Annotated in this window: 191 protein-coding genes, 1 tRNA gene and 23 pseudogenes (1 of these 215 running past the window's edge); 106 read left to right on the top strand and 109 right to left on the bottom strand. The window is 56.2% G+C overall.

Annotated elements, in window-relative coordinates; genetic code table 11:
* Positions 1-346 carry the 3' portion of a histone-like nucleoid-structuring protein, MvaT/MvaU family gene (locus tag AC1RPZ_RS02145; protein WP_493134300.1) on the top strand. The gene continues 20 nt to the left of window position 1, outside the view, so only the last 346 of its 366 coding nucleotides appear in the window; the start codon falls outside the window, past its left edge; it ends in the stop codon at positions 344-346.
* A gap of 147 nt (positions 347-493) precedes the next feature.
* Here AC1RPZ_RS02145 and AC1RPZ_RS02140 read toward each other — a convergent pair.
* From AC1RPZ_RS02140 to merR, 11 genes and pseudogenes are all read right to left on the bottom strand, one after another.
* Positions 494-670: pseudogene (locus AC1RPZ_RS02140) on the bottom strand (bacteriocin immunity protein); the annotation flags it as partial.
* A gap of 114 nt (positions 671-784) precedes the next feature.
* Positions 785-1,321 carry a cytochrome b gene (locus AC1RPZ_RS02135; protein ID WP_493134298.1) on the bottom strand — a complete coding sequence of 179 codons (537 nt, stop codon included), beginning with the start codon at positions 1,319-1,321 and terminating at the stop codon, positions 785-787.
* On the bottom strand, positions 1,318-1,881 hold the full coding sequence (locus AC1RPZ_RS02130) for a hypothetical protein (protein WP_493134296.1): 564 nt from the start codon (positions 1,879-1,881) through the stop codon (positions 1,318-1,320). Before AC1RPZ_RS02130 ends, AC1RPZ_RS02135 begins: the two co-directional genes overlap by 4 nt.
* A 596-nt stretch (positions 1,882-2,477) precedes the next feature.
* A complete protein-coding gene (locus tag AC1RPZ_RS02125) occupies positions 2,478-2,939 on the bottom strand; it encodes a DoxX family protein (protein ID WP_493134294.1) in 462 nt (153 codons plus the stop codon).
* Positions 2,936-3,739, bottom strand: coding sequence for an HvfC/BufC family peptide modification chaperone (locus AC1RPZ_RS02120; RefSeq protein WP_493134292.1), 804 nt, complete (start codon positions 3,737-3,739; stop codon positions 2,936-2,938). The genes AC1RPZ_RS02125 and AC1RPZ_RS02120 overlap by 4 nt, the downstream gene beginning before the upstream one ends.
* Complete coding sequence (gene bufB / locus AC1RPZ_RS02115) at positions 3,723-4,613, bottom strand: MNIO family bufferin maturase (RefSeq protein ID WP_493134289.1); 891 nt, start codon at positions 4,611-4,613, stop codon at positions 3,723-3,725. Before bufB ends, AC1RPZ_RS02120 begins: the two co-directional genes overlap by 17 nt.
* 18 nt (positions 4,614-4,631) lie before the next feature.
* Complete coding sequence (gene bufA1 / locus AC1RPZ_RS02110; RefSeq protein WP_493134287.1) at positions 4,632-4,952, bottom strand: BufA1 family periplasmic bufferin-type metallophore; 321 nt, start codon at positions 4,950-4,952, stop codon at positions 4,632-4,634.
* A 120-nt stretch (positions 4,953-5,072) separates the two neighbouring features.
* On the bottom strand, positions 5,073-5,732 hold the full coding sequence (locus AC1RPZ_RS02105) for an NrsF family protein (protein ID WP_493134285.1): 660 nt from the start codon (positions 5,730-5,732) through the stop codon (positions 5,073-5,075).
* Position 5,733: 1 nt separating this feature from the next.
* Positions 5,734-6,291 (bottom strand): sigma-70 family RNA polymerase sigma factor, encoded by a 558-nt coding sequence (locus tag AC1RPZ_RS02100; RefSeq protein ID WP_493134283.1) that lies wholly within the window; start codon positions 6,289-6,291, stop codon positions 5,734-5,736.
* Positions 6,292-6,569: 278 nt separating this feature from the next.
* Positions 6,570-6,893 carry an IS66-like element accessory protein TnpA gene (tnpA, locus tag AC1RPZ_RS02095; protein ID WP_493134282.1) on the bottom strand — a complete coding sequence of 108 codons (324 nt, stop codon included), beginning with the start codon at positions 6,891-6,893 and terminating at the stop codon, positions 6,570-6,572.
* A gap of 132 nt (positions 6,894-7,025) precedes the next feature.
* Complete coding sequence (merR, locus tag AC1RPZ_RS02090; RefSeq protein WP_493134280.1) at positions 7,026-7,424, bottom strand: mercury resistance transcriptional regulator MerR; 399 nt, start codon at positions 7,422-7,424, stop codon at positions 7,026-7,028.
* 77 nt (positions 7,425-7,501) lie between these two features.
* Between merR and AC1RPZ_RS02085 the strand changes: the two genes are divergently transcribed.
* The 4 genes and pseudogenes from AC1RPZ_RS02085 to AC1RPZ_RS02070 form a co-directional block, all read left to right on the top strand.
* Positions 7,502-7,846: a mercuric transporter MerT family protein gene (locus AC1RPZ_RS02085; protein ID WP_493134278.1), complete on the top strand. Its 345-nt coding sequence runs from the start codon at positions 7,502-7,504 to the stop codon at positions 7,844-7,846.
* A 15-nt stretch (positions 7,847-7,861) separates the two neighbouring features.
* A complete protein-coding gene (merP, locus tag AC1RPZ_RS02080; RefSeq protein ID WP_493134276.1) occupies positions 7,862-8,137 on the top strand; it encodes a mercury resistance system periplasmic binding protein MerP in 276 nt (91 codons plus the stop codon).
* Between the two features lie 7 nt (positions 8,138-8,144).
* Positions 8,145-8,357, top strand: a complete 213-nt coding sequence (locus AC1RPZ_RS02075) for a GDCCVxC domain-containing (seleno)protein (RefSeq protein ID WP_493134274.1) — start codon at positions 8,145-8,147, stop codon at positions 8,355-8,357.
* Between the two features lie 12 nt (positions 8,358-8,369).
* Positions 8,370-8,531: pseudogene (locus AC1RPZ_RS02070) on the top strand (methyl-accepting chemotaxis protein); the annotation flags it as partial.
* 3 nt (positions 8,532-8,534) lie between these two features.
* Here AC1RPZ_RS02070 and AC1RPZ_RS02065 read toward each other — a convergent pair.
* Positions 8,535-9,152 (bottom strand): class I SAM-dependent methyltransferase, encoded by a 618-nt coding sequence (locus tag AC1RPZ_RS02065; protein WP_493134272.1) that lies wholly within the window; start codon positions 9,150-9,152, stop codon positions 8,535-8,537.
* A 182-nt stretch (positions 9,153-9,334) separates the two neighbouring features.
* On the opposite strand from AC1RPZ_RS02065, the gene AC1RPZ_RS02060 reads away from it, so the two are divergent.
* The 9 genes and pseudogenes from AC1RPZ_RS02060 to AC1RPZ_RS02020 all read left to right on the top strand — a co-directional run.
* Entirely contained in the window at positions 9,335-9,676 is a 342-nt protein-coding gene (locus tag AC1RPZ_RS02060) for a hypothetical protein (RefSeq protein WP_493134270.1), read from the top strand.
* Positions 9,677-9,775: 99 nt separating this feature from the next.
* Complete coding sequence (locus tag AC1RPZ_RS02055; RefSeq protein ID WP_493134268.1) at positions 9,776-11,032, top strand: TolC family protein; 1,257 nt, start codon at positions 9,776-9,778, stop codon at positions 11,030-11,032.
* Positions 11,029-12,513, top strand: a complete 1,485-nt coding sequence (locus AC1RPZ_RS02050) for an efflux RND transporter periplasmic adaptor subunit (protein WP_493134266.1) — start codon at positions 11,029-11,031, stop codon at positions 12,511-12,513. Before AC1RPZ_RS02055 ends, AC1RPZ_RS02050 begins: the two co-directional genes overlap by 4 nt.
* A complete protein-coding gene (locus AC1RPZ_RS02045; protein ID WP_493134264.1) occupies positions 12,510-15,668 on the top strand; it encodes an efflux RND transporter permease subunit in 3,159 nt (1,052 codons plus the stop codon). The genes AC1RPZ_RS02050 and AC1RPZ_RS02045 overlap by 4 nt, the downstream gene beginning before the upstream one ends.
* Positions 15,665-16,027, top strand: a complete 363-nt coding sequence (locus tag AC1RPZ_RS02040; RefSeq protein WP_493134262.1) for a copper-binding protein — start codon at positions 15,665-15,667, stop codon at positions 16,025-16,027. The genes AC1RPZ_RS02045 and AC1RPZ_RS02040 overlap by 4 nt, the downstream gene beginning before the upstream one ends.
* Before the next feature lie 449 nt (positions 16,028-16,476).
* A complete protein-coding gene (locus tag AC1RPZ_RS02035; RefSeq protein WP_493134260.1) occupies positions 16,477-17,115 on the top strand; it encodes a cytochrome b/b6 domain-containing protein in 639 nt (212 codons plus the stop codon).
* Positions 17,112-17,903 carry a molybdopterin-dependent oxidoreductase gene (locus tag AC1RPZ_RS02030; protein WP_493134258.1) on the top strand — a complete coding sequence of 264 codons (792 nt, stop codon included), beginning with the start codon at positions 17,112-17,114 and terminating at the stop codon, positions 17,901-17,903. The genes AC1RPZ_RS02035 and AC1RPZ_RS02030 overlap by 4 nt, the downstream gene beginning before the upstream one ends.
* A gap of 72 nt (positions 17,904-17,975) precedes the next feature.
* On the top strand, positions 17,976-18,302 hold the full coding sequence (locus AC1RPZ_RS02025) for a pentapeptide MXKDX repeat protein (RefSeq protein ID WP_493134256.1): 327 nt from the start codon (positions 17,976-17,978) through the stop codon (positions 18,300-18,302).
* Between the two features lie 131 nt (positions 18,303-18,433).
* Positions 18,434-18,757, top strand: a pseudogene (locus tag AC1RPZ_RS02020) (GGDEF domain-containing protein); the annotation flags it as partial.
* A 546-nt stretch (positions 18,758-19,303) separates the two neighbouring features.
* On the opposite strand, the gene AC1RPZ_RS02015 reads toward AC1RPZ_RS02020, so the two are convergent.
* Complete coding sequence (locus AC1RPZ_RS02015) at positions 19,304-20,611, bottom strand: OprD family porin (RefSeq protein ID WP_493134254.1); 1,308 nt, start codon at positions 20,609-20,611, stop codon at positions 19,304-19,306.
* Between the two features lie 299 nt (positions 20,612-20,910).
* Between AC1RPZ_RS02015 and AC1RPZ_RS02010 the strand changes: the two are divergent.
* Positions 20,911-21,381: pseudogene (locus AC1RPZ_RS02010) on the top strand (FAD-binding oxidoreductase); the annotation flags it as partial.
* Between the two features lie 115 nt (positions 21,382-21,496).
* Here the strand turns inward: AC1RPZ_RS02010 and AC1RPZ_RS02005 are convergent.
* The 4 genes from AC1RPZ_RS02005 to AC1RPZ_RS01990 all read right to left on the bottom strand — a co-directional run bounded on the left by AC1RPZ_RS02005 (position 21,497) and on the right by AC1RPZ_RS01990 (position 25,529).
* Complete coding sequence (locus tag AC1RPZ_RS02005; protein WP_493134253.1) at positions 21,497-22,519, bottom strand: transketolase family protein; 1,023 nt, start codon at positions 22,517-22,519, stop codon at positions 21,497-21,499.
* The gene (locus tag AC1RPZ_RS02000) at positions 22,516-23,364 is read right to left on the bottom strand and encodes a transketolase (RefSeq protein ID WP_493134251.1); all 849 of its coding nucleotides are present in this window, start codon (positions 23,362-23,364) and stop codon (positions 22,516-22,518) included. Before AC1RPZ_RS02000 ends, AC1RPZ_RS02005 begins: the two co-directional genes overlap by 4 nt.
* 18 nt (positions 23,365-23,382) lie before the next feature.
* Positions 23,383-24,681: an MFS transporter gene (locus AC1RPZ_RS01995; RefSeq protein WP_493134803.1), complete on the bottom strand. Its 1,299-nt coding sequence runs from the start codon at positions 24,679-24,681 to the stop codon at positions 23,383-23,385.
* 98 nt (positions 24,682-24,779) lie between these two features.
* Entirely contained in the window at positions 24,780-25,529 is a 750-nt protein-coding gene (locus AC1RPZ_RS01990) for an SDR family NAD(P)-dependent oxidoreductase (protein WP_493134249.1), read from the bottom strand.
* Positions 25,530-25,726: 197 nt separating this feature from the next.
* Between AC1RPZ_RS01990 and AC1RPZ_RS01985 the strand changes: the two genes are divergently transcribed.
* A complete protein-coding gene (locus tag AC1RPZ_RS01985; RefSeq protein WP_493134801.1) occupies positions 25,727-26,644 on the top strand; it encodes a LysR substrate-binding domain-containing protein in 918 nt (305 codons plus the stop codon).
* Between the two features lie 36 nt (positions 26,645-26,680).
* Here AC1RPZ_RS01985 and AC1RPZ_RS01980 read toward each other — a convergent pair whose 3' ends face one another.
* Complete coding sequence (locus AC1RPZ_RS01980; protein ID WP_493134247.1) at positions 26,681-26,890, bottom strand: hypothetical protein; 210 nt, start codon at positions 26,888-26,890, stop codon at positions 26,681-26,683.
* A gap of 933 nt (positions 26,891-27,823) precedes the next feature.
* Here AC1RPZ_RS01980 and AC1RPZ_RS01975 point away from each other — a divergent pair.
* The 6 genes from AC1RPZ_RS01975 (at position 27,824) to AC1RPZ_RS01950 (ending at position 35,761) form a co-directional block, all read left to right on the top strand.
* Positions 27,824-28,273 (top strand): Xre family toxin-antitoxin system antitoxin, encoded by a 450-nt coding sequence (locus tag AC1RPZ_RS01975; RefSeq protein WP_493134245.1) that lies wholly within the window; start codon positions 27,824-27,826, stop codon positions 28,271-28,273.
* 606 nt (positions 28,274-28,879) lie between these two features.
* Positions 28,880-30,091, top strand: a complete 1,212-nt coding sequence (locus tag AC1RPZ_RS01970; RefSeq protein ID WP_493134799.1) for an ABC-three component system protein — start codon at positions 28,880-28,882, stop codon at positions 30,089-30,091.
* Positions 30,092-30,094: 3 nt separating this feature from the next.
* Complete coding sequence (locus tag AC1RPZ_RS01965; RefSeq protein WP_493134240.1) at positions 30,095-30,580, top strand: three component ABC system middle component; 486 nt, start codon at positions 30,095-30,097, stop codon at positions 30,578-30,580.
* Positions 30,577-32,517 carry a DUF3732 domain-containing protein gene (locus AC1RPZ_RS01960; RefSeq protein ID WP_493134238.1) on the top strand — a complete coding sequence of 647 codons (1,941 nt, stop codon included), beginning with the start codon at positions 30,577-30,579 and terminating at the stop codon, positions 32,515-32,517. Before AC1RPZ_RS01965 ends, AC1RPZ_RS01960 begins: the two co-directional genes overlap by 4 nt.
* Positions 32,518-32,667: 150 nt before the next feature.
* Positions 32,668-34,386 carry an ATP-dependent nuclease gene (locus AC1RPZ_RS01955; RefSeq protein WP_493134236.1) on the top strand — a complete coding sequence of 573 codons (1,719 nt, stop codon included), beginning with the start codon at positions 32,668-32,670 and terminating at the stop codon, positions 34,384-34,386.
* A 154-nt stretch (positions 34,387-34,540) separates the two neighbouring features.
* Complete coding sequence (locus tag AC1RPZ_RS01950; RefSeq protein WP_493134234.1) at positions 34,541-35,761, top strand: UvrD-helicase domain-containing protein; 1,221 nt, start codon at positions 34,541-34,543, stop codon at positions 35,759-35,761.
* Positions 35,762-36,036: 275 nt separating this feature from the next.
* On the opposite strand, the gene AC1RPZ_RS01945 is transcribed toward AC1RPZ_RS01950, so the two are convergent.
* From AC1RPZ_RS01945 to AC1RPZ_RS01935, 3 genes and pseudogenes are all read right to left on the bottom strand, one after another.
* Positions 36,037-36,264, bottom strand: coding sequence for an AbrB/MazE/SpoVT family DNA-binding domain-containing protein (locus AC1RPZ_RS01945; RefSeq protein WP_493134232.1), 228 nt, complete (start codon positions 36,262-36,264; stop codon positions 36,037-36,039).
* Positions 36,265-36,341: 77 nt separating this feature from the next.
* A complete protein-coding gene (locus AC1RPZ_RS01940) occupies positions 36,342-36,623 on the bottom strand; it encodes a hypothetical protein (protein ID WP_493134230.1) in 282 nt (93 codons plus the stop codon).
* Positions 36,624-36,906: 283 nt separating this feature from the next.
* A pseudogene (locus AC1RPZ_RS01935) lies at positions 36,907-37,431 on the bottom strand (S-type pyocin domain-containing protein); the annotation flags it as partial.
* 1,228 nt (positions 37,432-38,659) lie between these two features.
* On the opposite strand from AC1RPZ_RS01935, the gene AC1RPZ_RS01930 reads away from it, so the two are divergent.
* Positions 38,660-39,328 (top strand): ATPase, encoded by a 669-nt coding sequence (locus tag AC1RPZ_RS01930; protein WP_493134228.1) that lies wholly within the window; start codon positions 38,660-38,662, stop codon positions 39,326-39,328.
* 140 nt (positions 39,329-39,468) lie between these two features.
* Here AC1RPZ_RS01930 and AC1RPZ_RS01925 read toward each other — a convergent pair.
* Positions 39,469-39,756, bottom strand: a pseudogene (locus tag AC1RPZ_RS01925) (aldehyde dehydrogenase family protein); the annotation flags it as partial.
* A 123-nt stretch (positions 39,757-39,879) separates the two neighbouring features.
* Here AC1RPZ_RS01925 and AC1RPZ_RS01920 point away from each other — a divergent pair.
* From AC1RPZ_RS01920 to AC1RPZ_RS01895, 6 genes are all read left to right on the top strand, one after another.
* Positions 39,880-40,179: an ArsR/SmtB family transcription factor gene (locus AC1RPZ_RS01920; RefSeq protein WP_493134226.1), complete on the top strand. Its 300-nt coding sequence runs from the start codon at positions 39,880-39,882 to the stop codon at positions 40,177-40,179.
* A 9-nt stretch (positions 40,180-40,188) separates the two neighbouring features.
* On the top strand, positions 40,189-41,052 hold the full coding sequence (locus AC1RPZ_RS01915; RefSeq protein WP_493134224.1) for a PhzF family phenazine biosynthesis protein: 864 nt from the start codon (positions 40,189-40,191) through the stop codon (positions 41,050-41,052).
* Positions 41,049-42,008: an ornithine cyclodeaminase family protein gene (locus tag AC1RPZ_RS01910; RefSeq protein WP_493134222.1), complete on the top strand. Its 960-nt coding sequence runs from the start codon at positions 41,049-41,051 to the stop codon at positions 42,006-42,008. The genes AC1RPZ_RS01915 and AC1RPZ_RS01910 overlap by 4 nt, the downstream gene beginning before the upstream one ends.
* Before the next feature lie 171 nt (positions 42,009-42,179).
* On the top strand, positions 42,180-42,524 hold the full coding sequence (locus AC1RPZ_RS01905) for a mercuric transporter MerT family protein (RefSeq protein WP_493134797.1): 345 nt from the start codon (positions 42,180-42,182) through the stop codon (positions 42,522-42,524).
* Positions 42,525-42,539: 15 nt separating this feature from the next.
* Positions 42,540-42,815, top strand: a complete 276-nt coding sequence (gene merP / locus AC1RPZ_RS01900) for a mercury resistance system periplasmic binding protein MerP (protein WP_493134220.1) — start codon at positions 42,540-42,542, stop codon at positions 42,813-42,815.
* Between the two features lie 7 nt (positions 42,816-42,822).
* Positions 42,823-43,044 carry a GDCCVxC domain-containing (seleno)protein gene (locus AC1RPZ_RS01895; RefSeq protein ID WP_493134218.1) on the top strand — a complete coding sequence of 74 codons (222 nt, stop codon included), beginning with the start codon at positions 42,823-42,825 and terminating at the stop codon, positions 43,042-43,044.
* A 104-nt stretch (positions 43,045-43,148) separates the two neighbouring features.
* Here AC1RPZ_RS01895 and AC1RPZ_RS01890 read toward each other — a convergent pair whose 3' ends face one another.
* From AC1RPZ_RS01890 to AC1RPZ_RS01870, 5 genes are all read right to left on the bottom strand, one after another.
* Entirely contained in the window at positions 43,149-45,200 is a 2,052-nt protein-coding gene (locus AC1RPZ_RS01890; RefSeq protein ID WP_493134216.1) for a bifunctional DedA family/phosphatase PAP2 family protein, read from the bottom strand.
* A 72-nt stretch (positions 45,201-45,272) separates the two neighbouring features.
* Positions 45,273-48,392 (bottom strand): efflux RND transporter permease subunit, encoded by a 3,120-nt coding sequence (locus tag AC1RPZ_RS01885; RefSeq protein WP_493134214.1) that lies wholly within the window; start codon positions 48,390-48,392, stop codon positions 45,273-45,275.
* 21 nt (positions 48,393-48,413) lie between these two features.
* Positions 48,414-49,322, bottom strand: coding sequence for an efflux RND transporter periplasmic adaptor subunit (locus AC1RPZ_RS01880; RefSeq protein ID WP_493134212.1), 909 nt, complete (start codon positions 49,320-49,322; stop codon positions 48,414-48,416).
* Between the two features lie 155 nt (positions 49,323-49,477).
* Entirely contained in the window at positions 49,478-50,905 is a 1,428-nt protein-coding gene (locus AC1RPZ_RS01875; RefSeq protein ID WP_493134210.1) for a TolC family protein, read from the bottom strand.
* Positions 50,906-50,917: 12 nt separating this feature from the next.
* On the bottom strand, positions 50,918-51,514 hold the full coding sequence (locus tag AC1RPZ_RS01870; RefSeq protein ID WP_493134208.1) for an undecaprenyl-diphosphatase: 597 nt from the start codon (positions 51,512-51,514) through the stop codon (positions 50,918-50,920).
* 316 nt (positions 51,515-51,830) lie between these two features.
* Between AC1RPZ_RS01870 and AC1RPZ_RS01865 the strand changes: the two genes are divergently transcribed.
* Positions 51,831-52,493, top strand: a complete 663-nt coding sequence (locus AC1RPZ_RS01865; protein WP_493134206.1) for a response regulator — start codon at positions 51,831-51,833, stop codon at positions 52,491-52,493.
* A complete protein-coding gene (locus AC1RPZ_RS01860; RefSeq protein ID WP_493134204.1) occupies positions 52,490-53,830 on the top strand; it encodes an ATP-binding protein in 1,341 nt (446 codons plus the stop codon). The genes AC1RPZ_RS01865 and AC1RPZ_RS01860 overlap by 4 nt, the downstream gene beginning before the upstream one ends.
* A gap of 140 nt (positions 53,831-53,970) precedes the next feature.
* Here the strand turns inward: AC1RPZ_RS01860 and AC1RPZ_RS01855 are convergent.
* A pseudogene (locus AC1RPZ_RS01855) lies at positions 53,971-54,126 on the bottom strand (metal-sensing transcriptional repressor); the annotation flags it as partial.
* A gap of 42 nt (positions 54,127-54,168) precedes the next feature.
* Between AC1RPZ_RS01855 and AC1RPZ_RS01850 the strand changes: the two are divergent.
* On the top strand, positions 54,169-54,627 hold the full coding sequence (locus tag AC1RPZ_RS01850; protein ID WP_493134202.1) for a metallophosphoesterase family protein: 459 nt from the start codon (positions 54,169-54,171) through the stop codon (positions 54,625-54,627).
* Between the two features lie 33 nt (positions 54,628-54,660).
* On the opposite strand, the pseudogene AC1RPZ_RS01845 reads toward AC1RPZ_RS01850, so the two are convergent.
* A pseudogene (locus tag AC1RPZ_RS01845) lies at positions 54,661-54,869 on the bottom strand (hypothetical protein).
* Between the two features lie 284 nt (positions 54,870-55,153).
* Between AC1RPZ_RS01845 and AC1RPZ_RS01840 the strand changes: the two are divergent.
* From AC1RPZ_RS01840 to AC1RPZ_RS01830, 3 genes are all read left to right on the top strand, one after another.
* Positions 55,154-56,884, top strand: a complete 1,731-nt coding sequence (locus AC1RPZ_RS01840) for an ATP-dependent nuclease (protein WP_493134200.1) — start codon at positions 55,154-55,156, stop codon at positions 56,882-56,884.
* A complete protein-coding gene (locus tag AC1RPZ_RS01835) occupies positions 56,871-58,292 on the top strand; it encodes a UvrD-helicase domain-containing protein (protein WP_493134198.1) in 1,422 nt (473 codons plus the stop codon). The genes AC1RPZ_RS01840 and AC1RPZ_RS01835 overlap by 14 nt, the downstream gene beginning before the upstream one ends.
* A gap of 174 nt (positions 58,293-58,466) precedes the next feature.
* Positions 58,467-58,895 (top strand): hypothetical protein, encoded by a 429-nt coding sequence (locus AC1RPZ_RS01830; protein ID WP_493134196.1) that lies wholly within the window; start codon positions 58,467-58,469, stop codon positions 58,893-58,895.
* 57 nt (positions 58,896-58,952) lie between these two features.
* On the opposite strand, the pseudogene AC1RPZ_RS01825 reads toward AC1RPZ_RS01830, so the two are convergent.
* The 4 genes and pseudogenes from AC1RPZ_RS01825 to AC1RPZ_RS01810 all read right to left on the bottom strand — a co-directional run.
* Positions 58,953-59,297, bottom strand: a pseudogene (locus AC1RPZ_RS01825) (transposase domain-containing protein); the annotation flags it as partial.
* A 35-nt stretch (positions 59,298-59,332) separates the two neighbouring features.
* On the bottom strand, positions 59,333-59,644 hold the full coding sequence (tnpB, locus tag AC1RPZ_RS01820; RefSeq protein ID WP_493134795.1) for an IS66 family insertion sequence element accessory protein TnpB: 312 nt from the start codon (positions 59,642-59,644) through the stop codon (positions 59,333-59,335).
* Positions 59,645-59,675: 31 nt separating this feature from the next.
* Positions 59,676-60,050: an IS66-like element accessory protein TnpA gene (gene tnpA, locus AC1RPZ_RS01815; RefSeq protein WP_493134195.1), complete on the bottom strand. Its 375-nt coding sequence runs from the start codon at positions 60,048-60,050 to the stop codon at positions 59,676-59,678.
* Between the two features lie 247 nt (positions 60,051-60,297).
* The gene (locus AC1RPZ_RS01810; protein WP_493134193.1) at positions 60,298-61,584 is read right to left on the bottom strand and encodes an alpha/beta hydrolase; all 1,287 of its coding nucleotides are present in this window, start codon (positions 61,582-61,584) and stop codon (positions 60,298-60,300) included.
* Positions 61,585-62,183: 599 nt separating this feature from the next.
* Between AC1RPZ_RS01810 and AC1RPZ_RS01805 the strand changes: the two genes are divergently transcribed.
* Complete coding sequence (locus AC1RPZ_RS01805) at positions 62,184-62,639, top strand: Xre family toxin-antitoxin system antitoxin (protein WP_493134191.1); 456 nt, start codon at positions 62,184-62,186, stop codon at positions 62,637-62,639.
* A 62-nt stretch (positions 62,640-62,701) separates the two neighbouring features.
* Here the strand turns inward: AC1RPZ_RS01805 and AC1RPZ_RS01800 are convergent, their stop codons facing one another.
* The 3 genes from AC1RPZ_RS01800 to AC1RPZ_RS01790 form a co-directional block, all read right to left on the bottom strand.
* The gene (locus AC1RPZ_RS01800; protein ID WP_493134189.1) at positions 62,702-63,061 is read right to left on the bottom strand and encodes a hypothetical protein; all 360 of its coding nucleotides are present in this window, start codon (positions 63,059-63,061) and stop codon (positions 62,702-62,704) included.
* 354 nt (positions 63,062-63,415) lie between these two features.
* On the bottom strand, positions 63,416-63,607 hold the full coding sequence (locus AC1RPZ_RS01795; protein ID WP_493134188.1) for an antitoxin Xre/MbcA/ParS toxin-binding domain-containing protein: 192 nt from the start codon (positions 63,605-63,607) through the stop codon (positions 63,416-63,418).
* Positions 63,608-63,644: 37 nt separating this feature from the next.
* Entirely contained in the window at positions 63,645-64,163 is a 519-nt protein-coding gene (locus AC1RPZ_RS01790; RefSeq protein WP_493134186.1) for a hypothetical protein, read from the bottom strand.
* Between the two features lie 121 nt (positions 64,164-64,284).
* On the opposite strand from AC1RPZ_RS01790, the gene AC1RPZ_RS01785 reads away from it, so the two are divergent.
* Positions 64,285-64,593 (top strand): helix-turn-helix domain-containing protein, encoded by a 309-nt coding sequence (locus AC1RPZ_RS01785; protein ID WP_493134184.1) that lies wholly within the window; start codon positions 64,285-64,287, stop codon positions 64,591-64,593.
* Positions 64,594-65,409: 816 nt separating this feature from the next.
* Positions 65,410-67,875 (top strand): UvrD-helicase domain-containing protein, encoded by a 2,466-nt coding sequence (locus AC1RPZ_RS01780; protein ID WP_493134182.1) that lies wholly within the window; start codon positions 65,410-65,412, stop codon positions 67,873-67,875.
* An 88-nt stretch (positions 67,876-67,963) separates the two neighbouring features.
* Here AC1RPZ_RS01780 and AC1RPZ_RS01775 read toward each other — a convergent pair whose 3' ends face one another.
* Positions 67,964-68,263 carry a hypothetical protein gene (locus AC1RPZ_RS01775; RefSeq protein WP_493134180.1) on the bottom strand — a complete coding sequence of 100 codons (300 nt, stop codon included), beginning with the start codon at positions 68,261-68,263 and terminating at the stop codon, positions 67,964-67,966.
* A 219-nt stretch (positions 68,264-68,482) separates the two neighbouring features.
* Positions 68,483-68,767, bottom strand: coding sequence for a hypothetical protein (locus AC1RPZ_RS01770; protein ID WP_493134178.1), 285 nt, complete (start codon positions 68,765-68,767; stop codon positions 68,483-68,485).
* 305 nt (positions 68,768-69,072) lie between these two features.
* Here AC1RPZ_RS01770 and AC1RPZ_RS01765 point away from each other — a divergent pair, with 305 nt between their 5' ends.
* Positions 69,073-69,612: a hypothetical protein gene (locus tag AC1RPZ_RS01765; protein ID WP_493134176.1), complete on the top strand. Its 540-nt coding sequence runs from the start codon at positions 69,073-69,075 to the stop codon at positions 69,610-69,612.
* A gap of 194 nt (positions 69,613-69,806) precedes the next feature.
* On the opposite strand, the gene AC1RPZ_RS01760 is transcribed toward AC1RPZ_RS01765, so the two are convergent.
* The 4 genes from AC1RPZ_RS01760 to AC1RPZ_RS01745 all read right to left on the bottom strand — a co-directional run bounded on the left by AC1RPZ_RS01760 (position 69,807) and on the right by AC1RPZ_RS01745 (position 75,423).
* Positions 69,807-70,919 (bottom strand): DUF3800 domain-containing protein, encoded by a 1,113-nt coding sequence (locus AC1RPZ_RS01760; protein WP_493134174.1) that lies wholly within the window; start codon positions 70,917-70,919, stop codon positions 69,807-69,809.
* Positions 70,920-71,119: 200 nt separating this feature from the next.
* Positions 71,120-71,929, bottom strand: a complete 810-nt coding sequence (locus AC1RPZ_RS01755; protein WP_493134172.1) for a hypothetical protein — start codon at positions 71,927-71,929, stop codon at positions 71,120-71,122.
* Positions 71,920-73,914 (bottom strand): patatin-like phospholipase family protein, encoded by a 1,995-nt coding sequence (locus AC1RPZ_RS01750; protein WP_493134170.1) that lies wholly within the window; start codon positions 73,912-73,914, stop codon positions 71,920-71,922. The genes AC1RPZ_RS01755 and AC1RPZ_RS01750 overlap by 10 nt, the downstream gene beginning before the upstream one ends.
* Before the next feature lie 570 nt (positions 73,915-74,484).
* The gene (locus AC1RPZ_RS01745; protein ID WP_493134168.1) at positions 74,485-75,423 is read right to left on the bottom strand and encodes a hypothetical protein; all 939 of its coding nucleotides are present in this window, start codon (positions 75,421-75,423) and stop codon (positions 74,485-74,487) included.
* Positions 75,424-75,651: 228 nt separating this feature from the next.
* Between AC1RPZ_RS01745 and AC1RPZ_RS01740 the strand changes: the two genes are divergently transcribed.
* Positions 75,652-78,042: a hypothetical protein gene (locus AC1RPZ_RS01740; RefSeq protein WP_493134166.1), complete on the top strand. Its 2,391-nt coding sequence runs from the start codon at positions 75,652-75,654 to the stop codon at positions 78,040-78,042.
* A gap of 71 nt (positions 78,043-78,113) precedes the next feature.
* Here AC1RPZ_RS01740 and AC1RPZ_RS01735 read toward each other — a convergent pair whose 3' ends face one another.
* Positions 78,114-78,548 (bottom strand): hypothetical protein, encoded by a 435-nt coding sequence (locus tag AC1RPZ_RS01735; RefSeq protein WP_493134164.1) that lies wholly within the window; start codon positions 78,546-78,548, stop codon positions 78,114-78,116.
* 720 nt (positions 78,549-79,268) lie between these two features.
* On the opposite strand from AC1RPZ_RS01735, the gene gapS6a reads away from it, so the two are divergent.
* Positions 79,269-79,610 carry a GapS6a family protein gene (gene gapS6a / locus AC1RPZ_RS01730; protein WP_493134162.1) on the top strand — a complete coding sequence of 114 codons (342 nt, stop codon included), beginning with the start codon at positions 79,269-79,271 and terminating at the stop codon, positions 79,608-79,610.
* Positions 79,611-79,630: 20 nt separating this feature from the next.
* Positions 79,631-82,975: a GapS6b family protein gene (gapS6b, locus tag AC1RPZ_RS01725; protein WP_493134160.1), complete on the top strand. Its 3,345-nt coding sequence runs from the start codon at positions 79,631-79,633 to the stop codon at positions 82,973-82,975.
* Positions 82,976-83,158: 183 nt separating this feature from the next.
* Here gapS6b and AC1RPZ_RS01720 read toward each other — a convergent pair whose 3' ends face one another.
* The 5 genes from AC1RPZ_RS01720 to AC1RPZ_RS01700 all read right to left on the bottom strand — a co-directional run bounded on the left by AC1RPZ_RS01720 (position 83,159) and on the right by AC1RPZ_RS01700 (position 89,911).
* Entirely contained in the window at positions 83,159-84,136 is a 978-nt protein-coding gene (locus AC1RPZ_RS01720; RefSeq protein WP_493134158.1) for a DUF6216 family protein, read from the bottom strand.
* A 179-nt stretch (positions 84,137-84,315) separates the two neighbouring features.
* Positions 84,316-84,729: a hypothetical protein gene (locus tag AC1RPZ_RS01715; RefSeq protein ID WP_493134156.1), complete on the bottom strand. Its 414-nt coding sequence runs from the start codon at positions 84,727-84,729 to the stop codon at positions 84,316-84,318.
* Position 84,730: 1 nt separating this feature from the next.
* Entirely contained in the window at positions 84,731-86,776 is a 2,046-nt protein-coding gene (locus AC1RPZ_RS01710; RefSeq protein ID WP_493134154.1) for a hypothetical protein, read from the bottom strand.
* Positions 86,777-86,783: 7 nt separating this feature from the next.
* Positions 86,784-88,523, bottom strand: coding sequence for a hypothetical protein (locus AC1RPZ_RS01705; protein ID WP_493134152.1), 1,740 nt, complete (start codon positions 88,521-88,523; stop codon positions 86,784-86,786).
* A 137-nt stretch (positions 88,524-88,660) separates the two neighbouring features.
* On the bottom strand, positions 88,661-89,911 hold the full coding sequence (locus AC1RPZ_RS01700) for a tyrosine-type recombinase/integrase (protein WP_493134150.1): 1,251 nt from the start codon (positions 89,909-89,911) through the stop codon (positions 88,661-88,663).
* Positions 89,912-90,060: 149 nt separating this feature from the next.
* Here AC1RPZ_RS01700 and AC1RPZ_RS01695 point away from each other — a divergent pair.
* Positions 90,061-91,302 (top strand): annotated as a pseudogene (locus AC1RPZ_RS01695) (aminotransferase class I/II-fold pyridoxal phosphate-dependent enzyme); the annotation flags it as partial.
* Positions 91,303-91,429: 127 nt separating this feature from the next.
* A complete protein-coding gene (gene pgm / locus AC1RPZ_RS01690; RefSeq protein WP_493134148.1) occupies positions 91,430-93,076 on the top strand; it encodes a phosphoglucomutase (alpha-D-glucose-1,6-bisphosphate-dependent) in 1,647 nt (548 codons plus the stop codon).
* A gap of 75 nt (positions 93,077-93,151) precedes the next feature.
* Here pgm and AC1RPZ_RS01685 read toward each other — a convergent pair whose 3' ends face one another.
* Complete coding sequence (locus AC1RPZ_RS01685) at positions 93,152-93,847, bottom strand: pirin family protein (protein ID WP_493134146.1); 696 nt, start codon at positions 93,845-93,847, stop codon at positions 93,152-93,154.
* 276 nt (positions 93,848-94,123) lie between these two features.
* On the opposite strand from AC1RPZ_RS01685, the gene AC1RPZ_RS01680 reads away from it, so the two are divergent.
* Positions 94,124-96,598 (top strand): UvrD-helicase domain-containing protein, encoded by a 2,475-nt coding sequence (locus AC1RPZ_RS01680; RefSeq protein WP_493134144.1) that lies wholly within the window; start codon positions 94,124-94,126, stop codon positions 96,596-96,598.
* A gap of 82 nt (positions 96,599-96,680) precedes the next feature.
* On the opposite strand, the gene AC1RPZ_RS01675 is transcribed toward AC1RPZ_RS01680, so the two are convergent.
* The 3 genes from AC1RPZ_RS01675 to AC1RPZ_RS01665 all read right to left on the bottom strand — a co-directional run bounded on the left by AC1RPZ_RS01675 (position 96,681) and on the right by AC1RPZ_RS01665 (position 98,120).
* Entirely contained in the window at positions 96,681-96,956 is a 276-nt protein-coding gene (locus AC1RPZ_RS01675) for a DUF1652 domain-containing protein (protein WP_493134142.1), read from the bottom strand.
* A gap of 178 nt (positions 96,957-97,134) precedes the next feature.
* A complete protein-coding gene (locus AC1RPZ_RS01670; protein ID WP_493134140.1) occupies positions 97,135-97,446 on the bottom strand; it encodes a hypothetical protein in 312 nt (103 codons plus the stop codon).
* A 32-nt stretch (positions 97,447-97,478) separates the two neighbouring features.
* The gene (locus AC1RPZ_RS01665; RefSeq protein ID WP_493134138.1) at positions 97,479-98,120 is read right to left on the bottom strand and encodes a hypothetical protein; all 642 of its coding nucleotides are present in this window, start codon (positions 98,118-98,120) and stop codon (positions 97,479-97,481) included.
* Positions 98,121-98,501: 381 nt separating this feature from the next.
* On the opposite strand from AC1RPZ_RS01665, the gene katG reads away from it, so the two are divergent.
* The 10 genes from katG (at position 98,502) to AC1RPZ_RS01615 (ending at position 115,690) form a co-directional block, all read left to right on the top strand.
* Entirely contained in the window at positions 98,502-100,736 is a 2,235-nt protein-coding gene (gene katG, locus AC1RPZ_RS01660; RefSeq protein WP_493134136.1) for a catalase/peroxidase HPI, read from the top strand.
* Positions 100,737-101,230: 494 nt separating this feature from the next.
* Positions 101,231-102,658, top strand: a complete 1,428-nt coding sequence (locus AC1RPZ_RS01655; RefSeq protein WP_493134134.1) for a serralysin family metalloprotease — start codon at positions 101,231-101,233, stop codon at positions 102,656-102,658.
* Between the two features lie 102 nt (positions 102,659-102,760).
* Complete coding sequence (locus AC1RPZ_RS01650; RefSeq protein ID WP_493134132.1) at positions 102,761-103,147, top strand: AprI/Inh family metalloprotease inhibitor; 387 nt, start codon at positions 102,761-102,763, stop codon at positions 103,145-103,147.
* Between the two features lie 217 nt (positions 103,148-103,364).
* Positions 103,365-105,143, top strand: coding sequence for a type I secretion system permease/ATPase (locus tag AC1RPZ_RS01645; protein ID WP_493134130.1), 1,779 nt, complete (start codon positions 103,365-103,367; stop codon positions 105,141-105,143).
* Positions 105,144-105,157: 14 nt separating this feature from the next.
* Positions 105,158-106,474, top strand: coding sequence for an HlyD family type I secretion periplasmic adaptor subunit (locus AC1RPZ_RS01640; RefSeq protein WP_493134128.1), 1,317 nt, complete (start codon positions 105,158-105,160; stop codon positions 106,472-106,474).
* 2 nt (positions 106,475-106,476) lie between these two features.
* Complete coding sequence (locus AC1RPZ_RS01635; protein WP_493134126.1) at positions 106,477-107,871, top strand: TolC family outer membrane protein; 1,395 nt, start codon at positions 106,477-106,479, stop codon at positions 107,869-107,871.
* 15 nt (positions 107,872-107,886) lie between these two features.
* Positions 107,887-109,581, top strand: a complete 1,695-nt coding sequence (locus AC1RPZ_RS01630; RefSeq protein WP_493134124.1) for a polyurethane esterase — start codon at positions 107,887-107,889, stop codon at positions 109,579-109,581.
* 92 nt (positions 109,582-109,673) lie between these two features.
* A complete protein-coding gene (locus tag AC1RPZ_RS01625; protein ID WP_493134122.1) occupies positions 109,674-111,527 on the top strand; it encodes a polyurethane esterase in 1,854 nt (617 codons plus the stop codon).
* A gap of 225 nt (positions 111,528-111,752) precedes the next feature.
* Complete coding sequence (locus AC1RPZ_RS01620) at positions 111,753-113,429, top strand: VRR-NUC domain-containing protein (protein WP_493134120.1); 1,677 nt, start codon at positions 111,753-111,755, stop codon at positions 113,427-113,429.
* Positions 113,426-115,690: an ATP-dependent DNA helicase gene (locus tag AC1RPZ_RS01615; protein ID WP_493134118.1), complete on the top strand. Its 2,265-nt coding sequence runs from the start codon at positions 113,426-113,428 to the stop codon at positions 115,688-115,690. Before AC1RPZ_RS01620 ends, AC1RPZ_RS01615 begins: the two co-directional genes overlap by 4 nt.
* A 15-nt stretch (positions 115,691-115,705) precedes the next feature.
* On the opposite strand, the gene AC1RPZ_RS01610 is transcribed toward AC1RPZ_RS01615, so the two are convergent.
* Positions 115,706-116,503, bottom strand: coding sequence for a DJ-1/PfpI family protein (locus AC1RPZ_RS01610; RefSeq protein ID WP_493134116.1), 798 nt, complete (start codon positions 116,501-116,503; stop codon positions 115,706-115,708).
* Between the two features lie 108 nt (positions 116,504-116,611).
* Positions 116,612-117,109 (bottom strand): GNAT family N-acetyltransferase, encoded by a 498-nt coding sequence (locus AC1RPZ_RS01605; protein ID WP_493134114.1) that lies wholly within the window; start codon positions 117,107-117,109, stop codon positions 116,612-116,614.
* 403 nt (positions 117,110-117,512) lie between these two features.
* On the opposite strand from AC1RPZ_RS01605, the gene AC1RPZ_RS01600 reads away from it, so the two are divergent.
* The 5 genes from AC1RPZ_RS01600 (at position 117,513) to AC1RPZ_RS01580 (ending at position 120,571) form a co-directional block, all read left to right on the top strand.
* Positions 117,513-118,073, top strand: a complete 561-nt coding sequence (locus AC1RPZ_RS01600; protein ID WP_493134793.1) for a lipid-binding SYLF domain-containing protein — start codon at positions 117,513-117,515, stop codon at positions 118,071-118,073.
* Positions 118,074-118,625: 552 nt separating this feature from the next.
* Positions 118,626-118,784, top strand: coding sequence for a DUF3309 family protein (locus AC1RPZ_RS01595; protein WP_493134112.1), 159 nt, complete (start codon positions 118,626-118,628; stop codon positions 118,782-118,784).
* 217 nt (positions 118,785-119,001) lie between these two features.
* Complete coding sequence (locus tag AC1RPZ_RS01590; protein WP_493134110.1) at positions 119,002-119,217, top strand: YMGG-like glycine zipper-containing protein; 216 nt, start codon at positions 119,002-119,004, stop codon at positions 119,215-119,217.
* A 51-nt stretch (positions 119,218-119,268) separates the two neighbouring features.
* A complete protein-coding gene (locus AC1RPZ_RS01585; RefSeq protein WP_493134108.1) occupies positions 119,269-119,718 on the top strand; it encodes a carboxypeptidase regulatory-like domain-containing protein in 450 nt (149 codons plus the stop codon).
* A gap of 82 nt (positions 119,719-119,800) precedes the next feature.
* Positions 119,801-120,571, top strand: coding sequence for a sensor histidine kinase (locus AC1RPZ_RS01580; protein ID WP_493134106.1), 771 nt, complete (start codon positions 119,801-119,803; stop codon positions 120,569-120,571).
* Between the two features lie 5 nt (positions 120,572-120,576).
* Here AC1RPZ_RS01580 and AC1RPZ_RS01575 read toward each other — a convergent pair whose 3' ends face one another.
* Together AC1RPZ_RS01575 and AC1RPZ_RS01570 are read right to left on the bottom strand one after the other, a co-directional pair.
* Positions 120,577-121,272: a Crp/Fnr family transcriptional regulator gene (locus tag AC1RPZ_RS01575; RefSeq protein ID WP_493134104.1), complete on the bottom strand. Its 696-nt coding sequence runs from the start codon at positions 121,270-121,272 to the stop codon at positions 120,577-120,579.
* Between the two features lie 129 nt (positions 121,273-121,401).
* Positions 121,402-122,130, bottom strand: a complete 729-nt coding sequence (locus AC1RPZ_RS01570) for a Crp/Fnr family transcriptional regulator (protein ID WP_493134102.1) — start codon at positions 122,128-122,130, stop codon at positions 121,402-121,404.
* 373 nt (positions 122,131-122,503) lie between these two features.
* Here AC1RPZ_RS01570 and AC1RPZ_RS01565 point away from each other — a divergent pair, with 373 nt between their 5' ends.
* The 6 genes and pseudogenes from AC1RPZ_RS01565 to AC1RPZ_RS01540 form a co-directional block, all read left to right on the top strand.
* Positions 122,504-122,767: a DUF2933 domain-containing protein gene (locus tag AC1RPZ_RS01565; protein WP_493134100.1), complete on the top strand. Its 264-nt coding sequence runs from the start codon at positions 122,504-122,506 to the stop codon at positions 122,765-122,767.
* 2 nt (positions 122,768-122,769) lie between these two features.
* Complete coding sequence (locus tag AC1RPZ_RS01560; protein ID WP_493134098.1) at positions 122,770-125,130, top strand: heavy metal translocating P-type ATPase; 2,361 nt, start codon at positions 122,770-122,772, stop codon at positions 125,128-125,130.
* Positions 125,131-125,180: 50 nt separating this feature from the next.
* Positions 125,181-125,813 carry a LemA family protein gene (locus tag AC1RPZ_RS01555; protein WP_493134096.1) on the top strand — a complete coding sequence of 211 codons (633 nt, stop codon included), beginning with the start codon at positions 125,181-125,183 and terminating at the stop codon, positions 125,811-125,813.
* Positions 125,813-126,655, top strand: coding sequence for a TPM domain-containing protein (locus tag AC1RPZ_RS01550; RefSeq protein ID WP_493134791.1), 843 nt, complete (start codon positions 125,813-125,815; stop codon positions 126,653-126,655). The genes AC1RPZ_RS01555 and AC1RPZ_RS01550 overlap by 1 nt, the downstream gene beginning before the upstream one ends.
* A gap of 2 nt (positions 126,656-126,657) precedes the next feature.
* On the top strand, positions 126,658-127,155 hold the full coding sequence (locus AC1RPZ_RS01545; protein WP_493134094.1) for a TPM domain-containing protein: 498 nt from the start codon (positions 126,658-126,660) through the stop codon (positions 127,153-127,155).
* 5 nt (positions 127,156-127,160) lie between these two features.
* Positions 127,161-127,313, top strand: a pseudogene (locus AC1RPZ_RS01540) (NAD(P)-dependent alcohol dehydrogenase); the annotation flags it as partial.
* 16 nt (positions 127,314-127,329) lie between these two features.
* Here AC1RPZ_RS01540 and fnr read toward each other — a convergent pair.
* The 5 genes and pseudogenes from fnr to AC1RPZ_RS01515 form a co-directional block, all read right to left on the bottom strand.
* Positions 127,330-128,082: a fumarate/nitrate reduction transcriptional regulator Fnr gene (fnr, locus tag AC1RPZ_RS01535; protein ID WP_493134092.1), complete on the bottom strand. Its 753-nt coding sequence runs from the start codon at positions 128,080-128,082 to the stop codon at positions 127,330-127,332.
* Between the two features lie 127 nt (positions 128,083-128,209).
* Positions 128,210-128,296 (bottom strand): annotated as a pseudogene (locus tag AC1RPZ_RS01530) (two pore domain potassium channel family protein); the annotation flags it as partial.
* Between the two features lie 48 nt (positions 128,297-128,344).
* Entirely contained in the window at positions 128,345-129,505 is a 1,161-nt protein-coding gene (locus AC1RPZ_RS01525; RefSeq protein WP_493134090.1) for an iron-containing alcohol dehydrogenase, read from the bottom strand.
* Positions 129,506-129,508: 3 nt separating this feature from the next.
* On the bottom strand, positions 129,509-130,900 hold the full coding sequence (locus AC1RPZ_RS01520; RefSeq protein ID WP_493134088.1) for an aldehyde dehydrogenase family protein: 1,392 nt from the start codon (positions 130,898-130,900) through the stop codon (positions 129,509-129,511).
* Positions 130,901-130,907: 7 nt separating this feature from the next.
* Positions 130,908-132,281, bottom strand: coding sequence for a glutamine synthetase family protein (locus AC1RPZ_RS01515; RefSeq protein WP_493134086.1), 1,374 nt, complete (start codon positions 132,279-132,281; stop codon positions 130,908-130,910).
* Positions 132,282-132,528: 247 nt separating this feature from the next.
* Here AC1RPZ_RS01515 and AC1RPZ_RS01510 point away from each other — a divergent pair, with 247 nt between their 5' ends.
* The 16 genes from AC1RPZ_RS01510 to AC1RPZ_RS01435 all read left to right on the top strand — a co-directional run bounded on the left by AC1RPZ_RS01510 (position 132,529) and on the right by AC1RPZ_RS01435 (position 150,878).
* Positions 132,529-132,846 (top strand): Rieske (2Fe-2S) protein, encoded by a 318-nt coding sequence (locus AC1RPZ_RS01510; protein ID WP_493134084.1) that lies wholly within the window; start codon positions 132,529-132,531, stop codon positions 132,844-132,846.
* Positions 132,847-133,078: 232 nt separating this feature from the next.
* Complete coding sequence (sufB, locus tag AC1RPZ_RS01505) at positions 133,079-134,527, top strand: Fe-S cluster assembly protein SufB (protein WP_493134082.1); 1,449 nt, start codon at positions 133,079-133,081, stop codon at positions 134,525-134,527.
* 16 nt (positions 134,528-134,543) lie between these two features.
* On the top strand, positions 134,544-135,308 hold the full coding sequence (gene sufC, locus AC1RPZ_RS01500; RefSeq protein WP_493134080.1) for a Fe-S cluster assembly ATPase SufC: 765 nt from the start codon (positions 134,544-134,546) through the stop codon (positions 135,306-135,308).
* Positions 135,305-136,615, top strand: a complete 1,311-nt coding sequence (gene sufD / locus AC1RPZ_RS01495) for a Fe-S cluster assembly protein SufD (RefSeq protein WP_493134078.1) — start codon at positions 135,305-135,307, stop codon at positions 136,613-136,615. Before sufC ends, sufD begins: the two co-directional genes overlap by 4 nt.
* Positions 136,612-137,889 carry a SufS family cysteine desulfurase gene (locus AC1RPZ_RS01490; RefSeq protein ID WP_493134076.1) on the top strand — a complete coding sequence of 426 codons (1,278 nt, stop codon included), beginning with the start codon at positions 136,612-136,614 and terminating at the stop codon, positions 137,887-137,889. Before sufD ends, AC1RPZ_RS01490 begins: the two co-directional genes overlap by 4 nt.
* A complete protein-coding gene (gene sufU, locus AC1RPZ_RS01485; protein WP_493134074.1) occupies positions 137,886-138,344 on the top strand; it encodes a Fe-S cluster assembly sulfur transfer protein SufU in 459 nt (152 codons plus the stop codon). The genes AC1RPZ_RS01490 and sufU overlap by 4 nt, the downstream gene beginning before the upstream one ends.
* Before the next feature lie 6 nt (positions 138,345-138,350).
* Entirely contained in the window at positions 138,351-139,199 is an 849-nt protein-coding gene (gene sufT / locus AC1RPZ_RS01480; RefSeq protein WP_493134072.1) for a putative Fe-S cluster assembly protein SufT, read from the top strand.
* A gap of 24 nt (positions 139,200-139,223) precedes the next feature.
* A complete protein-coding gene (locus AC1RPZ_RS01475; protein WP_493134070.1) occupies positions 139,224-141,212 on the top strand; it encodes a thioredoxin domain-containing protein in 1,989 nt (662 codons plus the stop codon).
* A gap of 42 nt (positions 141,213-141,254) precedes the next feature.
* Positions 141,255-141,602 (top strand): carboxymuconolactone decarboxylase family protein, encoded by a 348-nt coding sequence (locus AC1RPZ_RS01470; protein WP_493134068.1) that lies wholly within the window; start codon positions 141,255-141,257, stop codon positions 141,600-141,602.
* Positions 141,603-141,746: 144 nt separating this feature from the next.
* Positions 141,747-144,812 (top strand): formate dehydrogenase-N subunit alpha, encoded by a 3,066-nt coding sequence (gene fdnG, locus AC1RPZ_RS01465; protein WP_493134066.1) that lies wholly within the window; start codon positions 141,747-141,749, stop codon positions 144,810-144,812.
* On the top strand, positions 144,812-145,762 hold the full coding sequence (gene fdxH, locus AC1RPZ_RS01460) for a formate dehydrogenase subunit beta (RefSeq protein ID WP_493134064.1): 951 nt from the start codon (positions 144,812-144,814) through the stop codon (positions 145,760-145,762). Before fdnG ends, fdxH begins: the two co-directional genes overlap by 1 nt.
* Entirely contained in the window at positions 145,759-146,412 is a 654-nt protein-coding gene (locus tag AC1RPZ_RS01455; protein ID WP_493134062.1) for a formate dehydrogenase subunit gamma, read from the top strand. The genes fdxH and AC1RPZ_RS01455 overlap by 4 nt, the downstream gene beginning before the upstream one ends.
* Positions 146,413-146,416: 4 nt before the next feature.
* Positions 146,417-147,343 (top strand): formate dehydrogenase accessory protein FdhE, encoded by a 927-nt coding sequence (gene fdhE / locus AC1RPZ_RS01450; protein ID WP_493134060.1) that lies wholly within the window; start codon positions 146,417-146,419, stop codon positions 147,341-147,343.
* 86 nt (positions 147,344-147,429) lie between these two features.
* Positions 147,430-148,860: an L-seryl-tRNA(Sec) selenium transferase gene (gene selA, locus AC1RPZ_RS01445; RefSeq protein ID WP_493134058.1), complete on the top strand. Its 1,431-nt coding sequence runs from the start codon at positions 147,430-147,432 to the stop codon at positions 148,858-148,860.
* Positions 148,857-150,776, top strand: a complete 1,920-nt coding sequence (gene selB / locus AC1RPZ_RS01440; protein WP_493134056.1) for a selenocysteine-specific translation elongation factor — start codon at positions 148,857-148,859, stop codon at positions 150,774-150,776. Before selA ends, selB begins: the two co-directional genes overlap by 4 nt.
* Positions 150,777-150,782: 6 nt before the next feature.
* Positions 150,783-150,878, top strand: a tRNA-Sec gene (locus tag AC1RPZ_RS01435).
* A gap of 18 nt (positions 150,879-150,896) precedes the next feature.
* Here the strand turns inward: AC1RPZ_RS01435 and AC1RPZ_RS01430 are convergent.
* Complete coding sequence (locus tag AC1RPZ_RS01430) at positions 150,897-151,556, bottom strand: MliC family protein (RefSeq protein WP_493134054.1); 660 nt, start codon at positions 151,554-151,556, stop codon at positions 150,897-150,899.
* 259 nt (positions 151,557-151,815) lie between these two features.
* Complete coding sequence (locus tag AC1RPZ_RS01425; RefSeq protein ID WP_493134052.1) at positions 151,816-153,357, bottom strand: HAL/PAL/TAL family ammonia-lyase; 1,542 nt, start codon at positions 153,355-153,357, stop codon at positions 151,816-151,818.
* Between the two features lie 94 nt (positions 153,358-153,451).
* Between AC1RPZ_RS01425 and AC1RPZ_RS01420 the strand changes: the two genes are divergently transcribed.
* Positions 153,452-154,492: a LysR substrate-binding domain-containing protein gene (locus AC1RPZ_RS01420; RefSeq protein WP_493134050.1), complete on the top strand. Its 1,041-nt coding sequence runs from the start codon at positions 153,452-153,454 to the stop codon at positions 154,490-154,492.
* A gap of 40 nt (positions 154,493-154,532) precedes the next feature.
* Here the strand turns inward: AC1RPZ_RS01420 and AC1RPZ_RS01415 are convergent, their stop codons facing one another.
* From AC1RPZ_RS01415 to AC1RPZ_RS01380, 8 genes are all read right to left on the bottom strand, one after another.
* Positions 154,533-155,150: an RraA family protein gene (locus AC1RPZ_RS01415; protein ID WP_493134048.1), complete on the bottom strand. Its 618-nt coding sequence runs from the start codon at positions 155,148-155,150 to the stop codon at positions 154,533-154,535.
* On the bottom strand, positions 155,147-155,542 hold the full coding sequence (locus AC1RPZ_RS01410; protein WP_493134046.1) for a RidA family protein: 396 nt from the start codon (positions 155,540-155,542) through the stop codon (positions 155,147-155,149). Before AC1RPZ_RS01410 ends, AC1RPZ_RS01415 begins: the two co-directional genes overlap by 4 nt.
* Before the next feature lie 59 nt (positions 155,543-155,601).
* Positions 155,602-156,927 (bottom strand): OprD family porin, encoded by a 1,326-nt coding sequence (locus tag AC1RPZ_RS01405; RefSeq protein ID WP_493134044.1) that lies wholly within the window; start codon positions 156,925-156,927, stop codon positions 155,602-155,604.
* An 80-nt stretch (positions 156,928-157,007) separates the two neighbouring features.
* Positions 157,008-158,336, bottom strand: coding sequence for an MFS transporter (locus tag AC1RPZ_RS01400; RefSeq protein ID WP_493134042.1), 1,329 nt, complete (start codon positions 158,334-158,336; stop codon positions 157,008-157,010).
* A gap of 177 nt (positions 158,337-158,513) precedes the next feature.
* Entirely contained in the window at positions 158,514-159,752 is a 1,239-nt protein-coding gene (locus tag AC1RPZ_RS01395) for a Zn-dependent hydrolase (protein WP_493134789.1), read from the bottom strand.
* Positions 159,753-159,775: 23 nt separating this feature from the next.
* Positions 159,776-160,705, bottom strand: coding sequence for a 2-hydroxyacid dehydrogenase (locus tag AC1RPZ_RS01390; RefSeq protein ID WP_493134040.1), 930 nt, complete (start codon positions 160,703-160,705; stop codon positions 159,776-159,778).
* Entirely contained in the window at positions 160,702-161,457 is a 756-nt protein-coding gene (locus AC1RPZ_RS01385; RefSeq protein WP_493134037.1) for a class II aldolase/adducin family protein, read from the bottom strand. The genes AC1RPZ_RS01390 and AC1RPZ_RS01385 overlap by 4 nt, the downstream gene beginning before the upstream one ends.
* Positions 161,458-161,469: 12 nt before the next feature.
* Positions 161,470-162,768: an MFS transporter gene (locus tag AC1RPZ_RS01380; RefSeq protein WP_493134035.1), complete on the bottom strand. Its 1,299-nt coding sequence runs from the start codon at positions 162,766-162,768 to the stop codon at positions 161,470-161,472.
* Between the two features lie 159 nt (positions 162,769-162,927).
* Between AC1RPZ_RS01380 and AC1RPZ_RS01375 the strand changes: the two genes are divergently transcribed.
* Complete coding sequence (locus tag AC1RPZ_RS01375; RefSeq protein WP_493134032.1) at positions 162,928-163,932, top strand: LysR family transcriptional regulator; 1,005 nt, start codon at positions 162,928-162,930, stop codon at positions 163,930-163,932.
* Positions 163,933-164,163: 231 nt separating this feature from the next.
* Here the strand turns inward: AC1RPZ_RS01375 and alr are convergent, their stop codons facing one another.
* Positions 164,164-165,402, bottom strand: coding sequence for an alanine racemase (gene alr, locus AC1RPZ_RS01370; RefSeq protein ID WP_493134030.1), 1,239 nt, complete (start codon positions 165,400-165,402; stop codon positions 164,164-164,166).
* Between the two features lie 87 nt (positions 165,403-165,489).
* Between alr and AC1RPZ_RS01365 the strand changes: the two genes are divergently transcribed.
* The 4 genes and pseudogenes from AC1RPZ_RS01365 (at position 165,490) to AC1RPZ_RS01350 (ending at position 169,769) form a co-directional block, all read left to right on the top strand.
* Positions 165,490-165,657 carry a hypothetical protein gene (locus AC1RPZ_RS01365; RefSeq protein WP_493134028.1) on the top strand — a complete coding sequence of 56 codons (168 nt, stop codon included), beginning with the start codon at positions 165,490-165,492 and terminating at the stop codon, positions 165,655-165,657.
* Between the two features lie 87 nt (positions 165,658-165,744).
* A pseudogene (gene ctlX / locus AC1RPZ_RS01360) lies at positions 165,745-166,656 on the top strand (citrulline utilization hydrolase CtlX); the annotation flags it as partial.
* Entirely contained in the window at positions 166,639-167,877 is a 1,239-nt protein-coding gene (locus tag AC1RPZ_RS01355; protein WP_493134787.1) for an aspartate aminotransferase family protein, read from the top strand. The pseudogene ctlX and the gene AC1RPZ_RS01355, both read left to right, overlap by 18 nt.
* A 2-nt stretch (positions 167,878-167,879) precedes the next feature.
* Positions 167,880-169,769, top strand: a complete 1,890-nt coding sequence (locus AC1RPZ_RS01350) for a methyl-accepting chemotaxis protein (RefSeq protein ID WP_493134026.1) — start codon at positions 167,880-167,882, stop codon at positions 169,767-169,769.
* A 185-nt stretch (positions 169,770-169,954) separates the two neighbouring features.
* On the opposite strand, the pseudogene AC1RPZ_RS01345 reads toward AC1RPZ_RS01350, so the two are convergent.
* Positions 169,955-170,056 (bottom strand): annotated as a pseudogene (locus AC1RPZ_RS01345) (LysR family transcriptional regulator); the annotation flags it as partial.
* A gap of 207 nt (positions 170,057-170,263) precedes the next feature.
* On the opposite strand from AC1RPZ_RS01345, the gene AC1RPZ_RS01340 reads away from it, so the two are divergent.
* On the top strand, positions 170,264-171,139 hold the full coding sequence (locus AC1RPZ_RS01340) for a LysR family transcriptional regulator (protein WP_493134023.1): 876 nt from the start codon (positions 170,264-170,266) through the stop codon (positions 171,137-171,139).
* A 174-nt stretch (positions 171,140-171,313) separates the two neighbouring features.
* Here AC1RPZ_RS01340 and AC1RPZ_RS01335 read toward each other — a convergent pair whose 3' ends face one another.
* The 7 genes and pseudogenes from AC1RPZ_RS01335 to AC1RPZ_RS01305 form a co-directional block, all read right to left on the bottom strand.
* Positions 171,314-171,898, bottom strand: a complete 585-nt coding sequence (locus tag AC1RPZ_RS01335; RefSeq protein ID WP_493134020.1) for an isochorismatase family protein — start codon at positions 171,896-171,898, stop codon at positions 171,314-171,316.
* Between the two features lie 72 nt (positions 171,899-171,970).
* Positions 171,971-172,798: a pirin family protein gene (locus tag AC1RPZ_RS01330; protein ID WP_493134018.1), complete on the bottom strand. Its 828-nt coding sequence runs from the start codon at positions 172,796-172,798 to the stop codon at positions 171,971-171,973.
* Between the two features lie 11 nt (positions 172,799-172,809).
* Positions 172,810-173,880, bottom strand: coding sequence for an alkene reductase (locus AC1RPZ_RS01325; protein ID WP_493134014.1), 1,071 nt, complete (start codon positions 173,878-173,880; stop codon positions 172,810-172,812).
* 320 nt (positions 173,881-174,200) lie between these two features.
* A pseudogene (locus AC1RPZ_RS01320) lies at positions 174,201-174,413 on the bottom strand (NAD(P)H:quinone oxidoreductase); the annotation flags it as partial.
* 247 nt (positions 174,414-174,660) lie between these two features.
* Positions 174,661-175,581, bottom strand: a complete 921-nt coding sequence (locus tag AC1RPZ_RS01315) for a LysR family transcriptional regulator (protein WP_493134012.1) — start codon at positions 175,579-175,581, stop codon at positions 174,661-174,663.
* A 21-nt stretch (positions 175,582-175,602) separates the two neighbouring features.
* Positions 175,603-176,355 carry a maleate cis-trans isomerase family protein gene (locus AC1RPZ_RS01310; RefSeq protein ID WP_493134010.1) on the bottom strand — a complete coding sequence of 251 codons (753 nt, stop codon included), beginning with the start codon at positions 176,353-176,355 and terminating at the stop codon, positions 175,603-175,605.
* 24 nt (positions 176,356-176,379) lie between these two features.
* Entirely contained in the window at positions 176,380-177,699 is a 1,320-nt protein-coding gene (locus AC1RPZ_RS01305; RefSeq protein WP_493134007.1) for an MFS transporter, read from the bottom strand.
* A 338-nt stretch (positions 177,700-178,037) separates the two neighbouring features.
* Between AC1RPZ_RS01305 and AC1RPZ_RS01300 the strand changes: the two genes are divergently transcribed.
* Positions 178,038-178,424 (top strand): LysR substrate-binding domain-containing protein, encoded by a 387-nt coding sequence (locus AC1RPZ_RS01300; RefSeq protein WP_493134005.1) that lies wholly within the window; start codon positions 178,038-178,040, stop codon positions 178,422-178,424.
* 71 nt (positions 178,425-178,495) lie between these two features.
* Positions 178,496-178,822: pseudogene (locus AC1RPZ_RS01295) on the top strand (LysR family transcriptional regulator); the annotation flags it as partial.
* 210 nt (positions 178,823-179,032) lie between these two features.
* On the opposite strand, the gene AC1RPZ_RS01290 reads toward AC1RPZ_RS01295, so the two are convergent.
* From AC1RPZ_RS01290 to AC1RPZ_RS01265, 6 genes are all read right to left on the bottom strand, one after another.
* Positions 179,033-180,025, bottom strand: a complete 993-nt coding sequence (locus AC1RPZ_RS01290; RefSeq protein ID WP_493134003.1) for a LacI family DNA-binding transcriptional regulator — start codon at positions 180,023-180,025, stop codon at positions 179,033-179,035.
* Between the two features lie 75 nt (positions 180,026-180,100).
* Entirely contained in the window at positions 180,101-181,603 is a 1,503-nt protein-coding gene (locus tag AC1RPZ_RS01285) for a glycoside hydrolase family 32 protein (RefSeq protein WP_493134001.1), read from the bottom strand.
* Positions 181,600-182,745 carry an ABC transporter ATP-binding protein gene (locus AC1RPZ_RS01280; RefSeq protein WP_493133999.1) on the bottom strand — a complete coding sequence of 382 codons (1,146 nt, stop codon included), beginning with the start codon at positions 182,743-182,745 and terminating at the stop codon, positions 181,600-181,602. The genes AC1RPZ_RS01285 and AC1RPZ_RS01280 overlap by 4 nt, the downstream gene beginning before the upstream one ends.
* A 27-nt stretch (positions 182,746-182,772) precedes the next feature.
* Positions 182,773-183,615 carry a carbohydrate ABC transporter permease gene (locus AC1RPZ_RS01275; protein ID WP_493133997.1) on the bottom strand — a complete coding sequence of 281 codons (843 nt, stop codon included), beginning with the start codon at positions 183,613-183,615 and terminating at the stop codon, positions 182,773-182,775.
* On the bottom strand, positions 183,612-184,574 hold the full coding sequence (locus tag AC1RPZ_RS01270; protein WP_493133995.1) for a carbohydrate ABC transporter permease: 963 nt from the start codon (positions 184,572-184,574) through the stop codon (positions 183,612-183,614). Before AC1RPZ_RS01270 ends, AC1RPZ_RS01275 begins: the two co-directional genes overlap by 4 nt.
* A 21-nt stretch (positions 184,575-184,595) precedes the next feature.
* A complete protein-coding gene (locus AC1RPZ_RS01265; protein ID WP_493133993.1) occupies positions 184,596-185,870 on the bottom strand; it encodes an ABC transporter substrate-binding protein in 1,275 nt (424 codons plus the stop codon).
* 168 nt (positions 185,871-186,038) lie between these two features.
* Here AC1RPZ_RS01265 and AC1RPZ_RS01260 point away from each other — a divergent pair, with 168 nt between their 5' ends.
* From AC1RPZ_RS01260 to AC1RPZ_RS01250, 3 genes and pseudogenes are all read left to right on the top strand, one after another.
* Positions 186,039-187,604: a carbohydrate porin gene (locus AC1RPZ_RS01260; RefSeq protein ID WP_493133991.1), complete on the top strand. Its 1,566-nt coding sequence runs from the start codon at positions 186,039-186,041 to the stop codon at positions 187,602-187,604.
* 11 nt (positions 187,605-187,615) lie between these two features.
* A pseudogene (locus tag AC1RPZ_RS01255) lies at positions 187,616-187,837 on the top strand (helix-turn-helix domain-containing protein); the annotation flags it as partial.
* A gap of 68 nt (positions 187,838-187,905) precedes the next feature.
* Positions 187,906-188,814: a carbohydrate kinase family protein gene (locus AC1RPZ_RS01250; protein ID WP_493134785.1), complete on the top strand. Its 909-nt coding sequence runs from the start codon at positions 187,906-187,908 to the stop codon at positions 188,812-188,814.
* Between the two features lie 108 nt (positions 188,815-188,922).
* Here the strand turns inward: AC1RPZ_RS01250 and AC1RPZ_RS01245 are convergent, their stop codons facing one another.
* Positions 188,923-189,159 carry a hypothetical protein gene (locus AC1RPZ_RS01245; RefSeq protein WP_493134781.1) on the bottom strand — a complete coding sequence of 79 codons (237 nt, stop codon included), beginning with the start codon at positions 189,157-189,159 and terminating at the stop codon, positions 188,923-188,925.
* Between the two features lie 255 nt (positions 189,160-189,414).
* On the opposite strand from AC1RPZ_RS01245, the pseudogene AC1RPZ_RS01240 reads away from it, so the two are divergent.
* Positions 189,415-189,822: pseudogene (locus tag AC1RPZ_RS01240) on the top strand (histone-like nucleoid-structuring protein, MvaT/MvaU family).
* On the opposite strand, the pseudogene AC1RPZ_RS01235 reads toward AC1RPZ_RS01240, so the two are convergent.
* From AC1RPZ_RS01235 to AC1RPZ_RS01215, 5 genes and pseudogenes are all read right to left on the bottom strand, one after another.
* Positions 189,810-190,224, bottom strand: a pseudogene (locus AC1RPZ_RS01235) (amino acid transporter); the annotation flags it as partial. The pseudogenes AC1RPZ_RS01240 and AC1RPZ_RS01235 sit on opposite strands and share 13 nt — an antisense overlap.
* Positions 190,225-190,230: 6 nt before the next feature.
* Positions 190,231-190,629: a DoxX family protein gene (locus AC1RPZ_RS01230; protein ID WP_493133989.1), complete on the bottom strand. Its 399-nt coding sequence runs from the start codon at positions 190,627-190,629 to the stop codon at positions 190,231-190,233.
* Positions 190,622-191,320 (bottom strand): alpha/beta hydrolase, encoded by a 699-nt coding sequence (locus tag AC1RPZ_RS01225; RefSeq protein WP_493133987.1) that lies wholly within the window; start codon positions 191,318-191,320, stop codon positions 190,622-190,624. Before AC1RPZ_RS01225 ends, AC1RPZ_RS01230 begins: the two co-directional genes overlap by 8 nt.
* Positions 191,321-191,356: 36 nt before the next feature.
* Entirely contained in the window at positions 191,357-192,154 is a 798-nt protein-coding gene (locus AC1RPZ_RS01220; protein ID WP_493133985.1) for a DODA-type extradiol aromatic ring-opening family dioxygenase, read from the bottom strand.
* Between the two features lie 20 nt (positions 192,155-192,174).
* Positions 192,175-192,804, bottom strand: coding sequence for an NADPH-dependent F420 reductase (locus tag AC1RPZ_RS01215; RefSeq protein ID WP_493133983.1), 630 nt, complete (start codon positions 192,802-192,804; stop codon positions 192,175-192,177).
* 113 nt (positions 192,805-192,917) lie between these two features.
* Between AC1RPZ_RS01215 and AC1RPZ_RS01210 the strand changes: the two genes are divergently transcribed.
* Complete coding sequence (locus AC1RPZ_RS01210; protein WP_493133981.1) at positions 192,918-193,817, top strand: LysR family transcriptional regulator; 900 nt, start codon at positions 192,918-192,920, stop codon at positions 193,815-193,817.
* A gap of 298 nt (positions 193,818-194,115) precedes the next feature.
* On the opposite strand, the pseudogene AC1RPZ_RS01205 reads toward AC1RPZ_RS01210, so the two are convergent.
* A pseudogene (locus tag AC1RPZ_RS01205) lies at positions 194,116-194,160 on the bottom strand (hypothetical protein); the annotation flags it as partial.
* A gap of 142 nt (positions 194,161-194,302) precedes the next feature.
* Positions 194,303-195,202 (bottom strand): LysR family transcriptional regulator, encoded by a 900-nt coding sequence (locus AC1RPZ_RS01200; RefSeq protein WP_493134779.1) that lies wholly within the window; start codon positions 195,200-195,202, stop codon positions 194,303-194,305.
* Between the two features lie 136 nt (positions 195,203-195,338).
* On the opposite strand from AC1RPZ_RS01200, the gene salA reads away from it, so the two are divergent.
* Positions 195,339-196,622 carry a salicylate 1-monooxygenase gene (gene salA, locus AC1RPZ_RS01195; RefSeq protein ID WP_493133979.1) on the top strand — a complete coding sequence of 428 codons (1,284 nt, stop codon included), beginning with the start codon at positions 195,339-195,341 and terminating at the stop codon, positions 196,620-196,622.
* A 70-nt stretch (positions 196,623-196,692) separates the two neighbouring features.
* Positions 196,693-196,839: pseudogene (locus tag AC1RPZ_RS01190) on the top strand (catechol 1,2-dioxygenase); the annotation flags it as partial.
* A gap of 145 nt (positions 196,840-196,984) precedes the next feature.
* Here AC1RPZ_RS01190 and AC1RPZ_RS01185 read toward each other — a convergent pair.
* The gene (locus AC1RPZ_RS01185; protein WP_493133977.1) at positions 196,985-198,361 is read right to left on the bottom strand and encodes an IS30 family transposase; all 1,377 of its coding nucleotides are present in this window, start codon (positions 198,359-198,361) and stop codon (positions 196,985-196,987) included.
* A gap of 148 nt (positions 198,362-198,509) precedes the next feature.
* On the opposite strand from AC1RPZ_RS01185, the gene AC1RPZ_RS01180 reads away from it, so the two are divergent.
* Positions 198,510-199,268 (top strand): FUSC family protein, encoded by a 759-nt coding sequence (locus tag AC1RPZ_RS01180; RefSeq protein ID WP_493133975.1) that lies wholly within the window; start codon positions 198,510-198,512, stop codon positions 199,266-199,268.
* 226 nt (positions 199,269-199,494) lie between these two features.
* Here the strand turns inward: AC1RPZ_RS01180 and AC1RPZ_RS01175 are convergent.
* A pseudogene (locus AC1RPZ_RS01175) lies at positions 199,495-200,160 on the bottom strand (site-specific integrase); the annotation flags it as partial.
* A 1,913-nt stretch (positions 200,161-202,073) separates the two neighbouring features.
* Here AC1RPZ_RS01175 and AC1RPZ_RS01170 point away from each other — a divergent pair.
* Together AC1RPZ_RS01170 and AC1RPZ_RS01165 are read left to right on the top strand one after the other, a co-directional pair.
* Positions 202,074-203,387 carry a tyrosine-type recombinase/integrase gene (locus AC1RPZ_RS01170; RefSeq protein WP_493133973.1) on the top strand — a complete coding sequence of 438 codons (1,314 nt, stop codon included), beginning with the start codon at positions 202,074-202,076 and terminating at the stop codon, positions 203,385-203,387.
* Positions 203,388-203,414: 27 nt separating this feature from the next.
* Entirely contained in the window at positions 203,415-204,617 is a 1,203-nt protein-coding gene (locus AC1RPZ_RS01165) for a hypothetical protein (protein WP_493133971.1), read from the top strand.
* Positions 204,618-205,280: 663 nt separating this feature from the next.
* Here AC1RPZ_RS01165 and AC1RPZ_RS01160 read toward each other — a convergent pair.
* The gene (locus AC1RPZ_RS01160; protein ID WP_493133969.1) at positions 205,281-206,348 is read right to left on the bottom strand and encodes a UvrD-helicase domain-containing protein; all 1,068 of its coding nucleotides are present in this window, start codon (positions 206,346-206,348) and stop codon (positions 205,281-205,283) included.
* The gene (locus tag AC1RPZ_RS01155; protein WP_493133967.1) at positions 206,341-207,954 is read right to left on the bottom strand and encodes an ATP-dependent nuclease; all 1,614 of its coding nucleotides are present in this window, start codon (positions 207,952-207,954) and stop codon (positions 206,341-206,343) included. Before AC1RPZ_RS01155 ends, AC1RPZ_RS01160 begins: the two co-directional genes overlap by 8 nt.
* A 181-nt stretch (positions 207,955-208,135) precedes the next feature.
* On the opposite strand from AC1RPZ_RS01155, the gene AC1RPZ_RS01150 reads away from it, so the two are divergent.
* Positions 208,136-208,867 carry a hypothetical protein gene (locus tag AC1RPZ_RS01150; protein ID WP_493133963.1) on the top strand — a complete coding sequence of 244 codons (732 nt, stop codon included), beginning with the start codon at positions 208,136-208,138 and terminating at the stop codon, positions 208,865-208,867.
* Between the two features lie 115 nt (positions 208,868-208,982).
* Positions 208,983-210,569 (top strand): hypothetical protein, encoded by a 1,587-nt coding sequence (locus AC1RPZ_RS01145; protein WP_493133960.1) that lies wholly within the window; start codon positions 208,983-208,985, stop codon positions 210,567-210,569.
* 161 nt (positions 210,570-210,730) lie between these two features.
* On the opposite strand, the gene AC1RPZ_RS01140 is transcribed toward AC1RPZ_RS01145, so the two are convergent.
* Both AC1RPZ_RS01140 and AC1RPZ_RS01135 read right to left on the bottom strand, forming a co-directional pair.
* On the bottom strand, positions 210,731-213,529 hold the full coding sequence (locus AC1RPZ_RS01140; protein ID WP_493133955.1) for an SEC-C metal-binding domain-containing protein: 2,799 nt from the start codon (positions 213,527-213,529) through the stop codon (positions 210,731-210,733).
* A 346-nt stretch (positions 213,530-213,875) separates the two neighbouring features.
* The gene (locus AC1RPZ_RS01135) at positions 213,876-214,946 is read right to left on the bottom strand and encodes a DNA-binding protein (protein ID WP_493133953.1); all 1,071 of its coding nucleotides are present in this window, start codon (positions 214,944-214,946) and stop codon (positions 213,876-213,878) included.
* A gap of 195 nt (positions 214,947-215,141) precedes the next feature.
* Here AC1RPZ_RS01135 and AC1RPZ_RS01130 point away from each other — a divergent pair, with 195 nt between their 5' ends.
* The gene (locus AC1RPZ_RS01130) at positions 215,142-216,125 is read left to right on the top strand and encodes a tyrosine-type recombinase/integrase (RefSeq protein ID WP_493133951.1); all 984 of its coding nucleotides are present in this window, start codon (positions 215,142-215,144) and stop codon (positions 216,123-216,125) included.
* Between the two features lie 259 nt (positions 216,126-216,384).
* Positions 216,385-216,696, top strand: a complete 312-nt coding sequence (locus AC1RPZ_RS01125) for a DUF7693 family protein (protein ID WP_493133949.1) — start codon at positions 216,385-216,387, stop codon at positions 216,694-216,696.
* A 108-nt stretch (positions 216,697-216,804) separates the two neighbouring features.
* Here AC1RPZ_RS01125 and AC1RPZ_RS01120 read toward each other — a convergent pair whose 3' ends face one another.
* The 8 genes from AC1RPZ_RS01120 to AC1RPZ_RS01085 all read right to left on the bottom strand — a co-directional run bounded on the left by AC1RPZ_RS01120 (position 216,805) and on the right by AC1RPZ_RS01085 (position 228,002).
* Complete coding sequence (locus AC1RPZ_RS01120) at positions 216,805-217,362, bottom strand: hypothetical protein (RefSeq protein WP_493133946.1); 558 nt, start codon at positions 217,360-217,362, stop codon at positions 216,805-216,807.
* Between the two features lie 801 nt (positions 217,363-218,163).
* Positions 218,164-218,613: an Xre family toxin-antitoxin system antitoxin gene (locus tag AC1RPZ_RS01115; RefSeq protein WP_493134777.1), complete on the bottom strand. Its 450-nt coding sequence runs from the start codon at positions 218,611-218,613 to the stop codon at positions 218,164-218,166.
* 904 nt (positions 218,614-219,517) lie between these two features.
* Positions 219,518-219,799 (bottom strand): hypothetical protein, encoded by a 282-nt coding sequence (locus AC1RPZ_RS01110; RefSeq protein ID WP_493133944.1) that lies wholly within the window; start codon positions 219,797-219,799, stop codon positions 219,518-219,520.
* 794 nt (positions 219,800-220,593) lie between these two features.
* Positions 220,594-221,814 (bottom strand): Wadjet anti-phage system protein JetD domain-containing protein, encoded by a 1,221-nt coding sequence (locus tag AC1RPZ_RS01105; protein WP_493133942.1) that lies wholly within the window; start codon positions 221,812-221,814, stop codon positions 220,594-220,596.
* A complete protein-coding gene (locus AC1RPZ_RS01100; RefSeq protein ID WP_493133940.1) occupies positions 221,780-225,103 on the bottom strand; it encodes an ATP-binding protein in 3,324 nt (1,107 codons plus the stop codon). The genes AC1RPZ_RS01105 and AC1RPZ_RS01100 overlap by 35 nt, the downstream gene beginning before the upstream one ends.
* Positions 225,096-225,845, bottom strand: a complete 750-nt coding sequence (locus AC1RPZ_RS01095) for a DUF4194 domain-containing protein (protein WP_493133938.1) — start codon at positions 225,843-225,845, stop codon at positions 225,096-225,098. The genes AC1RPZ_RS01100 and AC1RPZ_RS01095 overlap by 8 nt, the downstream gene beginning before the upstream one ends.
* A gap of 1 nt (position 225,846) precedes the next feature.
* Entirely contained in the window at positions 225,847-227,346 is a 1,500-nt protein-coding gene (locus AC1RPZ_RS01090) for a DUF3375 domain-containing protein (protein ID WP_493133935.1), read from the bottom strand.
* Positions 227,347-227,648: 302 nt separating this feature from the next.
* Positions 227,649-228,002 (bottom strand): hypothetical protein, encoded by a 354-nt coding sequence (locus AC1RPZ_RS01085; protein ID WP_493133933.1) that lies wholly within the window; start codon positions 228,000-228,002, stop codon positions 227,649-227,651.
* A gap of 672 nt (positions 228,003-228,674) precedes the next feature.
* On the opposite strand from AC1RPZ_RS01085, the gene AC1RPZ_RS01080 reads away from it, so the two are divergent.
* Positions 228,675-229,169 (top strand): histidine phosphatase family protein, encoded by a 495-nt coding sequence (locus tag AC1RPZ_RS01080; RefSeq protein ID WP_493133931.1) that lies wholly within the window; start codon positions 228,675-228,677, stop codon positions 229,167-229,169.
* 1,167 nt (positions 229,170-230,336) lie between these two features.
* Here AC1RPZ_RS01080 and AC1RPZ_RS01075 read toward each other — a convergent pair.
* Positions 230,337-230,456 (bottom strand): annotated as a pseudogene (locus tag AC1RPZ_RS01075) (GGDEF domain-containing protein); the annotation flags it as partial.
* Between the last annotated feature and the right edge of the window lie 230 nt (positions 230,457-230,686).

The following is a 230,686-nucleotide window of genomic DNA, read 5'->3' as shown; positions in this document are numbered from 1 at the left end:
TCGTCAGCTGGAAAAACACCTCGCCGAGCAACTTCAGGCTCTTGAAACCTTGAAGGGCGATGCTGGCCTGAAGAAAGAAATTGAATTTGAAACAAAGCTGCGCGCTTTGCTCGCCGAGTACGGCTATAGCCTGCTGAATGTGATCAACTTGATTGACCCTAAGGCCGGTCGTCGCACACCAGTGGCCTCGTCTGCTGTTGTCACTCGCAAGCCTCGCCAAGTGAAGATCTACAAAAATCCCAACACAGGCGAAGTCGTCGAAACCAAGGGCGGCAACCACAAAACATTGAAGGAATGGAAAGCTCAGTACGGCTCCGACATCGTCGAGTCCTGGCTGACTAAGTGATTTGTTTTGAGTACAAATAAAGGGCCCTTTGAGGGCCCTCTTTGTTGATGCGTATGGCAAGCCTGCCCTCGTGGCAGATGATGCTCTGGAGCAAGTCTACGAATTCGCTTTCGCAGTACTCTTCAGTACTGTTTTGCTCATTCATTCCTAGACCTTGAACCCCGGCAAGCCATTCTTAGCGCGCCACTCTTTCACAGCTCGAGTAACGCCCTCAGCGGAATTGTCCGCACCGTCTTCAGGGTAGAACATGAGATCGGTACCATCCGGGTGACCGGTAAGCTTCCTGAATTTCTCCAGCGGCTCGCCAAGCTTTTCATCTGAGCCATCCGAGGTGCTTCGCCGTCATTGAGGTGTGGATTGGCGTTCGCCTGGAACGCGGCTGGGCCGTAACTGGGGAGTTTGAATCGCCCCGAATTTCTTAAACAGCAGACAAATAGCTCATTTCATTCTTTGCAGCACCGGATTGCCACATAGCTGATGGTGCATAACCGCCAGCATATGCAGAACCACTAACCCTGCCAACGCCACGCAGAAGATGTGGTGCAGGCTGTGTAGCACGGTGAGTGCAGTGGTAGAGTGAATCAACTGCGGTAGTGTCAGCGCGTTCATCATTAGTACCGGATGGGTCATCATCATCACACCGGTAATCAGCACTCCGCCAACCGATACGTAGATCGTGGCGTGTGTGAGCTGGGCGATTCTGGCTTGTAGGCCCTGATTCGACGTCCGTCTTTTATGGGCTTTGATAAACAGCCAGGCCCGCCACACAAAGAAGGGAATGAAGAGGCTGCTGAGTTGTGGATTGAAGCTGTCGACCCACTGACGTAGTGGGTGGCCACTTGGCATAAGCGTCACGCCAAAACCGCTGAGGCTCGTCCATATAATGACCAGTGCCGAAAGCCAATGCAGCAAGACTCGGGTTTTGGGATAGGGCTTGGATTCGTCAACTGATTGATCAGCGCTTGGGCTTTTCACGAGCCACTCTCATTGCCCATAGCGCTCACCGTGCTAGCGACTGTAAGTGCCATGGCACAACCCAGCATCGAGAGCGCCGCAAAAGCACCCATCATATGTAGATAAGGCAACACATGGTTCCACGCTCGAGCAACGCCCAAAAATGCAGCAAATAGCCAGCCGCTCATGGAGAGCGCCCCCAGGAGAGCAAGACGAGTGCGCGCGGAGCGGTGCAACAAAACGAAGGGGACTTTTTTCAGCATAGGGAAACCGACTCGATGCAACAGCGCCCCGTTCAGACTCAGCAGCGCGACAACGGTCACTTTGGCCCAGAGTTTTTGATTGAGCAAATACGCGCCCCCCTCATCGAGGTAACCCTGAAGCACCAACAGCAGGCCAGTTCCCCAGAGGGCCAGCAGCGCAAGGGTGGCAATCTTCTGAGTCTCGTCGAGATACTCGCGCTGCACATGATCCAGCACTTTTTTGCGCCAACCCCAGAGTTTGTGATCGGCCTGCAATACTCGGCCTAGGGCAATGCAAGTGGCGAGCAGATGACCGTATACGAGTAGCATTTTAAGCATTGCCTGACCTTATATTTATTTGGGCAATACACTCCCTGCGGCCCTTTATTAGAAGCCAAATGATACACATTATTATTCGTATCGAAAAATTTCCAACCTCACTACACATCCGAGATGACCCGTTCGGGCTCGCTATAAATTCCCGCTCATGCTCGATGCGCGAGCAGTTCCACTTCTACACCGCCACACAGATGAATGCGGCGTCTATGCTGCCCAGAAGCGCGCTCCCGTTGGATAGCATGGATCTTCAGGCGCCCGACGCCTTGGCTTCGATCTCACGAAGAAAGGAACGGGTGCTGGGATAAAGGTAGAATTTTTCGACTTTGGCATCGGGTCGCATCATGGCGTGCTGGCTCAGAGGGAAATCGGGAGCGCAGCATCGGGGGATCAACGGCTGGCGGTGAGTGTGGGGTTGGAGCGCTTACGCTTGAAGGGCACACCTCTCGACGTATGAGCCTAGAGATTCTTCGCTTCGGACTCGCAAAGCGAATGAGCGTTTTGACCTGAACATATGGCTCAGAACGGGTGTTTAGCGGTAAGCGTCCGGCAAAGGCATCTGGGTACGCGCAGTTCTCCACCTGGTTACAATGCGGCAATCAGGCGTCGCCTAGCAGGTGCTTGCGAATTAACCCGTCCAGCGAGAGTCGGCCGGGGCCGCGCGCCAGCAGTACCAGCAGCATGGCGGCCCACTGGATGTGGGTTGGCCACGCCAGTGGATAGACGAATACCTCGATGACCGTCGTCATGCCCAGCAGAACGGCGGCCGTGGGCCGGGTGAGCAGACCGAGGATCAACAGCACCGGTGACGTGAGTTCGATCGATACCGTGATGTACGCCGCCACTTCCGGCGGTAGAAGCGGCAACTGGTACTCGTCGGTGAACAACGCAACGGCCGTGTCCCAGCTGGCGAGCTTGGTCATGCCCGAGTTCCAGAACACCGTAGCCACTGCTAGTCGCAACGGAATGGCAAGAAACCAGTAGGGAATGCGCTCGAACCAGTGCAAGGCACGCACGTAAAGCGTGAGGGCTAGCCCGCGCGGCGCAGCCGGGTAGTTCATGGCAACTCCGTTAGCGATTGAATTGGCCCAGACTGCGAAGCCAGGCTGAACCCGGCAAAGCACCCTTGTGCCAGGAGACCGGCCAGTGCCGCAGTGGCATCGATGCCGGGATGATCGTCGAGGGCAAGGCCCAGCATGCATCCTGAACACAGCGCATGGCTAAAGCGCCAGACCGTCCCATCGACTCGGTCAACCTGAACGCCAGAGTCCCCCCTCTGAACCATTAGGTAGGTCGGACAGCCCGACAAGTCGATCGCCGTCAACGCCGCGTCATCATCCATGAGCACCGCATGCCAGATCGTGTCAGCAGGGTAGTCAGTTCGAATCATGCTGACGGATGGGTGAGGCACAAAGCTGAGCCAAGCGTATTCCGTAGCCTCGACTGCACGCAGCGACGCAATCGTTAGCGCCGGTGCATCGGCTGCGTGAAGGGCGCAGCTGACGGCCCATTCGAGTTGTGCCACATCGGGCAGGTAAGGTACCGACGCGCACGGTGCAAACCGTCCGAGAAAGGCTGCAAAATCGCCACCGAACTCATCGAGGTAGCTGCTGCGGGGTGGCTGCTGCGAGATGTACTCGCGTGCCGCCGCGTCGAAAAATTCGGTGCCCACCAGCCGGTCGACAGCCGGGTAAGACAGGCGAAGCGCGCGTATTAGGGTTTGCGCGAAGGTGTTCCGGTAGACCGACAGACGCTCCTGCGGAGCGATCCCGTCGGCAACAACGTGCGCCATGGCATCGACGTTGTCACAGTCGACGATGCTGCGTCGCACCGCATCCTGCAACTCACGTAAGGACGGCATGATCGTTCCTTGGCGCTGAATGCGCGAGGCAGCATTCTGCGTGCGTAGCCTCTTCGATCAACACGTCCAGCGAAGGGATATGAGTGTCCCACTCGATTAAAGTCGGAACCGGGCCGAAGCGGGTTAGCGCTTCTTCATAGAGCGCCCAGACGGCAGGTGCGACACGCGAGCCATGGTCGTCGATGCGCAGTATGGCGCCGGAATCGAGCGCTACAACTGAGTGTCCCGCCAGATGAATCTCGCTGATCGCGGCCGGCGGTAGTGTCCGCAGGTAGGCCGACGCATCCCAGCCGTGGTTCTGCGCGCTCACATAGACGTTGTTGACGTCGCACAGAATCCCGCAGCCCGTACGTGCGGCGACGGTCGACAGAAACTCCCATTCTGGAATCGTCGAATGACTGAACTGCAGGTAGGTCGAAGGGTTCTCGACCAGAATGCGCCGACCCAGCCGCGTCTGCGCTTGCTCGACGTGCTGACAGACGACGTCGAGCGCCTCTTCCGTCATCGGTAGTGGCAGGAGATCGGCAAGATACGTCTGTCCGACTATGCTCCACGACAGGTGTTCCGAGATCAGGCCCGGTTCGATGCGCTCGCTTGCACGACAGAGGCGCTCGAGATGGATGGGGTCGAGCCCGTCCGCGCTGCCCAATGACAGGCCGATTCCGTGAAACGAGATCGGATAGTCGCGCCGCAGCGTTTCCAGATAGCGTAGCGGCGTGCCGCCCCCCATGTAGTTTTCAGCGTGCACTTCCAGCCATCCGACCGGTGGATGCGTATCGACGAAGACCTGATGATGCGGGAAGCGCAGCCCGACCCCCGCCGAAGGCGGGATCGGGCTGGACGTCGCGCACAGGCCGGATTGAGACAGAATCATGGCCGCGCTCTCCGTCGATCAGGCGGGTTTCATTGCCCCGCCCGCGATCTTGCCGCATACCCCGGCGGGCAACAGCACGAACGATTTCGTGTCGCGCGCCTGGGGGGCCTGACCGGCGCAGGAGTGGGTGCCTTCGGCACAGTCATTTTTCGCGACAGCATTGATCCCGTAGCATTTTTCCAGGTGATTTTTCTGCATTTTCATCATGTTTTCTTTGACGATCGGTGGCGCATTCGACATGTCTTTCATCTCTTGCGCGCCGGCTGGTACACCCTGCATGGCGAGCGCCAGCCCCATCGCGGCAGACAACGTGGTGGCGGCGTAAAGTCGATGGTTCATAGCTCAGGATCCTGACGTGAGCGGCCTCGATGCGAGACCGGTATCCAATACTTCGTCAGCGGCGGCAAAAGGTTACAGGTCGATCACGGACGACGCATCGCCTGCCGCGAGACAGCCCGATCAGCGAAGGGAGCACACCGTCCGTTCCGGCACCAGATAGCGCCGGCACAGCGAAAGCATGGTCATGAACAGCAGTACGCTGCCAAATTGCCAGACAATCACCATCAACGCGGCGTCTTCCGGATGGAAAAGCCGCAATGCCACGTTGGCGAGTGCCGCAGCCGCCAGGCTGCCCCACCACACCGCAGAGGGGGCGGGCAGACGTGCACCACGCCGGATCGCAAGCACGATCGCCAGTGCCGGGACAGCGCCGGTCATCGCGATGCCCGGCAGGCACATGAGGTCGGAATGAAACGCCATCCCGCTCACCCCCAGGCGCATCCACTCGTCCCAGCACTGATGGCCCAGGGTCGCTATCCAGAGGGTCAGCGGAGCCACGGGTGTCCACAGCTTCCAGCCCGGCTCACCCGGCACACAGGTGACGAGCGCGGCCCAGCCGCCGATTAACGCCGTGGCGAGCGACGCCAGTTCCTGCGTCAGGAAAACCGGCTCGGCGAGCTTCACCCCGATATCCGGACGCATCCCCATTGTGGCAACCATAAGCGCCATGACTGGCACCGACACGGCAAGCCACCCGATCAAACGCCAGACGGGGGGCAGCAGGTGTCGAACCGGTTTCAGATCCGCCGCGAGCACATCAATAAGTTCATCGGTTTTCATGTCACTTCATCAGCAGCAGGTCGTGAAGTTTTTTCAACGCCCGATGAGTGGCCACCTTGAGCGCTGCAATGCTCATCCCGGTCGCCGCCGCCGCCTCCTTGAGCGACATTTCCCGCTGCTTGAGCAGTTCGATCGCCTGCCGCTGGCCTTGAGGAAGCGAGGCGATGGCCTTTCCCAGCGTTTCCCCGTCCACCGGGGTTTCATAATTATCATTCGTCGGCTCGACCGCAAAGGTTACGTCGAGCGCGTCAACCACGAGTTCTTTGCGGTCTGTCCGCGAGCGACGCCTCACACCGTCCACGAGGCGCCGCCGCAGGATCGCCATCAGCCACGGCATGAAAGGGCGAGTCGGATCATAAGTATGGCGGATCACGTGAAGCGTCAGCAGCGTGTCCTGGACTACGTCCTCAATATCGGCGGGGCTACCCATCGGCCATCCCTGGCGGGCCAGCCGACGCAGGATCGGGGTAACCTCGCGCAGTAGTCGCGTGTAGTTTGCCTGATCGCCAAGCTGGGCCGCAGCCATCAACGACGCCAGATGTGAATCGTCTTGATGCATCGCACGGGTTGTCCTCAAGGATGTCTCAAGAGTCAGTCGTGCTCGACTATCGGAGTGAGCAGCCATGGCCTCGACAAGGCCTAATCCAAAGCCGTTGGCGAAAGCGAACGACTTGAAAACCCTGGAGAGGAGACAGTACAACTGTAGCTCACAGCCCTTGGACAGTTACTCGAAAGTCGGTACGCAACTAATAAAGTGAGATACCCGCGCCAGCGCGGTGTCGGTTCCGGAACGCATGTCCATAGGTTCGGTGGCGAGCCAGATGGAATCGATGTGAATCATCGTGTGAGTCCGCGAGTGAATCGGGCACATCGCTCAGGATCGGCGGCGGGCCATTTCACGGTTAGCGTTCCTTGCCCGCACAGCACTTCGATGCTGACGGAGGTCTCAGGGCTGGCCTGAGTTTTCGGCTCCAGCTTCAAGGGAATGAAAGCTGGCAAATTTGTCGGCTCTTGGTCGCGGTAAAGCGGCAACCATTTGCGCACGACATTGGCGTTAATGCCGTGGCTCATCGCAACGCTGTCCACGGATGCGCCTGGTTGCAGGCATTCCTGGACGACCTGAGCTTTAAAGGGCTTGGGGTAAGAGGTGTTTTGGCGCATGGAGATCCGCCTGCTGAGGCTAAAATTGGTGTCCACTTAAAAATGATCTGCACCATCGCCCCAAGCGTTGGAATCAGGAAGGTGTGTTGGCCGGATACCGCTGTGCCCAATTGCTGCGGTTTGTTGACCTGCTTACTCCCGTTCCAACATGTCGATGATCGGGCAGGCCGCCCCGTCGTTGCCAACATCACACTGCTGAACCAGTCCACCCAGCGCCTCCCGCATGGTGGCCAGGTCGGACATCTTCTGATTGATCAGGGTCAGCTTACGGACAGCTAAGGCACGTGTCTCAGCACATGCATGCACAGTATCGAGTCGAAGCAACCCGCTGACTTCTGCCAGCGTGAAGCCGAGTGCTTGCGCCCGCTTGATGAAGCGCACGCGCTGTATCGTGTCGGGTGGGTAGCGCCGATGACCGCGAAGCGGCTTTGGGGGTTCTTCCAGCAGACCGCGCCGCTGGTAATACCGGATCGTCTCGATGTTCACGTCGGCAGCCTCCGCCAGCTTGCCGATGGTCAGTTCTGTCACCATTACATACTCCTTGTCTCCGTACCTAAGTACGGGATCTAGAATGATATATGGGCTATCAAATTTAAGGCGTGAACAGGATGCAACTCACCGGGAAAGGCTCGTTGATCGCCGGCGTACTAGCCGCTATCGGCGCGTCGGTGTGCTGTGTTGGCCCCCTCATATTGCTAGCACTCGGCATCGGCGGAGCATGGGTAGGAAACTTGACAGCCATGGAGCCATACCGGCCCCTGTTTATCGGGCTGACGGTGCTGTTCCTTGGCCTGGCCTTGCGCAAGTTGTATGTGGCGCCACAAGTCTGCGTACCGGGTACGCCCTGCGCCGACGCTCGATCCATCAAGCGGCAACGGCTCACGTTCTGGATTGTCGCCACACTGTTGCTCGGTCTACTTGCCGTACCGTCACTGGCCCCACTGTTCTACTAGTAGTAGGAGTCCCCCATGCGCAAACTACTAATGGCCGTGCTTACCACCATCCCTTTCGCGGTGCTGGCTGCAACCCCTCAGACAGTCACGCTCGATGTACAGAACATGACGTGTGAGCTGTGCCCGATCACGGTCAAAAAGTCGCTGGAAAAAGTCTCTGGAGTGAGCGTGGTCAAGGTCGATTTCGACAAAAAGACAGCCACTGTCACCTATGACGCTGACCAGTCCCAACCCGAAGCACTGACCAGGGCAACCACGAACGCGGGTTACCCCTCGACCGTCCACAAGTGAGGCGTTAATGAACGCCGTTACTCTTGAGTCCGTGCTGACCTGCCCGCAATGCGGTTTTGCCAAGCTGGAAACCATGCCTACGAACGCTTGCCAGTTTTACTACGAATGCAGCAACTGCAAGGCGCTGTTGCGCCCTAATGCGGGCGACTGCTGTGTGTTCTGTTCGTTCGGCTCGGTAAAGTGTCCGCCGATCCAGCAACAACGTGAATGCTGCCCATAAGTGCATTGATCGCATATCGGACAAATACTGGCAGTCATTTGCAGTATCTCCGAGCAAACGAATCTCTTGGCATTGAATGCCGCCACTGAGGTGGCAAGGGCAGGGGAGGCGGGACGCTGCCTTGCAGTGGTTGCTGATGAAGTTCGCGGCCTGGCGCATCGTACTCAGCAAAGCCTCTCAGATTACCTTGCGGCAAAAACAGTAAACGAACTTCTGCTCATTGCCCCCGGGCGTATGGTGAGACTCTTTTTCATGTCCAAGCAAAACAAACGGCTCACCAAATTCGGCATGAAGCTCATCGGCGTCGTAACGCATTACCGGCAAGCCACTGCATTTGCTTGGCCCATCCTCCGCGAAGGTTGCCACGATGACCAGACCGCCAGGTTTAACCGCCCTAAGCACCGCCTGGACATAGGCATGCCGCTCTTCTGCCGTGGTTAAAAAATGAAATACGGCCCTGTCATGCCACACATCGTAGGCGTTCGAATCAAGCTTGGTTTCGATGATATTGGCTTCTTGCCACTGTACGTTCGAAGCCTGGACGCCGAGCCTGGTTTTTGCCGTGGCAAGCGCTGCCCCGGAAAGGTCAAGCACCGTGACGTTTTCATAGCCGTTAGCCAAGAGATCATCAACCAGCGTTGATGCGCCGCCGCCAACATCAATGATCGAAGCCGTAAGCGGTACGCCCGCCTCTTGAATCAACTTGAGCGAGAGTGCGGCATGCTCTTGAAACCAACTCACCTCATCTGCGGCTTTGGTCGTGTAGACGTTTTCCCAGTGATCCTTGGATTGCATAGTTATTTCTCTGGGCTATTTCTGCGAAACAGAGAGGATTACGCGCTTGCTCTCCACCGCTGGCAAGGGCCAACGTTTAACCTACATATCCACCACGGAGTTGTCCAATTGATCGCTTTTGGCCAACTCTGTTGTCAGCCTTGCAATTGTAAGAGCTGTTTCTTACGACTAGACTCCTGCGCATGAAACGCTATCTGCGGTGCTGCCTCATTTTCCTGATTAGCTTGGCGCTTCCCCTCAGCGGGATGGCGGGCATTCAGGCACAGACAGAACCTTGCCCAATGAAAACGACGGGCATGGTGATGATGAGTGATATGGGCCAGGACTGTTGCAATGACATGAAAAGCCCCTCCGAGCACGGTAAACCCTGCAAGCCGGGTCAGGAATGCAAAACCGGCGGCATGCTGCAAGTCTCGATCATCAAGCCTCCTGTTACCTTATCCAGTCCCGTAGTGCTTTCCTTCTCCAGCGATTTCCTGCCTGCACAGACCCCTTCAGGGGTATGGCGACCGCCTCGCGTTTGATTCCTGTACCGCACTGAGTCCCATCGCACATTGATGCGATGGCCTATCTGCGCGCCTGTCTGAAGAGACGCGCAGTGATTCATCACAGGAATTGTGAACATGAACTTCCTACGTTATTGCGCAGGCTGGCCCCTCATGGCCGGCCTGGCAGCAGGCGTACTGGCATTGCCGAGCCTGGCCGCCCCACTGACACTCGATGAAGCCTTGCGGCTGGCCGAAAACAACGCCCCGTCACTGACCGCCCAAGCCGCCAAACTCCAGGCCGCCAGCAGTGCTGCCATTCCAGCCGGCGAACTACCCGACCCGAAGTTAAAGCTCGGCGTGCAGAACTATCCCATTGGCGGCCCCGAACGCTGGAGCATTAACCAGGACTCAATGACCATGCAGATGGTTGGAGTCATGCAGGAAGTGCCCAACCGCGACAAGCGCAAAGCACGTATTGAAGCGGCCGATGCGGCCGTTGACCGAGCTGCGGCTGAAGGCCGTGTGGAGCGCCTGAATGTCCGTCAGGCGACAGCACTGGCTTGGATCAGCAGCTATTCAGTCGAGCGTAAAGAGGCGCTGTTCCAGGACTTTTACAAGGAAAATCGTCTGTTGACCGATACCGTGCGGGCACAGATTGCCGGCGGTCGTGCTCAGCCTGCCGATGCGGTTACGCCGAAACAGGAGGCGGCGCAGTTAGCGGAACAACAGGACGATCTGATCCGTATGCGGGCGCAAGCCCGAGCTGCACTCAAGCGTTGGATTGGCCCGGCCGCCAACGACCTGCCAACAGGTAGTTTGCCGGAATGGCCCGTCGATACCTTAGGTTACTCCCATAAGCTGCAACATCACCCCGCACTGGCGGCCTTCGTACCTATGACCCGCGAGGCGCAAGCCAAGGTGCGTGAAGCCGAGGCGGAAAAGCAATCCGACTGGAGTTGGGAGCTCGATTACCAACACCGTGACCGTCAGTTCGGAGACATGGTTAGCGTGCAGTTCTCATTCGATCTGCCACTGTTTCCAGATTCCCGACAGAACCCGAAGATCGCCGCAAGACACGCTGAGCTGAACCAATTGGAGGCTGAGCGTGAAGCCATGGTGCGCGAACATACCGAGCAATTGGAAGAGAGTCTGGCCGACTACGAACGCCTCAATAGTGCGGTGCGCCGCAGCCAGGAAAGTCTGGTGCCCCTGGCCAAGGAAAAGGTCGGACTGACCATGGCCAGCTACCGCGCGGGTAAAGGTGATTTGGCGCCGGTCATCGCTGCTCAACGTGAACTCATAGAGGCCCGCCTCAAACAGATCGACGTCGAAGAACAGCGAGCGCTGACCAACGCACGCTTGTATTTCAATTACGGGGACACCAACCAATGAGCGCTCGAATCTGGAAAGGGGTTGTGTTGACCGGCTTGTCGATCACGCTGGGGGGTGTTGGCGGTTACTGGTTCGCTCAGCAGCGTATGAGTGCAATGCCAGGCGCGGCGGCCGAACACAGTCCCACGATGCAAGGCGAACGCAAGGCGCTGTATTGGTACGATCCGATGTACCCGCAGCAGAAGTTCGACAAACCGGGCAAGTCGCCCTTTATGGACATGCAACTGGTGCCCCAGTATGCCGACGCGGCAACGAACAGCGCGGCCATCAGCGTCGACCCCAGTCTGACCCAGAATCTCGGCCTGCGTCTGGCCACTGTCACCCATGGAGTCCTCGCTTCCAGCCTGGACGTGGTTGGCCTGCTGACGTTCAACGAGCGGGATGTCGCCGTGATCCAGGCGCGGACTGCCGGTTTTGTCGAGCATGTTTATGCCCGTGCTCCCGGCGATGTGCTCAAAGCCAATGCACCATTGGCGGATATCCTGGTACCGGAATGGGCCGCTGCCCAGGAGGAGTTCCTCGCACTTAAACGTAATGGCGATGCCGACTTGCTGGCAGCGGCCCGCCAACGGCTGCGCCTCACGGGAATGCCGGCAGCGCTGATTACCCAGGTAGAGCGCAGTGGCAAGATTCAGCCGAACCTGACCCTCACCAGCCCTATCAGTGGTGTGCTGCAAGAGTTGGATGTCCGTACGGGCATGACCGTGGCGGCCGGCGAGACGCTGGCTCGCGTCAATGGCTTGAGTAGCGTCTGGCTAGCGGTGGCCGTTCCAGAGTCAGAGGCTGGGTCGATTGTTGTCGGGCAAACGGTAGAAGCACGTCTTCCAGCCTTCCCTGGGACAGTCCTCAACGGCACGGTCAGTGCGATTCTGCCCGAAACGAATATGGACAGTCGGACAGTTCGCGTACGAGTCGAGCTTCCCAACCCTGACGGGCGCCTGAGACCCGGATTGTCGGCACAGGTGCGCCTGAATCAGGCGACCGAGCAAAGTGTGTTATGGGTGCCGAGCGAGGCAGTCATCCGTACTGGCCGGCGCACTTTGGTGATGCTCGCCGAAGACGCTGGTCGCTACCGTCCGGTAGAGGTGCAACTCGGGCGGGAAAACGACGGCAAGACGGCGGTATTGAAAGGCCTACAAGAAGGTCAGCACGTGGTCAGCTCCGGACAGTTCCTGCTCGACTCCGAGGCCAGCCTCAAGGGCATCGTCGCAAGCACTCTGGAAACATCACCATCTGCCGCCACAGCCTCCGCCTTTCATGAGGCAGAGGGGCAAGTTGTTGAGATCAATAGCAAAGACGTAACGCTTGCCCATGGCCCCTTCAAGACATTGGGAATGCCAGGCATGACCATGACCTTCCCATTGGCGGATCCCGCGCTCATGCAGGGACTCAAATCGGGCGACAAGGTTCGTGTATCAGTCAGTCAAACCGATGATGGATTGCGCGTTGAGCGTCTGGAAAAACTAGGGGGCCAGCCATGATCGCCGCCCTGATTCGCTGGTCAGTGGCCAACCGCTTCCTGGTACTGCTGGCCACGCTATTCGTCACAGCCTGGGGCGTCTGGTCGGTTCAGAGCACTCCCATCGACGCGTTGCCGGATCTCTCCGACGTTCAGGTAATCATCCGCACGCCCTATGCGGGACAAGCGCCGCAGATCGTTGAGAACCAGGTGACCTACCCGCTGGCCACCACCATGCTCTCGGTACCCGGAGCGAAAACCGTGCGCGGTTACTCCTTCTTCGGCGACAGCTTCGTGTACGTGCTGTTCGAAGATGGTACCGATATGTATTGGGCTCGCTCACGGGTGTTGGAATATCTGAGCCAGATACAAAGCCGCCTGCCAGCCAGCGCCAAACCAGCCTTGGGGCCAGATGCCACGGGGGTGGGCTGGATCTATCAGTACGCCCTGGTGGATCGCACCGGCGGGCATGATCTGGCGCAATTGCGCGCACTTCAGGACTGGTTTCTCAAGTTCGAACTCAAGACCCTGCCCAATGTGGCGGAAGTGGCCACCGTGGGCGGCATGGTCAAACAGTACCAAGTGCAGCTCGATCCGCTCAAACTGGCGAGCCAGGGCATCACCCAGGCGCACGTGACTGAGGCTATTGGCAAGGCCAACCAGGAAACCGGTGGCGCGGTGCTGGAGATGGCGGAAACCGAGTTCATGGTGCGTGCTTCCGGTTACCTGAAGACACTGAATGACTTCCGCGCGATCCCGCTGAAGCTTGGTGTCGGTGGCGTGCCAGTGACTCTTGGCGATGTGGCCACGATTCAACTGGGGCCGGAGATGCGTCGCGGCATCAGCGAGCTCGACGGCGAAGGCGAGACCGTCGGCGGCGTAGTGATCCTGCGCAGTGGCAAGAACGCCCGCGAGACCATCGCTGCGGTCAAAACCAAACTCGACGAACTGAAAAGCAGTCTGCCGGCCGGAGTGGAAATCGTCACCACTTACGATCGCAGCAAGCTGATCGACCGCGCCGTGGAAAACCTCAGCCATAAACTGCTCGAAGAGTTCATCGTTGTGGCGTTGGTCTGCGGGATCTTTCTCTGGCACCTGCGCTCATCCCTGGTGGCGATTATCTCGCTGCCGGTTGGGGTGCTGATTGCCTTCATCGTCATGCGTCACCAAGGGATCAACGCCAACATCATGTCCTTAGGCGGTATTGCCATCGCCATCGGCGCCATGGTCGACGCTGCCGTGGTCATGATCGAGAACGCCCACAAGAAAGTTGAGGCCTGGCACAAGGCCCATCCAGGGGAAGAACTGAAGGGCGAACATCACTGGCATGTGATGACCGAAGCGGCGGCCGAAGTCGGGCCGGCGTTGTTCTTCTGTTTGTTGATCATCACGCTGTCGTTTATTCCGGTGTTCACCCTGGAGGCCCAGGAAGGTCGTTTGTTCGGCCCGCTGGCGTTCACCAAGACCTATGCCATGGCGGCGGCAGCCGGATTGTCGGTGACCCTGGTACCGGTGCTGATGGGCTATTGGATTCGTGGACGGATTCCCCATGAGGAGCAGAACCCGCTGAACCGTTGGTTGATCAGGATCTATCAACCGGCTCTGGACGCGGTGCTTCGTCGGCCCAAAATCACCATGCTGATCGCACTACTGGTCTTTCTCAGCGCGTTATGGCCGATGTCTCGGTTGGGTGGTGAGTTTCTTCCGCCGCTGGACGAGGGCGACCTGCTCTACATGCCTTCGGCACTGCCGGGGTTGTCGGCACAGAAGGCAGCACAACTGTTGCAGCAGACTGACCGTCTGATCAAGACCGTCCCTGAGGTCGAACACGTCTTCGGTAAAGCGGGTCGCGCCGAAACCGCCACCGACCCGGCACCGTTGGAGATGTTCGAAACCACCATCCAGTTCAAGCCACGTGAGCAATGGCGACCCGGATTGACCCAGGAAAAACTGGTAGAAGAACTGGATCGAGTGGTGCGTGTTCCGGGATTGACTAATATCTGGATACCGCCGATCCGTAATCGCATCGACATGCTCGCTACCGGGATCAAGAGCCCGATCGGGGTGAAAATTGCCGGCACCAACCTGACGGAAATCGATGCGGCGACTCAGGCCGTCGAGCGCGTGGCCAAGGATGTGCCCGGTGTCAGTTCGGCCCTGGCCGAACGCCTGACCGGTGGCCGTTATATCGATGTGGACATCGACCGCAAAGCTGCCGCCCGCTACGGACTGAACATCGCCGATGTGCAATCGATCGTGGCCGGCGCTATCGGTGGGGAAAATGTTGGGGAAACCATCGAGGGCCTGGCTCGTTTTCCAATCAACGTGCGTTATCCCCGTGAGTGGCGTGACTCGCTCGGTGGTCTTGAACAACTACCGATCTACACACCACTGGGTTACCAGATCACCCTCGGCACGGTGGCGAAGGTCAAGGTCAGTGAAGGCCCACCGATGCTCAAGAGCGAGAACGCCCGGCCTTCTGGCTGGGTGTATATCGACGTACGTGGGCGGGATATTGCCTCCGTGGTTGCCGATTTGCGCCGGGCAGTCAGTGAGCAGGTGAATTTGCAGCCAGGCATGAGCCTGAGCTACTCAGGGCAGTTCGAATTTCTCGAAAGGGCCAATGCGCGACTCAAGCTGGTGGTGCCGGCCACGTTGCTGATCATCTTCGTGCTGCTGTACCTGACCTTCGCCCGCTTCGATGAAGCCGTGCTGATCATGGCGACCTTACCCTTTGCTCTCAGCGGTGGGGCATGGTTCCTCTATCTGCTGGGGTACAACCTGTCGGTGGCCACCGGTGTCGGCTTTATTGCACTGGCCGGTGTATCGGCTGAGTTTGGCGTGATCATGCTGCTCTACCTGAAAAATGCCTGGGCCGAACGTGAAGACCTCGGCGACAGCACTGAGCGTGGGCTGGTCGCCGCAATTCGTGAAGGCGCCGTGCAACGCGTTCGACCCAAGGCCATGACCGTGGCCGTCATCATCACCGGCCTGTTACCCATCCTGTTGGGCAGCGGCACCGGCAGCGAAGTGATGAGTCGCATCGCCGCTCCCATGGTCGGTGGCATGGTCACCGCCCCCTTGCTCTCCCTGTTCGCTATTCCGGCGGCCTACCGCTTGATGCGCCGCCGGCACCTTCCCGTTGTATCCACCAACCGTCAAGGAAAAGTCGTATGAAACTGACCCTGATTGTCGTTACAAGCACCGTTTTTGCTCTTTCTCTTTCCGCCCAAGCAGAGGACATGCAGGGTATGAAGATGGAGGCTATGCCTATGGAAGGCATGCAGATGAAGCAGGAGACCAAACAGGCTCCGGTAGCCAAATCCGAGGGCACGATCAAGGTCATCGACACTACGAAACATACGGTGACTATCGCTCATGGCGCTGTTCCGGCCGTGCAGTGGCCCGCTATGACCATGGCATTCTCCGTAACAGCAGATCAAACAATGGGGCTGAGCGTCGGAGATCGGGTAGCGTTCGAGTTTCAAGTCGAGGGTGCGAAAGCTACGATTGTTTCCATTAAAACGTTGAAGTAGAGACTGACTCGCCCCTGGTTTTTCGACAACTCCAAGTCTTGCAACAAGGTGCTGCAAGACTTGGACTCTGGTGATTTATTATGCGGAATCGGCAGCAGCTATCGGTCGTTTACTGCCCGCAACGACTGGGTGCTTTTGGCCGATTGCTGACCGTCGGGATGGCAGCACCGTTTCGCGGATCTGAAAAGATGTAAAAACGCCCAGTCTAGTGCTGGGCTTTGTCGTTTTTGGGGGCAATACAGGCTGGGGAGTCATCTCATGCACGATGCTTCCGTTCAGCTCAGCGTATGAGACTGGCACTCTGATGCGTCTCTGCACCCTCTGATACGGCTGACTTATGACGTCTAAAATTGGCTTGGGAGTTATCACGTTTAATTTAACTTTGCGTGAGGATTTGGGGATGTGTAGGCCTACATAATTCCCAACAAACCTAACGCTTGGAGCCGATCATGTCAGCGTTACCTACGTCGACCAGCGTTACCTCTCCGCGTCCGGTGATCAGTCATCCCCGCTGGCTAAGGTTGACTCATTGGTTGAATGCTTTGGCCGTGCTGGTGATGGTCACCAGTGGTTGGCGAATCTATAACGCGTCCCCTCTGTACGATTTCAGCTTTCCAAAGTCGATCACTTTGGGCGGTTGGCTGGGCGGTGCGCTGCAGTGGCATTTCGCTGCAATGTGGTTGCTGGTTTTCAACGGCCTCGTCTATTTGATCATCAATGTTGCCAGCGGCCGTCTTTCACGTCGCTTTTTCCCGGTGTCACCCAAAGGTGTGGTGCGTGACCTATGGGCTGCGTTGAGAGGACGTTTGGGGCATGCCGACTTGAGCTACTACAACCAGGTGCAGCGGATGGCTTACCTGTTCGTAATGGTCGACATCGCGATGATGGTTGTTTCCGGCTTGGTGCTTTGGAAGTCCGTTCAGTTCGGAACACTGCGCGAGTTTATGGGTGGCTACGAGGGCGCACGTCACGTGCACTTCATCGCAATGGCGCTGTTGATGGGGTTCGTTGCGGTTCATCTGGTGATGGTCGCACTGGTTCCTAAAACGCTGTGGACGATGATCGTCGGTCGCAAGGAGCGTGTATGAGCAAGCGAAATGAAGGGGTGGGGCTGGACGAGTCGTCCATCCTGAAAGACGCCAGAAAAATCATTGCGCCCCAAATACAAATAGAAGACCGCTCGCGTCGGTCGTTTCTGCTGCGAGGCCTGACCCTCGGCGGCGTGGCCATGTTGTCCGGTTGCAATCTGACCGACAGCGAAAGCGTTGAGACCGCGTTGTCCTCAATGTCCCGGTTCAATGATCGGGTGCAGGGCTGGTTGTTCAACCCCAACGCACTGGCACCGACCTATCCGGAGTCAATGATTACCCGACCGTTTCCCTTCAACGCCTTCTACGACATTGATGAGGCACCTGTTGTCGAGGAAGCCGATTATCGACTGGAAGTGACTGGACTGGTCGTGGACAAGCACAGCTGGCGGCTCGAAGAACTGCGAGCCATGACGCAGACCGAGCAAATCACTCGGCACATCTGCGTCGAAGGTTGGAGCGCAATCGGTCGGTGGGGCGGGGTACGGTTCAGCGATTTCCTGAAGCGGGTGGGTGCCGACACAGACGCGAAATATGTCGGCTTCAAATGTGCGGACGACTACTACACCAGCATTGATATGGCCACCGCACTGCATGCGCAAACCCTGCTGGCGTTGACCTATGACGGTGTGGTTCTGCCTCGCCAGTACGGCTTCCCAATGAAACTGCGCATGCCCACCAAGCTGGGCTACAAGAACCCCAAACACATTCAGGCGATATTCGTCAGCAACACCTACAGCGGCGGTTACTGGGAAGACCAGGGCTACAACTGGTTCGGCGGCAGCTGACGAGCGCTGAGCAACATCACTGCGCAGCCCTCGCTGCGTTCATTCGCAACCCGTGCTTCAAGGAGTTACATCATGAAAAAGTTAACGACTGCCGTACTCTCCATGTGCCTGGCACTTGGCGCAGCCAGCGTGTATGCCGCCGATACTACGAGCAACGACAGCATGAGCAATGACACCATGTCCAAAGACACGATGAAAAAGGGCACCATGTCCAATGACTCCATGGGCAAGGACACGACGAAGAAAGGCACCATGTCCAAAGACACCATGAAGAAGGACACGATGAAAAAAGGCACCATGTCCAAAGACACCATGAAGAAGGACACGATGAAAAAAGGCACTATGTCCAATGACTCCATGGACAAGGACACGATGAAGAAAGACGACACGGCACAGTAAGTCTTCCCTTGGTGCGGAAGCTGTTGAGTTGTGGTGAGTAAATAAAGTGGATCACGTAGGCCGCCTTCCTGGCGGCCTCTTTGCCCGCTCAGTAGCCGTACTCGCTCATTACACGAACCAGATATTCATGACGTTTACTTGAGCATGTCGGTCAAGTGTTACGGAACTCACTTCCACCCGAAGCCTTGGCTGCACGCTATGGTGGCGAAGAGTTCTGCGTGTTCCTGCAGAACTGCCCCGATATCTCTAGCGCCCATGCCTTCGCTGAACAGCTGCGTCTAAAAATTCAGTCGTTGCGGATCAAGGTGCGTGGCACTGACGAGATGCTCGACCCAGTAACTGCGTCCTTTGGTGACGCCCTTGCCAAAACGGGTGACAGTGTGGAAAGCCTCCTGACCCGTGCCGATGACGCGCTCTACCGAGCCAAGCGCAATGGGCGCAATCTAGTGAACTGAAAAATAGCCTGGGGCGAATACCTAACTGCATCGATTGGGTGGGCCGGCCTCAAAAAACGACCTGGCTTGCAGCGAGTATGAAAGAGGAGTCTCTTCAAGGCTTGCTAGCGCTATCTGCTCCAGCATGCACCGTAAGCGCGTTTTTTTGTACTAGGCTGGTGCAGCAGGTAGGGCTGATAGAGTTTTTTTGGGGGGAGCTGCTGCTCATCGGTACAACGAAGCTCTTCTGCGACATCGAAGGCTTTCCCCGATATCAGTAAAGTTCGGTGGAACTGTTCATCGCGCCAAGCGTTGCGTTTTAACGATAGCCTTGGAGTAACTCCATACGCCGCCGTCGGCGGAAGTGGTGTTGATGGCACATCAAGCCGCAGAAACCAACAAAAAAGTTCGATGGGGAAACTGATTTAAAGGTTTCGTAGCGCAGTATTCGAAATACGCAAAAAGCACCCAGCATATGGAAAAAAGCGCTGACTAAAGTGTCAGCGCTGAGGCAAAGAGACCAGCTTAGAACCCTCGAAATGCGCACGACACTTTTATGCTGCCCAGTTAGAGAAGCGGAATACTATAGCTTACAAACACCCGATTCTGATCTTGGTTACGAGCCGCTTCGCTGTTGGACTTGCCGTTACGCCAGCCGAGCCCGACACCTTTAAGCGCTCCCGACTGAAGGACGTAGTCCAGGCTGATATCCCTTTCCCATTCTTTCTGATTGTCGCCGGATGTGGTCTTGATATTGTCCCCGGAGAGGTACATGACCGAAGCTTTCAGGCCAGGGACACCCAGGGCAGTAAAGTTATAGGCGTACTGACCGAATGACGTGCGCTCCCCTGCGCGGGTGAAGCTCTGGATCAGGCGATCGGTATACAGGTACAGGCTGGTGCCTCCGGCGCCTTTATCTACCAGGCTGCCCTGGTTGAGTTGGGTGAAGCTGCTACCGTCCGAAACGCTTTGGTAGCCCGCAGTGATCGCGTGGCCTCCCAGGGTGTAAACCAGTGCGGCGCTCCAGGTTCGGTTGTCGATCTCGCCATCACCGTTTTTTGTGTAACCACTGATTCTGTAACCTGATGTACCGGAGCTGTTTTCACCTGACGAGTCTGTTTTGAAGTAGCGCAGGTCGGTTTTCAGGGATTGACCGTCCGCTATCGCCAGGGTGTGGATCAGGCCGAAAAACTGCTGGGTGTAGTAGTTATCGAGATTGGCGTAGTAATACTGAGCGGTCAGGTCTTTGGTGACTCTCCAATCGCCCCCTGCGAAGTCGAACTGGTTGCTTTCACGCGTACCGCCCATAGCGGCCAGCCCCGTCTGATCGGTCGAACCGCGACCTGTTGCATGCTCAATTCGACCGCCGGTCAGGGTCAGATCCTTGAACTCGCTCGAGGTGATCTGTCCGCCTTCGAAGGTTTGTGGAAGCAGACGTCCATCATTGGCGACCAGGATCGGAAGTTTCGGAATCAAGGTGCCGTAGCGAAGTTCAGTCTTCGACATTCTGACTTTGCCGGTCAACCCCAGCCGGCTCCATTCGTCGACAGCGCTGTTATCACTGTCAGAAGGAATCATAGTGCTACCGACGTGCCGTCCTTTGCCGCTGTCCAGAGTGACACCCATTAGCCCCAGGGCGTCGACACCAAATCCAACCGTGCCATCGGTATAACCAGACTTATAATCCAGCATGAAACCCTGGGCCCACTCTTCGGTTTTCGAAGGGGTGGCAGAGCCATTGCGGTTGTCGTTGTTGAAATAGAAATTTCTCATTCCCAAGGTGGCTTTGCTATCACCTAGAAAGTCAGCATACGCTTGGGCACTCAGAACAATACCGGCAAACAACGAAGTTGCAGCAATTTTTTTTATGCTCACTTATAACGCTCCGCTCTTTTTATTTTTAGGCAACAGAAAAAACACAAAAATCTTCCAGGTCAACGCAATGCACGCGACCGACTGTCATGTAGTTATTTTTTACTAATCTGATAAGTGACACACCGTGTTCTTGGTCTGTATCTCCTGCTGAAGGTGAGATATTAACGATATTTAACTTCCTACTTTAATGTGGTGTCGCGTAGTGCAAACTTCAAACCTACTGATAGCACCTGTCACGATGACAATCGCAATATTCCCTATTTAAAATTTTCCCTAGGTATCACTCCTAACCTTAGAGGTCGTCCCAAGCCATTAGTAATTCAGTGTTGATAGTGCTTGGCGACAATTGGAACGGCCGAGCGGTTCGCGGACAGGGAGCGCAGATTCGATTGCAAGCGGGAGTTATTGGTGCCCAAGTCAATGCCTTGCTGGCACCCTACGGACGCAAGATCGGCCCAGACCCTGCGTCTGTCAACGCATGCAAGATCGGGGGGATTGTCGACAACAATTCCAGCGGTAGTATGTATTGTGGAACCTCGCAGAACTACTATTACATCCTCGCCGGAATTCGATTGATTCTGGCTGATGGCACGCTTGTAGATACCGAAAATGCCGTTATTAGTTCCGCGTTTCGCGAGCGCTACCGTGAACTGCTAGAACGGCTGGCCCGACTTAGTCACGAAATCCGCAGCAACACCGCGTTAGCCGAAAAAAATCTTCACAAGTGCCGTCTGAAAAATACAACCGGACTGTCACTGAAGGGCTTGGTGATCGGCTCCAAGGGTGCGCGCCTATAATCTGGCCACATTTGCGTGTCAACGCATTTAATTTCGCTCATCTGAATTTGAAGAAGCACCTGTTACCAAGTGCTTCCATCGTCTTCTGTCAGAGCCACGCCTTGATTTGAGCGCAGACCGCCTGAGTCGAAATGCCATAGCGATCGTGCAGTGTCGGCAGTGCACCAGCGTCTAGGAACGCATCGGGCAATGCGATCTGCCTGAAGGTTGGCGTAACCCCATTGCGGAGTAGTACCCCGGCAACTGCCTCGCCCAGCCCCCCGATAATGGAACTGTTTTCTGCGGTAACCACCAAGCGACCGGACTTGCGGGCTTCAGCGAGAATGGTTTGTTCATCCAGTGGCTTGATCGTCGGTACGTGTAGCACGGCGACGTCGACGCCATCCGCTTGAAGCTGCTTGGCTGCTTCCAGGGCACGCATCGTCATCAAGCCCGTAGAAATGATCAAAACATCATTGCCGGTGCGCAGGGTTTTGGCTTTGCCGATCTCGAATTTATAGCCGTATTCGTCCAGCACCAGAGGCACATTTCCGCGCAGCAAGCGCATGTAAACAGGCCCTTGATGCGCTGCGATGGCGGGTACGGCCTGTTCGATTTCTAGCGCGTCGCAAGGGTCGACAATCATCAGGTTGGGCATGGCGCGGAAGATCGCCAGGTCGTCCGTGGCCTGGTGACTTGGGCCGTAGCCCGTGGTGAGCCCCGGCAATCCGCAGACGATTTTTACGTTGAGATTTTCCTCAGCAATCGCCATGCAGATGAAGTCATAGGCGCGACGTGAGGCGAACACAGCGTAGGTCGTGGCGAAAGGAACAAAACCTTCCCGTGCCATACCTGCCGCCGCACTCATCAGCAACTGTTCAGCCATACCCATTTGATAGAAACGATCCGGATGAGCCTTGGCGAAGATGTGCAGATCAGTGTACTTGGACAAGTCGGCGGACAAGCCAACGATGTCCGGACGTTGATCCGCCAGCGCGGCTAATGCATGGCCAAAAGGCGCCGATTTTGTGGCTTGGCCTTCAGACGCGATCGAAGCGATCATCGCCGAAGTAGTGAGGCGTTTTTTTGCCGGCTCGCCAGTAGACGCAGGAGTGTTGGCTGCAACGCTCATTGTTGTTTTCCTTCTTCAAGGTTGTTTAGTGCCAGAGCCCATTCGTGTTCTTCCACGCGGATGAAGTGCGTTTTCTCCCGGGTTTCCAGGAAGGGCACACCTTTGCCCATTTTGGTATCGCAGATGATTACGCGTGGTTGGGTGCCGGGGTGGTTGCGAGCGGCATCGAAGGCGGCGACCAGTGCATCAAGGTCATTGCCATCGACGCGCTGGGTGAACCAGCCAAACGCTTGCCAACGATCGACAATGGGTTCGAACGACAGGATTTCACTGGAGTAACCATCGGCTTGCTGGTTGTTGACGTCGACAATGGCGATCAGGTTGTCGAGTTTCCAATGCGACGCCGACATCACGGCCTCCCAGGTGGAGCCTTCATTCAACTCGCCGTCCGACAGCAGGTTGTAGACGAAGGAGGGCGAAGCTTTGCGTTTGAGACCCAGGCACGCACCGACGGCGATACCCAGACCCTGGCCAAGCGAACCACCAGTGATTTCCATGCCCGGGGTGTAGGCTGCCATACCCGACATCGGCAGGCGGCTGTCATCCGAACCGTAGGTTTCCAGCTCTTCGAGCGGGATGATTTCGGCTTCGATCAATGCTGCGTACAGCGCAATCGCATAGTGACCGATGGAGAGGTAGAAACGATCACGTTGCTCCCATTCCGGGTCTTCAGGCCGATAGTTCAAGGCATGGAAGTACGAGACTGCCAGCAGGTCAGCGGCGCCGAGAGCTTGGCCGACATAGCCCTGGCCTTGGACTTGACCCATTCGCAGGGCGTGCCGACGAATGTTGTGGGCTCGCTCCACCAGGGGCTTGGATGAAACGTATGAAGGATTGGTAGTCATGCTAAAAACTCCGTTAAATCAACGATTGACCAGGGCGGCGGGGATGCGCAGTACCAATAGGGCACCGCCCACCAGTACGCCGGTGATCAGATACATGCCGATGGCGCTGGATCCCGTCAGCGTAGTGATCCAGCCAATCAGGTAAGGCGAGCAGAAGCCGGCGAGGTTGGCGAAGCTGTTGACGGCCGCGATGCCTGCGGCGGCAGATACGCCACCAAGCAGCGTGGTGGGTAACATCCAGAACATCGACGTCGCGGACAGAATCCCGGAAGCGGCCAGGCAAAGACTCAGAATAGAGAGCGTCACATTTCCGCCCATCAGAGCCGCCAGACTTAGCCCGATAGCCCCCGCGATCATCGGAACGATGAGGTGCCAGCGGCGCTCGCGATGTTTGTCACCACTGCGTCCGGCATATAGCATCGCCACAATCGCACAGAGGTAAGGCAGGCTCGTCAGCAGACCGATGTGCAGCGGGTCGGAAACCCCTGCGTTACGCACCAGGGTGGGTAACCAGAAGGTAATTGCGTACTGCCCCATCACGACGCAAAAGTAGATGGCGGCCAGCAACCAAAGACGGCGATCACGGATGAAGTCCCGCACAGAGCCATGGGTGACTTTCTTCTGCTCGTCCTCGGCCAGTTCGCGACTGATGAGTGCCTTTTCTTCGTCATCCAGCCAAGTGGCTTGATGCACTCTGTCTTTGAGATAGCTCAGCACCAAGAGTCCGACGATGGCCGTGGGCACAGCCTCCAGGGCAAACATCCATTGCCAACCAGCCCAGCCGTGCATGCCGGCGAAATGATTCATGATCCAGCCGGAGAGAGGGCCGCCCACCATTCCCGAGAGCGGAATGGCGATAAACCACAACACGGTCATGCGGGCACGACGGTAGGACGGGAACCAGTAGGTCAGGTACAGCAACAGGCCAGGCGCCAAGCCCGCTTCAGCAATGCCGAGCAGAAAGCGCAGCGCATAGAATTGCCAGGCGGTTTCGACGAAGGCGAACAGGGCAGACACGAGGCCCCAGGTGATCATGATGCGCGCGATCCAGACCCGCGCACCGACCTTATGCAGAATGATGTTGCTGGGGACTTCGCACAGGAAGTAACCGATGAAGAACATGCCCGCACCAAGTCCGTAAACCGTTTCGCTGAGCGCCAGATCATTCATCATTTGCAGCTTGGCAAAGCCGACATTGACGCGATCAAGATAGGCGCACAGGTAGCACAGCATGAGAAAAGGCATTAGACGCCAAGCAGTTTTGCGATAGGCGTTAGAGCGCACGGTCGAAACCGCTTCGAGCGACATAGTTGTCATGATGGTCTGATCTCTTGTTTTTATTGACCGCCAGGCCATGAGGCCCGGCTGCGTCGTCGATCCAGAACCGCACGGGCCTTGAGGCCCGCCAGGTGTAATCAGTGAATCAGCATGCCGCCGTTCACATCCAGCGTGATACCTGTCAAATAGGAGGATAGGTCGCTGGCCAGGAACAGGGCCGCATTCGCGACATCCTGCGCTTCACCTAGACGACCCAATGGGATGCCGTCGATGATCGCGTGGCGACGCTCGTCCTGCATCAAGCCGCCGGTAATGTCGGTGTGAATCAAGCCGGGGGCGATGGAGTTCACGCGTACCTTGTCCGGCCCTAGTTCGCGTGCCATGGCTTTGGCCAGACCCAACACGCCTGCTTTGGCAGCGCTGTAATGCGGGCCACCGAAAATGCCGCCACCACGTTGAGCAGAAACTGACGACATGCACACGATGCTGCCGGAAGATTGTTGACGCATGGTTGGGATTACCGCCTGAGACATGAGCAATGTGCCACGCAGGCTGACGTCCAGTACCTTGTCGTAGTCGGAAGGGCGGATGTCCAGGGTCTTGAGCGGTTGGGTGATACCGGCGTTGTTGACCAGAATGTCGATACGACCGAAATGTTCGATGATTTTAGCGACGGCCTGTTGAACCTGTGATTCGTCGGCTACGTTGGCTGCGAGACCTAGATGACCTTCACCCAGAGATGCAGCGGCATCACGTGCGGCGGATTCGTCCAGATCGAGGATCACAACGCGAGCGCCTTGTTGCGCGAAGGTGGTCGCTGTAGCGCGGCCAATGCCACGTGCGGAGGCTGCACCGGTGATGATCGCGACTTTGCCTTGAAGAAGCATGGAAGAGTACCTCTGATTGTTTTTATTGGGTCGATCCGCAATGAACCGATGACTCAGCTTGTTCTTCAGGACAACCCTGAGCAATAACGTGAATGTCACTCGGTGCTGAAAAAAATTCAGCACTCGTCAAGCAAAGGAGCAGATGATTGAATGGAAAAAACTCAACGATCATAAGAATTACAGCGGAGTCTTTCGTCATGCGTCCTGGTACCGATGCGCCAGCCACACTCCCACCGCTGAGAGCAATTCAGGCCTTCGAGCAAACGGCTAGATTTGGAAATGTTGCTAGGGCTGCCGAGGTTTTGGATCTGACGCCGTCTGCAGTCAGTCACCAACTAGCCAAGCTTGAGGGGATGATCGGCCGGCAGCTGTTTGTACGAGCTGCACGCGGCGTAACGCTAACGCCGGTAGGGGAGCAGTACTTAAAAGAGGTTTCTGGGTTACTTCATAGTCTGGCCATAGCAACCGAGCGGGCAGCCAGCGATGTGAGTCTTGACTGCCTTCGACTGCATTCGTCACCAAGCTTCGGATTGTTATGGTTGATGCCTCGGTTGGAGGCGTTTCGCTCGAGCCATCCAGATATCCAGATCAACCTGTCTTGTTCGTATGAATCATTGCACTTTAGCCGGGACAAGATTGACGTCGATATTCGCCACGGTACGCCCAACTGGCCGAGTTATGAGGTTCGCACCGTGCGCAACGAAACCTTCGCTGTCTTGGCCTCTCCGAAATTACTTTCGCAACGTCCGATCAAGAGCGCGGCCGATTTGCTGGACAGTGATCTCATTCTCTCCGAAGCCACGATGCTTAAATGGCCACAGTGGTTTGCCCAACATGGTTTGGCTCGCCCCGAAAATCCTTATGCATTGAGCTTCGATCGGTCATACATGAGCCTGGAAGCCGCCAGTCATGGGTTGGGCTTTGCCTTGGAAAGTACGTTGCTCGCGCAGAAGTACCTGGCGTCTGGCACTTTGATCGAAGTGGCGAGGGAATCACTTAGCGCCCCGGTGGCGGCCCACCATTTGGTGTTTCCAAAGGCACATTCCAGCTTTCCTCGAGTACGGCGTTTTCTGGAGTGGATGGAGAGTGAGCTGGGTCATAGTTTCACTTATTGAATGTCTGCTGTTCTCCGTTGCCAAGATGGAGACTGGTCACTCTGGCGTCATGAGCACCGCAAGCGTCATGTTGATGAACTCTTCGTTTTTGCTGATTGTGTCCAAAGCACCACGAACATTACCAGCGACCTCCGCTGATCCGCGTCGGTCGACCCAGAGTGTTAGCTCCATGATGGCTGCCTCGAGTGCGAGTTGGTTTTGATAGATCTTGGACAATAGGGGCTGGAGTAGGTCTGCGTTCGACATCGTGATTCCTCCGTGAAAGAGGTCAGCGTAGCAGCAGAATAATTTTTAAGACTTGATGATCTCCAGCTGAGTAGTGCGCCTCACATCAGGTTTTTGTGAAGCTGCGAACCATTCCTAGGCCGTTTGTACTTGTCATCGGAAACTGATGACGATCACTTGCTGTGGTGGCGTATAGCCGCTAATAGTGATGAGGTTCGAGGAGAGGGTGTGAAGATGATTTCGAGATTTGTTGTTGTCCCTGCAATACCAACAGAAACGGGATCAACGCGTAACGGAACGCGCTTCTACTGCAAGACTGCGCCCATAGGTTTCAACATCTATGACAATGAAGAGAAACTACGTCTGAAGACTACCTACCAGGCCCGAGAGGAAGCCGAGACTGAGTGCCAGCGACTGAATCTGGAGCGGCTTCAGAACGTGCTTACGGAACGGAGATCCCTGACTGCGATGTAAGCATTTCGCACACATGGGAGTCATGCGCCTGGCTTTCCGAAACGAGTGGATCAAATGCTCAGGGACGTTCGACCTACACCACTTTGGCGCGGATGCTCGGCATTCAGGAGCGAGCAAACAGCCTCTGCCTCCGTTCTGACTTTGAACACGCCATGCTTGCTGGCTGACCCTCCCTCGACAAGATCAACAACCCTGAATCGCTTGCTGCCATCGTCCAGTGTGGTGGTTTCAATCACTCTGAATCTTGCGTGCATGGTTGCTTCCGTGCATTAGATTGGTGTCCTACAAGTACCGGCAAAAGGAGACGATTTCAAGAACGGGGCGGGCTTAAGCTGAGACAATTTATGACGGTGCACCGTGCTTCTCATCGCAGGAACGACGGTATAACAGCAGGTGCCGTGTTGAGCCATTTTTCCTGTAGTCGATACTTCGGGCCAGCAGGGCCCGGCTAAGCTTTAGGTTTTTCTGATGGAGGTACAGATGTTGTCATCAATCAAAGAGTACCTACCAGCCACACCATTTTCCGGAAACATTTGGTCAACCTTAGGGCTGACCTCGCGCGGCACAACCCTTTATGACCTCATACACCGAGGCCTTCCTTACGAGTATTTCAATCTGATAACGAACAATCTGCAGGTCGAGCGAAAGGTCATTTCTCAGGCTATCGGCGTATCTCCTGCATCACTAGCACGTAGGGCAAAAACGGGACGCTTCAGCACCGTTGAAAGCGACCGCTTGATCGCATTGATTGCTGTCTTTGAGCAAGCATTGTCCCTGTTCGAGGACAACGTCGCCGCTGCAACGGAATGGATGAACTCGCCGATTCGAGGGCTCGGTTCAAAGCGCCCACTGGAGATGTTGAGGACGAGGGTGGAGACGAACGCTGTGCTCGATCTTATTGGCCGACTGCAGAGGGGAGTTCTCGTGTGAGATTCGATAGCAGACCTGTTGGCTGATCATCGAGTCTTTGGTCATGCAGGCAATGCGTTATTGGGAAAGGTGGTGTCTGAACTCGGTTTACCTGAAAATTGCGCTCGATTGAAGTCGATGGCGAGCATGCGGTGGAGATGGCTGAACTTGAAAGTGAGGTCTGGCAGCATGCTGCTCGATCATATGGCCGGCCATTGGCAGAACTCATCCGGGTGGCGCTCAAGGGCTACGCGCGTCCGCCAGGCCTTGACGACATAACCCTATTGTACCGACGCAGCATTGGGCATGGGGCGTTCATCGCCTTGCAGACCTGCCTAAAGGGTGATTGGGGGTAACGACGATCCAGAGGCCGACTTTCTCTGGCTACGCAGCCATAAACGCGAGTATCTCTACTATTGCGTCCTGAAACGTCTTGTCTCTGACCATCTGGCGAGCGACGCGACGAGGGATTCGCTGTTCTCGGCTGATCTGGACATGTAGGCACTCAGATCCTAGCCCAGTGACACATTATGGCCTCGCCTGACTTTCTTGGATGGCACTCTGGTATCATTTTCCCGGTTGGCAAATTTGCATCACTTGCTGCATCGGGAGGCTTTTGTGCAGGTTATGGATAACACAGAATCAAATACGGTTCATGACGCGTCGCCAGCCGCCTTGGGATTTTACTATCAGAGCCAGTTTGCATTGCTGACGCTGTTGTCACAGACCGCTGATGACGCCGCCGTGGCCGTGGAGAGACTGGACGATGTAGAGCTCAAGGCCAACGGGCAGAAGCTGCTCTTTCAGCTCAAGCATTCCGTCCAGGAAAACCCTCCTCCTGTCAGTCTGGCATCCGTAGCGCTGTGGAAGACAATCAGGGTGTGGATCGATGCCTTGCCGTTGGTGTCACTCGCCGATACGACCTTCCATCTTGTTTCGGTGGGGAAGGTGCCGGACAACTCACCACTGCAGGCCCTTTGCGACACGCACGCTGATCTCGATGTGCTACTCAAGGCACTAGTTGAAGAGGCTGCCAGAGTGGTCGAGGAGCGTGCTAGCGCAAAGTCTGCTGGTGACAAAGTTCCCCATGGGCCACGTGCCGCTGGCTGTGAAGCGTTTCTTGCTCTCGATGCTTCGGTCAGACTGAGTCTGCTCCGACGAATTCACATTCAGCAGGACAGCGTTACCATCGGGCAAATCCCTGACGTGGTTTCTAAAAGATTGCACATCCTTCCCAAGGAGCAGCGGCTTAAGGCAGCCGAACGTTTGCTGGCATGGTGGGATCAGCAAGTCATCTATACCCTTTGCGGTAAGCGTGAGCGGGTCATCCAGCGCAGTGAGATGGAACATTGTATTTCCTCAATCATTGCGCAGTTGGAGGAGGAGAAACTTGTAGCCGAGTTCGATCTGGTCAGCCACCCCGAGGACTATCAAGCTGACGGAATGCTGTACCGCCAGATTGCCTTGGTCGATGGAAAGGGATCCGACGTGTCCAGGGCTGTTCGCGAGCAATGGCGAGCGAAGGAGCAGCGATCAAAATGGATCGTCGATAATCCGCAGATGCGCTCGAAGATCGCAGGCTACGACGCCAAGCTCGCCGAGCACTGGTCAGATCGGCATGTTCAGATGGCCGAGGACTGCGAGGATCTCGACGCCTCCCAAGTGCGAGCCAAGGGTTTGGAGCTTCTGCGCTGGACTCACGAATTTGCCCCAAATCAAGTTGAGCCCATCGCCCCCAGTTGGCAGGGACACTACTACGTTCGAGGCACCTTTCAGGTACTGGCCATCGACCTTCAGGTTGGATGGCACGCGGACTATCGCAAGCTTCTCAAGGACTAGAGCATGGTCATCGCCCATGACATTTTTGCCGAAACCAATCCGGCTTATTGCGCCGCGCTACTGGCCACGTTTGTGGGCGCCTATCGTTCCCAATGCGACACCGATCCGGACATCGTTTTGTGTTACGCAGCCCTGCCTCTGGCGTTGTCTGGTGATCTCGCAGCCACGTTCGACCGTACCAACAGCCGTACAGGCCTGCTGGAGTGGCTTCATCGTAGTCCGGTCATTCAAATCCGGCTCGCTGGTCGGGTGAATGGCTCTCTGGATATCGTGACGGAAGCAATCCGATTTGCCTGCTTCAGCAACCTCCTCGTGGTCAACGCCGAAGGCCGATTAGTCCCTGGTGCCTCTAGCGTGCCGAAAGGCCTTACGAAACAGCTTGGCGAAAACACCCAGCAAACTTTCAAATACATTGAACGCCTGGGCTGCTGGCTGGCCTTGGCAGGCTCGACAAGGACGGTATTCGACATGATGGGGCTGGAGTTATGAGCCGTTGGAACATTTCAGACATCTTTTTTATTGGTGAAGGCGGGCGTGTTCGCATCCTCGACCTGAAGCCTGGAGAGGTCAATATTTTCACCGGGGCATCCGGCACAGGTAAGTCGACGTTGATCAAGGCGATCGACTATTGCCTTGGCTCCAGCAAATGTGAGCTCGCAGCTCATGTGAAGCGTCACAGCCTTGCGGTGGGTGTGAAGTGGGTACTGGGTGAGGCTCAGATGATCACCGGTCGGCTCATTCCGCCCGTGGGAAAAGGAACCAGTACGCGGATGTTCGTCAGTAACGGGCGTAATCTCCCCATTCCGAACGCTGTAGACCAGTTCGAAGGCGCCACAACGCTCGACGCAGGTAAGTCTTATATCGAGCGCGCGTTCGGCATTGGCGGTGTACCTGATGTCTTCGATGACAAGACTTCCCGAAAATGGCGTCCAACGGTGCGCCATGCGACGGCCTACATGTTCGTCCCGAAAGATGTGATCTATAACGAAACGGCACTCCTTCACGGGCTTGATCAGGCCGATGAGGCACCGGCCATCATCGAAACGATGCCTTATTTCTTGGGCGTTGTGACGGAAGACAATGTGCTCCAGGAGCGGCGACTGCGCGACCTGCGCAGGAAGCTTGAGCGCGAGGAGCGGCAATTGCGTACTCGCATGGCTGCGGGCAGCGATTACAAGAAGCACGCGGTGCGATTGCTTCTGGACGCGCACCGCAGCGGTCTGTGCGACCTCCCTCCAGATGAGGCCTCCGAAAGTGAGTTGCAGGGCGCTCTGGTTCGAGTCAAGCGGCTCAAGCCGAGCGCTGCTACGAATCCTAATGAGAGTGAGCTTGCCAATCTCTATGCGCAACGGCGTAGCCTGCTCAGCGACATCGAAAAAGCTCGACGTAAGTCCCGCGCAACTCGAACTGCCCTGCAGGAAATGATTGGTTTTGAAGGTGCAGTCCGGCGCCAGTACGACAAGCTTAAAATCGCTGAGCACCTTCAGGTAGTGGGCCAGGCATGCCCTATATGCGAGACCCCAAGTGAGCGCGGCGTCGCGATATCTGAGGCTATCCGACACTCCATGGATATCGTTAGATCGGAGAGCGTAGCGGTCGAAAATGTCCGACCTCGCCTGGTGGAGCATGAGGATTCTTTGCAGCTGGAGCTCGCTAGGCTCAATCTCACACTTAAAGACGTCGATGAGCGCCTCAAAACTTGGATTCGGCAGAGTGACGAAGTAAAGCGGCTGGATAGCCTCGCCCAATACCAAGCCCATTTGCTTGGCAAGGTGTCTCAATTTTTGGAAATGAACCCGACAACGCCACCGCCTGGCCCTGACCTAAATGTATTGCGAGAACAAATCCAAGGATTGGAGGGTCTTGTTGATAGCGGTGCCAAACAGGTACTGCTCTCCCGTGCTGAGCGCAAAGTATCCCGGTTCCTGTCAGAGGCATTCGCCCAGTTACCAACGGGCGGTGTTTGCGTTGGCGCAGAGTTAGAGTTCTCGTCCAAGCCCCCGGATGTCGCGATTATCGAAGCACACTCCCAAGCTGTATTGCGGTTGCCAGATGCGGGGTCAGATGAGAACTACCTGGCCATCCATATCGCACTGTCCTTTGCGCTCCAGAAGTACCTCGGAGAGATCGATGCGCCGGTTCCTGCGTTCCTGGCATTTGACCAAATCAGTCGTCCCTACTATCCCCAGCGCGGCGAAGATGAGTCGACCATTGGTGAGAACGAGGAAGTCCTAGCCATGCGCCGGCACCTGGACTTCCTGTTCAATGAGACCGCTGCACAGAAGAGCTTACAGGTGCTGCTGATCGAGCACGCATTCTTCGGGGATGATCAGCGGTATGTCGCCGCCACGCGTAAGCGTTGGCACAAGCTTTCAGAGGATGCACTCATCCCGTTTGATTGGCCAAGGAGAAGTGACTCGCAGTAGATCGGGGAGTGTTGGGGCTTCTTTCAGGGTCGTGGAAGCGGCAAGCCCTTTTTGTCGAAGGGGCATGGCCTTGCAATGACAGTGATTTGTTGAGTTATCTTCCGCTGCAGCTACCCTTGATTGCATTAGGCCATTTCTTTCGGGTGATTGATGCGCGTTGAACAGTTGAAGGTCAAGAATTTCAGGGGCATTAAACATCTCGAATGGAACCTCATGGCGCAGTCGATCTGTTGCCTGATCGGCGTTGGAGACAGCGCTAAGACCACCATTTTGGATGCCGTAGAGGCAGCATTGTCCCCACGTTGGATGACCTTCAACGAAGCCGACTTCCACCATGCCAACACAGCGGAGGACATCGAGGTTGAGGTCACGATCGGAGAGTTGTCGTGTGCACTGCTTTCCGACGGGCGCTTCGGCCTTTACCTTCGTGGCCTTTCTTCCGAAGGACAGCTCAACGATGAGCCTGAGGACACAGACGACCCTGTTCTCACGGTAAGGTTGTCGGTCGATGCGACCATGGAGCCAGTGTGGTCATTGGTCTGCGATCGCTATCCCGTTCCTAGGATTCTATCGAACAGAGACAAAGCAATGTTCTGTCTCGTTCGCCTTGCTGGTGACGAAGCACGGCATTTGACCTGGGCGCAAGGATCAGTGCTGTCGAAGATGACAGAAGCGAACGATGAGACTGCTCAAATGCTGGCTAATGCCTATCGCTCAGCTCGTCAAAGCGCAGATCTTGGCTCTATCCCAGAGCTGGCTCGGGCAGCGATATCCGCCGAGACTGCGGCTCGATCACTCGGGGCCTATATCAATGAGAGTTACAACCCTGATCTTGAACTGGGTCGCGGCGGGTTCAGCTCGGGCTCGATTGCACTACACGACGGCTCCGTGCCGCTGCGGTTAGCAGGGCTCGGCACCAGGCGCTTAGCCACTCTGGCAGTGCAGCGTTCAGCAATCAGCGAAGGGGCAATTGTGCTGGTTGATGAGATAGAGCAAGGGCTTGAGCCTCATCGTGTTCTTGGGGCGATGGCCCAGTTGAAAAAATGGCAGAAGGAAGCAGAACGCGCACATCTCGCTAAAGGTCAGATCATAATGACGACTCACTCGGATGTCGTCTTGGCAGAGTTACCCGCCCCCTCACTTTTTATAGTTTCCCGCTCTTTAGGCTCGGTTTCCGAAATCAAGCATGCTTTATCCAGTGGCGATATCTCCCGAGTTTTGAAAGGCGCGCCACGGGCATTGTTTGCTAGGCGAATCTTACTCTGTGAGGGTGCAACGGAGTTGGGGTTAATGCTCGGAGTTAGGGAGCACTACCCAGATCGGCATGGTGGCGTCCCTATAGAGCAGCTGGGCTCTGCCATCATCGATGGCGGTGGATCAGCGGGCCCACCATTGGCACTCGCTCTGCGGGCTCTCGGATACCACGTCGGTCTGTTCAGAGATTCGGATCGAAAGCTAGATGCTCATTTTGCTACCAAACTCCAAGCGCAAGGCGTGCGGGTCATCGAATACGGTGGGGAGCTCAATACCGAGCGAGCGGTCTTCCAATCAGCCAATAACACTCAAATCGAGAGCCTCCTTGAACTGGTGACTGGCTTCATAAGCGAGCCTACGCTGATGGATCATCTTGAAAAAGGATTTCCAGCCATAGATGTGACAGAGAGCTTCGACGAGTGGGATCTGGTAGGCGACGACGCTAACCTTCGGTTTCGCATGAGCGATTTAGCTGCCGAGAAAAGCTGGTTCAAGACTGCTGAGCGCGGTCGGGCCATATCTCCTATTGTGTTGGAGATCATGAATGGCTCGCCTGCATCGGCGATAGGCGCATGTTTCAACACCGTCGAGAACTGGCTATATGGTAACGCCTGAGTCCATCCTCTCCCTTAGCCGCAGGGCCATAGTGGCCCCGGCTGGCCATGGGAAAACAGAGCTGATCGCCAAGGTCGCAGCGCTAGGCCGAAGAACTCTAGTACTTACTCACACCCACGCAGGTGTTCATGCCATCAGGGCGCGACTAAAGCGAATGCACGTGCCCGCAGATACCGTGGTGGTCGATACGATCGCATCCTGGGCCCGACGATATGCTCAAGCATTCCCAAGTCGCTCGGGAAGGCCGGCGCTGAGCCTTAACAAACCCAACTGGGACGATGTGTACCTTGGCGCGGTATCCATCCTGATGAGTCCGGTCGTCCAAGAGGTTATCAAGGCCTCCTATGACCGAGTGCTGATAGACGAGTATCAGGATTGTGAACAGCATCAGCACTCCATTGCGGCTTGGCTATCAAGCATTGTCCCAACTGTGATTTTTGGCGATCCGATGCAGGGCATTTTTGAGTTCGTCGAAACTAAGATCGGCTGGAGCGCATCTGTCGCAAGCTATTTCACTCAGGCCTACGAGCTCGAAACCCCCCACCGTTGGGCAACGGCGAATGTGGAGTTGGGCAAATGGATTGCAGCTACCCGGCAGAAGCTTATGACCGGGCAACCGATAGATCTCAGGGATGGGCCGGTCACCTATATCCAAAGCAATGATGCGTTTGACATGTCGTTGTTCTTTGATGGATTTGATTCAAGGACGGGCTCAACTGCGGCGATCAACTGCTGGAGGAACACCTGCAATCAACTCGCGAAAAGTACCAAAGGCGCTTTCCAGTCAATCGAGGAGATCGGAGCAAAGCGTCTGATGGACTTTGCCGAAGTGTGGGACATGCCGGAATCTACTCCCCAGGCTCGATCCGACGCCTTGAGGTCTCTAATGGATGATGCTGTGACTCGCGTTTCGGCTGATTCAGGGGTCGCCACTGATGTCGTCCTTGACCTGGAAATCTACGCCGCATGGGCAAAACTCTCGATTGGCGGATCCCCCGATAACGCTTTGGATGTGCTGAAGCTGGAAAGGAGCCATCCTCATACAAGGACGTACCGAGGTGAGCTCATCGGGGACACCAAGCGCGCTTTGACGGAGCTTGCGGATGGCCGACATCAGAGCCTGGTAGCTGCGTCGGAAGCTGTAAGGCAGCGACTAAGCATTACCGGTCGGGCCACTGTAGCGAGGACGATTTCGACTCCGTTGCTCCTCAAAGGCTTGGAGTTCGATCACGTCTTGATCCCGGACGCAATGCATTACGTGAAGCAGAAGACTGCTGCGGCGAAATCTTTCTACGTGGCTATTTCCAGGGCTAGACACACTCTGACAATCTCAAGCAAAACGCCGATTTTGGAGTTTCCCCTGCCCAACCTCTAGACAGCTTTTCGATGTCACTGATGTCAGGCATTAATGGAGCAACGATGTAAGAAACTCTACGATGGTTGGGAAGGCCTCCCTATGGTTCCAGCCTCCTAGAAGGTTGATCCCTGGCCGAGCCCTGCCGAAGCGTGGTAGTGATCAAAGTTTGCTTGAGGCCTAGCTGCACGCTAAGGACTGAACATGCCCTCTTAAGTCCGGCTCGACCCCAAGTCTTCACATGCCCTTGGCGAGTCAATCCACATTTTGCCCCTCCAAGACGTATTGCAGCTGCCTCATTTCTCCGGGGCGTTACTAAGCCGTCTGCTATCCCAGGCTTCAGTGAGCTCGTCTATTCGATCCGCAATCTGAGGCGTTTTTGATAGGACAAGGCAACGCGTGTTGCCAACAAATTCTTCTATCAGGTACACAGCGTCGCCGACATCCAGTTCGAGCTCCTGCAGCGCTTCGTCCGGAATTCGAATCGCACCGTCACCATCCCATTCTTCGATCATGATTTTCATAGGTGGCTTTTTCACGTGTGGTCTCTGTTGCTATGAACCGGCAAGCCGTTCCCGCCTGTAGACTCTAAGTGGCACGTTTACAGATCCGGATAGTCATCAAGCTTAAGACTAGGAGCGCCTCCGTCCTCCTGTTCGCGCTTAGGCGTATGTATCACTCCCGCTTCGGCGTCTGCGCGCATCTGCTCGAGCTCTCTGTGAAATGCCTTGTCCTGAACTGTGGGTTTGCTGGTGTACGGTTTTCGGTCAGGTACAGGCTGGGCTGCATAAGTCGTTACCGCGTCTGGGTCGTGCTGCAGCTTTTCTTGAACTTGCGATTCCAGCATTGCACGGAGCGCGTCTTTGTCGGGACGGTTCAGCAATTTGTTACTCCTATTCGGAAGCCAGGCATTAACTGTTCGATTGGGGCATTGACCGGTGCGTGAAGATAGGGCCGTTCATATTTATGGTTGCACCGCAGGTTGGCAGTTACCGGGTTTGCAGGTTAAAAATCCTAGTAAGCCTACCAAGCCTTGGCGGCAACCGTCTGTGATGAAAATGATCTCATAGCTACATTCTTGGAAGCAGCTTTAGAGATGACTGAAATGGCCAGACCATCACCTGCCGGTTTTGCATGCAGGCTCAGAGCGCAGCGAGCAGTCGCTCATCCGGCAATGTCTTCACGTTGATACGGACACGTGTACGGCCTGTATCAAGTGATGCGTATTGCTCATTCTTGTAGAAGGCGCTGTCAGGCGAAATGCTGGTGTTCGGCATCAGAAGCGCAACTGTACCAACCGCTGCACCAGCAGCAACAGTCGCTGATCCTTCCAGCAGACTGAGTGCAAGTGATCCACCCAGACGTTTGGCAATGGCGCCGCCCGTTGCTGAGCCTCCTACTAGCTGTAGTGGAGTGCCTTCGGTTGTGATTGCTGCCCCGGTGCCAAGCACTGCCCACAGGCCGTAGTCAGCCAATTTCTCTACTGGGACAAACCCGGCAGGATTGTTGTGATTGATGACGCCGTCAGGGAGGTTGCAGCTCTTGGCGAACACACAGCCCATCGTCACGGGCTTTGCGTCTGCCTTCGGTGGAAGGTCTTTGTATTCAGCCCAGCGTTGAGCACCAATATCTACAGGTTCAACACCGCTGTTGCGGTAGCCCTTTGGGGCATTCGGTACATAACCGCTCATGCAGCATCCTTGTTCGTCCTTGGAAAATCCCTGCCTGAGGCTGGGGTAGCATGACGTTACCGAGAAAAGCAGACGCCTGGCTTTAGGATATTTCCTAAATGCTGTGCTCCGTTTTCCTATTCCATGTCACTGCAGAGTGCGAATGGTAACCGCTCTAGCATGAGGGTTTGAATCGTGGCATTTTGCTTTGTCTGAGGTGCAGTAATTATCTATGAGAGATCGTCGGTTTGCCGCTGCGTAACGAGCCGGCGAACAGCCAATTCGAGCGCCCATCTGCCATGCCGGGGAAGGGTAGCCGTGCTTTCTGCCAAAGCTCTCGATACTCTTGATGGTGTTTCCCAATGGAGTGGTAGCGTTGATTCAAAAGCCAATGCTGGAGCGCGTTCTGTGCGTAGTGGACAGAAGCTTGAGGAATGAATTTCCGGATAGTTTCCATAAAAGGTGCATGTACGCGTCGTTTGGTGTTCGTCAGCTCCTTCGTGGGCTAGGCCACGACCCGGTTTTGGTCGGAGGTGATGTTCTAGCTTTCGTCTTTGCCAAGGATGGACGACAGGGGAGTATGCAAGGCTACTCATCCTAGGGCCGTAGTAGCGAGCACTCGCATTACTGGGTCGAGCTGAATGGATCGATAATCGATCTGGGCACCTACTACCTCCCCATCGACTCACGGTTTCCTGCTGTCGCAATGCCCGTGACCTATTGGGATTTGTCCATTCCATTGCCCAAAGCGTTGCGATATGACTCGCAAGCGAGATATGAAGGCGCCGTCGAACTGAACTCATCTCCGGAAATTACCGCAAAGATGGATAGATTTTTGACCGACTGTGACGGGCGGATGGGGGCAGCGCTGATGAAGCCAAAATTGGAGTCCTGGCTTCTATGCAATCCTTCTTCGTTAACGGAAGCTGCCAAACGCAGAGACCGATGGGCTATGGCTGCTTTACGCATTGAGGGGATGCGGTCATGACGCCCTCTTTTAGCTGTGTGAGATTTCGTTAACCGTCCGGCCAACACACCTTCCTGATCCCGGCGCTTACCTGAGAAGCAGGCGTTCAGATTTAGGGATGGTTGTGCCTGTAGCAGGCCGGCGCGATCGTCAGCCCATGCCACCCGCCGCTTTCCACCATTCGCTCAGTCGATAGTCATCATCAAGGAATGCAAGTTCTGTTTTGCCGGCAAAGGAGGAGGATGGCGCTATACCGAGTCCGCTTCTGAAGGAACCTGCGCGATGAGAATGTCTACCTTGCTGGCCCTTGTCGCCGTATTGACCGGTAGCGTTGCCGCCAACGTACCGGTCTACGCGGCCGAACAGTCCTGCCACTTTTTACCAGTTGTCGACAGCACCATCGGCCTGCAGCACGCTCAATCGGTGGGTGTGATTTACAGCGAAAACACCCTCAACACCCTCGAATACCTGGAGCAGTACCATTCGGTAGCGCTGAACGGCGCGAAGAACCCTGCGCTCGACTCGCGCATCAGCAACGCGTTCGTCAACAGCTCCGATCCGAAACTCGCGATCAACTGGCTCATGGGTTCGTTACAGAAAGAATTCGCCTCGGTAACGGTATACGACAACCTCGACGCGCTGGTGCAAGCCCATCCGGACGTGGTGGTGATGTTGGACACTTACAGCCGTCTGGTGTCGAAGCGCAACAACCAGGTTGAAGCGCGATTCATGGCCAAGTTCTACGACTCGAACCTGCAATACATCGGCAAGGCCGAAGGCTCGCGTGAACAACAAATCCCTTCGGTTTGGGTTCATGGCAAAGCAGCTACGGAAATCGCCGCGCAGATCGACCAGCAAACCGAGCTGCAATTGAATGCGCTGAAGCAGTTCGATGCGTCACTGAAGGCGCTCGTTTCATCCAGCGAAGTGGCTCAGCTCGCAAATAACTGATGGCGTGGCCCCTCGGCTGCATCCGAGAAATACATGAACCGACGCCCAAAGGTCGGTTTTTTGGGCTCAGCAAAAACGGCGCATTTTTCTTGCTGGCATTGCGTGTAGTGCAGCGGTTGTAACGAGGGCGTGATGATTGCCTAGAGACTAGGCAATGCAAACTGTGAGGCCTCGTGATTGGCGCGCTTGGGCCACAGCAGAGTAATGGCCTTGCGTTTGCTATAGAAGCGCACGCCATCCGGGCCATAAGCATGAAGATCGCCGAAGAGTGAGCGCTTCCATCCACCGAAGCTTTGGTAGGCCACAGGCAGAGGGACGCTCACGCCAACCATCCCGACTTCGATCACATCGCAAAACAGCCGTGCTGACTCACCATCGCGGGTAAAAATACAGGTGCCGTTGCCATACTCATGTTCGTTTATCAGGGTAAATGGGTGTCTGGTTTCGTTAGACCACTACAGGATTGAAAGGCATGCTCGTCAGCATTGACTTATAAGGCGCGACGGTTATTATTTAGCTATTATGCGAAATAGCTAAAAGGTTGGTTTGTGATGAGTTATCTTGTTGTGCTTAAGGCATTGGCCAGCGAGCCACGTCTTCGTGTGCTCGAATGGCTCAAAGAGCCCGCGACGCATTTCCCGCCGCAAGTGGATGGCGACTTTGAGGCTGACGGCGTCTGCGCCGATTACATCCGCGAGAAGCTCGGCATTGCCGCTGCCACTGCTTCGCGTCATCTGACGCTTCTAACCGATGCTCAGTTGCTGATTGCGACACGTAAAAAAGGCTGGGTGTTTTACCGACGTAATGAGGTTGCAATCGCGCAATTCTCCCAAGACCTTAAAGAGCTGTGAAGGATCACCATGACCATTGAATTCATTCACGTTGATGTTTTCAGCTCCACTCCATACAGCGGGAACAGCCTTGCGGTTTTTCCCGATGCTCGAGGTTTGAGCTCCGAGCAGATGCTACGCATTACGCAGGAACTACGGCACTTCGAAGCGATTTTTCTCGAGCAGACCGAACATCCTCAGACAGTTCGCGCTCGAGTCTTTGATTTGTTCGGGGAGCTACCTTTTGCGGGCCATCCGATCATCGGGGCAGCGGCAACGCTTTACGATTCCACAAAGAAAACCGTGGGCCAAACCTGGCAGGTGATTTTGCCAAGCAAAACCGTCAGCGTTACTACCGAGCGTACCGATTGCGGCTACTACGGTTTGCTCGATCAGGGAGCGCCTGAATTCCTCGGCTCGGTCTGTGACCGCGATGCAATCGCTCAAGCGTTTAACCTAGAACTCAGCGATTTACGTGCCGACCTGCCGATAGAGGTGGTCAGTACGGGCCTGCGCTACCTGGTTGTGCCAGTTCAAGCCGACGTACTTGAACGTGCACGTATCGTGGCGGACATCACCGAACTGCTATTAGGCGTAGGTGCGCAATTCGCGGTACTGCTCGACGAGACCGAGCTCGAAGTGCGGCACTGGAACAATGACGGGATTATGGAGGATGTCGCCACCGGCAGCGCCGCAGGAGTTATCGGTGCGTACCGTTTAAAACATGGTTTGGCTAGACCTGGTGAAATATTCACGCTTCATCAGGGGCGCTTCACTGGGCGCCCGAGTGTGCTTCGTGTGAAGCCCGAAGGCAGCAGCAGCGCAGTCACTACGGTTAAGGTCGGCGGGGACGTTGCCTTCGTTGGGCGTGGCACGCTGGAGGTGCTGCCATGAGTGTTCGCGCAATAAACGCCGATGAACTTCGGGCACTTGTGAAATTTGAGGACTTAATCGAACCTGTTTCCCGCGCCTTTCAGGAATCCAGCGCTAAGCAGGCCGAGAACGGCTTGATCGTAATGTTTCCCGCCGCTACACCAGAGTTGGGTGATGTTGTCATCAAAACCGGAACCTTACGCGGACATCGCGTGTACATCGTCAAGGTTTCACCCTGGTTTAAGGTCAACCTCGAACGAGGCCAGCCCCAAGGGGGATTTATTGGAGTCTTCGACGCAGACACGGGGCATACGCTTGCATTGCTCAATGAAGAACATTACCTCTCGGACATACGCACTGCCGCAGCGGGTGCGCTAGCTGCTCGAGCGTTCGCGCCAACCCGAATCAAAACAGCGGCCGTGCTCGGTTCGGGGGTGCAGGCATATTGGCAGCCGCAAGCTCTTTATCGCGAGCGCCCATTCGAGACACTGCTGATCTGGGGACGCAACACAGACAAAGCCAACGCTCTGAAAAACCGCCTGATTGAGAGGTTGCCCAATGTCGAAATCCGTGTAACTAGCGACCTAGAGCAAACGGTTCGCAGCACCGATGTGCTCATCACTGCGACGCTCTCCAGGGAACCACTGGTACGAGGGGAATGGTTACGCGAAGGGCAGCACATAACAGCCGTTGGCGCAGACGATCCGACCAAGTGCGAGTTAGACGCCGTGGCATTGCAACGTGCTCGGGTCTTCGTAGACTCGATCGAGACGACGGTTTCGAACGGAGATGTTTTACGCGCCATTCAACAAGGACAATACCGCCCTGAGAGCGTGGCGGGGGAAATAGGTGAGGTGTTGGCTGGGCACAAGATTGGACGCACGAAGAGTGCAGATATCACAGTGGTAAAACTCGTTGGTATTGGTGCGCAGGATTTGGCCGCGGCCGAATATGTGCTCGAAAACCTGCCCAGCTAAAGCACCAATGCTGGTATGTCCTCTGGCCGCTTTTTTTCAGTCTGGCATGGCTGCGTGCTTAAGGTCGGAGTAACCCCGGCAAACCTGTCACCATTACATACTCCTTGTCTCCGTACCTAAGTACGGGATCTAGAATGATATATGGGCTATCAAATTTAAGGCGTGAATAGGATGCAACTCACCGGGAAAGGCTCGTTGATCGCCGGCGTACTAGCCGCTATCGGCGCGTCGGTGTGCTGTGTTGGCCCCCTCATATTGCTAGCACTCGGCATCGGCGGAGCATGGGTAGGAAACTTGACAGCCATGGAGCCATACCGGCCCCTGTTTATCGGGCTGACGGTGCTGTTCCTTGGCCTGGCCTTGCGCAAGTTGTATGTGGCGCCACAAGTCTGCGTACCGGGTACGCCCTGCGCCGACGCTCGATCCATCAAGCGGCAACGGCTCACGTTCTGGATTGTCGCCACACTGTTGCTCGGTCTACTTGCTGTACCGTCAGTGGCCCCACTGTTCTACTAGTAGTAGGAGTCCCCCATGCGCAAACTACTAATGGCCGTGCTTACCACCATCCCTTTCGCGGTGCTGGCTGCAACCCCTCAGACAGTCACGCTCGATGTACAGAACATGACATGTGAGCTGTGCCCAATCACGGTCAAAAAGTCGCTGGAAAAAGTCTCTGGAGTGAGTGCGGTCAAGGTCGATTTCGACAAAAAGACAGCCACGGTCACCTATGACGCTGACCAGTCCCAGCCTGAAGCACTGACCAGGGCAACCACGAACGCGGGTTACCCTTCGACCATCCACAAGTGAGGTGTTAATGGACACCGTCGTTCTTGAGTCCGTGCTGACCTGCCCGCAATGCGGTTTTGCAAAGCTGGAAACCATGCCTATGAACGCTTGCCAGTTTTTCTACGAATGCAGCAACTGCAAGGCGTTGTTGCGTCCTAAGGCGGGTGACTGCTGTGTGTTCTGTTCGTTCGGTTCGGTGAAGTGTCCGCCGATCCAGCAGCAGCGTGAATGCTGCACGCCAGTGCACTGACCGCATAGCCCTCATGCCGAAGTCTTCCCTGAACACCGGCGTAGATGCATGAAAAAGTGGCGCTCGTCTCAGCGGTGTAGCTGATAACCAAGCCTTCGCCGCGGTCAATCGGACATCGTTTTCGGTGTCTTACCGTGACGAGCTAGCAGGACTTTGCCATCCCAATCCCTATCTGCCGTGCCTTCGGTTCGAGAGAGGAGCCGCCCACCGTCAAGAGCGGCAGCGAGCGTGCTCCGTGGTGCATTCACGCCGGGCTGTGTCGACGTCAACGTGACGAGGGACAGGGGATGATAGAAACGCTCCTCGACAACCGAGCCCATCCACAGCGGTGAAGTACGCCCGTTCGTGAGCTCGAAATCGACGACCCACACTCGAAGCACGAGGCGCGAACTGGTCAGTGCGCCATCACTATTCGGTCGAACGAGGGTCAGGCTGGGGAGGCGACCACTGGCGAAAAGCGGAATAATCGGAAGCGCTGCCGGGTCGGTCTGAACGGAAAGCCAATTCAGGGCATTCAACGGTGTCCAGGCCGCTGAGTCGCGCCACCCGTTGCGCTGCAGGATATCTTGCAACTCTGGCAGGTCACCGGCCCACTGGAACGTCAGTGGCTCATTCGTTTCGCCCGTGAGATCAATACGCCGCACCGGCAGTTGCTGCCAACCCGACGCCCACCAATCGGTGGCGGCCATGGACGGAGTTCCTGTCTTGACGGCATAGCGGTCGCTGTCGATCGCATGGCTACGATAGATGTTGAGTCCTCCGGCGAGAATCAGTGCTGAACATCCGGCGGCGAGTAGACCCCTTGGCTCAATGCGTCCGGCTTGGCGCGCCAGGTAGGACAGTCCGAGCAGCGCCAGCCACGCGGATCCGAATGCCAGCCCCCCGAGTACGTCGGAAAACCAATGCGCACCAAGGTAGAGGCGCGAGAAGGCAATCAGAAATATCAGGGTTGCTGCGCCGAGAGCGACCACGAGGCGCCATGCCGGGCGGATCTCACGCGCGATGAGGAAGGCGAGGAAACCGTAGAGCACGACATTGACCGTGCTATGGCCGCTAGGGAAGGAAAACGCGCTCCACCCGGAATAGAGAAGCTCATCGGGGCGAGCTCGATGCAGCGCAACTTTGATGATCGTGTTGAGCGCTGAAGCGCCAGCAATCGCAACCAGCCAATAGGCAGCGGTACGCCAGGCGCGTTTCGACATGAGCCACAGCAAGACAACAATCGTGACCGCCACCACAACCGTGGTGTCGCCGAGTTCTGTAATGGCGATCATCGCCGCATCGCCGGGCGCTGTGCGCAGATCCTGAAGCGCGTGGTATATCGCGCTGTCCGCGAGCAGCAATGGGTCACCGGTGACGACATCTTCAAGGATGCCAAAGAAGAGCCAGGCTGTACCGACGAGAAGTACAGCCGATAATGCGAGAGTCCGTGCTTCGGGCCGCGAAGGATCGAGTAAATGGGTGAGACTGCGGCTCAGCCAGGTGTGGTGGGTGCCGGCCCAGCGCCGCAGCTGCCCCATTGCGTCGATGAAGTAAGGGACGCCGCGCCGCAACGTCCAGCGCACGATATGCAGGAGCGCCCAGCCCGTCGCGAGTAGCACGACCAGCAGGATCGCGAGCGGCTTGGCGGCCGCTCCGAGAATGCTGAACGTCGCGCCGACGAGCACACCGGACAGGATATGCGATGGAGCCCACGCGAGCGCCGAGGCAACATTGACCGCGTAGAACCGACTGACCGCCATTCCCAGCATGCCGGCGAGGAGCGGGATGAAGGCGCGCACGCCCGGTACGAAGCGCGCGAGAAACACACTCTTGGCGCCATGACGCTCGAAAAAGGCCTCGCTGTGCTGAATCAGTTCAGGGTGGCGGTTCAATGGCCAGAAACCAAGAATTTCGCGGTGGTATCGATGCCCGAGCCAGAATGAAAGACCATCACCCGCGATGGCACCTGACGTGGCGGCGACCAGCAACGGCCAGAGCAATAACACGCCACTCGGCACCAAGGCACTGAGCGCGAGGATCACGGCTGTGCCTGGAACGACGGCCCCGATGATCGGGATTGACTCGGAAAGTGCCAGGAGAAACACCGCCAGATAGGCGACATGCGGATGCGCCGTCAGGAACTCGATGATCGATGAGATCAGGGACGTCATCATTCGCGGGCTGCCTATGCAATGTTGGTGGTCAGGCGATCAAGGTACGTGTCTTCCCGATAAGTCGCACAACCGTTATGAAGCAGTTGCCACGTCAGCGGGGAACTCTTCGACGCGTTTCTCAAAACGTCCGAAGTGCAAAGCCAAGGTCGGTAACACCAATAGATTGAGTGCTGTCGAGGTCACCAATCCTCCCAGGATAACGATAGCCATAGGCCCTTCGATTTCATTGCCGGCAGCGCCACTGGCGAGCGCCAAAGGCAGCAGTCCCAAAGCGGTCACCACGGCGGTCATCAGGATCGGCACCAGTCGCTCGGCGGCGCCCCTTCGAGCCGCTTCCGGGCCCCATGTCATACCTTCGTCATTCACCAGGTTCGAGTAATGCGAGATGAGCATGATGGAGTTGCGCAGCGTGATACCAAACAGGGTGACAAACCCGACCAGCGATCCCAGTGACAAGTTTCCACCACACACCAACACGGTCAATACACCGCCGACCAGGGCGAAGGGCAGGTTCACCAAGACCAGAACCAACGCACGCATGCTTTTGAGGGCGAGGAACAGAAGCAGCATGATCCCAATGATGGCGGCCCCTGTGTAAACCAGTAAGTCTTGTTGTGATTGCGCACGGGCTTGTTCCTCTCCAGCGAACAAGACGTAGGTTCCCTTGGGCAGAGTGACCTCCTGGTTAATTCTTCGTTGAGCCTCCTGAACAAAGTCACTCACCGCCCGGCCATGGACGGCGGTCGAGACGGTTTGCAGGCGCTGGCCACCGCTGTGCATGATTTGGTAACGGCTGGTGGTTTGAGTGATCACGGCCAGTTGATTGAGAGGCACAGTTGTTCCGGTTTTGTTACGCAGCAGCAGTGAACCGACAGTCGCGATGCTGTGGTGGGCCGTTGGTGACAGTGAGACGGTGACGTCATACGTCTGGTTGCCCTGATAGATTTGGCTGGCGGTCATGCCGTCATAAGCCACTTGAATCGCCTCCATCACATCGACCGGCTCGAACCCCCAATGGGTCAATTGCTCAGGCCGGAGCCTGATGGTCAATTGCGGTACATGCTGGGCGGACTCGACTCTCAGGCCGATGGTGCCTGGGATTCGACCGATCACCAGGGCAATTTCCTGGGCTTTGCTGTCCAGTACATCCAGGTCAGAGCCAAAGACATTGATAACGACCGGCGCGGTGACGCCGGAGATACTTTCGTCCACCCGCTCAGTCAGGAAGGTGTTCACCGACGTCGTCAGCCCCGGGAAGCTGGCCAGCACTTGTTGAATACGCGCCACGACCTGGGTTTCCTCCGCGGCGGACAAGGTATTCAAATCCACTTCGAACTCACTGACGTGAACGCCAGTCGGGTCGACCACCTCACTGGCTCGCCCTGCGCGTTGCGCCACCAGTCGCACGCCGGGGACGGTGCTCAGCTCCTGCGCTACACGGTCGCCCACTCGCATGGATTCGGTCAAAGAGGAGCCTGGGGCCAACGCCATATGGATGAGGTAATGCCCCTCCTTCAATTCCGGTATGAAGTTGCCGCCAAAAAACGGCAGTGCGCTGGCCGCCACGGTGCAGAGAATGACGATCATCCAGACGATTGAGCGAGAGTGCGACTCGATGCTCGCGAGTATTTTCAGATAACGAGCCTTCAGTCGCTGCACCAACTTTGGCTCTTGCGATTGAAGTGGCTTGGTGGTCAACAACATAAACGCCAGCGCTGGAGTGACCGTCAGAGCCACCACAAGGGAGGCCAAAATCGCCAGGATGTAGGCGAGCCCCAAGGGCGCGAACAGTTTCCCGGCGATCCCTGACAGTGCCAGTACGGGCAGGAAAATCAACGCAACAACCAGGGTGGCATACACCACTGCACTACGGACTTCGAATGAGGCGCGCAATACCACCAAGGCCGGTGATACGGGATGCTCCAGCGCTTGGTTTTGGCGCAGCCGACGGAAGATGTTCTCGACGTCGACCACGGCATCGTCTACGACCTCTCCCAAGGCAATGGCCAGACCGCCCAAGGTCATGGTGTTGAGACTCACACCGAAGTGATGGAGCACGATCACCGCCGTCAACAAGGACAGCGGAATCGCCGTAGCCGAGATGATCGCGGTGCGGATATTGAGCAAGAACAGCAACAGCACCAGGACAACCAGCACGCCGCCCAACAGCAGTGCCGTTTGCAGGTGCCCAATCGCGGTTTCAATAAATTTGGCTGGGCGGAAGATGTCCGGATGCAGGCTCACCTGTTCCGCTTCGAGCGCAGGTTTCAAGCTGTCCAGGGCGCGTTCCACGCTACTGGAAACGCTCATCATGTCGGCGCCATATTGGCTTTCCACCATCAGCGACACCGCGGGCGTTCCCTCGATGGCTGCCGCACCCACTGCGGGAGCAGGCCCATAGGCCACCATGGCGACATCGCCCAGGCGTACGGCGATACCCTTTTGGTAGTTGAGCACCGTTTGCGCCAACTGCGCGGGTGTAACGGTTTGACCCTCGGTATTCAAGACGATGCGCTGGTTAGCGGTCTCCAGAAAACCTGCGCCTCTAACCCCCGTTGCGCGCTGGGCAGCGCTCAACACGTCTTGAAGAGAGAAACCGTATTGCACCAGCTTTTTGGGATTTGCCTGAATCTGAAACTGCTTTAGATCGCCGCCGAATACGATCACGTCCGCCACGCCGGGCACGCGCAACAATTGCGGTTTGATCGTCCACTCCGCCAGTGTGCGCATCTCCATCAGCGAGCGAGTGTCAGAGGTAATGCCCGCGACCAGGGTAACGCTGGTCGATGACGTCAGTGGCAATAGCGCGGGTGTTTTGACCCCGTGCGGGAGAATACCGGTGAGCGTACTGAGCCGCTCCGCAGCCAGTTGTCTGGCTCGGTAAATGTCAGCCCCATCCTTGAAGATCAGCGTAACCATTGACAGCCCAGGTAACGATTTGGATCGCATGCTCGCCAGCCCAAGGGTGCCACCCATGGCATTTTCGACCGGCTGGGTAACCAGCATTTCAACCTGTTCGGACGATAACCCAGGCGCTTCGGTTTGAATCACCGCCAGCGGTGGCGCGAACTCGGGGAAAACATCCTGCCGGGCCTGAGTCAGGGTGTAGAGGCCATAACCTGCCAGCAGACAGGCGAGGGCGATAACCACGCCTCGGAAGCGCACAGCGAAGCGGATAATTGAATTCAACATGAGGTATTCGCTGCCGTCTGGTTAGTCGTCACATTCGGGGTCTTTGCACGCCGATGCGGTGATGGGTGGACGCTGTTCTTCGGATAACAGCAGCTGCGCGCCATGCACCACGACCCGATCACCGGACTCAAACCCGGTACTGACCAGGTACCCATTGTTGTAGGGGGTTTGGTCTGCGACGGGGCGGCGGGTAAACCGGTCTTTGGCAATTTGCACATACGCCCACGGCTGCCCACCAAACCACAGGATAGCGGCCTCAGGTATAACGAGACTGGTGCTGGTGGGTGTGGGTAACGGCAAATAGGCAACGACTTTGCTACCGACTGGCAGGGTCGCCGCCGCTCGGTAAAGGTATGCACGGCCTTCAGTCGAAGGGTCGACTTGAGGCGAGACTGAAATGAGCCGAGCCGTTTCCCGATGGTGTTCGCCGGACTCAACCGTAATCAGTTCAGGCGCGGCCAGATCATCACCGAGGGGGAGGACAATGCGCAAAAGCATGTCCTCGCGGTTCAACAGCCTGTGCAATAGAGGGGCGTCTTGCGCTCCGAGCATGCCGGCCAAGGGCGCACCAAACTGTTGGAGCGCACTATTGCGTACCGACTGCATGTTGGCACTCGCTGCCTGTAGCTTGGTCTTGTCTGTATTCCATGTGACTTGCGAGGCTTGCAGCACCTTCAGGGCCACGCTCTGGTTGGCCTTGAACAGCGCGGCGTTGCGCTCATATTCCTGGCCAGAAGCCGAAGCGGCAGACTGTGCCGCTGCTGAGTCTACTTGAGCCATGGAGTAACGAGTGCTCAGATCATTAAGCCCTTGCACATCAAGCACACTGCCGTAAGCAAGATGTTCCACTTGATGCCTGGACGCAGTGATCGATTCACTCTGAATACCACTGATTGTCTGGGTCGTTTCATCCAGCGTAACGATGGTCAAACCTCCTTCGGTCGTGACCCGTGTTGGAAGGGGGGCGACCGGAGTTGTAGGCACAACCTGCATGGTTTGATAAGAGAAAAAGCCTAAAGCGCCTAATCCGACGACGGCTACCACTGCCAGGGTGATGCGTGAGGTTTTGCTACGAAAGGGTGTGTTCATTTTCGAATGACCGCCTCGGTTGACTGGACGAGCAATGGGATCCCATCGAGTGGTTGCTGGATGGCGTTTTCAAGTTGACTGATGGCTTGCTGAACTTGAACCACTGCATCGACGTGGGTCATTGCATCGACATTCACGGCACGGTGTGACCGCGACAGCGCCAGTCGGTCTATCTTGCCTAAGTCAAAAGAACGTTGGTCAGCTTGAAAGGCGGCTGTTCGGGTCGTCCCCTGGGTGTCGATGAGCGCCAGGTTTTGCGTGGCCAGGCGATAGTGTTGTAGAGCGCTGTCGGTCTGATTGATCGCTTGGTCTTGAAGTGCCTCGACGCGAATGGCGGCTTCCTTGCGATGGGCTTCAGCCTCTGCGATAGGCCCTTCATTGCGGTTGAACAGGGGGAGGCTGATGCCTGCCGGTGTAACGCTGTACTTGTTCACCCCTTGGTCGAACGAGTATCCGAGTCCGAGTGACAGGTTCGGATATTGCCGTGCTACTTCCAACTGGAGAGCAGCTTGGCTCGCTTCGTACTCGGCCAGGGCACCCAGGATGTCAGTGCGGTTCAGAACGGTTTGGCGGCGGGCGGTGTTATCAGGGATCTGCGGGGTCAGGCTCTCGAATTCACTCAGGTCTAGCCTGATGGGCTCAAGAGCCCTGAGAGGAATCCCCATGGTCTGAGCGATCAATGCTTTGGCGTCCAGCATCAGTTTTTCGCTATTCGCCAAATCGCTACGATCACGCTCCAGAATGATCTGCTCCTGGCTCAATTCGAACGTCGAGGCCGACCCCAACAAAAGCTGCTTCTCCAGCATGGTGACTATGTTCTGCTGGATGTCGACCTGACGCTCGATAATCGAGTGGTGCTGGCTGGCGGCGTAAAGGTCGAGTAACGCGCTGCGAAGATGACTCCTGATCTGCCAGGCGGTTTGACCGATATTCAAACGGGCAGCGTCTGAGAGCTGTTGCGCTTGCGCCACTCGATACCCACGTTTACCGGCCGTCTCGATCGGGATGTCGAGGGCCAGTCCGTATGTCCACGGCTTTATCGGTTGATCGGCGTACTGCAGTGGCAACGACAAGGACGGATTGGGTCGTTGGTTCGCCGTTTCTGTTGCCGCCTCACCGCTGGCAAACCTGGCGCGCACCGCGTCCAGCTCAGGGCTGTAGTAGTAGGCCGCCAAAGTTAAGGTGTTCAGATCCCAGAGAACGGTAGTGTTGGGGCGGTGTGCAGCGATCAAGCGCTGAAGCTCTGGGTTAGTCAGAGAGCGCTCTTCATAGGCAGCCATCATTTTCAGGGGCGCCAGGGGTTGCGGGTGATAACTCGCGCAGCCGGTGAGCAGCACTGCCACTGTGATAAAACACTGTTTATGCATTCGTATCTTCTTTGAGACCAAAGTGGCGGAGCGCGCAGAACTTCGCGAATCAAGCATTGCCTCTCCTCCCTACTGATGAGTGTTGCGGCGAGTGGTTAGTGGAAAAACTCGTTGATATAGGCGCTCAAGAAGGTCGAGCAGACGTTCGTCGAGATGCCGCCAACTCAGCACCTGTGGTACCAACCACGCGCTTATCAACGAGATCAGCAGCGACCCGGCAATATCGAATGGAAAATGCACACCTAAATAGATACGTGCCCAGCCAACCAACGCACCCAGCAGCAGAATCAGCACGCCAAGCTTGCGCAGCGATGCCAGCATCAGGGCCATGGCTAACGTGAACATCACAGTGGCGTGATCGCTGGGGAAAGAGGACTCCGGAGCGTGCTCCAGGAAGTTTTGTCCTAGCCCCAGCATGAAGGGACGCGGATGGAGCCAAAGGCTACTGATCAGCAGATTGCACGCCAGCGCGAACACGATGCTCAGCGTGGCGGTGACTGCAGCAGCTCGGTAGTGGCGTGTCCCCCGCAGCCACAATCCGATCAGCAATAGCGGTACGCCGGTGATGAGCCACTGCGCCAGAAAAGTTGCAAATAACTGCATTTCCGCTGAGGAGTGCACGCTGGCGTTGATAGCCAGGAACAGGGTGCGATTGAGCTCTTCCATGAGGAGACCTCGTCAGGTGACTGGGAAGCACCACGTTGTGATAGCGGTGCGAGTGATCCGCACCATAGTGGTTGCTTCCTTAAGTCCACCTTAAGGCTGACGCTGGCAGTCTTATTATCCTTGCAGGCCCGAGAGTTCGTTGCTCTGGGGGGGATTTCAAGGTGCAGGTCGCTGGGCTGAGCTCAGAATGCTGATAGGCCGAGTAGAGGATCAGAGTCATCTATGACCTGGGCACCATATGCGCGCAGTTAAGACTTCGGCACACTGCGCGGTACTCCACCGAGGCACTGACTGATGTGAGGAGAGGGATCAGGCGATGCGAATATTACTGGCAGAAGATGACCCGATGATCGGCAGTGGCTTGCAAAAAGGCTTGCGCCAGGAAGGGTACACAGTGGATTGGGTCACGGACGGCAAGGCTGCCATACACGCTTTGGAAACCACCCCTTATGCGTTGCTACTACTCGACCTGGGACTACCGCGCCAGGATGGCATGGATGTGCTCAAGGTTCTGCGTCAGCACGACGAGAGCTTGCCAGTGATCATAATCACCGCCCGCGACTCGCTACCAGATCGGGTAGCTGGCCTTGATCTCGGCGCTGACGATTATCTGGTTAAACCGTTTGCCATCGAGGAATTGGTTGCACGTATTCGCGCCGTCAGTCGTCGGCAATCAGGACGTGTGCAGACCGAGCTTCGAGGCGGCCCGTTGCGCCTTGATCCGGTACGACACCTGCTGTGGTTGCGCAACGAGCCTGTCAGCCTGTCGGCCAAAGAGTATGCGTTGCTGCACGAGCTGATGAAGGTGCCAGATGCAGTGATCTCCCGCGAGCAGCTAGAGGATCGCCTGTACGGTTGGGGTGATGAAGTGGGTAGCAATGCCGTGGAAGTTCATATCCATAATCTGCGGAAAAAGCTCGGGGCCGAGGTCATCCGTACTGTTCGAGGTGTCGGTTATCACATTGGAGAGGATGCATGAGTTCGCTCCGACGGCGTCTGCTGTTTTGGCTGCTGCCAGCCACTTTTCTGGCTGGGCTGCTGGCAAGTATCGGCACCTATTGGGGGGCAGTCCTTGAACTGGACGATCTGCTCAACGATCAAATGCGTTACCTCGCCGAACACATCAATGTGGATCCTGGAGAGCGTGTTGTACTGACCGATACAGCCAAGAAACCCAGTCCACTCAGTGATGATAATGCTGATGAAGTACTGCTTCAGGTTTGGAGCACAGGAGTCTTGAATTTTACGACCGACTCAGCGCTCACACTGCCTCCACCGCAGCAAACTGGCCTGAGTGATGTTCAGGTCGGAGATCAAACCTGGCACACGTTTGTCAGCCAGCGTGGCGACAAGTTTATCCGGGTGGCTCAAGCGCAAAATAAACGCTGGGAAGAACTCGCCGGTTTAGCCGTACACCTGCTGTGGCCAGTAGCATCTCTGATTCCCTTGCTGGCCCTTTTCTTGTGGTTTGGTATCAGCTACGGGCTAAAACCACTGCGAACAGTGACGACAGAACTGTCGGAGCGCAACGTGAATAGCCTGCAGCCTATCGCTTCGAAAGAGCTGCCTGGCGAAGTCAAACCTCTGGTCGACGCGCTCAACGATTTGCTGGAACGGCTGGCGAGTGCCTTCACCATGCAAAAGCACTTCATCGCTGATGCCGCGCACGAGTTACGCACCCCAGTTGCAGCACTCAGCATTCAAGTGGAGTTGGCACAGCGGGCCACTCTAGATGAAGACCGTCAGGTATCGCTGTCAGAGGTACAGGCCGGCGTCACACGTCTTACTCATCTGACACAACAGTTGTTGACCTTGGCCCGTTTGGAACCTGACGCGCAATCGCCGGTCATGCAGAGCGTCGAATTATCCGCTCTCTGCAAGTCGGTAATCACTGATCAAGTTCGTCGGGCCGAAGCCTCGGGAATTGATCTTGGGCTGACCGAGCATGCTGCATCCAGCATTTTTGGGGATCCCGAAACGCTGCGAATCCTGCTCAATAACCTGGTCGACAACGCCATTCGTTACGCGGGTGCTCATGCAAGGATTGACCTGGCAGTGCGCGAGACTGACCAAGGGGTCGTGCTTGAGGTCTGCGACAACGGCCCAGGAATAGGTGCAGCGGATCGTGAGCGGGTGCTAGAGCGATTCTATCGAGGCAGTAATCAAACCGGCTCTGGCAGCGGACTGGGGCTTTCAATTGTTAAAACAATTGCAGAGCAGCACGGAGCTCAGGTGGAACTTCATGCAGCCCCAAATGGAGTGGGGCTGCGGGTGCTGGTGATTTTTCCGTCTAAATCGGAAAATCGCGCAGGGTAGAAGATATCTCCAGAAGGCTCATTACCCAAAGCCGGTAAGCACTGGCACCTTCAATTGATCCCACCTGGTTGATGTCTGCCCATTCACTATTTTTGTCGCTCCAGCATCAACTACGCCATTCTCGTGTCTGAATTCTGTGGCTATTTGAGGTAAGAGCGCAGAGCGGAAACGACTTGTTCGACATCTTCTTGTCTGTTTTCTGGAGAAACGGCATCAGGCCCAAGGTGCTCCCGAATATGCCCTTCGAGAACTTCTGTCATTAGGCCGTTAACGGCACCTCTGATCGCAGCGATTTGCCCATTACACTGAGGTCAATCTGAATCGGCTCTGGAGACAGCATGAAAGTTGGCGTGATTTCCGATACTCACGGCTTGCTCCGCCCCGAAGCTCTTACTGCCCTGGAGGGATGTGAGAAGATCATTCACGCGGGTGACATCGGTAGTCCGGAGATTCTTGATCAACTGGCATCTATAGCTCCATTACACGTAGTGTGTGGGAACAATGACCAAGACGCACCATGGGCAGAAAATCTCCCTGATCTTCTACGTTTCGACGTCAACGGATGGCAGACGCTGTTGGTGCATGACATTGTCGACGTCCCGGTCGTGCTCGATCCTAGCATAAAGCTGGTGATCACCGGCCACTCCCACAAACCATGCATAGAATGGCGTGGTGAGCAGCTTTACCTCAATCCCGGCAGTGCGGGACGACGACGCTTCAAGCTGCCAGTGACGCTGGCTCTGCTAGAGGTATCGGCGACTTCAATTGAGCCTCGGTTGATTTATTTACTGGAGTGACTCGCGTCATCCACAGTGGGGAGGTCGACCAGTTCACTCGGGTGCCATGAGCACCGCAAGCGTCATATTGATGAACTCTTCGTTCTTGCTGATTGTGTCCAAAGCACCACGAACGTTTCCGGCGACCTCCGCTGATCCGCGCTGCTCGACCCACAGCGTCAGTTCCATGATCGCGGCTTCGGGGCCAATTGATTCTGAATGATCCTGAAGAGTAGGGAAGGGAGTAGGTCTAAATTTGCCATCGCGATTTTCCTCCATGGAAAAGACCAGCATAGATCTAGAGAAAAAATTACCGAGACGCCATTCCGTTTTTCATGAATCAAATGATCGCCCTCATTCGCGGCGGACTGCATTGCTACTCACGCTCTAGCGACGGGTGGCCGGTCAGGTTGTGTTCCCTCGTGCTTTTGCCTTTCTTTCACGGGCAGGAGCTAGTTTTCGACTACGCTCCCAAAACTTCGCATCTTTTTACATAACTCAAAGCAGGGAGCCTGTCGGCCAGCCCGACTGAAAACAAGGATCGCATATGGCTAAAATCTTCAAAGTCGAGATCCAGAACTTCAGGGGAATTCAGGATCTTGTTTGGTTTCCAGCGCCCGGCGTTAACTGCCTGATTGGTAGGGGTGACAGCGGAAAATCGACCATCCTGGATGCGATCGACCTTTGCCTGGGGGCTCGACGCTACGTCCAGTTCAGTGACGTGGACTTTTATGCTCTGGACGTCACCAAGCCCATTAAGATTTCGATCACGCTGTTCGACCTCGACGCTCCATTGAAAAATGTAGAGAGCTACGGAATCTTCCTGCGCTCGATTAACCCTGCGACCCGGGACATCGAAGAGGAGCCTCACAAAGACTGGTCGACGGCTTTGACCATTCAACTGATCGTGGAGGGTGATCTTGAGCCCGTCTGGTCGCTGACGTCCGCGCAGGCGGAAAATCTTGGTACCACCCGTCATCTAGCTTGGAAGGATAGGGCGCTCGTAGCCCCCACAAGGCTTGGAGGGTATTCCAACTCAAATCTTTCCTGGACGAGAGGATCGGTGCTGAACAAGCTCACGGAGGAGCGTGCAGAGGTGGGTGCTGCGTTGATTGAGGCCGCGAGGCTCGCGCGGTCGTCATTTGGAGACCACGCACATGACCAATTGGGTGACACGCTTAAACTGGTTACCGATACAGCGACAAGTCTTGGTATCCCAGTAGGAATCAGCGCCCGGGCACTGCTGGATACCCATGCGGCTCCCTTCAATGATGGCGCAATCTCGTTGCACAGCCAGCAGGGCATTCCGTTACGCAGTCTCGGGACGGGATCATCTCGCCTTCTGGTTGCCGGACTGCAAAAAGTGGCCGCTAAATCGGCATCGATTTTATTGGTCGATGAGGTCGAATTCGGATTAGAGCCACACCGCCTCGTTAGGCTATTAGATTCGTTGGGAGCGAAGGACACCAACTCCGCACTCCAAGTATTCCTGACCACCCATTCGCCGGTGGCCTTGCGTGAACTTTCTGGTGATCAACTGTTCATCGTCAGGGGTGGAAACTTAAATCACCTCATCTTGCCGGTCGGCAACGATGACGATGTCCAGAGTACGATTCGCACGGAACCCGAAGCATTTCTCTCTCGTTCTGTGATCGTATGTGAAGGTGCGAGCGAGGTAGGGTTAATTCGCGGATTAGATCTTTATTGGGTAGAGCAGGGGAACGCGCCGTTAGCCTCTGCAGGCGTTTCCTTTGTTGATACCGGTGGTGGTGACCCAGACCGATGCTTTCATCGAGGCAATGCGCTGCTACGACTGGGGTACCGTGTTCTGGTGGTAGTCGATAGCGATAAACCGCCCACAGAAGGGTTGGTGGCTTCATTTCTCGCTGCAGGCGGAACCATGATTGCCTGGCAATCCGGCCGCGCACTGGAGGATGAGTTGTTCTTGAGTTTGCCGCCTGTAGCGATCGCTCGCCTGGTCGAGATGGCGAACAACCTCATGGAAGAGGGAAGGGTTGACGAGCATATCAAGACTGCTTCAAACGGACGCTACACACTCGCAGGAATTGAAACCGAAGTGTTGTTTTCAGGCTATTCACCGGAGATTCTGGCCGTGCTTGGCCGCGCATCCCGCACCAGAAAGGCTGGATGGTACAAGTCGATATCCAAGATGCATAATGTCGGTCAGTTCATTGTTGGGCCTAACTTGGGCAACAGCACACTGGCCTTCCAGCTCGCCATCTCGTCTCTCTTTGTGTGGGCCCATGCCGAATCCTGAAATCGATTTGTTGGCCTTCGGTTGTGGCTCTATCACTGCACCGGCCGGTTGCGGCAAGACACAGCTGATCACCGATACGCTCAAGCTGCATCACTTCGCTAAGCCTGTGTTGCTCTTGACCCACACCAATGCGGGAGTTGGGGCTCTGCGGGCACGACTTAAGTTAGCTGGCGTAAATTCGTCCACTTATCGCGTATCAACGATTGATGGATGGGTGATGAGATTGATAGCAACCTTTCCGGGCAGGAGTCAGCACGACCCTGAGATCCTGAAGCTCAAAAGAAAAACAGATTACGCCAGCATTCGAGACGCCGCGTGGGGGTTGCTGGCATCGGGTCATGTATTCGACGCCCTTCAATCCACGTATTCCCGCGTGTTTGTCGATGAGTATCAGGATTGCACGTTGCCGCAACATCAGATCATTGCCTGGTTAGCAACTGCATTACCCACCTGCGTCCTGGGTGACCCCCTGCAAGCTATTTTTGGGTTCAACGAACCCTTGGTTAACTGGGAGAAGAACGTCTTCAGTTACTTTCCAAGTGCCGGACACCTTTCCACACCCTGGCGCTGGCGTAATGTCCAGAATGAGCCGCTGGGCCAGTGGCTCTTGCAGATTCGTGCGTCCCTACAAACTCGCCAGGCAATCGATCTTCGCTCGGCGCCTGCCCAAGTGCAGTGGATTGCACTCGAAGCCACAACCGCCCATGAGCAACGGCTTGAAGCGGCTAGAGTTAAAACTGCTTCAGTCGATCATCAGGTGCTTGTCATCGGGGATAGCCAAAATCCGAGAGGACAACGGAAAATTGCGAGTCAGACGCCGGGCGCAGTGACTGTTGAAGCGGCTGATTTGAAGGATTTGACCGCCTTCGGGCAAGCGTTCAATCCTGGCTCACCTGATGCATTGAACGTGTTGCTCACGTTTGCCCAGGGGCTGATGACAAATCTCGACGTTGCGGTGTACATCAGGCGACTAGGAAGCTTATGCACGGGCAAAGCTCACAACCCAGCAACGGAAACCGAGCAATTTGGGATGAGCTTTATGGCGATCCCGAGCTTCGGATCTGCTCTGCTGTTGCTGGACGCCCTTCGCGATCAAACGGATGTGCGCGTCTACCGTCCAGAGATTTTGCGCCATTGCAAAAAAGCCCTCAGCCTTGCAGCCGAGGGGTCGATGACGTTTGAGGATGCGACAGTCAGTATCCGCGAGCAGAATCGATACGTGGGTCGGCCAATGTCGCGGCGATCCGTTGGCAGCACACTTTTGCTCAAAGGACTCGAGGCTGATATCGCTGTGGTGTTGAATCCTGAGGAGATGGATGCCAACCATCTCTATGTGGCGTTAACCAGAGGGGCACGGCAGTTGGTCGTGTGCTCCAGCACGCCAATTTTGCAGCCCAAAGCTAAATAACTATTCTCTGAGAAACCTCAAGGTTAGGCGGGGCGTTCTTGAAACTGCGGCCAGATCAAGGCAGTCAACTTGCTGTGTTTCAACCACTACGGATGAGCGAATCTGCCGGAGCTTGGGAGGAACATAACAGCGGGCGAAACTGCAGTTCCAGCAGCAATCTTCAGGAGCTTGTCAATGATATTGAGATCTGGCTTTGACCCAAAGATGTCTTGGAAAGGCTACGTAGTCGCAAAGGGATACATGGGCGGTCTCAATAAGCTCGGCCATTTGGTCATGGCGGTGGCGGGGAGTAAACTGGTGTGCTTCGTGGTCACTCCAAAAATCGCGATAGCAATTTCTTCAATAGTGCTGGCATTCGCCTTTTGTCTCGGCAAAGATTATCGTCGCTATGATAAGGAGTTAGTCGAGAGCACAAAGCTTTGGGGATTGCTAAAACTGATCAGCCACGCATGGCAGTTTTGGATCGCGATGTTGTTCTTTATGAGCCTTGGAGTTGGCACGGTGCAGTGGACAGAAATCGAGACCTGGAAGGCACTGGTATCGTGGATCGGTATTGCTGGATTGGTGTTTGAGTTCGTCGTTAAACCAAAGCTCAACCTATAGCGCGACGTTGAGAGTAGTCGTTCTTCCGGGCTAAAGTGGCCCGCCGATATGCGTGATCTCCCCCAACTGACGAAGCGTCCCACCACAACCGGAGCATTGCGACTCGGGCTGATGGACATGGATTTCGCGGGGGAGATGTTCAGGCAATGGTTTACGGCGGGAAACGGTACGAGGTGCTGGCTCAGTGATTGGCATCACTTCGGCCTGGCTGACCTCCAGCTCTTCAAGGCTCAACTGGAGTTGGTCGATCATCGCGTCCAGTTGCTCGGAACTGCGACCGAACTGCGTGCGCCGCAATTTGGCGATCATCATTTTCAGGCGCTCAATCTCTGCCCGCTGGGCAGAGACCAGCGCCTTTAAGGTTTGAAGATCATTGGGCAAGGAGTCGGTCACGTGAGTCATGGCCGAATATTACTAAGAATTTTCAGCGCGTAAAGTCAGACCGCGAGGACGGGTGCTGTACGAATTGGCCTGCGCCAATCAATGCCCTCCAACAGCATCGACAACTGCGCCGCCGTCAGCGACACGCTGCCGCTGTTCGCTTGCGGCCAAACAAAACGGCCTTGCTCCAGACGTTTGCAGAACAGGCATAACCCGTCGCCGTCCCACCACAGCAATTTGATCCGATCACCGCGTCGTCCGCGAAAGGCAAAGATCTGGCCGGAGAAGGGATCGGCTTCCAGCTGTGTTTGTACCAATGCTGCCAATCCGTCGAAGCCACGGCGCATGTCGGTGACGCCGGCGGCGATCCAGATACGGGGGTTCCAGCGGGAGGTGCAATCATCGCAACAACTGCTGCAAGGTGAGTTGCAAGGTCTGCGGGTCAGGTGTACCGGTGATACGTAGCTTGGCTTTTCCCACCTCGAGCAGGATTTCGGAATGGCACGCCTGCTGTGGTGAAGCTGCTGACGGCAAGTCGATGGGTGCTTCGATCACCTCGATTAGCAGGAGCGTCGCGCTCTGGGTGACCGGGCCGAATGCGCCGTCCTGGTATTGCTGCCGCCAGCGGAAAACCATGTTGGCATTGACGTCGTGCTCGCGAGCGATCATCGACACTGAGGTGCCGGGTTGGTATGAGGCTTCGACGACCTTGCGTTTAAATACGGTTGGGAAGTTCGGGCGGCGACCGTGGCGACGAGCGGGAGCTGTATCCAAGATAGTGTCCACTAAAAAATGGTGTCCACTATCTTGGCTAATTTGGAGAACGGTCAGGAGTGGGTGCTGACCAGACGGTTACCAATTTGCTATAAGGGCGTGCTAACTTCCCGTGAAGGTTTCAGGATCGATAGCCTATGCCCTTGCACGAAGGCCGACCTCATACTGGGGTAACGGCTGAGCTACTAAGGAGCGGTTTTCTGCCCACTAGTTGCGAAGCGGCGAGCGCGCGCAGATTCGCATTGGCCTAAGGGGTTAAAATCCAGTAAGTCGAATTGTCATTTAAGTCAATTCCAAATCGTTGGTTAGCCCTTAGTGAACTACCTATCAGGTAGTGCATATCGTTCAATACACGACTTGAATTTCCGTAGCGCGAGTGACCTAGCATGTCATCTATAGCCACTGCTTGTGTGATATCAACTGCATCAATCTTCGGCGATGCGAATCCTGCTTTTCCACTGAAGCCAAGACGTTGACCATCGTTTAAGTGTGAGTTGGATGAAAGGCTCAAAGCTCGATCATCAGAGGACATATATATCGTCGCCTTGCCATAATTTTCAAACGATGTGCTGTATTCTCTCCGGAAGTAGTCTCTATCGAAATCGGGGGCTGCTAGAATAATATTACCAAAATGCTTGTTGAATTGTTCTGGATTTTTAGAATACAGCTCTGCCATCGCGGGAATCACAATTTGAGACCCCATGCTGTGCACAAGTATGTGGATTTTCCTTCCCTTTGACGTCGTTGATACGCGTTGCACAAACTCCCTAAATGCTCTGACTGATTCCCCTGCTAGCCTATAGTCAGGCATATACTTGGTAGGATCCGCTTGGGATGGCCAGCTGAATAATACTGGTTGTACATTTAGATCAAGATCATACACTACTTGACCAGTGCGTTTCACTGCTTCATAAAAACCCACGTTGAAGCCATGCACGAATATAAGGATATCTCCATACGCTATGTTACCTTGTGACGACAGATGTTTCATAAACTGGTCTTCGCTCAGTTCCTCAGTCTTACCGCTGTCCAGCTTAATAAAACCTGTACTCTCTTCGTCTCCACTCATAATCAGCTTTAGTTTATGGAAGAATGAGTCTTTGTCTCGAAACTCTCCTCGTTTGCGGTTTTTTGGAATAAGTACGGTCTCAGATCCGTATGACATCGAACCCGAGATACCCCCTCCGAACCCCACGTTTTTTATTGACGCTCGGTTAGTTCCATAAAGTACTTTAACGCCGTAATAGGAGTCGCCATTAATGTCTTTAAATTCATCGCTTTTGACGACATGGCCACTGAGTGACGCGACTTTATCTAGCGAATGCAGCGAGGCATATGCTCGATGTTCGGCCGGTAGATATTCGGCTACCGGCTCACTTACTGGCTCAGGAGGTGGTGCCGCCGCGTAAGCTACATCCGAGGAGCTGCCCGTCCCCGTAGTCGTCGGTGACGCCGGCTCCGAACTACAGCCATTTGTTAACATTAACGCGACGCTTAAAAGGATATAAGCAAGCCTGAATTTGAGTCCTTTCATGTTGGCCTCCGGTATGATGCGGCTAGAGGAGCGTCTAAAGGCGTTCGGCGTACATCACTCTTTTCATGAGCGTAGCGCGTGGCCCTCAGATTGCCACCATATTTTTCGATGCGTCCAATGGGCCTCTGTAAAGCTCTGAGCTTCCTCGTATTGTGTTGCTCTAACGTCAGTTCCCGCAGCGTAGTGCACCAACTGACGCAATCCCTAACCCATCCAATAGAATGTTTACGGCTTGAATTAATTGCCCGATTCAAAGTGCTCTAACTCAGACCTACCTAAAAGCGGGCCCGGCTGGTTCGTTACCGCATGGAGTGGATTTTTTGTGGCGTCTGCGAGAGCTCGGCAGAATGGGATCATTCGGTTATGTACGCTATCTGGACAACCCTGCTGATGACCCGGCGACGTTCGACAGTGGGTTCATCTTGGAGCGCGAAAAAGAGGGACTGACCATCGCCGAAGCGCTCCAAGCGCTGGTGGTCTTTAAGCGTAGCCAGCGAAGGAAAGGGGTTAATCTCTTTCGGGAGCGGGGGTAGCGTTAGACTCGTGCAATGAGGGATCGAACAACTTCTGTCATGATGAGCTAATGGAAGACACTAGACGTGGGAATCGACTCATCAATCAAAGAACATAACCCCGTTGAGTCTGCTCAAGCGAACATTTGGGCAATGATGGGACTTCCGGCTCGCGGCGCTATGCTCCACAAGATGGTTCACCAAGGTCTGTCCTTTGCTTTTTATAAGCAGCTGGCAGTTATCCTGGCCATGTCCGAGAGTGAGCTTCGCCAGTATTTGTGCATCTCGCCTGCAACGCTGTCGAGGAGAGTGACTGCGGGGCGATTGAACACTGCTGAAAGCGATCGGTTGTGCGCGCTGGTTGGTGTACTGAATGCTGCTCTGGAGCTGTGCGAAGGTGATCTTCCTGCCACCAGGGTATGGATGAAATCGCCCGTATTTGGACTTGGCTCAAGAGCACCGTTTGAAATGATGAGCACGCGCGTCGAAACTCAAGCCGTGATCGAACTGATAGGTCGGTTGGAACATGGGGTATGCGCTTGAATAGCGCCGAGGTCAGCCGCTTACTAGTGGGTGTACGAGTCCCCGCGCTAGTGACGTGGACATCACACTCCTAGGTCGAGCAGCAGCCTCCATTCAAGTAGATATCCGGGCAATCGACCCGCTGGCAACGCTTGAACAATCCCACGCAACAGATGAGAGCGATGTCCGTTGGACAGCGCGACGGCGTTCGGATTCTCCTCGAATATCAGTGGCCCCTTTCCAGCTAGTCGCTGGCCGGCACTTAGAGCCTCAAACGCTTCAGGGCCTAGCCATTCGAGGCGCAGAAATCCGAGGTTGTCCACTTTGCGTTTATTCACATAGCTTTTCAGAAGCTCTTCTACAAGCTCTTGTAGGCGCAGCGCCCCCAAAGTTTCAACCGCTAGCTTCCAAATTTCACCTTCCCTCGGAACTGTAATCGCCATGCAAATTCCTGATTGGTGATGGCCCTGGAAATTCTTTACGAACTCTGGTCGTCGTTGATTCGTTCCGATCCACGTCGACCACATCCCGCGAGATGCAGGCGTTTGGCTGGAGCCTAGTATCGGTCGCCCGCGAAATCATCGACGTAGGCAAGTAGCCTAGGTACTCGAATATTTAAGGTGCTGAGCTAACGCCTCCTTCAATTCGAGCAACGCCTCTCAGAGTCGAGCGTCCTCGCGCGCGTCACCTGAACTTGGCTTGAAATCTTCAATGTGCCTAAGCAGGGTTTCGCTGTCGTTTGTGTTGAGATCCAAAACAATCATGTTGAGTCCGGGATTTTGGAGGATGGGCTCGTGTCAGCAGGCGTACCCATGACTGACTCTTTCAAGTTCAGCTTTTACGAGTTCGTATCCCTTTTCAGTGTGAGCCGCTTGCAACCGCGAGCTATCACCAGCCCCGACTATCGGCTGATTCAGCCAATGATCGGCTTTCGCTTTGTTGCCAAATACAAACTCGGCTTGGCGTTGGATCAGCTCAACATAATTCATTTCTGGCTCTCGGGAGGCCGTCGGTATCCGCTCGGTTTTAGCGAGCCGTCGAGGTCGATGTTGGCGTCTTTGCGCAATATTCGCGAAAAGCCTTGATGCCTCGCGTGGTGATCAATACTGGCTTAATCATGAATTTGTAGCTTACGAACAGATTCAATGCGAGCCACACAAGTTGGTAAATCGAGCCTTGGAAATGCCCGTGGCTTGCACTGTTTTCCCAGAGAAGACGCGCTACGAAGATAGTAAAAATGGCGACCATCAGGGGGAAAATACTGAGCCGCCCCAAAGACACCGCAATGAACGGGATATTGACGACCGAACGGACTGGCTCTCCCTCGACCTGAATGGCCCAGATTCTGTTGACCTTGTCTTTGCCCAGCTGTGATGTCACTCGAACCCGATCACCCGCCTTTACATGAGCGTCCAACACATCCGGGATTTCGAGCGGTTCGAGTTTCTTGCCGTCAATTTTCCAGAAGTGGTAGCTCACCATGTCGCCGCCGAAACCTCGCGATTTTTCGTCGAGCCGGCCATCCACAATTTTCATTTCCTTCATCTTGATCCCTGTCCTTGCGTTTCGAGTGATATCAAAAGGATATTTCTGCCGAATCCTAAGTAAGTCTTAGCACGCCGTCAAAGAGAATTTAAGAATCTCTTAGTCTTTTGCGGCGAGAGAAATGACGACGTTCAGCAGGCGTTTGAAAGAGGCACGAAAGGCGAGAGGGTTTTCTCAGGAGCGACTGGGGATAGACGCCGGAATTGAGCCCGCATCGGCATCAGCACGGATGAATCAGTATGAGAAGGGTGTGCACGAGCCAGGGGAAAGCACCGTGCAGCGGATAGCTGCTGTACTGAATCTGCCGGCGGCGTACTTTTATTGTGAGGACGATGATACTGCGCATTTGCTGCAGTGCTTTCACTGCCTGAAAAAAGATGATCGAAAACAAGTGGTCGATTTGGCTGAGAGTCTTGCTTTCAATCACTGATGTTGCGATCGGATAGAAGTTGTGAAGTTGCTTTGCCCCCAAGCTTGGGGCAAGCAGATCGCCTTACTTTCGGTCTGCCATTGCCCTCTAATCCTGCTGCAGTCGGCTTGGTCTATGATCGTGCTTCGAACCGCTGCCTGGAGTAACCCCGTTGAATCCAAAAAAGAGGGCGTCACTGGTGGAGCGTCAGGGGCTGCAATCGGTGATTGATAACGCACGAATTTCAGCTGAAGCAGGTTACCCGGACTGTACGGCTGACGATCCTGCAACCTTTGACGCGGACTTTATAATCGATAGAGAGCGAGAGGGGATGAGTGTCGCGCAGGCACTTGAGGCCTTGGTAGCATTCAAGCGCAGCCGCAGTTCATGAGCCTTGCCCGCTACTTCAGCTGTAGCCGTAGGTGTTTTGGTCGCTACCAGGCGCTTGACGCCTCTTATTCTCCTCAAACTCGATGTTGCCGGCTTAGTGCTTATGGTTCCTGGCGCTGCTTTCGAGGGCTCTATTGGATGGAAAAAGTCAGGGATATCACTGGTGGAGCGAGAAGGGCTTCAATCCGTGGTTGAAGATGCGCGAAAGTCAGCTGAAGCAGGTTATCCGGACAATACGGAAGACGATCCTGCGACCTTCGATGCGGAATTCATTTGGCGAGCGACTACGAAGTCCCTGTCAGGCTGTCAACGGGTCGAACGTTCAGTTTGTGAGACGCTATCTTGCAACAACACCGAGATTGAGAGGTTCGTGCTGGGAAACACGATCAAGGAAGGATAGGCTTTGTGCCATTATTTTCGCATCATAGCTTTCGGGGCAGTTAGGTAATGGAATCCTCCTCAAAACAGCAAATGCCGTCGCCAACTTTTGACGGAAAAGACCCTCATTCCAGCAAACATTGGTGTTGGCAACTGATTGATCGCCTTTTGGACTCTCTGAACATTGAGCAGGCTTCCGCTTGGAGGAAAGGCAGAAGAGTTGGCCTGGAAGAGGGGCGGAAGATCGTTGAGTTTCGAGCAGGGACGCCACCGATCCCCGGCCCACCCCTGCCAGTTAAGGAGAAACTCTTCGAAGATTGGAGATTTCCAATTACAGCTGAAATGGAGCGAGAGATCCGGGCCGATATCGCAAAGCACCTTCCCAAGCAGGCGCCTTCTGACGATCAGTGGAAAATGATTTTGTCGAAAACGCCAACCACATCGGTTGTTGCCGGTGCTGGTAGTGGCAAGTCCACCATGATGGTCATCAGATTGTTGGTGCTCTACCACTACCTGAAGATCGATTTTTCAAGCCTGACTGCCGTGACTTTCACCAAAGAGTCCAAGAAGGATTTTGCAAAGAAGCTACGGGAGGTGTTTGCACTCTGGGGGCATACCATTACAGAGGAGAAGTCTTTCGACATTGTCCGAACATTTCACTCTCGCATCCTTGGGTTTGTGAGGAGTATTCCCGACCTTCAGAAGGCCCAGGCGTTCGAATTTCTAGATCTCAAAGATCCTGACGAGGAAAAAGATGGTGCCTTGTTCAACATGAAGTTGGAGCAAGCCCAGCTTAAAGTCATGGACGATGTTTACCAGCGCCTTTATGCCAGTAACCTAAAATTCAAAGCGCTGATCTTGAAGCTATTTGACGTGGCGGTTATGCAGCAGAAGTTGGACGCAAAAAGTGAAGAGGCAAAAAAACTACGTCAGAATATCGGTGAGATATCGCGACGGGATAAAAACCTTTGCTCAGAGCTTGAAAGCTTCTGGACGGGGCAAGGTCACTGGCCGATTCAGGGTGTAGTACCGCATCGTAAAAAAATCGCTGTTGAAGGCGAGGTGTTCTACTCAAACGGTTACATTTCTGAAGCAAATGCTTATGTCCTCCTGGGGCGGGACAGTTCCGTGGACTACAAATACACCAGAGAGGGCTCGAAACGCTGGTTTAGTTCGGAAGTCAATCAGAAGACCATGCTATTTAGTGCCTTTGTCAATGAACCTGTCATTGTATTAAACCGATATGTCGATGCAGCAGAAATTGTTCAGGAGGCTGGAAGTTTGCAATCTCGAGCCCCGAAGTTTCGATATAAAGTCGAGGGAGAGTTGGGGGCGAAACACATCCTGGAAGCGTTTTATTCCGCCGCCTCATTTCTCGAAAATCTTGGTTTGGAAGCTGTTGGGGCGATCAAACAGCTGAGAATTAGTGCAACCCATTCTGACTTCCTGTTTTTTGAGGCGCTGGGGATTTATTGGGCCGCATTTGAAGATCATCTAAGAGAGATGAGCCCCCCTGTACTGACCTTTAACAAAATGTTTGCCATGTTTGGTGAAGGGCAGGCTGAAAACCTCAAGGCGGTATCACCTTCGGTTTTAAGGCCGATGTGTACGTTGTTGATCGATGAATTTCAGGACGTAGGTGCGAATACCATCTCTTGGATAAAGGCAACATTCAGAGAAATTAAGAACCGTGGAATTACCGCCAAATTCCGTGGGGTTCACGTTTACCGCGAACCCATTTACCCTTCTTTGTTGGCGGTGGGAGACGACTGGCAGAGTATTTATGGCTGGCGGGGCAGTTCTCCGAAGTTTTTCACCGATTTCAATGAATACTTCACCGCACCACCGAGTGAACCTATTTTCATGCAGGAAAACCATCGTTCCCATCAATGGATCATCGATGCAGCGGAGACGTTGGTTCAGGGTACACAGGGATTTAAAAACAAGCATGGACGTGCAGCCAACAAAGAGGTCATGAGTGACAAAGTACCTGTATCCGTTCTGACTCGAAATGATGCCGAACTCGCCAAGCGGGCACTTGAACATTACGAACAAGGGGATTCGATACTGGTGCTTTATCGTATAGGTGCTACTAAAGATGCTTTGGAGAAGGTGCTAGCGAAGCTGCTTGCACGGGCCAAGCGGGAAAAACGAGAGGACGATGTCAAGCTATTAACCTATCACGCTTCGAAAGGGCTACAGGCCAAGGCTGTATTTCTAGTTGGGGATTGTGAGCAAAAGACCAGTTCACCCTATAAAAATAGTGCTTATTCGCTTGCAGGTATGGCAAAGGCGATGGAGCCCAAACCCTTCGATGTAGCGCAAGGAGAAGAAGCCCTCCGAACTGCCTATGTGGCGGTTACCCGCGCGATCACCTACTGCTATTGGTACCTCGACCCAAGCACTCAGGCAGTGAATGTGAGAGCTTCTGAGTACGTTGATGGATCACTGCCATGCTGGAGCAAGGCAGTACAACCAACTGAATCTCCCCAGAACAAGGAAAAGCCGCGCTCTCAACCTATGCGCGCACGTTGAACATTAGGGCGTACGCTTGGCGTGGAGTAAGCAATATCCGACTGTATCTGTTCAGCGATTATATCTGGCTTGGCCATTTCTATGGCGATCAGATGTCTCGCCCCTGCTCTCCGCGACTATGGACGATGAGATCACAGATCACCTTGATCACCTGCATGTCGCCCGAGACGACGGTCTTGATCTGCCCCTCCTGTTGTCTGTTGTATTCAGTATCTGCGTAGTACGCTTCAAGGTCGTAGCCAGGAAGCAACTTTTCGAATTGCATTGCGAGGCGACTGCAGAGATTTCTTTCCGAAATGTTGTTTCTGATGCTCGCCGCGTCCTTAACCAAGAAGCGGCGAAGGGCGCCTTGGAACAACGAGTACATTGCTTCCTGGGAAATTGCCATTCAGCCAGCTCCAATACATTGTTCAAAATGTAGGGGCACGATACGCCGCTTTGCAAGCGGGCAGCGTCTATCGTTGGACGTTGTCTGGTCGAGGTTGGACGAATACGTCAAGTGCCAGGCGCAGGTGAGCCAGGAAGACGACTGCGGGATTCGTTTGGGCCAGCTCTGCAGCCAACCCCAGTCACTGCATTGCCAAGGCTCAATCTGCGCAAGACAACCTTAGACTCGTGCATTGATCCAATCCCAGACGCTCTTATCAAGCCAACCTTGACGTTCTCCATTGTTCACTTTGGTGATGAAGATGCGATCGTTGTTGTCGAGCTTAAGCTTAAGATCATCATTGACTTGGGTGGGAGTGGCATTACTCTCAATCCATCGCACAGTCTCCAGTCCCGAGTCCTTGATATTCGGGTAGCGTTCCAAATGCGCGATGAATGCTCGACGAGCTTGATCGTAATTGCCGCGTTCCTTGTTGAGATTCCATGTAACCATGTAGACAGACATCGATACCTCCTTGTTGAGCCGAGAATGGCTCTTGCGAGGTTAGTTTATGGCGTAGCATGCGTCCATATTTCGCAAGGGCACTCGTAGCGGTATTTTGACGACAAATTTTTGTTATCCGCTTTCGTGGAGGAGGGGTGACATTGCAACAGCTACGATGGTTAATGGAATTAGTCCAATAGGTCAATCTGCAGAAATACCAATGTGATTGCCTACTCGTACATATATGGTTAACAAATTCAATAAACAAGAGATATTGACTCTAGTGATGCGCACTCCTTATGCTGAAATAAAAAATAGGAGTTTTTATGAAAGCTGTATTAACCCCGAGATCATATTTGGCCGAAGTGCTGCCTGCAAATCATCCAAACGGTCATCCACCTTGTTGGGAGTTGTTGAACGACTGCTGGCTCCCGAACCGTCCCTCATGGGACAAACATCGGCGTCGTTACTTTCCAGATCTTGGTGCACGGGAGGAATTCCTTGACGAGGATATCCTTAAAATTTGGACGGCTATCTCGCATGAACGTTCGCAAAAGGAACTTAATGCCCTTATTAGAGCCGGTAAATCGAAAGACAAATACTATGGCAGGTTTCGCTTTCCAGCTGCGCAAATTACAGATTGCAAGGGTAGAACACGTTTGCCTAGAAAGGTCGTGAACGCTCTTCGATACACGCTTACGAGTCCTCTTCAGATCTATGGAGATAGAACGCTTCGAAAAAATGTCATCATGCCGCGCGCGCTTTGGTACGCCCTGACCTATGAAGCCCTTGCCTTGTGGGCTCAAAATAGCGATGTTCCCCAGCATTTGGCAGAGCTTTGTTTGCAAAGCGATTTGGGGTTGTGATTTTCGCGGGGTTCGGGGTTCCGGTTTGGCGAGGGCTGTACTTTGTCGTAAGGCACTTTCGATTTCAGGTATTTCAAACCGGTGAGCGTTGCAGCGAGTACCCGATGTTGGCGGGCTGGAACACATGGCTCGGAGTTCTTTGACTCCTCTGTCGATGCCAGTATTCCAGCGAGGAAATGAACGGATTGTCTTAATCAGGCAAAGCGAATCTCGTTATGAGACCAAACGTAATTGACACCATAGCCTTTTTCAAAATTTTCCGCTTCTGCCATGATTCCAAAGGCTTCTTTGAGCTCCTTGGCAGGGTCTGTTTTAGCGCACAGGATCTCTTGCGCATATCTGACAAGGAAGCCAATAAGCACATCAGCTGCTTGGATGCCAATATTGTCTTCCGATTTGGCAAAAGTCAGCGAGGCCTTTTCAAGAAAATTATAGTTTGCGATGGGCGAAACTTCGCGAGCATTGCGTAGCATTTCAGTCGCTTTTTTTGCAAGATCTAATATCTCGTCGTACTGCGCCTGCTCGTCATGTACCAGATGTATATTTGCAATCTTTCCTTCGTGTGCATGATTGATACGAGCGTAAAGATTGGTCAGTGAGGAATAGTTAGGGAGGATCCAGAATTCTTTCCCTTTTTTTCCTGTGTCCGGCAGAGGCAAAAAACGCTTTACCGCGTCCTCGACGCTCTTTTCTTCCTTCATCATAAGTTCGAAATCGTCGATCGATTCATTAACACACTTAACGAAACCCTGATAAATAGGGTCTGTTGGTTGTGAATGCCCAAAATTAAGAAGTGCTTGGAAAGCGGCCATCAGGCTTTCTTTCGTTCGTTCGATGCAGGCCTTGAAATACGAACTAAAAACATCGTCCGGAGCGTTTTTTGTGATCAGTTGAGCAAAAAAATTTCTCATGTTATTTGATGCTTCATGGTCGTCTATGTTGAAATAAGGCGGCCACACCAAATAGAAGCTGATATTGGTAGCAATAAAAAATTTCTTTTCCACGAGCTCTACAAAGAACGGGATCTTATCACCGGCGATTAACTTTATAAGGTCTAGGATGAATTTCGGTTTGTTTTTGTAGATTTTGGTGGATTTAAGGTCATTCGATTGAATGTTGTGCTTGTTTTTAAGGTTAATAACCTTTTTCTCAAACCCATCAACGTCGGTCACACCTATGCAACCAAGCCCAAAATAGGGTTGGTTTCCAAATTCGAGTTTATCGCCCGCCGTGATCAGGTCGCCGGTATTTCCAGACTCATCAATGAAGTAGGTAATTTGGGGGGAGGGCTTCTTGCTAGCGTCCATGAATCGTCCTTATCGGTGAGGGGCGCTCAATTGGGTTCAGACAAGCCTGAGCAGCTCGATTGCAATACTGGATGACGTCACTCAGGCTTATGATCAGCGTCGCAAGCGTCATGAGGATTCAGCAAGCGCTCCCACACGGAGCGGTGCACTAAATCCAACGTGACTGTTCGGCCGATCACGTTTCCAGGGTGAATGACTGTCTAGTTATGTGTCATACCCACGTCGAAAGTAAGGCGCCCAAGGTCTTTGTATTTCGTACGTCCTGCTGACTCACGTTTCGCTGAATACTCAGGGTACAGTTTGATAGTTTGATTAATTTCTATATTACTTGAATCGAAGACCTTGCCCTCGAGGTACACGGGTTGCAAATTAAGAGCATGCATCCCGATCAACTCTGTCTGGAGGGAGCGATGTGTGCTGGCATTGCGATACGCTTCTGTGATGGCGTGGCCGTAAGTAATAAATTCAGCGGTACGTTCGCTGGTCTCGGCACTCAACGCCAATAGCTCTTTCCTTAAATCGGAAAGTTGTTGTTGCTTGGTTTCTTGGGGTACAGCATACCGCTCGCGGATAATTAACTGCGTCATGTTGGCGAAAAACTCTTTCACTTCTTCACTGGACACTCCAACATTGTGCGCATCGCGAGCGTTTTTTGAATCTTCACTGGAGTCAAAAAGGGCTGTAGTTCCCTTTGGTAGGCGGGCCATGACGCCTGGTTGCTTTATCCACGTGTCAAATTCTTTTATGTGACCATCAAACGGGATGGCCCGAAAACGAAGAGACTTGTCATCTAATTTTTTGAACAATGGGCGGGTCTGATCATTTTCGACCCAACCAGACTGTTGAAGTTGTTCCGCAACAGAAAGATAGTCCGCTGCATCTTGAGTAACCTCGCCTAGCCAATCACCCATTTGGCGCAGTTCATTCGGAACATTGTCGTCAGCGTGTACTTCTGGAGTCTCTATCTCAGAAATATCACCGTCACCGAAATCAATTATCATCAACGCCATTTGTATGTCTCCTGTCCGAAATCAGCAGCCGATCGCTTGTTATTATTTTTATCGACTTCTTGATCTAAATATAGCACGCGCTTCTGCACCGTTTCCACGAACTTACTGAAGGCATTTTTTTGCGCTTCGCTCGTCACAATCACAGGGATGTTCGACTCAATCACTACCACGCACCCCCTTGGCTGCTGTGGCACCGATGCCGGCTGTGACTCGGGGTACAGAGGGACTTTTGGAAACAAAGGGATGCAAATAATGAAGCAGGCATCACCCCAGATCTGCCGCTCAGCCAGCGCTTTTGGGGAGTTCGCTGATGTGAAGACTTTCGAGTACAACGCTTTTTTATTCCAGCAGTATTGCGCAATGTGTGATTTCACTTTGACGCCGAGGCTCGCGGCGTCTTTGTCACCCGGCTGGTATCCAGCTGTATAGGTCGTGACAAACGAGCCTGACTGCTCCAGGGCGAGGCCTACCCTGACGCGCGCTATCGCTTTATGTGGGGCAGCCCAAGCCAGCGGGCCCGCAGTCAACCTCTTCATGTCCCTCTGAACCAAAGCGGCGAAGGTTCGCAGCACGAAAGGCGATAAGGTCAGGTCAAGCATGATTGTGCTTTGCGTTGTTTGCCTTGCTTTCTTGGCCTCATCTCTCAGGACTAGAACCGGCTTGTCGAAGTCGAGCATCCCCAATGTTGTGCGTAGGATGACCTGTGACATTTTTCCTGCCGCGCGGGTATGAACCTCTTGTGAACCGTTCACAACGCTACCGACCACCGAGAACAACCAATGCTTATGCGTTGGAACGGGAGGCTCTCCGATGCTCAGCGCAATCGTAGGGATGTCCGGATCGTCCTTACGCTCCTGATCAAACGGCCAGGCAGGTAGGTTGGAAACCAATCCGCCGTCTAGAAATGTAGTCTCAACAGGAGTCGGTGGTTGGGTGTTGTGACGCTCGAACACGAGTCGCCAAGGTTTGAAGATGACAGGCAGGCAGATTGAAGCGGCCACCGCATCGGCGATGGCAACGTCCGGCGTACGCTCCACGCAAAATAACTCTAATGTTTCACCGTAGACGTTGGTAGCAACAATCTTGAGCGGCGGTTTTTTTGCCCTTTGGAGGTCAGCAAAAGTCACACCTTTATCTGTGTCCTTCATTAGGGTGATCTTGTTTCGTAATGCGTTATCAATGAAATCACGGACTTTGTTTACGGTTGTGATTCCTTTGAGTGCCTTCCACACGACCAACCCGAGAGTAATGATTACTCCGACTGCAACCCACATGGTGGTTTTCAACGTTTCCCGATCTTGAACCGCGACCCATTCCACCCCTTCATAGATGAGGTATCCGCAAAATGCCAATTTGGTAGTTGCGCTCAACAATCCGAAAAGTCGACGAAGAGCACGCTCGACAGGGCTGGGCTTTTTGCTTGGAAATAGCCAGGTCAGAAGTTTGCTTTCCAACGAGAGCAATCCTCCCCCTGCAGCAATGACCAACCTGGAAAATCTTAGAGCTTGCCAGCCCCAAAACGGGAAAAGGTCGGTAGGTTTTTTTACCTTTAATTTTGAGGGCAACGTTTCAAATAGATTTCCGTCGCCGTCTAGATTGAGCAGGTCTTTGCCTTTGTAACCGACAGCAACAAGCGCCGCGACGATGGAACCCGCTGAAGTACCCGCCACGCCTTTGATATCGAGATTCATGTCATCGAGCGCCGTCAGGCCACCCACATGCACGATGCCCTTTGCGCCGCCACCCTGCATGGCCAAAAAAACCGGTCGCTTATCCAGTTGCTTAGCTTTGTCGCCCTTGTTTGAGCGGTGGTGCTCATTCGACCTATGCGTCGCCCCAGCTCGCAAAGCTAGCCCTGATACTCCTGTACTTTTGAGATCTGATTCAGTAGGCAGTTCGGTAATAGTGGACTTGCGTTTTACTACCAAATCCTTACCACCAGCAGGCTTCGGATGCGCCGATTCCGTCATGTCGTCCTTCGTCATTCTGTATGAATACCCAATGGCAGCGATCCTACCCGATGAATGGTGGCTCAATGGCATTATTTGCAGTTTTTGGTCGACAATACTCGTGCGGATCAGGCGTAAGGGTGGAAGCACATCTGCAGGGCATTTGTTCTGATAGCGCCGGCACCGGTCGGTGCAAAAAAGGTAATGCCTGGATTACCAACGTACACAGACCCACAGTGGTCACAGTGACAAGGTCGCCTGCAACAAAATCGCCAAGTGAACCGATCTGAGGCTGCGCGCTTGAATGGCCTTGAACAGTACGGTAGGAAACAGTACCGGCTCTAGATCTCCTTGATCGTGCGTACTTGAAACTGGCGAAGTCTGGAAAAGTAACGCTTCCATCAGCGAGTGAAGACCGACGCTTGGTCGAGGCTTTGGAGAGACGTCGCTTTGTTAGCTCGAAGACGTTTGAAGACAAGCGTACCGTTGCATATGGCAAGCCCAGCGCGATTCAAGCGGCACTTGGATCGGCTGGTTGGCTGCCTTAAGTGCCACAGGGTTTAGCGCTGGCGCAGTCCTATTTTTAGTGCAGGAACACCATCATGATCACACTTTTGTGATTTGAGATTTCACGGCCAGCGTCAGGTTTAGGCGCCGATTGGTGTATGTCTTGAAGTACCCCTCCTTGGTGGCCTTGGTCTGGGTGGGGGCAGGGGCTTTCCATAAGCCGAATACGACGACCTCGTCGCCTTCATTTACCCCGTCAAACCAATTTGCCTTAGCAGCCCAGACGCTCACTTCCAGGCTGATGCCGTCGGTTGGTTCATTGGGATTCGCAGAGACCTTGAGTTTTTGGAGGTTCAGGACGTTCCGTGTGGGATCGTCCTTGATGGCACGGGTGATCTTGCCGACACGACCTTGGATGGCTACAGGGTACTGGTTTGTGCAGTGTGAGACAGTGTGATGGGCCGCCATTTGCCGAGCGTGATCGAAATAGAACTGATTCCAAGCCACCGTGGTGTTTCTTTCGAACACCAGTTCAAGGTATTGCTCGATGTCATGATCTTCATCGCACAGTGCGCGCAATTTGAGGACGCGCTGTGCAGTGTTGATGTAGGCGGTAAGCCGACCAGAATTCGGTGTGTAGTGCTTGGAGGCGCTGGGGGTTCTTTCCTCGGCGCCATCATCCTTGGAACGCATTGCGCTTTTTTGCAGCGCGTCCTTCACTGCGACCAGACGCATCCGATAGCGATTTTTCTGCACACTTTCAATCAGTCCCTCAGATGTACTGGCTAGCTCAACAATTTGCCTGTCGACGCCGAAGCGGCAGTTGGAGCCATGCTCTCCACCGGGTTGCAAGCGGAAAAAGGCACGAACACGCGAGGGCAGATCGTAATAATCCCGCGTGAAGGCGGCCACGTGACTAACTGCGGAGTCGCAGCGCTGACAGTGAAGTGGTTCTGCACCCATGCCCTTGGCATAGTCTTCTGCCGCCCATTTGATGCCATTGCGATCAAAGGCGTGGGGCATTTTGATACCGGCCATACAAATCCTTATGCGCTTGCTACTGGTCTGGCTTCGGCGTTGCCCAGCGAGACGGTTGCAGTGGTGAGTTGATGTTCAAGGTCAAAATTGGTCGAGGCGAGCAGTCTACTGGCCGAAAGCGCTGTTGCAACTGGAAGGGTGTCCGAATTCAGAAGCGCTCTGCAGATCGCTCGTGCCTCGTGGTTTAATCCACATCCAGGTGATAGGCAGTGCATGCGCGAGGGGCTGATGGATAAGGATCATGAAATGGAAATGGTTGCGGACGACCCTGATGATTGGCATCAGGTCGATGGCCCACATTCGTCCCGGGATGACCAGGTCACGGCAATTCTGGAGCACTGGCGCAGCGCCTGGAGTGACCTCAGTCGTACTGAGGCGGTGATTGCTCAAGGCCCTAGCTTCTCCCTTTGGTATTCCGACTTGAACGGCTTTGAGAATCCAGGCGCCTTTTTCTCTGCCGATGCGATTGATCAACTGATTCCACCTGAAGAAGTACGCGAAATGGTGCGTAAGCAGCTGGATGTCATCGACCATGCGCGCGAGATGGTCGTTGTGCTGGTACTTAAAGATGACGCAGGAGCGCAAGCAGCAGTAGGAGTGATACCCAAGACAGCAGAATGCAAGCCGCAGGCCTGGTTTGAAATGGCCAAGCTCCGAAAGACGTCCGTTGCCCAGAAAGTCTGGGTACCGCTTCGTGCCGAGTCAGTGCTTTGCAGGAATGGGGAGTATGGCTACGAGGGCTACCTTGAAGAGTATTCCGGGGTTGGCTCGGTGATGTTTGAACTGGGTCATCGTGACCAAATACACAAGCTTGGCTGGAGCGACATCGGTGGGAACGCCTTTTTGGGCGGCTTTGAAACCAAGTATGTCTGGCCAGATAGCCCGCGCTCGGCAGATGTGGAAAGTAGCGCCCCGCGTCAGAAAGAGTCTCAGCAGTCCGAGCCCGAACAAGGGGAATTGTTGGCGTCTTTCCGTGTGCCTTTTACTAATCTGAACCTTGCCCTAAGTATCCTGCCGACCAGGAGGGAACCCGCTACGTCAGTGCCTCCAGAGACCGCTTCGGAAGCTGTCAAACCAGCACAGCCGGAACGAATCACGACCTACTATTGGGCCGGTGATTGGGGTAGTCACCACTCTGATGCTGTCGGCACCGGGCTCGTGATCGACCAGTCATTTGATGGCGAAGCGCCCAGTGAGTGGCATCTGCATCAAGATTTCGTGATCTCCCTGGGGTTGCAGCGCCAAGGTGACAGCTGGCTGCGACCAGCGGAGGGCTTTCAGGAGGTCGTGAGGCTGTCGCGCGATGAGGCCGGTAAGCCCGTTCTTTTGGAGGTGCGAACTGAGCACCTTCGCGACTATTTGAAAGCGCGGAAAATGTATCTGCTGATTTCTAGCTTTCGAAGCCGCCAGCAGATCGTGTCGGATGCCTCCCATATCAACTGGGCTTCCGAGCTTGTGGAGGAGGTGACGGACGGGAACAAGTGGGAGGGTCTCAACCAGGCAATCCACGAAGGCGGAATGCCCTATGGTTCCTCAACCGGTGTTTTCCATGCATCTCGCACGGACATCGACTCTGATGATGAAGTGCCTGTTGCCGGATTTCCAAACGATGACTCCGTTGTTTCTAAATCGTGGTCGGTTAAGCATCAGGGGAGGAAACTGTACAGCTTGAGAGGTTCGCTATGGAAAACCGAAGTGGTCGAGCCAGGCCGGGGCAGCGAACGGGTAATGGGTGAGCCGGCACTCACAAAGGTAGATTTTGCGGTTGATGGCTCCGGGGAGCGCGTCAATGGTGATGAGCTGATTAACCGTGGCTGCTGGCTATGGTTTCGCCCGACGGTCTCGACTCTGCTCAGCAGTTATCGAGGCTTCTCATTGCGCTGGTATACCCGCGACACCGGTCTAATCGGCATCTCACGTGGGAATAGCGTGCATTTCGGTCTGAATGATCTCGGTCTTATCAACGTGTACGCCAAGGACATCGGCCAACTTCCGCTTTGGCAGCAGCGGGTATGGGCTGGGGCGAACGTGGCGCCGGATGGGGGCGTTTCTGAAGAGCTGCTGGCATCGCAAGCTAAAGCTGCCCCTGCCGATACCCAAGCCCCCGAGGCGCAATTGCGACCGGCCTACGACTTACTCAATGCGGAATTTGAGAAGCTCACTGGGAAACTCCTATTCGCGGCGCACCATGCGATTAATGACATCTTTGGCCGAATTCATCGGTTCCGGGCACTGGAAAAAACGGGAGTGCTCGAATTGGCTAAGGACTTGGCCAGGCTCACTGTTGAGTCGTTGGACGGAGGCGGCCTTTCAATACTGGCTGCTCCGCCTGCCAAGATGAAAGCCGGCTCGGTCAAGCACTTGGAAGCGGCGTTGCAAAAGGAGGTGAGCCAGGATGAGGCGAGAGCTTTGACGAAGGTGCTGGTAGGTATCAACGAGCTCAGGCAAGCAGACGCTCATCTACCTTCGTCTGCGTTCGGTAAAGCTTATGGTCTGGTTGGTATCGATCAACATGTCGACCCAGAGGTCGTGCAGGGTCGTTTGATGCTGGAATCGCTGGTTGAATCCTTGGTTCAAATGGCACAAATCTTTTCTCGATTCCCTCGCAAGAGCAAGTAAGCCAGCGTTTCAGGCTTGATGCTGCTCTGACCTTAGAGCTTTACGACTGCTCATCGTGAAGCTCTGGATCGTTAGCGAATGTTGAGACGCAGAATTCTGGCGATCACCAGCATTGCACGAGCCTGGAATGTGACCCAGCGGTAGGTCAGCTGAGGCGAAATCACCAGATGATAGCGGTCTTTGAGATCGTCTATTCGACTCAGTAGCTTCTGACGTTCTACTGCAGAAAGCCCTTCACAAGAAAGTTGCGCCACGAGTTCTGCGAGCTTCCTTTCATACTCTTCTGCCCACGCTGGTCTGAAACGGTTCTGTATCGTCTCCAGGCGCAGATAAAGGTAGGCAGCCATCGACAGTGTGATTGATGCACTTACAACCGTCAGGTCTCCCTGATTCCATAAGGCGGCAAGTGCCATACAAGGAGATGCGGCGACAAGCGATAGGTAAACTGAACGTTTGGGGGGATCGATCCCGTGATGTGACAGGGCATTGTTGAGCGCAGCAATCATGGTGTTTCCTCGGCGATGTAATACCTCAGAATCCTCTCACAAGTCATGCATGCGATCACCCGAAGTCATGGTCAAAAGCTACTGCCTCTGTTCGTGCTACCGGTGTGATGTTCTATGGGGCTGGAGTTACCATTAGCTGTCGACAAAAGGCAGGTGGGCATGGAACGCTGCCCGCGAACAGTACCGCTACCCCGTCCAGTTTTCCCGCTAAACGCTATCTGGCTTTAGGGCCATCCATACGTTTTCCAAGCCGCTGTCCAATTGTGCCCGGCAGCGACTCAGAAAGATTGGCAATAGGCGAAAAGGAATCATTGCAAAGTGGCTGCCATGCGCAGTCAAAGATTGTGGGTTTCACCGATACGGAATGCCCGGGTGTTTCGCTTGGTACTCGCGTCTGTTTCAATCCATTCTCTAGGAGGCTTATCCAGCAAGCAGCGAAAGGTTGATCCGGTATTTATTTGTTCGCCTTAGTGAGGGTCGCCTGACTGGGTGCTTTTCAGTGATAGCGCCGCGTCGATGGCTTCGAAAGACGTAATGCGTGTAGAAGGCAGGGAATAGATCCAGTCTAATAGGGGGGCGGCCAGGTGCTGAAAAAGCATGATGTTGCACTTCGTCCATCCCGCGTCTAACTGTGCACTGCATACGCATGGAGTTGGTGGGCATGAAGCAAATTCCCATCCTCAGATTTGTAAATTCACTTAATTCAAAGGAGCGTCCGAAATGGACTTCATCACTACCGGAATCATCGCAAGCTCTGCCTACGACGTCTTCAAGAACGGGCTGAAACTGAGTGCTGAAGCGCTCAAGGAGCGTTTGAGTCAATGGATCAAGGAGGATGTCGTTGCTAAGACTGTGGCTGAAGAGCTAACCAAACTGGGCATTAGTGATGAGATGAGCGAGGTAGCCATTACTCGTCGTCTGGATCAGTCGCCGGCAATGACAGGTTTGATTAGCGAGATCAATTCGAAGGTAGCGATCATTGCGACATCGACGAATACCAACGTGACGCAGACCCACACTGGCAGCGGTGACAACGTCGCCGGCAACAAAATCGTCAAGTGATCGGATCTGAGGCCGCGCGTTTGAATAGTATTGAGCAGACCCACAGCGGCAGCGGCGATAACGTCTTAGAAAAGAGGATCTACATCGAGGTCAAGTCGTTGGCTCCGTCTGATCTCGCCATTCCAATGGAGATGGTTTTCGAGAGTCTGCGCAAAAAAGACCTCGCTACCGCAAAAATCCAGATGACGATGCTGAGGGTGATGGCTCAGAAAGACCCTGAAGCAGCGGCGTTGGTCGAAGTCATTTCCATCTACGGTGAGCTGGTCGAAGCAACAGAGCAGGGCGCTGCTTGGACTGCGGTTTCGAAGATCGCAGCGTCAGCCAGTAACGCTATCGTCAAAGACGTCTGTCTAGCGGCGCTGCTGCGCCTGGCCCGTCGCACCGAGCGGGAGCCGGCGGCAATAGAGCATTACCTCGCAGAGTCTGCCCCAGGGCTGTATTCCAAAGAAGTGTTCCTACGCTCTTATGCTGATGAGGCCCAACTTGAGACGGCAAGTCGGCAATTCATCCTGTCGGAAGGTGAGCTGACGGGGATCGTTGAAGGTGCTCTTCGGCTGGAGCTGGTTGACTTGGCGATTCGTATGGCAAGGCGTCTGAGCGATGACCATAAGTCCTACAACGCCGACGTGCTTCAAGTGATGGCGAATGCCTCTGAACTCAATGGACATCTATCCTCACGGCATCTGTGGCTGAACTCGCCTGAGGTGAAGCAGCGTCTGGATGACCTCACCGTACAGGTCATCGAGCTCCTGGAGCGGTCGGAGGGCACCGACGTTCGCCTCTATAACATGGCATGTCCCATTTTCGAAACCTATCAGGGCTTGGCTCCGGCCGCATTGTTTGAGGTACTCAAAAAGAATCTCCAAATATTCGAGCCTATCCATTCCGAAACGGCAGCCAGATTCAAAGCCATCGCCGGAGACAGCACAAACCTTCCCCAATGGCAGCGAGACCTCTGGGGCGCCAAAGAAAGCCCGCAGAAGCGAACCACGTGGTGCCGTCAATTTCTTGCGGCAAAAAATCATAAGCTTGAAGAGGTGATTCCATTCATCCATCACGCGACCCCAGTTGAGATCGGCGAGTGGTTGTCCAAGGAAACACGGATTGACGAAGCGTCGGAAATGGAAGTTGCATTCCTCAAACTTGTCGCCCGCGCATTCCGCAGCGCTGAAGAGGACGATGACCTGTTGCAGCGAAATGAGTTGGCTCAACAGGTGGAGCTCTTCGTAAGCGACTGGGGAGACAAAATCTCAGATATCGCACCCGAACGAATATTCGAACTCGCTGAAAAGCTGTTCGATGCCAAATTGCCTCACAAGTCGATTGGCGTTACTTCTCAACTGATCCCTGACCACGCTTTGTGGCCGTCTCCCTATGTACTTATGCACCTGAAATGTCTGCTGGAGACGCAGCAGTACAAGACCTTTGATGATGTCGTGTCTCGGGTTACAGGGGCGGATACGTCACTCACGATCATGAGTTTTTGCTCGTTGAGAGATGAGCGGCTGGGTGACATCGCTTCGGCTATCAATATCAGTGACCAGATGATTACGCTTGCGCCCAGGGAGCCGCATTGCTGGTATCGAGGCTGTTACTTACGCAACCGCTATCGAGAGGAATCCGAACGGCAAGAGTTTCACGTGCGGATACCTGATTCCTTGCTGCAAGATCATTCGCGCGAGGTGGTGGCAATACTGTATTTCCTCACCAAAGCAGGAGATTTCAAGCGAGCAGAACCCCGATGGGTGGAATGGTTTATCCATAATCCCAGGGGGCTCGCGGTCGAGCTGGTGAATTTCCATTTTGGACTGAGTATCGGCGGCTGGAGCCAATTTGAGGTCTCGCCTGAGTTGGAGCAATGTAAGGCCGCTTTTCAGTTTGAGCAGGACGCAAGCACGATGATCAGGCTGATCGTCGATGATCATCAGCCTTCGAATGAGTGCACGTTGAAGGCTTCCAGCCAACTCGCGCAATTACTCCAACGATTGCCCATCGGCGAGAGCGCCAACTTGGGTATGACCAGCTATAAGGTTCAGCAGCACCTACCGCCCTATGTGGCTTGCTTGCGGCTCGCTCTTAAGCTCAGGCATATCCACAACGACGGCAGCGACTGCTTCGCGATGATGACAATGCCGTCGGACACTGAACTGTTTGTGCCTTTCCTGGAAGAGAAATTGGGTTTAGGCATAGACAACAAACAGCACCCAAATAGGGGCGACGGTATCCCTCTGTTCATACGTGGTCATGCCCTGTATCCGGACAATGCTTTTAAAGGAGCGCTGAATTGTTGGACTGACATTGCCATTCCTAAATCGTGGCTCTTCGCTGAAGGTGAAGCCGATCCCCAGGCAGTTGTGCTTGATGCGTATAGCATCGGTTATTTAGCCGTCACTGATCTGGCACAGCGCTTATTGAACACGGGCGTCTCGTTCATTTTGCCGGCCGCTACCAAGGAGGCACTCAGCCAATGGCTTGAGGAAATCACCGCCGAAAAATTCATGATGCTTGGCGTGACCGAAGGCGGCAGGCTGTTTCGCACCACCGCCTCAGATCTCCAAGCTCGTGATGGGCACATCCTTCAGACGCTGCGTTTGATTCTGGATAATGCATCCGTCGTCCATCCCGTTTTGCACGACACCGCGCTTGAGGTCTATTCGATCAGGGATGGCATCGACACTACGGTGTATGACGCGATGCAGCTATCGTTGGCCAACGACATTCCATGGCTTTGCTTGGATGGAGCGTTTGCCTCGCTCCATCATTCGACGGGATACAAAACTGCGAATGCGAATGCACTCATTGCGCGTGCGATGGCCAGTTCACCGTTCGACTTTGAGCACAAACGCCACGGGCTATTGCTTTACTCATTAGGCGCGCTTCCATTACCGCTTACCTTTGGCGAGATCCATCATTTGGCCGCGAACCCGAATGCACTGGCCGGGTTTATTTTGTTCAAAATCATCCAGAATCACAGGCATCAGATTTTTCTGAAAAACGATCAGCCGCTCTTCTTGCTGGACATGATCCTGACCCACCTCAGTAGTCGATTTCATTCGGGGAAAAGCCAGAAAGCGGTAGGGCCCGCGTATACGCCTTGGGTGACCTACACCTCACACGTTTTCAACCATGGGATGAGGCTCTTTTTGGCCGCCTTTGACGAGGGCACCGCCGAGTATCGGCTGGCAGCAGCGATGATGTACATGGGAGCACCGATCAGCTTCAACAAGCCATTCAAGGATTTTGTCATCGGTCATTTCATGCGGTTTGCTAGCGGGCATTTCATGGATCTTGAGGCGATCAAAGAGAACCTTAAGTCGCTGAGCGAGGTAATGAGTTCAAGCCCCGTAGATGCGGGTCAGCAATAGCTGCGAACAGAATGGCGTGTTGGCAGGTAAACGGCCCTGTGATCCATCAGGGCCTTTATTCTGCTTAGCCAAATTGGGGATCGCACCTCCGACCTCTCAGGTTGAATGCTCGGGGTGGCCCCATCATCGCACACCGGCTATTACATCAGCATTGCCAAGGTCGGGGCACTGCGTGAGGGTGTTCTAATCTGATCGCGCAGGCATGAGCGAAGGAGGATCGATAGCGGTATTGCTTGACCGTAGGGCACTCGAAAGGCCGTCGTTATTACGTCCCTCTGCGCCAGCCATTGTTTCAGTAGCAGGGCGCTCTGGTTGTGATTCATCAGTGGCCGGCACATCTTTTTTCAACGGTTCAGCGCTTAATTGGACATGTAATTTTATGGCCTCTTGTAGCCAAAAGAGCAGAATCCCAAGTATGACAAAGCATGCTCCGCTACCGATCTTCAGGATCAGAGCGTCCTTTACTTGGGAGTCGATGGACTCTGCAATGAATTCGTCGTTCTGCCCCAATACAAATTTACAGATAGCATCCTTCTCCCTGATGTCGAGTGAGATTTCGGGAGCGTCGGTTTGAATACAATCAGCCTGCTTGAGTCGCCAAGTATTGCCCTGAAGGATTTGGTGGAGGCCGAACGTAGAGCTAAACGCTTCATTGTTTCCGACCCAAAACCAAGTACCGGTAGCATTGATCCGTAGTAGAGCAAAGTCGCTCTTGTCCACGAATTGGCCGACCGCGAGCAATAAAATTCCCATCGCGAACCAGGTACCCCGGACTAGGCAAACCCGCCACAAACCCGGTATGTCGAAGCTCAAATTGTTGGCTTTAAAGTACCAGCCCGCCCGGCGTAACTCCGCGAACTCAACATTGTGCTCTCGCATCCAGCCATGCAACTGTGCCTTGGCTTTGACTGAGCGAAGATGGAATCCTGTCTTCAGGTTAAATTTGTTCAGATCGAGATAATCGTCGGCAATCTTTTGGTCGTCTGCGTTGGTGTACTTCCCCTCGAGCCCGAGCCACTTCAATAGCTGGTGAACCATGAAGAAAAACGATCGTGTGCGCCACCAGACTGCGCCGATGACGAATGCACCACAGACGATCGGCCATAGTTTGTAGAGGACGTCGAGCACATGCATCACGGTCGTGAAATTTTGTTCGGTCAAGATTTGACGACTCCAGTCAAACTGGTGGGGCGGTTCATTGGGGGTGTACACGTAACAACGTGCTTTTCGAGAGCACTGGCGAGGTAAATTGACTGTCGCTTCGGTGGATGCTTGAGTTTTTGCTCAGGTAATTGCTAGCTCCGGCGCAACATTACGTTGTAAGGCTGGCGCCCTTATTGTCATTCCTTGCGATCATGCTTGGGCAGGGGCGCATTCAGATCTTCGCGTTTCAAGCCATGAAGTACCGCATTATGAATAAATCGTCGCGCCATATCCGCCATCCCCTGCAACTCATTCTTCAGTTGATTGATCTGCTTCTGCTGTCTCGCAATCGTCTCTGCCGCAGCGGTGAGGCTTTTGGGTTTCGGAATACTCGCGAGCCTGTCTCGATTGGATGTGATGGCGGCTTTTCGGATTTTGTAGGCGTTGATCACCGCTGGCTTGTCCGCAAACGCCTGGCGCGTCGGGACGAAATCCAATACGGATTCCGAAGACTTGCAGATGGCATCCCAAGTCAGTTTTTTGTCGATTGGCCAATCTCTGATGAGGTTGGTGATCGCTTTCAGTTCTTTGGGAGTGAAGGCGCGAGGCATGTCAGTTGGTTTCCATCATTTCGTTGAGGCAGAGCCGCAGGTCGTCGTCATAGATCTCATCCAGAATGTCAGTGACTACGCTGTCTTTGTCGAGCTGCGGCTGCTTTTTGGCCAAAATTCTTTTCGCATGCGTGAAGTCTTTGCCTACCATCTGCACAGGACTGCCGTCTGGAATGTCTGGATTTTCGTGCATGGCCACGATTTGGTTCAACCTTTCCAGGTAGCGAATATGAGTTTCCACCCAGCGTGTGGCTGGCCGGTTTCCTGCCTCGATCTCTTTTAGGGTTGCTTCGAGGTTCTCTGCTACATGATCCCGTTCAACCTTGACGGCTTGAAGTGAGTTCTTGTGTCCTTTGCAGTGCAAAAGATCAGAGCAGTTGAGGCAATCGCCAGACTTCTGGCAGGCGCTCGTCGTCCAGGCATGCATGCAAATGCCGTAGCGCGTCGCAATAATCGCGCCCTTTTTGCGAACGTCGTATTCGGCGGCGGTAATCGGCTCTGGAGTCACGTCTGCAACAGGGATGAGGCCTTCGCTCAGCTTGCGAGCCTCCCGCTTAGGGTCTTGGTGGATATAGTCACGAGTCTGTTTGACCGAGGCTCTACCGCTCCACTGCGTAATACGCTCGATACTCACACCTGCTTCCTTAGCTGCGGTGTTCAAAAAGTGACGCAGCTGGTGCGATCTGATCGCAGTGTCGGGATATCCGTGCCGTGTTAAAAAGGAATCATAGGTCTTGCCGTTGACTGAGCTAACTTTGCTTGGAGCGACGCGCGTCGAATAGTAATGTTGGTTGATAGGGGTGAGCAGCACAGGACTGGTGGCTTTTTTTTCAGCCAGTTGATACCTCTGGAAGCAAAGTAACGACTCCGACATTTTTGGCGGTTTAACGGGATAAAGATCAGGGGCCACCTGATAAGGGAAGAATGGATTTTTTCGCATGTTATAGGCGCGAACGACTTCCCAGAGTGTATTAAGCGTCCAGCCTTCAAGTTGGTAATTTCCCACGAGGCGTTTCATCTGGGATTCAGCAGATTGTATGGACGGACGACCGAGTGCCTCCAACACCTGCTGCACCGTCAGAACCTGATCCGCAGGAACATCAGGTACTCCAGGATGAGGGTAAAACGATGTAGACCCACTCTCAAGGTATAACGCTAACTTCCGACCCTCTTGTGTAATGCTTTCAAGGCGCCTAAACGCTTCTCGGCAATGATCTGCCATTACCGCAGGGATACCTTTGGTGACCATCTTCTTGTTCTTGGTAGAGTAGTAGTGCAAATACCACTGGGTGACGCCATTCTTGTCTGTTTCGGATTTCAGGGAGTCCAGGCGTAACCGCAATTTCTCCGCGATGCGCATAGGAACGGACAATAGAGTCGCCGTAATGCTCGATACATAAACTGCTTCGTCGTCCAGATCACCGTGGTATCCGCGTGCGAAAATTTCTGCAAATGCCAGCAGTGCGTCGTCATCGGGCAAGGAGGCCTTCTCAGGCTTTTCGCTTGTCTTTAGCCCCTTAACTGAAAACGGATGCTCCCAGTATTTGAGACCGTGAGAGGTAATGTTCTGCTGAGCCACCGCACGCACGAGACTTCTGAGGGCCACTGCCGCGTTTATCTGACCCTTCTTTCGCTTCCTGATGATTTCTACCGCCTTCCCAAGATGCAGCGGCGATAACCGGGTTATGTCGGCATAGCCATCGACCTCAATCAGAGCTGCGCCGACAATCTGTACGGCAAGATAATCTACGCGAAATGCCTTCGAGGGATCGCCGCGCCGGCTATTGAGCAGATAGGCTTTGGCAAACTCCATATAGCCTGGCTCAAACTGCTGTTCCGGTGTGGGAGTGCGCGTTACGTGCAATTTGATACCATATTTCATGAAGCGAAGTGAGCCGCGTGGTGTGTTCCAGACGTTAGCGCTCCACGAAAAGCCAGGCAAATTCTTCCAAACTGGACTCACATGTTGAGCCTGGTGGATATAGTTTGCCAAATTTTGTTGGTTGGTTAACTGGGCTTTCGACTGAAATGGGATTGAATTGGTCATATTTATCTCACTCGCGCTCAGCCACAGGATTTTTCTTTCGTGATGAATGTTCTGGACTCTTTGGGTGCTTATTCGCCAAATTTTCCTTTGATTCATCGTTTCGTTGATCGTTGGGTTCTTGTTTTTTGAGCTCTTGTTTACGTGCGTCGCATAGCTTGATCACGAGCTTTACTGCTGCGATGTCCTTATCAAGCTGCAATGGGACGAGCATCCGCCTTGCCTTGCTAGGCAAATGAACGTTGTTTTCCTCCTCTTGGCGCTCAATCAATCTGATGAGAACTTCGTCATGTGGAGCATCGACCCATGGCTCAAATTTGGAGCAGCGATAGCAAGGAATAGGCACTGATGCTGAACAAAACCCGTGCTCGCCACAGCTACCGACACTGTGCCGTCCATCCAACTCAACTCTACTAGATGGGTCATTACCCCGTGTGGCGTCTGATTCTTTATCGCGAATCGAACCAGAGAACGCTTGAGCAAGTGGTGCCAAAATTAACTGCACTTCGTCATTCAGCAATCGTGCATCTTCAGCTGGATCATTGTAATAGTGATCAAGCGAGTTCGCACTTTCATGACCGAGCCAATACTGCAGAGTCACGCGGGGAATGCCCATGCGTGCGAGTTGCCTGGCTCGCGTATACCGCATCCGATAAGCAAATTGGCGCACTCGCTCTCCGGTACGCTGTGAAATAACCGGCGTGCCGTTGTCCCTACTGAGTATAGCTGCGATCCCCGACGAACTGAGATGCAAGTAAGACGTGGAAGAGTCATTTCCGAAATAGGGCTTCAATCTAGCGATTTCGGCTAAATTTGATCTATTAGGATCTTTTTGGAGAAAAGGTAGTTGATCACGTTCGCTTGGTGTAAGCTCGCGCTGAAAAATTTTTTCATGGATGGATATGGTGTCTGCAATTTGCAACTGACATAAATCCCAGAGGTCATCGCCCATCGGATGTATCTCAGGCTTCGATCCACGAAACCATTGTTCTGCATGCCGGTCTTTGGCGCCAGGAAAACTAATACGTTTTCCCGAGATACCATCAGTTTCACCTTCACATTGAAAGTCACAAACCTGAAGAGTCGCCATTTGAACTCCGCGCCTACCATATTGAGCATTCAGCAACAGAGCGGTTGTGTTGCGCAAACTAACTTTTCCGGACTCGTAATCCATCCAGTAAGTATCAATAAGGTCGTCGTATTCTTGAGTGGTATACCAGCTCTCCGTGGGGTCGTCAGAAGTGATCCTGATGCGAGCGCTTTTGGTGGGGCGCTTTAAAAAATTCACCACATCAATGGTTTCCGGACTTAACCCAGGGTAACCCAGTCGGTACCAGGTATTAAAAAGCGACCGGAGCGTATTGGCAGTCGCATCGCTCTTGTTTTCGATCAGTTTTGGGTAAGTCGTAGGAGTAAACTCTTTAATTGGATGGTCTCGAAGGGCTTTTTCGAGCGTCCCGATATTGCTCCTCAATGTCCGCGGCCCGCGCGAGCCACTTTGAGCGATTGCATTAACCGTAGATTTTAATCCGCTGACAGTTTGGCTGTCCATTTTCAGGATGCAGGTTACAACGGTGTAATAACTGTCGGCAAATACCAGTTTTGTGCCAGTAAATTCAACCGAGTATGCTCCTGTGTGCAGTGTTTCGTTACGGTCAAATCCGTCTAAAAGTTCGAGATCGTCTGGCAATAGATCTTCACGGCCTATAGGTTGCGTGAGCATGTCAGAGGTATCTGTTGCAGCGTTCATTTAAAGCTCCCGGGTAATTTTTATTGAGCGAAGGGGTGATTCTGGGGAGTGAAGATAATCTGTTAGCTTGTATTAATGGTCTTGGTGCGAGAGCACTGCATATTTAGTTAGATGTTTGTTAGCACATCGTCGTTGTTTCAGCTACTCCCGGATCGCTTGCGATCAGCTTTCTTTCTTGCAGTATCTGATGCAATCGTTCGCCCGTGTTCATTGGCAGACTCCTGAATGTTCCGCAAGTCATAGTCGAGAGCAGACTGAGACCCGGCGACCCATCCCATCCAATGCTCTCGTTCCTCTCGGGCTTTTTGGTCGCTTAAACCCCTCTTAACGCAGTCCTGAGAGAAACGGTAATTCCAATGGTGGCGTAGAAGGTGAGGGTGTAAACCGTTGAGCCTTCTGTCCCGTTTGATAATCACCGCCAGCGCAGATCGGAACGTCGCAATCTCGATTTCACGGCCTTGATTCTCTCCGCTCTTATGGTTAACGAAGATGAATGAGCCATCCTCGAAACCGACATTTGGGATCTCAGCACGGTACGTCCCCAAATAGGTAAACATCATCTGCTCAAGCTGATCCGAGATCGCAAGAGTGCGGCCGAGTGTTTTGGCTACGGGTTGATTCATCCGCCGGTCAAACTCATCGTCGTGATTACGCTCAATTCTGATGTAGGCGTGTTCTCCACCCGACGCTGGGATAAAGTCCGAGCACCTTAAACCCAGCAATTCACCAAGCCGCATGCCCGTGTCGTAAAGGATTCTCAAGGCTAGGGCGTTGCGAAACGCCAGGCCTAGCTTGAAATTTGACATCGGCTCTTTTGTTGGAGCAGGCGTCGCCACGTCAAACGATCCGAACAGCTCCAGCAAGGCGGCGTCTGCCGCATCGGTCAGTTTCTTGGCGATGCGACGTCTTTTTGCCCGTGCCGTCGAGCCGGACTTGGGTTTGCGCTCAGCCAATGCTGTCTGTAGATGCTTGATAAGAAGCATGTTCGATTCTGTGTTCGAGTCTGTTATCCAGTTTCCGAACAGCCACCCCAAATAGTCGATCAGAATGTCCAGGTAGTAGTTGACGCGTACGCCTTTGATTCTGGAGCCATCCCGCTCTTTCGTGTTGGTTGACAACGACTGAACCAGCGATTCCACCTCAGGTATTGTTAGCAATTTCTTAGTGGCAAACCTGTGATCCAAGTCGATCTTCTTTTCATTCGCCCAGTCATACAGTTTCTTCAGGCAATACAGGTGCACCCGCTGGGTATTAGCAGTGAGGCTCGCTAGGCACATGCTTATGTATGCAGTAGGGAAATACAGTGGAAAGCCATCCCCCTCTGTGTCCATGAGCAACGAGAAACGGCTGCCGTCCCTTGCTTTGTAGTCTCTTATCCTTAATGTCATATCTTTACACTTTTGGTCGGAGTTTGTGTTAGGCGATTCTACTGTTTACAAAAAAAATGTACAGATGGATCGAATTTAGCGCTTCTAGACCTTGATTTGTCTGGGTTTCTACGTAATTTTTATTACGATCTGTAGTATGCAGTATGGAGTATTCGCTGCTGGAGAAAGAAGGGCGAGTGTATTCGGTGGCAAAATCCGGCTACTACGCGCTACCGGTTTCTTCGAACACTTCGTTCAGCAGCGGCAACGACCTGCTTGAATCGGTCTATGTCAGCGCAAGGCGCCCGGGGATGCTGATCTTGAGCGCCGACGAGCCGGCGCTGTTGCAGTCCCTGGACAGTCCGTTGTTACTGCTGGAGCGCGAATTGGTGCGCCAGTATCCGCGCCAACCGCAGCTTCACTCGCAACCGTGTGGCGAACTGGAGCTACGCACCGCGCTGGCGGCACGCTACACCACTTCACCGGCACGTTGCTGGCACGCCGATGACGTTTACATCGGTGCCGACTTGCGTGGCGTGCTGGAAATACTGATCGCAGTGCTCGAGCTCAAAGACGCGACCGTGTTGGTCGAATCGCCCTGTGACTGGACCATTCTGCGTTTGTTCCAGACCTCCGGTGTACAGGTGATCGAACTGCCGATAGACGGCAACGGCTGCCTTGACCTTGAGTCGCTTGGGCAATTGCTCAAGACCGAGGCGGTTCGCCTGGTGGTGCTGTCATCGGGCGTCAGCATGCCGCGCGGCAGCCTGATGCCGTCCGACAACAGGCAGTCCACCGCCGAGCTGTTGGAGCAACACGGCAGTTGGGTGCTGGAGAACGATGTGTACGGCGAACTCGGTCACGAGTTGAATGAAAGTCGCTTTCGCGATCTGCTCGATCCTGATCGCCTGATCGTGTTTTCCACCTTCGAGAAACTCATGGGGCCTGAGGCGCCTTACGGGTATCTGCTGTCGCGGCAATTGAGCGTGGAGTTGCAACGACACTTTTTGCTGCGCTCATTTCGTCTGTCGCCGATCCGTCAGAAAGCCATCGCACGTTTGTACAGCAGCGGCCGTATCGATCAGCATTTGGTGGTGCTGCGTCGGCTATTGAAAGAGCGCAAAACCAGGATGACCCAGCTGCTGCAGGAGCGTTTGAGCGACTCGCTGGAATTTGTCGAGCCAGTGGCTGGAGCGACCATCTGGGCGCGCTCATTGCGACCGGTCGATGTGCGCCGGGTCTTCCAGCGCATGCTCAAGCAACACGTGGTGATTGCGCCAGGCGAGTTGTTCAGCCTGCATGGGTTGCATTCGCAGAACGTCAGGCTAAGCCACACGTTCAGTGGGCAGCATGATCTCGATGTTGCATTGACGATGCTGGCGGATGCGTTGAGGCTTGAACTCACCGATTGACCGGGCGGCAAAATAGCCTGCCGACGTCTGGATAGATTTCGTCTGGATAGATATCGTCGCTCTCTGGTCAAACTGTCAGTAAACTGCCCCCCTAATTTCCTGAACCACTTTTCTTCAGAGGTTTTGCATGACACTCAGTCCTTTTGCGGGCAAACCGGCACCGGCAGAGTTGTTGGTCGACATCCCGCGACTGGTAACGGCCTATTACACGGGTCAGCCCGATGCCTCGATCTCCACCCAACGCGTTGCGTTCGGTACTTCAGGTCATCGTGGCAGCTCGTTCGAGCTGAGTTTCAACGAATGGCACGTTCTGGCCATCAGCCAGGCCATCTGCCTGTATCGCGAAGCCCAGGGCATCGATGGTCCGTTGTTTGTCGGCATTGACACCCACGCGCTATCGACGCCGGCCGGCGCCAGTGCGCTGGAAGTCCTGGCCGCCAATGGCGTGACCGTGATGATTGCTGAAGGCGACGAGTACACGCCGACCCCGGCCATTTCCCACGCGATTCTTTGCTACAACCGCGGCCGCACGTCGGGGCTCGCGGACGGCATCGTCATCACGCCGTCCCACAACCCACCGCAAAGCGGCGGTTACAAGTACAACCCCACCAACGGTGGCCCGGCCGATACCCACATCACCAAGTGGATCGAGGCCAAGGCCAACGAGTTGCTGGCCAACAAGCTCGCCGGTGTCAAACGCATCAGTTACGAGCAGGCACTCAAGGCCAGCACTACCCATCGTCACGACTATCTCAATACTTACGTCGCCGATCTGGTCAACGTGATCGACTTCGACGCCATCCGTGGCGCCAATCTGCGTCTGGGCGTGGATCCGTTGGGCGGAGCAGGGGTGCGCTACTGGTCGGCCATTGCCGAGCATTACCGTCTGAACCTTGACGTGGTGAACACCCAGGTCGATCCAACGTTCCGTTTCATGTCCGTCGACTGGGACGGCCAGATTCGCATGGACCCATCGTCCAGCTATGCGATGCAAGGCCTGATCGGTCTGAAAGAGCGTTTCGACGTGGCGTTTGCCTGCGACCCGGACCACGACCGTCACGGCATCGTCACCCCGTCCGGTGGCTTGCTGGCGCCGAACAACTACCTGGCCGTGTCCATCGACTATCTGTTCCAGAACCGCCCGCACTGGCGCGCCGATGCTGCCGTGGGTAAAACCGTGGTCAGCAGTGGTCTGATCGACCGCGTTGCCAAGCGCCTGAACCGTCGTCTGTACGAAGTGCCGGTCGGTTTCAAATGGTTCGCCGATGGTCTGTTCGACGGTTCGCTGGGTTTTGGCGGCGAAGAAAGCGCCGGCGCGTCGTTCCTGCGTAAGGATGGCGGCGTCTGGAGCACCGACAAGGACGGCTTGATTCCGGCCTTGCTGGCAGCTGAAATGACCGCCCGTACCGGTCGCGATCCAAGCCAGGCTTATCGTGCATTGACCGATGAGCTGGGTGAGCCGTTCTCGGTACGCGTCGACGCCAAGGCCAACCCTGAGCAAAAAGCCTTGCTCGGCAAGCTCTCACCGGATCAGGTCAAGTCGACACAACTGGCTGGCGAAGCGATCCAGAGCATTCTCAGCAAGGCGCCGGGTAACGACCAGGCGATCGGCGGCCTGAAAGTCATGACCGAAAACGGCTGGTTCGCGGCCCGCCCTTCGGGCACCGAGGACATCTACAAGATCTACGCCGAAAGCTTCATTGGCGACGATCACCTCAAGCAGTTGGTGCAAGAAGCGCAAACCCTGGTGGATGGTGCGATCAGCACGAAGTAATTGCCACATGCGACACAAAAAAGGGGTGACCAAAATGGTCACCCCTTTTTGCATCCGGCCTTTACCTTTAGTGCATCAAGCCAGATCCACCAACACGATTTCGCTGTCCTCGATGGCGGTCACCCGCAGCACCTGCTCCTGCGCAACTGCTACACCGTCTCGAGCTTGTGCACGCAAGCCATTGACTTCAATGACACCGGTGGCAGGTACCAGGTACGCCCGGCGACCGTTGTCCAGTCGATACTCGGCGGTTTCGCCGGCCTTCAGGTTTGCCGCCACCAACCGCGCATCGGCACGGATCCGCAGGCTTTGGTCGTCGCCGGCCTTGCCGCTGGCCAGGGTCACGAAACCTTCACGCTGACCTTTAGGGAACGGTTTGGCACCCCAGGACGGCGCCAACCCGGTTTCATTCGGGATGATCCAGATCTGGAAAATCTTGGTCGCCGTCGATTCCAGGTTGTACTCGCTGTGAGCAATCCCGGTGCCGGCGCTCATGACCTGTACATCACCGGCCTCGGTGCGGCCCTTGTTACCCAGGTTGTCTTCATGGCTGATCGCACCTTCGCGAACGTAGGTGATGATTTCCATGTCCCGATGTGGGTGTTTCGGGAAACCGGTGCCCGCCGCAATCACATCGTCGTTCCACACGCGCAGGTTGCCCCAGTTCATGCGTTTTGGGTCATGGTACTCGGCGAACGAAAAGTGGTGATGGGCATCCAACCAGCCATGATGGGCGCCACCCAGGGAGTTGAAGGGTCTGAGTTCAAGCATGATCGTCTCCTGAAAAGGTTCGTCATGGGGCGGAACGCTTGAGCCGCAAAACGAGAACCGGTGGTTGATGGCGAGCATCATCTATCAATTAATAATCGATAAAAAGCGTAAAAAATGCCTCAATCCAATCAGTTTAGTAGATATTAAATGAAGGCTATATTCTACGTTTCAGCATTCAGTTCATCGCTTAAACCAATGATGGATAAGCATTTGACTAGAACTCGCCGGCAAATGAAGACACCATAGCCCGCAACAGCCTCACACCCTGGAGTCAGCGTGCCGCGACACATCCCCGATCTTCCTCCCGAGCTCTTGACCCTGGCCGAGATGCCGTTGCTCAAACGCCTGGCCGCGCGTTTTTTTGGCCACGGCCTCAATCGCCTGCGCGCGCAGCACCGGGCGTCCTGGCTGCACGGCCAGGCCGATGGCTTTCGCAGTGGGCATAGCGCGGGCGTGGACTACGGCTACAAGGAAGGCAAGCTCGAAGGCATAGAAGAAGGCCGCCAGGTGCTGCTGATTCGCGACAGCCGATCCACCGAGCATCCGGCGCCGCGTATCGATGAAAACCTGTTCGACGACTGGCGGCTGCCGCTGAGTGCTGACGTCAAGAAGCGCATGAAGGCCGATGTTGCCCGTTTGTTGCCAGAGTCGGCGCAGCCCAGCGCCGCACAGTGGAAGATGATCTTCAGCGACACACCCTCGACCTCGGTGATTGCCGGGGCGGGTGCCGGGAAGTCGACGACCCTGGCGCTGCGCATTTTGCTACTGGTCCATTACCTGGGGTTTGAACTCGACTCGTTGACCGTGGTGACGTTCACCCGCGAATCACGCAAGGACTTCATCAACAAGCTGATCGGGCTGTTTGCCGTGTGGGGGCGCACGCTCTCGCAGAAAGACGCCCGCGATCTGGTGCGCACCTTCCACTCGCGCATTCTGCCGATGGTCCGCAGCCTGCCGGGATTCGAGCGGCTGCAAGCCTTCGAAAACCTCAACGGCCGTTCGCTGTTCGATGACACAGAGGTCGACAGCAACCCATTCGATCTGCGGATCAACGACACCCAGCGCCAACAACTGAATGCCTGTTTTCACCGACTGTTTACTCAAGACCAGCGTTTTCGCGAACTGATCAAACCGCTGTCGCGCCATGCGTTGCAGCTCAAGGAACTGGAGCGCGATCACCCGGATGTGCAAAAACGCATGGCGGTGACCGAGCTGGCGGCCAAGCGTGATGACGAACTCTGTGATGCCGTCGAAGATCTGTGGTTTCGCGCGGGCGCCTGGCCGATCAAGGGCATTGAACCCAGCCGCCAGACATTCGAGATCAACGGTGCGACCTTCCATTGTCACGGCTATGTCCCGGCGCTCGACGCTTGGGTCGTATTGGGCTTCGATCCCGGTGAAAGCCCACAGGTCAGCCGTCCCAATGCCAAACTGACGATTCGCGCTGAATGGGCAGTCAAACGCACCCTGTTTCAAGCTTTCTGCCGTAAGCCTTTGATTTGGCTAGATAGCTATGAATCTTCAAAGCGCGTTTTGGCCTCGCTGGCAGGGGATGTCAGTGCCGGACCGGGGTTCGATTACAAGGTCAAGGGTGAACTGGGTTCCGCGCCGCTGCTCGATTGTTTTGTCGCGGCGGCGAGCTTTATCGAAAACCTCGGGTTGGATGTACCTGCTGCCGTGGGTCAGATGAGTTTCGCCAAGGACGATCCGGACCGTTTGTTCTTTGAGGCGCTTAGCCTGTACTGGCGAGCCCTGGAGGATCACCTGCTGGATCAGTCGCCGCCGGTGATGACCTACAACCGAATGTTCGCCTTGTTCAGTGAACATTCGCCGGAAAACCTCAAGCTGCTGAGCGATGAGCTGCTGCGACCGATGTCGCATTTGATGGTCGACGAATTTCAGGACGTTTCCCCGCAAATCGTCTCCTGGATCCGTGCGACCCTGATGGAAATCCGCAGCCGTGGTCCGGCCATGCATGTCGGGCGCGGCGCGCAACGCTCATCACTGCTGTGCGTTGGCGATGACTGGCAGTCGATCTATGGCTGGCGCGGCAGTTCGCCGAAGTACTTCATGGAGTTCAACAAGGAATTTCCGTCGCCGAGCACCACGCGGGTGATGCTCAGCGAAAACTACCGCAGCCATCAGCACATCATCGACGCTGCCGAGCATATCGTGCGCGCGGCGCCGGCAATCCCGGGCAAAAAAGCCAAGGCCAGTGGCGAGCCTGGGGAACTGTTGCCAGTCAACATCCATGATCGGGACGATGCGGCCATGGCCAAGCGTCTGATGGAGCACTATCGAAAGGGTGATTCAATCTTGATGTTGTATCGAAAAAGTATCGATAAGTCATTGATTGAAGAGCATATTTCACCTGTAGTTAATGCTGATTCTAGCTTGCCTTTCGAAGCCCGACGGCTCAAGCAGTTGACCTATCACAGTGCCAAGGGGCTTCAGGCTGACGCGGTATTCCTGCTGGGCGATTGCCAGCACCTGACCCGTTCACCGTACAAGAATCAGGTCTATCGCATGGCCGGATTGGGCAAGGACGGTGACGCGGAACCTTATGACAGTGCGCAGAAAGACGAGATTCTGCGGTTGGCTTACGTCGGCATCACCCGGGCAGTGAAGCATTGCTATTGGTATGTCGATGGCCAGGACAATCAATCGGTCAATATGCCCAAGGCGTCCGACAGGATCGCGCAGGGCAAGCCCTTCTTCGCGGATCAGCGCGCCGCAAAGCTTTCAGTCTGAACAGGATGGCGCAGGAATCAGGAATACCTTCGAACATGAAAAAGCCCACGCAGCGTGGGCTTTGATGTCAAAGGGTTGTGCTTCAAGAAGCACTTTTCAGGGTAAGAGAAGGAATGAAAGTTTCAAGCTCATCTTCCACGGCTTCGATAATTCGCTCCACATCGGTGGCGTTCATCACCGTGGCGCAGGGAATGGCGGCAATGGCGATCATGGTCTCGCCACTGGCACGATCAAACAGTCGGGCAATCATGCTGCCCGGTGCATCCATGCTCGCCTCGAATCCCATGGGGTGAAAATGCCAGCGCATCAGCTGGCAGGCGTTTGGAAACGTAACCTTGCTAAACGACACTCTATTCATGTGTTACCCACCTTCTTCATCGAGCGCGTCCGTTAGCCCGTGTTAGGAGGGAAGAGCCTTCATTGGCCCAACCGTTTGAGTGTTTAAAAATAGCACTCGCGGGTGAAAAGTCCGTGAAATCTTTCAGACCGTTCGGCGATAGTGCTGGAAGCACCGGAATCCGGGATATCCCGGTGGGTCAAGGCTGGGGGTTGAAGGCTGTCATGCCCTCTTGCGCCTGTTTGCTGCGTAGGGCTATCGCACCCGGCACCCAAGCATGGGGAAAGAGGTAGAAGCGATTTTCTTCTACGCCCTTCAGAGTGATTTCGGCGATTTCGCGTGCAGAAATCTTGCCGGCCTCGATGATGCCGGTCGGGAAAAAGGCGGGTGGGAGCACGCTGACACCGACCACGCTGTTGGCCATTTTCAGGTCATTGGCCAAGCTCTCCGAGAGCGCCAGCGTTCGTTCGGGCGAGTTCAGGTCTGGAGTGGGGAAATGAATTTTTTCCAAGCGTCCCGAGTGGTCATTTCTGGTAATCGACCTCATAGCAGAAAATGCTTCTTCGAGTGGGCTGCAGTCCACCGCCTATTGCGTCGCGTATCGAGGGTTGCCAGGTCATTGCTGAGCTGCGTAGGTGACTCCCCGGTGACTTCACACAGCAGCGCTGTTATTGCTTCCCCGTTAACCGTGCCGTGCTCTTGTAGAAGATCCGCCACAGCGGTGAGAGCGGGCCAGTAACGACGCACCAGACAGCTGGAGCGGGCGATTGCTTGGGATTCGGCGTCGAGTAGCTTTCGTGCAGGCAGCAAACTGATCAATTCGTAACCCCGGCGCCGGTCACCCCAGCCGCTGCCGCTGATGAATTTGTCCGATTTGGTGCGCCTGTAGACTGCTTCGGCCACGGGTCCGGCGAAGCAATCGAGAAGGTCGCGCTCAATAGAATCGACCATAGATGGCAGGTATTCAGCAATCCCGGGGGGGTCGAAGGATGGGTGCGGGAGCAAGTAATCAGCCTCAACCAACCCCTCTACGTTTTGCCGGTTGCCGCGCAGATCAATCATTGGGCCGGTGCAGGCTTCTGTCCTGGTGCGCACAGTGACGCGCTCTATGTGCTGACCATTCCACCAAAAGGCCAGGGCGTGGCCAGCTTCGTGGATGGCCGTGCGGCGCGGGCGCTGATTCATGGGCGGGTCCTCTGCCGTGCATGGGTTCGTCGCGTAAAAAGTCTTACGAGAGCTACTCATACCCGCTGCTCCATCTCCAGAGGTCCAGTAAAAGATTATGCCTATCAAGACCTCATACGCCACCTATTAGCTGACTGCTTTATAGGGGGCTAACCTTTACGGAGCGCCGGTGAAAACTGGCCGGTTGAGACCTGATAAGGGATACGAATAAGTCAGAAGCGTACTAGGCTTGCCGTGGGCCACCGTGCTGGTAACTCGATTGCTGCTATCCGGATTTCCCGTGTGACCACGACGATCAATTGATCGAGCAGCTGGCCCTGCAGCCTATGTCATTGATTTCGCTCGTTGCTATCGAACGCCCATCCCGGGCCGGATAGCCGGATGAACACGACCAAAGGTAGCTCACACATGGCAACTGAATCGAAATGCCCGTTCAATCACGCCGCCGCGGGCGGTGGCCCGTCGAACCGCGACTGGTGGCCGAACCAACTGAATCTGAAGATCCTGCACCAGCACTCGTCCCTGTCCGACCCCATGGACGAGGGCTTCAACTACGCCGAAGCGTTCAAAAAACTGGACTTTGCGGCGCTCAAGAAAGACCTGCACGCGCTGATGACCGATTCGCAAGACTGGTGGCCTGCGGACTTCGGTCACTATGGGCCGTTCTTTATTCGCATGGCCTGGCACGCCGCAGGCACGTACCGCACCGGTGACGGGCGTGGTGGTGCCGGCTCCGGTCAGCAACGCTTCGCGCCGCTCAACAGTTGGCCGGATAACGTCAGCCTCGACAAGGCGCGTCGACTGCTCTGGCCGATCAAGCAAAAGTATGGTCGTAACATCTCCTGGGCCGACCTGATCGTCCTCACCGGCAACGTCGCGCTGGAGTCCATGGGCTTCAAGACCTTTGGTTTTTCCGGAGGTCGTCCGGACGTCTGGGGACCGGATGAGGATGTCTACTGGGGCTCCGAAAAAACCTGGCTGGGGGGCGACGTGCGCTATGGCAAAGATGAGAGCCCTACTGTCCAGGAGCGCAACCTGGAGAAACCGCTCGCTGCGGTGCAAATGGGCCTGATCTACGTCAATCCGGAAGGCCCGGAGGGCAACCCGGACCCGGTCGCTGCTGCGGTGGATATCCGCGAAACCTTCGCTCGCATGGCGATGAATGACGAAGAAACCGTGGCACTGATCGCCGGCGGCCACGCCTTCGGCAAGACCCACGGCGCCGGGCCTGTAACCAATGTGGGCGCCGACCCCGAAGCCGCTGGCCTCGAAGAGCAGGGCCTGGGCTGGAAGAGCAGTTTCGGCACGGGCAAAGGTGGCGACACGATCGCCAGCGGCCTGGAAGTGACTTGGACCACAACACCCACGAAGTGGAGCAACAATTATCTGGAGAACCTGTTCGGCTTCGAGTGGGAACTCACCAAGAGCCCGGCGGGAGCGAACCAGTGGACGGCGAAAAACGGCGCCGGCGCGGGCATCATTCCGGATGCTCACGATCCGTCCAGGCGTCGTAGTCCAACCATGCTGACCACGGACCTGTCCCTGCGATTCGATCCGATCTATGAAAAGATTTCGCGGCGCTTCCTGGCGAATCCCGATCAGTTGGCCGACGCGTTCGCCCGCGCCTGGTTCAAGCTGATCCACCGCGACATGGGACCGCTCTCGCGCTACCTCGGCCCGGAAATGCCCAACGAAAAACTCCTGTGGCAAGACCCGATCCCGGCGGTCGACCATGCCCTGGTCAACGACAGCGACATCGCCTCACTCAAGAGCAAACTCCAGTCCTGTGGCCTGACAGTCTCGCAGCTGGTATCAACTGCCTGGGCGGCGGCTTCCACCTTCCGTGGCTCCGACAAGCGCGGTGGCGCCAACGGTGGGCGCCTGCGCCTGGCCCCACAGAAGGACTGGCCGGCCAACCAGCCTGAGCAACTGGCGAAGGTCCTGGCGACCCTCGAACGTATCCAGAACGAGTTCAACGGCGCGCAGTCCGGCGGCAAGAAGATCTCGCTGGCGGACCTGATCGTGCTGGCCGGTAGCGCTGGCGTCGAGCAGGCAGCGAAAAATGCCGGTCACACCATCACGGTGCCTTTCACGCCAGGCCGCATGGACGCGAGCCAGGAACAGACGGATGTCGAGTCTTTCGGGTTTCTCGAACCCGTCGCCGATGGCTTCCGTAACTACCTCAAGACCCGTTACCGCGTACCGGCCGAGGCATTACTGATCGACAAGGCGCAACTACTGACACTCACCGCGCCAGAAATGACGGTGCTCATTGGCGGCCTGCGCGTGCTCAATACCAACGTCGGACAAACCCGGCACGGGGTCTTCACCCAGCGACCTGAAGCGTTGACCAACGACTTCTTCACCCACCTGCTCGACATGGGCGTGGAATGGAAGCCGGTCTCGGACGCCAATGAAGAGTTTGAAGGACGCAATCGCAAAACCGGCGACCTCAAATGGACAGGCACTCGTGTCGATCTCGTCTTTGGCTCGAATGCGCAATTGAGGGCGTTGGCTGAGGTCTATGCATGCAGCGACGCGCAGGAGAAGTTCGTGAAAGATTTCGTAGCGGCCTGGACCAAGGTGATGAACCTTGACCGCTACGACCTCAGGTGACGCGAACGTTGGACCCTGGGTCCTGGAGCGGGCCACCTCGACCTGATCGCTCAGGTTGGGGGGCTCCGGGGAGGTTGCCAAGCGTAGAAGCGTCATATTCCATTCGGTGTTTCTGAAAAAACCGCAACGCCTCCCTGTGTGGAGGCGTTGGGCTTTTTGCTCGCCCAAAAGATGCGGGGCTGGATGGCGCAAAGTCATGTAACACTGCGATGCCGTCATCAAATACAACTGTACTGTTATTTAAAATTTAAATAGAGCATTGTCCGACAATCTTCTTTGGAGATTGAACTACAAAGATTATTTCGTCCCGTCAGTCATTGTTTTCGGGAGTTTTGTGGAATAGCTCAATTTGACGTCAAAAAAGTAGTGGACGTTTGATTTCAAATTGTGTCAGTTTTCTTTCGCCTTCATTGGGCGAGTGATAGGACGATCTCGCCAGAGATTGTTGCTATCTGACAAAAAACTGTTCCATTGCTAAACAAGGAAGTGTGTTTATGTCGAATGTAAAAGTGAAAGCTATTGAGTCGGCCGTCGCAGACTCAAGTTCCGAATGGTCGCAAATTGATAGCTTCAGCCATCAGTATGATCGGGGTGGTGATCTCACGGTCAATGGCAAACCCTCCTTTTCGGTCGATCAAGCCGCGACTCAACTGCTGCGTGATGGTGCTTCCTGGCACGATCTTGACGGCAACGGCAAAATCGAGCTCACCTACTCGTTTCTGACCGCCCCGACGTCGAACTTCAGCGACCTGGGTGTCACCGGTTTTAGCCAGTTCAGTTCTGTGCAGAAGGCTCAGGCCGTGCTCGCCATGCAATCCTGGGCAGACGTGGCCAATGTCACCTTTACTCAAGCGGCAAAGGGTGGCGATGGTCACATGAGTTTCGGCAACTACAGTGGCGGCCAGGAAGGTGCGGCAGCATTCGCCTTCCTGCCGGGTACCGAACCTGGCCATGACGGCGAGTCCTGGTACTTGACCGGCAGTGGCTACAACGTCAACAAGACCCCGGGCGTGAACAACTACGGTCGTCAGACCCTGACTCACGAAATCGGGCATACCCTCGGTCTGTCCCACCCTGGTGACTACAACGCCGGCGAAGGCAATCCGACCTACAACGATGCGTCCTATGGCCAGGACACTCGCGGCTACAGCCTCATGAGTTACTGGAGTGAAAGCAACACCAGCCAGAACTTCAGCAAGGCCGGTGTCGAGGCTTATTCCTCCGCTCCGTTGATGGACGATATTGCGGCGGTGCAGAAACTCTACGGCGCCAACATGAGCACCCGTGCCGGTGATACTACCTATGGCTTCCACTCCAACGCTGGCCGCGATTTCTACAGCGCGACCTCGTCGTCGGACAAGGTCGTATTCTCGGTGTGGGACGCAGGTGGCAAAGACACCCTGGATTTCTCCGGCTTCACCCAGAACCAGAAGATCAACCTCAATGAGGCCTCATTCTCCGACGTTGGTGGCATGGTTGGTAACGTATCCATTGCCAAGGGTGTGACCATCGAGAACGCCATCGGCGGTTCGGGTAACGATCTGCTCATCGGTAACAGCGTGGCCAACGAGCTCAAGGGCGGTGCCGGTAACGACATCCTCTACGGCGCGGGTGGTGCGGACAAACTCTGGGGTGGCAGCGGTTCCGACACCTTCGTGTTTGCAGCAAGCTCGGACTCCAAACCGGGCGCGGCCGATCAGATCATGGATTTCACCAGCGGTCTGGACAAAATCGACCTGAGTGCCATCACCAACGGCGCAGGCCTGCACTTCGTGAACTCGTTCACCGGTGCAGCGGGCGACGCGGTATTGAGCACGATTTCCGGTGGCAGCAGCCTTGCCATCGACTTCTCCGGGCACGGCGTGGCTGACTTCCTGGTCAGCACCGTTGGCCAGGCAGCTACTACGGACATCGTGGCCTGAGTCGATGACTATGGGGCAGCGCCGATGCGCTGCCCTTTGTCCTTGCCAGCACCGCTGCGGTAGGCGAGCCTGCACAGGCTACAACCTGGAACGAAACACCTTATGACCCATAACGCCTTTACCTACAGGGCAATGGCTTGGCTGATCGCCACGCTGATAATGTTTTTTGGAGATGTAGTCATGGCAAGCAGCCTGAGATTAGCGGACCCGTCGGAACTGGCCGGGCAATGGCAGGTTTACCTGAAGGCACAGCCGCGGAACATCTGTTCACTGGAACTTCAGCAGAATCAAACAGTGGCGGGCGATATTGAGTGCCTCGCCGGCTGGCTGAGTGAAACACCCATCGGCTGGTTTCCGGAACCCGACGGTCTATCGCTGACCGGTAAAGAAGGTTCAAGCATTATTCATCTTGGTCGACAGCAAGAAGGGCGCTACCAAAGTACCAAACATTCTGATCCGCAGATTGTTCTGCAACGCGCACCACACTAAAGAGTACGACGGTAAGCCGAATCTTTTCCAGCGATGGACATAAGGATTCATCCACCGTTTTCCGCCGGCAGGTAAATAACCTGAACTCTATATCGTCCTGACATAGAGTTCGTTCGCCTGTCAGTTGCACTATTAAATGTATGCCCCCCGTCAGCGTGGGGCCGTTTATTGGAACCGTGTCGAACTACCGCGCGGGTTATCTGCTCAGGGAAGATCAATGAGAATGGCGAAGACCACTCCCACTGCACCGCTATTGAAGGCGCTGGGCGACTATAAACGTATTCTGATCAGCGTCGGTTGTTTCACCGCACTGATTAACGTACTGATGTTAGTCCCGTCGATTTACATGCTTCAGGTCTATGACCGGGTACTCTCGTCGCAGAATGAAACCACTCTGGCCATGCTGTCGCTGATGGTGGTGGGCTTTTTTGCGTTTATCGGTTTGCTGGAGACTGTGCGCAGCTTCATCGTGATTCGTATCGGCAGCCAACTGGAGCGACGTTTCAATCTGCGGGTCTACCAGGCCGCGTTCGAGCGCAACCTGTTCAAGGGCGAGGGCAACGCCGGCCAGTCGTTGGGCGACCTGACCCACCTTCGCCAGTTCGTCACGGGGCCGGCGTTGTTCGCGTTCTTCGATGCGCCGTGGTTTCCGGTCTATCTGTTCGTGATCTATCTGTTCAACGTCTGGCTTGGGGTATTCGCTACCGTCGGTGCAGTGCTGCTGATCGGTCTGGCGTTCCTCAACGAGGCGATGACCAAAAAGCCCTTGGGTGAGGCCGGCGGTTACTCGCAACGGTCCACACAACTGGCCACCAGTCATTTGCACAACGCCGAGACGATCCAGGCGATGGGCATGCTCGGGGCGCTGCGCAAACGCTGGTTCCAGGTGCATTCGCGCTTTCTCGGCTTGCAAAATCAGGCCAGCGATACCGGCGCGGTGATCAGTTCCCTGAGCAAAACCTTGCGTCTGTGCCTGCAATCACTGGTGCTGGGGTTGGGCGCTTTGCTGGTGATCAAGGGCGAGATGACCGCCGGGATGATGATCGCCGGCTCGATCCTGATGGGCCGGGTGCTGAGCCCGATCGATCAGTTGATTGCCGTCTGGAAGCAATGGAGCGGGGCGAAGCTGGCGTATCGGCGGCTGGACGCCTTGCTGCAAGAGTTCCCGCCGAGTGATGGCGCCATGGAGTTGCCCGCGCCAAAGGGCCAGGTGACCTTCGAGCAGGTCAGCGCCGGCCCACCGGGGCAACGCACGGCGACCTTGCACATGGTCAATTTCCACCTCGGGGCCGGCGAAGTGCTGGGGGTACTCGGCGCGTCCGGTTCCGGCAAATCGACCCTGGCGCGGGTGCTGGTGGGCGTCTGGCCGACCCTGGCCGGCACCGTGCGGCTGGACGGTGCGGACATCCATCGCTGGAACCGCGACGACCTCGGCCCCTACATCGGCTATCTGCCACAAGACATCGAACTGTTCAGTGGCAGTGTCGCCGAAAACATCGCGCGCTTTCGCGAAGCCGACCCGCAGAAGGTGGTCGAGGCTGCCCGGCAAGCCGGCGTGCACGAGATGATTCTGCGTCTGCCACAGGGTTACGACACCGTGCTGGGCGAGGATGGCAGCGGTTTGTCCGGCGGCCAGAAACAGCGCGTGGCGTTGGCCCGAGCCTTGTATGGCGAGCCAAGCCTGGTGGTGCTCGATGAGCCCAACTCGAACCTCGACACCGGCGGCGAGGCTGCATTGGCCAGTGCCATCGCACAGATGAAAGCCCAGGGCACCAGCGTGATTCTGGTGACCCATCGATCCTCGGCACTGGCGCAGGCCGACAAGTTGCTGGTGCTCAACGAAGGTCGTTTGCAAGCCTTCGGGCCGAGTCAGGAAGTGCTCAAGGCGCTGTCTGGAGCACAACAGGAACAGCCACGGGAAAAGCCCGCCGCCACACCGGCCGGGCTCAGCATGAGCCGCCAGTATCAGGCCCCGACCAAGAGCAGCGGTGTATGAGCAAGGACAGCGGCATGACAATCGAACATGGTTACGCACCGGAGCGCCCTGAGCGCGACGCCGGTTTTTTTGCCCGCATGGGCTGGATGCTCGCCGTGGTCGGCGCCGGCAGTTTTTTTCTCTGGGCCAGCCTGGCGCCTCTCGATCAGGGGATCCCGGTGCAGGGCACGGTGGTGGTGTCCGGCAAGCGCAAGGCTGTGCAGTCGATGAGCGGCGGGGTGGTCAGCCGGATTCTGGTGCGTGAAGGCGAGGCGGTGAAGCAAGGCCAGCCGCTGTTTCGCCTCGACCAGACTCAGGTCGAAGCGGACGTGCAATCCTTGCAAGCCCAATACCGTATGGCCTGGGCCAGTTTGGCGCGTTGGCAGAGCGAGCGCGACAACCTCAAGCAGGTGCGTTTCCCGGCCGAACTGAGCAACGACCCCGACCCACGTCTGGCGTTGGTGCTGGAAGGCCAGCGGCAACTGTTCAGCAGCCGCCGTGAAGCCTTTGATCGTGAACAAGCCGGACTGCGCGCCAACATCGAAGGCGCCACTGCGCAACTGGCGGGGATGCGCCGGGCACGCACCGACCTGACGGCGCAGGCCGAGTCCCTGCGTCAGCAACTGACTAATCTGCAACCCTTGGCCGACAACGGTTACATCCCGCGCAACCGGTTGATGGATTACCAGCGTCAGCTCTCGCAGATACAGCAGCAGCTGGCGCAGAACAGCGGCGAAAGCGGGCGCGTGGAGCAGGGCATTGTTGAAACGCGCCTGAAGCTGCAACAGCACAGCGAGGAGTACCAGAAAGAGGTGCGCAGCCAGTTGGCGGACGCGCAGCTCAAGAGCCTGACCCTGGAACAGCAACTGACCTCGGCCGGTTTTAATCTGCAACAAAGTGAAATCGTCGCGCCGGCCGACGGCATCGCCGTCAACCTCGGCGTGCACACCGAAGGCGCAGTGATTCGTCCGGGCGAAACCTTGCTGGAAATCGTGCCCCAAGGTACGCGTCTGGAGGTCGAGGGTCATTTGCCGGTGAACCTGATCGACAAGGTCGGTAGCCACTTGCCGGTGGACATCCTGTTCACTGCCTTCAACCAGAGCAAGACCCCGCGGGTGCCGGGCGAAGTCAGCCTGATTTCCGCCGACCAGATGGTCGATGAGAAAACCGGCGTGCCGTACTACGTGCTGCGCAGCAGCGTCAGCGATGTCGCGATGGAGAAACTCAACGGTCTGGTGATCAAGCCGGGCATGCCAGCCGAGATGTTCGTGCGCACTGGCGAACGCTCACTCCTCAACTATCTGTTCAAACCTCTGCTCGACCGGGCAGGCTCCGCATTGACCGAGGAATAAGGATGTCCCGTCGTATGAGCAAGCTTTCCATTCTCGGGACCGCCATTGCATTGCTGGTCTGCACCCACGTTCACGCCATGGGGCCATTCGAGGTTTACGAACAGGCACTGCGCAACGATCCGATCTTCCTCGGCGCGATCAAGGAGCGCGATGCCGGCCTGGAAAACCGCACGATTGGTCGCGCCGGTCTGCTGCCAAAACTGTCGTACAACTACAACAAGGGCCGCAACAACTCCAAGGCCACTTCCCTGGACGAGCGCCGCCGCAACCAGACCGACGACCGCAACTACAACAGCTACGGCTCGACCTTCAGCCTGCAACAGCCGTTGTTCGACTACGAGGCGTACGCGGCGTATCGCAAGGGCGTGGCGCAATCGCTGTTCGCCGATGAAAATTTTCGCGGCAAGAGCCAGGAACTGCTGGTACGGGTGCTGACCTATTACACCCAGGCGCTGTTTGCCCAGGACCAGATCGACATCGCGCAAGCGAAGAAAAAGGCCTTCGAACGGCAGTTCCAGCAGAACGAACAGATGTTCCGTCAGGGCGAGGGCACTCGTACCGATATTCTCGAAGCGGAATCGCGTTACGAACTGGCGACCGCCGAAGAAATCGAGGCCCGCGACGAGCAAGACGCTGCCTTGCGTGAGCTGGGCGCGCTGATCGGCACGCGGGATATTGATATCAAGGACCTCGAGCCGTTGGGTGACTCCTTTCAGTCGTTCACCTTGCAACCGGCCAATTTCGACAGCTGGCATGAGCTCGCGCTGAGCAACAACCCGAACCTCGCTTCCCAGCGTCAGGCGGTTGAAGTGGCGCGGTTCGAAGTGGAGCGCAATCGCGCCGGACACCTGCCCAGGGTCAGCGCCTATGCGACAGCGCGCAAGAACGAGTCGGAAAGCGGTAACACCTACAACCAGCGATACGACACCAACACCATCGGTATCGAGGTCAGCGTGCCGTTGTATGCCGGCGGCGGGGTGTCGGCATCGACGCGTCAGGCCAGTCGCTCGATGGAGCAGGCCGAATACGACCTGGACTCGAAAACCCGCGAAACCCTGATCGAACTGCGTCGCCAGTTCAGCGCCTGCCTGTCGGGCGTGAGCAAGCTGCGCGCCTATCAAAAGGCCCTGACCTCGGCCGAAGCGCTGGTGGTCTCGACCCGGCAAAGCATCCTCGGCGGCGAGCGGGTCAACCTCGACGCGCTGAACGCCGAACAGCAGCTCTACACCACGCGCCGTGACCTGGCCCAGGCCCGTTATGACTATTTGATGGCCTGGACCAAGTTGCATTACTACGCCGGCAACTTGCGCGAAGAGGACCTGGCCAAGGTCGATGAAGCCTTCGGCCCGCGTAATGGCAGTTCCGATCTGAAAAACCGCAACACGCTACAGCCATAACCAAGAGGCAAGAATATGGGTGTTTTTGATTACAGGACGTTCGGTAGCGAGGCCAGCAAGGCGTTGTACAGCGATGCGATTGCATTGACGCTGTACGCCTACACGCCGACCGGTAAGCCATTGGCCTTCGGCTGGACGCCGGTCACCGCCGGACAATTGGGCTATCAGGGCAAGGTCGGTGCCCAAGGCACGTTTTTCGGCGAGCAGGACGGCTTCACCAGCGCCGAAGCCGAGGTGCTGGCCAAGTACGACGCCGCGGGCAAGCTGGTCTCCCTCGGTATCGCGTTTCGTGGCACAGGAGGCCTGGGCTACAGCGACACTTACGGCGATATGAAGAACAATCTGCTGGCCGCTATCGGCCCGACAGACTATGCGAAGAACTACGCCAAAAACGCCTTCGACACCTTGCTCAAGGACGTCGCCGCATTCGCAAGCGCCAAGGGCCTGAACGCCAAGGACGTGCTGATCACCGGCCACAGTTTGGGTGGTCTGGGCGCCAACAGCGTGGCCGAATTGAGTGCCGACCACTGGGGCGGTTACTTCAAGGACGCCAGCTACATGACCTTCGCCTCGCCGACCCAAAGCTCGGCGGGTACTCATGTGCTGAACATCGGTTACGAAAACGACCCGGTGTTTCGCGTACTCGACGGCACGACCTTCAGCAGTTCGTCGCTGTACAAGCACGACAAGCCACAGGCGTCGGCGACCAACAACATCGTCAACGTCAACGATCACTACGTGTCCACCCAGATGACCCCGTTCAGCATTGCCAACCCGCAGCACTGGGCGGCCCACAGCTCCCTCGGGTATGCCGACGGCTTGAACCGGGTGATCGATTCAAGCTTCTACGACCTCACCAGCAAGGACTCGACGATCCTGGTCTCGACCTTGTCGGAATCGTTGCGCGCCAGCAGCTGGATCGAAGACCTGGGCCGCAGTGGTGAAACGCACACCGGCAGCACTTTCATTATCGGCACCGACAGCAACGATTTGCTGCGGGGCGGCAAGGGCAACGACTTCCTGGAAGGCCGCGACGGCAATGACACCTTCAGGGACGCTGGCGGCTACAACATCCTGCTCGGCGGCAAAGGGCAGAACGTTTTCGAACTGCAACAACCGCTGAAGAACTTCACCTTTGCCCACGATGGCGACGGCACGCTGTATGTGCGCGACAGCTACGGCGGTATCAGCATGACCCACGACATTGGCGCGCTGGTCAGCAAGGAATCGGGGGCCATGTGGGGCCTGCTCAACAAGGACGTTACCTATAACGTCACCGACAAGGGCTTGTTGGCCGGCACCGAGCTGATGCACTACAACCACTCGCTCAACGGCGATGCCTACGGCAATTCGCTGGTGGCGACCGCCGACGGTGACTGGCTGTTCGGGCTGTCGGGCAACGACGTACTGCGCAGCGACAAGAGCCAGGTGACGTTCGTGGGCGGCGAGGGCAATGACGTCATGTATGCCTCCGGCGGCCACAACACCTTCCTGTTCAGCGGCGCGTTCGGCTCCGACGCCATCAATGGTTACCAGGGCAGCGACAAGCTGGTGTTCATGGGCGTTCAAGGCGCAGGGCAGGGCTATGACTACAGCCAGCACGTTTCGCAATTGGGTAATGACACGCTGCTCAAGGTCGGCGACTACGCGGTGACGCTGGTCGGTGTCGGCCTGGACAACCTGTCTGGTGCGGGGATCGTCTTTGCTTAAACCGCAGCACAAGAATAGAGCGCCCTGCGCTGCGGGGCGTTCCAGCTGCGTGAGCTATCTCTGACAATTTCAACAAAGAGAGGGGCAATACCATGGGTGTCTATGACTACAAAAACCACAATTCAGTCGATTCAAAAGCACTGTTTTCCGATGCGCTGGCGATCACGCTGTATTCCTATCACAACCTCGACAATGGCTTCGCCACGGGCTATCAGCACACTGGTTTCGGCCTCGGACTGCCGGCGACACTGGTCACCGCGCTGATCGGTGGCACGGACTCGCAAGGGGTGATTCCCGGTGTTCCCTGGAACCCCGACTCGGAAAAAGCCGCGCTGGATGCGGTGCAAAAGGCCGGCTGGACACCGATCACCGCCAGCCAGTTAGGCTATGGCGGCAAGGTCGATGCGCGGGGAACCTTCTTTGGCGAGAAAGCCGGTTACACCACGGCTCAAGTCGAGATCCTCGGCAAGTACGACGCTCAAGGCCATCTCACGGAAATCGGTGTCGCATTTCGCGGCACCAGCGGCCCCCGTGAATCCGAGATCAGCGACTCCATCGGCGATGTGATCAACGACCTGATGGCGGCGCTGGGCCCCAAGGACTACGCCAGGAATTACGTCGGCGAAGCCTTTGGTTCATTGCTCAAGGATGTCGCCGCGTTTGCCGCAGCCAATGGCTTGACTGGCAAGGACGTGTTGGTCAGCGGCCACAGCCTCGGCGGGCTGGCGGTCAATAGTCTGGCGGACCTGAGCGGCGATCACTGGAACGGTTTCTACAAGGATTCCAACTACATCGCCTATGCGTCACCGACCCAAAGCAGCACCGACAAAGTGCTGAACATCGGCTACGAAAACGATCCGGTATTCCGCGCGCTGGACGGTTCAACATTGAACCTGTCATCGGTGGGCGTACACGATGCCCATCAGGACTCGGCGACCAACAACATCGTCAGCTTCAACGACCATTACGCCTCGGCCGCCTGGAACCTGCTGCCGTTTTCGATCGTCAACGTCCCGACCTGGATTTCCCATCTGCCCACCGGTTACGGCGATGGCATGACCCGGGTGCTGGAGTCGAAGTTCTACGACCTGACCAGCAAGGACTCGACGATTATCGTCGCCAACCTGTCGGACCCGGCCCGCAGCAACACCTGGGTTCAGGACCTCAACCGCAACGCCGAAACCCACAAGGGCAGCACCTTTATCATCGGCAGTAACGGTGACGACCTGATCCAGGGGGGCAAAGGCAATGACTACCTGGAGGGCGGCGACGGCAACGACACGTTCAGGGATGCCGGTGGTTACAACATCATCCTGGGCGGTAAGGGCAGCAATACCCTGGACCTGCAGCAATCGGTGAAAAACTTCGACTTCGCCAATGACGGCGCCGGCACCCTGTACGTGCGCGATGCCAACGGCGGAATCAGCATCACCCGCGACATTGGCAGCCTGACCAGCAAAGAGCCGGGGTTCCTCTGGGGCTTGCTCAAGGATGACGTGACCCATAGCGTTACTGACAAGGGCTTGCAGGCCGGCAATGTGCTGACCCAGTACGCGTCATCGGTGAAGGGCGATGCCGCGGACAACGTCCTCACGGCGCATGCGGCCGGTGACTGGTTGTTTGGCCTGGACGGCAATGATCATCTGATCGGTGGTAAAGGCAATAACGTGTTGGTTGGCGGTGCCGGCAACGACCTGATGGAGTCGGGAGGTGGCAACAATACCTTCCTGTTCAGCGGCGACTTCGGCAACGACCGGATCGTTGGCTATCAGACCAGCGACAAACTGGTGTTCCTTGGCGTCGAGGGCGTAGGGCAGAGCTATGATGTGCGCGATCACGCCAAGGCTGTGGGCACGGATACTGTACTGAGCTTCGGCAATGACTCGGTGACGCTGGTCGGGGTTGGGCTCGATCACCTGGCCAGTTCAGGCGCGGTCATCGCCTGAGGTTAAAAAGCCCGGCGCGAACGTCGGTTCGCGCCGGGCTTCAGGAAAGTTCGGTTTATGGCGGAAAAAGCCACAAAATCGGGTAATACCAATCCCCCAGGTTCTGCGTCTTACTGACAGGCATTACACAAAACCCTCCGCTGATCTTTTTCTATTTGCCAGCACCAGCCTCAGCTGATATCTGTACGCATAACCAGTATCCGCTCGCCATGGCGCTTTCAATCTGTGACAGTCAATCCGCTCGAAGATCCGTTCTATTACCTGAACAACTTTCAACAAGTGCTCGCCTGGCTTGAGCAGCGCTATGCCGATGTGCTGAGCGCGGAGGAGCAGCAATTCATCGTTGAGTTTGGCCAGTTGCGGCGTGCGTCTCAGGCACTGCTGGTCAGAATGGTCATGCGCAAGGGCGAGCATTTTCGTCTCGGCAAGTTGCACTACGCCGAAATAGGCGAGATCGCCCGCGCGGCAGAACCCTTGCTGAACCTTGGCTGGGTTGACGAACAGGCGCCATTGTCGATTGAGCAACTGTTCGAAGTGCTGCTCAAACCGGAAATCCTTCAGTGCTTCAGCACGGTCATCGAACAACCCAAAGCGAAGAAGTCCGAGTGGCTGGCCGCACTGAGCGGGCAGTTCACCAAGGCGCAGTCCTTCAAGAATTGGTGCCCGACGCTGGATGACCGGTTGTTGAGCCTGACCATCATGGACCTGTGCGATCGCTTGCGGCTGATGTTCTTCGGCAACCTGTATCAGGATTGGTCGGAGTTCGTCCTGGCGGATCTAGGGATCTTTACCTACGAGAAAGTCGAGTTTTGCGCCGAGTCCCGAGGCTTGCGTAGTCGTGACGACGTCGAGGCGTTTCTCTATCTGCACGATTGTCAGCTGCGTTTTGAAGCCGGGGAGGCGCTGGAACAGGTCGTCGAACAGATCCAGGCAGTGCAAACCGCCAACCCCTGGCTGGAGCGGCGACGCGCCAAGCTGCTGTTCCAGATCGGGCAACACTGCGAGCGCATCACCGATTTCCCGGCAGCGCTGGCGATCTACCGCGAGTGTGCGTACCCCGGCGCCAGGTTGCGCTTGATCCGGGTGCTGGAGCGTTGCGCCGAGTTTCACTTGGCCCTGGAGTTGGCGACCGACGCCGAACACACGCCGGAGAGCGCCGCCGAGCAGCAACAACTGTTGCGGGTGCTGCCCAGGTTGCGGCGCAAACTCGGCGGGCCGCCGGCGCCACGGATCAAGCCGCGCGAAGTTGAACGTCTGGACCTGAGCCTGTCGCGAGTCGACCCGGCGCTGTCGGTCGAGTTCCACGTTCAGGCTCATCTCGATGAACCCACGGCACCGGTGCATTACGTCGAGAACAGCCTGATCAACTCGTTGTTCGGATTGCTCTGCTGGCCGGCGATTTTCGCACCGTTGCCGGGGGCATTTTTTCACCCGTTCCAGCGCGGGCCGGTGGACCTGCTCAGCGAAGATTTTCATTCCCGGCGTGCCGATCTGTTCCAGGCGTGCTTGGCAGAGCTGGACGATGGGCGTTATGCCGAGACCATCCGCCAGCGCTTTCGCGCCAAGTCGGGTGTGCAGTCGCCCTTTGTGTTTTGGGGAGTGCTGACCGAGGAGCTGCTTGAGCAAGCGCTGGACTGTCTGCCGGCTGAACACCTCAAGCACTGGTTCAACCGCCTGTTGCTGGACATCAAGGCCAATCGCGCCGGAATGCCGGACCTGATCCAGTTCTGGCCGCAACACAAGACCTACCGGATGATCGAGGTCAAAGGCCCAGGCGATCGCCTGCAAGACAACCAACTGCGCTGGCTGGAGTTCTGCCACGAACACCAGATGCCGGTCGCGGTCTGCTACGTGCAATGGGCTCAGGCTCAGGCTCAGGCTCAGGCTCAGGCTGAGGCGTGAGCTATCGCGTTGCAGTGCGTGCGTTGTGTGAGTTCACCGCCAAGGTCGGTGATCTCGACCTGCGCTTTACCCCGTCGCCGACAGCCCTGGAAGGCATCGTGGGTCACCGCACTGTCGCTTCGCGGCGCAGCGAGACCTATCAAAACGAAGTGGCCCTTGAAGGCGAATATCGGCAGTTGAAGGTCAGGGGCAGGGCGGACGGTTATGACCCCGGCCAGAACCGTCTTGAGGAAATCAAAACCTACCGTGGCGAACTGGAGCGGATGCCGGCCAACCACCGTCAGTTGCATTGGTCCCAGGCGAAAATCTACGGCTGGTTGATGTGCCAGAAATTGCAGCTGGCCGAGATCAAGTTGGCGCTGGTGTATTTCGATATCGTCAGCGAAAAGGAAACCAGCCTGGTCGAAACCTGGAGCGCGCTTGAACTGGAGCGTTTCTTCACGCTGCAGTGCGGGCTGTTTCTGCAGTGGGCCGAGCAGGAAATGGCCCATCGTGAAGCACGCAATCAGGCCGCGCAGGTGCTGGGCTTTGCGTACCCGGACTTCCGCCCGGGGCAACGTCACCTCGCCGAATCGGTGTTCAAGGCAGTCAGCACCGGTCGCTGCCTGATGGCCCAGGCTCCGACCGGCATCGGCAAAACGGTCGGCACACTGTTCCCGATGCTCAAGGCGCTGGCGCCGCAACAGCTGGACAAGGTGTTCTTTCTCACCGCCAAGACTCCCGGACGAAAATTGGCGCTGGATGCGGCTCAGGTGATCGTCGACAGCAGCGACGATTTACCGTTGCGAGTGCTTGAGATGATTGCTCGCGACAAAGCCTGCGAGCACCTGGACAAGGCCTGTCACGGCGAATCCTGTCCGTTGGCGAAAGGCTTTTACGATCGCTTGCCGGCGGCACGTCAGGCTGCGAGTCAGGTGACCTTGCTCAATCAAGCGGCCCTGCGTGAGATCGCTCTCGAACATCAGGTCTGTCCGTATTACCTGAGCCAGGAAATGGCCCGCTGGGCTGACGTGGTGGTTGCCGACTACAACTACTATTTCGACTTCAGTGCGTTGCTGTTCGGTTTGGCCCAGGCCAACCAGTGGAAGGTCGCGGTGCTGGTGGATGAGGCCCACAATCTGGTGGAGCGTGGTCGGCAGATGTACAGCGCCAGCCTCGATCAATTTACCTTGAATACCCTGCGCAAAAACGCTCCCGAGGTGCTGAAGAAGGGCTTGCAGCGGGTCAACCGTGAATGGAACGCGCTGCACAAAACACAGATCAGCCCTTATCAGGCCTACGCCAAGGCCCCGGAAAAACTGTTGCAGGCGCTGTCGCTCTGCACGACCGCCATCGGCGATTACCTCAACGATCACCCGCAAGGGCTGGATGCTGCATTGCAGAGCTTCTATTTCGATGCGCTGCAATTCATTCGGGTCGCCGAGCTGTTCGATGAGCATTTCCTGTTCGACATCAGCAAGCGCGACCTCGGCAACACGCGCAGCCTTTCGCAACTGTGCCTGCGCAACGTGGTACCGGCCGGTTTCATCCGCCCGCGTCTGATGGCGGCGCGCAGCACCGTGATGTTTTCCGCGACCTTGAGCCCGCAGCGCTATTACGCCGACCTGCTCGGGTTGCCGGCGACTACGGTGTGGATCGACGTTGAGTCGCCGTTCAGCGCCGAGCAGCTCAAGGTGCAGATTGTCAGCCAGATCTCCACCCGATTCGTGCACCGGCAGGTCTCGCTTGCGCCGATTGTCGAGTTGATGGCCCGACAGTTTATTGAGCGTCCCGGCAATTACCTGGCGTTTTTCAGCAGCTTTGATTATCTGCAACAGGTGGCGCAGCTGTTTGCCGAGACTTGGCCGCAGATCAACCTGTGGTCACAGTCACGCGGCATGGACGAAGCCCGGCGTCGGGCCTTTCTGGAGCAGTTCACGCCCACCAGCCAGGGCATCGGCTTTGCGGTGTTGGGTGGGGCGTTCGGCGAAGGCATCGACTTGCCGGGTACACGGCTGATCGGCGCCTTTATCGCAACATTGGGATTGGCGCAACTGAACCCGGTCAACGAGCAGCTGAAGCAGCGCATGGCGGCGATCTTCGGCGCAGGTTACGACTACACCTACCTGTTTCCCGGTGTGCAGAAGGTGGTGCAAGCCGCCGGACGGGTAATTCGGACCCAGCAGGATAAAGGCGTGGTGATGCTGATCGATGACCGTTTTGGCGAAAGCAAGGTTCAGCAGTTGTTGCCGCGCTGGTGGTCGGTCAGCGGGCGCGTGTGAAACACGCCGACGCCGTCAATGCATGCCGACTGTCCAGTCGGCGCGGCGCGAGGTCTGAACACCGCGTGCCTGGAGCACCATGCTGACCAACTCCGCCGCAAAACGGTGGCAGTCACCTGGCCAGCGTGCGGTCAGCAGGTTGCCGTCGCGGACGATAAACCCGCGTTGCGGGTTTTCTGTCGAATCACGTTGCGCGAATCGCGGCCCCGGCAAGAAGTCATGGACGCTGGCCAATGCCGCGGTGACTTCAGCCTGTACTGTTTGCGGGTACGTGCGGTAGTAACGGCCGAGCCACGGCGCGGTGACCCACCAGGCTGGCAGCTCCATGGTGTTGGCCAGCAACGCGGTAACCTTGCGACCGTGCAGCACCGACAGTACGTTGTCGGCATCCAGCGTACGGGCCAGCAGCAATACGCCATGGCAGACCGCCGCGACCGGTTTCTGTGCATTAAAGAAGTACCGGACAATCCGCCGGGCGTGTTCGGATTCCAGCAAACTGCGCATGCCCCTGGCATGGCCACCGGGGATTACCAGCCCCTCGAACTGCTCGGGGTCGACCTCGGTGTAGGCCATGGGCGACCTGAAATGTTCGTCGACGGTCATGGCGGCGTAACGCTGAAGATCCTCTTTGCGGGTCATCAGCAGCGAATTCAGCGGCCCGAAACCGATGTCCACCAGGCGCGCGTCGGCATAGGCCGGCAAGCCTTGCGGCGTCGCAAAGCGCACCTCGATCCCGGCGTCATGTACTGCCTGCCAGGGCACGCTGCTTTCGGTGGGGTCGTAGTCAGCCTGAGGTAACAGGAAGAGCAGCATGCACAAGACCTCGAGTCGTCAGCGCAGGGGATCGGCTATTGACCAGAGTCTGGACGCAGAGACTGGACTTCGCCAGCCATTGCCTGCCTATTCGATGCAGGCAGCGGCTCAAGCCTCAGTGAACCGAAACTTGAACAGCGTGCACGGGTAGCCGTCGAGGGGAAGCTGATGGCGAGTGAACTGACCCTGGGTCAGCTCAGGGATGATTTTTGACCAAAACGCCTGGGCCGGCTGATTGGCATCGATATGAAAAATCTGCCACTGACCGGGAAGCTGCTGGAGCAGGGCAGACACCACAAACTTCCCGACGCCGCAGCCTCGATAGCGACGGCTGACGAAGAGATAACCGATGTTGTACTGCACGTCGTCAAAACGAACCGCGTCGTCAACCGTCACGAACCCGGCGATCTCCCCGTCAACCTTGATCAGGAACGGCTGCGTCGCAGGCTTTCGCCAGTAGTCGAGCATGGGCTGAAGGGGGAAGAAACCATGGGCGCCAATCTTCAGCGGCAGCCACTCGCTGAAGTCGTACAGATAGAACTGCATCAGGTTTTCGATGCAGTCCAGTTCATCCCGTTGTGCGCGGTGCAGTTCGATCGTGGCCATTGCACACAGCTCCCGTTTGCAACCCTGTCGTCGACGCTAGCGCAGATGATTGGCTATCGCAATTAACCCAGCACCTCACGCAAACGCCGAGGCCTGATTAAGACCACACACCCTGTGGGAGCGAGCTTGCTCGCGAAGGCGGAGTGTCAGCCAACGGAGATGTTGGGGGTGATGGCCGCTTCGCGAGCAAGCTCGCTCCCACAGGTCATGCGTGGGGCCTTGAACTCAGAGTCGGAGCTGTTTGCGCAGTTCATCGTGAAGCCTTTCAGCGGCTGGCAGTGTGTGCGCCACCGAACAGACATGGGACGGTCGCTACTACACTCTAATTAACAGTCGGCGGCTGCCCATCCTGATGGTTATTGGTTTGCCGCATCGTTTGTATCGCTGGCATTGGAGTTCAACCATGACAACCTCACTACGATCACTTCTGTTTATCGCGCTCGCAACCCTGTCGCTGGCTTCAACCGGTTTGCTCAATACCGCAAGCGCCGCAACGGCCCAGGATCTGGACCAGGATTCCCGACATGCCTTGCAAATCCTCTACAAAACCAATCCGTTGGCCGAAACCATGTCGCGTACTGCCAAGGCTGTGCTGGTGTTCCCTAAAGTTATCAAAGCGGGCCTGGTGTTTGGTGGCAGTTATGGTGAGGGGGTCATGTTCAATGGCAAAAAAGTAGACAATTACTACAACACTGTGACCGGTTCATGGGGTTTGCAGGCAGGTGCCCAGTCCTATGCCTATGCCGTGTTCTTGATGACTGACAAGGCGGTTAACTATGTGCGCGAGACCAAGGGTTGGGAAATTGGTGTAGGTCCGACCGTTGTGCTGGTTGACCAAGGGGCTGCGAAAAACCTGTCCAGTTCGACATTGAAGGACGATGCCTATGCGTTTGTCTTTGACCAGCAAGGCCTGATGGCGGGCGTCAGCATTGAAGGCACCAAGATTTCGCTGATCAAACGATAAGCCCGACTACAGCAATGCAGTGATGATCGATCAACTGGGTTAGAGAGGCTGCCTAAGGCAGTCTCTCCCAGACTTGCGTATCGGCTAACTCGCTGTCGGTGGCGTGTTTTGCGCGGCCGTTTATGGGGCTCAGCTCATAACTCCCGGCTTGGTCATAGGCGGCCAAATAGCGTACGCCACTCAATTTGTGGAGGTAGCGCATCAATGGATGGCACTGTGCATTAATACGCTGTGCCAGGGCGGATTCGGTCATTGTGTTCATGGTTTTACCTGCTGCAGCGAAGGCTTCTCTGTGGTTATTTTTATTCTGTGCCTGATCGTCGCAGCGTTCTGTACGCCATCACACACTGGGCAATCTAAATTGCGCAAAAAAACAGTTGCACAAGTGGAATAACAACGACCGCGCCTCTGATCAATCAAACACTGACAATATGTGTGTTGCCGTACAGACCGCACCGGGTACTTGCGTCAAGTTGGTAGCCTGCAACGCGCAGATCAAGGTCTCACCGCCTGCACAACATCCACCTGCTCGCAGACGCAAGGAGAAAAGCCATGAGCTTGGGAACCCTACTGTTGATCTTGCTGATTTTGCTGCTATTTGGCGCCATTCCGACATGGCCGCACAGCCGAAGCTGGGGCTATGCGCCGAGCGGTTTATTAGGCGTAGTCGTTATTGTCCTGATTGTGTTGTTGTTATTAGGGAGGATATGACGGCAATCGACAAATAATCCCGCGCTCAAATAGTGGTTGCGGTGAATAGTGGGGAGATATTCGCCGCGGGAGCGCGCGACAGCATTAACGCCGACTACTTCCTGTCATCAACCTGTTAATAAACAGCCCTGCGTGCACTAACGCACAGACCCGATTCGGCCACTACGCGCACTCTGAATGCCAGGCAGATTGCTGCCAGTCATTTACCGGAGAAAACATGAAAACCCTGCAGAAATTTACGCTCGGCGCCGTAACGGTTGCCTTGCTCATCAGTTTGAGTGGTTGTCCCAGTATGTCGACACAAGGGCGCAACACGGCCATTGGTGCTGGCGTCGGTGCTGTCGGAGGGGCCGTTCTGACTGGAGGCAGCGCCTTGGGTACTGTCGGTGGTGCGGCCGTCGGCGGAATCATTGGGCACGAAATCAAAAAGTAGTTCTCCCACGCTACTGTCATTCGTTTTAGTACGATTCAAGGAGTGTTTATCATGCTGTTCAATCATTCACGGACACTTTCAAGACTCGCCCTGACCCTATTGCTGGGTTTGTCTCCCCTGGTGCTGCATGCAGCCACCGCAGAGCCGGTCGACATGTCGGCCGTACAGTTGGAACCGCAAGAGCAGAACGGCATCCGCTATCTGACGGGTGGCATTGGCCTGGATGAGTCAAAGGCCTTGCTCCAGACTCAGGGCTACAACCTCCACATGACCTTTTCAACCGGATCGGCCAATCAGTACGTCAGCAATGTCGACGTGGTGATCCAGAGCGAAAAAGGTACCCCCCTGTTGTCGCTGAGTCAGGTAGGGCCCATCGTGTACGCGCAATTACCGGCAAATAAATACCTGGTCATTGCCAGTTTGAATGGCCATGAAGAGCGCCACACCATTGCACTCGATGGTAAGTCCATCGGAACACTGAACTTGCATTGGAGTGAATAGCGTGCAACCCGGCATTGCGTATCACGGCACGTTTCATGAGATGAGGCTGTTCAAGTCTGACGACCGGCCTCTCGCTGCACGCATGCTTGCTGAACGATATCTGGCGGCGAACCTCAAGGCCCAACACGTACTGGACGCTGCGCGGGACGGGTTATGTAGCAACTATGCTGCGGCAGAAGACCGGGCGCTGTTTGCCGAACAGTTGATCGGGATTGTCAGTCACGATCTGCGCAATCCGTTGGCCGCAATAAAAATGGCTTCGCAATTGCTCGGAGGTCGTGACTTGCCTCCTAAACAAGTACAAATGCTCGCCCACATCACGCACGCAGCCGAGCGCGCACAGCATCTGGTGGCAGACCTGCTGGACTTCACCCTGAGGCAAGTCGGGCGAAGCATTGCGGTTTCCTTAAAGCCGGTTGATTTGCACACACTGGTGGGCGAATGCCTGGACGAGCTGAGTCTGGCGTTCCCTGAGCACACGCTGACCCATCGCTGTGTTGGCCAAGGCGAATTCATTGCCGATAGTGATCGGCTATACCAGCTTATTGGCAATCTGGTTGCCAACGCGATTGCCTATGGCACGGCTGAGGGTGGAGTCACAGTGACTTCGCGGTTTGAGAACCGGGTGATCATTGCCGTGCACAACAATGGCACGCCGATCCCCTCAGCGCTGCTCGACAACCTGTTCGAACCGATGATTCGCGGCAGTCACAATAATGCGGGACTGCGCAGCGTTGGGCTCGGGCTGTTCATTGTGAGAGAGATTGTCAGAGCACATCACGGCGATGTGAGGGTGAACTCTTCGATAGAAGAGGGCACTACGTTTACGGCGACGTTTCCCCTGCCACGATAGCCGCGTCATAACGGGGTCGAGTGGGTGTCGCTATAGCACTCGCATGACGCCGCCTCCAATCCCTTGCGGTCAAGAATCGTGATTTCACCACGGGTATAGCGGATCAATCCACGCTGTTGCAGCGCACCGGCGGCCAGGGTCACGCCACTGCGACGAACCCCAAGCACGTTCGCCAGGGACATGTGGGTCAGATGAAAGTGATTGGCGTGCGCACGATCGTGGGTCATCAGCAACCAGCGCGCCAGGCGCGGCTCGATCTCATGAAAATGGGTACAAGCGGCGGTTTGAGCGAGCTGCATCATCTGCACGTACAGATACTGATTGAGTCGGCGCAGCAATAGCGGGCTATCGCGAAGTGCGACCTGCAGCTGTAAGCCACTCATCCTCAGACACGTACCGGCGCCTTGCACCACGGCCCGCATGGGGGCGGTATCAACCCCCAGAGCAAGCGTCGCCCCGAGCATCCCTTCATTACCGATCAGACTCATTTGCAGAGGAGGGTGGCTGTACAGCGTAACCACTTGAGAGATGAACGCTGTTTGCGGGAAGTACACATGCAGGATCGGATGACCCGGCTCACACAGGACGGTGCCAAAGGTCAGTTCGACTTTATCGCACTGCGCCTCCAGCCGGCCGTAGTCAATTTTCGACAGCCCCTGAAGTAGTCGGTTTTCTACTTGCCGCCCCGGTGTATTTGGCACACGAACGTCCTGCAGCACAGTGGGCCCGGGTTGGGCGGGACAGGTGCCGAGCCGTCTCATGTTTTAAGTGTGGGCGACGCCGGCAGTGCGGTCTGTTCGCTAGAACACGCAGACGTCGGTCGCTGGCAGTCAGCGAGTGGGCTTTAATGGAAGGTAGGGCAGCAGGCGCTCGGTTTCTTTTCTGACCACGGCATAGCACTCGCAGCTGAGTTTCTCGAGCGCGTCCCTGTCCAGCACCTTGATGTGGCCACGGCTGTATTCGATAACGCCCAGGCGTTGCAGCTTGCCGGCGGCATCGGTTACGCCTTCGCGGCGTACGCCGAGCATGTTGGCGATCAGTTCCTGGGTCATGATCAGTTGATTGTCTTGCAGGCGATCGAGGGACAGCAGTAACCAGCGGCACAATTGCTGATCAATCGAGTGGTGGCGGTTGCACACCGCGGTCTGGGCCATCTGCGTGATCAACGCCTGGGTGTAGCGCAACATCAACTGGAGCATCTCCCCGTGGCGGTTGAACTCATCCTTGAGTCGCTGGCCGGGCAACCGGAATGCATGCCCGGCACTCTGGACAATCGCCCGGCTTGGCGTGCTTTCGCCGCCCATGAAGACGGCGATGCCGATCAGGCCTTCGTTGCCGACCACCGAAATCTCCGCCGATGCGCCGTTTTCCATCACATACAGCAAGGACACGATGGAGTCGGTGGGGAAATAGACGTGCCGCAGGGCATCTCCAGACTCGTAGAGCACCTTGCCCAGCGGCAGGGTGATCGGTTCGAGGTAGGGCAACAAGCGTTCCAGCGCTTGTGCGGGAAGGGCCGCCAGCAGATGGTTCTGTTGTGGCTTGGGAGCATCAAGCATGTCAGCCACCGTCCGAAGGTGAGTTTCCCGATACCAACAGATTAATCCATGGCGTGCTGTGTACATGGCCGTACGAAGCCGTCCGTCGGTTTTGGTCTGCACATTCAAGTGTGCAGGGACCTTTCCGGTAATTTTTGACCATGATCAATCGCTCGCCCGCGACCCCGGCGCATTCTGAGCCTCGTGCTCAATTTCAGCCCATGTACAGAGCCAGGGAGACCTTTCACTACGAAGCCACCACTGATCTGAATGGTCGCTGAGCGTGATGTTAAGTACGCGTGACTTGATCGAAATCAGAGTTTTAAGGCAATCGTTGACTAGTCTCAAATATCAGACTCACGGCAACGCTTGCCAAGACAGTGGGAGCTACATCATGACCCCTCATCAGCATTCGGTTGAAAACGCGGGACCACCGTTTTGGAGGAGCAAAATGGGTGTCGTACTCATCATGCTGGTTGCGATTGGCGTTTTTTACGTGGTCCGGGAGCACTTCAGCCATGTTTCGCCTTATCTGACTTACCTGCCCTATCTGATTCTGTTGATTTGCCCCTTGATGCATTTTTTTGGCCATGGCCATGGGGGGCACGGTGGACATGTCGATCCGTCAGAAACCAACAGGGATGAGAAAGGAAAATAGCCATGCCCAACGCCATCAGTCACCAAGGCCATGCCCATGCCCTTCCTGCGAAGGCCCAGGAGGAAGGTCTACGCGATCCGGTGTGTGGCATGGCTGTTACCCGGCCGTTCAAGTTCAGCGAGACTTATCAGGGGCAGACCTATCAGTTTTGCAGCATTAAGTGCCAGGAGAGGTTTCGAGCAGAACCCCCGCGCTATGCCGCTGCCCCGTTGGATACCGGTCACTCCAGCCACACAGTTCCAGCAGCTGAAACGCAGGAAGTTACTGAATACACCTGCCCTATGCATCCAGAGATACGTCGGCCTGGCCCCGGTACCTGTCCTAAATGCGGCATGACATTGGAACCGGTCATGCCCGTGCTGGAAGAGGAGGAAAACCCCGAATTCAAGGACTTCACCCGTCGCTTTTGGTGGTCGTTGCCATTAACAGTGATCGTGGCGGTACTCGCCATGGCGGGACACTCGCTGCAACTCTTCCATGGGGCGACCCAAAACTGGCTCGAGCTTATCCTTGCAACCCCTGTAACCTTATGGGCGGGTTGGCCGTTTTTTGTGAGAGGCATCGATTCGATTCGTCATCGCAGCCCCAATATGTGGACCTTGATTGGCCTGGGCACAGCAGCTGCGTACCTTTACAGCGTCGCAGCCACACTTTTTCCCCAGAGTTTTCCCGCCACCTTCATGCAAGAGGGCCGCATCGGCGTCTACTTCGAAGCCGCAGCCGTGATCATCTCGCTGACCCTGTTCGGTCAGATGCTTGAACTCAAAGCTCGATCACAAACGTCTTTGGCTATTAAGTCTCTGCTTGGCCTGTCTCCGAAAACCGCACGCAGGATCAATGCCGATGGCAAAGAGGAAGACATTCCTCTCACGCATGTGCACAAGGGGGATCACCTTCGGGTCAGACCGGGTGAAAAGGTTCCTGTCGATGGCTCAGTGCTGGAAGGCGAAAGCGCGGTCGATGAATCGATGCTGACCGGCGAGCCGGTGCCTGTGATGAAAAGAAGCGGTGATAGTTTGATCGGCGCCACGCTCAATACCCATGGCAGCCTGGTGATGGAAGCGCAGAAAATTGGTGCTGAAACCATGCTGTCACAAATCGTTCAGATGGTTGCCCGTGCCCAACGCTCTAAAGCGCCCATGCAGCGCATGGCTGACGCCGTCGCGGGTTACTTTGTGATGGGTGTCATCGCGATTGCCATACTGACCCTTTTGGGGTGGGGGTTGTTTGGTCCTGAGCCTGGCTGGGTCTTCGGCCTGATCAATGCTGTCGCTGTGCTAATTATTGCTTGCCCCTGCGCTTTGGGGCTCGCGACGCCGATGTCAATCATGGTTTCCACCGGCAAAGCGGCCAGCATGGGTGTGCTATTCAGAGATGCCGGCGCCATCGAGAACCTGTGCAAGATCGACACGCTGATCGTGGATAAGACAGGAACCCTGACAGAGGGGCATCCGGTATTTCACAGTGTGGAAGCCACGCAGACGTTCATCCCCAATGATGTACTTCAACTGGCCGCCAGCCTCGATCAAGGCAGTGAGCATCCGCTGGCTCGCGCCATTGTTGACCATGCCCTTGCCGAGAACCTGGTCCTGACCAAGCCTGAGTCGTTCGAGTCCAGTTCCGGGATCGGGGTCATCGGCTGGGTAGATGGCAAGGAAATCCAACTGGGCAATACCGCCTTGATGGAAGAGGCAGGTGTGAACATCAGCCCCCTCAAAAGCCGTGCTGAGCAATTGCGCATTGAGGGCATCAGCATCATCTACCTGGCGGTCGATGGAACATTGGCGGGGTTGCTGGCGGTGTCAGACCCGATCAAGCCGACCTCCAGGGAGGCTGTCACCAAGCTCAAAGCCGATCATATAAAGATCATCATGGCCACCGGCGATGGCCTCACCACGGCACGGGCTGTAGCCAAGGAAATGGGTATTGAAGAGGTGCACGGTGAGGTGAAACCCCAGGACAAGGAGCGTCTGGTCGCAGACCTCCAAAAAACCGGTCGACGCGTTGCCATGGCGGGCGACGGTATCAATGATGCTCCTGCCCTGGCCCGAGCAGATGTAGGCATCGCAATGGGGACAGGCACAGACGTCGCGATGAACAGTGCGCAGCTCACTCTCGTAAAGGGTGACTTGATGGGGATTCTCCGGGCGCGGGCCCTTTCTGTCGCGACGGTAAAAAACATGCGGCAGAATCTGGGTTTCGCCTTTATCTACAACTCGATGGGTATCCCACTCGCGGCAGGTCTGCTGTATCCACTGAGCGGACATCTCTTATCGCCGATGATCGCGGCCATTGCCATGAGCGTTAGCTCCGCATCCGTCGTTTTCAATGCGCTGAGGCTGAGGAGCACTCACGTAGATTGAGATCAAGACTCTGTTCAAGCCACGACATAGCTCTTTTTAGGAAAAATAAAATGCGCAAATTATGGGTAACCCTGGCAGCTTTGGTCGCGTTAAACCTGAATGGCTGCGGCTACAACACGTTTCAGAGCAACGACGAGCAAATTAAAGCCAGCTGGTCTGAGGTAGTGAACCAATACCAACGCCGCGCGGATCTGGTACCCAATCTGGTCAATACCGTCAAAGGCTATGCTTCGCATGAAAAAGAAGTACTGACTCAAGTGACCCAAGCACGCGCTCAGGCGAGTTCCATACAAGTGACACCAGAGGTGCTCAATGACCCGGGCGCTTTTGCCAAGTTTCAGGCTGCACAAGGCGAGCTGTCTGGAGCGTTGTCCCGGTTGCTGGCAGTGAGCGAAAACTACCCGCAACTAAAAGCCGACGCCGGTTTTCGCGATTTGCAGGCGCAGCTGGAAGGTACCGAAAACCGCATCACAGTGGCGCGTAACCGTTACATCAAATCAGTGCAGGAATACAACGTCACGGTCCGCTCCTTCCCCTCCAATCTAACGGCGATGGCATTCGGATACAAAGAGAAGCCTAATTTCACCGTCGCAAACGAAAAGGAAATCGCTAAGCCACCCACTGTAGATTTTGGGTCGACGCCTGTGATCCCCCCAAGCGCACCTCAGGGAGCAGCCAAGTGATGACGGTGCGCAGGACCAGCGCGGCGGTATTGTTTGCCCTTATGCTTTGCTGGTCTTTCCTCGCGGGCGCTCAAGTCGCAGTCCCCCCTCTGACCGGACGGGTCACTGACCAGACCGCGACGCTCACCGCAGATCAGACGGCAAGTCTTGAGCAAACTTTACGGGCGTTTGAAGCCAAAAAAGGCACTCAGCTCGCACTTCTCATTGTCCCCACCACCCAGCCGGAAGCGATCGAGCAATATGCTTTGCGCGTTGCGGAGCAATGGAAGTTAGGCCGAAAAAATGTGGATGACGGTGCAATCCTGGTCATCGCCAAGGCCGACCGTGCGCTTCGCATCGAAGTTGGTTATGGGCTTGAGGGTGCACTCAATGACGCTACCAGCAAGCGCATCATCAGCGAGATCATTACGCCACGTTTCAAGCAAGGCGACTTCTATGGCGGTATTGCTGCTGGGCTCAACCAGATGATCCAGGTAATTGATGGCGAGCCGTTGCCGGCACCCAACGGACAACCTATCGATGGTAGTCCTGACTTTCGGCAGTATGGTCCGCTCGTTTTTATTCTTGCGCTCGTGATCGGTAGAGTGCTGCGCCCCGTTCTGGGCAGATTTCCAGGCGCCCTGATCACTGGCGGGGTTGTGGCGGTTATCGCTTGGTTGGTTGCCGGCGCAGTGTTCATCGCGTTGGGCGCGGGCGTGATGGCGCTCTTGTTCACGTTGTTAGGCGGCGGTATGGGCGGATACGGTATGGGGGGACGTGGAGGATTCGGTCGAGGCGGTGGTGGTGGCTTCAGCGGAGGTGGCGGCGGGTTTGGCGGCGGCGGCGCATCGGGGAGGTGGTGACGATGAATATCAAACGCATTATGAAACACCTTGCTATGACTCACTGGGAGGTCAATCGGGCATTTCCCCGCAAAACGTTGTTCGCGATCGAGCAAGCGATCAAAGCCGGTGAGACCGCACACGTCGGAGAAATCCGTTTCGTCGTGGAGGGCGCACTGGATAGCACGCCGCTTTTCAAAGGCCAATCCGCGCAAGAGCGCGCTGTCGATGTGTTTTCGCAATTGCGTATATGGGACACCGCTCACAATAACGGTGTGCTGATTTATCTGTTGCTCGCTGACCGGGACGTGGAGATTGTTGCCGATCGCGGAATTCACGCGAAGGCGGGTACTCAAGAATGGCAGAGCATTTGCCGCCAGATGGAAGCCGCCTTTAAACAGGCCAACTATGAAGGCGGCGTGGTCAGCGGTATTCAGGCGGTTACACAGCATCTGACGAAACACTTTCCCGCTGTCGGCGGTGACCGGAATGAATTGCCGGATACACCAGTGGTGCTCTGAGCCCCATGGCAACCATGAAAGCGGCAATATTCGTCGAAAAAAACCGAATCGTCCTCGATGACAAACCAATCCCCGAAATCGGCCCACTGGATGCGTTGGTCCGTATTACCACGACGACGATCTGCGGCACTGACGTGCACATCCTGCGAGGCGAATACTCCAGCGACGTCACTTCTAGAGAGGTGTGTCCCGGTGACAGCCGGCGACCAGATGCTTGAGCCCGTCCATATCGAGGATTTTGACGTTACGGGCGGACACCTCGACCAGTGCCTGATCCCTCAGATGGGCAATGCCTCTGCAGATGGTTTCCAGGCGCAGTCCAAGGTAGGAGCCAATCTCTTCGCGCCGCATCTTCAGGACAAACTCCCTGGATGAGTAACCGCGAATGCTGAACCGCTGAGACAGGTTAAGCAGAAAAGCCGCCAGGCGTTCGTCCGAGCTCATGTTACCCATCATCATCAGCATGCTGTGATCACGGACGATTTCCCTGCTCAGGAGTTTGTTCAGATTGTGCTGGAGTGAAGGCAGCTCATGGGCGAGCTTCTCCAGTTGGGTGAAATGAATGGGACAAACCTCGCTGTCCTCAAGAGCGAAAGCATTGCAGGCGTGCTGCTCTGCGCTGATGGCATCCAGGCCTAGCATCTCGCCGAGCATTTGAAAGCCGGTGACCTGCTCGCGGCCATCAAGTGACAGCACACTGGTTTTGAAACAGCCTATGCGTACCGCGTAAAGCGAGCGCAATGGATCGCCTGTGCGGTACAACGCTGCGCCTTTTTTAACTTTCACGCGCTGGACGATCAAGGTGTCCAGCCGCTCGACTTCCTGGCCGCTCAGACCAATCGGCAGGCACAACTCCAACACACTGCAGTTTGAGCAAGCAGCCTTGAGATAGTGAACTTGAAGTGGTCGAACCTCAGACGGTGACATGTCGCCCCCTTAATGGCTGAAGGAAGCATAGGCGCTTGTCAGTTCGGGAAAGACCTTCATTTGCAAGCGAGAGGGTGTGGAGCGACGAACGGGAACGTGTTCATTGGCCACACGATGTGAAAAGCTGTTATGTGCTTTTCCAGTACTTCTGCATCTCGAGAAACAGAAACGATGCGGTCCAGGAGATGAGCACCAGACCGGTCAGAACCTGCATTTTCTGCATTTGCTCAGCCATGGCTTTGTTCTTGATCAGATAATTGCGCTAAAGACGGCCGTGGTATGCCGCATCGAAAATTTCTGCCGCGCCATTTCGGGTCAATGGCAGCGGGTTGCCGCAGGCAGTGGGGTCGACAATCGCCATGTCGGCGATCAGGTCGGCTTGTCGATCATCCACCCCCAGCTCAAACAGCGTATGCGGCACGCCGATGTCCTTGCGCAACTTGAGGACGAAGGCCAGGAAGCTGTCGAAGCCTGGGGAGGGCAGACGCAGATAAGCCGCGAGGCGGGTGATGCGTTCCTCGATGGCCGGGCGATTGAATTTCAATACATAGGGCATGAACGTGGCGTTGGTCATGCCGTGATGGGTGTCATACAGGGCTCCCACCGGATGTGAGAGCGCGTGTATCGCGCCCAGACCTTTCTGGAAGGCGGTAGCGCCCATCGCAGCGGCCGCGAGCATTTCCGCGCGCGCCTCAAGGTCAGAGGGTGTGCGTACCGCCCGCACCAGAGCATTGGCCACCAGGCGCATGCCTTCCACCGCAATACCTTCGGCCATGGGATGAAAACCGGGGGCGCAGTACGATTCCAGGCAATGCGCAAACGCATCCATGCCGGTGCCGGCGGTGACCTTGGCCGGCATGCCGACGGTGAGCGCCGGGTCGCTGATGACCACCCGCGGCATCATTTTCGGATGGAAGATGATGCGTTTGGTGTGCGTACGCTCGTCGATGATCACCGCCGCACGGCCGACCTCGGATCCTGTACCCGCGGTGGTCGGCACCGCAATGATCGGTGCGATGCTGCTTTCATCGGCGCGGGTCCAGTAGTCGCCGATGTCTTCGAAATCCCACACCGGTCGGGTCTGACCGCTCATGAAGGCGATCAGTTTGCCCATATCCAGCCCGCTGCCGCCGCCGAAGGCGATCACGCCATCGTGCTTGCCAGCACGCCAGGCATCGAGCCCTCCCGCCAGGTTGGCCTCGACCGGATTGGGCTTGAGGTCAGAAAACAGCGCCACACCGAGGCCGGCGGCGCGCAAGGAGTCCAGCGCCGCCGTGGTGATCGGTGCGCGCGCCAGGCCACTGTCGGTGACCAGCAACGGCCGCTGGATACCTTGACTGCGGCAGGTGTCGGCCAGTTCGGCGATGCGACCAACACCGAAGTGGATGCTCGTGGGGTAGTTCCAGTTCGCAGTCAGGCTCATGGCTCAGATCTCGTGGCGCAGATGGAAGGATTTGGCTCGGGTCAGGCTCTCAAAGCCCAGGTGTGACAGCGTGACACCGCGCCCGCTGTTCTTTACCCCGGTCCAGGCCAGGGCCGGGTCCAGGTAATCGCAGCGGTTCATGAACACCGTGCCGGTGGCGATCTCGTTGCCGATACGTTCGGCGGCGGCGAGATCCTCGGTCCAGATGGACGCGCTGAGCCCGAACTCACTGTCGTTCATCAAGGCGATGGCTTCGTCGTCGCTGGCTACCGGCATGATGCCGACTACCGGACCAAAGCTTTCCTCACGCATCACCGACATGTGATGGGTGACGTCGACTAATACCTGTGGCGCAAGATAGACGCTGCCCGGTGCGTCAGCAGGGAAGGTCTTCGGATCGATCAGCGCCGTGGCGCCTTTTGCCAGTGCATCGGCGATCTGCCCGCGCACGAATTCAGCGGCACTCGGATTGACCAGCGGGCCGAGCGTGGTGGCTTCGTCCAGCGGGTTGCCCAGCACGTATTGGCGGGTCAAGGCGACGAAGCGCTCGACAAAGACCGGGTAAATTTTTTCATCGACATAGATACGCTCGACGGCGCAGCAGCTTTGCCCGGAGTTGAAGAAGCTGCCGTCCACCAGGTTTTCCACCGCATGCTCAAGGTTCGCGTCTGCTCGCACGTAGGCCGGGTCTTTGCCGCCGAGTTCCAGTCCCATGCCGAGGAAGTGCCCAGTGGCGGCGTTTTCCATGGCTTTGCCGGCGTTGACCGAGCCAGTGAAGTTCACCTGCTGCACCCGTCCAGAGGCAATGATCGCCGCGGTATAGGTATGATTGAGCAGCAGGTTATGGAACAGCCCTTCGGGCAGGTTGGCGCGGCGAAAGGCCTCGGCGAAACGTTCACCGACCAATAGCGTTTGCGAGGCGTGTTTGAGGATGACGCTGTTGCCGGCCATCAGCGCCGGGATAATCGAATTCACTGCCGTCAGGTACGGGTAATTCCAGGGCGCGACGACCAGTACCGTACCCAACGGCTCGCGTTTGATATAACGCCGAAAACCTGCAACAGGCGTGGGTTCCAGCGCTGCCAGGGCGTCAGGTGCAATGGCAATCATGTGGCGGGCACGCTCTTCGAAACCGCGCAGCTCGCCGGCACCAAAGCGTACCGGTCGGCCCATTTGCCAAGCCAGTTCTGGCACTATTTCGTCTTTCATTGCCAGCATCGCATCCACGGCGGCGCTGCATAAGGCCGCGCGCTCGCTCAATGGCCGGCGCTTCCATAACGCCTGAGCAGCTGCGGCAGCCGTCAGAGCCTGCTCGATCTGCGTCGCATTGGCGCAGTGGCGTTCGGCGTAGACCCGGCCATCGACCGGTGAGATGAGTTGAATCGTCGAAGTCATGGTGGTCTCAATAGCGCTCAAAGCCGCGTTGCAGTTCCCAGTCGGTTATCCGCCGGTCGTACTCTTTCTGCTCCCATTCGGCGGTGTGCACGTAGTGGTCGACCACTTCATCGCCGAATGCCTCGCGCAACATGCTCGAGGCCTTGAGCGCGGCGCAGGCATCGCGCAGGGTTTTCGAAACTTCCGGCAAGTGTTCGTCGAGGTAGGCATCGCCTTCAAAGGGTGGCGCCAGGCTGAGTTTCTCGTCGATACCGGCCAGGCCAGCGGCGATCAACGCGGCGAAGGCCAGGTAAGGGTTGAGGTCGGCGCCGCCGATGCGGCATTCGATACGGATGGCTTTGCTGGCTTCGGCGCATAAACGAAAGCCTGCGGTGCGATTGTCCCGACTCCAGACTGCACGGGTCGGCGCGAAGGTGCCGGCCTGAAAGCGCTTGTACGAGTTGATATAAGGCGCGAGAAAACAGGTGATGTCGTTGGCGTATTTGAGTTGCCCGGCCACCCAGGAACGCATCAGTGTCGACATGCCAAACTCGGCCTTGGGGTCGAAGAACAGCGGCTTTTTGCCATTCTTGTCCCACAACGAGTTGTGGATATGGCTACTGGAACCGGCGGCGTCATAGCGCCACTTGGCCATGAACGTGATTGCCTTGCCCTGCAGCTGCGCGATCTCTTTGCAGGCATGCTTGATGATGACGTGCTGGTCGGCCATGGTCAGGGCATCGGCATAACGGATGTTGATTTCTTCCTGGCCCGGGCCCCATTCACCCTTGGAGTTCTCCACGGGAATGCCGGAGGCCTGTAAATGCTTGCGAATCGCCCGCAGCACCGGCTCCTCGCGGGTGGTCTGGAGGATGTTGTAATCCTCGATGTAGTGGCCAGCCGTTTTCGGCTTGTGGTAGTTGCGCTCGTGGATGGCCTCGTAACTCTCGTCAAACAGATAGAACTCCAGCTCAGAGGCGAACATGCCGCTGTAGCCGCGCTCGCTCAGGCGCTCGATCTGTTTTTTCAGGATCGCCCGGGGGCTGTGCGGCAGGTCCCGCCGATGGTGATGATCGAGCACGTCGCAGAGCACCAGCGCCGTGCATTCGAGCCACGGCACGCGACGCAAGGTGGCCATGTCGGGTTTCAGCACAAAATCGCCATAGCCTTTGCTCCAGCTGGCTGCGGCGTAACCCGGCACCGGTTCCATGTCGATGTCGTCGGCCAACAGGTAATTGCAGCAGTGGGTTTCGTCATGGCCGCTGTCGATGAAAAATTCGACCTGGAAGCGCTTGCCGACCAATCTTCCCTGCATATCGACCATGCAGACCAGCACGGTATCGATATCACCTGCGGTAGCGGCGAGTTTCAGTTCTTCGAAGCTGAGGAGGGGCTCGGTCATCACGTCAGTCCTGCGTGAATTGTCAGGTGTACACAACACCTGTAGGAGCTGCCGCAGGCTGCGATCTTTTGATCTTCCCAACAGACGACTCATTGCCTGGACGGACGCCAAGATCAAGAGATCGCAGCCTGCGGCAGCTCCTACGGTGAAGGCGTACACCGGTAAATAGCTGCTGAAAGCTTAGCCTACTGCTGTTAATCAGCCGCCGCTTCCAGCAGCTAAAATGACACTCAAGAGGGATGGCACCATGAGTGAATTCGTCAAGGTCGCCTGCGTGGGCGATATCGAGCCGGGTAACGGCAAAACCGTGAACCTTGGGGGAACGCCTGTCGCGCTATTCAATGTGGATGGCCAGTATTTCGCCATTCATAACACCTGCCCGCACGAAGACGGCTCGCTGGGGGAGGGAATTCTTTGCGACAACGTGGTGATCTGTCCGGTTCATGCCTACGAGTTTGACGTGACCACTGGCGAATGCCTTACAGAGTCCGCTTATCAGGTCGAACAGTTCGAGGTCCGGGTGGACGGTAACGACATCCTGTTACGGCAATCGTCGGATGGTTGAACGCTACGGTCTGTACGAAAACTCGCCGAGCGGCGATCAGGCAAGGCAAAAACAGGCGAGGAAGCGGAGTTTAGGCCCCTAAATGAGCATTCCGAGCCTGTTTTTAACGCAGCCTGGTCGACGCGCAGGCAGTTTTCGTACAGAGCCTAAGGACGCGCTCGGGTCGCAAGGTAAAGGGAAGGAGTATAGTTAAACGATCCAATCGTCCTGCCAACGGCAGGAGGCATCTGCGATGAGCACCGACAACGCCAGGATCCGCGAACTCAGCAACCGGGCCTACAAGTACGGCTTTGTCTCTGATTTTGAGAGCGACGCGGCCCCGCGCGGGCTCAACGAAGACCTCATCCGCCTGATCTCGACGAAAAAGAACGAACCCCAGTGGCTGCTCGACTGGCGCCTGAAGGCGTATCGCTACTGGCTGACGATGCGCGAGCCCACTTGGCAGAACGTCCACTACGGGCCCATCGACTACCAGGACATCATCTATTACTCGGCGCCCAAGCCGAAAACGCCGGGGCCCAATAGTCTTGACGAGGTCGATCCCGAGCTGCGCGAGATGTTTGGCAAGCTCGGCATCTCGCTCGCCGAGCAGGAACGCCTGACCGGCGTTGCGGTGGATGCCGTGGTCGATTCGGTCTCGGTGGCGACCACCTTCAAGCACAAACTCGCCGAGGTCGGGGTGATCTTCTGCTCGTTCTCCGAAGCCGTGCAAAACCATCCAGAACTGGTGCGCAAGTACCTGGGTTCGGTGGTGCCCTACAGCGACAACTTCTTCGCCACACTGAACTCGGCAGTGTTTTCCGATGGCTCCTTCTGCTACGTGCCCAAGGGCGTGCGCTGCCCGATGGAACTGTCGACCTACTTTCGCATCAACGCCGCGGACACCGGCCAGTTCGAGCGCACGCTGATCGTCGCAGAAGAGGGCGCCTACGTGAGCTACCTCGAGGGCTGTACCGCACCGATGCGCGACAATAACCAGTTGCACGCGGCGGTGGTCGAACTGGTCGCGCTGGATAACGCCCAGATCAAGTACGCCACGGTGCAGAACTGGTACCCCGGCGATGCTCAAGGACGCGGCGGGATCTTCAACTTCGTCACCAAGCGCGGCAAGTGCGCAGGCGCGCATTCGAAGATTTCCTGGACTCAGGTTGAAACCGGCTCCGCCATCACCTGGAAGTATCCGGGAGTGATTCTGCAGGGCGACTATTCGGTCGGTGAGTTCTACTCGGTCGCCCTGACCGCCAATCACCAGCAGGCGGACACGGGCACCAAGATGATCCACATCGGCCGGCACACACGCAGCACCATTCTTTCCAAAGGGATTTCCGCCGGCCATGGGCAGAACACCTACCGTGGCCTGGTGAAGATCCAGAAAGCTGCGACCGGTGCCCGCAACCATACCCAGTGCGACTCCCTCCTTCTCGGCAGCCACTGTGGCGCCCACACCTTCCCCTATATCGACGTGAAGAACCCCAGCGCCCAGGTCGAGCATGAGGCCTCCACCTCGAAGATCAGCGACGAGCAGCTCTTTTACTGCCGGCAGCGCGGCATCAGCGCGGAGGACGCGGTGCCGATGATCGTCAACGGCTTCTGTCGCGAGGTGCTCAAGGAACTGCCGATGGAGTTCGCGGTGGAAGCCCAGAAATTGCTGGGTGTGAGCCTGGAGGGCTGCGTGGGCTGAGGCCCGGGGTGGGAGCATGCTCGACATCAATGATCTGCACGCCAGTGTCGAAGGCCGTGAAATTCTGCGGGGCATCACGCTGCGGGTTGAAGCGGGCGAGGTGCACGCGATCATGGGGCCGAACGGCTCCGGCAAAAGCACGCTGGCCCAGGTGCTCGCGGGCCTTGAGACCTATGAGGTCAGCGGCGAGGTGCTCTATGACGGTCAGGACCTGCTCGCCATGCCGGCGGAAGCACGCGCAGTCGCCGGGATCTTTCTCGCGTTCCAGTACCCGGTTGAGATTCCCGGCGTCGGCAACCTCTACTTCCTGCGCACGGCCCTGAACGCTGTACGCAAGCAGCGCGGGCTCGAAGCGCTCGATGCGCTGGATTTCCTCGAACTCGCCAAGGAGCGTATGGCGCTGGTCGAGATGGACCAGAGTTTCATGAACCGCTCGGTCAACGTGGACTTCTCGGGTGGCGAGAAGAAGCGCAACGAGATTTTCCAGATGGCGATTCTCGAGCCCAGGCTGGCGATCCTCGACGAGACCGACTCGGGCCTCGACATCGATGCGCTGCGGATCGTTGCGGCCGGCGTCAACGCGCTGCGGCGCAAGGATCGCGCGCTGCTGGTCATCACGCACTACCAACGACTGCTCGACTACATTGTCCCGGATCGCGTCCACGTTATGGCCAACGGCCGAATCGTGCGGTCTGGCGGCAAGGAGCTGGCCGTCGAGCTGGAAAAGCACGGCTATGCGAGCTATGAGCAGGATCTGTCTGCGCCCGGAGTCAGGCCATGAACACCACGGCGTTCCTTGCGCAGCTCACGCCCAGGACGGATGCCCGGCATCCTGCGTGGCTGCAAGCATTGCGCCGCGCAGCGTTCCAGTGGGTGACCGAACAAGGCTTTCCCACGGTCAAGGACGAGGCCTGGAAGCACACGCGAGTTGCGCCGATCCTGGAGATCCCGTTCCAGCCGGCCGAACCGGGCGCGAGTCAGGACCTGTCCGCGGTCAACGTCGAACGACTCGCCGGCGACTATGGCGGCGTGCGGCTGGTCTTCGTCAATGGCCATTACGCCGCTGAGCTCTCGGTACTTGAAGGGCTACCCCCAGGCACTCAGGTAAGCCCTTTTGCGACCTTGTTGAACGCCGAAAACGGGGCGCTCGAAAGCCTGTTCGCGCACGCATTTCGCTCGCAGCCGCAGGCCTTCACGGCGCTCAATGTGGCGCTCGCCGAGGACGGAGCGCTGGTGCAGATCCCTGCCCACACGACGGTCGAAGCACCGATCCACCTGGTGTTTCTCTCGGAGCCGGGTGCCGCGCCACGGGTGACCCATCCGCGCGTCCTGGTGCGGATGGGGGCAGGGAGCCGGGCGATCCTGGTGGAAAGCCATGTTGGCAGCGCAGGTGAGGTCTACCTGAGCAATGCCGTCAGCGAGGTGGTGCTTGAGGAGGATGCTGTGCTCGAGCATTACACGCTGCAGAACCAGAGCACGTCGGCATTCCATGTCGCGCTACTCAGTGTGCGCCAGGCTCAGGGCAGTCACTTTGCCGCGCATTCCTTTGCACTGGGTGCGGCACTGGCACGGCAGGAAGTGCGGATCATGCTCGAGGGCCCCGGCGCGGAGGTTGCCCTGAACGGTTTGTACCTGCCGCGAGGCCAGCAGCACCTGGACAACCAGACGACCATCGAGCACCTGGCACCGCGTTGCACCAGCCGCGAACTCTATAAAGGTGTGATCGATGATCATGGGCATGGGATCTTTGACGGGCGGATCATCGTGCGCCCACAGGCAATGAAGACCGATGCCAGCCAGACCAACAAGAATCTTTTGATGTCGACGTCGGCCCAGGTCAACACCCAGCCTCGACTGGAGATTTTCGCCGACGACGTCAAGTGCGCTCACGGTGCCGCCGTTGGCCAACTGGATGAGCAGGCTGTTTTCTACCTGCGCTCACGAGGGATTCCGCTGGCGGCGGCGCGGTCTTTGCTGACCTTTGCGTTCGTCAGCGAGATGCTCGAGCTCATCCAGCTGGCGTCGCTGCGCGAGCATGTGGAACGACTGGCCGCCGCGCAGCTGCGTAGCCTGGAGGTGTCGGCATGAGTGACCTCGAAAACAGCCTTCAAGGACTGTCGAAACCGCTCGACGTTGTTGCGCCGGGCTACGACGTCGAGCGCGTGCGCCAGGCGTTCCCGATTCTCGCTGAGACGATCTACGGCAAACCGCTGATTTACCTCGACAGCGCCGCGACCAGCCAGAAGCCGCAGGCGGTCATCGATGCGATGGCGCACTTCTTCCTGAAGGAGAACGCCAATGTGCACCGTGGCGTGCACTACCTTTCGGTGCGTGCCACCGAGGAGTACGAGAAAGCTCGGGCCAAAGTCCAGGGCTTCCTCAATGCCGAGTCCGTCGAAGAGATCGTCTTCGTTCGCGGCACGACCGAAGCGGTCAATCTCGTGGCGCAAACCTACGGCAAGACTCAGGTTCGTGCAGGCGACGAGGTGCTGATTACTGCCATGGAGCACCACTCCAATATCGTGCCTTGGCAGATGCTCTGCGAACAGACCGGCGCTCGGCTACGGGTGGCGCCTATCAACGACGCTGGCGAACTGCTGCTCGATGAACTGGAACGGCTGATCGGACCCAGGACCCGGTTGGTGGCCGTCACGCATGTCTCAAATGTGCTGGGCACCCTCAATCCGATCCGGCGCATTGTCGAACTTGCCCACGGCCGGGGCGTACGTGTGCTGGTCGACGGTGCCCAGGCGGCTCCCCATCTTAAGGTTGACGTGCGAGCGCTGGGCTGCGATTTCTACGCCTTGTCAGGCCACAAGATGTACGGCCCCACCGGCATCGGTGTGCTCTACGGCCGTCACGAACTGCTCGAGAGCATGCCGCCTTATCAGGGTGGCGGCGATATGATCCTCTCGGTCAGCTTCGAAAAGACCGTCTACAACAAACCCCCGTACAAGTTCGAAGCGGGAACACCGAACATGGCCGGCGCTATCGGCCTCGGCGCGGCGATCGACTTTCTCGCTGAGCTTGGCCCCGAGGCCATTGCTGCCCACGAGCAGACTGTGCAGGCCTACGCACTGAAAGCCCTGGCGACAGTGCCGGGCCTCAGGCTGATCGGTACGGCAGCGGAGAAGGTCGGCGTCCTTTCGTTCGTCCTCGACGGCATCCATCCACACGATATTGGCACCATCCTCGACCGCGAGGGGATCGCGATTCGCACCGGGCATCACTGCGCACAGCCCTTGATGAACCGTTTCGGTGTGGCCGCCACGGCTCGCGCCTCGCTCGGCTGTTACAGCACCGAGCGCGATATCGATGCGCTGGTGGCAGGTCTGGCCAAGGTTCAGGAGGTGTTTCGATGAGCCACGATGAGCTGCGCGACCTCTACCAGGACGTGATCATCGACCACGGCAAGCGGCCGCGTAACTTTCACCCGCTAGAGGACGCAACCTATACGGCGGAGGGTTTCAATCCGCTGTGCGGCGATCAGTTGAAGATTTATATCAAGCTTGCGAACGGGGTGATCGAGGACATCAGCTTTCAGGGGGTTGGCTGCGCCATCTCCCAGGCCTCGGCATCTCTGATGACGCTGGCGGTGAAGGGCAAAAAACCGCAGGAGGCGCAGGCACTGTTTGCCCGGGTGCATACGTTGCTCACCGAAGGGCCAAACGCCCGGGTGACGCCCGAGGAGCTCGGTAAACTCGCGGTGCTTTCAGGCGTTTGGGAGTTTCCGGTGCGGGTCAAGTGCGCCACTCTGGCCTGGCACACCCTGCGTAGCGCCCTTGAAGGCGGCGCCTCGCAGGTCACGACGGAGTAATCAGCCATGGCAGCCAAATTACCAATCCCCGGTATTCACCTCAGCGACTCGGCGCGAAAAGTCTTGCTCGATGCTCTGGCGGATGGGCATGTGCGCGGGATACGGCTCAGGATCGACGAGCACTTCGCGCATGAGTTTTTCTTCGAGCGCGGTGTCGAAGGTGACATCACAGTCGAAACAGACGGCATCAAGCTGTTGCTCGATCCCGCGAGCGCACAGCGAGCCGATGGCGTGTCCATTGATTTCGCGTATGACCTGCATGGCGCCGGCTTTCACTTCGATAACCCGAATAAACCGGGCTATCTGCAACCGGTCGAGCTCACGCGGGACTGCGCGGTGACGCTGATTCCAGGAGGGGAGCGACTGCAACTGGGGCGCGGCGAGCGCGTGGTAGTGACCCAGGCGCTCGGGGGCAGCTTCACGGTTCAAATCTCCGGAGGCCGGCTGGCGCGAATCGCCGCCGGTGACGCCGATGCGTTGGGCCAGGATGCTCACCCGCCAGGGCAACCTCTGGCGAGCGTGCAACCGGCGGTCAGCGGTGCCTTCGACATCCAGCAGGTGCTCGACATATTGCGCACCGTCTACGACCCAGAGATTCCGGTGAATGTGGTCGATCTCGGGTTGATCTACCTCTGTGAAGCCCGACGGCTCGCCGACGGGGGCCAGCGAGTCGAGATCAAGATGTCCATGACCGCGCCCGGTTGCGGAATGGGCGACGTGCTGAAAGAGGAGGCACACGCCAAGGTCCAGGCCATTCCCGGGGTCAGCGAGGTCGAGGTCGAGATCGTCTGGGACCCGCCTTGGGATCAAAGCCGCATGTCCGAGGCGGCGCGTTTGCAGTTGGGGCTGTTCTGAGGAACCCGGCGTGAGGAGCCTGCCATGAGCAATCGACTCGCCAACGAAACTTCGCCCTATCTGCGGCAGCACGCAGAGAATCCCGTGGATTGGTATCCCTGGGGCGAGGAGGCGTTCCGTCGCGCGCGGGACGAGGACAAACCCATCCACCTGTCGCTGGGGTATGCCGCCTGCCACTGGTGTCATGTGATGGCTCACGAGTCATTCGAGAACCCGCAGATCGCGAGCCTGATGAACGAACACTTTATCAACATCAAAGTCGACCGCCAGGAACGGCCTGACCTCGATGACATCTATCAAAAAGTCGTAGAGATGATGGGGCAGGGCGGTGGCTGGCCGCTAACCGTGTTCTTGACTGCGCAGCGCGAGCCGTTCTTCGGCGGCACGTACTTCCCGCCACAGGAGGCTTATGGCAGGCCAGGCTTCACTCAACTCCTGCTCGGTTTGAGCGACGCCTGGCAGAACAACCGCGCGGCGCTGCAACTGAACGTCGAGCAGTTCCTTCAGGGTTATCGCAAGCTGGAGACGTCAATACTGGAAGGCGATACTCCGCTGGAGCAAGACCAACCGACCGCCGCGGCCCGGTTGTTTGCCCGAAACACCGACCCTGTGCACGGCGGTCTGGGCAATGCACCGAAGTTTCCCAACCCGGCCTGCCATGATCTCGTCCTGCGTCTCTATCAGCGTCTACACGAGCCGGATCTGCTGCGTTCTGTGGAGCTGACTCTTGATCGCATGGCCGCCGGTGGGCTCTACGATCATCTGGGCGGCGGCTTTGCTCGTTACTGCGTGGATGAACGCTGGGCCGTGCCTCACTTCGAAAAAATGCTCTACGACAACGGCCAGCTCGTGAAGCTCTATGCCGACTGCTATCGCGAGACCGGCAATCCTGCCTGGCGACGGGTGTTCGAGGAGACGATCGACTACATCTTGCGTGACATGACCCACCCTGACGGCGGTTTCTACGCCAGTGAAGACGCTGACAGCGAGGGTGAAGAAGGCAAATTTTATGTGTGGACGCCCGCTCAGGTGCAATCTGTGCTCGGCGAGCCGGATGACGCGCTGGCCTGTCGGGCTTACGGCGTCACCGCCGCCGGCAACTTCGAACATGGCAGCAGCGTGCTGCACCGCGCAGTCGAACTGGACGCAGCGCAGGAAGTGCAACTCAAGGGCTTGCGCGACAGGTTATTGATGGCGCGAACCCAACGTATTCGTCCGGGTCGCGACGAGAACATCCTCACCAGCTGGAACGCGCTAATGATCCAGGGCCTCTGCGCCGCCTACCAGGCGACCGGAACCACAACCCACCTGAATGCCGCGAGGCGCGCCGCCGATTTCATTCTGGACCGACTCTTGACCTTCGAGGGTCGTCTGTACCGGGCTTGGCGGGAGGGCACGGCCAAGGTTCCAGGCTTCCTCGAAGACTATGCTTTCCTTGCCAACGCCTTGATCGATCTCTACGAGTGCGACTTCGAAAAACGCTATTTCGAACGCGCCACGCAACTGGTCGAAGTGATCCTCGATACGTTCTGGGAGGACGGACTCTACTTCACGCCCAGCGATGGCGAGCCGCTGGTGCACAGGCCTCGAGCGCCACACGACAGTGCCTGGCCGTCGGGGACCTCGGCTTGCGTGTTCGCTTTCTTGCGACTCTTTGAACTCACCGGCCGCGAGCTTTACCGCGAGCGCGCCGAGCAGGTGTTTACGATGTACCGCTCCGCAGCCGCCCAGAATCCCTTCGGCTTCGCTCATCTGCTGGCGGCGCAGGACTGGGTACAGCGTGGCCCGATCAGCATCGTCATTGCCGGCGACCGCTCCACCGCCAGCGCCCTGGTGGCGAGCCTGCAGCGCCGCTACTTGCCGGCACGCGTCCTGGCTTTTGCCGAGGATGTGCCCATCGGCGCGGGCCGGCATGCGCTCGCGGAGCAAACCAGCGCCTATGTCTGCCGAAACCACACGTGCGAAACCCCAGTCACCAACGCCGCGGAGCTTGTAGAGCGCTGCCTGAAGTGAAGGGCCAGAACTGAATCGAACCGTCAACGCGAGGAGATAAAGATGGACAGCAAGAGCAGCCATAACCCGTACACGTACCAACGTCTCAAGCATCTATACCCTGATTACTTCAGTGCCATGGAGGCCTTGGGTACAGCGGTGCATCATGCCGGGCCGCTGGACGAGAAAACCGTCCAGCTGATTCAGCTCGGTGCCGCGGCGGCGATCCGCTCGGAAGGCGCCGTGCACAGTCATACCCGACGAGCGCTGGCGGCGGGCGCCACGACAGAGGAGATCCATCACACACTGATCGCATTGACCAGCACCATCGGTTTCCCGACGGTCATTGCTGCCATGAGCTGGGTGGATGATGTGATGGGGAAAAGAGGCAATGACGCGCCGGAGCTCTGAGTACGCCGCCGACGATCGGGTTTCGTTACATCCCGTGCAATCTTGACTAAAGTTTCAAGTGTCGGCGGCCGTAATTCCGCCACCGTGATCGTCCAGGATTTCCCGGTCAAACTCCGGGTAACTTCACCTGATCAGGAGTGCACGATGGACCTCAACCGTCGTCAGTTCTTCAAGGTCGCCGCTATCGGCCTTGGAGGCTCCAGCCTGGCTGCACTGGGCATGGCCCCAGCGCCGGCCTTCGCCGAACAAGTCCGCCACTTCAAGCTGGCCCATACCCATGAAACCCGCAATACCTGCCCCTACTGTTCGGTCGGTTGCGGCTTGATCATGTATAGCCAGGGCGATGCGGCCAAGAACGTCACCCAAAGCATCATCCACATCGAAGGGGACGCCGACCACCCGGTCAATCGCGGCACGCTATGCCCCAAAGGCGCCGGCCTGCTGGACTTCATCCATAGCCCCAGCCGGCTGCAATACCCGCAGGTGCGCAAGCCGGGCAGCAAGGAGTGGACGCGGGTGTCCTGGGATGAAGCGCTGGATCGCATCGCCGACCTGATGAAGGCCGACCGTGACGCCAACTTCATCGAGAAGAACGCCCAGGGCCAGACGGTCAACCGCTGGCTGACGACGGGTTTTCTTGCCGCCTCGGCGTCTTCCAACGAGGCCGGTTACATGACCCACAAGGTCGTTCGCAGTCTGGGCATGCTGGGGTTCGATAACCAGGCACGTGTCTGACATGGCCCGACGGTGGCAAGTCTTGCCCCAACGTATGGCCGTGGCGCGATGACCAACCACTGGACCGATATCGCCAACGCGAATCTGGTCCTGGTCATGGGCGGTAATGCCGCCGAAGCCCACCCTTGTGGCTTCAAATGGGTGACCGAAGCCAAAGCGCACAATCAGGCGCGGCTGATCGTGATCGACCCACGCTTCACCCGTACCGCCTCGGTGGCTGATTACTACGCACCGATTCGCACCGGCACCGACATCGCCTTCATGGGCGGTCTGATCAACTATTTGCTCACTGAAAACAAAATCCAGCACGAGTACGTGCACGCTTATACGGACGTGTCGTTCATCGTCAAGGACGGCTTCGGCTTCGAGGACGGGCTGTTTACCGGCTACGATGCGACCAAACGCACCTACAGCGACAAGTCCAGCTGGGGCTATGAAATCGGCGAGGACGGTTTCGCCAAAGTCGATCCGTCCCTGCTACATCCGCGTTGCGTCTACCAGTTGATGAAGCAGCATTACAGCCGCTACACCCTGGAACTGACCAGCCAGATCTGCGGCATGCCGCAAGACGCCATGCAGAAGATCTGGGAAGAGATCGCCACCTGCTCGCAACCGGGCAAGACCATGACGATCCTCTATGCCCTGGGCTGGACTCAGCATTCGATCGGCTCGCAGATGATTCGCAGCGCGGCCATGGTGCAGCTGCTGCTGGGCAACGTCGGTATGCCGGGCGGGGGCGTCAATGCGCTGCGCGGGCATTCCAACATCCAGGGTCTGACCGACCTTGGTCTGCTGTCGAACCTGCTGCCCGGCTACCTGACCTTGCCGAGCGATGCCGAGCAGGATTACGACACCTACATTGCCAAGCGTGCACTCAAACCGTTGCGGCCCGGGCAGCTGTCTTACTGGCAGAACTACGGCAAGTTCCACGTCAGCCTGATGAAGGCCTGGTACGGCGCCAACGCCACCGTGGACAACCACTGGGGCTACGACTGGCTGCCCAAGCTCGACATCCCCGGCTACGACATCTTGAAAGTGTTCGACATGATGTCCAAGGGGCAGGTCAACGGCTACGTCTGTCAGGGCTTCAATCCCATCGCCGCCTTGCCCGACAAGAACCGTGTGATGGCCGCGCTGGCCAAACTCAAGTGGTTGGTGGTGATGGATCCGCTCGCCACCGAGACCTCGGAATTCTGGCGCAATGTCGGGCCTTACAATGATGTCGAAACGGCCAGCATTCAGACCGAAGTGATCCGCCTGCCCACCACGTGTTTTGCCGAAGAGGACGGCTCACTGGTCAATAGCGGTCGTTGGCTGCAATGGCACTGGAAGGGCGCCAACGGCCCGGGGCAAGCACGCACCGACATCAAGATCATGAGCGATCTGTTCATCCGTTTGCGTCAGCGCTACCAGGCCAACGGCGGTGCCTTCGCCGAGCCGATTCTCAAGCTCAGCTGGCCCTACAAGGTGCCCGACGATCCGACACCGGAAGAGCTGGCCAAGGAGTTCAACGGCTACGCGATGGCCGACGTCACCGATGCCACGGGAACGACGCTCAAGGCCGGACAACAGTTGTCCGGTTTCGCCCAGCTCAAGGACGACGGCAGCACGGCGTCGGGCTGCTGGATCTTCTGCGGCAGCTGGACCGAGCAGGGCAACCAGATGGCCCGCCGCGACAACAGCGACCCTTTCGGAATGAAGCAGAACCTGGGATGGGCATGGGCCTGGCCGATGAACCGGCGCATTCTCTACAACCGCGCCTCGGCCGACACGAAGGGCCAGCCCTGGGATCCGAAAAAGCGTCTGGTGTGGTGGAACGGCAAGACCTGGGGCGGCACTGACGTGCCTGACTACAAGGCCGACGTGCCGCCGGAAGCGGGTATGAACCCGTTCATCATGAACCCCGAAGGGGTGGCGCGTTTCTTCGCCCTCGACAAGATGAACGAAGGGCCCTTCCCGGAGCATTACGAACCGTTCGAAACGCCGATCGGCATCAACCCGCTGCACCCCAATAACAAGAAGGCGACCAGTAACCCGGCCGGGCGCATCTTCGATTCGGTCTGGGAGTCGCTCGGGACGGCCAAGGACTTCCCCTATGCCGCCACGAGCTACCGGCTGACCGAGCACTTTCACTTCTGGACCAAGCATTGCCCGATCAATGCCATCACTCAGCCCGAGCAGTTTGTCGAGATTGGCGAAGCCCTGGCCAAGGAGAAGGGCATTGCCGCCGGCGACCGGGTGCGGGTCAGCTCCAAGCGCGGGCATATCGAGGCCGTGGCGGTGGTGACCAAGCGGATCCGTCCGCTGCAGGTCAACAACCAGACCGTGCACCAGATTGGCATCCCCTTGCACTGGGGCTTCACGGGGGCAACCCGGCATGGCTACCTGACAAACACCCTGGTGCCGTTTCTCGGTGACGGCAATATGCAGACCCCGGAATCCAAGTCATTCCTGGTCAACGTGGAGAAAATCTGATGGCCAACCAAGACATCATTGCCCGTTCGGCCACCACCACCTTGCCGCCTTCGGTACGTCAACAGGAGGAAGTCGCCAAGCTGATCGACACCACCAAATGCATCGGTTGCAAGGCGTGCCAGGTGGCCTGTTCGGAATGGAATGAATTGCGCGACGAGGTGGGTCACAACCATGGCACCTACGACAACCCTCAAGACCTCAGCGCCGAGACCTGGACCCTGATGCGTTTCACCGAGCACGAAACCGACGCCGGCAACCTCGAATGGCTGATCCGCAAGGATGGCTGCATGCACTGCGCCGAACCTGGCTGCCTCGCGGCGTGCCCAAGTCCGGGGGCGATCATCAAGCACGCCAACGGCATTGTCGACTTCGACCAGGACCATTGCATCGGCTGCGGCTATTGCATCACCGGCTGTCCCTTCAACATTCCGCGCATTTCGCGCAAAGACCACAAGGCCTACAAGTGCACGCTGTGCTCGGACCGGGTGTCGGTAGGGCTGGAACCGGCCTGCGTCAAGACCTGCCCGACCGGCGCCATCGTGTTCGGCAGCAAGGAGGACATGAAAGAGCACGCCGCCGAACGCATCGTTGACCTCAAGTCACGGGGCTTCGACAACGCCGGTCTCTACGATCCCGCCGGCGTCGGCGGCACGCACGTGATGTACGTCCTGCATCACGCCGACCAGCCATCGTTGTACGCCGGCTTGCCAAATCAGCCGGTCATCAGCCCATTGGTAGGACTGTGGAAAGGCGTGAGCAAACCACTGGCGTTGTTGGCGATGGGGGCCGCGGTGCTGGCGGGCTTCTTCCACTACGTGCGCATCGGCCCGCAGCGCGTCGAGGAAGACGAACATCCGCCGGGCAAGGACACCAGCGTGCACGAGGTCGACCCGGCCGTGCATGTCTATGACCCGAACACGCCTGGATCGCAGGAGGGAAAACGACCATGAACGACAAAACGATCCAGCGCTATAACGCCAACGAACGGACCAACCACTGGCTGGTGGCGATTCTGTTCTTCATGGCGGCCTTGTCAGGGTTGGCACTGTTCCACCCGTCGCTGTTCTGGCTCAGCCAGCTGTTCGGCGGCGGGCCCTGGACGCGCATCCTGCACCCCTTCATGGGTGTGCTGATGTTCGTGTTTTTCCTGGGGCTGGTGATCCGCTTCTGGCGGGCCAATTTTTTCATTGCCAACGATCGCCTGTGGCTCAAACGGATCGACCGGGTGATGCGCAACGAAGAGGAGGGCGTACCGCCGATCGGCAAATACAACCCTGGGCAGAAGCTGCTGTTCTGGACCCTGCTGGCCTGCATGTTGGTGCTGCTGTTTAGCGGGGTGGTGATCTGGCGGGCCTATTTCAGCCAATACTTCGGTATCACGTCGATTCGCCTGGCGATGCTGTTGCATGCCTTGGCGGCGTTCGTGCTGGTGCTGAGCATCATCGTGCACATCTACGCCGGCATCTGGATCAAGGGCTCGGTCAGCGCGATGCTGCATGGTTGGGTCAGCCGAGCCTGGGCGAAAAAACACCATGCGCTCTGGTATCGAGAAGTGACGCACGATGAGCCACCCGATCGCCCGATAAGCAAAAAAGGATGATGCCTTGAGCACGATTCTCGAGCCCGGACAAATCGAGGCAGCCGCAAGCACGCCACCGTTCCTGCGTCTGCCGCCGCACAACCTGTTCACCTTGCGCGCTGTGCGCCTGGAGCGATTGGCCAGCGGGCATCCACTGGCCGACTATCTGCATCTGGTCGCCGGTCTGTGCCACGTCCAGCAGAGCCTGTTGGACGAACCGCCGTCAGCGCAGGCGCAGGCCCCCGAACGCCTGTTGTTGTGCCAGGCGCATGGTTTGCCACCGTTGGCCGCCGACAGTCTGGTGCGCGAGGACGGCTGGCTGCCATACCTGGAAACCTTGCTGCGGCGTTACCAGGCACCGCCGCGATCTGCCGTGAAAAATGCCGTGGCAACCTTGCACAACGCTAGCGTCGGACAACGCAAAGTCTGGGCAATTGCCTTGCTCAGCGGCCAGTACGCGGGACTGCCGGCAGCCGTGGTGCCGTTTCTCGGCGCGGCCTTGCAGGCGGCATGGAGCCACTGGCTACTCAGTCTGCCGGCGTGCGAACTGAAGCCTTGCGCCAGCCTTGGCCAATGCCCGGCCTGCGGTTCACCGGCCATGGCCGGGGTGATTCACCAGCGAGGCAAATACAACGGGCTGCGTTACCTGGTGTGTTCGCTGTGTGCCTGCGAATGGCATGTGGTGCGGGTCAAATGCGTCTACTGCGAGCAGAGCAAGGGGCTCAGCTACGTCAGTTTCGAGGATGACCGCCACCCGGCCAACCAGGCGCCACTGCGGGCTGAAATCTGCCCCGGGTGCAACCGCTACCTGAAACTGCTCTATCTGGAAAATGACGCTGAGGCCGAAGCGCTCTCGGCGGACCTGGCGAGCTTGACGCTGGACATGCGCCTGGATCTCGAAGGCTACCAGCGCCTGGCGCCGAATCTGATGCTGACGCCCGGGGGAGATTGATCGCAGCGGCTACACTCAGGTTTCCGGGACCGGAGCCTGTTCAACTGTGCTCGCGCGACGGTCAACCGTTTCAGGGAGCCTCCTTGATGCCCGCCAGACTCGCCAGCGTCCCCACGCATTTGCCCTCTATCGATAGCCTGTTACGCAGCCCCGCCTGCCAGCCACTGGCCGAACGTTATGGCCACGATGCCTTGCTCGCCACCCTGCGGCAGTTGCTCGATGACCTGCGCGAACCGGTTCAACTGGGCCAGCTTGACGCCATTGAACTCACGGCTCAGGTATTGGCAGGGAGGGCCGGCGAGCGCCTGGTAACCCAACACCGCAGTCGGGTGCGACGGGTGTTTAACCTCACCGGCACGGTGCTGCATACCAACCTCGGTCGGGCGCTGTTGCCGGAGGCAGCGATCGAGGCGGTGCAGCAGGCTGCCCGCTATCCGCTCAATCTGGAATTCGACCTGGCAAGTGGCAAGCGCGGTGACCGCGACGACCTGATCGAAGGCCTGATCCGCGAGCTGACCGGTGCCGAGGCGGTGACGGTGGTCAACAACAACGCAGCCGCCGTGTTGCTCGCGCTCAACAGCCTGGGGGCGCGCAAAGAGGGCATCATCTCCCGTGGCGAGCTGATCGAAATCGGCGGTGCATTTCGCATCCCCGACATCATGGCTCGGGCCGGCGTCAAGCTGCATGAAGTCGGCACCACCAACCGCACTCATGCCCGAGACTACGAAGCCGCCATCGGCCCGCGCAGTGGATTGTTGATGCGGGTACACACCAGCAATTACAGCATCCAGGGCTTTACCGCCCAGGTACCGACTGCCGAGTTGGCGCAACTGGCCCACCGGCACGGACTGCCATTGCTTGAAGATTTGGGCAGCGGCAGTCTGCTGGACCTGACCCGCTGGGGTCTGCCGGCAGAACCTACGGTGCGCCAGGCCCTGATCGACGGGGCCGATATCGTCACCTTCAGCGGTGACAAGTTGCTCGGTGGTCCTCAGGCAGGGTTGATCGTCGGTCGCAAGGACCTGATCGCCCGGATAAAAAAGAACCCACTCAAACGGGCTTTGCGCGTAGACAAACTGACCCTGGCCGCCCTCGAGGCCGTGCTGGGGTTGTACCGCGACCCCGACCGATTGGCCGAACGCTTGCCCAGCCTGCGCCTGCTCACCCGTCCGCAGGCCGATATCCTCGCTCAGGCCGAACGCCTGCGGCCGCTGCTGGCGCGTGTCCTGGGCGACGGCTGGGGAGTGGCCGCGTTGCCGGCGCTGGGAATGATCGGCAGCGGCAGCCAACCGGTGGCTCGGTTGCCAAGCGCTGCCCTGTGCCTGCGTCCGCTCGTATCCAAACGCTTGCGTGGACGGCAATTGCTTGGCCTGGAAGCCGCGTTGCGAGCCTTGCCCATTCCGGTGCTCGGTCGTATCGACGACGATGCCCTGTGGCTGGACCTGCGCCAACTGGACGACGAGGCGGCCTGGCTCGCTCAACTGGACCTGCTGCAAGGGGTGGGGGAGGCAAGGTGATCGTCGGTACCGCTGGACACATTGACCACGGCAAAACAGCTTTACTCAAGGCCCTGACGGGGCAGGCCGGCGACCGTCGTCGGGAAGAACGCGAACGTGGCATCACCATCGACCTGGGTTTCCTTTATGCGCCGTTGGAACCTGGGGCGGACATGACCGGTTTTATCGACGTGCCCGGTCACGAGCGCTTCATCCACAACATGCTCGCTGGCGCCCAGGGCATTGATCTGGTGTTGCTGGTGGTGGCTGCCGATGACGGGGTCATGCCCCAGACCTGCGAGCATTTGGCAATCGTCGAGCTACTGGGCATCCCCCAGGCACTGGTAGTGATCAGCAAATGCGACCGGGTTGAGCCCGCTCGGGTTCAGTCGGTACACGCCCAAGTCGCCGCGTTGCTGGCGCCAGGGTCTTATTGCGGCGCGCCGCAGTTCGCCGTGTCGAGCCTGACCGGGGAGGGCATTGATGCCTTGCTCCAGGCATTGCTGGCCGCCCAGCGTGAGGTCCGGCAGCGCAGCACCTGCGGGGGATTCCGTCTGGCAATCGACCGAGCCTTCAGCGTCGCCGGAGCCGGTATTGTGGTCACCGGCACAGCGCTGGCCGGGCAGGTGAGGGTGGGCGACACACTACTTTTGGGTCAGACAGGCAAGCCTGTGCGAGTGCGCAGTTTGCATGCGCAGAACCACGTCGCCGTCGAGGCCTGGGCCGGGCAGCGAGTGGCGTTGAACCTGAGTGCCGAGCGCCTGGCCCTGGAACAGATTCACCGCGGTGACTGGTTGCTGGCCGAGTGGCTGTTCGCGCCCACGCAGCGCCTGGACATCGAGATGCAGTTGCTGACCAGTGAACCACGTGCCTTTGAACATTTCAGCCCGGTGCACGTGCATTTGGGTACGCAGGACGTCACCGCCCGGGTCGCCTTGCTGGAGGGCACAAGCCTGGCACCGGGTGAGCGGATGTTCGCGCAACTGTTGCTGAACACGCCATTGCAGACGGTGCATGGCGACCGCCTGGTCCTGCGCGATCAGAGCGCGCGGCGCACTCTTGGCGGCGGGCGGGTGCTCGATCCGTTTGCACCGGCCCGTCAGCGCCGCAGTCCGACCAGACTGATGCAGTTGCAGGCCCTGGCCGCCAGCGAAAATCTGGAGCAAGCATTGCCGGTGCTGCTTGCCAACAGTGACAGCGGGCTCGACCCCTTGCGCCTGGAACGCCAGTTCAATCGTCTGCGCAGCACCTGGCAATTGCCGGCAGATGTTCGTGTCATTGCTACGCGCCAAGGTCCGTTATTGTTCAACACTGTACGTTGGGAGACGCTGAAAGCTTCATTGCTGGAGCACCTGGCGCGCTTTCATCAACGTGAGCCGGACGAGCTGGGGCCAGACCGGGATCGCTTGCGCCGGTTCGCCGCCATACCGCTGGACCGACCGACATTTATCAGTCTGCTCGACGAGCTGCTGTCCAGCGGCGCCATTGCAGTCAGTGGAGCGTGGCTGCACTTACCCGAACACCGGGTGCGACTGAGTGAAGCAGACGAGGCCCTGTGGCAACAGTTGCAGCCACTGTTCGAACAGGCGGGCTTCGATCCACCCTGGGTGCGCAACCTCGCCAGCGCCGTTGGATGTGACGAAGCAGCCGTGCGCTTGCTGCTGCGCAAGATGGCGAGATTAGGGCTTGTTCACCAGGTTGTCCGTGACCTGTTTTACCTCGACGCTTCGGTGCGCCAATTGGCAGCTATGCTGTTGCAACTGGTCGCCGACAATCCGCTGATTCACGCGGCGACGTTTCGCGACAAGGTCGGGATCGGCCGCAAGCGCAGCATCCAGATACTCGAGTTCTTCGACCGGATCGGCTTGACCCGGCGGCTCGGCGGCCAGCGCCACATCCGTCCGGAGAATGCTCTGGCACAACGATCCGAGGGCTGACTTCAAGGAAGGCAATCGCGTCCGGTGGCGCGGCCGGGCTTCAAACCCGGTTGGGGGCGGCAGCCGTTCCCGGGCAGGTTCGACTCCCGCTGCCTTCCGCCATTTAAAAGAGGCAGAAAATCAGCCGACCGGCTCGGCCGTGCAACTCATTTCCCCTGAACCTGGCTTCTGGAAAAGGACCACGTTGCCGTTTTGCCAGAAGCTGTAGTTCCCCTGGTAATCCTTGCCAGTGTATTGGGTTCCCGAATCACTCTGGACCTGGCTCAGGGTGATCGAGGTGTTCGCCCATTTCAGGTACACGACACCAGGCTGCGTGCTAAAGAAGGTGGCGGCAATCAGCGCGTTAAACCCCGTACAACGAAAAGCCAGGGGGCCTTCGGTGAGTCTGTCTGGATCCTTGGTTCTCACAATTGCCGAGCCTTGGCGTAGCTGGTACGCGCGCTCGGCATAACGTCGGATCGTGCACGCCTTGGGCGCAGGCTCGGAGGCACACTGATTGCGGGCCTCGATCCAGAACTGCTGGTCGATCATGACTTTGTCTGGACGCGGTACTGAATGCTCATCCGTGAGCGCCAGGCGATAAAGACGCGTCAGTTCGATATCCATCTGTGCCAGTTGCGGATCGCGACAGATAAGCTTTTCGACGGATGCCCTTGCCGTGGCGCAGTCGAAGCTGGTCTTGAAGAGTGGCGAAGGGGGCGCAGCATTTGCACAGGTGCTTGTCGCCGCGCACACGCTGGCAGCGAGCAGACAGGTGAAAAGGGCCGCGACCGTTTTCATGTTGGCTTCACCCAGATCATTAAGTGATGCCCGGATTGCCGTGGGACCTATCGATCCGTTGAACAGTCATTCGTTCGCATTGGGTGTATCGCAGTGTAAGTCAGTGCTCAAAACTTGCCACTCAGCATTGGGCGCTTGGCATGACCACTATCAGTGGTGTCAAGGCGCCCAGTTGTCTCTTGAAAGGCCGCCATCCCGTGAGTCGCCGCGTCCAGCAGCTCGAAGCGCATCTCGGCAAGCGGCTGCTACAACGCTAAATTTACTTCAGGTTTTTCAGCACCGTGGCCAGTACCTCACCGCTACGTACCTGTTCGGTGACACTCACCATGTCCGAATAGAAGGCACGATCATGGTCGGCGACCGGTACTCGGCTACGCACCAGATCATAAACTGCCTTGGTGACGCTAGAAGCCTTGTGCACATCATGGAAGTCCAGGGCCTGGCAACCCACCAGCAACTCAATGGCCAGCACCGATTCCAGCTTTTCGGAAACCTTATAGGCCTTGATGGCGGCGTTATAAGCCAGGCTCACCAAATCCTCCTGGTTAGCGCAGGTCGAGAAACTGTCGACTGAGGAGGGGAATGACAGCGCCTTCATTTCCGCATACAAGCCAGCCGCCGTGTATTGAAGGATCATGTACCCGCTGTTAAGGCCCGGGTTGCGCACCAGGAAGGCCGGCATTTCACTGAAGTGCGAGTTGACCATGCGGTCGATACGGCGCTCGGAAATCTTCGCCAGGTTGGCCAGCGCCACGCACAACGAATCCGCTGACATGCCGATGTAGCTGCCGTCGAAGTTGGCGCCTGAGATGGCAATGCCGTCGCCGTCCTCAAGCGGGTAGATGATCGGGTTATCGCCCGAGGAGTGAATTTCGTTCTCGATATTTTCCCGAGCGTGATCGATGAATCTTTTCGAAGCGCCATGCACCTGGGGAATGGCGCGCAGGCTGTAGGCGTCCTGAAGCCGGTAGTCGATGTTTTCGGCGATCAGTTGGCTGTCATGCAGCATCGCCTTTATATCCCTGGCGGTTTGCGCCTGTTCCTTGTGTGCCTTGATCGAGTGATAACGCGGGTCGAAGGCCCGAATCGTGCCCTTCAGCGCTTCAAGGGAGAGGGCCGCGGCGACGTCGGCCAGCGAGGCGGTCTGCATGGCGTTGTAGAGGGCCAGAATGGCGATGGCGGTCACCGACATGGTGCCATTGAGCATGGCCAGGCCTTCTTTGCACTGCAGGTCCGTCGGTTGCAGGCCGACCTGTTCCAGTGCGGTGGCGCCATCCACCCATTCGCCGCCATTGACCCTGGCTTTGCCTTCGCCCAGCAGGACCAACGCCAGGTGCCCCTCGACGGCCAGATAGCCCACCGAACCCTCGCCTGGCGCAAACGGCACGACTTCGTTGTTGAGCAGAGCGGCAATCAGCTCCAGCAACTCCAGGCGCACCCCCGAAAAACCTTTGCCAAGGCTGATCAGAACCATCAACTGGATCGCACGAACCTGCTCACGCTTGAGCGGCTCGCCCACGGCGACGGCGTGGGAACGCACGATATTGACCTGGAGCTCCTTGGCATTCTGCGGAGAAATCACATGCCGAACGTTATCGCCGAACCCGGTGGTCACCCCATAGACCAGCCGATTCTCATCGAGGAAACGCTCCACCAGGCCACGGGACTTTTTCACGCGGTTCTTGTAGGTCTCGGAAAACGACACCTTGGCCGAATAACGGGCTACCGCGACAAACTCTTCGATGGAGGGCTCTCTATCGCCGAGGACTACCTGAGTGATCTGTTGAGGATGAGCTTTCATTGCGAACTCCCGAGAAACGAAATGATTGAGGGGGGGCTGGACCGGCCAGGCCGTCGCTCGATTGAGCGTGGGAGAAGGCTAAAGCGATTTTGATATGAAGAAAATATGGCAATTTCTGTCAGTTTTAATAGAATTTCTAAACTTAAAATGCTTTCGAGACCTTCGCATCGCCATGAGTCGTTTACCGCCCTTACGAGCCCTCCAAATATTCGAAACCGTTGGTCACTGCGGCGGTATATCCCAAGCCGCAAAGCGATTGAACATTTCTGTGGGCGCCGTGAGTCAGCAGATGAAGTTGCTTGATGAGGCGCTGGGCATGAGCTTGACGGTCAAGGAGGGACAGCGCTTGCGGCTGAACGCCATTGGCCAGCGTTTTCATGCGCGGTGTTCTATAGCATTTGAAGAGTTGAGAGCCGCCGTTTCCGAAGTAGAGCGGTCGAAAAACCCCAACAATTTGTATGTCAGTGGCCTGCCTTCTCTCATGACCAAGTGGCTGGCGCCCCTTACCTACGAATGGCAGCATGAGAATGGTGATCTCGACATCTATCTGGATAGCACGCTGGCGGATACTTCGGAGGAGGAAAACGCAGATTTTCGTATCGGCTATGGCGAACCTGGCCAATATGCGGGGCATAGCGTTGTACTGTTCCGCGATTGTGTGGTGCCGGCATGTTCACCGACGCTTTTAGGCCATCCAGGCCATGTGGAGCATGCCGGTGACCTGCTTCAATACCCACTTATCCGTATCGATTCGCGGCCGAAATTTGATTCACCCCCCTCATGGGCCGAATGGTTTGAGCTGGAAGGCGCTGCCGTCGAGCAGACGATTGCCATACGTCGTAGCTTTTCTTCGTCCAGCATGGCTATTCAAGCCGCCATCGATCACCAGGGAATCGTGTTGGCGCAGTTTTCGATGATTGCCCGTGACATCGATGAAGGGCGCTTGATCATTCCTTGGCAGCGAGCCATGCCACTTCCCTCGCCGTATTACCTGAGTTGGCACCCTAACACTCTGCAGAAAGCGCAATGTCGGGCATTTCAACGCTGGCTGATTGGCCGAGGGAGAGCACAAGAGGAAATTACTGACTCCTTGATAGCTGCGCAGCCCGTCACCACAGGTAGCTCTCCAGCATAGAGTGGAAACCCTATGCTAGTGCGTAGCCAACCAGGATTAATCACTCAACACGCAACACCGATGCTATTGAATCTCCGGCTTCAATACGTTCCAGCAGACAGGGTTCTGCACGATCACTGGCCAGTGCCTGGTCGATGACTGCGGCGAGTGTCTGACGGTCGAGAATCAGCAAGCCGTTATCGTCACCCAGCACCAGATCGCCTGGGTGCACCTGAACCCCGCCGCACTGGACCGGGACATTCAAGCGACTCTCGGTGTTACCGTGCAGTTTGGTGGTCAGCAGGTTGGTACCGCGGGCGAAAATGGGCAGCCCGGCTTCGCGCAGTTCAAGGATATCGGTCACTACGCCGTCGACCACGATAGCCCTGGCGCCTCGCGCTTGCGCCGCACACGCGGTGACCGTACCGACACAGGCGTGACGTCGATCGCTGTTCATGTCGATAACCAACACGTCGCCCTCCACCAGGCTGGCCAAGGCACGGTTGACGGCAATGGCATCGGCGTCGACCACGCTCAGCGTCACCGCACGACCGACCACTTTGACGTTGCTGAGCATCGAGCGGATCTCGGCACTCACAAAACCGTCTTCAAGCAGGTGGCCGAGGGTGGCAAAGCTGACCTGATGGAGCTTTTCAAGTAATTGGCGATCAGCGTTCATGCGGGATTTCCCGAAGCAGAATCAATGAGTTCGGCTACGCAATCGATTTCCAGCGCCACCCCCCAAAGTGCGATGCAGACCGTCGTGCGTGCCGGTGGCGCATGGCCAAGCACCTCGGCGTAAACCCGGTTGAAGGGTTCCAGTTGAGCCGGATCGGTGAGGTAGCCATTGACCTTGATCACGTGGTCGAAATCAGAGCCTGCGGCGATCAGGATGGCTTCAAGGTTACGCAAGGTCTGGCGTACCTGTTCTTCGAATTCTTCGGGTTGCTGGTCCAGTCCGTCCACGGCGGGTATTTGACCCGCGGTGAAAACCAGATGGCCGCTGACCACCGCTTGGGAGTAAGGACCGACAGGGCCAATGGTGCCAGGGGCTGCCTGGATGCGTTTCATAGGGTAAACCTCGCTAAAAATGAGGCCCGCCGACCATCGTGTGGCGGCGGGCCAGTGGGTCAGAACAGCGCCAGGGTGTAGCTGACGATCAGGCGGTTCTGGTCCTGATTGCCATCAGCGTCGGAGTGCAGAACGCCATAGCGCCAGCCGAATCCGAGGCCTTTGAACGTAGCGTCCTGAATGACGTAATCGAGAGACAGATCACGCTCCCATTCCTGTTGGTCGTTTCCGGAAGTGGTCTTGATCTGGTTGCCTTTGAGGTAAACCAGTGACGCGCGAAGTCCCGGGATGCCGGAAGCGGCGAAGTCGTAGGCGTACTGACCGAACCAGGTGCGCTCACCGGCCCGGTTGAAGCTGGCAAGCATGCGATCGGTAAACAGATAAATGCTCGATCCCCCGGCGCCTTTGTCGGGCAAGGAACCCTGGTTGAGCTGCACGAAGTTGCTGCCATCGGAAACGCTCTGGTAGCCGCCGGTCAGCCCATGGCCGCCAAGGCTGTAGGTGAAGATGGCGCTCCAGGTTCGGTTATCTATTTCGCCTGAGCCGTTGCGCGTGAAACCGCCAACTCGATAACCGTCAGCTCGACCGCTGGTTGACCCGTTGGCACCGTCGGAGGCGGTATCGAAATAGCGCAGGTCGGTCTTGAACGACTGGCCGTCACCCAGCGCGAGCACGTGCTGCAATCCGAAGAAGTGCTGCGTGTAGTAGTCCTCGAGATTGGCGAAATAGTACTGTGCGATCAGGTCTTTCGAGAGGGCGTAGTCGGCACCGGCAAACAGAAACTCGTTGCTTTCCTGGCGTCCGCCGCTGACCGCCAATCCGGTGCTGTCGCTGGAACCGCGTCCGGTGGCGTGATCCAGGCGCCCGCCGGTCAGCGTCAGTTTGTCGATCTCCTTGCTGGTGATCTGACCACCTTCAAAGGTTTGTGGCAGCAGGCGCCCGTCGTTCGATTGCAGGATCGGTAGTTTGGGCATCAGCGTGCCATAGCGCATTTCGGTCTTGCTCAAGCGTGCTTTTGCCGTCATGCCCAGGCGACTCCACTCATCGACGGCGCCATCACCGTCCGAGGGGATCATCGAGCTGCCGCGATGGCGGCCTTGGCCGCTGTCCAGAGTCACGCCTACCAGCCCCAGCGCATCGACGCCAAACCCTAGTGTTCCGTTGGTGAAACCGGAGGTGTAATTGAGCATCAGCCCCTGCGCCCACTCCTCGGTCTTGCTCTGTCCGGCACTGCCGGGCTGGTTGCGATAGTCGTTGTTGAAGTAGAAGTTGCGCAGGCCCAGAGTGGCCTTGCTGTCGCTGATAAAATCGGCTGAAGCGACCTGGCTCAGGGTCAAGAGACAAGCGCCGGCGCCCAGGCCAATCAGGTGCAGAGTTTTTTCCATGGTGTGTAAGTCCAGACGGTGCGTGAATGGCAGCAGGATCAAGTGCCGGTAGATTTATTGTTGTTGTGGGTCACTTGGCGCTACGCAGCACGCCCACCGCTCAAGTCGCGCTTGAACGTTTCGGTCAGCAGCAACAGGGCAATCAGGGAGATGAGCGCCGAGCCGATCATGTACCAGGCCACCGACGAACCTTTGCCGGTCATCGCGAGCAGGGCAGTGGTAACGATGGGCGTGGCGGCACTGCCCAGCAGCCCGGAAAGCATATAAGCCACCGAGAGGCCGGAGTAACGCACACGGGTGCCGAACAGCTCGGCGAGAAAGGTTGCGATGGGCCCGTAGTTGGCGGCGAACGCAGCCATCAAGAGACCGTAGCCGAGAAATACCAGCGGTAGCTCGCGTGTATCCATTAGCCAGAACATCGGGAAGGCGACCAATGCTTCACCGACGATACCGGCGATGATCACTGGCTTGCGGCCGTAGCGGTCAGACAGTGCACCGAACGCCGGTAGGAGCAGGATGCACAGCGCGCAGGAGGCCAGTACCACGCTGAGCATGATGGTGCGGCTGAAGCCCAGGGTCTGGGTACCGTAGGTCAGGCCGAAGGCGACAATGATATTGAAGGATGCGCCGGTCGACATGGTTGCCACACCGCCAAGCAGGACTTGTTTCCAGTATTTGCGGAAGACTTCGGCCAGTGGCAGTTTGATCTGCGGCTCGGAGGTTTTTGCCTTGTTGAACGCGGGTGTCTCGGTGATGTTGAGGCGGATATACAAGCCCACGGCAATCAGCAGCGCGCTGGCCAGGAACGGGATGCGCCAGCCCCACGCAAGCAATTCTTCAGGTGACAGCAGCCAGGCAATCGCCAGAAAGGCCAGGTTAGCGATCATGGTGCCGGCCGGCACGCCGATCTGTACCCATGAGCCATACAAACCGCGCTGGTTGGCTGGGGCATGCTCGACGGCCATCAGCACCGCGCCACCCCATTCACCACCCAACGCCAGGCCTTGGATGATCCGCAGGGTCAGCAGCAGGATCGGCGCCCAGATGCCAATAGTGGCGTAATCCGGCAACAGACCGATGGCAAACGTCGCCGCGCCCATGGTCAACAGCGAAATCAGCAGCATTGATTTGCGCCCAAGTTTATCGCCGTAGTGACCGAACAAGGCGGCCCCGACAATGCGTGCGCCGTAAGCCGAAGCGAAGGTGCCGAACGCCAGCAGAGTACCGATCAAGGCGTCGAAAGCCGGGAAGAAAATCTTGTTGAACACCAAGGCAGATGCCGTGGCGAAGACAAACAGGTCGTACCATTCCACCGTGGTGCCAATGACACTGGCTACGGCGACTTTTTTCATATTGACGCTGGGGTCGACCGCCGGGGTAGCGGTCTGGATGCACGCGGAGCTGTTCATGCCTTTTATCTCCAAATTGAGCGTCAGGCTCAGTGGATTGATTTATTGGTTGGCAGTGTGGGTAACGCTGATGTTTGGGTTGGATGTGGGTTTTTATTGTTTTTCAGGCACAAGCGGGCCCTGCCTTTGAGGTCGCGTGGGTGACGCGACCTCAAAGGTTCGGTGTTGCTTGCACAATCAGTCGGTCAGGTGCTGTGCTCGCCGGAGTACGGCATTGAGCAGCACGTCGCAGCCCATGCGGACATCGTCAGGCAATGCGTCTTCGGCTTCGTTGTGGCTCAGGCCACCGACACAGGGAATGAAGACCATCGTGGTGGGGCAATGCCCGGCGAGGTGGATGGCGTCATGGCCGGCACCGCTGACGATATCCTGATGGGGGTAACCCAGCGCCTGCACCGCTGAACGCACCGCGGCCACGCAATCGGCATCGAAGGGCGTCGCCGGGCTGAGCCAGTGACGACTGATCGCCAGGCTCAAACCGCGTTTGTCGGCAACGATTTGCAAGCGCTCGTATACGGCTTGTTCCATTGCGGCGATCTGTTGGTCTTCGTGGTGACGCAGATCGACAGTGAAGTTGATCCGGCCGGGGATGGTGTTGCGCGATGACTTGGCTATCTCCAGCTGGCCCACGGTGACCAGCCCCTTGGGCGCGAAGTCTCTGGCGAGGGCTTCCAGCACGCTGGCCATTTCCGCGACGCCGAACAAGGCGTCCTTGCGCAGTGGCATGGGGGTGGTGCCGGCGTGGGCACTGACACCGCCAACCTGCACATCCAGCCAGCAAATCGCCTGGCCTCCGGTGACAACGCCCACCGGTAGACCGTTGTCCTCCAGAATCGGACCTTGTTCGATATGGGCTTCGAAGTAAGCATCGAAGGTCCGCTGCAAGGGCAGTTCACCACTCTGGCCGATATCGGCGAGGGCTTCAGCGACGCTGATGCCATTGGCATCGCGGGCATCCAGTGCGGTTTGCAACGGCAGAATGCCAGTGAACACTGCCGAGCCGAACATGGCTGGGGTAAAGCGCGCACCTTCCTCGTTGGTCCACACGGCGATTTCGATTGGCTGGCGGGTTTCGATACCTTGATCATTCAGGCAACGCACCACTTCCAGGCCGCTCAGCACACCGTAGATACCATCGAAGCGCCCACCTTTTGGCTGCGTGTCCAAATGGCTGCCCATGACGATCGGCGGCAGGCTGTTGTCCAGGCCTTCGCGACGGGCGATCAGATTGCCGATGGCGTCAAAGGCAATGCTCAGGCCAGCTTCGCGGCACCAGCTCATGAACAACTCGCGACCGGCCAGGTCTTCCCTGGAAAGGGCCAGGCGACAATTGCCGCCGCGCTCGGTGGCGCCAATTTTGGCCATGTCCATCAGGCTGCCCCAAAGGCGTTCGCCGTTGATGTTGGATACTTTCATCATTCACCTTCTTGTCGCGTGTCTTAATAGCCCAGGGACGTATCGACGGGGTTGTTCAGGGGTTCACCATGGGCCAGCCGCCGCGTGTTTTCGGCAATCTGGCTGGCGATGCAGTCGTGGGACGCGGCCGAGGCCATGTGCGGGGTGACGATCACCCCAGGTATGCGCCACAGGCGATCATCGACCGGCAGAGGTTCACGCTCGAAGACGTCGAGCACTGCACCGCGCAGCTGGCCGCTGCTCAATGCCTGTTGTAGATCGTCGATGCGTACGTGCTGGCCGCGACCGCAGTTGACGACCACTGCACCTGGCGCCAGGGCCTGGAAGGTTTCAGTGCAGAGAATGCCTCGGGTAGCCGAGGTCAACGGCAGCAGGTTGATCAATAGATCGAGACCTTCGAGAAAGCCGCTGAACTCCCGCTCGCCGTTGTGGCAGGCCACGTTGGGTATGCTCTTGACACTGCGCGCCCAGCCGCGAACGCTGTAGCCGGCGCTGGCCAGGTCCTCGGCAATGGCTGCGCCCAACGAGCCCAGGCCCATTACACCGACCTTGAAGTCCTTTGCCTGAATCTGCACCGGGCGCTGCCAGTGCTGGTCAGGCTGTTGCTGCAAGACCTGATCGAAACGTCGGTGATAGTGAATCACCGCCCAGCGTACGTACTCGGTCATGCCTTGGCGGTGCGCGGGATCGACCACGCGGCACACCGGCAAGTTCGGGCAGCTGGGATCGGTGTGCAAGTGATCGACACCCGCGGCGACCGAATGCACCAGTTGCAGATTGGGCAGCGCGCCCAGGCTGTTGGCCGGTGGGAACCAGCATGCCGCGACTTGTGCTTCACTGGCCAGCGGGTCGTCGGCGAGCACCACTCGTATATCCGGCGCCTGGCGGGCAAAGGCCGCCTGGAGCTGGCCGAGCAGGATGCTGTCGCGCGACAGCAGTACGATCGTGTTCATGAGCAATAGGACTCGCGCTGGTCTTCAATCAAGGTCAAGGCGGCATTCCAGCTCAGGCCCATGATCTCCTCGGCTTCATCGCGACCGAACTGTTCTGCAGTGTGTCGGCAGACTTCTTCGCTGGGGTAGACCAACTGGCTGCCACCGGCCAGCGCCGCGACCTGCGCCTGGCAGGCGCGCTCCAGAAAGTGAATTTCGTGGAAGGCTTCAGCCACATTTCCACCGGCCGCCAGCAGGCCATGGTTACGCAGGATCATGGCCTTGTGTGGTCCCAGGTCGGCTATCAGTCGTTCGCGCTCGGCCAGCGACAGCGCAATGCCTTCATACGTGTGATAGGCCAATTTGCCGTAGAACTTCAGCGCATGCTGGCTGATTGGCAACAGACCTTGCTCCTGGGCTGCCACGGCCATACCGGCCGCGGTGTGGGTATGCACCACGCATTTGAGATCCGGACGAGCCATGTGGATGGCCGAATGAATTACGAAGCCTGCGGCATTGACCCGAGTCCGATCGTTCGGACCGCCCACCACCTGGCCATGTTGGTCGATGCGCACCAGATCGCTGGCTTTCATGCGATCGAAGATGACACCGTAGCGGTTGATCAGGAAGTGGTGTTCGGGACCGGGGATGCGCAGGGTGATATGCGTGTCGATCAGATCGGTCATGCGAAAATATGCGACCAACCGATACAGTGCCGCCAACTCGCAGCGTGCCTTCCACTCGGTGGGGTCGATGTTGTCGGGTGTGTACATGTGAGCTCCTTGTTAAAGCGCAAGTTGGGGGGCGGTGGCGGTGGATTCGCCGCGCAGACGGGCCAGGCCACAGACGCCGATCAACGACAGGGCAGCCAGCAAACTGAAGAAGATCGCCAGTGGCATCCACTGGCCGGCGTAGTGACTGGCCAACAGGGTGCCGATAATGGGTGTGGATCCCCCGGCAATGGCGCAGATCAGTTGATACGCGATGGAAATTCCCGAGTAGCGCAAATGCGCTGGAAACGCCTGGGCCATGTAACCGGCGATCACCGCGTAGAGGCCAGACAGAACGACCACGGCCATGGCAATGCCGAGGGTCATCAAGACGATGTTCTGAGTGCTGACCAGCAGGAACATGGGGTAGGGGACCAGCATGGAGAGCAGGGCGGCCAACTTCAGGAAGCGGCCCTCACCGATGCGCTCGGCCAGCAGTGCGCTGATGGGTTGGGAGATGAACTGGATCACCGTGACCAGGAACAGGCAATCGAGAATCGTCGAGCGCGTAATACCCTGATACTGCGTGACATACGTGATCATGAACGTGTTGGTGAAAAAGAACCCGGCCGAGCCTATGGTCACTGCAGCTGCCGCGAACAGAATCTGCCGCCAGCAGGTACGAATCACCTCAAGCACCGGATACTGGACGGTTTCGCCCTTGTCGGCGATGGCCTTGAACTCTGGAGACTCTTGCACGCCAAAACGAATCGCCAGGCCAATCATCATCAGCACACCACTGAACAGGAACGGCAGACGCCAGCCCCATTGGGCGAACTGCTCAGGTGAAAGCGAGGTCACCAGACGGAAGGCAATCAATGCCAGCAGCAAACCTGCCGGGCTGCCCAATTGGGCGAATGATGCGTAGAAGGTCTTGCGCTTGGCCGGGGCGTGTTCACTGGCCATCAATACGGCACCGCCCCATTCACCCCCCACCGAAATGCCCTGGATGATACGCAGTGCGATCAGACCGACAGGAGCCCAGACGCCGATACTGGTGTAGCCGGGCAGCAAACCGATGGCGGTGGTTGCCAGGCCCATCAGCAGCATGGTGAACAGCAGCATTTTTTTGCGTCCCAGGCGGTCGCCCAAATGGCCGAAGACCATGCCCGCCATGGGTCTGGCAATAAAGCCCACCGCAAAAGTGCCGAATGCGGCCAACGTACTCAGCGTGGCGTCCGAACTGGGGAAAAACACTTGCCCCAGGATCAGTGCCGCCGCAGTGGCATAGATGTAGAAATCGTAGAATTCGATGGTCGTGCCAATGAAGGCTGCAGCCGCTGCGCGACGCGGTTGGTTGGAGTGAGTACGCATGCAAGGCCCTTCTCTAATTATTATTCCGACAGGGATCAATCGGATCACGGTAACGCTCTGTCCCTGTGGCGCTTCCGTGCTTTATCTCGTAGCCTCTATAATTAAGCAATTTGCTAATTCTTAATCACTGATTAAGCCATGCTAATAATGGACATCAAGATGAGCAGCAAACACTCGAATGAAGAGCTAGTGCAAGCGAGATGGGGAGGGCGGCGTTTCCTCAACGATCGACTGGATTGGAACTTGTTGCGCACTTATCTGGCCATTGGTCAGGAAGGGAGTATCAGTCGTGCTGCAGCGCGGTTGTTCATTACCCAATCGGCCGTCAGTCAATCGCTCAAGCGGCTGGAAGAGCAGTTGGAGTGCGCCTTGATTTCGCGCAAGGGGCCACGCTTCGATCTCACCGAGGCCGGAGAGGAAGTGCTGCGAATTGCCGAAGAGATGTATGGCAACGTATCGCGCATCGGCTCGGCCATCGAAGGCCCCCAGGATGATGTGGTGGGGAAGGTTCGTCTGCTCTCGATCAGCCGGGTGCAATCGGCGGTCTATGATGATTTTCTCGCGAGTTTTCATCTCAACCATCCGCGTGTGGAGTTGGAAATAGAGGTTCTGCGCAGCTCTGACATTCTCAGTTCGCTGATACAGAAGACCGCCACCGCCGGTGTTGGTCTCTGTCGCATTGCTCAACCCAAGCTTGAGCAGCGTTGCCTGATACGTCAGCGATATGCCTTCTTTTGCGGAAAACGCCATCGTTTTTTCGGAAAGCGGGGGCTCGATCTGGCGGAGCTGCAGGGGGAAAATTTTGTCAGCTTCACGAGCGACCAGATTGGCGGCAACCTTTCGCCGCTTACCGTGTTTCGTGACCAACAGGGTTTCACCGGCAGGATCGTCGCTTCGTCATCAAACTTTGAAGAAATTCGCAGGTTGGTGATCGCAGGATTTGGTATCGGCTGTTTGCCAGAGCACTTACTTGATATTGACCTCTACAACGGCATGCTCTGGCGCCTGCCACCCAGGGACGGTGTCTCCGATGTAGACATTCACCTGTTGTGGAACCGCGAGCAAAAAATGACCCATGCAGAAACCGTATTTCTTGAAAGTTTCCAGCATGCCATTGCCGTTGCAGAACAATCTTCCGATCAAGAGGTCGGCAAGGAAGACTGACTTTTTGATTTTCCGCCGGTTCCAGGAGCGATTTGCCGGTGCTGCAGTCGCACGGGGACTTTGGTCTGACGAGTCATTCCGGCTATTGCGTCCACGCCTCCGATTTTTGATTTGACCGATCCAACAAGATTTTCTCCAATTCGGGGTGCTTAAAACTCTTACGGACTAACCTGCGAGAACTCGCATCTCAGGGCAAAAAAGAAGGTGCCTGCGCACCTTCTTTTGCCTCTCTTACCTGGACTTCAAAACTTTCGGATTGGAGTTGCCCCAGACCGTATAGAGGTCGGCCAACAACGCCCCGTTGATGGTCTCAAGCTCCGTCTGGGTAATTTCTTCATCGCCTTGCTTGCCGTATAGAACGACCTCATCTCCCGCCTGCACGCCCTTGATACCACTGACGTCAACCATCAGTGTATTCATGGTGACCTTGCCGATGACCGGCGCGCGTTGACCGTGAATCAACACCGAGGCCTTGTTGGAGAATGCTCTTCGATAACCGTCTGAGTAGCCGGCCGGGATGTTGGCGATCAATGAGTCTTTGCTCAGGGTAAAGGTGCGGTCGTAGCTGATGGTACTGCCCGCCGGGTAGGCGTTGACCGCCGCGACCCGCGACTTGAACTGCATCACCCGTTGAAACTCGTTATGCCCGCCCACCGGATAGCCATAAAGCGCAGCGCCGGGGCGCACCATATCCAGCCAGCCCTCGGGTACTTCAAGGGTGGTGAAGGTGTTGGCGCAGTGCAGGATGATTCGGCTGCGGTCCAGTTTGCCGTGCTCGATCAGCCAGCCGGATTGCTCCTTGAATGTCGCCAGCCCTCGCAGAACGTCCTCTCGTTCTTCGACCGGGAAGTGGGTCATGATCCCGACGATATTCAGGTGATCCAGCCGAGTCAGCTCCACTGCCTGTTGTTGCCCCTCTGCTGTGCTCATTTCCAGGCCGTTGCGGCTCATGCCCGCCGAGTTCAGCGCCAGGTGAACAGACAGTTTCACGCCTTTGCGTGTGGCCAATTCGTTAAGCTGGCGCGCAACCTCAAGATTGCCGACCAGTTCTTCGATGTTGAAGCGCAGTGCATTGGCCACTTCGTCAACAGTGGCGCTGCGCAAACGCATCAGACGCCCCTTGAAGCCTTTGGCCCGCGCAACGCGCGCCTCCTCGTTGCTCGCTACACCGATGCAGGTGACGCCCATTCGGATTGCGGAAGGAACCAGCAGGGCAATGCCATTGCCATAGGCATCGGCTTTCATCACAGCGCACATCTGGCTTTTACCCGCCAGCCGTTGCTGGAGCCTGGTGATGTTCCCTTCGAAGGCGGCCTGATCAATCTCCAGCCAGGTGTTGGCCTGGCCTGATTGGTTGTCGGCGCGTGGATGTTCCGGCGCGGGATCGAGCAAAGGGGCGGCATTGACCACGGGCGTCATTGCCGTCAAAGCCAGAGCGAGCGTCAGCGTGCTGAGCATAAAACGCGGCATATCGAGTCTTCCATTCAAGATGAGGAGAGCCCCGTGCGCAGGGGGGACTGGCATCCGCCAGGTCCCTATGGCATGGAGCGAACAGCCATGGAAGTTTTATGCAAAGGCGTTGTTTGTTTATGTGGTGTTATGGGGCTGACGCAGCGGATCGCGCTGTTAAAAGGGGGTAAACAACAGAGGGTTGATTTGCGCAACGAGAGTCCATTTTCAGCAAGAGCGGAATCGGCTGCCGACGTAAAACTTTCAACATTTTGAGTCGAGCGCCCATGGGATAACAGCCGAGTTGGTTGCTGCATCGAAGGGAGAATAACTGCACTCACTTCCCTTTCTTGAAAGGCTCCCATGCAAACGACTAACACCGTGCTGATGATTCGGCCTTCGCGCTTCTCCTTCAACGTTGATACCGCGGCGAACAATCGATTCCAGAAATGCTCATTGCCACAGGATGAAGCACAGGCTCATGCCCTTGAAGAGTTTGATGGCTATGTCGCTGCATTGCGCGAGCAAGGGGTCGAAGTGCTGGTGGCCCAGGACAGTGAGGCGCCGCATACCCCCGACTCGATCTTCCCCAACAACTGGTGGAGCAGTCATGCCGACGGCACGCTGGTGCTCTATCCCATGCAGGGACAGAACCGTCGGCTGGAGCGCGAGAAAGGTGTCCTGGAGACGTTGTTGCAAGGCTACTCCATCGATCAGGTACTGGACTTTACCGAGCTGGAGCAGCAGGAGCTTTTCCTGGAAGGCACCGGCAGCATGGTGCTCGATCGCGTTCAGCGTATCTGCTACGCCGGTTACTCGAGCCGGACCCATGTCGATGCGCTGCGTACGTTTGTCGAGCGTCTGGGATACCGCCTGTGCGCATTCAACGCCGTTGACCGTGAAGGGATTGCGATTTATCACACCAACGTGATGATGAGCGTTGGCAGCCGTCTTGCGGTGGTTTGTCTGGAGACTGTCGCTGATCTTCAAGAACGCACCGAGCTTGAGTTCCGGCTGCGCTCCAGTGGCAAGGAAATTCTGGCTTTGACCTGGGACCAGCTTGAGTCGTTTGCCGGCAACATGCTTGAGGTTCACAACCGAGAAGGTTCGCCCATCCTAGTGATGTCACGTACCGCCTGGCTCTCGCTCAATACCGAGCAGCGCCGACTCATTGAGCGACATGCCAGGCCGTTACCGGTGAATATCGACACCATCGAACAGATTGGCGGTGGCAGTGCCCGCTGCATGCTGGCCGAAGTGCATTTGCCAAGGCAACAGAAGCAGGAACCGGTCGGTCGCAAAGATTTCGATCGGGTCATGGTTCCCAACTACGCACCGGCGCCGTTTATCCCGGTCCGTGGTGAGGGCTCGAGGATTTGGGACCAGGAGGGTCGCGAGCTGATCGATTTTGCCGGGGGCATCGCCGTCAATGTGCTCGGCCATGCTCACCCGAAACTGGTCAGTGTGCTCACCGAGCAAGCGAACAAGCTCTGGCATATCTCCAACGCCTTTACCAACGAGCCCACGCTGCGCCTGGCGCGCAAGCTGGTGGACGCGACCTTCGCCGACCGCGCGTTCTTCTGCAACTCGGGAGCCGAGGCGAATGAGGCGGCCTTGAAGCTCGCCCGGCGGGTGGCCCATGACCGTTATGGCGAAGACAGATATGAAATCATTGCCGCGGTGAACAGCTTTCACGGCCGAACCCTGTTTACCGTGTGCGTGGGTGGCCAACCCAAATACTCCGATGGCTTCGGCCCGAGAGTCGAAGGCATTACCCATGTACCGTTCAATGACCTGGCGGCACTGCAGAGCGCCATCTCGGATAGAACCTGCGCGGTGATACTCGAGCCGATTCAGGGCGAAGGCGGTGTGCTGCCGGCTGAGCGTTCTTACCTGGAAGGTGCCCGCGCGCTATGCGATCAATTCAACGCACTGCTGATCTTTGACGAAGTGCAGACCGGGGTAGGGCGTACCGGAGAGCTGTTTGCTTATCAGCATTACGGCGTTGAGCCTGACATCCTGACCAGTGCCAAGAGCCTGGGTGGCGGCTTCCCGATCGGCGCGATGCTGACGCGCGAGGGGCTGGCTCAACATCTGGTGCCGGGCTCCCACGGAACCACTTATGGCGGTAACCCGCTGGGCTGCGCAGTGGCCGAGGCCGTGATCGATCTGGTGAACGACCCGGTTCTCCTTGACGGCGTTAAACAGCGCTCAGAGCAATTCAAATCTCGCCTTGCTCAAATGGCAGAGCAATATGGCGTGTTCAACGAAATCCGCGGGCTGGGGTTGCTCATTGGTTGCGTGCTCTGTGGCAACTGGCGTGGGCGCGCCAAGGAAATACTGAATGCGGCGGCCGGGCAGGGGCTGGTGTTGTTGCAGGCGGGGCCTGACGTGCTGCGCTTTGCTCCCAGCCTGATCGTGTCCGAGGCGGATACGCTGGAAGGGCTGGCCCGTTTCGAGCGGACCCTCGCACTCCTGACCCGGGCTGCAGATTAGTCATGAATAAAAACCTCAAGTTCAGCCACAAGATCCTGCTGGCCGTGTCTCTGATTGTCATCGCCGCGTTCGGGTTGTTCACGGTCTACAACGACTATCTGCAGCGCAGTGCGATTCGTAAGGATCTGGATAGCTATCTTCACGAAATGGGCGATGTCACCGCGAGCAATATTGCCAACTGGCTATATGGTCGGGTGTTGTTGATGGAAAGCCTTTCGCAGTCGGTGGCGATTGATCCGTCGGCGGAAAACATCACGCTCTTGTTGAAACAACAGGCCCTGGCCTCAACCTTTGCAGCCACTTACATCGGGGACAAGAACGGTAAGTTCATTACCTTTCCGGACGCGAAGATGCCCGATGGTTATGACCCTCGTGCCCGCCCCTGGTACAAGGACGCCGTCAACAGTGGCGGTCCGACGATCACCGAGCCTTACATCGACGTGACGACCGGTGGGCTGGTCGTCACGGTCGTTGATGCGATCAACAAGGCCGGGCAGACCTTGGGTGTGGCTGGCGGTGATCTTGGCTTGAAGGCGATTGCCGACAGTATCAATGCGCTGGATTTCAATGGCATGGGCTATGCGTTCCTGGTCAGTGCCGATGGCAAGATCCTGGTCCACCCGGACAAGGCCCTGGTGATGAAGGCGCTCAAGGATGTCTATCCGCAAGATGCCCCGCGGATCAGCAGCGATATCAGTGAAGTTCAAGTGGATGGCAAAACCCGCATCGTCACTTTTGCGCCGATCAAAGGCTTGCCCTCACTGAAATGGTACGTAGGTTTGTCTGTTGATAAGGACAAGGCCTTTTCGATGCTCAGCGAGTTTCGTGCTTCAGCGCTGATAGCCACCGTCATCGCTGTGCTGATCATCATCGCGTTACTCAGCCTGTTGATTCGCATCCTGATGCAACCACTGTTGGTGATGACCCGGACCATGCAAGAAATCGCCGACGGTGAAGGCGATTTGACCAAACGCCTGACCATCCAGACTCAGGACGAATTCGGCATCCTCGGCACGGCTTTCAACCGTTTTGTCGAGCGGGTTCATGGTTCGATCCGCGAGGTCTCCTCGGCCACGGAGCGTGTCAACGAAGTCGCCCAGCGGGTGGTCAGTGCCTCCAATTCGTCGATGCTCAACTCCGACGAACAGTCCAGTCGGAGCAATAGCGTGGCGGCCGCCATCAACCAGTTAGGCGCCGCAGCCCAGGAAATCGCCCGCAATGCTGCCCAGGCTTCGCATCAGGCCAGCGATGCCCGAGGCTTGGCTGAAGAGGGTCAGCAGGTCGTCGATAGAACCATCCAGGCAATGAACACGTTGTCCGGGATGCTCGGCACCTCCAGCGGTAATATCGAGAACCTCAACAGCAAAACGGTGAACATCGGGCAGATTCTGGAGGTGATCACCAGCATCTCTCAGCAAACCAACCTGCTGGCGCTGAACGCCGCGATTGAAGCTGCCCGTGCCGGTGAGGCAGGGCGCGGTTTTGCGGTGGTCGCTGATGAGGTGCGCAACCTGGCTCATCGCACCCAGGAATCGGCACAGCAGGTGCAGACGATGATCGAAGAGCTGCAAGTCGGCGCCCGCGAGTCGGTCAGTACCATGAGTCAGAGCCAGCGCCACAGCCTGGAAAGCATGGAGATCGCCAACCTGGCCGGCGAACGCTTGAACAGCGTGACCCTGCGCATCGGAGAGATCGATGGCATGAACCAATCGGTCGCCACTGCCACGGAAGAACAGACCGCCGTGGTCGAGTCGATCAATACGGACATCAGAGAAATCAACACCCTCAATCGGGACGGCGTTGAAAATCTTCAATCGACCTTGCGGGCCTGTTCCGATCTGGAGCAGCAGGCGGCTCGCTTGAAACAGTTGGTGGGCAGTTTTCGGATTTGATCCATCAACGACGTGACGAAAGCTGCTGCGACACAAACTTCATTCTCACTTGCCTGCCCAGCGAAGTGGCCCACATGGGAATCATGGAGGGGCCTGATGGCCTGCTTCAGTCCATAGGGGCGCAGCACACGCTCATCGAGATCGGCACCTATCACAAAGCCTTCAAGCAACGTATGGCTCAGCGTATCGAGTAACGTTTTTTCAATGCCCGTTGCCCGTGATGCTGCCGAGAACCCTCCATGTTTGATCACCAGTACAAAATAATAAAGGTCATTAAGGTCTTTCATCCAGTTGATGCCCTCCTGCGGGGGTAGCGTTGAACGGCCATCAACGGAACCGGGCGCTGTTCTGATTGGGTATCGAGGCGTGTGGAATGGCTTCGAGGGCTATCCATTCAGTGAAGCAAGGTGGGAATGTGGCTATCACTGATAAAACTGGATACGGGATAAACAAGGCATAATTGAAATTACTGATCCATTGATGGGGCAATCAATATGGAACTTCTGAACGACATGGCATTGTTCGTCGAGGTCGTCAAAGCCCACAGTTTTCGCAGGGCCGCAGAAGCGATGGCGATGCCCAATTCGACCTTGTCGCGACGGATCAGCGGGCTTGAAAAGGCCATTGGCTTGAGGCTGTTACACCGCACCACGCGCAAGATCGAATTGACTGAGGCGGGGCAGTTGTACTTTGACCGGTGCAAGCGAATCGTTGACGAGGCGAGGCTGGCGCACGAGCAGTTGGGTGAAATGCTCGCGCATCCGAGCGGCCTTTTGCGTGCGTCACTGCCTGTGGATTTCGCCACTATTTACCTGGCGCCGCTCATCGCCGAGTTCGCCCGACGGTATCCTGGCATCAGCTTTGAATTCGACCTCACGCCGCGCCAGGTCGACCTGGTGAGCGATCCCGTCGATGTGGTTATCCGCATGGGCGAACCGGCAGATTCGAATTTGATTGCGCGCAAGCTGGCGAGCCTCTCTCGTCGTTTGTACGCCTCGCCTCGTTATCTGGAACTCAATGGAGTGCCCAGCGATCCGTCTGAACTGGTAAACCACGAATGCCTGCGACTGCGCAAGGCTGGCAAGTGGCAGCTCTCCCGTTCAGGCGAGATGATTGAGGTCGAGGTGGGTGGACGGTTTCAACTCAATAGCGTCGGGATGCTTCGGCGATTGGCGACACTGGATCTGGGGATCGCCGTGCTGCCGGAAGGCATTGCCGCGGACGATCTGCGCAATGGCTTGCTGCATCTCGTGCTGCCCCAATGGCACCCTAATCCGATCCAGGTGTATGCCCTGACTGAAACCCGCCTTTTGCCTGCAAAGACTCAACGCTTCATTGAGTTTCTGCGTGAGCAACTTGAGCCGACTTGACTGTCTTGCTCTGGCGAGTGCTGAGCCGATAGAGGCCACCTATTGCTGCCTTGCCATGACACTGAACGTTGAGGCCCATCTCCCGGATGTGTGGTGGGGGACCGATTTGACAGAAGGTTGTGCGGCGTAGGCTGGCAGAGCCGGAATTCGAGGTCCTGCCAGCCAGAAACGTCCTTAACCTTGCAGCGCTTCCATCAGTACCTGTACCAATTGCCCGCCTTCTGGCGTCGCCCAGCTGCCCGCGAGTTCAGCAATCAACTGGTTGGTGGTGGTCAGCGTCACGCCGCCCTTATCCATCCGACGCAGGGCGATGTCATCGGCCATCACGGTCGGTGAGCCGCCGCCATCGGCCACCACCTGTACTTCATAGCCGTCGCGCACCAGACTCAGCGCCGGATAGACCGTGCAGACGTCGTTGGTGACACCGGCAATGATGAGTTTTTTACGGCCTGTCGCTTTGACGGCGGCGGCGAAGTTTTCATCGTCCATGGCATTGACGATCCCCAGGCGCTGGACGCGTGAAGCGAATTCGGCGGGGAGGATCTGCTCCAGCTCACTAAGCAGCGGTCCCTGAGCGTATTGCTCCATGCTGGAGGTCAGTACCACCGGAAGCTTCAAGATGCTGGCCGTCTTGGCGAGCATCAGTGCGTTGCGTTTCAGCTCTTCGAAGGGGATGGATTTCACCCAGCCCATGGTGCCGACTTGGTGGTCGATCAGCAGCAGGGCGGCATTGTCGGCACTGAATTTTTCGTAGGTCATGATGATTCTCCGAGCAGTAAGGGTAGGGCGTCGGCGCCCCAGGTTTGAAACAGCATTGATCACTTAACGCGGTTACAACTTTCCGAACGCACCACGCTGGTAGCCGTCAATGGCTTCGGCCAGCGCGTGTTGAGAGGCAAGCGCCAACGGCCCTTGCCAATACACGGGTTGATTCAACGGGACGCCAGAAAACAGCACGACCTTGGCGTTGCCCTTGTGTGTGCTCAACCTGACCACACGATCGTCACGCTGCGGGAGATTCACCGGCAGCGTGGGTTCGATAAGGTTGAAGGGGTGGCCATCGACCAACACTTCGCCGTCAATCGGCATCACGAACGCCACATGACCTTCGGGGATCGGGACGCTGATTTCAGCGCCGTCCTCGAGAGAGATGTCCAGCACGCTCACTTCGGTGGGCACCGACAAGGGCGACGACACCTGGGCGAAACTGCCCAGTGGTACGCGAACCTTGACCCCTGGTAACCGCACCACAGGCACATCCTGGGCTTCGAGACTGAGCGCAAACGGAGCGTCCGCTTGGCGATCCTGCGGCAGGTTGATGAAAATTTGCAGCATGTGCACCGTCTTGCCCGGCTCGGCCGGCACCTCCTCGTGCACGACACCTTTACCCGCCGCCGTCCAATGCAGTCCACCGGGTTGAATCAGGTTGCGGTTGCCCTGCGAGTCGCGGTTATCAATCCCGGTTTCGGAATCCAGAAACAGGTAGGACACCGCTGAAAACCCCGCATGAGGGTGTGGCGCAAATGTCGGTCCACTCATCCAGGCATGATCGACTGCGAGGAATGGATCAATCGGCTTGGCGAACTGATTTCCACGCAGGCTGAAGGCCCGGAACTGACTGCCGTGATTCATGCGCTGCAAACGTGCGATGGGTAACATGGTTATGTTCCTCAGACGCGTTGGGCAGAGGGGATAGCGGGGTAGTCGATATACCCTTGCGCGCCCGGTGCGTAGAACGTGTCCTTGTTTGGAACATTGAGCTCGGCGCCTGTGCGCAAGCGCTCAGGCAGGTCGGGGTTGGCGAGGAAGGCGCCGCCAAAAACCGCCGCGTCGGCCTTGCCCTCAGCGATCAACGCAGTCGCGGAGTCTTTATCCAGGCCACCACCGATCAGGTAGCTGCCGTCGAACAGCGGGCGCAGCAGCGCGTGGTAGTCGACAGTAGCGCCGAACAAGGCGACATGCAGGTAGGCGAGGTTGAGCCCACGGAGCTGCTCGACCAGGTAGGTGTAGGTTTCACTTGGGCTGGCATCGACGATATCGTTGAAATTCATTTCAGGGGAAATCTTGATGCCCACGCGGTCGCTGCCGACTTCGCTCGCCATGGCGTTGAGAACTTCCAGCACGAACCGGGTACGGTTCTCAACGGAACCGCCATATTCGTCAACGCGCTGATTGCTGCCCGTCGACAGGAACTGCTCTGGCAGATACCCGGAGGCAGCGTGCAGTTCGACGCCGTCGAACCCGGCTTCTATGGCCTGGCGTGCCGCTTGGCGGTAACCCTCGATGACCGCGGCAATCTCAGTCACGCTCAGGGCGTGTGGGGTCACGAAATCCTGCAGGCCGGTGGCGGTCCAGGTCTGCCCTGCTGCCTTGATCGCCGAGGGCGCTTGCGGTTGCGCACCGTCAGCCAGCAGCGACGGGTGAGAAACGCGGCCGCAGTGCATCAGCTGCATGAAAATCCGCCCGCCGCGAGCATGCACAGCCTCGGTGACGTGCTTCCACGCGGCGACCTGCTCGGTGGTTTCGATGCCTGGGGTACGGACATAGCCCTTGCCAAGCGCAACGGGGAACACGCCTTCACTGATGATCAGGCCGGCGCTGGCGCGCTGAGCGTAGTAAGTCGCAACCAGTTCGCTTGGCACGCCGGCATCGTCGGCACGCGAGCGGGTCATCGGGGCCATGACCATGCGGTTGGAAAGGGTGTAGCGACCGACCTGGACTTGAGAAAAGAGAGAATTCATTGCGGGGCTCCTCAGTGGTGATGGAGCCATCATTGATCAATCCGTATCCGGGATAAACCGGGTAAAATTGAAATGACTGATCCACTGATGGAGCAATGTCTCTAGCCGAATCCGACACAGGGTCAGAAAAATTGGGCTGAACCTTCAGGATTCGAAGATAAAGTAAGAAAAGAAGCTCAGTCGTCGCAAGGTGAGCGTCGGAAGGATCCTCATGTCAGATTCAGTGCAGAACCTGGCATGAGGAGAAGAGGGGACTCAGTGAGAAAGTCGACTCAGGGCGGGTCGTTTCAAGACCGAAGTTGCGCGTTCGAGCTTTTGGATCAACCGGCGATCTTTATTGCAAGCTCAGCAACGTGTTTGCCCCGGAAGCGCGCAATATCCAATTCATTCTGTGACGGTTGCCGGCTTCCGTCGGCTCCTTCCAGGGTGGTCGCACCATAGGGTGTACCGCCGGTGATCTCGTTCATATTGGTCAATCCCGAACAGGTGTAAGGCACACCCACGATCACCATGCCCTGATGCAGTAGTGAGCTAGGACATCGCTTTGGTCGCATCGGCACAGAGAGCATTTCGAGACGGCTCCGCACACTGATTGGGGAGGATCCTGTGCGCCACTGGACAGCGGAAGACGTATAACCCTCTCATCTAACCGCTGTTGTATTGCGCCGAACTGCTCGTCACGTGGGACTTTGGGGTCAATTCGATGCAAGGTCGATTTGTTCAACACCTAAACGTTCACGACTGCTTATAGCTTGCTGGATCAGGTACTCAGGACATTACTTATTCCCTTTCAAGCAAGTGCTCCAGGAATAATCTAGCAGCGACGGACAACGACTCTCGTGACCTGACGCACACGCTGAGTTCGCGGTACGCCCACGGCTCATCCAGTCTGACCACCGTCGCTTCGTCCATCTTGTAAATCGCCGCACTGCCCTCGGGCATGATGCCAATGCCCAATCCGGCCTGAACCATCAGGCACAGCGCGTCGTAACTGGACACTTCCATTCGTATTTTCAGCGAGCGCCCGAGGTCGTTAGCCGCCTTGATCAATTGAAAGTTGAGGTGAGTGCCGCTGCGCAAAGCGATGTATTCGTGTTCCAGGGTTTCGCTGAACTTGACAGATTGGCGGTCGGCCAGTGGATCGCGGTTGGGCACCAGCAACACCAGTTGATCAGTGCGAAACGGGAAGACCTCGATGTCGGCGCCATGCGGCAGTCGCGTGAAGATGCCGATTTCGGCGCGGTTTTCGGCTACCGCTTTGGTGATGGCCAGACTTTGCTTTTCTTCGAGACTGATGTTGATCAATGGGTATAGCTGCATGAATGACTTGATCAAACCAGGCAGGAATTGGGTGATCGCGGAGATGTTGGCCAGGACCTGCACCGAGCCACGACGGCCGTAGGAGTATTCGCGCATCTGCACGACAATTTCGTTGAGGTTGTTAAGGGCGCTGCGAGCCATGAACAACAGCGACAAGCCAGCGTCGGTCGGCGTAATGCCTTTGTTGGTGCGGTGGAGTAGTTTCGAATCGAGCAGATCCTCCAGCTCGCTGAGCCGCTTGCTGACCGCCGCCGCAGCGATGTGTTCGCGCTTGGCGGCGGCCGCAATGGTGCCTTCTTCGACGACGCTGACGAAGAGTCGCAAAGAGACCGGATCGAGTTTCATGTGAGGTACCGGTTTACTGATCTGAATGGCCAGCATAGTACCTCCTCAAGCATCGACTCAGAACGCCCCGGACAACAGGTGGCCGGCGTTCGGTACTTTGGCCTCGAGGCCGAGGATTTTCAGCATTTGGTACACGGTAGCGACCGACGCCGACAGCACCGGTTTGTCGAGGCGATCCTGTACCACCTGAATCGCTGGCAGCGAAGGCATCTGCACACAGCACGACAGCACCACGCCATCGGCCTGCCCGATGTTTAGCCTGTCAGCGTGGGCCACCAGATTCATCGGGTCCAGACGACCGACTTCAAGGTTGTCGGACACCTCCAGGCTGATGGAATCGACCACTTCGATGCCGGCCGCCTCGATGTAGTCGATGACCTGCTGGGTCAGCGGTTTCATGTACGGCGTAATGATCGAGATTTTCTTGTAGTTGAGCATGTGCAGGCTGTCGATCAGCGCACCGGCGGAGCTGAGTACCGGAGCGTTCGACCGGTTGGACGCCACAGTTTTGCCCAGGCGCTCTTGCGAGACTTTGTGATAGCCCGGGCCCTGGCACATGATCGCCACCAGGCACGCGTAGGCCATGACATCGACCCGTGCGTCGCTCAGTTCCAGCGCGCAGCGGTCACTGTCGATGTCCATCTTTTTCAGCTCCTCGGGGCTGACGTGCATCATGCGCATACGTGAAGAATGAAAGGTGAAATGTTCTTCTGGAAACAGCCCGTAGCGCGAGGTCAGCATGGCCGGGATTTCGGTTTCCATCGTGGTGTTGGAGCTGGGTACGATTTGGCCGATGCGAAAGTTTTTCATGGGTTTCCCTCTGAAGAATGCAGATCAGTTGCCGCTGGTGAGTTGAACGCCTTTGGTTTCCTGCAACGTGAACACCATGACGGCGGCGATGACGTAGGAAACGGAGGCAAGAGAAATGGTGGCGGTGAAGCCGATGAGCGGGATCAGCACCGGTACCAGCTTGATGCCGGCAATGGCGCCGACCCGGCCGAAGTTGAAGCAGAAACCTGAGGCGGTCGAGCGGATGCTGGTCGGGAACAACTCCGAGTACCAGGCGCCGAAACCGCTGAAATAACCAGTGAAAAAACCCAGCAGCGCCGCCAGCGAACCGAGGGTGATGACGTTCTGAGTGGTGAACAGCAGCTTGCCGTCCGTCAATGGCATCAAGGTCGCCGAGTAGGCAAACACCGGCACCATGATTGCCATGCCGCCAAAGAAGATCGCGAACGACAAGCGACGACCGAGGCTTTCGGCCAGGTAGCCGTAGGCCAGATAGCCAATGGTGGCGCCGATTCCGATCCAGATGACAAACACCGGGGCCTGGTCGATGCGCACGTTCAGAATGTTCTGCAGGTAGGCCGGCATGAAGGTGGTGATGATCCAGTAGCCGTACATGCCCAGTACCGAAATGCTCAGGCCCAGCAGCGTCAACTTCAGGTACTGCGGACGGAAGATTTCCATCAACTGGCCTTTGCTGGCGTTAGTGCGCATGAATTCGCGGTTGGCCAGCCAGACCGGCGACTCCTTGACGAACAGCCAGATGAACACCAGGGTGAAATAGGCCGGGATTGAGGCGTAGATGAACAGGTTTCGCCAGGATTCAGGGTTGCCGCCGTCGAGGAACGTCCAGGCGAAAATCGCCGCCAGCAGACCACCACCCGACCAACCGGTCTGCATCACCGCAAAGGCCTTGGCACGACCTTCCGCAGGCCAGATCTCCGACACCAGCGCCGCAGCGGCGGACCACAAACCACCCACGGCGATACCGACGCAAAAACGGAATACATTGAGTTGCCACAGGCTGTCGGCAAAGGCACAGAGCAAGGTGCCGCTACCGTAGACGAACACCGACAACATCATGGTTTTCTTGCGGCCGATCTTGTCGGAGAGATTACCGAGGAAGAAACCGCCAATCCCGGTCGCCAGCAGAAACCAGGCCACCGTGGAGACCACATCGCCCAGGCCAACGGCGAAGGTCTTGGCGATCGCCAGCAGGACAAAACCGAAGATCGTCGCGTCCAGCGCATCAAACAGCCAGGCGGCCCAGGAACCTCCCAACGTCACGTAACACTGGTTGGCGGTGAGTTGACCGGCTCCATCCACTACAGGGGCACTGGCCGCAGATCCGGCCGCTAGAGTTTTCATGGTTAAACCTCGTGGGACTCAACTTATTATTTTTGGAAACTCGTGTGCCGAAGAAGGCCGTCGGCAAACGAATGCTCATGTGCGACCGATATTAGGAGGGGGAAAACGCGTCGTATATCAGGCATTCACGAGCCTGCCATCGTGTATGGCGATGGTGGTTGGCTAGGGCACGCTTAGACGGCTAGAGCCATGTTTATTCGATCGCTAGCGATTCACCGCCGCCTAAGCCTTCTATCGACTGGAGTGGGGCGAGACGACGCTGTACAACTTCGGCACATTTTTTCTCAAGCAGACATGGTCGCCGAGCAAACTTGACTAGTCCGGAGGGGGCGCGCCATTTGGCAAACTTGAAGGGCTTGAGCAGGTTGGCGGGCTCTTCGCCCTTGCAGTTGGCCAACTTGATCACCTTGACCTGGATTCTGCACCCCATCGGCAGCCCCATGCGCCGCCGGGTGGAAACTGCCCTGCAGGCTGGCGGTTTGGTGCAGTCGCTGGACATTGTTGAAACCGCTTCAATCCTGGCGACCACCGCAATGCTCGAGACTTCGGACATGATCGCGGTGGTGCCCAATGACGTGGCCGAGCATTATGCGCGCTATGGCATGGTCGCTATCCTGCCGGTCGAGCTACCGATCTCCATGGCCAACATTGGCCTGCTGACCTTGCGCTCGCGGCCAAGGTCGGTGGCGTTGAATACGCTGCTGCAGTATTTGCGGGGGCAATAGCTTTGACTTCGTCTATTCGGGCGGATGACCTGACAGACACTGCATTCCATCTTTAACGAGGCTCTGACCCGATGCCGTCGGACATTACCCATTCCAGCTTCTGCAACTGGGTGCGCTTCAAACACCTGGTGTTGATCGACACCCTGGCGCGCACGCGCAACATGCACGCTACCGCGATACGGATGAACCTTAGCCAACCAGCCTTGAGCAAGATGCTGCGCGACCTGGAGGAGCAGTTCGGCTTTGCCCTGTTCCAGCGCTTGCCTCGCAGCATGCCGCCCACGGAGCTTGGCGAGTACGTGGTGCGCTATGCGCAGGGTGCACTGGCCGATTCACACAAGTTCGTCGACCAGGTCAAGGCGCGCAGCTGTTCCGGTGTCATCTGGTCGAGATTGGGCGAGGGAGTCATGCCGCCAATTTTGCCAGAGCAGGCTGTCAGCGGCGATAAACCGATAGGCTAATAGCCGGTGCTCGGGTAATGTGCATCGGCTAACGATACCTTGGCCAGACCTGATTCTTGATCAAAATACAACAGAAAATGCTAGCCCCCTGTAGTGCTACCGGTGGCTGGATAATTGATCGCGGATTTCCCCGAATTAACTAATCCTTTATAGCGATGCCCTGGCAACCAATGGACAATCAACTGGCTGGGCTCCTGATACGTCGAGGGCTTCGATCAGGTGCCGGGCAGCCCTGCGACCGATCTCGTAGTACGGCAGTTGTACCGTTGTCAGCGGTGGGATGAACAGTTCAGCAATACCGATCATATTGTCATAGCCGAGCACGGCGACATCATTGGGGATTTTCAGCCCGCGGCCCAACAACACCTGATAGGCACAAAAAGCAATACGGTCGTTGCCACAGATCAGAATGTCGAATTGGGGACGACTATCAATGATGTGCCGGTCGAGGATGGCTGCGGTTTCACCATAGGCGTCATGATCGGAAAGGTCATATTGCAGGAGTGCGTCAGGCAACAGCCCGAATGCCTGACAGGCACGCTGCATGCCTCTTTGTCGCAGACCCCAGGCCAGGCTCTGTTTTGGAAGATTGATAAACAGAGGGCGCCGATAGCCTTGACTCAATGCGTGATATACGGCTCGGTACTGCCCCATTTCGTCGTCGGGCACATAACTGACCAGCCGACTGTCATCCGCCAGGCAATTGGCGAGTACCAGGGGAGTGCTCTTCAATCGCTCGGGAATGCACACCTGGCGCAACCCCATGGCGCTGAAGATCAACCCGTCGGGACGGTGCGATAACATCAGGTCGATGTTCTGGTCGGTGGGCGGGTTGCTTAACAGGTTGAGGATAAATACATTCCAGCCTGCTTGCTGCGCGGTCTGTTCGATGGACAGCAGCAGCTCGACGGCGAACGGTGTTGTCGCGGTGTCCAACGCGAACACACCGATGGTTCGAGTCTGGAGGTTGTCGCCGCGAATCCTTCGCGCCGATAGGCTCGGCACGAATTGCAATTCGTCAATGGCGCGACGCACCCGTTGATAAGTTTCGGGGCTCAATTTTTCCGGATTGTTGAGCGCTCGAGAAACCGTCATCAGGGACACGCCGGCTAGCTGTGCAACGTCTTTCACTGAAGTCATGCGAGGCGAAACCGGTCAGGTTGAGGCCGAATCATGACACATGGCCTGCGCTTCTCGCGACTCGAATGACGCGGTTCATAGCCATCCCGAGGCGAGTGGCCATGCCCTGGGAATGGAGACACGCCCACCACTCCCGCTTGCAAGAAGCTTCACACCCAGACTGCCGGGCTGTGGGTAGAGGCGACTGCTTAGGCTGAAGCGCCCGTTTTCGTCGAACACCTCGATGGACGAGCGATCGAGGAACACGCGCAGTGCCAGTCGCTCTTGTGTCGGGTCTATCGACACGCTGCGCTGACCTGTGGCTTGCGCACCCGAGCGACTACGGTCAAGCACCAGACGCTGCAGCGACGCATCGTAGTAGAGCAGGGTTTCTTCATGGCCATCGTCGCTGCAGCGCAAGGCGATTCCCAGGTGGCCGTCGGTGCAGCCGAGCAAATCCAGATGCACATGGATTTCGAGCATGTCGCCTTTCACTTCCGGCACCCACCGGGTTCCCGACTCATCCCACCAGGGCGTGTCCGGCAATGGCGCCTTGCGTAGAGCGGTGAGCTCCCGTGCCGGATACACGCAAAGGCGATCTGCGCGTAGTTCAAGTTCGCGCGGCAAACCGAGCATGCCGCACCAGTGATGGGCCTTGCTCGGCATCGGGCTTTCCCACATGTCGAGCCACGCCCACAAAAGTCGCCGACCATCGGCTGCCAGTAGCGTTTGCGCTGCATAGAAATCGTGGCCGTTATCCAGCTCGATAAAAGGCCCGCCAGTGAAGTGCCATTCGCTATCGAGTCGGCCCACTCGATAACCAGTCTGGTACTTGTTGAGCCGTTCGTAACCTTGGGGTTGCATGCCTTGGGGGGAGTACAGCAGTACATCGCGTCCGTTCAGTTGAAACAGATCCGGGCATTCCCACATATAGCCATCGCCATCGCTGCCGCCGGACACATAGTCAAGGAACTCCCAGGCGTGCAGATCCGTGGAACGGTACAACGGGAGCAGCGGTATATCGCCCAGACGTGCGCCGGCAATCAGGTACCAACAGTCATCCTCCTTCCATACCTTGGGGTCACGAAAGTGCATGATCGTGTCTTGCGGAGCGGTCTCGATGACTGCGCCATGCTTGACGAAGCGGATGCCGTCGATACTGGTGGCCAGGCACTGGACTTGACGGATCGAGCGTTCGTCACCCGCTTCCCCCAGCCAGGTGTGCCCGGTGTAGATCAGTGCCAGGGTATCTCCACACACCACCGCGCTACCGGAAAAACAACCGTCACGGTCGAAGTCATCGCCGGGTGCCAGCGCAATGGGCAGATGCTGCCAATGAACCAGATCGGTACTCTTGGCATGCCCCCAATACATCGGGCCCCATTTCGCCTCGAAGGGGTAATGTTGATAGAAAACGTGATATTCGCCACGAAAGTACACCACCCCGTTAGGGTCGTTCATCCAGCCTGCCGGGGGAGCAATATGATAACCGGGTCGATAATCGTGGATGACGCGAGACAGGCCGTCACTCAGTGCACGCTGCGCAAGGTCAAGGGAAGAAGACATTGGATCGCTCATGGAATTCAAGGACAAGGTCATAGGGCGCCTGCTCGTACCGAGCGTAGAGAGACTCCATCTGGCAGGGTTTCAATGGCTTGTGGGGGGCGCCTCAAGGCCGTGCCGTCGGCGTCGAACAGGTGCAGATTACCGATGTCCAGCTGCAGCTCGACCCGATCGCCGACCTGCCATCCGGCGTTGACCTCACAACGACAGATCAGTGGATCGTCCTGCCCGGTATCGAGGTGCACATAGGTTTCGCTGCCCAGGTATTCGACCCCGGTCACGATGACGCCGACGGTTCCATCCGCCGCTTTGAGCGATACATGCTCCGGGCGAACCCCGAGGCTCAGCAGAGTGTCCGCCGCCAGGTTTGAGCTGTCGAAGGGCAGGGAGGTCATACCCAAAACCGGGGTATCGACCAGGCTGGTTTCGCCTGGGGCATGCAGGCGCGCCGCCAGAAAGTTCATTCTGGGCGAACCGAGAAAACCGGCGACAAAGCGGCTCGCTGGCCGTTCATAAAGTTCGCGCGGTGAGCCGACCTGCTCTACGCGACCGCCATTGAGCACGACAATTTTGTCGGCCAGGGTCATCGCTTCAACCTGATCGTGAGTAACGTAGATCATGGTCGAGCCCAGTCGGGCATGCAGCCGGGCGATTTCGTTGCGCATCTGCACCCGCAAGGATGCATCCAGGTTGGAGAGCGGCTCATCGAACAACAAAATGTCCGGTTCACGCGCCATGGCTCTGCCCATGGCCACACGCTGACGCTGCCCTCCAGACAGTTCTTTTGGCTTGCGTTGCAGCAGTTTGTCCAATTGCAGGATTTGCGCGGTTTTCAGCACCCGCTCGCGCAGGCTGCTCTTTTCAGTCTTGGCCAGTTTGAGGCCAAAGCTGATGTTGTCGTAGACGCTCATGTGCGGGTACAGCGCATAGGACTGAAACACCATGCCGACGCCACGCTCGCGCGGTTCCAGGTCGTTGACCCGTCGCCCATCGATCAGCAGGTCGCCGCCGCAGATCGAATCCAGTCCGGCGATCAGTCGCAGCAGGGTCGACTTTCCGCAGCCCGAAGGGCCAACGAACACCACGAATTCACCCGCAGCAATCTCCAGGCTAACATCGCGAAGAATCCGCACGCCGCCCAATTGTTTGTTCACGTTGTCTAGCTTCAATTTGATCACGATGCTGTTCCTTGTATTTGTTGGGCATCAACCCTTTAACGCGCCGGCAGTGAGACCGGAAACGATTCGGCGCTGGAAGATCAGCACCAGAATTACCAGTGGGACGGTGACCAGCACCGAAGCGGCCATCAACAGCCCCCAAGGCAGCTCATGGGGACTCCCGCCGGAAATCAAGGCGATGGCGACCGGCACTGTGCGTTGCGTGTCTGTGAGGGTGAAGGTCAGGGCAAACAGGAACTCGTTCCACGCTGCGATAAAGGCCAATAAGCCAGTGGTGACCAGTGCGGGCCGGAGCAGTGGCAACAGCACACGGGTAAGTGTGACCCAGGGCGAAGCGCCATCCATGATTGCCGCTTCTTCCAGTTCATGGGGCAGTTGCCCCATGAACGTGGTCAGCACCCAGACGGTGAAGGGCAGGGTGAAAATCGTGTAGCTGAGGATCAACGCCCAGGACGTGTTGTACAGACCCAAGGCGCGGATCACTTCGAACAGCCCCGACAGTACAGCGACCTGGGGAAACATCGACACGCCTAGAACCATCATTAATACCGTGCCACGTCCACGGAACTTCACCTTGCCCAAGGCATAGGCGGCGGTCACGCTGAGGAACAGCGCCAGCGTCACCACGCAAAGCGCAACCACCAGCGAGTTAGCGATAGCCCGCAGGAATGAGGCTTGGTGGAGTACCGCCGCGTAATTGGAGAAGTCGGGACTTTTGATCCAGTAGTTCACCTCGAACAAGGCACTGGACGGCTTTAGCGAAGTCACGATGGCGTAGTAGAAAGGGAAGACCGCATACAGCAGCAATACCCCGATCAGACACCAGAACCCGAGGCGCAATAGCGCTTTTTTGAGTAGACGCTGGCTCATGAGCGAACCTCCAGTTGACGGCGTCCGAGGTACAGATAAAGCATGGCGATCACCGCAACGACCAGAAACAGCAGAGTCGAGGCCGCACTGCCATAGCCAACATCCTGGAACTCCACCAGGTGCTGGCGGGCATAGACCGACATACTCATGGTGCTCGAAGAGTTCGAGGTCAGCACATAGATAACGTCGAATACGCGCAGGGAGTCGAGGATGCGGAAGATCGCCGCTACCAGCAATGCAGGCATTAACATTGGAAGCGTGACACGCCAGAACACTTTCAGCGGATGAATGCCATCGACCCTGGCGGCTTCGTAGCAATCGCTCGGCAACATCTGCAAGGCAGCCAGCATCAGCAGCGTGACAAAAGGTACGGTCTTCCAGACGTCGACGATGATGACCGCCCACATCGACAGATCCGCATCTGCCGTCCAGGCCAGAGGAGCATCAATCAGTCCGAGGCTCAGCATCAGATGATTGATGATGCCGAACTGGTCGTTAAGCATCCATGACCAGATCTTCGCCGAGACAATAGTAGGAATCGCCCAGGGAATCAGAATCAACGCACGCACCAGGGAACGGCCGGTGAACTTGATGTTTAGCAGCAACGCCACCAGCAGCCCTAGCACGATTTCCAGTCCCACCGACACCACGGTGAAATGCAACGTGTTGCGCACAGCGTTCCACCATTGTGGATCGACCAGAATGCCCGACCAGTTGGAACCGTCGTGGAACAGATAATTGCTCAAGCCTACGAAGGAGCCGCCACTCGTGTCCGCCAGGTTGGCGTCGGTCAGACTGAACCAGAATGTGCGCAGTAGCGGCCAGGCCGCCACCAGGGCCAGACACAGAAGCATTGGTGTCAGAAACAGCCAGGCGGCGCGTACTCGGCGACGCTGTATGGGCGTTTCCCTGGTGAGCAGGAGCTCGTCACAGGAGGCATGGGTAGTAGAGACAGACATGGTGATTTCCTTCCTTGTGGCTTACCAGTTCCGGCGTTTGATGCGCGTGAGTTCGCTTTCCAGTTCGGCCAGCGCCTGATCGACAGGCAACTCACCCGCCAGCACGCCATGCACTCGATCGAAGAACGCATTGGAGACCCGTGGATAGCGATCGGCGGTTATTGAGGCGGGGCGCATGACCCCATCGTTGAGAATGCTGTGGAGCTGACCGTAGTAAGGCATTGCCGCGAGCAGTTCGGGATCCTGATACAGCGACTCGATAACTGGGTTATAGGCGCCTATCAGAGCACGATGTTTTTGCTGTTGGGCACTGGTCAGGTAGCTCACCAGATCTGCGGCAAGTTTTGGATGGGCGCTGTAGCGCGAAACCGCCAGACCCCATCCACCGAGGGTGGATGCATGGGTGCCGGTCATGCCGCCTCGGGGCAGGGGAGCGACCCCCACCTTGTCTTTTACGGCGCTGTCCTGGCTTTGTACCAGGGCCCAGACATAAGGCCAGTTACGCATGAACAGAGCATTTCCCGACTGGAATACGCCACGTCCTTCTTCCTCGGTGTAATTGAGCACGCCACGCGGGGAGATGTCTCCCACCCAGCTTTTCGCCAGGGTCAAAGCAGCTCTTGAGGCCTGACTGTTGACCACGATGTCTCCTCGTGGATTGACCAGTCCGCCTTCCGGTTGGCTGCTGATCCACTCCAGCGCATTACAGGTCAGCCCCTCGTAGGCGCGTCCCTGAAATATGTAACCCCACACATTGGGGTTACCGGCGTTGCGTTCGGCCTGTTGAACATCCCTGGCGGTAGCGGTCATTTCCTCCCACGTCTGGGGAACCTGCTTGTTGTACTTCTCGAGCAAGTCCTTGCGGTAATACAGCAGACCCGAGTCGGTGAACCACGGCATCGTCACCAGCCGTCCGTTTACCGTGGCGTTATCGACCTGTGCCTGGAAGTAGCCTTGGGTAGCGTTGGCTGGAAGCACCTCTCGCAGATCCATCAGATGTTTGGCCAGCATCCCCGGCCACACCATATCGATTTGAATGATGTCGATGTCGGTGGACTGCGCACTGAGGATCTGCTGGTAGAACGACAACCTCTCGGTCGCCGAGTTAGGCGTGGAAACCACCTCGACGTTGTTGCCAGTCTGTTTCGACCACGCCTCGACAGCCTCCTTGCAGAGTTGTAACTCGGCACCCACTGCACCGCACGAGATCGTCAAATCGGCTGCGCTCGAGACGGACGGAAGTCCGGCACAGAGGATGAGTAGCGCTGCTGGAAGGAGAGATTTCAGCTGTTTCATAAAGCCCTCTTTATTTTTGTTTTTAGAAAAGTTAACGTTAACACCGTCAATGTAGCAGCGTATTTGCGATGAGGCATCCTTTTTTTGTCGATTTGGACAATTCACAACTCACGAAAAAAAAGGTCTGTCGCTGGAACAAAACAATAAAAACAAAACAGGGAAATCCACATGCAGAAAGCATCAAGATGGCTACTCGCAGGCGTGCTCAGCACCTCGGCGGCGACCTCTCAGGCCGCTACTTTGGAAGAACGCATGGCCGCGTTTGAAGCCCGTGCCAGCGCAGCGGAAAAGCGTGCAGCCGCAGCCGAACTGCAGACTCAGGCCCTCGCGAGGGAATTGCAGCAAATCAAACTAGCCACTCCCGTCTTGCCGCCCGCTGCGTCCACTGCGGCAGCCATTCCGGAGCCTACTTTGGATACTCGACTGGCAAAAGTCGAAGCCCGTCAGAAGAGCCTGGAAAAACAGGGCAGCACTGAACACCTCAGTGACGGATTCAGCTTCAAAGGCTACGCGCGCTCCGGATTACTGATTGACGAGGGGATGGGGGGCGGCCGTGGCGGGCCTTATATAACCCCTGCCGGCTCAGTGGGGGGGGCAGTCGGACGACTAGGGAACGAAGCCGACACCTACATGCGTATGGACCTGTCGAAAGAAATCTATGCGCAAAACGGTACCCGCTCCAAATTCACGGTCTCCATCGCCGACGGTGTGGAAAGCCTCAATGACTGGACTGCCGGCGAAAGTAAGCTGAACGTGCGTCAGGTATTCACCGAGCTCGACCATATTGCCGCGTTCAAGGGCAACTCAGTGTTCGAGAACTCTACCCTGTGGGCGGGTAAGCGATTTGATCGGGATAACTTCGATATCCACTGGCTGGACTCGGACGTCGTCTTTCTGGCCGGCACCGGCGGGGGAATCTACGATGTGCAGATGAACAAGAATTGGCGCTCGAATTACTCCTTGATTGGGCGTAGCTTCGGGGATTTCAGCCAAGACGGCATTGATGCCAAAGTGCAAAGCTACATCCTGACCTCCAACCAGTTCTTCGAGGAGGGGCAGTGGCAGTGGATGTTCAATGCCATTGGCTCAAAGAAAAACGATTTCGATACCCGTACTAATAAAGCGGGTTTGACGCCGGCGGATTCCGGCTTGCATAGCATGCTGGCTAATCACCAGAAAAACTTTTTCGGCAGGGAAGGCTTCTTCAAAACGGCGCTACTTTATGGGCAAGGTCTGGGGGCCGAAGTCAAGAACATCGGCTCGGACAGTGAGCTGATCAGCGATGCCCGCAGTCTGCGTCTGGCGCTTTATGGCGAAACACCCATTGCGCCTGGCTGGCGCATCGGCCCCAGCTTGCTGGCTGAACAAAGCAAGAATAGATACGTCGAGGGTGACGACTACCGCTGGCTGACCCTGAACATGCGTTTGGCCAATGAAATCAACAGCAATTTTGAGATGGCCTACGAAATGAGCTGGCAAACCATGAACCTCGACCCGAAGGGCTATCAACAACGTAATGCGGTCGACGGTAACTTTTGGAAATTCACTGTCGCCCCAACATTCAAGCCTGACGTTGGAGACCTTCTCACACGTCCCGAATTGCGAGTGTTCGCAAGCTTCATGAATTGGTCTTCTGATCTGGACAGATACAGTACCTCAGGCTCCTTCGGCAAGACGGACTTCAACGCAGGAGGTGTATGGCAATACGGTATACAAATGGAAACCTGGTTTTAATACATGAACACGTCCGGCCAACGCGCCTTCAGCGCGCCTGCCGGCTGTTGTTGCAAACAGAGATGTCGGTTGCAGATACCTTTGACGTTGGCTATGAAAACCTATCTAACTTCAACAGACACTTTCGCGTCGAAAAGGAATAGACACCGAGCGAATATCGTCGCGGAACAGCGATGACGTTATTCAATCGAAACGGTACTCATCGATCCCTGCCTTTCACCAATGCGCATTGAGTGAGTGATTACCGGTCGAAGCTGATCAGCCAGCAGTTATCCCTATGACAAAAATTGAGGAAATGACGATGGTATTGCCTCGCGCGGTAGTATTTGGCGAAGCCTTGACCGACCTTGTCCAAGGCACTCCTGGACAGTGGAAGGGCTACCCAGGTGGTGCTCCCTGGAACGTTGCACGAGCGCTAAGCCGCTTGGGTGTTAGCAGCGCTTTTGCTGGGGCGGTGAGCATAGATTCACTGGGTGACGAGATAGTTTCGCAGTCGAAAGCGGCAGCGTTAGATATGAGCTTTATCCAACGAGTAGATCGAGATCCTTTGGTCGCCATCGTTCCATCGAGCCGTCCTCCAAGATACTTTTTTGCTGGAGATGCCGATCTGTTTTTTGATCCGGATCTGATGCCCGAAGGATGGATCAACCAAGCAGAGCTGTGTCATTTCAGCTGCATCAGTTTAGCTCGACAGCCACTCGCAGACAGGCTGGTTAAAATTGCTCAGCAGGCCAAAGAAGCCGGTAAACGGATTAGCTATGATCCGAACTGGCGCAATTTAATGGATAGTCATTATCGGGAGCAGACTTTCCCTACGATGACAACCCTTGCTGACATGATTAAGCTTTCCGACGAAGACCTTCGGCAAATTTATCCAGGGCTGACCGAACACCAGGCAATGGATGAGCTTCGCGCTCTTAATCCTCAGGCGCAGATATTGTTTACCCGAGGGGAACACGGGATGATTCTCCACACCCCGGACAGCCAACTCGATCAGCCGGCTATTGCCGTGAAAGTGGAAGACACGGTTGGAGCAGGAGACGCTTGTATGGCTGGTTGGCTGGCTGCGGAGTTGCTGGGGATCGCAGACTTGAGAGAGCGCCTGCGATTTTCAGCGGCTTGCGCATCCATATCTTGCCGCCATGCCGGAGCCCATGCTCCTGCGCTAGCTGATGTGGAAGGTTTGCTGAAGCTGCTAATAGATACCTGACCATGGTTGCCAGCGCCGAGAAATTGTCTAAGTAAAAAACGCGGCGCCGACCCTCGCCCTGGCCATAAGCGTTGCTGACTATTTCTGATTAAAAAGTTCGACTCCCTGCTATACCGGTTTATGAAGCTCTCCGGCTTCAGCATCCGCACGCATCTGATCGAGCTCCTTGATAAATGCCTTGTCCTGAGCCGTAGGCTTACTGGTATATGGCTTGCGCTCCGGCCCAGGCTTGGTGGCATAAGTCGTCACTGCGCCAGGGTCGTGCTGAAGCTTCTCTTGAACTTGAGATTTCAACATCACACGAAGGGCATCTTTGTCAGGGTGGGATAGCACTTTTACGACCATCAAGCGAGCTATGCTCTGAGTGCGTCGTGCGCGACGTCCCTTAGCACTTGGCAGACCTGGCGGGCGATTCAGTCCTATGCGGCAAAACTGACGCATTCCGGTTACTTAAAAGGAGATATTTATATGGAAGTACGTTGCACATCAATCGAAGAAGCTCGTCAGCACATACCCATGACTTTTTGCTATTTACTGACGACGGTGAGGGTAAGATGTGCCACCACTGATAATCCTCACTCTCCTATTGGGAATCATTAAATGTCTCGTCTAGCTGAATACCGAAAGCTCGAACAACAATTAGCTGCCCAACTCGCAGAGCTTGAGTCGATGAAAAGCGACTCCGGCTTGTAAAGGGAAATGGAATTCGAGAGCAAATTGCGCGCTTTGCTCGCCGAATACGGTTACAGCTTGCAGAACGTGATCAACTTGCTTGATCCACAGGCCGGTCGTCGCGCTCCCGCCACCGAGTCCAAAGCTGGCAGCCGTAAGCCGCGCCAAGTGAAAGTCTACAAAAATCCTCACACTGGTGAAGTCGTGGAAACCAAAGGTGGCAATCACAAGACTCTGAAATTTTCGACCCGCAGGTGCCCCACAAATACCACGTCGCTCAAACGCGTTTCAGTGCATCGGCACCTGGAGGCGGAAGGTGAACATCAGCTGTACTGACTTGTCGATCCCGAAGCGGGTTTGGGCTTCCAGGTGTGGGTCAGCTGATAGGCAATTGCCAACCATATGAACCACCCTGGCATGACCATCAAGGCAATGGGTGTCTGGTCTTAATGCCAGCAAACAGAGAACAAAGCCCAGAAACGCCAAAGAGACCCAGGCCATCGGCTCGCCACCAGGCATCTTGTAGATCGATTGCGCATGCAGGTCGGGCCGGCTTCTGCAATAGGCAATGCACGACGCCAGGATGGTCGACCAAGTGAAAATCACCAGGATTGCCGACACGGTAGAGACGATGGTGAACGCGGTCATGACCTCCGGAACGATGAACAGCAACAGTACACCCACCAGCATCAACAGTGTGGTGAACGCCAGGCTCAGCAGTGGCACGCGATTAACCGATGATGTTTAAGATTTCGATGGTTTGGCAGAGAAAGCGCCTTCGCCCAGCAGTGCCACGACCAGTGCGGTCACTGACAAGTAGATCGGGTATTCCCACCCGCCATTAGCGTTGGTGAAGCTCCAGCCGTTACCGAAGTGAACGGTCGCAGCGACGAACAATTGGACGACGGCCACTGCTGCGACCCAGCGTGCATAGACACCCAGTACCAGCATCAAACCGCCGATGACTTCGAAAGCCATCACGGGGTAGGCCAGGAAGCCGGGGAAACCGATTGACTCGAAAAAGCCTGCAGTGCCGGCAGGGGTGAACACTAATACCTTGGTCAGTCCGTGGGCGATGAACATGATGCCCAATGCCAAACGCATGACGAGTGCTGCGTAGGGTGCGGTGCGTGAATCAATCATTGTCTGTTTCCTTTGCTTGGTTAGTCAGTTGGAGTGTTTTGGTCAGCCACTGTGAAAAGTCATGCAGTTCTGCGGCGACAATTTCGTGGGCCATGTCGTAAAAATGTGTCTCGTGCGCCACACCAATCCGGTCGAGCCAGGCGTCCGCTTCCCTTGCCCAGTCGATGGGCAGTACCCCGTCCAGATGGCCATGAGCGATAAACGCCGAGATGGATTTGAGTTGATCCTGAGAGGCAATCAACGGCGCAATTTCTCGCAACATCCGCCCACTCAGAACACCAAACCCTGCCACCAGATCGGGTGCGGTTACGCCGAGGCTGGAACTCATGATTCCGCCTTGGCTGAAGCCCGCAATCACGGTGGGTAACGGAGCAAGTGCTTCGATGAATTGCTTGAGTAATTGACGGCTGGACTCCGCCTGTTCTTGATCAAACGAGGGCCCGTTACTGGTGAAGTTGACCTGATACCAGGCGAAGCCTTGTGGCCCGACCTGTAAGGGCCCGCGTAACAGGAGAATCTCCAATTCCTGCGGCAATGAGTTGGCAATGCCGGCGAGATTGGCCTCGTTCGACCCGACGCCGTGGAGCAAGAGCAAGCGTGCCTTTGGCGTCGAAGCGTTAGAACTTTTGCGAAAGAAGATGCCGGATTCAGGCTCTCGCGCCGCGTCTGAAAAGTTGTATTCATGAATCATGATAAGCAGGGCCTTTTGTAGATGAGCTAAGCCGACTTAGTCGTTTACGGACGAGCCAAACAGATAGCTGTCCATCGAAAGCACCCCGTAGGTAATGCCGCCTTCCAAAATGCGTGTTCGGTAGTTCTCGCCTGCCGCGCCGAGTGCAATCAGCAGAGGCAGGAAGTGCTCATCGGTCGGGTGGGCACGTTCGGCCGCCGGGGCAGCGCTTCGGTAGTCCAGCATTTGCTCGGTATTTCCATCCTTGAGTGTCTGCGCTGTCCAGGCAGCAAACGCCTTCACATAATCCGCGCCGTGGGTGGTCGCCCCTCGAAACTCGTACAAGTTATGAGTCAGGCTCCCAGAGGCGACTATCAGTACGTTCATGTCCCTGAGCGGCTTGAGTGCCTCGCCGAGTTTTAATGCGCTTCGGGTATCCATTGGCATGGGCATCGACACTTGCACCACCGGCACCGTCGCTTCAGGCGCGAGGTACAGCAGCGGAACCCACGCGCCATGGTCGAGGCCGCGAGTTGCGTCCAGGCGAGCTTTCCAGCCTGCTAATGCAAGAAGGTCAACAATGTGGCTCGCCAACACTGGCGCACCAGGCGCGGGGTAGTCCAACTCATACAGCGCCTCTGGAAAGCCACCGAAGTCGTGGATGGTCTTTGGATGGGTGCTCGCGGTGACGCTCACCTCGCCTCGGGTCATCCAGTGAGGCGAGATGATCACGATTGCATCGGGTTGCGGCAGTTCGCGACCGAGCTCAGCCAGCTTTTTACCGGCCAGGCCAGGCTCGATGGCGAACATCGGAGCACCATGAGACACAAACAGCAGGGGGAACGATGTGTTCATGGTGGATCCTCAGTGTTGAATTACTTGCTGAGCCAGACTGGGGCGATTGAAGTACCCAGGCCTGCGCCGTAGCCGAGATAGATGTTCAGGCCTGCCAAAGGCTCCAGGTAGCGAGCATTGACAAGGCCGCCCGCATCTACCGTGTTCCAACCCATGCTTTGAGCCAGCGAGATGGCGGACTGCTTGGCGCGGTCATTGTCACCGGCGACGAATACGCTGCCGATTTGGTTGTCGACGAACTTGGGGCCATCGGCGAGCACTTGGGCAAAGAGCGTGTTGAAGGCTTTGACGATGTGAGCCTGAGGCAGCGCTTTGGCAATTTCCTCCGAGGCGCTGGTCACGTGGCCAATGGTCAGAGACATGTAGTCGGCGCTCAGCGGATTGGTGATGTCGATGACGACCTTTCCGGTCAGATCCCCCAGGCTTTGCAGGGCTGGCACAGCATCGCTGAAAGCGGTTGCAACGACGACGATGTCGCTGTCACCCAGTGCATCGGAAGCAACGTAGGCGGTGACGTTTGGAAACAGCTCAGCCAGTGCCTGCGCCTTTTCGATATCGCGACCGGTGATCCGAACGGTGTGGCCAGCGCTGGATAACTGTTTGGCAAAGCCCGACCCCATGTTGCCGGTACCCATTACTGTAATTTTCATAGCTACCTCCGTCAGTTGCATTGGTTTGCGTTTCGATGAGGCCAGTTTATAGGTTGTGATTTTGAGATAAATAAACTGAAATGTGATTAATAGTTCCGATAGGTGAGACAGTGATGGATCGTGCGCTTGAGATGCTGGTGTTCTGTACTGTCGTCGACAAAGGGAATTTCGTAGGCGCTGCTGAACCTTTGGGAATGTCCAAAGCGGCTATTTCAAGGTATGTGAGCGGGCTTGAGGAACGGCTTGGGGCACGCTTGCTGCACCGTACGACTCGACGCCTTTCCCTGACAGATGAGGGGCGGCAGTTCTATCACCAGGCCAAAGATGTATTGGCCATGATGGATGAGGCGGAGGAAGCGGTTTCGTCTTCGGCGCCGGAGCCCAGTGGTGTGCTCAGGGTGAATGCGCCCGTGAGCTTTGGCATCCTGCACCTCGCGCCCATCTGGGCTGATTTCATGGCGGCCTATCCCAAGGTTGAACTGGACATCAGTTTGAATGACCGGCTCGTGGATCTGGTGGAGGAAGGGTTCGACACTGCCGTTCGAATTGCGCGTATGGAAAACTCTTCGCTGGTCGGGCGCCGCCTGGCAAGCACCCGCATGTGCTTATGTGCTTCGCCATCCTATCTGGCCACTCATGCGCCAATTCGCACCTTGACTGATCTCACTGACCATAGCGTCGTGGCGTACACAAACTTTGCGAGCGGGAGCGAATGGGTCTTTGAAGGGCCGAATGGAAGTGAAAGCGTGCGAACGCGCTCTGTCGTTCGTTGCAATAACGGCGACACCTGTAGAAGCATCACGTTGTCCGGTGGCGGAATTTCTTTACAGCCAAGCTTTATGGTCGCTGACGATTTACGGAGGGGCGATCTGATCGAGATTTTGCCCGAGTACAAATCCGTGGAACTCGGGATTTACGCGGTCTACCCGAGCCGCAAGCATCTGGCCCCAAAGGTACGCGTGTTCATCAACTTCCTGGCCGAACGGTTCGCCGCCCCGCAGTGGGAAAAGTAATGAGGAACTGTCGGCATAAAAACGGCTGTTTTTCGAGCTTAGTGCCAGCCGGAATGAGGATCGATTTACTTACACGAACTCAAGAACGTCTTTGACAGCTTTGCGAGGCTTTTGAGGCCAGTTGCTTGCGCCTGGGTAGGCGCTCTAGTAGCCCCGGCCATTGCTTGCGCTTAACGAGACTCCACTACCCTGACGCCCCAAACGCTGAATAACTTCGTACTACGTACCTTTGCGCAATGGCATCAGCCAATGTCGCTCGGTGCCTGCATGCTGCCACGGATGCAGCAAAGGAGTTGGCCCGCAACATGATGTTCATGCGACTGACCACATCCCAGGCCTCCATACGGCGAAAGAACGCCATGAAAATAACCCGCCAGAGCATAATTTCCAGCGGTAAGGTGAGGTACGTAGTCGATGAACTGGTTCAGTTGTGCGGGCATTGGCAGTGATGCTGCGCTTTGGCGGCACAGTTAGACCTCCAAGATTCAATCACTGAAGAGATCAAACATTAGCTGCCGAAACCACTTGTTTGCCGGATCACGGTTGAACTTCGCATGCCAGAACAAGTTTATGGCTATCTCGGGGAGGGGCAGGGGTAATGGCATTGTTGTCAACCCAAATGGGCCTGAGCAACTGCTGGCGAAACGTTCCGGAACCGTTGCGATAAGGTCTGTGTTCTGCAGAATATGGCCCACGGCTACGAAGTGTGGAACTTCTAGCCGAATGTCTCGTTGTAGGCCTGCTCGATGCATATACGCATCTATCTCACCATGCCCAGTGCTCGCGGCAACAATCCTGACATGCCCGTACTCGCAAAAGCGCTCCCGCGTCATGGGGTGCTGGGTGATTGGATGATCCTTGCGGCACAAGCAAACGTAGCGATGGTGAAAGAGACGCCTTTGGTAAAAGCCCGCTTGCAAGTCTGGTAATAGGCCTACTGCCAAGTCCACTTCGCCGTTGGCCAAGCCCTCGGACAATCCGGCATTGCTACGCAGCGTGCTGACCGATACGCCCGGGGCACGCTTGAGCAGGGTATCGATCAACCGCGGCATGAAGTAGATCTCTCCGATGTCGGTCATCGCGATGACGAATCGTTTTTGACTCGTTGCTGGATCGAAGTCGTCGTGACGATTCAATGCGCCGTGCAACGTGCCAATTGCCTGAGAAATAGGGCCGGCCAGTTGAGCGGCGTAGGGCGTCGGTTCCATGCCTTGGCTCGTTCGCACGAACAGGTCGTCGTTAAGGGTGGTGCGCAGGCGCTTGAGCGCATTACTCACTGCCGGCTGTGTAAGCCCAAGACTCTCAGCAGCTTTTGAAACGCTCCGATCGATCAGGAGTTGGTGAAATATCACTAGCAAATTCAGATCCAGCTCTCGTAGCTGCATGGCGTTTTTTCTCGTTGTTGGTAGTCGAGCTGTATTCAGGTTGGTGATAGTGTCTATGGACTTTACGCCATTTATCAATAGGGCGTGAATGGTCATGATCGGGCTATTCAAAAAACAACACATAAGGTTTTCCCCCATGAGTAGCCCTCATTCTGCTTTGCAAGTGGGTATCGTTGGCGGAGGTATCGCTGGCATTGCCTTGGCACTGAATCTGTGCCGCCATCAGCATCTCGATGTCCAATTATTTGAAGCTGCGCCCGCCTTTGGTGAGGTAGGGGCAGGTGTGTCCTTCGGCGCGAACGCCGTAAGGGCAATCGAAGGATTGGGTATTGGTAAACCCTACGAGCTCATCGCCGACCGTACACCGGATCCATGGCAAGACATCTGGTTTGAATGGCGGCGAGGTGTCGACGCCGGGTATCTAGGCGCCAGTGTCGCTCAAGGCGTAGGTCAATCGTCAGTCCACCGCGCCGACTTCCTGGACGCCTTGGCCAAGCAGTTGCCAGACGGCATCGCCTGTTTCGATAAACGTGCGGTTCGTATCGAGGAAACAGGGGAGCGGGTTCGCGTTCACTTCACTGACGGAACCGACTATCAGTGTGACCTTTTGATCGCCGCGGACGGGATCAAATCCTCCATTCGAGATTACGTACTGCAGGGGTTGGGGCAACCCGTAGTCGCCCCCCGGTTCAGCGGTACCTGTGCCTATCGTGGAATGATTGACAGCGAAAAACTACGTGCGGCTTATCGCGCCGCAGGTGTTGATGAGCATTTGATCAACGTTCCGCAAATGTACCTGGGGCTCGACGCGCATATTCTGACCTTCCCGGTTAAGCACGGCAGGCTGATCAATGTGGTTGCGTTTGTCTCAGATCGTAGTCGCCCAAACCCCGTATGGCCGCAAGACATGCCATGGGTGAAAACCACGAGCCAGTCCGAAATGCTGGAAGCATTCTCTGAATGGGGTGATGCCGTTCGCGTTCTACTTGAATGCATCCCTACGCCCACCCTCTGGGCACTCCATGAGCTGGATGAGCTTCCTGGGTATGTCCATGGACGCGTAGGCCTGATTGGTGATGCTGCTCACGCCATGCTCCCTCATCAAGGTGCCGGCGCGGGGCAGGGGCTTGAAGATTCTTGGCTTCTTGCACGCTTGCTGGCTGATCCTCGGGTTCTTCAAAGCGACGTCAGAAATGTGCTCGAGGTTTACGACGCCATACGTCGACCACGCGCTTGTCGCGTTCAGCGTACCTCATGGGAAGCAGGCGAACTCTATGAGTATCGAGATCGCCAGGTCGAGGACAACGAGCCCCTTCTTTCAACGACATTGGCCAGCCGGTTTGACTGGGTGTGGAACCACGACATGGAATCCGATCTGGCAGGCGCACGTGCTCGACTCGGATGGGCAGAGCTCGTGTAAGTCAGTTTTGGGATGCGTCAGTTCGCAAGGGCTGACGCCGTAAGCCAACAAAAATAAGAGGGCTACATTCATGACCGTAAGCATTTCTAATACGCCCGAAGTCTGCGAGTTTCTCCAAGATGCTACAGGGTTCAAGAACGTGGATGGCAATCCGCGTAGCAAGCAAATTGTGCTGCGTATTCTGCAAGAGACCGCCAAGCTCATCGAAGAGTTGGAAATCAGCGATGATGAATTTTGGGCAGACGTTGAATATGTCAACTGTAGTGGTCAACTAATCCCGGACACGACGTTAAGTTTTTCTTCGGCCCGAGCTGGCGCCAGCTCACCGTTGAATTGATGGGGTCGAATCCAGTTGGGCGAATTCAACCGGTCGTCGCAACACTGGATTGTTGGACAGATTTTAGATACTCATTCAGTGCTTCGGCAGGTGTTTTCCAGCCGAGTGTTTTTCGGGGTCTCGTGTTAAGTGCGTGGGCTACTGCTTGGATCTCTTGGGCACTCCAACGAGACAGGTCGGTGCCTTTCGGGAAGTATTGCCGTAGAAGGCCGTTCGTATTTTCGTTCGTGCCGCGCTGCCATGGACTATGGGGGTCAGCAAAGAAAACCTTCACTCCGGACTCGATGGTAAATCGAGCGTGATCCGACAGCTCCTTCCCACGATCCCAGGTCAAAGATCGCCACAGTTCGATGGGAAGATCAGTCACCGTCTTCTTCAATGCGTTGGCCATACTAACAGCCCCATAGCCGGCCAGCGCCGGGCCGTTCTTCGTCCGGGGAATTAGCCCATAACCTTTCTCGCGAGGCAGATGGACGAGCATGGTGAATCGAGTTGAGCGCTCGACCAGCGTTCCAATCGCAGAACGGTTCAGACCGATGATCAGGTCACCCTCCCAATGCCCGGGTACAGCCCGGTCCTCTACCTCAGCAGGGCGACTGGAGATCATGACATCCTCGCTGACGTGTGCCCACGCTTTGGCCTGCGCTCTTGCTCTCGGCACGCGCAATGCTCGTCCTGAGCGCAGGCAGCTCACCAGTTCGCGCTTGAGAGCTCCTCGACCCTGAATGTAGAGCGCCTGATATATGGCTTCGTGAGAGATGCGCATGGATTCATCGTCCGGGAAATCGATCTGGAGCCGGTTGGTAATCTGTTCGGGCGACCAGCCATTGACCCATTTACGGTCACTGCGATGTGGTTTATTTCGGCCTTTGAAGGGCGCTTGTCGAGGCCCAGCAATCTCACGGCCATCGGCGTCTTGAACCTTACCCTCAAGACGGTCTCGTACGTATTGATGCAGTCGCGGGTTAGTGACCAGTTTCGCTGGCTTAGGCCTCTTGGCCACCAGTTCTGCCTTCCATTGCGCGACTGACGCTCGATACTCAAGCCGACCGCAACGAGTTGCAGCATTACGTGTCAGCTCCCGTGAAATTGTCGATGGGCTTCGTCCAAGGCGACGGGCAATCTCACGAACGCCAACACTTTGCGCCCGAAGCAGCCCAATCTCTTCTCGCTCTGCGAACGATAAGTATCGTCCTGATATGTGGTTCGACATGAATAATGGCATCCCGCCCCGATGACGGAACCAGCGTGTGCCTACCGCTGTTGATACGCCAACGGCCTGTGCTGCCTTTTCGCTTGTGATGCCGGTCGCGATCCGCACCCAAAACAGCCGCTCGATCTCATTACGAAGTGACGGCGCGCCTGGAGAACGCATCGCTCCCCGGCCCGTCAATTTTTGCATCCATCCTGCGGGTCGTCCCATAAACACCTCGATCAAGGTGTTGCGACGACCGGTTGAATTCGCCCAACTGGATTCGACCCCATCAATTCAACGGTGGGCTGGCGCCAGCTCGGGCCGAAGAAAAACTTAACGTCGTGTCCGGGATTAGTTGACCACTACAGTAGCGCGGTGTACGGAGATCAGCCTCGGGATTATCTGTACAACGCTCGTAAGCGCATTGTTATGGCCTTCAAAGGTGGAGTTCGCACTTACTGAGCAAGCGCGGGACATCAGCAAGCGTGGTATTCAGGCAGCGCAGGCGAGCCTGGTCGGCGGGGATTCCGCTCGTAACGATTTACTGGAACTGCTCTCCAGAATCCTAGCAGTAGATGCTCAACGCGAGCACGCATGGTTTGAAGGTCATTCGGGGCGTCAACGTGCCCGAGCTATCGGAGCGCTGGTCCAGTCATTATTAATGATGCTGCGCCTTTGTCGTTCAGTCCGTCGGCAATGGCTACAGTTGGATAACATCCAGACCCATGTCCTGGCGCCCTGGTTGGGCGATGTCTGGCAAGCGTTGTCGGATCCAGACCAGCCAGAGGTTGAGGCGCTGAGGCGCCGGCTTTGGGAGCAGGTCAATGATCAGCAAAACAGCGGGGTCGAACAATTCTGTGTGGCACGCATGGTGCTGGTTCTGGATAACGCCATGGCGAGCAGCCAGGCGCTGCGTGATGTGGAGGAGGGCCGAAGGACTCCTTCAACAGTCAGTCTGGCTGTGCAGCGTGACTTGATTTCGGCAGTCTTGTTTGGTGCGCGTAGTGCGTTGGCTTTTCTCGCAATGGCCTGCCTTTGGCTGGCGCCCGCATGGCCCGCAGCGACTGGCGGAATGCATGGAATGCATGGTGGGCCCACACACCCGGAAATCTAGAAGGCCTTGCGACGTTTTTCGTCGCCCTTTCAAGGGCAAAACAGCGTGCGATATTTACCTTTTGCCAAGCGCGTGGCCAGTGACGACGAGTAGCTGAACTATTCCAGCTTTTAGCCGCAGCCGGTGTACCAGAGATCGATTTGAATGCTGGTTGATCCGGAAAGGTTATGTAGTACGAAAAAAACCGCTCAGACACTTTAGACTGCAAGTGGGACCTACTCGAGGATCATTTCCGCATCTTTAGTCCCTTTACTGATCTGGCTCGTTGTTCGTCCAAACTGTTGTAGTAGGTGTTTTGCGTCGTGCTAAGGCTGTTATGACGCAGATCTGCTTGGAGGTCTTTCATATCGCGAAGCCGCGCATCATGCCGTAGCCAGTGGAGCGAGGCAGAGCGGAGTTGATCAATCTCATCCTCACTCCAACCTTCACTCTGCATACGTTGCAAGGCGCGATCAAACACTGCTTGAAGAAGCGAACGTACATCGACAGCCCACCGCGACCTTTCAGTGTGGTAATCAGTGGCGTTTGTTCCTGTGGTGAGGGCAGGGGAGAGCTGTAGGAAGTGGCGATACCTCACAAGATAGCGCTCAACGTACTCGTCTCTCACGCTGATCTTGGCCGCATTGTTGCCTTTACCGACGACGTGGAACCACCAGTTGCCCGTTGTATCCCGCCGCAAATCTCCCATTGCTGGCCGCCAGTTGTCACGGCCGACCAGATCAGACACACGGAGGTACATAGCAAAGAGCGTCGCCACGACAAACAGCGTGCGCTCATGGGCTGGATCATCGTCAGCCATCTGTTCCGCAGTATCAATCACGAAACTCCATTGCAACTCGGTCAAGGACCGAGACGCCACATCCAGTGTGTTTCGCTGCTTGTAGATCGACTTCTAAGTCTGGCGCCGGTATCCCTTAGCTAGGACACAGAGGCGACAGCACGGTGATGGTCACTGCAGAAAGTCGAAGTAATTAGTAGATAGCGCTTAGAACCAGCTATCGATCATTTCCTTCCGAGTTTATCCAAAGATTTCCTTCTGCGTTCTCACGTCGGTTGACTGTGCTCGTAGCCTACGATGCTGGGCGTTTATACGGCCGAAAGCGAGGAGCCGATCCAAAAAGTTTCAGATTTACGGACCAATCCACGCGAGAGTTTCAAGTTTACCTTCACAAAAGGGTGTTCAAAGGCGATTTGGGGGCAAAAAGTTTCAATTTCGCGGAGTCGCAAGACAGACAACAGTTATTCATTTCCCGGTGAGCGGTGAAATTGGATATGGACAGTTAGGTTTATAACCTTGACGGACACATTATTTAACATAATATACATTATGCGACCTATTGGGTTACGGTCCGGGGTGGTGGTGTCGTTGTCACTTTAAAATCAGAAAAATCATCTTAAAAAAAAGCGCTCGGAAGTAAATCTTTGAAACGATGGTTTCGTCCCCACTTCAATAAATTACTTCCGCACTCTCTAGGTCGCACGTTTCGCATTCTATCTGATGAGTTTATGGTTGGTACGGCCACCCGATTGTGGCCCCCCCTTAAAGATGGCACCTTTGTTGGCGCCACCGATTTTCGTTTCGAAAGCCTTGTAGGCCGTGCCTCTGCAAACATTCCACACCCTCGGAGATCGCCATTTCAGTGCTTTTTAATCTGGCGGAATAGGCCCTAACATATGGTATGACTACTTTTTTGTTAGTTCGGGACGCCGTATGCCGCGTAGAAATGCTTCCACGCGTCCTGGTAAGCGCCCATTTCGAGCAGGTTGCCCCAGCGCAATAAAGAACCCGAATGCACGACCTCTTTTAAAACTGGCTGAAACCTTTAAAAATGACCCCGCCTGTAGCCCAATGAAAACGATGGTTTGCGATTTTCTGAAACCTAAAAAGCGCTCGCAATATGTGCTTGGCCGCGAAGGTTCGATCGTTCGTATCAGAACGTTCCAGTCTCATCGACCGGTACGCGAAGATCCAGAAAGATCGAATATCAGGGCAGCAACCCGGAAGCTACGCCCAGGTAGTGCAAACCTCGCCTGCGCCATGAAGGCTAAGCTTGGTTGAGGGCGTGCAACACCGGCGTGCGTTGCGTGGATAAACATTGGAGCGAGCGACCGATATGCCAGCTCAGAGAGATTCAAGCGTGGAGAATAGCGCTATATGGGCGAAAGGAGAGTATCTAAAGGTGTATTCCAGACTGAAGCTTCGAAGAAGCTTCATTATAAAATCACTAACAGTTCTGGATTTCAAGAGTATTTCTTATGGGCTGACAATTGGTTGTTCTCGATGCCCCCTCATTTAAAAGAAAGCTTTTAAAAATGATCGAAACCTTTAAAACTGGCCAGACCAACTAATTATGGCGGTTACTGCCGTGCAGTCCGTATTATTAGGATGGTGCAGCTAAAACACTTTTGAAAATGGCTGAATCTTTTAAAAGTGACCCCTAGGTTATGGTTGTCGTGAAGCCCCCCCTATCTAAAGCGCTATTGGCACCTCTCAATAGCTGGGTAGTTTGAGCACGGAACCCGCACAGTTTGGGGCTTGTGGCCGTGCAGTCGGCGTTTCTCAGCCAGGGCTCGGTCAAAACTGTCAATATATAACTAATTAGTCTTTAGTTGTCTGGTCATCAGTCAAGCTTTGAAAGAGAAAACTTGCAAAGACATGTTTGCCATGTATAACCTACATGCCATCGATCAAATGGTTAGGGCTATGCGATGAGCGATTCATCCAGGCAGGCGGACACGCTCGCCTCGAACAAACGGAAGGATAAGCCCCCTACTTCCGATAACTCCCAGAATCGGAAATCTGCAATGCAGTATTCCATGAAGGATAACAAGATGCCGGCCCCGTATCCGCTGTTCAACACCTATAAAGAATTCGTCAATCACACTAGCGATGAACCCGACCCGAGCCTGCCGCTGGTGATGCGCTATTTGGCGAACTTTGATGCGCATCTGAAACCCGTGGGCGGTTTCGAAGCGGTCAGTGGTTTTCTGCGTACATACTCAAACGTCGAGGCGACATTTGTTTCATATCGCACCCATGCCGAGCGGCTTCTGCTTTGGGCATTGTTGATCAGAAAGAAGCCCTTGATGGAGCTGCGTCGCGCAGACGCCGAAGCCTTCTTGGAGTTCTGCATGGCTCCACCCATAGGTTGGCTTGGCCCAGTGACACGCAGCAGGTTCCTGAGCGTTGCATTCGACAAAGATTTAGAGCTATGCCCAAATCCACGCTGGCACCCATTCTCGGTGAAGACAGCGAATCGCATAAGTAATGCAGCTGATCTTGAAGGCCCAGTTACTGGCGTACCGTACCAACCATCCCGAGGGAGCATTTCCCAAGTTTTTTCGGTTTGCAGCAGCTTGTACGAATACGGTCTGGATGAGGGCCTGACGTCGACGAATCCCTTCAGGGCGATCAAACAGAAATCGCGCTTCAAAGCATCGCGCTCAATGGAGCAAACCGGACGCGCCCTCACGCCACTTCAATGGGACTTCGTACTGACCACCGCTGAAAAAATGGCAGCAACGGCTCCTGAACAGCATGAACGGACTCTGTTCATCGCCGCTACGTTATTTTCGATGTACCTACGCGTTTCAGATATCTGTGGTCGGGTGAATTGGCAGCCCACAATGGGTTCCTTCAAGACAGATCATGAAGGCAACTGGTGGTTCCACCTCATTGGTAAGGGTGACAAAGCCGCCAAGGTAGCTGTAAGGCCGGAATACATTGATCGTTACCTGAAGCGCTACCGGCGGTTTATGGGGCTGTCTGAACTGCCATTACCTAATGAGCAGACCCCTCTGATTGCGACCTTGAATGGTCGTCCAGGGTTATCCACTCGAATGGTTCATTCGATCATCCAGAAGCTATTTGACCGCGCTGTTGATGAAATGGTGAACGAAGATCGCCAGCCTGGCGAGATCGAGGCTCTGCGGGTTGCCTCCACACATTGGTTAAGGCATACGGCTGCGACACTTGATGCTCCTTGGCGAGATGCCAAGGACTTGCAGATGGATTTACGTCACAACAATTTGTCCACTACTCAGGACATTTACTACAGCAGTTATGAAGATAAGCGCTCGTACTCGCTTAAAAAACTGGGTTTGAAAAATCGCGACTAATTTTCAGAGACAACAGGTAGAAAAATCATGGAATCAATCCCCCGCCCATGCTTTGAAACGCTACAAGAATTTTCACTGCTAGACCCCGACACCCTTGATGGCGAGCTCTCAGTAATTCAGCGTTTTCTCAACCGATGCCCAACTAGCAGTCTGCCGACAAAAAGCTACCTGCTAGTGAAGCAGTTTTTGATTAAGCATGCCGAACCCACGCGCTATTCAAACTACCGAAGCTGTATCGAGCGACTCTTGCTCTGGAGCATTTTGGAGGCAAAAAAAACCATAACTGATTTGAATGAAGGCGACATTCAAGAATTTATGAGCTTCTGCACATCCCCCCCGGACTCATGGGTGGCAGATAAGTCTTGTCGGCGATTCACTCCCGGCAAACTGAAACAGGCAATAGGATTTAACCCCGCCTGGCGTCCATTTAGCTTTGACCAACCGTCTATTGGGGAGGATGGTACTCGCATAGCATACATAGCAGGTAGAGGCGCGCTCGCTATGCAGATGTCTGTAGTTGCGGCTTTTTTTCTGCATCTACACTATAGTGCCCTTATAGCAACCAACCCTGCGCAAAGGCTACATGCTGCCGGATTTTACGCTATAAGTCTTCCTGTTCACACTGGTGCGAATGTCTTCACTGACGAAGAATTTGCGGTGTTGATGTTGACGCTTAGCGACATGGCGGATAAGGAAATCAAACATGAACGTACGCTGCTCATGATTGCGTCCGTTTATTATCTTAGGATGCAGCCATCTGAGGTCGACAGCCTAGGGGGAGATCTAACAATCAGTGCTCTGCGACTTATGCGGGATGGAACTTACGATTTAGTGGAGGAGAAGTTTCCCGGCAATCACGCGTGGAAAATACATTCTGAGTTTGTAGATCACTATGTGAATCGTTATCGTAAAAAATTTGGCCGACAATCCATTCCGTTGGAGCGTGATCACTCATTGTTGCTCGGGAAGATTCGTGGCAAAGATTCGATTAGCTCAGCTCATGCGAGACTGTTATTCCGGACAGTATGTCAGGTCGTCATTGATAGGCTTACCGAGAGCGGATGTGTGGTCTCGCCTGACTCAGGGTTCCGTAAAGCGAGTCTGCTCTGGTTGCGAGAAACAAGTATGCACCACAGCGCAAGGACGATGGGGATGGATGACGTAATCAGACTTGTGCGAAAATCAAACGCCGAAAGTGCCTACCAACGTTTCTTTGCGTGGCGTGGTTAGAATCTAGCAGGTCTGCCCTACTCTTTACGGAGGTTATTTCTAGTAAGCATTTTAGCTCAACTAAATGACTATTTAGTTGAGTTAGCTATACTATTCTGCCCGTGGGCTGAATCTCTGCATCAGCCACACTACTTCATTTTGAACGCTATCTTGCCTTGGCATTGCTCCTCCTCAGCGACTGCTGGGATAGATGGGTAGGCGGTTTAGGCAACACTCCTCTTATTAGGCTTACGTGCAGCAAATCGTTAGATGACTTGTTGTGCAATATTGCAAGCTTCCAGAAGCTCCTGACCCCCTCATACCAAAATCCTGAAAGCTCATCCTGTGGGCGTGGCTCTCCGAGCTCGGCTGTCGTGAATCAAGCCGCCCGCAAAGCGTCCGTCTTGACACTGCGGATTTCCATCCTCACGCCTGCGCGCTCCGCTTGCCTGTTCCTGCGTGGTGGTCATAGCTTGGAGCTCTCAACGAAGTCGGCGCTCGATACGAGCCCTCTGCTCGAGGCTTCAGGCTCTGAAATTTCTTGCGAAATTAACGCTACGCACAGCGTTGAATCCGCTTCGCAGTAGCCACCGCGTATTCATCGATACCCAAGGGGGCCACTGGAAAATGAGCTTTCGATCTGCCATGAGATCATTACCCTCATGAGAGCCCTGCTCCTTTCAATTACGGCACCCACACTGGCAGTTTTGAGTTCCCAGGCTTGTCGATGATGATCGCCAGGCTTTGCTTGGCCCGCGTAGCTGCAACATAAAAGGCGGCCGCTGGCGTGGATTCGAGATAAGTCTGCTTCTGGATGAAAGCCTTGATCGGCGCGGTAGGCATGATCAGCACCCGCTCAAATGTCGCACCTTTCGACACCTTGAAATTCATGAAGTCCAACTCGAACTCCTTGCCAGAAGCTATGGTGCTGCGCAAACACTGAGGTCGGTACCGCTCGACGTATTGGTCGACATGCTTCGAATGCACCAAGTACACGCCATCATGTTCAGACACCACGTGGTTCTCAGATGTGGTTCCTGGGAAACCCCATGACTCATCAAAAATAGTGTCAGAGAACGTCGCGATCTCAGTTCGGCAGCGGTAAGTTGTGGTCGCATAGTCAATGCTCAACAGCCCTCCCTTTTCGCGCACAAGAAACCACTCAAGCGCACCTGCGTACCCATACTGTTTGTTTTTCTGTCCCCTTGGGTTGGTCGAAAGCACCGCTTGGCGTACGTCACCAACCATACGGACGTCGATCCGCGACTCAAGCAAATCATGGATGATTTCCCAATCGTAACCACTGAGATCTTGCACCTCGTCGATCAGAATTTCGCCGTAAAGAGACTCAAGTCTTCGTAACAATACCGGGGTGGCAGCCATCAGTTCTCGCGCAAGGCGGCCAATCTCGCATGCGTAGATCTGGTTGCTACCATCCATAAATCTCTGCTTGCCGTTCGCGTACATGCTGGGGCGACCTTCGAAGTTGAAGCCCCCTACCCGCTCACCCGGGAATTTGAATGGCAGGAACGGCTTTGCAAAGTGGCGAAGCAAGAATGTATACCAACCCAGAACCTCGAGGTTAAGGCGATCACCGGCCTGGGCGCCGAGACGATGGATCACCTCCTGCTGATTGCTCTGGGTGAACGTGACAATGAGCACACGCCGATCGGTCGGTAGTCCTTTGCAGTGATCGACCAGTCCTTGAGTTTTTCTACCACCAGCGACAGCCAACGTCAGAAGGTTAGGCATTGTGGATGAACTCCGCCGCGGCCTTCATGTAGGCCGGTGGGCTGAGCACCTCATTCGACTCAGCCAGTCGAATTGCCCCTTCTGTTTTCTCGCGCGCCATCCAGGTCAATAGAGTTGCTGCCGCAGTGATGCCGAGTATCTTGCGCAACTGAGGCTCGCCGTTCGCTGTAATAAGCTGGGGTTCGAGCGTGGTGCCGTCAGCCACTGTGCCGATGAACAGCTCTCTGCGCGTCATGTCCAGCCACTTTAGAACCGGAGTACGTAGGTCTATTGGTTCAATGCCGTCGTTGTCACGCATCACAGCTACGGGCTTGTTGATGGCCGCGCAAAGCTCAAGGCATCGCGCTAGTGCCAGACCACGCATGCTGATGACATCTATCCCGTGGGCCATCGGGCGTGCTCCGAAGCAATCTTTGTAGACGCGTTCAAATATGATTTCGTCAGATGGCCCCTCGACCAAGACGACTTTTTTCGCGAGCACCAAGCGGAGGGTGTCGTAGCCAGGCAGCTTCTGAAAGTAGCTCACTGTATCTGGATCAAGTTCTGTGATTTTGGACGCGCTATTGCGGTGAAGAAGCAGCAATGCGTCGAGGCCGAGCCGGTTCAACACGTAGGTGCTGTGAGTCGAAATGAATAGCTGCTGCTCTTCTGTCGCCAGTTCTTCAATGCGATTGAGTAGGGTTGTCAGGCTGGTATGAGATAGATGGTTTTCAGGCTCCTCGATCATCACGATGTTCGCCTTCGAGGAATGACGCTTCATCGCGAGCGAGATCTTGATAGCAGCCTGTTGCCCCTGGCCTGCCATTGCGAATGGAAGTCCGTCAACATGTGGAGTAACAACGCTTTCCCACGACGTTCGAGACGTCTGATCCATTGCTAGCGCCATAGGCTCTGACTGCAGTGCAGCGCCCAGACCGGAAAGTCGCTTGTTCACCGGCGCCAGCGCACCATCCGTCATGGATGCTTTGATACCGCGGTAGTCCAGCGAAATCTGTGCTTTCTCGGATGTTTCCAAGTGGTCGCTCAGGATCTGGCGGAGATGGTAGTCAACGCCGGCGGCGGATTTGACTGTGCGAGAATCAATGGTGGCCACAGAGAGTGCCCGTGGCCGCCGTGTGAGTTCTCTATCAGCGAAGGAGCGCCATTCGTAGGTGTAATACTCGACGGGAAGCAGCGCAGATGGCGCTTTCAGCCATTCATCCAGCTCGTCCTGATACTCCTCATTGGGGACAATAGACAGAACGATTCCAGGACAAGCGTTCGTGGGAACGTCAGCGTTAACGGCGCCTAGCAACACCTGGAGTTCCAGTGTGTCTTTCAGGTAGAGCTCAATCAGGATTTCCGGGAGTTTAGGTTTCTTCCCCGCATTCCTGAGGGCAAGAAACTCAGCCACCATCTCGGTGTTGAACCAGTGAGGGTTCAGCTCCTCTAGAATCCCTCTCCCACCGATCCGCCCGTTAAGCGCCAGCGAAATTGCCTCCATCAGCGTGGACTTGCCGGCGTCATTGTCACCAACCAGGATGTTCGCGCGCGGGTTAGGTTTCAGCAGGAAATCTTTGTAGATACGGTACCCACGGATTCGGATTTTGGTGATCACGTTCGACATTCCTTGGCGAGGTGCTGCTAGATGGCGCTTTGATGGCCGTATTGCTTGATGCTATAAGCGAACTGGTACGTTGTCGACTCCGTCATGTTCTGGTGCCCGCCCCTCCTTTTACTGGGTCACCAGGCAGTCTACGACGCCGGATAATGCGCTGCGCCACCTTAGACCCTCCCCCGAGGTAATAATGTCGTCGTCCGTTCTAAAGTTTGCTTGGTCTAAGGTTCGCGACCATAAGGCGAGTAAGTACGCCCTGCTCCTGATTGCTCCAGTCGTTGTAAAACCGTTGGACTTCATCCCTACCAGGAGGCCGATCCATTTGCGGCTCAAGGGGCTCTGGGGATTGCCGTTAGTTGTTGCAGGTGTGTGGGCAGCTTTAGCCGGCCTGATTTTAGAGTGGGCTTATGGAAACTCTGCTGGGTCTGGAGTGTCGGTTGCCGAGGCATTTACGATCATCGGTCGCCTCAAAAATATGACCTGGGTGTTGGTCACTGCTTCGACCGTAATATTGCTATACAGCATTAGCATTCTACGTTGGGGATTCCACTGTGCTGCGATCCGGCTGCTGAGGAGATGGTTTCCCACTATTAGCATGCCGCACTGCCTTTTCTTTGTCGTCAATACGTCGGGATGGGGGATGTGGCTTGCCATCTACGGATTTGGCCTATTTCAAGCGGTCAAATGGTGGGTCAGTGCAGGCAAACCTACCTATGCGCCGGACGCCAGTAACTTGACCGAACCGTTGTTACACTTAGCCGTTCTTTGTGCTTTGGGCGGGTTGCTGCACCTGGCAACCCGAAATAGTAATGAAGGGTTGCGAGCGCTTTACGGAGGGCATCGAGGGCTGAGCTTTTTGGTCAACCTCGTAGGCATCATCCTGATGTTTCTCCTCGGCAGCATTTCTTTAATGCTCGGCTAATCTCCCCAGCTAGTAACCAGCCGCACCCAGTCATAGAGCACTCTGTGCAACTCAGCTCAGCTATGTGCTGAGTTGCCAACAACTGGCCACCTCGCATGCAACGGGTTTAGCGGAAATGATCACAACGGTGCTTCGTACTCGGGATCCAGTAGGTAACGGGTCTCCGGAACGTGAGGCGACAAGTTCTCGATCAAGTCAGCCCGCAACCGGTTATCAACTCGTTCTGTATGACCGCAGCCTCACCCCTTTATGGAACGCGCTGGGCATCAGTCAGCCTGACTTGAAAAGCTGTATCAGAGAGCTGGAATGCCTGGCTAAAACAGCGTATGAGCCTGAGCACGATGCATTGTTGCTCGACATCTATAGGCACATGGATAGGCATCTGGACAAGGCGACTGCCGCGGATCGACGAAGCCTGAGCCTCCTGCCTTTGCGCTCAGGCGATACCTGGACGACGAAGCGCCCACTGTATTATTCGCACTACTCAAGTCTCAAATCCGACAAGATCGCCTTGTGGGTGCCACCCTGCGCGGCTGACACCATTCCCCGTTTCGTTAACGCCGCAGGTCTGGAGAGGCTTCCATTCGCTGCAGCTGCTCCTGTGAGAACGAACGCGACTACCGACGAGCTGCACTTTCGTTTTCACACCGCACTTCGCATACTCAAGGCTGACCTTGCGAGAGATGATGAACGCTCGTACAAGGCAATGGAGCCATGGACTCGGTTCGACAACGCCAGCGTAAATTTGCATCTGCCGGGACAGCTGATCGTCAACGCAGCACCCAGAGGCTTGCGGCAAATTCCAATGCAGCTTCACGCCTACTCCGATCTGCCCGCTCTTGCTGTGCATTTCGATGACGAGAAATTTATCGGCAGGAGCGAGTATGGCTGCATCGCCATTGCGGGTCTGGGCGATGGCACGTGTACGCGAGAAATCGCGCTCGCGTGGATGTCCGCCTGGGCTACCAGCGAAGACTGCGAGTACATCCCTGACATCAGTCTCGCTACCGAAACTGTGGAAACCAGTCTTGATGCGTTGATCGCCGAACAGGAACGTTTTGGGGGAAGTAATCGCAAGCGAGTAATCAAGCGGGATGCTGGGGCGACGGCTGCCACAAACAATCCTGAGCGCCCCATCCAGACACGCAAGCTGAAGGCGCTGCCTCCCGAGTTCCAATTTACTGTTGATGTCGTTGACGGAAGCGATCTGACTTTTAAGGGGCCGCAGCCGCGCAAGACTGGCCCGCTTATAAATGAGCCGCTCACGCCTAAACGGTCATCTTCGACCGCGGTGCCAGAATGCGCATACAAGCAGTACTCTTCCGCAGAATTGCAGCTCAAGGCTTGGGCTTACCTCGAAGCTTCGCTGCAGCGGCATGATGCTGTTCTGGTCGACCTACAGGCCTACCGAGGGGGCGGCGCCGACGGCGCTCTGGATAAGGCTACATTCATTGAGATGAAGTCGTTCGCCCGCGGGGCCCCCGCGGAAATCACGCTTACTGAGACCGAGTTCCGCCGTGCAGAAGAGAGCAAAACCAACTTTTATTTGGTGATCATTTCGGGGTTGGAGGAGGGATACGAGACTGAGCTGCGTATATACATCAATCCCACCAAGCACCTTCCATGGACGCCCAAAGGTCATGTATCGATAGGTGGACTGGCCAAAGGGGCTGCCTTGGTGCTGAAGGAAGTACTGGACTGATCGAGGTGCTTGGCTACTGCGCGCTCGCGCTGTATGCCAGTGTCGTAGGCTACGAGTGTCTCGCCAGGCGACCTCCTGACAGCGAGCTTTCTCGACAGACGAAGGGTCGCGGCCCCATTAATCTGTCGAGAATGCTAGAGAACATTGGAAATCAAAAAATATTACGCTTCGTGACACTTCTTGAATTTCAGCCCCGACCCACACGGACACTGCTCATTACGTGCCACGACTCCCATCGTTTGCCTATCCGCCACACGCCTAGTTTTGCTGATAATGCGGGCGATTAAGGCAGTTTGACCCTCGACCTCCAGTCTCTGATCCTCCTCTAAACCCTCCAGATAAGGATCCAAACGCTTGATTTCGGAGATAGCCCCCCGGTGATCACCGCACCAAGCCAGGATCACCGCATACTGACTCCTGACTTGAACCATCTTGGCGATAAGGCCTGCCTGGGCAACGACCGGCAGAACATGCTGCTCCATGACTTCCTTGGCACCCATGAAATCGTTGACGCCCACAAACTCGTCCGCCAGATCTTGGCCGACTCGGACAACTGACTCGTAGCCCGCAACCATTTGATAAAACTTCATGGCGTGGATACGTTGTAGAGGGGCATGCAGGCCCTGACCCTCACGGGCTTTGGCATACACTTCTAAAGCATCGGCAAGGTGCTTGATGTGCTCATGGACGTCAGATGGTCGATTGATTACCTTCCAGAGGACATCCGGATTCTTGCCCATGACATCTTTAGGCGTCAGCCCCAAGATCTCAAAGTATTCACCAGTTACCTTCCTGCACAATGCTTCAGCTTGCTTGTGGCGCTTCAACTTCAACAGGGCTATCGAATGGTTGTAATCAAATACCCGTTGGTGATCAGCGTCAGGGATTTTTGGCGTGGCATACGCAACCGCCTGCCTCACCTCGTCCTCACGGTCTTGGTCTGATGCCAACAGCATTTTTCGCATCGCCCACGCGACCTGCTCGCGGAACTCAAATCCATGAGTGCTGAGAAGTTGCTCCATCATGGACAGGGGTTCAGCTGCCTCCTCAAAATGCCCCTTTCGCATGTAGGAGAACACAAGCCCATCAAGCGCCCAGAATGACTGGTGGGGACTCAGATCACCAGCGTAAAGCGCCCGCTCCAAGCTTGAGGTGATATCGACCGATATCCCCATTTCGTAGAACAGTTCCTCGCCTGCCAGCCCAATGAGTGTCATCACGTCGTTGAGCCTGATGAATACCCGAGTAAGAAGTGAAAACCGCGAAGTATCGCGATTTTTCTCCAAGCCCTCGATCAGCAGCTCCTTCAACGTCACCAGTGCAGTAGTGATCACGGGCTCACCCATGAGTTCCAAGTGGCGTAGGCCTAGAGCACGAACGGCATCATGGACTTTGAGTGTTTTGGCACCAAACACATCAACTGTCCCTGTGGCCTGGATTTTCTTGATGGCCGCAGCTGCGCCGCCCTGTGACAGTTTGAGCGTGGCCGATAGCAGACGCACGACTTCCTCATGCGTGAGCCCTGTATCAGCAAGGCTGACGACAGCTAAGGCGTTTTGGGTAACCTGGTCATAACCATCGTAAACGCGAGCCAGGATGACCTCTTGAGCCGTTTCCACAACGTTCGATTGTTGGCCGAGATCGGCGCATAACGCCTCGATGTCTCCGCCGTATTCAGATAGGGCAACGGTAATGGCGCTATCGACGTATAGCGGTAGCCCGCCTGAGTAAATCCGGAGCTGTTCGAATGCCTGGGCACTACCGAACGCGCCGGCACCACTAGCCACCCGAGCCACGGTTTCGAGATCCCACCCAAGCAGTGTTTCACGCCGCAACGTCATAACCGCTTCGAGTTCCCGGACATTCTCATGAGGCTGACATAGAAGAATGAACCGAATGTGGCGAGTCGCGTTCAAGAGATCACGCAGGTTCGCGACGGGAATGCGATGGGCATTGTCGACAACAACCACCAAAGGAGCCTCAGCTTGCTCCATAAATCGATCGAACGCCCGAATCGCCTCATAGCCGCTAGCACCTGGCAAGAGGATATGCCGGATACCTTCCGGGTCTTGCTTGGAATACTTCGAGGCAAGCTCCCGCACGATGGAGCTTGCAATAGCGGGCCCAGGTAGGTCACCCACATCGTAGTAGGCACATGGTTCAGGGCTATGCAGTGCAGCATGGGCGGCCCATGTGGTTTTCCCTGCGCCAGACAATCCACAAATGATGCGAACCCGTTCCTCCGATGCAAGTGTAGGCTCGTTCTGCTGTGGCCTGTATGAGGCGGGCGGCGTGGGAAAGTCTTGCAGCTGTACGATCAATTGCTCAAAAAGGCCTGGCAACTCTGAAGTGCGGAACACGTGCCTAGAGTTTCCATTACCGGCAGCGGACGCCATCATCACCAATCCCGCCATTTTCCAGGTCAGGGCAGAAGGTGACAGGACTGAGAAATTCATTTTCTCAGCCTGTGCCACGCACCACTGTGCCGCCTCCTCCAAAGTCGCCCACGCAGGCGGAAGGTAACCTGGGCGCGAAGCTTTTGAATCAGGATGAAGGTAGATCAAGTCCGAGGAAATCTTGTTCTCGTCTACCTCAGTCTGAAGCGTTTCCCCGAGCGGCTGATTTGCAACGATAACAAACTGAGGATTCCCAGCACGCCGCCCTGGCCCATGCTCCTGCCGGATCAGTTCGAAGCGTTCCAATGCGCCTGCGGCGTCGCCGGGCATAAGGGGGCGGGAGCGGGTCTTAACCTGGATGTAGACCCGACCAGAAGCAGTGCTGAGTTCTACATCTTCATCCAACTCGACCAGCACCTCGTTCACTTCAGAGGACTGAGCCAGGAAGAGGCAGCCCACAGCGTACAGATGTTGATAGAGAAATCCCTTATGTACAGACTCGATCCGTTTAAGTTGGGCGGGATCTAGCACGGCATCGGGATGTTTCTGGTCATTCGATTGCATGGGATGTCCATTCCAGGATTCGGCAGAAAATCTTCGTAGAGCTGCAGATCAGAACGCTGCTATCACTGCTGGGGTTGAGGATGATAGATGGAAGCGGGTCAGGTTGTTCAGCTAAACCGATCAGGGGGATCATGCTCTCTCAGGCTCTTACGGCCTTTCTATCTGACGATGAGCCGGGCAGCCATGGAGACCTGGTACCGGCGGCATCCATTTTCATAATCGGAGTCAGGGAGCCGAATGGCTCAACCCTTTCTATGAGCATTTGGGATAGACGCTGATGAGCGAACTTCCAACCTGAGGTGCCTTCATCATGGCTACGTGGATTTCCTGTGATCTGATCCATGTTTCAACTCCTAGGTCGTTTCGAAGGCTTGGCGTGCCCGGCGACTTGCTTATCCTCTACTCCTGAGGAGGCATTGCTACCCTCCTCCAGGCTTGGCTCATCAACCCTAGCCTGCCGCAGTTGCTCATTCTCTTTCTGTGCAGTCGCCAGCAGCACCGCGGTTTCTTGCTCACGCAAATCGGCTACAGCGGCGAACTGGTGGAGTGCCTTGACCTCTTCGCGCAGAGCTGAGATCTGATCCAAGAGGTGCTCTGCAACCCCAGCGGACTTGGCCTCACCGTGGCGCAGTGCTTGAATTTGCGTGTTGAGAGACTGAACCAAAGCTTCTTTCGTGTGCAGGGCTTTGGTTTGCTGCCTAGCTTCACCGAGCAGGCGTTCATTGTCGCGATTCAGTCGCGTCAAATCGTCCTGTTTCACGGCGATGGTCTCCCGCAGCTTGCGCTGCTCAACCTGCAACTCATGCAGTTGAGACTCGTGCTTGCGTTGATCCTGATCCCGCTGTTCCTTCGCCGCTTCCCGATAGTGCTCAAGCGCCCCGCGGGCCTGAACGTGCTTTTCCTCCAGCGATTGGATGTGCTTGTCCTTTTCAGCAACCAGAGATTCTAGGTCGGTGCAGCGCTGATTGAGGCCTGCGTTGCGGGTTAGCTCAGCCTGAAGCGAGGACTGGGTGGTTGCAAGTTCAGCGTTCAGCGTCTCTATCGCGGCTTGTTGGGTGGCCGACGTACGTTGAACAGTGGCCAGCTCCGATCTGAGCTCGGTGATCTGGTTTTCCAGCGCACCCCGCTGCAAGTCAAAAGTTGCGGTCGCCTGGGAGATTACTTCCTGGCCCTCCTCCATAAGCTGATCCAGCAGCGTTTGCACCATACCGTTGAGCGTCTCGCCCATACGTTCACGTGATGCCACGGGCTCTGGGTTGGAGGGCTCAAGCTCTTTCAAGTACCGAGAAATCGTTGTCTTGGAGCCCGTATTTCCTAGCTCTACGCGCACTGCGTCGATGCTGGGGTTGGCCCCCCTGGCCAGCAGCGCCTGACGTGCTCTTTGCACAACAGCTTTATTGATTCCGCCTCGAGCCATGGGGGTCTCCTACGATTTCGTACTGTGTTACATGTCATGTAGGTACATAACACTTTATAGAAATTTTACGCCGTTTGATGTTGATTTGCTAGAAGCCCATAATAGTGTTTTATGGCTTCTTTACTCTCTGGCGCCCAGAAAACCTTCCTGAGGCGCAAGAAGACAGAAACGCTCCGCTTTTGAAGGCAAAGTACGATGGAAAAGGCAGATCGGTACCTCAGCGCCGGCACCCGGGAGAACACCCGAAAAAGCTACCGGGCGGCGATCGAGCACTTCGAGGTGACTTGGGGCGGGTACCTGCCCACGACCGGCGTGGGCGTCGTTCGCTACCTGGCGGAGTACGCCGATAAGCTTTCCATCAACACTCTGAAGCAGCGTTTGGCAGCCCTTGCGCAATGGCACATCACTCAGGGCTTCCCTGATCCGACCAAGACGCCTGACGTTCGCCAGATGATCAAAGGCATCAGGGTCGTGCACCCTGCACAGGTTAAACAGGCCGCCCCACTGCTGCTGAAGCACCTGGAGCAGGCGGTCACATGGCTCGAAGGGGAAGCTGCAGTCGCCCTTGGACGCGGAGATTACAAATCGCTGGTGCGTCACCGTCGCTCGGTGGCGATCATTTTGATCGGGTTCTGGCGTGGCTTTCGCGGCGACGAGTTGGCCAGGCTAACGGTGGAGGACACTCAAGCCATAAGCGGTGAAGGTATTACCTTTTTCCTGCCCTACACCAAGGGTGACCGCCAGCATGAAGGAACTACGTTCCAGACCCCGGCGCTCGCCATGCTTTGCCCCGTGGAGGCCTACATCAACTGGATAACAGTTGCCGGGATCGCGAAAGGCCCGGTGTTCCAGCGAATTGATCGCTGGGGCAATCTGTCAGGCAAAGCCATGCAACCGCATAGCCTGATCCCCGTGCTGCGCCGCATTTTCAAAGAGGCTGGATTGCCAGCGGAGCTGTATAGCAGCCACTCGATGCGGCGAGGCTTTGCGACCTGGGCCTCTGCGAACGGTTGGGACATCAAAGGCTTGATGGGGTATGTGGGCTGGAAGGACATGAAGTCCGCTTTACGCTATGTGGATGCTAGTGTGTCGTTCGGCGGAATTGCTTTGCGCGCGGCCCAGCAAGCGCCCGTCATTGAGAGTAAAAAGATTTCCAGTGAACACTCACGCACTGATTGACACCTACCCTGCAGGCTCAAAATGTTCTTTTAGAAGGCTGTGAAAGAAGTCATTCAAAATGATAGAGGGCTCGGAGAATTTATCCGCTACCTCGCGAATCTGTTGGACAGTTCATGGCTGCCCTGCCCCGAATAAAGTCGCCTGACAATATCGGTCTAGCCCAGAGCACTTAGGTCAGCCGAAATGCCATTCCCGTCCTATTCCGCGCAGTTGTGCATCTGTATTCTCAACTTCAGACTCAACTCCAATCTATCCCGTCATGGATACAAGAATGCTCACCGCTCGAGAGGTTCACCAGGTACTCCGTGATGTTTCTGTCGGTTCACGCTCAATGCGCCGAATCACTGAGCACACTTGGAACGAGATCTATTGTGGCCTGATGACCGTCGAAGCAGATGGCTGGATGATCACTTTTTTCATTGATTGCGGTGAGTTGGACTACTGCGATAACTGCTGCAGTCCTGACGACCGAAAGTACGAATTCACCTCAGATATAAACGCCCTTGATCCAGTAGCTCTTCTGAGCCCGGAGGAGCATCGCAAGCTTGAGGAACTGCTCACCAATATCTGATGGCACCTCAAGCAATGCTATTCGTGCGTCAGTCCCTGTTGTCGCCTGTTAGCAAGCCCAGAGATTTGCGCAGAGTGGCCTATGGTACCACTCTGAGTTCAGTGAGGCCTACAACCCGCTCGTTGTCTCTAACAGATCCAGCGGCTCACGCCCCATCGCCTCCATCAGTGCATTAGCAAGCCAAACGGCATCGAGCATGCTGAACGAATAACACATGAATTCGAAAACAAGCTCAACTCCCCCGTCTTCAACTGTGTATACCCCAACTCTTTCAGTTTTTTCGCTCCCATCCGTCGCAAGCTCAACAACATAGACTCCATCTTTTGTCTCGTGGCAGTTGAACCTACCATCGGCACAGTAACTCCATTCTCCGGACACTCTTTTTCGATATGATCTTTTAAAGATACTGTCGTGATCGTCTGGCGTTGGTACAAAGCCTGCCTGATTTCCCACTGTTATGAGCACAGCATCGTAAAGACAGCGCGCGATGTCTTCCGCTACTCCGTTGGCAAACCGAATGGGCATGATGTCCAATTGCACATCGACATAGTGATCGCTCTGCCTGGAAACCTGGCACGGGTACAGCTCGTCATATTCACGACCACGCCAGCATATGAATTCGCGTTCTGCGAAGAAAGTTGCCGGTTGCATTTCAGTTTTGCTCACAAATTTCACCATCGTCATGTTCTTAAAAATAACAACGGATGCTTTGAAGAAAAACTTTAGCGAAAGGGTGAAATATTTGTGGAGGCCAGAATCCTAGGCATCTGAACCGGACACATCAGGATGACGGTCACAAAGTGTTGTCCGCCGGCAACAATGCTTCGGATTCCAAGGTAGGAAGCGGATTGAAAAGATTACGTCCTAGCAGGATGCAGATCCGACCACTCATACGAACGCCAAGCTATCAGTCGGAGCATGAAATTGAGCCGGGCCGCGAGGGCCCGAAATATCGATCATCTGATGGATAGCATCAAGCATCGCGAGCGAGAGCTGCTCTAGGAGTATGTAGGTACGGGGGAGCGTTCAGGCTCCTGATGACGAGACTACAGGCCGGACACCCTCCTCCAGCTAGCCTGAGAAAACACAGTCCCCGCCACTGGCAGTAGCTGTTCACGAAAAGATTGCGTGCGCCGCAAAAAGCTCAGGACATTTCTCCGCTCATCATCGATGATGCTTTCCATAAATCGCTGCGTTCAGAGAAAGGCATGAAATGTTTCGGGCAGTGTATGACATGGTTTTGGCGAGACAAGAGATCTCTATCTGAGCAAGCACGAGAGCGGGCGTTTATCGCTTCGGTCAACGGATTGAAGACTTTGCAGGTCACGCCTGAGGGCGGGATGTCGATAGATCCCCAAGAAATACGCGAACGTGTAATTGCGAGTCGTCATTCGCTTAAGCATTTCGTGAGAAAAACGTAAGCAGACCTCCCCCAGCCGTTCGCCGGGGCATCGGCAACAACTCTGTCTATGTGAGTACTCCATGCTCCAGGCGGCCGATGAGGTCGAGCACTGCTTGCGTTTCTACCCTAGTGCGTAGCATCTGCAGGGGAGCTTTCCTGGCAAGTCCACGAGCCGGTGAGATCATCCAGTTTCGTACCGCCAACACGTCCCCTTCCTGCAGCTCATAAGCGGCGTCTAAGACCGTAGTCAGCGAATACAAGCGATCGCTTTCAGCGCATGTGAAGCGCCCAGCTTTTTCTCTCCGCACGAGTGTCGAGCGAGACATGCCAAGGCCCAAGCTGAGCACCCTCATCTCGATCCCAGCTTTGATCGATAGCTGCTCGAGGAAAACAAACGGCAGCCCATTGCGAATGTACTCATGTAGCTTGGAGCCACGACTAGGTAATCCGAGGCTATACCATAAGCACGTGGTGGGAGGCTCGCCTGGCCGATACTCTTCAACAAATGACAGCATCAATTCACCTGCGTGCCGTAGGCCCCATAGGGGGGGCTTTGAACAGTTTTTGACGATACAGACCCGCTCTCCAAGGCCTGTGAACGACGACAGTTTCATGCGTGCCCCTTCGGGTACGGCTGTCGTGAACCAAGCCTGGCGCAAGCTCCAGTCATGGCCCGGTGGGCTTCCATCCTCACCCCTTCGGCCGTTGGCCTGCGCGCTCCGCGTGCCTCGATCACAAAGCTGATGGTTGAACGAAAAGATCAAGGCATTTTCCAGATCGTCGCGACTACCCTTCCGCACAGATATTACCACTGCCCAATGCAGCGCTATTGGATGGTCGTCACTCTGTCGAACTCAAAACGGGCATCCGTTAATGACCCCTAAAAGGGACATTAAGTGGCAAAAGCTAGGTTAATGTCCCTTTTAAGGGGCATTAAATGAGGTCGCGCCTAGCGGCTGAAGTAACTCTACCCCCTGCGCACTTAAAACCAGCAAGGCGTTTTCGTCGTATTGCTTCGCCCCCTTCGGGATACGGCTGTAGTAAAGCAAACTCCGGCAGTGCAAGGTTTCGGCCCTAGCGGACTTCCATCCTCACGCCTCTGACCCGTCCTGGGCCTGCGTTTCGCTTACGCTGATGCGGGATCTTACTCGGTGCGCTACAAGGGTTTGACGGGCTAAGTGGGTTTCACAAGAACAGAGATTTATAAGCTCAGCGATGACCTAACACCTCGAATCCAGGCGTGTATAGAGACGACCCTTATGAGTGACCTCAAGAAGTAAATCCATCTACGTAAAATACAACGGCAGAATCTGCCTGACCTGACTCGGGCGCGCGATCAGCTCCGACTCGCAGGCTTACCCCATCAACTTTCATAGGCACACAAGGAGCACATCTGTACTCCTTGCGGCACTTTGCCCATTAAGACGTGAGATAAGCTTGCTCGCGCAACATAGCTAGCCAGTACCCTAAGGTGAAGGGCGAGGTGAGGCGTATCTGCACCGCACTTTTCACTCCCAGGGCCGCACCCTGTTCGTCTTGGTTGAACGCAAAGATTTGCGCAGGGGCGTGGCTATTTCTAGCGGGGGCATCAGCCTCATCGAGAAATTGCCGAACGATGGAATCCGCCAAGCTCGCTTCAGCAGAAAATGTTGGCTTCTTTTGCCTTACGGGCAGCTTGAACTCGATCACTTTACCCAACATGGCTGGCTAATCTCATCTTCCGGGCTTTCTTACGGCTTGAACTTGATCCGCATTGGCTATTAGCGCCTTGGTTACGGCTTGACTGATGATTTCGTCAACGCCTCCCAGCGTCTTGATGCGCCCTTCTCTAGCGGCTCCTCCCGAGCTTGTATTGCCAGTACGAGGGTTTAGGTATGGTTTGGTGAATGGATCGGACATGGGGTTCTACCTCCACTGAGACAGTCCTACCTCTTAATCATATGCTTCTGCTGTTAGCAGCCTGTATTTGCCGCCGAATGGCTGGGTGACTGGTTTTCTTGATTGGCGTGCCACCTATGGCGGATGGCTGTTGTAAAACGCGCGCCGCGATGCGGATCTCGGCCCTGAAGGGCTTTCATCCTGCTCGCCTGCGCGCTCCGCTAGCAAGAACTGGCCTAAGGGCACTGTCTGTGAATTATGGCCTTGATAGCGGCAGCGCCTTGAATCTCAAACCTGGAACCTAGGCGATGGCTCACTAATGACGGCACCACTTTCCGAGTAGCGCTGATGATGCCACTCGCGTAACTCTACCGCAGAGCGGTGAGATCCGCTGGTGAACAGCCGCCTTCCGCGGGCCACGGACAGGAAGCCCCATGTCACACCGGAGCAAAAGGCTGCAGCACTTTGACGTGAGCGAGTAACCCGGGGCAGCGCCCCAAGAATATGGCTCACTTGCCTTTGCGAGGAAACTGCGATTTGACTGCGTCTCAAAATATTAAGAAATGTTGTATTTTTGACATTTCTTAGGCGCACGAGACTGTCTTCGAAACCATGCTTCAATGAGAACTGCTCGGGCCATAGGATTTGATACTTGAGGTCACCCAAGCCTGCAATGCCTCGTGTACGTCCTGCTGCGGGATAAATTCTTGCTCTAACCTCCCCTTCGTGCGCTTCACCAATAGGCAAAACAATTCGGTTTCAGAGGTCGTCAGACCAGGTGGAGGCGTATCTTGCGCTCGTACAAGCTCCTTTACGGCCGAGCCACGCTTATGTTTGTCAAAGACGGCTTTGGACATCAACAGTGATGTCACCTCACCATGCTTCACACGAGCCCGTGCGAGCATCTGCAAACCCCAGGTGTCCATGTCCCCCCAGTAAGCAACTGTCTTCTCGCGATGCCTGGTTGAACCCAGCCAATCTAAGTCCAGGCCACATCCTAAAATCGCAACTGTTCCAGGCACATCCAGCAATTGGTGAAGGCATTTTTCGTTCTCCACGACCAGAAGCCGCGCTCCAGGCAATGCCACCTGAGCAAGCTCTGAAGTCGTCACTTTCTGTCGTTTGAATGGCAGAAGCCCGGCCTCGAGTGGTACTACCAGCACCCAGTGGTTTGTCTCGTCATAAGCGTCCAGAAAGCCACACAAGCTTTGCTCTGAGGCTTCCCCCTCGAAAAGGACGTCTAACAACTTTCTTAAGAGCGTGTCGTTTCGCTCAAAGAATTTCGTGTCAACGCCATACCCCGAGAGCAGTCGCAAAGGCTGACCCTTCGCACATCCCGGAGTCAGTTTCGAGGCTAGTACAGCAGCCTGAATGACCTCATCGCTCGACCGTTCCTTCCAGAGAAGCCGCCGGGCGATGAGCAATTTATGGAATTGTTCGGGCACGTGCTCCACCAGATACCCCAGAGCTTCGTACTCCTCGATGATCGATTTATCACCCGTAGCGGTCACCCACTCAGACGGGGTGCGCAGACACCATTTGCTTGGGAAGCTGATTTTTTCGGCTCCGTTTCTAAATGAGGCGTTCGACCATTCAACCCTTCCGATACTGACCCCACGCCATGCTTCCACGTGTCTTTGAAGCTCAGATATCCGTGTATTGAAACACCGCGCAGAAGGCCTACCGATACTTAGCTCCCACGGCCAAGCGGCTGGATTGAGAAGCTGCTTGAGGCGAACGCCTGATTTTTGCCATTGCTGGGCTAACCTCTGGCGAAGATCTTCCGGCGATTTCATATCAGTTTCACTGAGTATCGACAGGGCCACTGCCGTCATCATTTCTGTCTCTAGCTTTCCTGCTGTGATAGTAGGTTTCGAGCTCTTCCCAGCTCATAGACACGATCGTCGATGCGCCATCTTTTTTGTGAACTATGATGGCAGATCGAGTGTGCAGCCGGAGGAGTCGTAGCTCCTTGTTGGGGGTTACAAAGATGGGGTGCAGCCCGAACTCATTAAGGGCAGCGATGATTCGCGCCGCAACGCTTGCGGACGTTCTAGAGAATGCTTCGTCGAGTACCACGGTGCCAAAGAGCGGCTTGCTTTCCCCTACAGGACACAGGGCATACCCAAGCGCAGCAGTGAGGATGTAAGAGGCGATAATTTCCTTTTCGCCCCCACTATCGCCATAGGAGCCTTTCCTGCCTGCTGTTGCTTCCTTAGTGAGTGCATCAACCACCGCAACCGAGAACTCTAATCTGAACCTCGAGTCGAGCATTGCCCGCGCACCCAATGTCTTTCTTTTCTCGCATGCCCTCCTGAGGCTCTCCACCACGACCCTTAACGCTCGATAGTGGGTCTCGCCGATGTCATCCGTAAAGCGAGCGGTGTTCAGCTTTCGCTGTGCTGTCTGTAGGGATACCAAATCCTTATGAACAATCTTGCTTGTAACGAGGCGAAGATATTTTCCTGGCAGAAACTCAACACGTCGCAGGGTGTTATTAAGTTCCTCGATACGTTCCTCAATCAGTACGACCTCTTGTTCAACAAAGCTCAAGAGCTGGGTAACACCGTCATCGGACGAGCGATTCAGATAGGTGAGGAAGCGCTCGACTTTTTCGGGAAGAGCTTCGGTGGTGAGGATCCTGAGCCGCTCAAGGTATGCAGGCGCATCGGTTACTTCAAGACCAGCTTCAGCCAGCGCACCAGTATCAATTGATTTGGCTTCAGACATCCTCTTGATCAGATCACCTTCCGCCCTGTTCAACTTTTCGTACAATTCTTTCATCTGAACTATGTGGACATGCGAACACCGTAGCTCAATATTTTCTAAGTCTTCCAGTTCAGCAGCACTCACGACGGGAAGGTGTTTTTCGAGTTTCCCACGTTGTTCTTGTGTCAATCCTTTTCCAGCTAGCTCCGACTTCTTGCTCAGCTTATCCGTAGCAGTGCCAAGGCGGTCTTTCAATCTGGTATAAACATCGCGTGCATTGAGACACTCAGTCTCGAGCTCTTCTGCCTTCTTGATGCCATCATCCAGAAGCAACTTGGCTGAAGCGACGTCCGTGCCGGGTTGAGTAAAGTAATCCAACTGGCCTTTAAGATCGGTCAACAGACTCTCAGCGCCACGGAGATCTATCAGACTGAATTCGACTTCGTTGATGAACTGATAAGCCATGCTGGCCTCTTCGAGATCACCTAAGCGATCCCGCGCAGCTCTTAGTGCTTCAAGGGCAAACTCAAGCTGATTACCTGCATCAGAGATTTGCTGACTCAAGAATGCCAGCCGGTCTCGGTTATCGAAGCCTGTGAACCAATCAGAGTTCAATAGGCGCTGATCTCGCTTCTCAAAGAAGTGAGGCTGCCCAGACATCATCCCCTCCTTAGTCATCGCATGAGGGGTTGTCTGCAATGTATCCGGGCTTTCTACACAGTGACGGTCGTTTTGTGCAAGTAACGCTTCTACCGCTTTCTTGAACGGATGTGGTTTGAGCTTGAGCTTCCGAACGTACCCGTCAGGCAAAGTCTCTCGAACCTTTAGATCCAGATCGACCTCAAGGACTCTCACATGCAGATGATTGTCACGGGCGTTGATCCATCGTAAAGCATGTGTAGCTCTGTCAGACGGAACCAAGATTCGAAGCCTATGCCCGCCGAGCGCCCGCTCAATCGCGCCTCGCCATTCATGTTCTTCTGGCTTCACTTGCACCATCTCAGCCACGAAGGGCAATTGAGCCTCATCAACCTGGAGGTGCTGGGCAAGTTGGCTACGAAATTGGTGGTATATCGTTGGTACGTTTGAGCCCGGGCGTTGCTTGACCTCCTCAACCTCCAGGCTCAATGTCTGGAGACGCCCGCGTACATCCGACTCCTTGATCCCCAACTGAAACGCCTCAGAGCGCTGATCTGAAATCTGATGCGTTAGTTCCTCATACCGTTGATTCGCCAAAGCCTTATTTTGGGCAAGGCCGGCTTCGGATAGCTCTTCGGTAAAGCCCAGCCTGTGCATCCGCACCTGGTACTGAGCTGAAAACGTTGCTCTGACGTTCCTAGTAGACTTCCACTCGTCCACTCGTTTTTGCAGCTGATCAATGCTTGCTCCCCCCTTCTGCAAGTAGGCTTGACGGAACATCTCGCATTGTTGCAGCAACTCGTATCGCTGCTCACCAAGGTGCTGCATGGTCAGCGCAGCGTTCTCCGCTTCCTGCTCCAGTCTTCTTTTCTCTGACGACCAGAGTTGGTGGGACTGCTCAGCGAACCAGATCGGCGCTAGCTCGCCAGCAAGCTGCAGTTCTTCAATACTTTCTGTTTGCGTCTTGTAGGTTTCCCACTCCCCCACTATGGGCTTGAGCTTTTGCTGTTGTGCCCGAGCAGTTTCCAGTTCGTGGTGAATAACGTTGAGGTCGTCGAAGCTTTTGACTACCTCGCCTGCCCGCTTGAATGCAGACCGGTCATCCAACACGAGATCGCGAAAAATCGTATCAATATCAGTAAGTTGCTTAATACCGGCAGCTCGGTTCAACAAGGCAAAAGCGTTGTCACCGACCTGGAACAAGGCGCGAATTTGTGCGAGGTAATCCCTGCGGGTAGTGTGATAGTTGAGTCCTTGAACATTGTTTTCTAATTGCTCGAGACCACGCTTACCCTCCTCGTGGAAAATGGCGAGCCAAGATTCCAAGCACTCTTCCGGGTTGGTGCTAAAAATCCAATATTTACCAAGCTCTGCCATCGCTGAGCTGGTACCTTCGAAATGAAATATCACACCCAGGCGAACCAGTTGCTGCCCTCGCCGAAGAGTGGCACATATTCCTGAAACTGTTTGCCCAAGACGGGTACCTTGCTGCTTCGACTCTTGCCCATCGCCCAACCCAGAGACACCCCGGACATATGAGACCAAGTCTCTGTCACTATCATTCCCACCTGTAGAAGCAAGGTTGTAGCGAGGATTTTGGCAAATCAATGTCATAAACGCGTCGACGATTGTCGTTTTTCCGCTGCCTGTTACGCCAATCAAGGACGTTCCGACGGGATCGATCGGAGCGAGGTGCAGGCCGTCGAAGCTACCCCAGTTGTAGATCTTTAACTCCGTCAGCACATATCCTTCAGAGCTCCCGCTAACTGGATTACTCATGGAAGTCCTCTCCTTCCTCGCTCATAGGTGAGAACTGGTCGGTATTAAAATCGTGAGCTAGCAGCCACTGGAGCAAAGCTGTCAGATTTTCAGGGTTTGCGACGTGAGCGATCAGCGGGCGTATCGTGAACCGGTCACTATGCTCATTCATGGAAATGAGATGGTGATTTCTCAACTGCAGAAGCAACCTGACCGCCCTTTTTCGATCTTTGAAGTCAGCACCGTGTTCTCCGAGATAGGCCCGCAAGTGAGTAATCACGTCATCCACGGTCATTTGAGGAATGGTAGCTCCTATACCGTTCTCCATCTCGCACTCGATCAAGTACTGCCTAAGCACTGCAATCAGCAGCGTTTGCTCAAGGCTGAAGGCATGATGACGAATCAAAGGATGCGTCCACCCTTCGACGATTACACCGGACGCATGGAGCACTCTGATGAAAACCAAACCTCTGATTTCGTCAAATTGAACGTTAAGATCGAAGGGCTCAAAGATCTGATCCACTAGCTCGGCGTTTGCCAACGCGGCCCGGTAGAGCCGCTCATAGTCTGCCTCTTCGATGAACCCGTGCTTAAACAACTCCTGTACCACCTCTCGAATCACGCGGGGGGTTCGTTGATCGTCGTCCTCCACGTCCAAAACATCGATTTCCAGATCTTCCAGCTCTTGTTCCTCCTCCGCATTTTCGCTGAGCTCCTCTTGATCACCAGGCTTGCCTGTCAATTCATCAAAAATACTCGGCATGTCAGAGCTCCCATTTGATATTGCGAAGCTTCTCGCTCTCAAGTTGGGTAAAAGGCAGATGGAAGCGCCACCGGCGATGGTCTGTATCTGTCAGATCAAATGGGGCTGTCTGCTCCTCGTAGATATCTATTCCTGCTTCCCGGGCCATGGTGATCCAGATGGTGAAGCACTCAAGGTCGTGCGTCGGAGGAAGGAGCGAAGCTAGCTCCACCAGGGACAGTGGACGTCCCTGCTCTGCTAACACTTTCAACGTATCTCTAATGAATGCATCTCGATCCAGGCCATCAAAGGAAAGCCAGAACTCCTCTTCAATTTGATCGAGAGACACGTGGCGCCGGCTGAGGTCGAGAACCGGTGCTGTCTCTCCAGAAATGCCTTTGAAGCGTAATCGCTCAATCACAGGAACTTTGACCAATGCCATCCCGATCGGAGGGAGTGGTACTTCTTGGAGCCGCACAGCCTGGCGATTCCAATCCAGGTTCACGATCAAGCTAAAGATTTCGTTCAGTAAGTGCCCTACTCGATGGTGCTCAACAACAAGCCCGGTTTTCATGAAGCTTTTGACGTCTCGCTCACTGCGGGCCCTGGCTTGCAAAACCAACTCGGTCTCTTGGATCAAACGCGGCACTAGGCGCAACAGCGCAATCTGCTGAGACTTGGTCAAAGCTTTGGAAACGGCTGGATGGCGCATGATGTTCTGAAGACGAAGCCTCATCCGCTGAAGTTCGTGAGGTGTCCACAATTGCTGTAGGAAGCTGTCAAACACCCTGCCTTCAGGCGTGCTCAACAAAGCTTCTTGCCCGTCCAGCAGATTGTCGACGATCTCTCCCCTGTGAAATTTTTCACTGATGATCGACTGACGTAATGATCGGTCGGCATCCCGCCAAGAATCTTCCATTCGCCGGAAGTCTGCCAGCAGGCCAATAGCGAGTCCGTAAACCTCCCTAATCGCTTCGATGGCTTGCTCTTCATCGAGCACGGGAATCAGTCCAGCTTTCGCACGCCCGAGCTCCTCCTGTAGCTCTTTGATACGCCGTTGTAGTGCAAGCTTCCTACTCCTGAGATCGGAGTTCAGATGGGTCTCAAGGTTCTCAATTTCCCGTTGCACCACTGACAACCGAGAGGCGGTCGATGTCATTACGCGGTTTTCCAGGGCCTCGGTGAACCGGAATGCCGACGCCAGAAAGTCTGTCGCGTATATCCGCCCATTACGCTCGACGATAAGCCGGCGCTTTATACATTCCCTGAGCTCTCGGTTTGCTTGCTGAAGCTCAGTCCCACGCTCTATCCCATAAAGTTCAGGATCAGAGCAATTGGCCAAAGCATCAGCAAGAGATCGGAGCGCATCGCTCAACTCGATGCCCTCACGACCTGGCTCGAAAAGCAGTCCGAGGCTGGCAAGAACAAAAGGGGCACATCGCGAGGCGAGCAGTAGCCATGCGGGGTTTTGCGTGCGGAGGCCAACAAAGTGCTCTGCACGTTGTTGAAGGCTTTCTTCCATGGGATAAGTACCCACAGGCGAAACGCGGTGAGATGGTTTTGCGGCTCGCGAAATAGGCCACCGCTACGCTATTTGCCCGATCAAGCGTAGCCGGTTCGGTCGAACTAGCAAATTTTCAGTTCAGCCAAAACTTGGCCAGATGCACTCGACCGCCCGATGATCAGGTACAAGCCGACTATGGAACGCCTTATCTAGACGAACGGGTGCTTCTTACATTCCCGGAAGCACCGCCGGTCTGGATGTGTCCAAAAACACATATCGATCGTACGCGCAGATGTTCGCACCAGGCGAGCACTCTGGTTTCAGATGCCCAAGTGGTACTCAAGCCGGAAACCTCGTAGATCTCGAGAAAGCTGGCCTAAAGGCATAAGAAGCAGAAGCCCCTGGGCGATGTGTTGGCTGTAGCAGGACAATAGGGCGATTTTTTCTGGAGGTTGGTCGAGATGCGGAAGCGCCAAGTCGGCTTCGACCAAGGCGTTCTTCAACAACTGAAGATTTTCGTCACTCAGCCATTCTCGGCTGAGATACTCCACTTTACTACGCACCTTCGGCGGCCCATAGCTGAGGAGAAGGCCTACCACCGCTTGTTGAAGCGCAGCAGCTCCAAGATGTGACCTGGCTACTTCCCAAAGCTTACCTTCTTGCGCCAGATCCATACGCCAATGAAACCTACCTCTGACTGTCATTATGGCCATTCGCTTCTTCCTGTACGTCGTCTGCCCTATCGGCCACATGCGGCGTCACTGATAGTGGTACCCACGAAAAACAACCCCTGGAGGTTCTCGGGCCCCCGAACTGGTTTTGACTTTTCGAGTGGCTTGAAAAGCTAGCCGCGACTCACGTCGCGAACAAACGATCTGTCCTTCCTATCGACGAGGTAAGAATCCACTCACTCCGGCCGTCATTGTTCAGTACAAAAAACGGATTCTAGGCGAAAACAGCAGAAATCAATCGAGTCGACTGACCTGAATTTCTGGATGCCAGGATTGGGCGAGACTGCAAGATCCCTGCTTTTGTTTTGCTATCAAATAAGAACTCCGATTTCTTTTTTTGGATTCAAGGGGCACTGCCAAAATATTTTTGGGTTGCATCCTAGCGCTGCTATTATCGCTAACTGATTCGGACGGTGCTGCCACGATTTCCTAGCTCGTCGTGCTGGCCCTTGTACCGAAGCGGCAGCCGGCCATCTTCCCCATTACAACAAATGCATGGTGCTCGGCATGACGAGTGCCAACACGGCCGTACGTAGCGCTCTAAGCCGCAACACGTGCGCCTTCGACGCACTGCATCTGCGCATTCGGTGGTTCCCCTTCGGTGGACATTGAGTCGTGCGTATACTTCGCTTCTTCTCAATTGCTTATGCTCGATTTGAGATGTGGCCCATCGAAGAATTTACGTATTTGTGCCCAAACCGCTTCGCCGGCACCACACAGACCGAGCGAAAGCCACATGCGGAGAGCTACTGGAAGAACGGACACGCTGCAATGATTGATGGGCCAGGCGCTGAGTCGTTCGATCATCTGCTTGGGCGTGTAGATGCGATGCTGGCCAAGCTTGCGGATTACAATGCTAAGGACATCCTAGTCTTCAGCCATGGGCAATTCATCAGAGCCGCTGCTTGGCGGATCAAGCATGGAGACCACGCCGACTCACACGATCCGATGCGTGAATTTCGGGCCATCGATGTTCGGGAACCGCTGAAAAATTGCTGGGGTTACCAGCTTGTGTTTGACGACGGCAGATGGACAGTCGAATGCCAAATCGACTCATCTGGACAAGAGAGATTTATCGACGATTTCTGCACAAGCCAGCGGTCTCGGTGACACGGTTCCAGCTAAGCTTCGCTGTCTCGCCCCTAGGCCCGTACGATTCGGTGTAACGTAACTTTGTGCATCGTAACAATCGCAACGTTACGCATAAGAAAACTGCGTTACGAGCCAACAAACTCAGCATCAAGAGCTCAAAAAAGTCATTCAAATTCCACTGCGTAACAGGCTCAATGGCACCTCAATATGAGTGCTGTTCTTCCGAAAGACCTAAGTCAAGCCGGGCGTGACCCGAATGGGCGATTACCCCCTCTAAACGTCAGGGGCTACCTACCATCACACGATGGGACATTAATTGCATTACTGCTCGGTTATCCGTTTCTCCCCGTGAGATGACCAACCAAGACGTCTCCGCACCTGAGCTTGCACCTATCGCTTTTGCACACACTTTGGCTTGCACGACCTAAATCCGTCCATATGATAGAAAGCCCTTCAATTAGATAGGCAATCTGAAAATGCGCGTCAAAGAAGTTTGGCTCACCTTACTGCTCCTGGCTGCGACAAATGCCGTAGGCGCCTCCTCCTCCCACCCCGACCTCTCTGAAGCTCTCGCATGGCCAGGGCAGGACGGAAATTACCTGCAGCTGCTCAAAGGAGAACATGGCCAGTGGTACATTGCGTCTGCCGTGGTCAAGGATGGGAACGTAGCTACGGCATTTGGCGAAGTATCGCAGCCCTCAGATCCGTCCTCATATCCGACCCTACATCTTCCTCTGGCATCGATTCACGTGCGAGGTCTCGAATGCGAATCCCTGTCATACAACTACATTCCGACCTCGCAGAGTCAGCCTCAGGCATATTGGATGGCCGTCCCACGAGGAATCACGGTGGTGAAGCCCACATGCCAGATCAAGAACACTCCGGAGAAATGGCAATTCGTCACCGACTGACAAACGTTAATTTCCTCCGGACAAAATCTAGAAATGGTGCTCACTTGAAAGTGGACACCACTCCAGCTCTCCCGCCCTTTTCACACCGCTCTCCCCGTTAGATGACGCTGAGGGCGAGTGATTCCCCCAAATTGTTAACGTACTGTAGGCGCCAACGCCGAATTGACCTACGTGCCGACGCAAGACTGACCCAACTCCAATCGGCAGAAATCCAGCACAGGAAATGGTTCGCGAGGTATCAGACTGGGTTAGTGGCATCTCGGTAACTGGATCAATTCGGCGTCGGCGCCAACAGTACGGCCTGCTTCACGGCCTGCTTCAGCAGAGCCGCCGCCTCGCGGGAGTCCTCTGGATACAGCGTTAAGGCAGTCGCACGAGTCTCTGATTGGCTCATAACGTCACTGTGGTTGGTTTTTATTGGCATATATGAAGTCGCGCGCAGCATATCCTTACGCACACCAAGAGGCCATACATAATGTATGCCTACTCCCTGTTGAACTAGCTATAGACCGAACTTCACATTGCCGTTATGCGTTCAAGCCGATCCAGACATGGATACCCACGTAGAGGCCAACACCAATGATCAGCACGCTGGAAATCGAAAAGGGATCGTAGCTATGTACT

This window comes from Pseudomonas sp. GW822-FHT02D10, assembly GCF_058802345.1.
This window is presented reverse-complemented; position numbering and strand designations above follow the sequence as displayed.

Bases quoted from the DNA above. Each gene is read 5' to 3' on its own strand.
- tnpA (WP_493134282.1), bottom strand. From the start codon at position 6,893: ATGCGCCAAAACACCTCTTACCCCAAGCCCTTTAAAGCTCAGGTCGTC.
- AC1RPZ_RS01790 (WP_493134186.1), bottom strand. From the start codon at position 64,163: ATGAAGGAAATGAAAATTGTGGATGGCCGGCTCGACGAAAAATCGCGA.
- AC1RPZ_RS01170 (WP_493133973.1), top strand. From the start codon at position 202,074: ATGCAGTATTCCATGAAGGATAACAAGATGCCGGCCCCGTATCCGCTG.
- AC1RPZ_RS01375 (WP_493134032.1), top strand. From the start codon at position 162,928: ATGAGCAGCAAACACTCGAATGAAGAGCTAGTGCAAGCGAGATGGGGA.
- AC1RPZ_RS01740 (WP_493134166.1), top strand. From the start codon at position 75,652: ATGGATAAGGATCATGAAATGGAAATGGTTGCGGACGACCCTGATGAT.
- AC1RPZ_RS02130 (WP_493134296.1), bottom strand. From the start codon at position 1,881: ATGCTTAAAATGCTACTCGTATACGGTCATCTGCTCGCCACTTGCATT.
- AC1RPZ_RS01415 (WP_493134048.1), bottom strand. From the start codon at position 155,150: ATGAACGCTGATCGCCAATTACTTGAAAAGCTCCATCAGGTCAGCTTT.
- AC1RPZ_RS01115 (WP_493134777.1), bottom strand. From the start codon at position 218,613: ATGCTGTCATTTGTTGAAGAGTATCGGCCAGGCGAGCCTCCCACCACG.
- sufD (WP_493134078.1), top strand. From the start codon at position 135,305: ATGAACACCACGGCGTTCCTTGCGCAGCTCACGCCCAGGACGGATGCC.
- AC1RPZ_RS02025 (WP_493134256.1), top strand. From the start codon at position 17,976: ATGAAAAAGTTAACGACTGCCGTACTCTCCATGTGCCTGGCACTTGGC.
- AC1RPZ_RS01750 (WP_493134170.1), bottom strand. From the start codon at position 73,914: ATGACGAAGGACGACATGACGGAATCGGCGCATCCGAAGCCTGCTGGT.
- merP (WP_493134220.1), top strand. From the start codon at position 42,540: ATGCGCAAACTACTAATGGCCGTGCTTACCACCATCCCTTTCGCGGTG.
- AC1RPZ_RS01895 (WP_493134218.1), top strand. From the start codon at position 42,823: ATGGACACCGTCGTTCTTGAGTCCGTGCTGACCTGCCCGCAATGCGGT.
- AC1RPZ_RS01765 (WP_493134176.1), top strand. From the start codon at position 69,073: ATGAAAGCTGTATTAACCCCGAGATCATATTTGGCCGAAGTGCTGCCT.
- merR (WP_493134280.1), bottom strand. From the start codon at position 7,424: ATGGTGACAGAACTGACCATCGGCAAGCTGGCGGAGGCTGCCGACGTG.
- AC1RPZ_RS01990 (WP_493134249.1), bottom strand. From the start codon at position 25,529: ATGCTTCTTCAAGGCAAAGTCGCGATCATCACCGGTGCAGCCTCCGCA.
- AC1RPZ_RS01625 (WP_493134122.1), top strand. From the start codon at position 109,674: ATGGGTGTCTATGACTACAAAAACCACAATTCAGTCGATTCAAAAGCA.
- alr (WP_493134030.1), bottom strand. From the start codon at position 165,402: ATGCCGCGTTTTATGCTCAGCACGCTGACGCTCGCTCTGGCTTTGACG.
- AC1RPZ_RS01210 (WP_493133981.1), top strand. From the start codon at position 192,918: ATGGATCGTGCGCTTGAGATGCTGGTGTTCTGTACTGTCGTCGACAAA.
- AC1RPZ_RS01330 (WP_493134018.1), bottom strand. From the start codon at position 172,798: ATGTTACCCATCGCACGTTTGCAGCGCATGAATCACGGCAGTCAGTTC.
- pgm (WP_493134148.1), top strand. From the start codon at position 91,430: ATGACACTCAGTCCTTTTGCGGGCAAACCGGCACCGGCAGAGTTGTTG.
- AC1RPZ_RS01675 (WP_493134142.1), bottom strand. From the start codon at position 96,956: ATGAATAGAGTGTCGTTTAGCAAGGTTACGTTTCCAAACGCCTGCCAG.
- AC1RPZ_RS01090 (WP_493133935.1), bottom strand. From the start codon at position 227,346: ATGGAAGAAAGCCTTCAACAACGTGCAGAGCACTTTGTTGGCCTCCGC.
- AC1RPZ_RS01930 (WP_493134228.1), top strand. From the start codon at position 38,660: ATGAGAATGTCTACCTTGCTGGCCCTTGTCGCCGTATTGACCGGTAGC.
- AC1RPZ_RS01775 (WP_493134180.1), bottom strand. From the start codon at position 68,263: ATGGCAATTTCCCAGGAAGCAATGTACTCGTTGTTCCAAGGCGCCCTT.
- AC1RPZ_RS01735 (WP_493134164.1), bottom strand. From the start codon at position 78,548: ATGATTGCTGCGCTCAACAATGCCCTGTCACATCACGGGATCGATCCC.
- AC1RPZ_RS01420 (WP_493134050.1), top strand. From the start codon at position 153,452: ATGAAGAAAATATGGCAATTTCTGTCAGTTTTAATAGAATTTCTAAAC.
- AC1RPZ_RS02035 (WP_493134260.1), top strand. From the start codon at position 16,477: ATGTCAGCGTTACCTACGTCGACCAGCGTTACCTCTCCGCGTCCGGTG.
- AC1RPZ_RS01590 (WP_493134110.1), top strand. From the start codon at position 119,002: ATGAAAACCCTGCAGAAATTTACGCTCGGCGCCGTAACGGTTGCCTTG.
- AC1RPZ_RS01490 (WP_493134076.1), top strand. From the start codon at position 136,612: ATGAGTGACCTCGAAAACAGCCTTCAAGGACTGTCGAAACCGCTCGAC.
- AC1RPZ_RS01640 (WP_493134128.1), top strand. From the start codon at position 105,158: ATGACAATCGAACATGGTTACGCACCGGAGCGCCCTGAGCGCGACGCC.
- AC1RPZ_RS01995 (WP_493134803.1), bottom strand. From the start codon at position 24,681: ATGACAACTATGTCGCTCGAAGCGGTTTCGACCGTGCGCTCTAACGCC.
- AC1RPZ_RS01985 (WP_493134801.1), top strand. From the start codon at position 25,727: ATGCGTCCTGGTACCGATGCGCCAGCCACACTCCCACCGCTGAGAGCA.
- AC1RPZ_RS01335 (WP_493134020.1), bottom strand. From the start codon at position 171,898: ATGACCTACGAAAAATTCAGTGCCGACAATGCCGCCCTGCTGCTGATC.
- AC1RPZ_RS01135 (WP_493133953.1), bottom strand. From the start codon at position 214,946: ATGGCTCGAGGCGGAATCAATAAAGCTGTTGTGCAAAGAGCACGTCAG.
- AC1RPZ_RS01225 (WP_493133987.1), bottom strand. From the start codon at position 191,320: ATGATTCATGAATACAACTTTTCAGACGCGGCGCGAGAGCCTGAATCC.
- AC1RPZ_RS01955 (WP_493134236.1), top strand. From the start codon at position 32,668: ATGCGCGTTGAACAGTTGAAGGTCAAGAATTTCAGGGGCATTAAACAT.
- AC1RPZ_RS01705 (WP_493134152.1), bottom strand. From the start codon at position 88,523: ATGAACGCTGCAACAGATACCTCTGACATGCTCACGCAACCTATAGGC.
- AC1RPZ_RS01835 (WP_493134198.1), top strand. From the start codon at position 56,871: ATGCCGAATCCTGAAATCGATTTGTTGGCCTTCGGTTGTGGCTCTATC.
- AC1RPZ_RS01630 (WP_493134124.1), top strand. From the start codon at position 107,887: ATGGGTGTTTTTGATTACAGGACGTTCGGTAGCGAGGCCAGCAAGGCG.
- AC1RPZ_RS01185 (WP_493133977.1), bottom strand. From the start codon at position 198,361: ATGCAAAAATTGACGGGCCGGGGAGCGATGCGTTCTCCAGGCGCGCCG.
- AC1RPZ_RS02055 (WP_493134268.1), top strand. From the start codon at position 9,776: ATGAACTTCCTACGTTATTGCGCAGGCTGGCCCCTCATGGCCGGCCTG.
- AC1RPZ_RS01945 (WP_493134232.1), bottom strand. From the start codon at position 36,264: ATGAAAATCATGATCGAAGAATGGGATGGTGACGGTGCGATTCGAATT.
- sufB (WP_493134082.1), top strand. From the start codon at position 133,079: ATGAGCACCGACAACGCCAGGATCCGCGAACTCAGCAACCGGGCCTAC.
- AC1RPZ_RS01350 (WP_493134026.1), top strand. From the start codon at position 167,880: ATGAATAAAAACCTCAAGTTCAGCCACAAGATCCTGCTGGCCGTGTCT.
- AC1RPZ_RS01545 (WP_493134094.1), top strand. From the start codon at position 126,658: ATGAATATCAAACGCATTATGAAACACCTTGCTATGACTCACTGGGAG.
- AC1RPZ_RS01950 (WP_493134234.1), top strand. From the start codon at position 34,541: ATGCACGTGCCCGCAGATACCGTGGTGGTCGATACGATCGCATCCTGG.
- AC1RPZ_RS01285 (WP_493134001.1), bottom strand. From the start codon at position 181,603: ATGACCTTGTCCTTGAATTCCATGAGCGATCCAATGTCTTCTTCCCTT.
- AC1RPZ_RS02030 (WP_493134258.1), top strand. From the start codon at position 17,112: ATGAGCAAGCGAAATGAAGGGGTGGGGCTGGACGAGTCGTCCATCCTG.
- bufB (WP_493134289.1), bottom strand. From the start codon at position 4,613: ATGATTCTGTCTCAATCCGGCCTGTGCGCGACGTCCAGCCCGATCCCG.
- sufU (WP_493134074.1), top strand. From the start codon at position 137,886: ATGAGCCACGATGAGCTGCGCGACCTCTACCAGGACGTGATCATCGAC.
- AC1RPZ_RS01870 (WP_493134208.1), bottom strand. From the start codon at position 51,514: ATGGAAGAGCTCAATCGCACCCTGTTCCTGGCTATCAACGCCAGCGTG.
- AC1RPZ_RS01840 (WP_493134200.1), top strand. From the start codon at position 55,154: ATGGCTAAAATCTTCAAAGTCGAGATCCAGAACTTCAGGGGAATTCAG.
- fdxH (WP_493134064.1), top strand. From the start codon at position 144,812: ATGGCCAACCAAGACATCATTGCCCGTTCGGCCACCACCACCTTGCCG.
- AC1RPZ_RS01165 (WP_493133971.1), top strand. From the start codon at position 203,415: ATGGAATCAATCCCCCGCCCATGCTTTGAAACGCTACAAGAATTTTCA.
- AC1RPZ_RS01150 (WP_493133963.1), top strand. From the start codon at position 208,136: ATGTCGTCGTCCGTTCTAAAGTTTGCTTGGTCTAAGGTTCGCGACCAT.
- AC1RPZ_RS02125 (WP_493134294.1), bottom strand. From the start codon at position 2,939: ATGAACTACCCGGCTGCGCCGCGCGGGCTAGCCCTCACGCTTTACGTG.
- AC1RPZ_RS02120 (WP_493134292.1), bottom strand. From the start codon at position 3,739: ATGCCGTCCTTACGTGAGTTGCAGGATGCGGTGCGACGCAGCATCGTC.
- AC1RPZ_RS01555 (WP_493134096.1), top strand. From the start codon at position 125,181: ATGCGCAAATTATGGGTAACCCTGGCAGCTTTGGTCGCGTTAAACCTG.
- AC1RPZ_RS01785 (WP_493134184.1), top strand. From the start codon at position 64,285: ATGACGACGTTCAGCAGGCGTTTGAAAGAGGCACGAAAGGCGAGAGGG.
- AC1RPZ_RS01425 (WP_493134052.1), bottom strand. From the start codon at position 153,357: ATGAAAGCTCATCCTCAACAGATCACTCAGGTAGTCCTCGGCGATAGA.
- AC1RPZ_RS01655 (WP_493134134.1), top strand. From the start codon at position 101,231: ATGTCGAATGTAAAAGTGAAAGCTATTGAGTCGGCCGTCGCAGACTCA.
- AC1RPZ_RS01980 (WP_493134247.1), bottom strand. From the start codon at position 26,890: ATGTCGAACGCAGACCTACTCCAGCCCCTATTGTCCAAGATCTATCAA.
- AC1RPZ_RS01580 (WP_493134106.1), top strand. From the start codon at position 119,801: ATGCTTGCTGAACGATATCTGGCGGCGAACCTCAAGGCCCAACACGTA.
- AC1RPZ_RS01780 (WP_493134182.1), top strand. From the start codon at position 65,410: ATGGAATCCTCCTCAAAACAGCAAATGCCGTCGCCAACTTTTGACGGA.
- salA (WP_493133979.1), top strand. From the start codon at position 195,339: ATGAGTAGCCCTCATTCTGCTTTGCAAGTGGGTATCGTTGGCGGAGGT.
- AC1RPZ_RS01155 (WP_493133967.1), bottom strand. From the start codon at position 207,954: ATGTCGAACGTGATCACCAAAATCCGAATCCGTGGGTACCGTATCTAC.
- selA (WP_493134058.1), top strand. From the start codon at position 147,430: ATGCCCGCCAGACTCGCCAGCGTCCCCACGCATTTGCCCTCTATCGAT.
- AC1RPZ_RS01560 (WP_493134098.1), top strand. From the start codon at position 122,770: ATGCCCAACGCCATCAGTCACCAAGGCCATGCCCATGCCCTTCCTGCG.
- AC1RPZ_RS01380 (WP_493134035.1), bottom strand. From the start codon at position 162,768: ATGCGTACTCACTCCAACCAACCGCGTCGCGCAGCGGCTGCAGCCTTC.
- AC1RPZ_RS01570 (WP_493134102.1), bottom strand. From the start codon at position 122,130: ATGCTTGATGCTCCCAAGCCACAACAGAACCATCTGCTGGCGGCCCTT.
- AC1RPZ_RS02085 (WP_493134278.1), top strand. From the start codon at position 7,502: ATGCAACTCACCGGGAAAGGCTCGTTGATCGCCGGCGTACTAGCCGCT.
- AC1RPZ_RS02050 (WP_493134266.1), top strand. From the start codon at position 11,029: ATGAGCGCTCGAATCTGGAAAGGGGTTGTGTTGACCGGCTTGTCGATC.
- AC1RPZ_RS01095 (WP_493133938.1), bottom strand. From the start codon at position 225,845: ATGCCGAGTATTTTTGATGAATTGACAGGCAAGCCTGGTGATCAAGAG.
- AC1RPZ_RS01885 (WP_493134214.1), bottom strand. From the start codon at position 48,392: ATGTTGAATTCAATTATCCGCTTCGCTGTGCGCTTCCGAGGCGTGGTT.
- AC1RPZ_RS01105 (WP_493133942.1), bottom strand. From the start codon at position 221,814: ATGATGACGGCAGTGGCCCTGTCGATACTCAGTGAAACTGATATGAAA.
- AC1RPZ_RS01400 (WP_493134042.1), bottom strand. From the start codon at position 158,336: ATGAACAGCTCCGCGTGCATCCAGACCGCTACCCCGGCGGTCGACCCC.
- AC1RPZ_RS01850 (WP_493134202.1), top strand. From the start codon at position 54,169: ATGAAAGTTGGCGTGATTTCCGATACTCACGGCTTGCTCCGCCCCGAA.
- AC1RPZ_RS01100 (WP_493133940.1), bottom strand. From the start codon at position 225,103: ATGAGTAATCCAGTTAGCGGGAGCTCTGAAGGATATGTGCTGACGGAG.
- AC1RPZ_RS02005 (WP_493134253.1), bottom strand. From the start codon at position 22,519: ATGAGCGTTGCAGCCAACACTCCTGCGTCTACTGGCGAGCCGGCAAAA.
- AC1RPZ_RS01260 (WP_493133991.1), top strand. From the start codon at position 186,039: ATGCAGAAAGCATCAAGATGGCTACTCGCAGGCGTGCTCAGCACCTCG.
- AC1RPZ_RS01275 (WP_493133997.1), bottom strand. From the start codon at position 183,615: ATGAGCCAGCGTCTACTCAAAAAAGCGCTATTGCGCCTCGGGTTCTGG.
- AC1RPZ_RS02060 (WP_493134270.1), top strand. From the start codon at position 9,335: ATGAAACGCTATCTGCGGTGCTGCCTCATTTTCCTGATTAGCTTGGCG.
- AC1RPZ_RS01745 (WP_493134168.1), bottom strand. From the start codon at position 75,423: ATGGCCGGTATCAAAATGCCCCACGCCTTTGATCGCAATGGCATCAAA.
- AC1RPZ_RS01245 (WP_493134781.1), bottom strand. From the start codon at position 189,159: ATGGTCGTAAAAGTGCTATCCCACCCTGACAAAGATGCCCTTCGTGTG.
- AC1RPZ_RS01200 (WP_493134779.1), bottom strand. From the start codon at position 195,202: ATGCAGCTACGAGAGCTGGATCTGAATTTGCTAGTGATATTTCACCAA.
- AC1RPZ_RS01140 (WP_493133955.1), bottom strand. From the start codon at position 213,529: ATGCAATCGAATGACCAGAAACATCCCGATGCCGTGCTAGATCCCGCC.
- AC1RPZ_RS01130 (WP_493133951.1), top strand. From the start codon at position 215,142: ATGGAAAAGGCAGATCGGTACCTCAGCGCCGGCACCCGGGAGAACACC.
- gapS6a (WP_493134162.1), top strand. From the start codon at position 79,269: ATGGACTTCATCACTACCGGAATCATCGCAAGCTCTGCCTACGACGTC.
- AC1RPZ_RS01145 (WP_493133960.1), top strand. From the start codon at position 208,983: ATGATCACAACGGTGCTTCGTACTCGGGATCCAGTAGGTAACGGGTCT.
- AC1RPZ_RS01365 (WP_493134028.1), top strand. From the start codon at position 165,490: ATGGAAGTTTTATGCAAAGGCGTTGTTTGTTTATGTGGTGTTATGGGG.
- AC1RPZ_RS01525 (WP_493134090.1), bottom strand. From the start codon at position 129,505: ATGAGCCTGACTGCGAACTGGAACTACCCCACGAGCATCCACTTCGGT.
- AC1RPZ_RS01665 (WP_493134138.1), bottom strand. From the start codon at position 98,120: ATGAATCAGCGCCCGCGCCGCACGGCCATCCACGAAGCTGGCCACGCC.
- AC1RPZ_RS01920 (WP_493134226.1), top strand. From the start codon at position 39,880: ATGAGTTATCTTGTTGTGCTTAAGGCATTGGCCAGCGAGCCACGTCTT.
- AC1RPZ_RS01220 (WP_493133985.1), bottom strand. From the start codon at position 192,154: ATGAACACATCGTTCCCCCTGCTGTTTGTGTCTCATGGTGCTCCGATG.
- AC1RPZ_RS01650 (WP_493134132.1), top strand. From the start codon at position 102,761: ATGACCCATAACGCCTTTACCTACAGGGCAATGGCTTGGCTGATCGCC.
- AC1RPZ_RS01470 (WP_493134068.1), top strand. From the start codon at position 141,255: ATGGACAGCAAGAGCAGCCATAACCCGTACACGTACCAACGTCTCAAG.
- AC1RPZ_RS01645 (WP_493134130.1), top strand. From the start codon at position 103,365: ATGAGAATGGCGAAGACCACTCCCACTGCACCGCTATTGAAGGCGCTG.
- AC1RPZ_RS01520 (WP_493134088.1), bottom strand. From the start codon at position 130,900: ATGACTTCGACGATTCAACTCATCTCACCGGTCGATGGCCGGGTCTAC.
- AC1RPZ_RS01565 (WP_493134100.1), top strand. From the start codon at position 122,504: ATGACCCCTCATCAGCATTCGGTTGAAAACGCGGGACCACCGTTTTGG.
- AC1RPZ_RS02065 (WP_493134272.1), bottom strand. From the start codon at position 9,152: ATGCAATCCAAGGATCACTGGGAAAACGTCTACACGACCAAAGCCGCA.
- AC1RPZ_RS01600 (WP_493134793.1), top strand. From the start codon at position 117,513: ATGACAACCTCACTACGATCACTTCTGTTTATCGCGCTCGCAACCCTG.
- AC1RPZ_RS01830 (WP_493134196.1), top strand. From the start codon at position 58,467: ATGATATTGAGATCTGGCTTTGACCCAAAGATGTCTTGGAAAGGCTAC.
- AC1RPZ_RS01635 (WP_493134126.1), top strand. From the start codon at position 106,477: ATGTCCCGTCGTATGAGCAAGCTTTCCATTCTCGGGACCGCCATTGCA.
- AC1RPZ_RS01385 (WP_493134037.1), bottom strand. From the start codon at position 161,457: ATGTACACACCCGACAACATCGACCCCACCGAGTGGAAGGCACGCTGC.
- AC1RPZ_RS01755 (WP_493134172.1), bottom strand. From the start codon at position 71,929: ATGGCGTTGATGATAATTGATTTCGGTGACGGTGATATTTCTGAGATA.
- AC1RPZ_RS01605 (WP_493134114.1), bottom strand. From the start codon at position 117,109: ATGGCCACGATCGAACTGCACCGCGCACAACGGGATGAACTGGACTGC.
- katG (WP_493134136.1), top strand. From the start codon at position 98,502: ATGAACACGACCAAAGGTAGCTCACACATGGCAACTGAATCGAAATGC.
- AC1RPZ_RS01975 (WP_493134245.1), top strand. From the start codon at position 27,824: ATGTTGTCATCAATCAAAGAGTACCTACCAGCCACACCATTTTCCGGA.
- sufT (WP_493134072.1), top strand. From the start codon at position 138,351: ATGGCAGCCAAATTACCAATCCCCGGTATTCACCTCAGCGACTCGGCG.
- AC1RPZ_RS01405 (WP_493134044.1), bottom strand. From the start codon at position 156,927: ATGGAAAAAACTCTGCACCTGATTGGCCTGGGCGCCGGCGCTTGTCTC.
- AC1RPZ_RS01215 (WP_493133983.1), bottom strand. From the start codon at position 192,804: ATGAAAATTACAGTAATGGGTACCGGCAACATGGGGTCGGGCTTTGCC.
- AC1RPZ_RS01085 (WP_493133933.1), bottom strand. From the start codon at position 228,002: ATGGATCTGGCGCAAGAAGGTAAGCTTTGGGAAGTAGCCAGGTCACAT.
- AC1RPZ_RS01250 (WP_493134785.1), top strand. From the start codon at position 187,906: ATGGTATTGCCTCGCGCGGTAGTATTTGGCGAAGCCTTGACCGACCTT.
- AC1RPZ_RS02105 (WP_493134285.1), bottom strand. From the start codon at position 5,732: ATGAAAACCGATGAACTTATTGATGTGCTCGCGGCGGATCTGAAACCG.
- AC1RPZ_RS01890 (WP_493134216.1), bottom strand. From the start codon at position 45,200: ATGATGACGTCCCTGATCTCATCGATCATCGAGTTCCTGACGGCGCAT.
- AC1RPZ_RS01685 (WP_493134146.1), bottom strand. From the start codon at position 93,847: ATGCTTGAACTCAGACCCTTCAACTCCCTGGGTGGCGCCCATCATGGC.
- AC1RPZ_RS01770 (WP_493134178.1), bottom strand. From the start codon at position 68,767: ATGTCTGTCTACATGGTTACATGGAATCTCAACAAGGAACGCGGCAAT.
- AC1RPZ_RS02040 (WP_493134262.1), top strand. From the start codon at position 15,665: ATGAAACTGACCCTGATTGTCGTTACAAGCACCGTTTTTGCTCTTTCT.
- AC1RPZ_RS01110 (WP_493133944.1), bottom strand. From the start codon at position 219,799: ATGTTGGGTAAAGTGATCGAGTTCAAGCTGCCCGTAAGGCAAAAGAAG.
- AC1RPZ_RS01340 (WP_493134023.1), top strand. From the start codon at position 170,264: ATGGAACTTCTGAACGACATGGCATTGTTCGTCGAGGTCGTCAAAGCC.
- AC1RPZ_RS01700 (WP_493134150.1), bottom strand. From the start codon at position 89,911: ATGACATTAAGGATAAGAGACTACAAAGCAAGGGACGGCAGCCGTTTC.
- fnr (WP_493134092.1), bottom strand. From the start codon at position 128,082: ATGTCACCGTCTGAGGTTCGACCACTTCAAGTTCACTATCTCAAGGCT.
- AC1RPZ_RS01315 (WP_493134012.1), bottom strand. From the start codon at position 175,581: ATGCTGGCCATTCAGATCAGTAAACCGGTACCTCACATGAAACTCGAT.
- AC1RPZ_RS01325 (WP_493134014.1), bottom strand. From the start codon at position 173,880: ATGAATTCTCTCTTTTCTCAAGTCCAGGTCGGTCGCTACACCCTTTCC.
- AC1RPZ_RS01230 (WP_493133989.1), bottom strand. From the start codon at position 190,629: ATGATTGATTCACGCACCGCACCCTACGCAGCACTCGTCATGCGTTTG.
- AC1RPZ_RS01610 (WP_493134116.1), bottom strand. From the start codon at position 116,503: ATGCTGCTCTTCCTGTTACCTCAGGCTGACTACGACCCCACCGAAAGC.
- AC1RPZ_RS01860 (WP_493134204.1), top strand. From the start codon at position 52,490: ATGAGTTCGCTCCGACGGCGTCTGCTGTTTTGGCTGCTGCCAGCCACT.
- AC1RPZ_RS01795 (WP_493134188.1), bottom strand. From the start codon at position 63,607: ATGAATTATGTTGAGCTGATCCAACGCCAAGCCGAGTTTGTATTTGGC.
- AC1RPZ_RS01160 (WP_493133969.1), bottom strand. From the start codon at position 206,348: ATGCCTAACCTTCTGACGTTGGCTGTCGCTGGTGGTAGAAAAACTCAA.
- AC1RPZ_RS02045 (WP_493134264.1), top strand. From the start codon at position 12,510: ATGATCGCCGCCCTGATTCGCTGGTCAGTGGCCAACCGCTTCCTGGTA.
- AC1RPZ_RS01290 (WP_493134003.1), bottom strand. From the start codon at position 180,025: ATGACTTCAGTGAAAGACGTTGCACAGCTAGCCGGCGTGTCCCTGATG.
- AC1RPZ_RS01265 (WP_493133993.1), bottom strand. From the start codon at position 185,870: ATGAAACAGCTGAAATCTCTCCTTCCAGCAGCGCTACTCATCCTCTGT.
- AC1RPZ_RS01915 (WP_493134224.1), top strand. From the start codon at position 40,189: ATGACCATTGAATTCATTCACGTTGATGTTTTCAGCTCCACTCCATAC.
- AC1RPZ_RS01865 (WP_493134206.1), top strand. From the start codon at position 51,831: ATGCGAATATTACTGGCAGAAGATGACCCGATGATCGGCAGTGGCTTG.
- AC1RPZ_RS01760 (WP_493134174.1), bottom strand. From the start codon at position 70,919: ATGGACGCTAGCAAGAAGCCCTCCCCCCAAATTACCTACTTCATTGAT.
- AC1RPZ_RS01475 (WP_493134070.1), top strand. From the start codon at position 139,224: ATGAGCAATCGACTCGCCAACGAAACTTCGCCCTATCTGCGGCAGCAC.
- AC1RPZ_RS01270 (WP_493133995.1), bottom strand. From the start codon at position 184,574: ATGTCTGTCTCTACTACCCATGCCTCCTGTGACGAGCTCCTGCTCACC.
- AC1RPZ_RS01515 (WP_493134086.1), bottom strand. From the start codon at position 132,281: ATGACCGAGCCCCTCCTCAGCTTCGAAGAACTGAAACTCGCCGCTACC.
- AC1RPZ_RS01875 (WP_493134210.1), bottom strand. From the start codon at position 50,905: ATGCTTGATTCGCGAAGTTCTGCGCGCTCCGCCACTTTGGTCTCAAAG.
- AC1RPZ_RS01455 (WP_493134062.1), top strand. From the start codon at position 145,759: ATGAACGACAAAACGATCCAGCGCTATAACGCCAACGAACGGACCAAC.
- AC1RPZ_RS01715 (WP_493134156.1), bottom strand. From the start codon at position 84,729: ATGCCTCGCGCCTTCACTCCCAAAGAACTGAAAGCGATCACCAACCTC.
- AC1RPZ_RS01430 (WP_493134054.1), bottom strand. From the start codon at position 151,556: ATGAAAACGGTCGCGGCCCTTTTCACCTGTCTGCTCGCTGCCAGCGTG.
- AC1RPZ_RS01965 (WP_493134240.1), top strand. From the start codon at position 30,095: ATGGTCATCGCCCATGACATTTTTGCCGAAACCAATCCGGCTTATTGC.
- AC1RPZ_RS02000 (WP_493134251.1), bottom strand. From the start codon at position 23,364: ATGACTACCAATCCTTCATACGTTTCATCCAAGCCCCTGGTGGAGCGA.
- sufC (WP_493134080.1), top strand. From the start codon at position 134,544: ATGCTCGACATCAATGATCTGCACGCCAGTGTCGAAGGCCGTGAAATT.
- AC1RPZ_RS01310 (WP_493134010.1), bottom strand. From the start codon at position 176,355: ATGAAAAACTTTCGCATCGGCCAAATCGTACCCAGCTCCAACACCACG.
- AC1RPZ_RS01305 (WP_493134007.1), bottom strand. From the start codon at position 177,699: ATGAAAACTCTAGCGGCCGGATCTGCGGCCAGTGCCCCTGTAGTGGAT.
- AC1RPZ_RS01905 (WP_493134797.1), top strand. From the start codon at position 42,180: ATGCAACTCACCGGGAAAGGCTCGTTGATCGCCGGCGTACTAGCCGCT.
- AC1RPZ_RS01410 (WP_493134046.1), bottom strand. From the start codon at position 155,542: ATGAAACGCATCCAGGCAGCCCCTGGCACCATTGGCCCTGTCGGTCCT.
- AC1RPZ_RS01550 (WP_493134791.1), top strand. From the start codon at position 125,813: ATGACGGTGCGCAGGACCAGCGCGGCGGTATTGTTTGCCCTTATGCTT.
- AC1RPZ_RS01960 (WP_493134238.1), top strand. From the start codon at position 30,577: ATGAGCCGTTGGAACATTTCAGACATCTTTTTTATTGGTGAAGGCGGG.
- AC1RPZ_RS01910 (WP_493134222.1), top strand. From the start codon at position 41,049: ATGAGTGTTCGCGCAATAAACGCCGATGAACTTCGGGCACTTGTGAAA.
- AC1RPZ_RS01970 (WP_493134799.1), top strand. From the start codon at position 28,880: ATGGATAACACAGAATCAAATACGGTTCATGACGCGTCGCCAGCCGCC.
- AC1RPZ_RS01595 (WP_493134112.1), top strand. From the start codon at position 118,626: ATGAGCTTGGGAACCCTACTGTTGATCTTGCTGATTTTGCTGCTATTT.
- AC1RPZ_RS01125 (WP_493133949.1), top strand. From the start codon at position 216,385: ATGGATACAAGAATGCTCACCGCTCGAGAGGTTCACCAGGTACTCCGT.
- AC1RPZ_RS01395 (WP_493134789.1), bottom strand. From the start codon at position 159,752: ATGAAAGTATCCAACATCAACGGCGAACGCCTTTGGGGCAGCCTGATG.
- AC1RPZ_RS02075 (WP_493134274.1), top strand. From the start codon at position 8,145: ATGAACGCCGTTACTCTTGAGTCCGTGCTGACCTGCCCGCAATGCGGT.
- AC1RPZ_RS01710 (WP_493134154.1), bottom strand. From the start codon at position 86,776: ATGACCAATTCAATCCCATTTCAGTCGAAAGCCCAGTTAACCAACCAA.
- bufA1 (WP_493134287.1), bottom strand. From the start codon at position 4,952: ATGAACCATCGACTTTACGCCGCCACCACGTTGTCTGCCGCGATGGGG.
- AC1RPZ_RS01585 (WP_493134108.1), top strand. From the start codon at position 119,269: ATGCTGTTCAATCATTCACGGACACTTTCAAGACTCGCCCTGACCCTA.
- AC1RPZ_RS01510 (WP_493134084.1), top strand. From the start codon at position 132,529: ATGAGTGAATTCGTCAAGGTCGCCTGCGTGGGCGATATCGAGCCGGGT.
- merP (WP_493134276.1), top strand. From the start codon at position 7,862: ATGCGCAAACTACTAATGGCCGTGCTTACCACCATCCCTTTCGCGGTG.
- AC1RPZ_RS01800 (WP_493134189.1), bottom strand. From the start codon at position 63,061: ATGGCGATTACAGTTCCGAGGGAAGGTGAAATTTGGAAGCTAGCGGTT.
- AC1RPZ_RS01390 (WP_493134040.1), bottom strand. From the start codon at position 160,705: ATGAACACGATCGTACTGCTGTCGCGCGACAGCATCCTGCTCGGCCAG.
- AC1RPZ_RS02100 (WP_493134283.1), bottom strand. From the start codon at position 6,291: ATGCATCAAGACGATTCACATCTGGCGTCGTTGATGGCTGCGGCCCAG.
- AC1RPZ_RS01810 (WP_493134193.1), bottom strand. From the start codon at position 61,584: ATGAAAGGACTCAAATTCAGGCTTGCTTATATCCTTTTAAGCGTCGCG.